Source organism: Embleya scabrispora, from assembly GCF_002024165.1.
In the GTDB taxonomy this organism is placed as follows: domain Bacteria; phylum Actinomycetota; class Actinomycetes; order Streptomycetales; family Streptomycetaceae; genus Embleya; species Embleya scabrispora_A.
Genome location: NZ_MWQN01000003.1, coordinates 690,596 through 917,852, shown reverse-complemented (window position 1 = coordinate 917,852; position 227,257 = coordinate 690,596). Strand labels below are relative to the sequence as shown.

Below are 227,257 nucleotides of genomic sequence, written 5' to 3'. Positions count from 1 at the left end.
AAGGTCGCCGACACCGTCGAACACGACTGCGGGTGCGTCGAGGAGTGCCTGGCACTGGCGACGGTGACCTACGACCCGCCCGACGCGCCGGATCTGGACACGGTCACCGCGCGGCCGGTCGTGTACTCCAACCGGGTGCTGTTCGACCTGTTGATGGGCCTGGCCGCGCGGGTGGACAGGTGTTGCGCCGACACCACCGCCCCGCCCCGGATCACCGGGTTGTGGCCCAAGGTGGGCACCGGGGCGAACGCGGACACCTGGCGGGCGTTCGTCGCCGAGAAGCGCCTGGAGATCGCCTTCGACCGGCCGCTCGTGGACGCCGCGTTCGACGCCCCCGACACCTGGCTGGGCCTGTGGCAGCTGGACCACCTCGGCGCCCGGCGGCTGACCCTGACCCGAGCCGGCGGCGCGTTCACCCGCGTCACGGTGCCCGCCGGCGGCGAGGGTGTGGCGTACACCGTCGGCCTCCAGAGCGAGGGGCTGCTCACCTCGACGGTGTTCGTGGTCGGCAGCAGGGTGGCGCTCGGCGGGCCGCCGCGCGCGCAGGGCCCGGACGGACTCGCCCTGGACCCCGACCTGGTCGGCACGGCACTGACCACGGCCGACCGCAACACGCTGTGGACGCTGACCCCGGGTGCGCCCCGGGACACCACCCTGAACACGCTGATCGACCGGGCACCGCTCACCGCCGTCCCGCCGTTCCCCTCCGGCAACGGCACCCAGGGCGGCGAGATGCACGTGTTCACGCCGTTCCCGCCGCCGACCCTCGGGGCCGAGGAGCGCGCGCCCCGGCTGCTGCGGGTGTGGCCCGAGGGCGGCGTACGCCCGGACCGGGCCGGAGCGTTGCGCTTCGCGCGCAGGCCGCTGATCCGACTCACCGTGGACCGGGCGCTCGCCGATGCCGCCCTGGCGGACCCCGAGGGGTGGGTGCGGCTGTTCCAGGCGGTGCGCGAGGGTGATCGGATCGCCCGCTTCCGGCGGCTCGAACTGGGCGGCGGCGTCGCCGGGCGGTCCGAGGACGAGTCGCCGGCGCCTGCCGAGTCGATTACGTACATCTTCGAAGTGACCGGGGCGGAGCCGGACGGGGAGTTCCTGCTCCAGGTGCGCTCCTCGGACACCGTCCCGGTGCCGCCGGTGGGCGCGGACGCGCCGACCCTGGCGCTGGACGCGGACTTCCTCGGCACCGCGTTGGACAACCACACGCTCTTCTCGATCTGGTCCGGCGACCGGCACCCGCTCCCGTCGCTGCGGGGTGGTGCCCTCGGCACCCGGTCGACGGTCGGCGAGCGGTTGTTCGACGGAACCCCCGGCGGGTTTCTGCACATCGCGTTCACGGCGGCGCCGGAATGAGCCCGGCGGCCGTGGACCGAGGCGCCTGTCCAGACGCACACCTGCCCGCACACGGACACGCACACCGATACGCACATCGACGCACATACCGACACGCCTACCGAGGAGCTGAGGGACGTTGACCGGGTACGAACACACGATCCGGCCCGTGGCGCCGGGCGGGCCGGGCGGGTGCGGCTGTGGGTGCGGCGGGGGCGATGCCGGAACCGGTGGGTCCGGTTCCGGCGGTTGCGGGTGCGGTGACTGCCTGGCGGGGCACGCGACGGGACGGCTGCGCCCCCGCTGGTTCGGCGGACAACTCGTCGGCCCGGAGGACCTGACGCAGACCGGGGTCTGGCTGCTGGAGCGTATGCGCCGACACAACCGGCTGCTGCACGGATGGGGCGTGGTGTGCGGGGCGACCGTGAACCCCGTGCGGTTCGGCGACGGCGGCCGGCTGCCGTGGCTGCTCGACGTGTCCGCCGGCTACGTGCTGGGCCCGTACGGCGACGAGATCGTGATCGAGCATCCGGTGCGGGTCGACGTTCGCGACGCGCTGCCCGGTGGGACCGAGGGTTGCCCGCCGCCGACCGACCCGTGGTGCGCGCCGGTGCGCCGGCGCCGCGAACCGGGGCGCACGTACTACCTGGCGGTGCGGTACGACGAATGCCTCACCGCGCCCGTGGCGGCGGCCGGGTGCGGGTGCGAGGACACGGCCTGCGAGTACAGCCGGGTGCGGGAGGGCTTCGAGCTCGGTGTGCTGGACACGCTGCCTCCGGCGTATCTCGAGGGGATCGACGACACCCGCCAGGAGACGACCGGCTGTTCGTCGCGAATCACGGACAACGGCACCCGGCCGTGCCCGTCGTGCCCCACCGATCCGTGGGTGGTGCTGGCCGACTTCACCGCGGCGGCGGACGGTCGGCTCACCGTCGACCCGCTGTACAACCGCCGCTTCGCCGCCTCGTTCGGCGGCTTCGGCTTCTACTGCGGCCAACCCGGGGAGAGCCTGGCGGGGTCGCGGTGGGGCGAGGTCACCCGGCAGGCCGCGGCGCACGCCTTCGACGACAGTCGCGCCGAGGACGTGCTGACCGCCGACGACCCGGCGGCGGTACGGGCGTTGCCGGCGCGTGCCCTGCTCGCGGTCGCGGACACCCCGCATCTGGGCGACGTACTGGGCGAGCGCACGGTGGCCGAACTGGCCCGGGCCGACGCCGCGACGCTGATCGAGCGGGCCCGGGCGGCGGCGGTCCCACCCGGTCCGGTGCTCACCGCGATCGACCGCGCCAACCTCGTGCTGCGGCTGACCGAGGGCTGACCCCGGACGGCCACCGAACCCCGAACCCGGTCGAGAGCCCCGCCCGGTCGTTGCGGAGGCCGCCGCAACCGGACCGCGCGCCCGGTCACCGAGCCCGCCCGGGGCTCTGGTGAGAGACGGCCGGTGTCGAGTCACGACGGGCCTGAGCCGCTCTGCGAGGCCCGCATCCGGAATCGGAATCCGTGACCCTTCGGAATCGGCCATGGGGTGGTGTCCGAGAGTGGGCGGGGGGTTCTGCGCGATGTGGATGTGCGGCCCCCCTGGAGCGTGCGGAGGAGGGGGTTCTTCACTTTCGGCTCGCTCGGGTGTTTTTCGGGATTTCACCGGCTGTAGTCGACTGGTCACATGATCGCCGAAAGCACTGTCCACTTTCGGTAACGAGGCCAAATCAGAGCGTGTCGCCACTGTCCGTAAATGGGGTTTCACGCACCGCTGTCGATAGGGAAATGTGGCCTGCGTCGAAGCCGGGCCAACCAACCGCACGGCCCACTGGGCGACGGGGCCGGCTCGACCGCACAGGTACGAACTCAGCCAGGTCTCAGCCAGGTAGAACGCACGACAAGGAATGAGGACACTTCGATGTTCCGCTCACTCGCCACCGTGGCGTCCGGCGTGGTCGCCGGCACCCTCATGGGCGCGCTCGTCTTCGCGCCCACCGCGCGGGCCGACGCCGCCGCTCCCGACACCTCCTGCCCGACGGGGAACCTCTGCGTCTACAGCGGGGAGAGCCTCACGGGAACGCGCACGGTCGTCTCGGCGCGGGCGATCGAGGAGCGCGGTGACGCCGGATACACGATCCGGGAGCCGGTTCTGTCGATCGCGAACCGCACCGGCTTCGACGTGCTCCACGGCGTGAGCCGCTCCGTGGTGTGCATTCGATTCCCCTGTTACCAGTACACGGTGGACGGGCGCGTCGAGGCCGGGCGCGACCTCGCGTCCGCCGACACGGCCGGCCGACCGTTGGTCGTCGGCAAGGACTTCGGCCGGTAGGACCGCTCGGGCACTTCGGTACGACCGCCCGGGGTCGCCGTCCCGTGAGGGATGGCGGCCCCGGGTCCTTGTGGCGCGACGGTGCGGCCGGTGGTCGGATGTCGGGGGCGGGCGGGATCATCGTCGACATGACCGATGAGCGCTATTCCCGGCTTGCCGCCGAGCACCTGCCCTCCGACCTCGCCGAACGATGGATTGCGCTGCTGCGTCCCTGTGTTCGGCTGCGCCGAGCCGATGCGGGCGAGCAGGTCGTCGCGGTCCTCGGCGGCGTGCCGGAGTTGCCGAGTGGGGTCGATTGGCCCGACTGGCCGGAGGTGGGACCGTTGTCGTTCATCGCCTCGGTACGGTGTGCGGCGCTGCCGGCGGCCGGGCGGGCCGCCGGCGTTCCGGGCGACGGGACGCTGCTGTTCTTCTACTTCGACGGCCGGGGCGAGGATGCCGGCGACGACGAGTCGGCGTTCGTCTCCGTCTACGATCCCCAGACGTGGGTCGGTGCCCGGGTGCTGTATGTCCCGGAGGGCACACCGGTCTCGCCGGTGGAGCCGCCCTGCGGGCCGGCACCGTACCCGCGGGTGGAGTTGGCGGCGGACGTCGAGCAGAGTGCGCCCGATCTCTGGCTGCCACAGGTGCGCGAGGCCCTGCTCGGCAGCGGTGATCCGTGGCCCGAACCTCGGGAAATCCCGGTCGGGCTGCGGCCGTTCCGACGTGCCTTCGCGAAGCTCGACGGCCGCATCGGCCACCGCGTCGGCGGTCATGCCGTGCCGATCCAGGGTCCGGTGGAGTACGAGGCGGCGAGCGCGGACCTGGGCGTCGAACGCCCTTGGGGGGAGCCGCAGTTGGACGCGGAGGCCACGCGTTGGCTCCTGCTCGCCCAGTTCGACAGTGACGAGGACGCGGGGATGGAATGGGGCGACGCGGGGACCCTGTACTGGTTGATCCGCTCCGAGGACCTCGCCGACCGGCGCTTCGACCGGGCCCGCCTGGTGGCGCAGTGTTGAGCGGCACGGGCGCCGCCGTGGGTCGGCTTGGCCGTGCCGGCGGACCCGAAGCGGTCGATGGGCTGCTGCCGCGCCGACTGCGGGCGGTCGACCCGCGCGCGGACAGACGGCCCGCGCTCGATCGGAGTCGCGCGATGCGGTCGACCGGGTCGAGCAGGCCGTGAATCCACCGCGCAGGCCGCCGACGGAACGAGACCGGCCCCGCCCTGCTCGGGCGGGCCGGCTTCGTCGTGTCCGGTTCACAGGTGTCGGCCGGGGTCGTCGCCACCGAACAGGCGCCGGTGGGACCTGCGTTCAGCGGCTACGACGGAGTCGGGACCGGAGGCGACCGTTGCCTTCAGGGTGCCGCGCATCGCATCCACCTCGGCGCGCGCTGCGCTCCGATGGCGTTGTCGATGGCGATGGGACGGGAGTTCCCGGGGGCGCGGGTCGGCGGGGCGTTCACGGCGCCCGTGTTGCTCCGCCTGGTCGCCGCTCCCGCGGAGGCGCCGGCGTCGATGCACGCGGCGGGCGTCGTGCACCGCGACCCGAAGCCGAGCAGCGTTGTGCCGGGCGAACAGGGGCCGGGTGTCATCGACTTCGACGTGCTCGGCCAACCGGTGCCCGGCCAGGGCTTTTTGCCCGCGGAGTCAGCGCTTTACCCGGCCTCGGATGGCGAGCGCGGCCAGGCCCAGGAGGACGGGTTCGAGGAAGCGGGACGTCATCTCGATGTACGTACCCGCGGTGGTGAGGTTCTGGCCGGAGGAACGGAAGACCACGGAGTTGAGCACGACCCTGGTCGCCTTCTCGGCGCGTTTGCCGGTCAGTCGTGTTCGAGGTGGGCCGGTGAGGACCGGCTCGGGGTTGTCGGTGGTGAGCGACACGGGTTGCCCGGGTGCCGCCTGGGTGCCGGTGGTCAGCGGTTTGGGGTCGCTGGTGGGCAGTCCCCAGAGCACCATCGCCAGGACGGTGGCGGCCATCGCGAGGAGCAGCCAAGCAAGTGCCCGGGAGGCGCGCAGGCCGTACCCGGACAGGGCCCAGTACGCGGTGAGGAGGCCGCGCTCGGCATGGCCCCGGCCGGGGCGTCGGTCGAGGCGGCGCATTTCCATCTCGGCCATGTAGAAGTCGGCGGCGCCGGGTTCGTCCTTGCCGTCCTCGAACGCCTTGCGGAGTTGGCGGTACAGCGCGGCGAGCGCGGGTGGCCCGGGGGGACATGCCGCCGGCCCCGGCTGCGGCGGTGCGGTGGCCCATCCCGCTCGCAGGCGGGCGCGCCCCGGGGCGGTGGCGCGCCAGTGGTGTTCCTCGGCCAGGGCCAAGCGGTCGGTCCAGCGCAGCGGGACCACTCGACGTACGTCCATTCCGGGTGGGGTACGCGCGAATGCGGTTTCGCCGCCCAGGCGGAGTTGATCGAGGTGGACGGCGCCGAAGAAGCGGCACTCGGTCAGATCGGTGTTGGTCAGGACCAGGTGGGCGGCGTCGACACCGGCCAACGAGCCGAGACGGATGTCCGGGGTCCCGGTCATCGCGCGCTCGTCGACCGCGATTCCGTAGGTGTCGACGAAGGGCGCGGTGTGAGTGGCGATGGTGACCGGGTTGTTGGTGAGCACGGCATCGGTCAGGTCCACATAGGCATAGCGCAGGCGCATGGTGGCGGCCGAGTCCCACCGAGTACGGACGCACTCGACGGCGGTGGCCACGGCCTGGATGGTGGCCGGTACCCCGAACACGGCGCCGGTCAGGATCAGCCGGCCCCGGCACTCCAGAGGGCCGAGGAGAGTGGTACCGCGAAAGGTGGCACCGGCGAAGTTGGCATGCTCTTCGAACACCGTCCCACCGAAGAACGCCTCGCTGTCGAATACCGCCCCGACCATCGTGGCGTCGGCGTGAAACCGTGTCCGGCCGAACATGACGCGGCCGACGAATCCGGTGTCGGCGAACGACGCGTTCCCCCGGAACCTCGTGCCACCGAATCGGGCCCGGGCGGTGAACGTCGCGTCGCCGAAGTCGGCGTCGGCACCGAAGGTCGCGGCATCGAACCGGGCATCGGCGGAGAAGATCACCGCGCCGAACCGGGCACGGGCGGTGAACGTCGCGTCGCCGAAGTCGGCGGCGGCGCCGAACTCCGCGGCGTCGAACCGGGCGTCGGCCGAGAAGGCCGCGCCGTCGAACCATGCTCCGGCGCTGAAGGTCGCCCGGTTGAACCAGGCATTGGCGGTGAAGGTCACATCGCCGAACTGCGCGTGGGAGTCGAATGTCGCACCGTAGAACTGGGCGCGGGCCGTGAACGTGGCGCGGTCGAATCGGGCGTCGGCGGAAAACGTCGCGCGCTCGAATTGAGCGGCGTCTGTGAACGTCGCTCGGTCGAACCGGGCGCGGGCGGTGAACGCCGCAGTATCGAACCGGGCGTCGGCGGTGAACGTCGCACCGCGGAAGTCGGCGTCGGCGGTGAATGTCGCGGCTTCGAAAAGGGCCGACCCGAGACGAGGGCGGGCAGTGATCGGATCCCGGAGCGCGTCGAGGAGCGCGGTCAACAGGGGGCCGTCGAAAGTGGTGCCGCGGTGGTCGACATTCGAACCCGGGACCAGGGCGGCCAGGTGGGCGGCTCGGTCCGGGGAAGGCAGGTGGGCCAGGCACCGGGTGTGTCCGGTGACGTGTACGCCCCGGCATCCGACGGGATCGGTCGTGGTCGTGCCTTCCGCGCAGTGCGGCCACGGCGGGGGTGTGGGCGAAGGCGCGGCAGGCGACGTCATGTCATCGGGGACGACCCGGGGCCGGCGGGTGGTTGCGCAGGCGATCACGCTCGGTCCGCTTCCCGATTCCCGCCGGCCGCCGGTACGTTCCGCGAGCACATGCCGCCGAACACCCCCGTGGAACACTGAAGAGCGGCATCCACACCATGATCGGCTCACCCCCACTCGCGCTCCGGTGCCGCTGCGTGGCGAGGCGTGGGCGTTGTCGGCCGGCTGGGGAGACGGTGGAGAGTGCCGCGGGCTCTACGGCTGCGGGTTTGCGTCCAGGGGGCGTAGGAAGCGGCGTTCGTAGCGCTTGATGCAGCCGGTGGTGCGGGCGAGTTCGATCGCGGCCCGGCATTCCGGGTCGGTCGCGCTGTCGATGCGGTACTGCTCGTAGGCGGCGAACCCGGGGAACGAGAAGAGGGCGTAGGCGATGTCGCTGTCGCCCTCGCTCGGCAGGAAGTAGCCGTGGTGGGTGCCGCCGAAGCGGTTGACCAGGTGGACCCAGCGGCGGCCGTACTCCTCGAAGTCGGCGAGCTTGTCGGCGTCGATCTCGTATCTGAGGTGAATGGTGATCATGCGCTCATGATGCCGGGTGGTCGCCGGGCGTGCCGGATCGGCCGGAGTTCAGTCGCATGGCCAGCAACTGGCCGGGCCACGGGGGTTGGTCGGGGCGCTCGACGGTGAAGGGGGTGACCGGCGTGAAGCCCAGGCTGCGGTATTGGCGGATCAGGGCGCCGTCGTCGCCTCCGTAGCAGTCGACGCGGATCAGGTCGATGCCGCGGCTCGCCGCCTCTCGGCGGGCGTCCGCGATCAGGGCGGCGCCGACGCCCGCGCCGACGAAGCGCCGGTCGGTGACGAGCAGATTGATGAACAACTCGGGTTCGTCGACCGGGTCGATGTACGCGGACGGCGTGCCGGAGAAGACACAGCCGCCGGCCGGGGCACCGTCGATCTCGGCCAGGCGGGCGTACCCTCCGCGGATCGCCGACTCGACGCGCGCCTCGCCGCCCGGGCGGGTGGACCACGGCTCGGTGCCCCACTGGCCGGGTCGGCCGGCGGCGGTCAGCCACGCCACCGCGCTGTCGAGCATGGTGAGGAAGAGCGGCACGGCGCCGGTGTCGACGTCGACCGCCCGCACCCGTACCGGCGGACGTGTGCCGTTCTCGTGTTCCCGCGCCATCGGTGGCCCCTTTCCGATCGCCCCGATCCTCGCACGCGTCGGGGCTCGTGGAACAGGAGCGAGGGTGTCGAGCGGCGGTCGGCTCCACCGGAGTCCCGGCCGTCGCACTGCGGACAGGGTTGGTTCCAGCGTGTTACCTTCCCGCCATGGCATCGAGTGCTGCAAAGCAAGTCATCGATGGTTTGCGGGAGTTGGCCACGCCGGGGCGGTCCGCCGCCGAAGTGTTCGCGCGCGCCGACGAGTTGCTGCGGAATGTACTCGGATATGACGCGGTCTGTTGGCACACCGCGGATCCCAGTACCGGGCTCGTCACCTCCGTGGTGAGCAACGACCTGAGCATGGCGGGGTTTCGCGAGGCGGTGCGGATGGAGGTGTGGCACGAGGACATCGCCTCCTTCGCCGCGATCCGGCGCGGTGGGATTCGGGCCGAGACGCTGAGTCGGGCGACTGGGGGGCGGCCCGAACGGGCGATGAGATTTCGGGAGCAGCTCGCCCCGGCCGGGTTCGGTGACGAATTGCGGATGGTCTTCGACACGCAGGGCGGGCGGTGGGGATGTGCCGCGTTCATGCGGGGGCGCGAACACGGCCCCTTCCTGGCCCGGCAGCGGGACCTGGCGGATGTCGCCGCGCGGCACATCGGCAACGCGCTGCGGGCCTGCCATGCCGCTCCGACGTGGGCGCTCCCGGTGGACCAGGCGCCCGCGATGATGATCCTCGGTCCGTCGAACGGCCTGGTCGCGGCGGATCAGCGGGCCCAGCGGCTGCTCGCCGACCTCGCCGACGACTCGTCGGCCGCACTGTCCGTGCCCACGGCCTTCGCGATGGTGTCCGAGCACGCGCGGCGAGCCGCGTCCGGGGTGCTTGCGGCGCAGGTGCCGATTCGGGTGCGTACCGGGGACGGGCGGTGGTTCGTGTTGCATGCCTCGCTGGTCGACGGTCTCGCCGACGGGCATGTCGGGGTGGTGGCCTCACCCGCGTCGCCGGCCGAGACGATGCCGCTGTATCTGGCCGCGTTCGGGTTGACCGGGCGCGAGCAGGAGGTGGCGCTGCAGGCGATCCGCGGTTGTGACACGCGGGAGATCGCCCGGCTCCTGGCGATGACCCCGTACACGGTCCAGGACCATCTCAAGGCCGTCTTTACCAAGGCCGGGGTGACCAGTCGCCGGGCGCTGATCGCCCGCATCGTGCAGGGTGAGCTGCCGCCGGAGTAGTGGTCGTGGGCGGTGCGCGGGCGCCGGGAAATGATCGCGGACGTGTGTCGGGGCGGTGTTAGGGTGCCAGACGCACTGTGTCACATGGGATGAGTTCGTTCGGAGAGGAACGTCATGCGCCGAGGGTTCAGCGGTCTCTACGGAATTCGTCCCATCAGTGCAGCCGCGGGAGCCTCTGGCCGTCATGAACCATTTGAACATCGGGATTCTTGCGCATGTTGACGCGGGGAAGACCAGCCTGACCGAGCGTCTGCTGTTCGACGCGGGAGTGATCTCCCGGGTCGGCAGTGTCGATGCCGGCAGCACCCAGACCGACTCGCTCGACCTGGAGCGTCGGCGTGGGATCACCATCCGTTCCGCCGTGGTGGCGTTTCGGGTGGACGACCTCCAGGTCAATGTCATCGACACCCCCGGCCACTCCGACTTCGTCGCGGAGGTGGAGCGGGCGCTGCGCGTCCTCGACGGCGCCGTGTTGGTGGTGTCCGCGGTGGAGGGTGTGCAGGCGCGAACCCGGGTGCTGATGCGCTCGCTTGCCCGATTGCGGATCCCGGTCCTGGTGTTCGTGAACAAGATCGACCGGATGGGTGCGCGCTACCGGGAGGTATTGGGCGCGCTGGCCGCCGAACTGGGGCCCGGGTGCGTCGCGATGGGGTCGGTGGCCGGGATCGGTACCGCGGACGCGCGATTCGCGCCGTTCGACGCGGGCGACCCGGAGTTCGCGGAGCGGCTCGCGGAGGCGTTCGCCGACCACGGCGAGTCGTTCGTGGACGCGTATCTGGACGACCGGGTCGTGCTCACGGCGGCGGACTACACGCGCGAACTGCGGCGCCAGGTACGCGAGGCCCGGGTGTATCCGGTGTTCTTCGGCTCCGCCCTGAACGGGGAGGGGGTCGGCCACCTGGTGCGGGGAATCGCCGCGTGGTTGCCGCGCGTCGAGGACGCGGCCGAGCAAGAGCCCTTGCGGGCGGTCGTGTTGAAGATCGAGCGGGGGCGCGCGGGGGAGAAGATCGCGTACGTGCGCACCTGGAGCGGGGTGCTTCGGGCGCGGGACTCGGTCGCGCTGTTCCGGCGCGAACACGGGGGCGGTGTGGCCGAGTCGACCGTGCGGGCCTCCGGGGTGCAGGTCTTCGATCGTGGTACGGGGGTCCGGGACGCGGATGCGACGGCGGGCACCATCGCGAAGGTGCGGGGTCTGGCACAGGCGCGAGTCGGCGATCAACTGGGGTCGGCGGACGGGCTGCCTCGGACCGGACTGTTCGCGCCGCCGACGTTGGAATCGGAGGTCACACCCGGGCGACCGGGCGAACGCCCCGCGCTGTTCGCCGCGTTGCAGCGGATGGCCGAGGAGGATCCGATGATCGACGTGCGGGGCGACGAGTCGTCGGGGGCGATCTCGGTGCGCCTGTACGGCGAGGTGCAGAAGGAGGTGATCGGGGCGACGCTGGCCGAGGAGTTCGGTCTGCGGGTGGCGTTCGCCGAGTCGCGGCCGCTGTACTTCGAGCGCCCGGTGGGGGTGGGCGAGGCCGTGGAGGAGATGGACGCCGACGGGCCCACCTACTTTTGGGCCACGGTCGGTGTGCGGGTCGAGCCGGCGCCGCCGGGGAGCGGGATCGAGTTGCGGTTGGGGGTCGAGCTGGGTGCGCTGCCGCTCGCGTTCCATCGCGCGATCGAGGAGAGTGCGCGCCGGACGTTGCGGCAGGGGCTGTATGGGTGGGAAGTGCTGGACTGCACGGTGACGTTGACCCGTACCGGGTATTTCAGTCCGGTGAGTGCGGCGGGGGACTTTCGGAGTGTGACGCCGCTGGTGGTGGCCGACGCGTTGCGGCGGGCCGGGACGCGGGTGTTCGAGCCGACGCATCGGTTCGAGGTGGAGACTCCGGCGGACTGCCTGGGCGTGGTGCTGTCGGCACTTTCCGCGGCGCGGGCGGTGCCGGAGGAGCAGGTGGCGCGGGGGGATCGGTTCCTGGTGCGGGGGAGCCTTCCGGCGGCGATGGTGCATGGGGTTACGGGGCGGCTGCCGGGGCTGACGCGGGGGGAAGGGGTGCTGGTCAGCGAGTTCGAGGACTACCGGCTGTTCGCGGGCCATGCGGTCCCGATCCGGGAGCGCACGGGGGCGGACCCGTACGATCGTGAGCGCTACATGTTGCAGTCGCTGGGACGAGTCCGGGGCAACTGAGCCCCCGCGCACACCGCCGCCCGCAGCCCGGCCTCCGGCCGGGTGTCCTCAAGCGCCGGACGGGCTGGGTTGGTTTGGGTTCCGTCAGTGCCGGGGGCTGCGGTGTGGCCTCCGGCGGGGTGTCCTCAAGCGCCGGACGGGCTGGGTTGGTTTGGGTTCCGTCAGTGTCGGGGGCTGCGGTGTGGCCTCCGGCGGGGTGTCCTCAAGCGCCGGACGGGCTGGGTTGGTTCGGGTTCCGTCAGTGTCGGGGGCTGCGGTTTGGCCTCCGGCCGAGTGTCCTCAAGTGCCGGGCGGGCTGGGTTGGTTTGGGTTCCGTCAGTGTCGGGGGTTGCGGTTTGGCCTCCGGCGGGGTGTCCTCAAGTGGCGGACGGGCTGGGTTGGTTCGGGCTTGCCACAGGGTCGAGTGTGTCCCGGAGTCCTGCGGCTACGTCCCCGAGGCGGGTGTCTCCTGAGCACGTGGGGATGGGGTGGCGGGGGCTGCTGTTGTGGAGGCTCTTGCCACCAGGCGGGGGGTGAAGCGGTGGTCTACGTGGGGGACGTGGTAGCCCTGGAGTTGTTGCCACATGGCTGTGGCGATTGCCGTGGACATCTGTTCTATGGGTTGTTGGATCGTGCTCAGTGGGGGGTCGCTGTGGGCGGCCAGGTATGAGTCGTCGTAGCCGACCACCGAGACGTCGGTCGGGACGTGGCGGCCGGATTCGCGGGCGGCGGAGATCGCGCCGAGGGCCATCAGGTCGCTGCCGGTGATGATCGCCGTGGCGCCGGCGTCGAGGAGGCGGCGGGCCGCGGCCTGGCCGCCGGTGATCGAGTACGTGGACTCCACGTAGAGCGCGTCGTCGCAGCCGCCGAACGTCGCCGTCATCGCCGCGCGGTAGCCGGCCAGGCGGTGGCGGGAGGGGCGGTAGAACTCCTCGCCGCCGGCCAGCGCGATCCGGGTGTGCCCGAGGCTGTGCAGGTGTGCCACCGCCATTGCCGCGCCGGCCGCCTCGTCGGTGGTGACCGTGGACACCGGCAGGCCCGGTACGCCGCCGTTGACCAGCACCATCGCCACGTGCTTTCCGTGCAGGTGCCAGTAGAAGCCGTGGTCGGCCTCGGGGTTCGCGTGCCGTCCGGAGACCAGGACCAGGCCCTCGATGCCACGCCGTAACAGCGTTTCGATGTAGTCCAGCTCGGTCGGCCCGTGCTTCGTGGAGCTGCCGATCAGCGCGGTCACCCCGTACTGGCTCAGCCGCGCCTCCACCGCGCCGGCCAGCAGGGCGAAGGCGGGGTTCTCCAGCTCCGGCACGATGATGCCGACGAAGGGTTGGCCGACCGGTGCCGGCGCGACCATGCCCTGCTCGCGAATCGCCGCCAGGACCCGGGTCCTGGTGTGCTCGGCGACCCCGGGTTTGTCGTTGAGGACCCGGCTGACGGTCGCCGCGCTCACCCCGATCCGGTCGGCGATCCTGCGGACCGACGGGCGCTCTGGTGTCACGCGATGGTCACCTCTCTTCGGCGGGTCCGGCGCACGGGGAACAGCGCATGGGGGACACACACACGCTAGCGAAACGTGTTTCGTCGTTGCAACAAAATCTTTGAAACATGTTGCAGAGTGTTGCAGTCGATTACGCCGAGCTTTTACGCTCCTCGGCATTCGACCTGATGAACGGCATGTTTCGGAGTCACAAACACCATGCACCCACCGGAAACACTCTGTAACACAGTGGCACACCACGACGGTTCGCCGGGCTACGTGAGCAACCCGTCGCCGCAACCGGGCGATCGCGTCGAGCTGTTCGTGCGTGCCCGCACCGACGCCGGCACCCGCCGGGTGCACGTGCGCACCAAGCTCGACGGAGAACCGGTGTTCACCGAGGCCCGGGTGGATCGGGTGGACGGCGACGAGACCTGGTGGCGGGTCGAGGTCGAGGTCGGCAGCACCGAGTTCGGCTACCGCTTCCTGCTCGACACCCCCACCGGCAACCGCTGGCTGACCGGCGCCGGCATCGCCTCGCGCGATGTGCCCGACACCGGCGACTTCACCCTCACCACCCACCCGGCGCCGCCCGCCTGGGCCGCCGACGCGGTCGTGTACCAGATCTTCCCGGACCGCTTCGCCCGCTCCGCCCGGCAAAGCGACATCCTCCCGGACTGGGCCACTCCGGCCGCCTGGGACGATCCCGTCCCGTGGGGCACCCCGGGCGCGCTCCAGCAGATCTACGGCGGCGACCTGTGGGGCGTGCTCGACCGGCTCGACCACATCCGGGCACTGGGCGCCAACGTCCTCTACCTCACCCCGTTCTTCCCGGCCCGCTCCAACCACCGCTACGACGCGACCACCTTCGACCGGGTCGACCCGCTGCTCGGCGGCGACGAGGCGCTGCGGGCGCTGACCGCCGAGGCGCACCGGCGCGGCATGCGGGTGATCGGCGACCTGACGCTGAATCACTCCGGGGACGGGCACGAGTGGTTCCGGCGCGGACAGGCCGAACCGGACTCCGCCGAGGCGGGTTTCTACTACTTCGACGGCGCGGACCGAGGCCGCTATGCCTCGTTCTGCGGTGTGGACACGCTGCCGAAGTTCGACCACGCCTCCGCCGAGTTGCGGGCCCGGTTGTACGAGGGCGCGGGTTCCGTGGTGGCTCGGTATCCGCGGGACTTCGGGCTGGACGGCTGGCGGATCGACGTCGCGCAGTCGGCCGGCCGCCACGGCACCCAGGACCGCAACGCCGAGGTGGCCCGCGCCACCCGCGCCACGCTGAACGCCGCCGCGCCGGACACACTGCTCCTGGCCGAGCACCAGCACGACGCGTCCGCGTCCCTGCGCGGCGACGGCTGGCAGGGCACGATGGCCTACTCCGGCTTCACCCGACCGGTCTGGGGGTGGCTCGCCGACGCGCCGCTCACCGAGTTCTGGGGTGTGCCCGGGCCGATCCCGGCCTACGGCGGCGCCGAACTCGCCGCTGTCATGCGCGACTTCGCCGCCCTGCTGCCCTGGCGCTCGTACACCCACAACCTGACCCTGCTCGATTCGCACGACACCCAACGCTTCCGCTCGATGGCCGGGCGCGAGCACCAGCACCTGGGCGCCGCACTGCTGTTCACCCTGCCGGGGCTGCCGATGGTGTTCGCCGGCGACGAGGTCGGCGTGGAAGGGGTGCACCTGGAGGACGGCCGCCGGCCGTTCCCGTGGGACCCCGCGCGCTGGGACCACGACACCCACCGCGTCTACCGCGACCTGATCGCGCTGCGGCGCGGACACCGGGCGCTGCGCGAGGGCGGCCTGCGCTGGCTGCGCTGCGATGCCGACACCGTGCTGTTCGAGCGGTGGTTGCCCGAGGAGACGCTGCTCGTCCAGGTCGACCGTGCCTCGCACGCCCCGATCGCCGCGCCGGCCGCCGCGCACAGCCTGACCGGCGGACCCGACCTGCGCCGCGGCGAGCCGATGCCCGCCGACGGACCGGCCTTCCACGTCTGGCGGGTGGAGCGCCCGTGACCCCGACCGAGCAGCCCGCCGCCCCCGCACCCACCCCGGGAGAGTTCCCCCGCATGTCCCTGCCCGCGAACACCGGTGGCGTGATCGAGACGTTGTCGAACGTGCGCTCGACGCATCTGGACAACGTCCGCGACGTCCACGTGTACCTGCCGCCCGGCTACGACCGGCAGGGCGGACCGTACCCCGTGGTGTGGCTGCACGACGGGCAACACGTGTTCGCCCGCACCGGCCCGGAACCCAGCTGGCGGGTCGAGGAGACCCTGGACCGGCTGATCGCCGCCGGCCTGCTGCCGCCGCTGATCGCGGTGGCCGTGGACAACGGACGCGACGACCGCGGCGCCGAGTACAGCCACTACGTGCCCTACCCGCGCGATCCACGCGCGTTGTCCCGGGGCGGGTTGTACGAGCGTTTCCTGACCGAGGAGTTGCGCCCGCTGCTCGCGGCCCGGTACCCGATCACCGACGACCCGGCGCACACCGCCGTGCTCGGCTCCTCGATGGGCGGCCTGGTCAGCTACCACCTGGCGTTTCGCCGCCCCGACGTGTTCGGTCTGGCCGGAGTGCTCTCGCCGTTCCTGGTCTTCGTCGATCCGATCACCCTCGCCGAGACGCCCGTGCACCACCGGCAGAGCGCGCGCGGTCCGGCACGGATCTGGATCGACATCGGCGGCATGGAGGGCCTGATCACCGTGCGGCACACCCGCGACCTGGTCGACCACCTCGTCACCGATCTCGGCTACGCGCCGGACCGCGAGGTGCGCTTCCACGAGGACCCGCAGGCGCCGCACCACGAGAGCGCCTGGGCCCGGCGGGTGGGCAGCGCGCTGCTGCACCTGTTCGGCGACCCCGACCTGCCGCTGGTCGAACTGACCATGCCCGAGCGGCCCGCGGTGGCCACCGGACAGGCCGACGTGAGCGTGGCGCCGGTGGGCGTGCGTGCCGACGGCTGCACCTACTCGGTGCTGGACGCCGCGCTCGCCTGGACCCCCGCCGACGCGCTGCGCCCGCTCGGCCTGGCCCGGGTCGCCCCCGGTCGGCCCGGGCCCGTCGCGCTGACCGCGACGGCCGGCGGCCATACCGCCGAGGGCACGTTGGAGGTCGTCGAGGGCGGCGCCGACGCGCTGTTGGAGGTCACCGTGACCACCGCCGCCGACCTGCCCGCCGACGAGACCGTGTACTACTCCGGCCTGCTCACCACCCGCGTCGCCGCCGGCGTCCATCAGGGCACGTGGCGACTGCCGCGCGGAGTGGGCCTGACCGGCGCGGTCGGCCGCGGCTGGCGCTGCGACGGCCTCACCGAGGACGGCACCCCGATCCGCGACCCCTTCCACCACGACGGCGACCGCCGGCTCACCGTGCACGTCCCCGCGTGGACCGACCCGAACGCCCGGACCCCCGCAGCACCCGAGACCGACGCGACCGCACCCATCGAGGAGACCCCGTGAGACCACGACTGCTGCTCCCGGCCGTGCTCGCCGCCGCCACGCTGCTCGCCACCGCGTGCGGCGGCGGGGGCGGCGACAAGGGCGACGACAAGACCGCCCCGCCCGCCTCTGCCCCGGCCGCCGGCAACGGCTCGCTGACCGTCTGGGCCGACGACGCCCGCGCCAAGCCGCTCCAGGACATCGCCGCCGCGTTCACCCGGGACAAGGGCGTCAAGATCAAGGTCGTGCAGAAGGGCCTGGGCGAGATCCGCGACGACTTCGTCTCCCAGGCCCCCACCGGCCAGGGCCCCGACGTGGTCGTCGGACCGCACGACTGGCTCGGCAAGCTCGTCCACAACGGGGTCCTCGCACCGCTCGAACTCGGCGACCGCGCCGCCGCGTTCTCCCCCGTCGCGCTGGAGGCGATGCGCTACGAGGGCCGCACGTACGGACTGCCGTACGCCGTCGACAGCATCGCCCTGTTGCGCAACACCGACCTGGCCCCGCAGGCTCCGGCCTCCTTCGACGAACTGCTCGCCACCGGCCGCCGGTTGGTCGAGCAGGGCCGGGCCGAGCTGCCGGTGGCGGTGCCCGTCGACGCCAAGAGCGGATCGCCGTACCACCTGTACCCGTTGCAGACCTCGTTCGGCTGCCGGGTCTTCGGCACCAAGCCCGACGGCGCCTACGACCAGGCCAAACTCGAACTGGACAGCCCCGGTTGTCAGCGCTTCGGCCCCTGGCTGCGCGGTCTGGGCAAGGACGGCGTGCTCTCCACCTCGCTCACCGCCGACATCGCCACCGACGCCTTCCTCAAGGGCAAGACCCCGTTCCTGCTCGCCGGCCCCTGGGACGCGGCGACCTTCCGCGCCGCGCACGTGCCGTTCGCGGTCGACCCGGTGCCCAGCGTCGACGGCTCCCCGGCCCGGCCGTTCGTCGGCGTCCAGGGCTTCTTCGTCGGCGCCAAGTCGGCAAACCCGATCCTGGCCCAGGACTTCGTCCTCAACTACCTCTCCACCCCGCAGGCGCAGCGTGCCCTGTACGACACCGGCGGCCGGGTCCCGGCGACCACCGCCGTGCTGGAGCAGGTCGGGAACGACCCCGTGGTGGCCGGTTTCGCCCGCGCCGCCCAGGCGGGCCTGCCGACGCCGAACCTGCCCGCGATGGACAGCGTGTGGGCCGACTGGGGCCTGACCCAACTGGCCATCATCCAGGGACACGGCGACCCGGGGGAGCTGACCAGCGCGATGGCCGGACGCATCCGCGCCAAGATCGTTGCCGGCTGAGCCGGAGCGACGAGGAGAGACCGAGACCGTGACCCAGATCCCGCCCACCCAGCCGCCGCACACCCCACCGGGCCGGCGACCCACGGCCGACCCCGGCCACCCCCCGGCCCGCCGCGGCCTCGTCGGCCTCGCCGTGCGGATCGTCCTGCTCGCCGTCGTCGACGCGCTCGCGGTCTACGGGCTCCTCGCACTGGCCGCGCAGCACAAGTGGGCGATGTTCGGCGCCCTGCTCGTGGGCACGGTCGCGGTCAACGTGATCTACGCCGGCAAACGCCACGTGCCGGCCAAATATCTCGCCCCCGGCGTCGTGTTGCTGCTCGTGTACCAGGTGTACGTGGTGTTCTACACCGGGTTCGCCGCCTTCACGAACTACGGCGACGGCCACAACAGCGACAAGCCCGACGCGGTCGCGGCGATCCTCGCCCACAGCGAGACCCGCGTACCCGACTCGCCGGTACGCCCGGCCACCGTCGTCGCCCGCGGCGACCGGGTCGGCCTGCTGGTGACCCTGCCCGACCGGGGCGTGCGCCTCGGCTGGGCGGGGCACCCGCTGGAGCCCGTCGCGGACCCGGTGTACGACTCCGCCGGCCGCGCGATCGCCGCACCCGGCTGGCACCGGTTGAGCTACGCGCAGATCGCGAGCCGGCAGAAGGAGATCAGCGAACTGCGGGTGCCCGCGAGCGAGGATCCGAACAGCGGCAGCCTGCGCACCGCCGACGGGATCAGCGCCGCCGCCTACCGATCCACGCTCGACTACGACCGCGGCGCCGACACCATCACCGACCGGGGCACCGGCAAGGTCTATCGACCCACCTCCGACGGGGTCTTCGCCGCCGACGACGGCACCAGGCTCAGCCCGGGCTGGAAGGTCTTCGTCGGACTGGACAACTTCGAGACGATCCTCACCGACCGCGACATCCGCGGACCCTTCCTCGGCGTGCTGGTGTGGACCTTCGTCTTCGCCGGCATCTCGGTCGCGGTACCGTTCGCCATCGGACTGGTCCTGGCCGCGGTCCTCGACGGCAAACGGCTGCGCGGACACCGGATCTACCGCTCGCTGATCATGCTGCCCTACGCCTTCCCGGCGTTCCTGGCCGCACTGGTGTGGCAGGGCCTGCTCAACACCGACTACGGCTACGTCAACGTCTCCCTCCTGGACGGCGCGCACATCGCGTGGCTCACCGATCCGTGGTTGGCCCGGCTCAGTGTGCTCGCCGTCAACGTCTGGATCAGCTTCCCGTACATGTTCCTGATCTGTACCGGCGCACTCCAGGCGATCCCCGCCGAGGTCACCGAGGCGGCGCGGATCGACGGCGCGGGACGCGGACAGATTCTGCGGCACGTCAAACTGCCGCTCCTGCTCACCGCCGTCACCCCGATGCTCATCGCGACCTTCGCCTTCAACTTCAACAACTTCAACGTCATCTACATGCTCACCGGCGGCGGTCCCAAGGACCCCGACGCGCCGATCGAGGTCGGCTCCACCGACCTGCTCATCTCGCTGGTGTACAAACTCGCCTTCGGCGGCAGCAATCGCCAATACGGCATGGCCTGCGCCGTGTCGATCCTGATCTTCGTGGTGGTCGCCGCGATCTCCGTCGTCGGCCTGCGCCGCAGCCGCGCGTTCGAGGAGTCCTGATGATCCGTTGGTTCGCGCGCACCGGATGGCGGCACCTGATCGGGGTGCTCGCGGTCGTGGTGGCGATCTTCCCCCTGGTGTTCGTGTTGTCCGCGTCGCTGAATCCCAGCGGCACCCTGACCGGATCCAACGAACTGTTCTCGGACACCACCGACGCGCACTACCGGGAACTGTTCGACGACCCGCTGCACCCGTTCGGCAGGTGGTTCCTGAACTCGATGGCGGTCGGGCTGGCCACCGCGATCGGGTCGGTGTTCCTGGGCGCGTGCGCCGGCTACGCCTTCTCGCGCTTTCGGTTCCGGGGACGCGGGGCCGGACTGACCACGCTGCTCCTGGTCCAGATGTTTCCGCAACTGCTCGCATACGTCGCACTGTTCCTGCTGCTGTCCAGCTTCGACGACGTGTTCCCGGCAATCGGTCTGGGCAGCCGGCTGGGTCTGGTGATGATCTACCTCGGCGGCGCGCTCGGGGTGAACACCTACCTGATGAAGGGCTTCTTCGACACCGTGCCACGCGACCTGGACGAGGCGGCGCGGATCGACGGGGCCTCGCACGCCCAGGTGTTCTTCCGGATCGTACTGCCGCTGGTGGCACCGGTCCTGGCCGTGGTCGCCCTGCTGTCCTTCGTGGCCACGCTCAACGACTTCGTGATCGCGAGTCTGGTGTTGAACGACCCGGACAAGCAGACCCTCGCGGTCGGGCTCTACCACTTCATCTCGTACGGAGTGGGCCGCAACTGGGGCGTGTTCGCGGCGGGTGTGCTGATCGCGGCGCTGCCGGTGCTGGTGCTGTTCCAGTTCCTGCAACGCTTCATCGTCGGCGGGCTGACGGCCGGTGCGGTGAAGAACTGACCCGGCGCGCGTTCCCCGTCGTTCCCATGATTTCTCCCTCGAAGGAAGCTCTCGGATGACCGTCACGACCACGAACACCCCGACGACCACCGGCTGGTGGCGCGACTCGGTGATCTACCAGGTGTACGTGCGCAGCTTCGCGGATGGCAACGGCGACGGGATCGGCGACCTGCCCGGCGTGCGCAGCCGGCTGCGCTACCTGAGCGAACTGGGCGTGGACGCCGTCTGGCTCACCCCGTTCTACGCCTCCCCGCAGGCCGACCACGGCTACGACGTGGCCGACTACCGGGCCGTCGACCCGCTGTTCGGCACGCTCCGGGACGCCGACGCGCTGCTGCGCGACGCGCACGCGCACGGCCTGCGGGTGATCGTCGACCTGGTGCCCAACCACACCTCCGAGGCGCACGCGTGGTTCGTCGACGCGCTGGCCGGCGGCCCCGGATCGGCTGCCCGCGCCCGGTACCACTTCCGTCCCGGTCGCGGCGCCGACGGGGAACTGCCGCCCAACGACTGGCAGTCGGTGTTCGGCGGCCGGGCCTGGACCCGGGTGCCGGACGGCGAGTGGTACCTGCACCTGTTCGCCCCCGAGCAGCCCGACCTGAACTGGGAACACCCGGAGGTGCACGCCGAGTTCGAGGACGTGCTGCGCTTTTGGCTGGACCTGGGCGTGGACGGCTTCCGGGTCGACGTCGCGCACGGCCTGGTCAAGGCCGAGGGCCTGCCCGACATCGGCGGCGGCGCCGGGATCGAACTGCTCGGCAGCGCCGAACTGCCGTTCTTCGACCAGGACGGGGTGCACGAGATATACCGCGGCTGGCGGCGCATCCTCGACGGATACCCGGGCGCCCGGATAGCCGTCGCCGAGGCGTGGACGCCCAGCCCGGAGCGCACCGCGCGCTACGTGCGCCCCGACGAGCTGCACCAGGCGTTCAACTTCCACTACCTGGGCACCGATTGGTCCGCGTCCGCGCTGCGTGAGGTGATCGACGCGTCGTTGGCCGGGGCCGCCGGTGTCGGTGCGCCGGCGACCTGGGTGTTGTCCAACCACGACGTGCACCGCCACGTCACGCGCTACGGCGACGGGGAGACGGGGCTGCGCCGGGCCCGGGCCGCCGCGCTGTTGACGCTGGCGCTGCCCGGCTCGGTCTATGTGTACCAGGGCGAGGAACTGGGCCTGCCGGAGGTGTTGGACCTGCCCGACGAGGTGTTGCAGGACCCGAGGTGGGAGCGCTCCGGGCACACCGAGCGGGGGCGGGACGGCTGCCGGGTGCCGCTGCCGTGGTCGGGCGGGCGGGCGCCGTACGGATTCGGCGCGCCGGGCAGTGCGCCGACGTGGCTGCCGCAGCCGAGCGCCTGGGCCGGGTTGAGCGTCGAGGCGCAGTGGGACGATCCCGCGTCCACGCTGTCCCTGTATCGGTCGGCGTTGGCGATCCGTCGGGCGCACCCGGACCTCGGTGACGGCGCGGAACTGCGGTGGTTGCCGTCGCCGGAGGGCACATTGGTGTTCCGGCGCGGGGAGGGGCCGGTGTGCGCGGTGAACCTGCGCGCGGGATCGGTGCGGCTGCCCGAGTACGGGCCGGTGTTGCTCGCGAGCGGCGAACTGCCCGGAAGCGGTGTGCTGCCGGGCGACACGGCGGTGTGGTACGCGGTGGACGGAGACTGAGCGGGCCGGTTCGGGTTGTTCGGCGGGGTCCGGGACTTCGGCGGCGGCTTCCGAAGGCCGGGAGTCGCCGCCGATCGGCCGCTGTCGTGGGGCCCGGGTGTCCGGATACAGTGGGCGGGTGGCGCAGTTCGAAGTAATCGTGGACCCGGAACGCGAAGCCTGGCTCGGGCGCATGCTCACCGAATCCAATACGGCGGTCTCCCCGAATCTGGCGACGCTGCGTGGGACTTCCGCCGAGAACGAGGAACCCCTCCAGCTCTACGTCCGCGACGACGACGGTGAACTCGTCGGCGGGCTGACCGGCTACACCTGGGCCTACTGGCTGCACGTGCACCTGCTGTGGGTCGACGCCCGGCTGCGCGGCGCCGGGTTGGGTTCGGAACTGCTGGAGCGGGCCGAGAAGATCGCGTCGACCGAGCGGGAGTGTCGGCACGCGCGACTGGAGACCTGGGACTTCCAGGCTCCGGACTTCTACCGCGGGCACGGTTACGAACTCGTGGGTACCGTGCCGGACTACCCGCCGGGCAGTATCGAGTACATCTTCGTCAAACGCCTCGGCTGAGCCGGGTTCGATCGGCGGGTTTCGCTCGGTCGACGGGTGCCGCCATGGCTGTGGCGGTGTCCAGGAGTTCGATCAGCGTGCCGGAGAAGTCGGGCAGGAGTCGTACGGCCACCGTCCAGGCGTCCGGGGTTGTGCCGAGGCGGGCCCGGAGGCGATGCGGTCGCAGTTCGTCGGGCAGCCGCCAGGGGTCGAGCGCGGGTCGACGGGCGGCCGGGGCCTCGATGATCGCCGAGCCGGCCAGGAGATCGAACGCGACGCGGGCCGGCCGGCATGTGCGGACGATGTCCTCGACGGTCAACGCGCCGCGCTCCAGGGCGGCCCGCACCCACGCGCCCACGTGGTGCGGATGCTCGGGTGGGCAGGCCAGCCGGGCGAGCAGGAGTTCGCGCGGGCACTCGGGGTGCGCGACCACCGCGTCCCGGACCTCGTCCGGCCAGGTGTCGCGGGTCAGGGTCTCGATCAGCGTGTCCCAGGGCGGTGGTCCGCACTCGGCGAGGACGACGCCGGCGGCGTGCGCCGGGCCGCGCAGGGCCGTGACGATCGCCGCCGGTGTGGTCACCTCGGCCAGCCGGGCGTGTAACAGGGCCGGGCCGTCGACGTCGTCGAGGGCGGCGCGGACGAGTTTCACGGTCTCGGCCGGGAAGGGGTTGCGCGAGTCCTCCAGGCCGTGGCGGGTGGCCTCGTCGATCAGGGTACGCACCCCGTCGGGGCCGGCGTTCCGCCACCGGTCGAGCAGCGCGCGCAGTCGGCCGGCGTCGGTGTAGAGGGCGCGCCGGCGCAGGACGATCCGCGCGACGCGGGGGTCGTCCGAGGCGGGGGCGACGTCGACGGCGAGCCGGCTGTTGGGCCCTTCGTCGCGTTCGAGGCAGCCGAGCAGGGAGGAGGCGAGCGGGACCGTGCCCGGGCGGCCCGCGCGGTCCACGCCGGACAGCAGCCGCGTGACCGCCGCGTCGTCCAGGTGGGCGCGGCGGAACAGCAGGGCGTTCACCGCGGGATCGTCGAGATCCAGCAACTCGGCCACGGTCTCCGAGGGTTGCTCGGCCACGCCGGCCAGGATCAGGTTCGCGGCGGGACCGTGCACGGCCCGGAGGCGTTCGCGCAGCGCGCGGTCGGGCGGGGCGGCGGCCAGCAGGGGGCGCAGTGCGGGCGGGTCGAGCAGGGACACCAGCGCGTGTTGTTGTGCGCTGCTCGCGCAGCGGAACAGCAGGATGCGGGCCGGGTCACCGCCGGAGGGACGGGGGCGCGCCCGGTTCGGGGCGAGGCCGGCGAGGGCCGTCGCGACGAGGGCGGCCGGAGTGCCGGGGAAGCGCGGGAGTTCGGCGAGGACGGTGGACCACGCGTCGGCGTCGGTGCCCAGGGGGGCGAGGAGTGCGCGTACGGCGGCGTGCACGGCGGGGTCCTCGTCGGGCAGGGCCAGGAGCACCGCAACGGCCGGTCCGGCCTCGGTGAGCAGCGCGGATGCGGAAAATCGGCCGCGACGGAGTCCTCGGCGCAGGAGGGGGGTCCATTCCCATTCGTCGTGGTCGAGGTCGTGGTCGGAGTTTCGGCCCGGACCGGTCGGGGCGGTCGTGGGGAGGCGGAAGGCGCGGGCGCGCAGGGTGGGGCGGGCGGATCGGCCGCCGTCGCGGACGATCTCGTCGGGGCAGTCGGCCCATCGGGCGAGGACCGCGGTCACCGACGAGGGGAAGGGCTTGCGCAGGTGTTCCTCGCGCGCGACGGACCAGTCGGGCGGGACGGGGACGGGACCCTTGGCGCGGCGGACGCGCAGGAGTAACAGGTGCGTGGCGGAGGAGGGTTGGTGTCCCTCGGCGGCGGCCGGGTCGTCGAGGCGGTCGAGCAGGTCGCCGTGGTCGAGGTCGCCGGCCGCCCGGCGGAAGCGGGCGAACGTGGATTCGTCGAGAAGGGAGCGCAGCGCCCGGTGGCGTTCGGCGACCACGGCCGGGGGCAGGTCGGGGCCGAGTTCGAGCAGGGCGTGTGCGACCAGTTCGCCGAAGGGGGCCCACAACGCCGGTTCGAGCAGCCGTTCGTGATGTTGGGTCAGCAGCCAGGGCACGAAGCCGTGCGGCGTGCGCCAGTCGGGATCCGCGGGATCGGCGGCGGCGAGTACGGCGCGCCGGAGCACGACCGCGTGCCGCTCGGGGTTCGTGGGCCGGTACAGGGTGCGGGCCAGGGCGGGGCGGCCGAGTCGGGCCACGCGCAGCAGGGTGTCGTGGTCGAGGCCCGGGTTCCCGGCCAACGCCCGGAGCAGGTCCGTGTCGTCCGTCTCGAACACGGCCTCGATCAGGGCACGCGGCAGCGACCGCGCACGGCGCAGGGCCAGGAGGCCGGAACCGCCCAGTCGCCGGAGCAGTGCGCCGGACCGGTTCCGACCGACGTTTCGGAGCGCCACCACGGCGGCGGTTCCGGATGTGCCGGTCTCGTGCATGCGGGGCCTCCCGGGGGGCTGGTGCGGTCCTGGGGACCTTACGCGATGGGCTGATGTTCCCGGTGGGGGCGGGGAGTTGGTGGTGGGGAGGTCTCGGATCGAGTCGAGGGCCGAGACGTCGGAACCGGTGCCGCCCCGGGTGGTGGTGTCGGTGGGAGAACCTTGGGGATGTGCGGAGATGTGCCGACGTCGCGAATTCTCTTGTCCGCCGGATTCCCGGCCGGCTAGCGTCCGCCCATGTCCATGCCCATGCTCGAGTCGGGAGAAGAAGCGGTGCTCGGGGTGGCGCGCCGGAGCGTGGCGCGGCTCGTGCTGCTCGTCGCGCTGTTGTCGGCGATCGTGGCGACGGTCGCCTCCCCCGTGGCGGCCCTGCCCGCGCGGGGCCGGCCGCCGCGCGTCGAGGTGCCGGAGCCGACGGGGTCGTCGGCGGTCGGGACGAAGTCGCTGTGGCTCGTGGACCGTTCGCGGTCCGATCCGTGGAACCCGGCGGTCTCGGCCCGGGAGTTGATGGTGTCGGTGTGGTACCCGACGGCCGGCGCGTCGCGGGCCCGGGCACCGTACATGTCGGCGGCGCTGTCCAGGGTGGTCTTCGGATCCGACGCGTTGGCCGGGGTGCGGACGCGGGCGTTCCTCGACGCGCCGCCGCGTCGCCGGTCCGCGCCGCTGGTGGTGGTGTCCCCGGGCTTCGGCGGCAGCCGTACCTCGCTGACCGCCTCCGCCGAGGAACTCGCCTCGCACGGCTACGTGGTGGCGGTGGTCGATCACACCTACGAGGCCCCGGTGGAATTTCCCGACGGCCGACTGGAGCCCTGTCGGATCTGCGTCGGCATCCCGGACGACGCACGCGTGGTGCGCACCCGGGCGGCCGACATCGGCTTCGTCATCGACCGGCTGACCGCGCCCGACGCGGGACTGTCCGTCGACGCGCGGCGGATCGGCGTGTTCGGCCACTCGATGGGCGGCGCCGCGGCGGTGGAGGCGCTGCGCACCGATCGCCGGATCGACGCCGCCGTCGATCTCGACGGCAACTTCTGGACCGAACCCCCGGCGGCGGGCATCGACCGCCCGGTACTGCTGCTCGGCGCCCAACGGGTACGGACGGGCACGCCCGACGCCAACTGGCAGGGCATGTGGGACCGGCTGACCGGCCCGAGGCGTTGGCTCGACGTGCCCGCCGGCGGGCACTACACGTTCTGCGACATGCCGTGGATCGTGGACCGCTTCGGGATCCGCGACGGAGTGCCGCCCGATGAGGCGGCCTGGCAGTACGGCACGCTCGGTGGGGATCGGGCCACCGCGATCACCCGCGCCTATGTGCGGGCCTTCCTCGACCGGCACCTGCGCGGCCGGCCGGGGAATCTGCTCGATCGACCGTCGAGGGCGTATCCGGAGATTCGCTTCGTCGGGTAGCGAGGCGACGCGGGCGATGAGTTTCGTCGCCGGCGAGGGTCTATCGGGAAAGGGGTCGGAACAGGCATCGGGGCCGGCAACGGTTTCGAGCGCGGTGTCGAGAAGGGTGCGTGACGATGTCCGGGAGCACGGTTCTGCGAGAGGGCATCGTCTTCGGCGAGTCCGCGCGATGGCACGACGGGCGGGCGTGGTTTGCCGATTGGGGCACGGGGGAGATCGTCGCGGTCGATCCGGAGGGGATCCGCGAGGTGGTCGTGCGGGTGCCGTTCCCGTCCCTGCCGATGTGTTTCGATCGGGCTCCGGACGGGCGACTGCTGATCGTCTCGTCGAGCGAGGCACGCGTGGTGACGCCGGAGGCGGACGGATCGTTCGCGACATACGCGGATCTGAGCGCGGTCGGCGGCGGCTTCAACGAGATCGTCGCGGACGGGCGGGGCAACGTGTTCGTCAACGGCGCCGACTTCGACCCCATGAGGGGGGAGGCGCCGCGCCCGGGCTTTGTCGCGGTGATCGCCGCGGACGGGTCGGTACGTCGGGTCGCGGACGGCATCGAATTCCCCAACGGCATGGCCGTGACCCCCGACGACACGACGCTGATCGTCGCCGAGTCCTACGCCAACCGCCTCACCGCCTTCGACATCGACGCCGACGGCGGCCTGTCGCGTCGCCGGGTGTGGGCCGACCTCGGCACGGGCGTCCCGGACGGGATCTGCCTCGATGCCGAGGGGGCCGTCTGGTACGCGGACGTCCCGAACAAACGTTGCGTCCGGGTCCGGGAGGGCGGGGACGTGACGGCGACGCTCGACCTGGATCGAGGCTGCTTCTCCTGCGTGCTCGACGCCGACGGGCGCACGCTGTACATCGTCGCCACCGAATGGCGCGGCATGAGCGACCCGACTGCCGGCCCCCGAACGGGCCAACTGCTCGCGGCGCCGGTGTCGACGACGACGGTGACGACTTAGAGTTACCGAATGATTTTTATCGTGGTGAAGTTCCCGGTGAAGCCCGAGCACGCCGAGGAGTGGCCGCAACACGCCGCGGCGTTCACCGAGGCCACGCGGGGTGAGCCGGGCAACCTGTGGTTCGAGTGGTCGCGCAGTCTCGACGATCCGACCACGTACGTGCTGGTCGAGGCGTTCCGGGACGACGCGGCGGCCGCGCACGTGAACTCCGACCACTTCAGGGACGCGCTGGAGCGGTTCCGGCCGCTCATTCGGCATACGCCCGAGATCGTCAGCACGGTGATCCCGGACGCGAGCGGGTGGAGTGCGATGGGCGAATTGCAGATCGACTGAGGCCGGCCGGCGCTCCGGGCCGCGCGGGGGCGCCGGACGTCCGTGGCGGACGTCCGGCGCCGGGTTCCGTCGATCGATCCGCCCGCTAGTGCAGGACCTTGAGGCCCACCACGCTGCCGACGATGCCCGCGAGCAGGAGCAGCTTGACGACGGAGAACGCCTCGCCGTCGAAGACCATCGCGTAGGTGACGGTCAGCACCGCGCCGATGCCCACCCACACCGCGTAGCCCGTGCCCACCGGCAGGTCGCGCAGTGCGTAGGCGAGGCCGCTCATGCTGGCGGTCAGGGCGACGCCGAAGACGACGGTCGGCCACAGGCGGGTGAAGCCGGCGGACTTGCCGAGGGCCGTCGCCCAGACGGCTTCCAGAACGCCGGAGACGATCAGCACGATCCAGGCCATGACGAGCACTCCCTGACACCGTCTTGTCCTGACCGGGTACGGCGTGCCTCGTCCGGGAGCCGGTTCGGGCTCCGTCGACCACTCTCGCACGCCCGCGACGGCGCACAAAACAGCCGCCGCGTCCAGTCCCGGACGCCGCCGGTGACCGGGATCACCCGATGGGCGTCGGAGCGCGCGAGACGGACCCGGGCCGGCGTCGGGCAGCGCCGGTACGGTCTGCGGCATGGACATCACTTCCGCGCAATGCCCCGAGCCGCTGCCCGGACGGGTCGGCCATGTGGCCGGAATCGAGTCGCTCGTGCTCGACGGGCACCGGCTCTGGTTCGGCTTCGACTACCAGAGCGACATGGTCGTCTCGCCGTTGATCGAGGACCCGCGGGTGATGGCGGTGTTCGCGAGCGCGCATCTGCGGCAGACCGACGGCGAGCACGACGCGGCCTACTGGGCCGAGCTGGTGGACGCGGCGGTGACGCTGTCGGGCCTGGTCCCGGACGACGCGCACCGGCAGTTCGAGACGGCCCGGCTGCGGACCGAACTCCCCGAACCCGGGAGCCACCTGCTCTACCTGTTCGACGCGGTCGCCGGGTGGGACGAGTCGCGGTCGCTGCCGGCGGAGGTGCGGGAGGCGTACGACCGGCTCGGATTCGACGAGGACGACGTCAACGACTGCGTCGACCACTGCCTGGAGGCGATCCGGGCAGGCGCGGCCGGGGCCGACGAATGGACGGTCGTGCGCTTCCATCTGTCCGCGGCGGTGCCGGGGTTCCCGGGCAACTGGGCAGCGCTCTTCGGGCCGATGGGGGAGCGCGTCGCGACGGGCGGCTGAGCGGCGCGCGTCAGCGGGGAATCAGGCGCATCGGGAGGGTGCGCGGGGTCAGCACGCTGCGCGGGACGGCGCGCACCGGTGCGGCGGAGGCCGGGCGCAGCCGCCAGCGGGCGGCGATGGAGGCCAGGGCAAGCACGCTCTCGGTGAGCGCGAACGTGTCGCCGATGCACTTGGTGGGGCCGGCGCCGAAGGGGACGAACGCGGACCGCGACCAGGCGCCGGGACCGGTGCCGTCGGCGTACTCGCGTTCGGGGCGGAAGAGTTCGGGCTCCGGGTGGAAGTCCGGGTGGCGGTGCAGGATGTACGGGCTGAACACGAGGGTGCTGCCGACGGCGAGTCGGCGGCCGGCGAGGTCGACCGCGCGGGTGGTGGTGCGGGGGAGCACCCAGGCGGGCGGGTACAGGCGCAGCGCCTCGCGCACGACCCGGCCGGTCCATTCCAGGCGGGGCAGATCGTCCGGGCCGGCGACGCGTCCGTCGAGGACGGCGTCGACCTCGGCGTGCAGGGCGCGTTCCGCGTCGGGATGGCCGGCGACCAGGTGCAGGGACCAGGCCAGCGCGGAGGAGGTGGTCTCGGCGCCGGCCAGGATCAACACCGCCACCTGGTCGTGCAGTTCGCTTTCGCCGAGGGCGCCGCCGTCGTCGTCCCGGGCGGCGAGCAGGCGGGCGAGCAGATCGCGGCCGGCAGCGCCGCCGGCCCGGCGGTCGGCGACGATGCGTGCCACGTGGGCGCGCCAGCCGGCCAGGCCGCGGCGGTAGCGGCGGCTGCTCGGGGTCGGTACCGCGTCGACGGCGGGCAGCAGGGCGCGCAGATAGACGCCCTTGAGGAACGTGTCGAGGCTGTCGCGCAGTTCGGCGATGTCGCGGTCGTCGATCCCCGAGCCGAACAGGGTGCGGACGGCCACCGTGGTGGTGAGCGCGAACATCTCGTCGACCATGTCCACGGTCGTGCCCGGCCGCCACCGGTCCAGCGCGATGCCGATCTCGTGACTCATCGCCGTCGCGTAGCCGGGCAGGTGCTCGGTGCGGAACGCCGGTTGCATCAGCAGGCGTTGGCGGCGGTGGTCGGCGTGCGGACAGGTGGCGAGGCCGTTGCCGAGGGCGGCGCGGGAGCCCTCGTAGAGCGGGCCGACGCGGTCGAAGGTGCGGCCGTCGCTCATCACCCGGCGGGCGAGTTCGGGGTGGCACAGGACGAACGCGGGGCGCGGGCCGAGGCGGATCTCGACCAGGTCCCCGTGCGCGGGCAGCGAGTCGAGGAAGCGCAGCGGCGCGCGGAGCAGGTGCGGCAGGTGCCCGGCCATGGGCCAGGCACCGGGAGCCCGACCGGCGCGGGCGACGGGCGCCGGGTCGCGGGGCGGGTGGGGGGCCGTCGGCATGGGGCACTTCCCTGGGGTTCGGCGCGGATTCGGCTTCGGCTCGTGCCGAGCGGTGTCCTACCCATTCCAGCAGCGCGGCATCGCGGATCCGGGGAGGCGTCGAGGGACGGCGGCGTGTCGGTGGGGTGCCCGCGCGGTTGCGGACCGGGTGCGGACCCGGGATCCGCGCCGCGTCCACCCGGCACGCCCCGGGGTCGGTCCCCGGGGTCGGCCGGGGTGTTCGGCGCCGGGGATGCCGCCGCGTCGCCCCCCGGCCGACCGGCTGCCCGGCCGGGTTCGGGAAATCTACCGTCGAGACATGACCAAGAAGCACACGGCATCGCACGACGGTGCCCAGCCCCTGTTCGCCCACCCCCTGCTCGGCCGGTCCACCGGTCGCCGGATCGTGGCGGGCCTCGCCCTCGCCGGCCTGTTCGTGGTCCCGCTCGCCGGCGGCGCCCGCGCCGATACCCCCGCCGCGCCGGACACCGTCGCCGCCGCCGACGCGCGCGGACGCGGCACGCTCGTGGACGCCGTGGACCTGCGCACCGTGCCCGCGGCCGAGGCCGCGCGGGCGCTCGCCGACGACGGATGGGACGCCGGCGCGGTACGCGACGACGTCGTGCTGCGCCGCCTCGTGTACCGCACCGTCGACGCACACGGGCGCCCCACCACCGCGACCGGCCTGCTCGCGCTGCCGGTTCACGGCGAGTGGCGGCTGCGCGTGGTGTCGTACGCGCACGGCACCGAGCTGTACCGCGGCGACGCGCCCTCGACCAGTGACGAGACCTGGGGCATCGCCCCGGCGCTGACCTACGCCTCGGCCGGTTTCGCGGTGACCATGCCGGACTACCTCGGCCAGGGCGAGGGGCCCGGGCCGCACCCCTGGATGGACATTCCCTCGGAAACCACCGCTTCGCTCGATCTGCTGCGTGCGGCGCGCGAGTTCGTCGGCCGGCACGGGCACACGACGGAGCGCGAGGTGTACGTCAGCGGCTTCTCGCAGGGCGCGTCAGCGGCCCTCGGGCTGGCCCGGGCGCTGCAATCCGGCGCCGATCCGTGGTTCCGGGTCGGCGCGATCGCCCCGATCGGCGGCGCGTACGACTTCGGCGGGGTTCAACTGCCCGCGCTGCTCCGCGGCAAGTTGGCCGACAAGCCGAGCGTGCTCTACAGCGCCCTGCTCCTGGTCGCCTTCAACCGCCTGCACCACATCTACGACACCCCGGCGGACGTCTTCGAGGGCCGATACGCCGACACCATCGAGGGCCTGCTCGACGGCTCGCATCGCGACGACGAGATCCTGGACGCGACCCCGGACTCCCTTGGCGAACTGCTGACCGAGCCGGGCCGGGCGCTGCTGGAGCGACCCACCGGGGCACTGGCCGCCGCGTTGCGGGAGACCGACGCGGTGTGCACCGACTGGCGGCCCCGGGTGCCGGTCCGGCTGTACGTGGCGGCCGGGGACGAGGAGGTGGCACCCGCGAACACCGCGCACTGCCGGGCGGCGATGCGGGCCAAGGGCGCGGACGTCCGGGTGACCCGGTTCGGGGCGGATGTCGACCACGGCGGCTCGAATCGGCTGGGCACGGCCGCCGCGCTTCGCTGGTTCCGGGAACTCGCCGGTCGAGCGGGGTGACCGGGCGGGCCGCCGTGGCGTGGGGGCGCGGGGTCGTTACGCCTGGCCCGTTTCGAAGCGGGTGATCAGGCCGTCCTCGACCGTGAAGCGCCAGGCGGTGCGCATCTCGCCCCAGGTGTCGTTGCGGTAGTCGACGACGAGCGCCCGTCCGCCGTCGGCCTCGGAGCGCACGCTCATGTGCCCGTTCGACGAGAAGATCTCCCGATCCACCCAGTCGTCGACGTCACGGTCGGTCCCGTCGTCGGACATGGTCGCCCCGGGCGCCATCAATGCCACGAAGGCGGCCTTGTCGTGTGCGTTCACGGCGGAGACGAAGGCTCCGACGATGGGATCCGACAGTTTCCCGGGGGCGATGGTCACGACAACCTCCTGAACGGCAAAGGCCGGTGGCGGAAGCGCCACCGACGCCCGGTACGAGTCCCCCGGCAACCGGGCCCGATAAACCCGCCGCGCCCGGCAGGGGCTCGCAGGGGCCGGCGGGGTCCGCCCGGGGAGCGGCACCGTGGGAGTGACGGGAAAGCAGTCGATCGGATGGCTCCGGGCGGTACACCGTTTCGGGCGAACCGGGCACTCGTTAACCGTCCATGACCGCACCGGCACCGCTGGACGAGGCGCTCAGCAGCCTCATCGACGCCATCGAGGACACGCTGGCCCGCCTGGATCCGCAGGCCGTGCCGGCCCCGGAACCCGTCGCCGCCCCCGGGCCCGCCCCCGATCCGTTCGCCGCCGACCACCTCGCGCCGCTCGGGCAACTGGACCCGTCCGTCGACGCGGGCGCGCTGGTCCACGCACTGCGCTACGCCCTGCATCGATCGGAGCCCGGATGATCACCGTACATCCCGGTTGATCCGAGGTGTTGCCTCTCCTCGGCGTTCCCGCGAGGGGTGGATCCCAGCCCCCTGGAGCCGCGGCGGACACCTGTCGAAAAAATCTTCGGTGAGGGTGTCATGTAACCCGCGGGTCGTGGCGTTACTCGTGCGACGCCAAAGTACGGAGGCTCCATGTCGAGAAGCATGGCTGCGGATTTCGAGGAGTTCGCGCACGCACGCAGTGGACAACTGCTGCGTACCGCGTGCCTGCTCACCGGAGACTGGCATCTCGCCGAGGACCTGGTCCAGGAGACCTTCGGAAAGTTGTTCCCGGTGTGGCGTCGGGTGCGGGTCATGGAGGCGCCCATGGCCTACGCGCACACCACGCTGGTCCGGACGTACCTGTCCGCCCGCCGCCTCCGGCGCTGGTCGGAGCGGCCCGCCGGCGACGTGCCGGACCGACAGTCACCCGACGGGGCCGACATCGAATTGCGGCTGACCCTCCTGGAGGGCCTGGACCGGCTGTCCCCAAACGATCGGGCGGTGCTGGTGCTGCGCTACTGGGAGGATTACTCGATCAAGGACACCGCCGACATCCTGCGCATCGCGCCCGGCAATGTTCCGGTCCGCGCCAAACGGGCGCTGACTCGCCTGCGGGCGCTGCTCGGGAACGAACTGCGGGATCTGGCGACGACATGCTGACCGAGCCGAACGCTTCCCCCATTCCCGGCGATCGCGATCGAAAGGACATGGTGGCCGTGATCACCGACGAGGACTTCGAGCGGTACGAGCGCGACCTGCCCGCAGCGCTGAGCTCCGCCGTCGAGGGTTTCCCCGTGCCCAGTTCCGATCTGGTGGCCCGGTCGCTCGCCCGGGGCCGGCAGCGCCGGCGGGCTCGCACCCTGCGTCGGTCGGCACTGGCGGTCGTGCTGGTGGCGGCGAGCATCGGGGGATGGGCCGCGACGTACGGCGGGTTCGGGCGTTCGTCGTCGGATTCGGCCGACCGGACCCGGTTCACCTCGGCAGCCGACGTGCGCCGGGAACTGGTGCCGTACCTGATGGAGGCGCTGCCCCGGGAGGGGTGCTGACCGACGCGGAAAGCCGTTTCGAGGCCGACGTGCCCAAGGTGCTCCGGACCGAGGCTGAGGTCTCCGGGACGTATGCCACGGCCGCGGGCAAGTCGTCGCTGATCGTGTCGATCTCCCGACCGGTGCCCGGCAGCCGTAACGAGTTGGGAAGTTATGCCTACTGCACGGGAGTTCGCCCGGACAACGAGTGCGTTCGGGTGCTCCAGCCCGGGGGCGGCGCATTGACCGCACGCAAGGCCACGAAGGAGCCCGGGAGTTCGGACGCGGAGTGGAGCGTCGTGCACACTCGGGCCGACGGGGCGATGGTCGGGGTCCGGGTCTCCGGCGCGTACGACGACGCCGGAGAGGCGGTGGGCGCGCCGACCATGAGCATCCAGCAGATCACCGACATCGCCCGCAGCCCGGTCTGGGCACCCGTGATCGCCGCCGAGCCGACGGCCGCGGAGCAGGTGCTGGGCCTGGTGCCGGCGCTCTTGCCCGGGAAGATTCAGGTGATCTCCCGCGACGGGGACTCGCGCAGCGGCGAGTTCGTCGTGCAGGCCGGGGGTGGCCGGCACCTGTTGACCGTCGGAGTCGACCCGGCTCCCCCCGGCGAGGGGCAGCGTTGCCCGACCGGCCCACTGGAGTGGACCTGCGCAGAGGTGACCCTTCCCGACGGGAATCCGGCCGTGGTCGAACTCAAGCGGAACGTGGACGGACGGGTCGTGCCCCTGAGCCTGACCGCCTACCGGCCGCACGGCCTGCGCATCCGGTTCGAGGTGGACGCGCCGGCCGCCAAGTCCACCACGACCTACGGCGAATTCGCCACGGGAGCACCGGGGTTGGAGCTGGAAGAGCTGAAGGTGATCGCCGCCTCGCCGCGCTGGGACGCCCGCTGACGCCGCACGCCGGTCGTCCCCGACCCGCGTCCTGACCACCGAACTCCCCATACGGCCCACCGCGTTGCCTCCGGCGCCGACCCGATGCCGGGGGTGGGTCCCGCGCTGCCCGAAACGGCGTGCCGCCCTCGCGATCGGCGTCGGCGGCCGTCCGTACCGCCGAACCGGCCGGCGACATCCGAAGACGCCTCGGTCCGCGACCGACGCGCCCGCATCCGACTTCCCGAGGTTGACGAGACCGCTCATGATCCTCCCCGCACCACCGAAGCACCTGCGCGGATTCCTCCCCGAGATATCGCGGTTCGCGGTGGTGGGCGGGGCCGGCTACGGCGTCGACGTCGTCCTGTTCAATGTCCTGCGCGCCTTCCTGGACGTCTCCGCCCTGCCGGCGAAGGTGATCTCGCTGAGTGTCGCCACGATGGTCGCCTACCTGGGCAACCGGCGGTGGACCTACCGCGAGCGCACCACGTCGGGCGCCGCGCACGACCCGGGTCGGCAACTGCTGCTGTTCATCGGCTGGAGCCTGGGCGGTCTGGTCATCCAGGTCGGCTGCCTGTGGGTGTCGCGGCACGTCCTGGGCTTCGACAGCCTGCTCGCGGACAACCTCTCCGGCAACGTGATCGGGATGGGCCTGGCCACGGGGTTCCGCTTCTGGGGCTACCGCACCTGGGTCTTCCGCGCGGCGACCGATACCGCTTCCGCCCCGGCGGACGTCCGTCGCGACGCGGCCCCGGGCCTGCGGTGAACGCCGCGGCCCTGGTGATCGCCCTTGTGGCCACCCTCGCCGGCTGCGGGCACCTGGCGTGCGCGAGCGGGATGCGCCGCGCGGTGGACGTCGTGCTGCTGTGGCTGCTGCTGACCACGGCCCAACTGTCCGCACTGACCCTGCTGGTCGGCGCCCTGCTGCGCCGGTTGCACGCGCTTCCCCTGTTCGTCGCCGCCCTCGTGGTCGCGGCGGCGGAGATCGCGGCGACCCGGCGGGCCCGTGTCGACGGGGAGCGCCGGCGGGGCCGGGACCTGGTCCGCGCGCTCGCCCCCCGGGCGCGGCGGTCGTGGCGGCATCCGGCGGTCGTGGTGGTGGCGGTCCTGGTGGGAGCGCAGTACTGCTGGCGGGGCGCGCTGGCCGTGTTCCTGGGTCCGCTCGACTACGACGGGCTGTGGTACCACCTGCCCGGGCCGGCGATCTGGCTCCAGCAGGGGTATGTCGGCCACACCCCACAGGTGTTGTGGGCCGACGTGTATCCGCAGGGCCAGGAACTGCTCACCGGCTTCACCGGCGCGTTCCTCGGCGACACCCGCCTGGGCTGGGCGTCCGGACTGCCCTTCCTGGCCCTGGGCGCGGTCGCCACCGCCGGGATCGCCCGCACCGCCGGTGCCCGACGCGCACACGCGACGCTCGCCGGGCTCGGGATCCTCGCCGTCCCGGCCGTGTTCGTGCAGGCGTCGACCACCTACGTCGACTTCGGTACGACGGCCACCGCCCTCGCCGCGCTGCACCTGACGCTCGGCCTGCGCTCGACGGTGGCGGCGGCGACCACGCGCGGCGTGGACCCGCTGCGGGCGCTGCGCCGCCAGGTGTCGTGGATCGGGATCGCGCTCGGGGTGGCGGTCGGGGTCAAGTCGTCGAACCTGTTGACCGCCGCGATGGTCGGCGTCCTGGTGGTGGTGCGGACCGGGTACGTGCTCGCCGACGTGCGCCGGGCCGCGCCGCCGCGCGGTCGCGGCGCCGGGCCGCGCGCGGATGCCGCCGCACTGGTGCGGGTGGCCCTGTCCAATGTGGCACTGCTCGGCCTGTTCATGTCGGCGCTGGGCGGCTACTGGTATCTGCGCACCTGGGTTCGCTACGGCAACCCGTTCTATCCGTTCAGCATGTTCGGTTTCCCGGGCAGGGGCACCGTCGACGAGTTGATCATCCGGACCACCGTCTCGCCGCTGGTGATCGGGGAGGGGAAGGTGCGGGCCACGTGGCACTCGTGGCTGTTGGATCGGGAGCGGTTCGCCTATACCTACGACCAGCAGCCGGGCGGGTTCGGGTTGCAGTGGATCTACCTGCTGCTGCCGGTCCTGGTGGGAGGCCTGGTGTTGTTTGGGGTTCGGCGGCGCTTCGACCTGCTGTGGGGGCTGGTGCTTCCGGTGATCGTGTGGGGGATCGCGTCGCCGGCGCCGTGGTGGGCGCGCTACCAGATGATCGTGCCGGCCCTGGGTTGTGTGGGGCTGGCGGTGGTGCTGACCGCGCTCGCGGAACGCTCCGACCGGGTGCGCGGGGGCGGGTGGCGGTGCCGATGGCACTGCGGCGGGTGGTGGCGGGGCTGCTCGCGGCGGTGTTCGTGGGGACCACGGCGGTGTCCATGTGGTGGGCGACGCAGCCGACCAACACCTGGACGGGGGACCGCTTCGGGGCGCATCGGGCGAATGTGCGGGAGGCGGTGGAGCTGATGCGGGATCCGGACCGGGACCGGCGGATCCTGCCCACGGCCGCCTACGCCGGGCTCGACCGGGTGCCCGACGGCCGCACGATCGCCTTCACGGACTTCACCCGGGCGGACTTCCTGCACCTGATCATGGGCGAGCACGGACAGCGGCGGATCACCAATCTGGGCGAGCCCCACGACGTCGCGGACTTCACCCGCCGGTTGCGGGCCTCCGGCGCGCAGTACCTGCTGCTCGGTGTCGGCAACGCGGACCGGGACCTGCTGCTCGCCGTGCTCGGCGACCGCGGCCACTATCGGCCGGTGGTGCGCGGGAACGGCGGGATCGGTTGGTTCGGCGGCGGGTTCGGCGGGGCGGAACTGTTCGAGGTCGGCGACTTCACCCGGGAGCTGTGCGCGAACCGGGAGCCCGTCCTGGCGGTGACCGCACGGGACGCGGGCACGGCGGCGGTGGTGCTGCGGGACGCGTGCGGGGCGCCGCTGTTCGAGGTGGACGTGGTCCTGCTCGGCGCCGACGGGGAGGTCGCGCGGGCACTGACGGGAGCGCGGGGCGAGGCGGTGCTGCGGGTTCCGGACCGGGTGGTCGGGCAGCCGGTGCGGGTGCGGTTCGCGGGCGACGGGTACTACGGCCCGGCGGAGGTGACGGCCGGCGGTTGAGCCCGAACGGGCCGGGTGCGCCCGCCGGTTCGGGCGCCCCGGTCGGTCGCGGCGACGCGGGGCACCCGGTGCGGGTTCGGGTGGGTCCTGGGTGCCGGGTGCCGGGTGCGGGCGTCGGGTTCAGGCGAGGGCGTTCGCGGCGAGCCATTCGTGCGCGAGTACGGCCCAGACCTCGGTGTTCTGCCTTTCGCCGCGGTAGAGGTAGTTCTGCCGGAGCACGCCCTCGCGGGTCATGCCGAGTCGTTTGGCCACGTTGATGCTCGGCGTGTTGAGGTCGGACACCTGCCACTCCACCCGATGGATCCCGCGCTCGCGGATCGCCCAGTCGATGATCACCCGGGATCCGCGCGTGGCCAGCCCGTGCCCGGCGGCGGCCGGCTCCAGCCAGCAACCGGCCTCGCAGGTGCCGGCGGTCGCGTCGAAGGTCCGGAAGAGCACGCCGCCGACGAGGAGCCCGTCCAGCCAGATGCCGTACAGCCGGCCGGTGTCCGTGACGGCCTTGTCGGCGTACGACTGGAGCCACGCTCGCGCGCCGGCTAGGTCGGTGGTGGCATCGGCCAGGCCGATGTGCCGACCGACGAACTCCCGGCCGCGATCCATGTGAGCCAGGAACTCCTCGGCCCGCCAAGGCTCCAGCGGGCGCAGTTCGGCACCCTCGCCCAGCGATATCGCGAACATCGTCGTCCTCCACGGTGGCCGTTCTCGATCACCGTGATCTTCGCACGAGGCCGCGGCCCGCCGCTCACCCCCGACTCGCCGCCTCGTACACCACCCGCCCGTCCACCACCGTCAGTTCGACCGGGACCTGCGGCAGCGCCTCGACCTCGACCCGCAGCGGATCGGCGGCGAGGACGCACAGGTCGGCGACCTTGCCCGGTTCCAACGAGCCCTTCCACGACTCGGCGCCGTCCTGGCGGGCGGGGGTGACCGTGTACGCCCGCAACGCCTCGCGCACGGCGAGGCGTTGGTCGGCGCCGCACACCGAGCCGTCGACGCCGGCGCGGGTCACCGCCGCGACCACCCCGCGGCGCCAGTCCGGGGTCAGCACGGGGGAGTCCGAGCTGAGGCAGACGTCGACGCCCGCGTCGAGCGCGTCGCGGGTCGGACACATCCGGGCCAGGGTGTGCGCGCCGAGCGTGTCGTGCAGCAGGTGTCGGGTGGCCACCGCGATGCCGGGCTGCGTGTTCAGGCCGATGCCGGCCGCGGCCATCTCGGCGAGCGTGGCCGGCGGCAGCAGGTCGCCGTGGATGAGGTAGTGCCGGGCCGCCCGGGGGTCGTCGGCCTGCGCCGCGCCGAGGGCGGCGACCACGGCGGCAGAGGTGCGGTCGCCGGTGGAGTGCACGCCGATCTGGTGCCCGGCGGCATGCGCCGCGCGGATCATCCCGGTCAGCCGGTGCAGCCGCTGCTCGGCCGAGTCGCCGTCGATCAGCAGGCCGCCGTGCGTACCGTCGGGGTAGGGCTCGCACACCCAGGCGCTGCGCATCGGCGGGATGCCGTCCGCGAAGATCTTCACGCCGGCCACCCGGAACCAGCCCGGCACCTCGGCGGGGGCGGCGAACTCGCGCAGTCCGACGGTGAACGCGTCGGCCGAGCCGGGGCCGTCCAGCTCGCCGAACAGGAGCAACGCGGTGACCCGGGCGGCGAGTTCGCCCTCGGCCGCCAGTTGCGCGTAGTCGGCGAGCGCGGCGGAGCCGAAACAGCCCGTTTCGCCGCCGTCCTCGCCCGGGCCCAGGCCGGGTTCGGTGTAGCTGGTGACGCCGAGCGAGGCCAGCAGGTCGCGGGTGCGCAGGATGGCGGCCCGGCGGTCGGCCGAGGTGCGCAGCGCGGGCGCGGCCGGCGGCGGGGCGTCGGATGCGCCGGCGGTGAGCGCGTCCATCAGCAGGTGCGGCCACATCGCGCCGAGCCAGACCCCGTGCAGGTGCGAGTCGTTGATGCCGGGCAACACCGCGCGCCCGCGCAGCGGGATCTCCCGGGTGGCCGGTCCGATCAGCGGGGCGACCTCGTCGTCGTGGCCGACCCGGACGATACGACCGGCCCGCACCGCGATCGCCTGCGCGAGGTGGTCGCCCTCGTCGAAGACGTGCACCCGTCCGCCGGTCAGGACCAGGTCGGCGGGCGCGTCGCCGGCGGGGGCGGCCGAGCGGCGGGCGTTCCACGATTCGCGGTTGCGCACCTTAATTCCTCCTGGGATCTGGACAGGCCCTGCGAGAGCCCATACCGTACACGCAATCAGATACGATTTGCGAGTCGATTGGGAGGCATACGGTGCCCTTGCATCCGGAAGCCCAGCAGATCATCGAGCGCACTCGGATCGGCGAATCCGGCCCCGCCCCCCTCGCCCTGGACGCACAGGCCATGCGTGAGGGCTTCGCGCAGACCTGGACCATGCCGGCCGACCTGCCGGCGGTCGGCGCCGTCGAGGACACCACGATCCCCGGGCCCGGCGGCGACATCCCGGTCCGGATCTACATCCCCGAGGGGGCCGGCCCCTTCCCCGCGCTCGTCTGGTTCCACGGCGGCGGCTGGACCATCGGCTGTCTGGACGAGAACGAGTACGCCTGCCGCACCGTGTGCGCCGGCGCCGAGACGGTGGTGGTCTCGGTCGACTACCGGCTCGCCCCGGAGAACCCCTACCCGGCCGCCGCCGAGGACTGCTACGCCGTGGTCCGCGCGCTGCACGAGGACGGCGCGCGCCGATCCGTGGACGGCGACCGGATCGCGGTCGGCGGGGAGAGCGCCGGCGGCAACCTGGCCGCGGTGGTCGCGCTGATGAGCCGGGACCTGGCCGGCCCGCCGATCGCGCTCCAGGTGCTGGTCTCGCCCGTGGTCGGCCATCCCGACGACGGGCGGCCCTCCTACCGGGACTTCGCCGACGGCTACTTCCTGTCCAAGGCGAGCATGGACTGGTTCTTCACCCAGTACCCGCGCGACGCCGCCGACCTGACCGACCCGTACCTGCTGCCGCTGCGCGCCGACGACCTTTCCGGCCTGCCGCCGGCGCTGGTGCTCGGCGCCGAATACGACGTGCTCCGCGACGAGGGCGAGGAGTACGCGCGGGCCCTGGGCGCGGCCGGCACCCCGGTCGAGGTGGTGCGCTTCGACGGGCTCATCCACGGCTTCTTCGGCCTGCTCGCCACCGACCTCACCGACGCACGGCGCGCACACGACCTGGTGATCCGCGCGCTGCGCGACACATTCGACGGGAGAGCGCGGTGAGTACCGAGAGCCCGGCCGGCGCGGCACCGGTGTTGCGGCTGCGCGAGGTGGACATCGACCGGGACGAGATCCCCGTGGTGCGCGGGGTCTCGCTGGACGTGGCCCCCGGCGCGGTCACCGTGCTCCTGGGCGCCAACGGCGCGGGCAAGACCACCCTCATGGACGGCATCGCCGGTCTGGTGCGCACCACCGCCGGCACCATCGAACTCGCCGGCCGCCCGATGCAGAAGTTGCCCGTGTACAAACGCGCCCGGGCCGGCGTCGGCTACGTCGAACAGGCCCGCACCACCTTCCGCACCCTCACCGTCGAACAAAACCTCCTGGTCGCCCGGGCCGGCGCCGGCGATCCGGAACAGGTCTACCGGCTCTTCCCCGAACTGGCCCGCCGGCGCACCCTCCAGGCCGGCCACCTCTCCGGCGGCGAACAGCAGATGCTCGTGCTCGGCCGCGCCCTGGTCACCGACCCCAAGGTGGTCCTGGTCGACGAGATGTCGCTCGGCCTGGCCCCGCTGATCGTGCGCCGGCTGATGCGCGTGGTCGGCGAACTCGCCGCAGCCGGCCTGGCCGTACTGCTCATCGAACAGTTCGCCAACCTCGCCCTCGACGTCGGCACCCACGCCTACGTGCTGCGCAAGGGCCGCATCGTGCACGACGGACCCTGCGCCGACCTGCGCGGCCGGCACGAGCTGCTGCACGAGTACTACTTCGGCTCGACCACTCCCGACCCGGCCGAGCCGGCGTCCGCCACCCCCGACCCACACCCGCTCGACACCCCGATCGGTGGTGGCACCCGATGAAGTCCCGGGCCGCGAAGACCCTTTCGGACCTGATCGACCCGCGCCGCGCGGCGATCGGCGTCGCACTGGCCGCGGTCGCCTGCGTCGCCGTTCCCGCGATCCTGTCGCCCTACTGGCTCTACCTCGCCATCACCAGCGTGATCGGCGCCGTCGTCATGCAGAGCTACGGCGTGATCGTCGGCCGCGCCGGCGTGATGTCCCTGTGCCAACTCTCCTTCGCCGCGATCGGCGCCTGGGTGGTGATGCGGCTCAACCTCGCCGACGCCCCCGGCGGCCTGATCGTGTGGGTGGTCCTCGGCGGCCTCGCCGCCGCCCCGGTCGGCATGCTGATCGGCCTGCCCGCACTGCGGGTACGCGGGGTCAACCTCGCGGTGATCACCTTCGGCGCCGCGGTGTCCACCGACATCGTGCTGGGCGCCAAGCAGTTCCCCGGCACCGAGGAACTGAAGACGGTGGCCCGACCCGCCGCCTTCAGCACCAACGCGAACTACTTCGTGCTCGTGGTGATCGTCTTCACCGTGATCGCGCTCGCCCTCGCCGCCCTCGACAAGACCCGACTGGGCCGGTCCTGGCTGGAGTTGCGCCACTCGGAACGCATGGCCGCCTCGCACGGCATCTCGGTGGCCCGCAGCAAACTCGCCGCGTTCGCGATCAGCGCCTTCGTCGCCGGGGTCGGCGGCGGCCTGATGGCCGGTCAACTCGGCCTGGTGGTGGCCGGCAACTTCGCCATGGGCCAATCCGTCACCCTGTTCGCCATCGCCATCCTCATCGGCCCACACCACCCCGAAGGCGCCCTGATGAGCGGGGTGTTCGGCGCCGCGATGGCCACCATCCTGGAGAAGGTCCGACTGCCCCAGGACCTCGGCGGCATCGTCTTCGGCATCGTGCCGATCTTCGCGCTGCGCAGCGGGATGAGCCAGACCGACTTCACCCGCAACCGCAAACGCCTGGCCAAGGCCCGCAAACAACGCGACGCCGCCCCGGCCGCCGACCGGGAACGGGCCGACGCGGGCCCGCCCGCGGAGCGCACCGTCGGCGCCCCGGCCCGGCCCATCGGCACCGGGCCCGCCCTCGAGGTCACCGGCCTGACCGTGCGATACGGCCCGGTCACCGCCCTCGACGCGGTCGACCTCACCGTCCCCGCCGGCGCCGTGGTCGGCCTGATCGGCCCCAACGGCGCGGGCAAGTCCACCTTCATCTCCGCCGTCGGCGGCTTCCTCGGCACCCTCCCCGGCACGGTTCGCCTCGACGGCGTACCGATCGACCGGCTCGCCCCGCAGGTGCGCGCCGCACGCGGCCTGCGCCGCACGTTCCAGACCACGCTGATCGCACCCGAACTCACCCAGTACGAATACCTCGACATCGGCGCCGGCCGCCGCCTGGAACGGGCCGAGGCGGACGAACTGCTCGAATTCTTCGGCTGTCCCGTCGGCGACCTGCCCGTCTCGATCGTCGACGCCGGTACCCGGCGCCTGCTCGACGTCGCCGCCGCCATCGCCGCCCGACCGGCGGTGGCCCTGCTCGACGAGCCCGCCGCCGGCCAGTCCGCCGCCGAATCGCGGCGCCTGGCCGAACGATTGGCCCGAGTACCCGAACGCTACGGCGTGTCCGTCCTGTTGGTCGAACACGACATGGAACTGGTACGGGTCGCGTGCCGCGAAGTCACCGTCCTGGACTTCGGCCACGTGATCGCCACCGGACCCACCGAACAGGTCCTGCGCGATCCGGCGGTCACCGCCGCCTACCTCGGCAGCTCCGACACCGCCGACGGCGCGGCCTCCGCGACCGCGCTCGTCACCCCGACCGGCTGAACCCCGACCGTCCTCCGGGGGCGGCGCCCGCTCGCGCCGCCGACCCGGATCCCCCGGCATGCCTTCGACCGGATCAGCCCCGTGCCGATCCATCCCCCCACGAAGACAAGGACGTTCCCATGAAGCGTTCCCTCGTGCGCCGACCGGCCGCGGCCGTGCTCGCGCTCGCGTTCACCCTCGCCGCGACGGCCTGCGCCGCCGACGACGGCAGCGACGGCGGCTCCACCAAGGGCGCCATCAAGGTCGGCTCGATCAACGGAATCACCGGACTGTTCCAGACCCCCGAGGTCCCGCAGGCGGTCAAGGCCGTCTTCGACGAAGTCAACGCGGCCGGCGGAATCAACGGCCGCAAACTCGAACTGATCAGCAAAGACGACGCGATGAACCCGCAACGCTCCACGGAGAACGAGGTCGAACTCGTGCAGTCCAAGGGCGTGGTCGCCCTGGTCGGCTCCTCCAGCGCGGTCGACTGCGGGGTCAACCGCGCCGCGTACAAGACCGCGAAGATCGTCTCCATCCCGGCCGTCGGCGTCGACCCCGCGTGCTTCAACAGCCCCGATATCGCACCGGTCAACCCCGGCCCGTTCAAACTGCTCACCGCGATGCTCTACTACGCCTCCGAGACGCTGCACCACGACAAGGTCTGTCTCTACTACACGACCCTGCCCGGCAGTGGCGGCGGCATCAGCGACGCGATCAAGGAGTGGGAGACCCTCACCGGCAAACAACTCGCCGCCAAGGACACCGCGGTCGGCGAAGGCGACCCCACCCCGCACCTGATCGCCGCCAAGCAGGCCGGCTGCCAGGCCGTGCTCTACAACGCACAGGTCGGCCCCTGGTTCGCCCAGGCGCAGACCCAGGGCATGCAAAACGTCGACTTCATCATGGGCGCGAACAGCTACACCGACGCCAACGCCAAGCTGGTGCCCTCGGGCATGCGCGCCTACGTCGGCACCGAATGGCAGCCGTACACCGACACCACCCTGCCGGGCAACGGGCGCTGGGCCGAACTGATGGACAAGCGCGGCATCCAGCGCACCGCGTTCAGCCAGGGCGCGGTGATGGCCGCCGACGTCTTCGTCCAGGTGCTCAAGGGCATGAAGGGCGACATCACCCGCAAGACGGTCACCGAGGCGTTCAAGAAGATGAGCCCGATCGAGTACCCGATGGTCGGCTCCCCCTGGGTGTTCGGCCCCGGCGACAAGCACAACCCCGTCCAGGGCAGCCGGTTCGTCAAGGCCGTCGACGGCAAGTGGCAGGTACTGCCCGAAGGCTTCATCGTGCCGGGCAAGAAGTAGCCCCGCGCGGACCGCCCGAGAACGAGGTGTCGACATGCTGAACTCTGTGATCGCGGGCCTGAGCAGCGGCGGCGGCTACGCCCTGCTGGGACTGTGTGTGGTGTTGACCTACCGACTCGTGGCCGTGGTGAACTTCGCGATGGCCGCGGTCGGCGCGATGGGCGCCTTCACCATGGTGTCGCTGACCGACGACGGCCTGAACGTATGGCCGGCGCTGTTCCTGGGCGTCGCGGTCAGCGCGGCCCTGTCCGGTGTGCTGGGCGCGCTGCTGATCCGCTGGTTCGGCGAGCACAACGAACGCACCAAGGCCGCGGTGACGGTGGCCGTGTACGTCGCGGTGATGGCGGTGGGCCTGCGGCTGTTCGGCGCCACCTCCACCGGCGCGCGCCGCTTCCCCGCGCCCTTCGACGGGGCGGTGTTCCGGATCGGTGACGTGGTCGTGTCCTGGGCGGTGGTGGTCTCGCTCGCCTTCGCGGTGGCGATCACCGTGGGCGTCGAGGTGATGCTGCGCCGGACGCTGGTCGGGCTGCGCCTGCAGGCGTTGTCGGAGCGGCCCGGCACCGCCCAGGTGGTCGGCATCTCCGCGCCGCGCCTGGCCACCGCGGTGTGGGTGGCGATCGGCGCGCTCACCGCGCTGGTGATCATCCTGGTCGCGCCGCGCCTGGGCGGCGACTTCTCCACCCTGGGCAAGCTGATCGTCACCGCGCTCGCCGTCGCCATGGTCGGCGGGTTCCGCAATCTGCCGCTGACCCTGGGCGGCGGGCTGCTGCTCGGCTGCCTGGAAGGCGTCTCCGCCTCGCTGAGCGAGGTGCGCGAATACCGCGGCGTCATCCCCTTCCTGGTGATCCTCGTGCTGCTGTGGTGGCGCAGCCGGCACGAGGTGTGGGACACCGCGCACAGTCGATGACACAAGGAACCGGAGAGCGTTGATGATCATGGGAACCCGGGCCGTCCCGGACGGCTCCACCCGCGCCGCGGTGTTGCGCGCGCACGAGGAACCGCTGACCCTGGAGGAGATCGGGCTGCCGGAACGCTGCGAGCCCGGCGCGGTGTTGGTCCGGATCGGCTGCGCCACGCTGTGTGCCACCGACGTGCACCTGTGGCGCGGCGCGATGAGCTTCCCGGGCATGTTGCCGATGGTGCTCGGCCACGAGATGACCGGCACCGTCGAGGCGGTGGGGGTGGGCGCCACCGACGCGCTCGGCCGGGTGTTGCGCGTGGGCGATCGCATCGGCTGGTCCGAGTCCACGTGCGGGACCTGCTACGCCTGTACGGTGCTGCGCCGGCCGGTGGGGTGCGTGGATCGGGGCTATGGGTTCCGTCAGCGCGCGGATCAATGGCCGTACGCCACGGCCGGATTGGCCGAGTTCGCCTATGTCGGGCCGCGCGCGGAGAAGGTGGTGATCCCGGACGACGTGCCGGACACCTGGGCCGCGTGCGCGGGATGCGCGGTCAAGACCGTGCTGCACGCGTTCGACCGGGCCGGCGGGGTGCGGCCCGGGGCATCGGTGGTGGTACAGGGCGCCGGGGCGCTCGGCATCGTGGCCGGTGCGATGGCACGGGCGAGCGGGGCCCGGACGGTGATCACGATCGGTGCGCCCGATGCCCGGCTCGACCTGGCCCGGGAGTTCGGCGCGGACCTGACCCTGGGCCTGGCCCTCGACCCGGCCGAGCGGCGCGAGGCGGTACAGGAGGCCACCCGGGGGCGCGGCGCGGACCTGGTGCTGGACCTGGCCGGGGCGCCGGGGGTGGGCGCGGAGGCGGTTGATCTCGCCGCGTTCGGCGGCACCTTCGTGATCGTCGGCAGTACCGGTCCCACCCCGGAGCGGTTGCCGCTCGGGACCGTGATGGGCAAGGAACTGACCGTCGTCGGCTCGCTCAACGGCGATGTCGGCGACTACCACCGGGCCGTCGAGTTCCTGCGCGACTTCCGTGACCGGTTCGCGTGGGATCGGCTGTTCGCCGCTCCGGTCGGACTGTCGGGCGCGACCGACGCGCTCACGGCGATGCATCGGCAGGAGCAGGTCAAGGCGGTCGTGCACCCCTGGCTGCCGTGACGTCCCGTATCGTCCCCGAGATCGATGGCCCGCGACGATGCTCGCGGTGCCGAAAGGACCATTGCAATGGGTGAGACTTCGAACGCGATCGTGCCGCGGCGTCGATTGGGTGCGGACGGGCCGCAGGTGCCGCTGTTGTCGTTGGGGTCGTGGCACACCTACGACCGGATGGACTTCCACGACGCGGTGGACCTGGTCACGCAGGCGGTGGAGTGGGGGGTCAACCTCTTCGACGTCGCGGTGTACGGGATCCCCGGGCAGCGGCCGGTGTTCACCGACGTGCTGTTCTCGGCGATCGTGCGGGCGGCGGGACTGGCCCGTACGGACTACCAGTTGTCGACCAAGATCTGGTTGGAGGGGTATCCCGCGCAGTCGTTGCGCGAGCAGGTGGAGCGGGCGATGTTCCGGGCCGGGACGGATCACGCCGACCTGGCGATCCTGGGGGACATCCGGGATCCGGACCTGGATCTGGCCCGACTGGCCGGGGACCTGGCCGAGTTGGAGAAGAGCGGGCTGATCGGGCACTGGGGGGTGAACAACTGGTCGGCGACCGCGATTCGGACCATCGGGGGGCATGCGCTCGCCGCGGGGTCGCCGGGGCCGCAGGTGGCGCAGCTCAAGTACAGCCCGTGCCGGCGCTCGATCGCGGACGGGGCGCCGTTCGCGGAACTGTTCGCGGCGGGGCTGTCGTTGCAGGCGTCCGATGTCCTGGAGGGCGGGATTCTGGCGGGCAAGGTGGCGCCGGCGCGGGAGATCGGGCGGGATCCGGGCGGGGTGCGGGAGCGGATCATCGCCTCCGCGCCGGGGATCGCCGAGGTGGCGGCGGATCTGGGGGCTACGGCGGCGCAGGTGTGCGTGGCGTTCGCGCTGTCGCATCCGGCGACGGTGAATGTGTTGTTCGGGGCGACGCAGGTGTCTCAGTTGGCCGACAACATCGGGGGGTTGCGGCTGTTGGAGCGGGTCGGGGCGGCGGCGTTGCGGGCGCGGTTGGTGCCGTTTTACGCGGACCGGGAGGTGGTGTCCCCGGAGGGGCCGTGAGGGTTCGGCCGACCCGGGTTGTCCTCAAGCGCCGGCCGGGCTGTGTGGGTTCGGCCGGCCTTGGGGTTCGGTCGGCTTGGGTTGGCCTCAAACGCCGGCCGGGCTGAGGGGGGAGCCCGACCGGCGTTTGGTGTTGGTTGGCTTGGCGTGGCCTCAAGCGCCGGCCGGGCTGTGTGGGTTCGGCCGGCCTTGGGGTTCGGTCGGCTTGGGTTGGCCTCAAACGCCGGCCGGGCTGAGGGGGGAGCCCGACCGGCGTTTGGTGTTGGTTGGCTTGGCGTGGCCTCAAGCGCCGGCCGGGCTGTGTGGGTTCGGCCGGCCTTGGGGTTCGGTCGGCTTGGGTTGGCCTCAAACGCCGGCCGGGCTGAGGGGGGAGCCCGACCGGCGTTTGGTGTTGGTTGGCTTGGGTTGGCCTCAAGTGTCGGCCGGGCTGTATGGGTTTGGCCGACCTGGGGGTTTGGTTGGCTTGGGTTGGGTTCGAGTGCCGGTCGGGTTGTATGGGTTCGGGCGGTTGGTCTCGTCTGTTGGGGTCAGGTGGCGGAGGCTGCCGGGTCCGTGACGTTGGCGTCCACCCAGACGTCTGTGAGGGACTCGCGGAGGGTGGTGCCGTGTTTGGTGACTAGGTCCAGTGCCTTGAGGTTGTCGTGCCATTGGGACATGCGGCTCGCGCCGAAGAGGACTGTGGCGACCGCCGGGTGGGTGAGACAGAAGGCGATGGCCAGTTGGGCGGGGGTGGCGTCGAACCCGGCTGCCGCGTCGGCGAGTTTCGGGTAGACCTCGCGGATGCGCTCGCGGAGGTTGCCGGGGTCGGCGCCGATCTTGCGCTGTGGGTGCAGGTTGCCGGCCAGGATGCCGCCCTCCAGGACGTCGGACGCCTGCAAGGCCATCCCGTCGGCGAAGAGTTCGGCGAACGGCGCGCCCTCGGCCACCGCCCGGCGGGCCGGGCTGTACTTGAGTTGGGCGAACGTCGGCGGGGTCAGCCCCTCGGCGGCGGCGAACCGGCGGGCGGTCCACACGTCGCGCGCCGACCAGTTGTTGACGCCCCACGCGCCGAACCGGCCCGCCGCGATCTGTTCGGCGACGTCGGTGACCACGGCCGGGATGGGCAACTCGCCGAAGAAGTCGCCGACCACGACCAGATCGGCGCGATGGGTGCCGATCCGGTCCAGGGCGACGTCCAGTTGTTCGGCGAAGCCCTTCCTCGGGTACTCCCAGAGCCAGAGCTTGCCGCACAGCAGCCAGTCCTCGCGGGCCACGCCCGCCTCGCGGATCGCCTCCCCGAACATCAGGTCCGTGCGCGCGTTCTCCGCGTGCGGGCCCATGTCGTAGTGCGCGACGTCGAACAACTCCACGCCGTGCTCCAACGCGTCCAGGATCAGCGCGACGGCGTCGGCGGGGCGCATCCGGTCCCACGTGTTCCATGAGCCGAGGCCCAGGACCGGTACGTCGGGGCCGTGCGCGCCGAGGCGGCGACGGGGCACGGGGCTGCTGCCGGGGGAGAGCGTCACGGGTCCTCCAGGGTGGTTCGGGCGCGGCGTGGATGCGGCGTGGAAACGAAGATCGGCATTGTTGATGGCATCGGTAATCATATAGCATTCCAGATACCAACTTCCTGCCCCTCGAGGAGATCCGCATGCCAGTTCCCTCGGACGCCCGGGCCGCGGTCGATCCGGCTCCCATCGTCGACGTCGCGATCGGATACATGGCCGCCAAGCAGCTGTTCGCGGCCGGGGAGGCCGGACTGTTCGCGGCCCTGGCCGACGGCCCCGCGCCGCTCGACGAGATCGTCGCCCGTACCGGACTGCCCGCGCGGACCGCGCTGATCCTGGCCGACAGCATGGTGGGCCTGGGCCTGTTGGAGCGCCGCGACGCCGGCTACGCCAACTCGCCCGCCACCGCGCACCACCTCGCCGGTACGGGGGAGGGCGTGGACCTGCGCCCGTTCCTGACCTTCCTCGACGGCGTCAGCTACCCGCACTGGCTCGGCTTCGGCGAGACCTCGCGCACCGCCCGCCCCGCTCCGCTGGACCTCGGCGGCGACCGGCTGGGCACCTTCCTCGGCGGCGTGATGACCTACAACGCGCTGCACGCGACGATGCTGGCCCGGGCCTACGACTTCGGCGCCCACCGGCGGGTGCTCGACCTGGCCGGGCTGTCCGGCTCGTTCCTCGCCGAGGCGTTGCGCGCGCACCCCGAACTGTCCGCGACGTTCCTGTCCGACGGCGATCTCGTCGGGCACGCGGAGAACACCCTGGCCGCCGCCGGCGTCGAGGACCGGGTCGAGGTGATCGGCGGCGATCCGCTGTCCGGCGAGGTGCCCACCGGCTTCGACCTGGTGCTGCTCGAACACGTGGTGCACCGCTTCGACGCCGAGCACAACCGGCGGATCGTGGCGGCGGCGCGCAAGGCGGCCGAGCCCGGGGCCCGACTGCTGCTGCTCGACTTCTTCCTGGAGCCGACCGGGACACCGCGCCTGATCGATACGCTGCACGCCGGGGAATACCTGGTCATCGACGGCACCACGGTGTATCCCCGGGCCGAGGTCGAGGAATGGCTCGTCGAGGCCGGCTGGCACCCGGTGGACCTGCTCGAACTGCCCGGCAGCCCCCGGGTGATCGTGGCGGAGGCCCGATGACCGCCCCGGACGCGCGGCCGGGCCGGGTGGTCGTGGTCACCGGCGGCGCGAGCGGGATCGGCGCGGCCGTCGCCCGCGCCTTCGCCGAGGGCGGCGACCGGGTCGTGATCGCCGACATCGACGCCGCCGCGGCCGACAAGGTCGCCGAGGAGATCGGCGGCACCGCGGTCGCGATGGACATCACCGACCCCGCGTCGGTGGCCGCCGGCCTGGACCGGGTGCTCGCCGAGGTGGGCCCGCTCGCGGTCCTGGTCAACAACGCCGGCCTGGTCGCCGGCGGCGGGCTCCTGGTCGACCTGCCGATCGAGGTGTTCGACACCGTGGTGGCGGTCAACCTGCGCGGCACGTTCACCGTCACCGCGGCGGCGGCCCGCCGGATGATCGCCGAGGACGCGGGCGGCGCGATCGTCAACATCAGCTCGATCGGCGCCCGGCAACCCACCGCCGGTCTCGGCCACTACGAGGCCACCAAGGCCGCGATGGACGCGCTCACCCGCACCGGCGCGATCGAGTTGGCTCCGCACCGCATCCGGGTCAACGGCGTGGCGCCGGGCCCGGTGCACACGCCGATGACGGCCGGCCTGATGGACGACCCGCAGGCCCGGCAGGCGTGGGAGGCCCGGATCCCGCTCGGCCGCATCGCGGTCCCCGAGGACGTCGCCCCGCTCGCGGTGTTCCTCGCCTCGCCGGCCGCCGCGCACATCACCGGCACGATCGTCCAGGTCGACGGCGGCCAGTTGCTGGTCTGAGCCGGCCACGACGACCGGGAGCGCCCGGCCACGGCGACCGGGAGCCGCCCCGGTCGCCGTGCGGCCGTCCGCGCGGGCGGACACGCCGCCCGGGTGCGGACGGCCGACGCCCGTGCGCCGATAGACTCGCGCCTCATGCACACAGACCTGTCGTCCGCCGGCGCCTGGGCGCCGCCGCGCGATGTTCCCGGAGATCGCGCGGGAACCGGATCGTGGTAGAGACCTTCGCGAGGATCGTCGTCGTCGTTCCCACCTACAACGAGCGGGAGAACCTGCCCGTCCTGGTCGGCCTGCTCGCGGATCTGCGCCTGCCGAACCTGCACGTACTCGTGGTGGACGACAACTCGCCCGACGGGACCGGCGGGGTGGCGGACAAGCTCGCCACGGAGTCCCCGGGGTTCGTCGGGGTGTTGCACCGCGAGGAGAAGGACGGGCTCGGCCGGGCCTACGTCGCCGGGATCACCCGCGCGCTGGACGAGGGCGCCGACGTGGTGATCCAGATGGACGCCGACCTCTCGCACCCCGTCGCGGTGATCCCGACCATGCTCGACACGCTGCGCACCGGCGACGCCGCCGTGGTGATCGGCTCGCGGTACGTGCGCGGCGGCTCGACCGCCGCGGAGTGGGCCTGGTACCGCAAGGCCCTGTCGACGTGGGCGAACCTCTACGTCAACGCCATCCTGCGGCTCGGCGTCAAGGACGCCACCGCCGGGTTCAAGGCGTGGCGGGCGACGGCGCTGCGGGCGATCGACCTGCCGTCGATCCACAGCAACGGATACTCGTTCCAGGTCGAGATGAACCACCGGACGGTCCGGCGCGGATCGCGGATCGTCGAGGTGCCGATCCGCTTCGAGGAACGGGCCGAGGGCGCGTCGAAGATGAGCCTGGCCGTGCAGATCGAATCCGCCCTGACCCCCTGGAAGTTGCGGTTCGGGCGCAAGGTGGGCTGACGACGCCGCGACCTCGCTCCGGTCGCGGCCGGCGTACGAGGGCCCCGGCCGAGCCGGCCGGGGCCCTCGGCGCCCCGCGATCGGATCGGCCGGGGCGCTCGGCGTCCCGCTACGGCGTCCCGGTCTTGGCCTGGTGCAGGGCCGCGGCGGTGGCGATCTTGTGGGCGCAGGCGGCGCGTTCGATCTCCCCGGGGTCGGCGCCGGCGCCGATCAGGTCGAGCAGGTGCTCGTGTTCGCGCACCGAGGTGCGGGCCCGGCCGGGGACGTACGTGAAGGTCGAGCGGCGCATGTGGTCCAGGCGGGCCCACTCGGATTCGAGCAGCGCGTTCAGGTGCCGATCGGGACAATGCGCGTAGAGCGAGAAATGGAACCTCCGGTTGAGCGCGGTGAACGCGGTCGGGTCGAAGTCGGCCAGCGCCTCGATCATCCGGTCGTTGATCGCCCTCGCCTCGGCGATGTTCTCGGGGCTCATCAGCGGCGCCGAGATCGCCGTCGCGTAGCCCTCGAGGCGGGCCAGCACGTTGAGCGAGTGCTCGACCTGCGAGCGGTCGAACACGGCCACCCGGGCGCCGACGTTGCGGACGATCTCCACCAGGCCGTCGGACTGTAGTCGGCGCACCGCCTCGCGCAGCGGGATGGTGCTGACCCCCGCCTCGCGGGCGAGCTGGTCGAACACCAGCCGGTACCCGGGGCCGTAGGTGCCGTCCAGGATCCGGCCGCGCAGCAGCTCGTAACACATCTCGGACTTGGACGACTTCGACGCCTTGCTCGCGGCGGTTGCCTTTGCGGGGCTCAACTACGGTCTCCTCAGTCTCGACCGGACACGGTCGCGGGCCGGGACACGATGTCCCGGCCCGGTGTGGTCCGGTGCGGCGCGGTATGCGGCGGGTGGGTCAGCGGCCGACGACCAGCACGGCCAGACCCTGGAAGTTGGGGTTGACCAGGACGCCGTGGTGGTCGCCGGTCACCACGACCATGTGTGATCCGGGGGCCGCCGCGACCAGTGCGTCGATGTCCCGGGTCATCGGGTCGTCGGTGCCGACCACGAACCACGGCGGGGTGTGGCCGGCCCATGGCGTGGGCTCGAAGGGTGTGCTCCGCAGGCCCTCGACACACGTGACCAGACCGTCGGCGCGGTCGCCCTCGGCGCGGATCAGGCCCGCGATCATCCCGGTGAGCGGATCCGCGGTGGTCGGCTCGCCGTGTACGGCCCGGCGCAGTTCCGCGACGTCCACGGCGGTGAACGGCTCGACCGGACTCATCCCGCCGAACGCCACGCGGCCCACCCGCTCCGGCGCGCGTTCGGCCAACGCCCAGGTCAGTCGGGCGCCGAGGGAGTAGGCGATGATGTCGACCCGGTCCGCCCCGTACGCGTCGAGCACGGCGAGCAGGTCGTCGACGGTGGCATGCGCGTCCGCCTCGTCGCCGCTCGTCGGGGCCGGACTTGCGCCGTGTCCGCGCAGGTCCGGCGCGATGACGGTACGGCCGGCGTCGATCAGGGCCGTCACCATGCCCGTCTCCAGCCAGGAGCGGCGGGCATCGGAACAAAACCCGTGCACGAGCAGCACCGGGGGTTGCTCGGACTCCCCGACGTCTTCGGAGGGCCCGACGCTCGGATAGGTGGTGACGGCGAGGGGCTGCCGTGTGCGCATCCTACTTCTCCACTCGGCTATTTCGGATACGATTTCGGATCTTACACCAGTGGCGGACGCTCACGTCGAGGGCCCGACCTGCGGTGATGCGTCGCGCGCGAACGAGAAGCCGTCGGCGCCGACCGTCACCTCCGCCTCGGAGTTCTCCTCCCGGGCGAACACCGGCTGCGGTTTCCCGGCCAGGTCCAGCACGGTGGACGCCTCCGCGTACCAGGACGGCACCACCGGATTGCCCCACCAGTCGCGCCGCTGGTTGTCCCGCACGTCCCAGGACAGCACCGGGTGGTCGGGATCCCCGGTGTAGTAGTCGGTGGTGTAGATCTCCACGCGGTGCAGGTCCGGATCACGCACGTACACGTAGAACGCGTTGGACACCCCGTGGCGCCCCGGACCGCGCTCGATGTGTGCCGATCGGCGCCGGGCACCCAGCAGATCGCATACGTGCAGCACCTGGCCGCGCTCGTGGGTGCTGAACGCGATGTGGTGCAGCCGGGGACCGTCGCCGCCGGTCAGCGCTATGTCGTGCACCGTGTCCTTGCGGTGCAGCCAGGACGCGTACAGCGTGTCGTCGGCGCCCCGGATGTCCTCGGTCACCCGAAAGCCCAGATCGCGGTAGTAGCGCTCGGCCCGTGCGACGTCCGGCACCACGATGTTGAAGTGGTCGAGCCGGGCGATCGCGCCCGCGCCGTGCAGGTCGTAGCTCTGATGCAGGCGCGGCACGTGCTCGGCCGCGTAGAAGAACTCCAGCGGGAACCCCAAGGGGTCCACCACCCGCACCGCCGGGCCGATCCCCCGGGTGGCGCCCGCCGCACGGCGCTCCACCGGTACGCCCAGGGCCCGGTAGTAGCGCTCGGCGGCGTCGACCTCCCCGGGCGAGCGCACCCGATACGCGAGCGCGGCGAGCGCCGGGCTCTCGCCGCGGCGCAGCACCAGCGAGTGGTGCAGGTACTCCTCGAAGGCGCGCAGGTACACCGCGTCCTCGTCCTCGTGGGTGACCACGAGGCCGAGCAGGTCGACGTAGAACTCGCGGGACGCGGCGGGGTCGGTGACGACCAGCTCGGCGTAGGCGGCCCGAACGATGTCGGGCGGGGGTATCGCCCCCGGCCGCGGAGCGGGGGCGGGGGTGCCGGGGCGGACGGCCGGCACGGGCGGCGGGGGCGGAACGGCGGGAGTGGGCATGGGGCTCTCCTCCTGTTCGACGCGCTGTTCGGTTCGAGAGGTCGTAGGGAATCCGGCTTCGAGAGCTGTGCGGAACCTAGCAAGCGAGCGACCTGCGCGGATACGGCCGAGGACGAACCGACGGCCGGATCGCGCGGGGTTCACCCGGTCGTCAGGCGGCGCCGAACCGGGCGGTGTGCAGCGGTGCCATGGCCACGTGTACCGCCTGCTGCGTGGTGTAGAAGTCGATCGAGCGGTGACCGCCCTCGTGCCCCAGGCCGGAGGCCTTGATCCCGCCGAACGGGGTGCGCAGGTCCCGCACGTTGTGCGAGTTGATCCACACCATCCCGGACTCGACCCGGTGTGCCACCCGGTGCGCGCGGCGGATGTCGTTGGTCCACACGTAGCCGGCCAGCCCGTAGTCGACCGCGTTGGCCAGCTCCACCGCGTGCTCCTCGTCGTCGAACGGGGTCAGCGCCACGACGGGGCCGAAGATCTCCTCCCGGAAGATCCGGGCATCGGCCGGCACGTCGCAAAACACCGTGGGCGCGAGGTAGTTGCCGGTCGGCAGATGTGCCGGGCGACCGCCGCCGGCGACCAGGCGCGCCTCGGTGCGACCCACCTCGACGTACGCCAACACCCGTTCGTAGTGCTCGGGATGCACCAGCGCGCCGACCTCGGTGGCCGGATCGGCAGGGGAGCCGACCACGATCCGCTCGGCCCGCGCGGCGAAGCGCTCGACGAACTCCTCGTACACCCCGCGCTCGACCAGGATCCGCGAACCGGCGGTGCAGCGCTCGCCGTTGAGCGAGAACACGCCGAACAGCGCGGCGTCGATCGCGTCGTCCAAGTCCGCGTCGGCGAAGACGATCACCGGTGACTTGCCGCCCAGTTCCATCGACAGCCCCTTCAGGTGTCGGGCGGCGGCGGCGAAGATGGTGCGTCCGGTGGTGGTCTCCCCGGTGAACGAGATCAGCGGCACCTCGGGGTGCTCGACCAGGGCCGCGCCCGCCTCCTCGCCGATTCCGCCGACCAGGTTGAACACGCCCTGGGGCAGGCCCGCCTCGGTGAGGATGTCGGCCCACAACGACGCGGACAGCGGGGTGAATTCGGCGGGCTTGAGCACGACGGTGCAACCGGCCGCCAGGGCCGGCGCCAACTTCCACGACTCCAGCATGAACGGCGTGTTCCACGGCGTGATCAACCCGGCGACGCCGACCGGTCGACGGTGCACGTAGTTGAGTTGGCGGCCCGGCACCTGATACGCCTCGTCGGTCTGACCGACGATCAGGTCCGCGAAGAAGCGAAAGTTCTCGGCGGCGCGCTGCGCCTGGCCCAGCGCCTGGGTGATCGGCAGGCCGGTGTCGAAGGTCTCCAGTTCGGCCAACCGCGCATCGCGCCGCTCGACCTCGTCGGCGATGCGGTTGAGCACCACGGCCCGTTCCCTGGCGGGCAGGTGCGGCCACGGCCCGGTGGTGAACGCGCGGCGGGCGGCGGCCACCGCGGCGGCCACGTCGGCGGCCTTGCCCGCGGCGGCGGTGGCGTAGGGCAGGTTCGACGCGGGGGCGCAGACCTCGAAGGTGGCGCCGTCCAGGGAGTCGACGTGCCGGCCGTCGATGAAGTGACGCAGCCGGGTGGGCAGCCCGGCGGGCACCTCGGCGGGCTCGACGGGCGTCGTCGTGGTGGTGCTCATGCGGATTCTCCAAGGGCGGGGTCGGTCAGCAGGTCGAACCGGCTCTGCGCGAGGGCGGACACGGTGGCCCGGCCGGATTCGGACAGCGGCAGCAGCGGGGGGCGGACCAGGTCGGAGCCGAGCAGGCCGCGCCGGTGCATCAGCCACTTCGCCGGCGCCGGGTTGGTCTCCACGAACAGCAGGTCCACCAACGGCTGTACGGCGTAGTGCAGTTCGCGGGCCCGACCGAAATCGCCCTGCTGATACGCCTCGTACATCCCGGCCACCGCGGCGGGCGCGATGTTGGCGAGCGCGGAGACGAAGCCCGCGCCGCCGAGGGTCAGCACGGGCAGACACAGGAGTTCGATGCCGGACCAGACCAGGAGTTCGGGGCCGGCCGCCTCCATCACCCGGGAGAAGTGTTCGAAGTCCCTGGTGGTCTCCTTGATGCCGACGATGTTCTCGTGCGCGCGGAAGAGCCGGGCCACGGTCGGCGGATCGATGTCCACCGCCGTGCGGCTCGGCACGTTGTAGATCACCACCGGCAGGTCGGGGTATTCGCGGGCGACGGTGGAGTACCAGGAGAACAGCGCGTCCTGGGTGGGGCGTGCGTAGTACGGAGTGATCACCAACACCGCGTCGGCGCCCGCGTCCCGGGCGACGCCGGTCAACTCCAGCGTCTCCTCCAGCTTGGCCGACCCGGTGCCCGGCAGGAACGGCGCCCGGTCGTCGAGTTCGTCGGCGACCACCCGGATCGCCTCGGCCCGCTCGGCCAGGGTCTGCGCGGACGGCTCGCCGGTCGAGCCACCGAGCGAGATCCCGTGCGAGCCGGCCGCGAGCTGCCAGCGGACCAGGCGGCGCAGCGTGGCGGTGTCGAGGGCGCCGTCGGCGGTGAAGGGGGTGACCAGCGGCGCGATCGAGCCGCGGATCAGGGACGGGTCGGCGCGGTACTTCATCGGTACTCCTCGCGGGTGATGGGCGAAGCCGGGTCGTGGGTGGGCGGCAGCGCGGCCCGCCAGGAGCGGTAGGCGGCTTCCCAGTCGGGGCCGATGGGGTACAGGCCGGCCAACGCGGCGCCTCGGGCGACCTGTTCGGTGATGAAGCGCTCGCGCGCCTCCTGCTCCTCGGCGGCGGCCAGGACCTCGGTCACCAGGGCGGGCGGGATCACCACCGCGCCGTCGTCGTCGGCGACCACGACGTCGCCGACCTGTATGGTGGCGCCGCCGCAGGAGACGGTGACGTCGACGTCCCAGGGCACGTGCCGGCGGCCGAGCACGGCGGGGTGGGCGGCGGCGGCCAGTACGGGCAGGCCCAGGGCGGCGACGGCGGCGCTGTCGCGGACCGCGCCGTCGGTGACGATTCCGGCGGCGCCGAGTGTGCGGGCGCGCAGGGCCAGGATGTCGCCGAGTGTGCCGGCGGTGTCCACGCCCCGGGCCTCCATGACCAGGACCTGGCCGGGTTCGAGGCTGTCGACGGCACGTTTTTGCGCGGTGTGGCCGTTGCCGTGGGCGGCGAACAGGTCCTTGCGGAACGGGACGTAGCGCAGGGTGCGGGCGGTGCCGACCAGGCGGGTACCCGGGGTGAGCGGACGTACGCCGTCGATGGAGACGGTGTCGAAGCCGCGGGCGCGCAACTGCACGCTGAGCGTGGCCACCGCGACCCGACCGAGCCGGGTGCGCACATCATCGGTGAGCGCGACGTCGGGCACGGTGCCGTGGGCGTCGGCGCGGGTGGCCGGGTCGACACGCGGCGGGGTGCCCCAGTCGGCGAGCGCGGGGCCGGCGACCACGTCGGTGCGCAGCGGACCGGTGCTCCGAGTCGGGTCGTCGAGGCTGTCCACCTCGACCTCGATGCGCTGCCCGACCTCGGCCACACCGGCACCGGCGGGCGTGCCGGTCAGGATCACGTCGCCCACCTCCAGGGTGAGCAGCCGGGACAGGTCCGCGATCAGGTGGGCGAAGCCGAAGAGCAGGGTCGCGGTGGTGTCCTCCTGGACCAACTCGCCGTCCAGCCAGGTGCGTACGCGCAGCGCGTCGGGACGCAGCTCGGCCGCGGGCAGCAGGGTGGGCCCCAGCGGGGTGAAGCCGTCGCCGCCCTTGGCCCGCACGTTGGCGCCCTTGTCCGCGTGCCGCAGGTCGTACAGACCGAGGTCGTTGGCGGCGGTGACCCAGCCGATGTGCGCCCAGGCCTCGGCCGGGGCCACCCGATGCGCGGCGCGGCCGACGACCAGGGCGATCTCGCCCTCGAAGCCCAGCAGTTCGATGCCCGCCGGGCGCTCGACGCGGCCGGATCCGGTGAGCGAGCTGCCGGGTTTGAGGAAGTAGGAGGCGTGCTCGGGGACACGGCCGCGCTGGCGGGCCCGGGAGGGGTAGTTCAGGTGTACGGCCAGCACCTTGCCGGGCCGCCGTCCCGTCGATGCGGTCACCGCGTCCTGCGTCACTCGCCACCGTCCTTCGTGCCTGGTACCGCCCGCCGGATCGGCGATGCCATCGTGGAACGTATATGATTCCGGATAGAATAATAGAGGTGATCTCGGTTCCACTGTCAACCACCCGGAGGGGCACGCTTGTTCGGTCGGGGAGGTGGGGGCGAGGAGCGGCGCGGGCAGGACCAGGTCCCGGCCCCGGGGTGGCGGCCGGGTCGGTCCCGTCGTCCGGCGTCTCGGTCGGCGGTGGCGGGCGCCGCCGCATCGAAAGACCCGGGAGCGATGTCCGGACGGGCCTCGGCCATGGCCCGGTCGTCACGATCGCCTGCCGGCGGCGTGGGGCCGCGATTCGACGCCGAGTCGGGGCCGCGGCCGGCCCGAGCCGGGTCGGGGTTCAGGCGGGTTCGGCCGGAGGCACTGGTTCCGCCGGAGGCACTGGATCGGCCCGTCCCCGGGCCGGGCGCGCGCCGGGGTGCGCCGCAGGCCGATGAGCGCGCTCCCACGGTGTGCGGCGGCCGACTATCCCTCGGTGTCGGCGTGTTCGGGCTTGTGCGGCACCGGTGCCGGGGCGGAAAGTGGTGCGGGTGGGCGCCGGCTCCCCCCGTGGCCGGCCCCGCCGCGGCCCGGCGTCCGGCCCCCCGTCCGCCCGCCGGGCCGCCCCCACGCGTCCTGCGGCGCCGACCGCGTGGGGAATTCCCGACACCGACGAAATCCCGTCGACAGTACGGCAGTTGCCACGCCGCCGGCGGCTCGACAGCCCCGACGTGGCGGCCCGGTCAGGGCACGAACGACCGGGCGACGCGGAATCCCACGTCGTCGACGCGGTAGCTCGGGTGGCTGCGTCTGCGGGCGCCGGCGCGCAGGCTCCAGTGTTCGTCGAACCAGCCGCCACCCCGCAACACCCGGTATTCGCCGTACACTTCGGCGTCGTACACGTCCCAACACCAGTCCCAGACATTGCCGAGCATGTCGTGAAGGCCCCACGGATTGGGCTGCTTGCCACCCACGTCGTGGATCCGCTCCGCCGAGTTGGCGCGATACCAGGCGATGTCGTCGAGCGGGCCGTGATGCGGACCGGTGGTTCCGGCGCGGCAGGCGTACTCCCATTCGGCCTCGGTCGGCAATCGGTAGCCGTCGGTCGAGGTGTCCCAGTCGACCCGCTCGGCGTCCGGCGCGAGGTGGTACGCCGGAGCCAGGCCATCGTGCGCGGACAGGGCGTTGCAAAAGCGCACCGCGTCGTGCCAGGACACCCCCTCGGCCGGTAGCCGGGCCCCGACGCCGGCACTCGGGCGCTCGCCGGTGATCCGCGCGTACCGCGCCTGGGTGACCGGGAACACCGCCAACCGGAACGGCGCGACGTCGACCGACCAGCTGCGCCGAGTGCGCCGATCGCACAGGGTGACCCGTCCGGCGGGGAGGGAGACCATCGCGTCGTCCGCAGTCGCGTCCATGATCGAGAACCTAGCGGTGGTCGGCTCGCGGGCCGGCACCGGGCGAATCGATCGGGCCACGGTTCGTTCGGCCGTGCGAGCGCGGGGGGAATCCGGGCGAACAAACGTCCGGGTTCGAAGTGGGTGGGAGTGGGCAACAAGGGGCGCCATGAGCTGTGTGGATGCGATGAGGTCCCCGTCGTGGCGCGCGCTCACCCGATGGGGTGTCGCGCTCGGCCTGTGTGCCTGCCTGGCCGGTTCGGGGTGCGCGGACCAGGACGCGGACATGCCGCGGACCAAGCCGGGACAGCCGGTCGCGGCGGCGAACGCGCCCGGCGGGCCCGGCGTACCGGCCGCGCCCGCCGCGCCGATTCCGGATGCGGTGCGGGAGCAGGCCGCCGCGCAGATCCGCGCCGCCGGGCTGAGTGCGGAGCGGGAGGTGGCCGCCCGGATCGCGGCGAGTCGGGCCGCCGCCGCGCGCAAGTGGGGCCTGGCGCAGACGCCGATCGCGGCTCCCGCGCCGCCGGCCACGCGGCCCGTGCTGAAGTCGGGTCCCGGCGTGATCCGCCACGGCGATCTGCCGCCGGTGGTGCACCGCGTGCCCACCCAGGACCGGGTGGTCTTCCTCACCGTCGACGACGGCGCGGAGAAGGACCCGCGGTTCGCCCGGATGGCCCGCGAACTGGGCGTGCCGTTCAGCGCGTTCGTCAGCGGCTATCTGGCTCGGGGCGGCTGGGCCTACTTCCGGGGCCTGCACGAGCAGGGCGTCGTGGTGAACAACCACACGGTGAACCATCCGGACCTGCGGAAGCTGGGCTACGCCCGCCAGCAGCAGGAGATCTGCGGGGAACAGGAGGTCGCCGAACGCGAGATCGGGGTCGCGTCGCGGCTGTTCCGGCCGCCGTACGGGGAGTTCAACCAGGACACCCTGCGTGCGGCGCAGTCGTGCGGGATCGTGGCGCTCCCCATCTGGAACCAGGAGGCGTTCCCGGACCGGATCGAGTACCGCTACGACCACCGCCTCGAGCCGGGCGACATCATCCTCACCCACTTCCGGGGCCCCGGGGAGTGGAAGGGCGACATAGCCCAGATGTTGCGCCGCGTCGTCGACACGGCCACCGCGCAGGGCTTCGCCCTGGCCCGGTTGGACGACTACCTGTAGGGCGCGGACGATACGGAGCCGTCCGTCGGGAAGCGGCGCGCCCAGTGGCGTTGCCACGGTGTCTCGACGGCCCGGCGGTGGTGGTGTTCGCGAGCCCACGCGACGGCGTCCGCGGGGGCGATGCCGGCGTGTACGGCCAGGCACGCGACGACGGTGCCGGTACGGCCGATGCCGCCGCCGCAGGCCACCTCGACAGCCTCGCCCGCACGGGCCCGTTCGTGCAGCGCGCGAATCTCGCGGATCGCCCCCTCCCGGTCGCGCGGCAACCGGAAGTCGGGCCAGTCGAGCCAGACGTGCGGCCACGTCAGCGCCTCGTCGTGGCGGCGGCGCAACCGCTCGTCGCCCAGATAGAGGCCGAAGCCGGGGGTCGGACCCGCCGGCCGCGGACGGCGCAGCCCGCGCGCCCGGATCCAGGCCCCGTCGGGCAGGCGCAGCGCGCCGGTCAGAGGCGGATGTCCGCTCGCGTCGCTCATCGGGCCACCCCCGCCCGCAGCCGCCGCGCCCGGTGGTTGGCCACGTTGACCCGGTTGCCGCACAGGTCCGGCAGGCAGTAGCGGCGCCGGCCGGCCCGACTGGTGTCGACGAACACGCCGCGGCAGTCGGGGCCGGCGCAGGCGCGGAAACGTTCGTGGCCGAGGGTGCGGACGGCGCCGAACAACCCGACCGCGACGAACGCGGCCAGTTCGTCGGCGAGCGACGCGCCCGGCTCGGTCGGGACGTACCACTGCCAGCCGCCGCCGGCCGCCCGGTCCAGGACGGGGGCGAGCCCCGCCCGGGCGACGAGCACGCCGGAGCCCGCGACCGCCTGCTCCACCGTCTCGGTCTCGACGACGCCGCGCACCTCCCGGCGCAGCAGCCGGACCGCGTGGAGGTCGTCGTCGGTGGGCGCGCCGCCGTCCGCCAGGGCGTCGAGTCGCAGGTCGTGCCCGGCCAGGAGGCCCGTCAGCGCGGCCGGATCGGGAAGCGCGTCGCCGGTGTCGGCACGCACGGTGGGCGAGGTATTGACCAGGTCGGACGCGAACGTCGCGCCGGCGACGTAGTCGGCCATCGGGATGCGCACACGTTGCCTTCCGCCGAGGTAACCGGTGAAAAAAGACTATAACCATTACTCGACTCGGGTGGATCGGCCGGTGCGACACCCGTATGGCCCCGCCGGAACGGGGCCGTACGGGTTGTTCCGCACCCGGACTCAGCCCGACGTCACCGGCGCCTCGACCGGGGCGGAGCGGAGTTCGTCCCGGGACCCCGACCCGACCCGCAACGACCAGGCCAGGACGACCAGCGCCGGCACGCCCGTGGCCAGCGCCGCCCAGCCGATACCCGCGCGACCGCCGAGGGCGAAGCCCGCCGCGCCGGCCGCGCCGCCCGTGCTGATCCCGAGGTAGATCGTGCTCTGGTGCAGGCCGAGGACCAGCGGGACCGCGTCGGGGGCGGCGGCGGTGACCCGCAACTGCTGCGGCACGTTGATCATCCAGTGCAGCAGCCCCCACAGCGGCACCACGACACACGCCGCCGCCATCGAGCGGGACGACACCGGCACCAGGGCGGCGACCGCGGTGAGCAGCGGGGCGGCGACCACGATCGTGCGGGCGGGGCCGAAGCGGTCGGCCAGGCGGCCGACGAGGAGGTTCCCGCAGACCGCGCCGATGCCGAAGGTCAGCAGGATCAGCGAGGTACGCCCGGCGTCGCCGTCGGTGGCCGGTCGGGTCACCGTGTCGAAGTAGGTGTAGACGGTCCAACTGGTGGTCAGGCACAGCAGGGTGGCGGCGAGGATCACCACGACCCGCAAGTCCGTGAGCGGCGCGACGCGCTCGCGCAGCGTCCGGCGCGGCAGCCCCGACAGGTCGGGGACCACCGCGGCGATGCCCGCGCCGGCCACCGCCGCCAGGCCGACGATCAGCCACAGCGCCACGCGCCAACCGGTGGTCGAGCCGAGCCAGGCGCCGAGCGGCAGACCGAGCACGATCGCGGTGGTCAGGCCGCCGACGACCACCGAGGCGGCCTGCCCCTCCCGCCCCGGCCGCGCGGTGGCCCGGGCCACCGCCAGGGCGTTGACGGTGTAGAGCGAGGCGCCGGCCCCGGCGAGGGCACGACCGATCATCGCCGAGCCGTAGGTGCCGGCGACGGCGTTCAGGGCGTTGCCGACGGCGAAGACCACGAGGCCGCCGAGCAGCAGGCCGCGCGGCGCCCGGTGTCCGACGGCGGCGGCGAGTACCGGGCCGCCCAGGGCGTAGGCGAGCGCGAACGCGGTGATCAGCCACCCCGCCGCGGTTCGGGACACGTCGAGGTCGTCGGCCATCGGGCCCAGGATCGGCGCGATGACGAACGTGTCGACCCCCATGGCGAAGGTGCCGACGGCCAGGACGATCAAACGCAGCCGCATGACCGCTCCTTTTCCGTTTCGGACCCGCGGATGAGCGATTACGGATCCGCGGGTGACTGTGCCGACGACGATCGTGTGTGCGAGGGCCTCGGCCCATCCCTCAAGTGGGGGATGAGCCGGATCCGGGCCGCGCGGGCCCGGAGAAAACGCGATGCGCGGCGAACCCGACCCGGCTAGCGTCGCGAGGGTGACCCTCGACATCCGAGAAATCCCCAAGTCGCAGGTGGATCGCATCGTGGATCTCGCCGACCTGGCCTTCCACGAGGCGGACTCGGCCGACGAACGCAAACAACACCGGGACAGGCTGCGCGTCTGCGGGCGGATCGGCGCCTACGAGGACGACGCCCTCGTCGGCGCCGTCGTCGCGCACCGCTTCCGGCTGACCGTGCCCGGCGGCGAACTGCCCTGTGCCGGGCTCGACTATGTCGCCGTGGCGCCCACCCACCGCAGGCGCGGACTGCTGTCCCGGATGATCGCGGAACAGTGGCGCAGGTGCGCCGAACTCGGCCAGCCGCTGTCCTGCCTGTGGGCCTCCGAGGACGCGATCTACGGCCGGTTCGGCTATGGCAACGGCACCCTCGGGTGCAGCGTCGAGATCGACGCCCGCCGGCCGCTCGCCCTGCGCATTGCGCCCGACCCCCGGCCGTTGCGGCTGGTCGATCCGGCCAAGGCGCCGGGTCTGCTCGGTCCGGTCTACGCGGCGGAGCGGGGCAGGCGCGGCGGGCGGCTGGACCGGGACGAGGAGTGGTGGCGCACCGTGGTGCTCCTCGACGACGAGGACGAGGAGCCGATCCGGGTCGTCGCGCTCGGCGAGCGGGGTGAGACGCCGGCCGGATACGTCGTCTACCGGGTGGAGGAGGTCAAGGGCCCCGCCGGCTCGGCCAACGTGCTCCAGGTGTTCGAACTGGAGGCGCGGGACGCCCCGGCGGCCGCCGCGTTGTGGGCCTATCTCGTCTCGATCGATCTGATCGACAAGGTGGTGGCCTGGGCCCGGCCGCTCGACGACCCGCTGCTGCAGTTCGCCGGGGATCGCCATCAGGTGCGGGTGACCAGGCAGTATCCGGCGCTGCGGCTGCGCCTGGTCGACGTGCGCACCGCGCTGACCGCGCGGTCGTGGGCGGCGCCGGTGGACCTGGTCCTGGACGTGCGCGACGCCGCGCTGCCCGCGAACCAGGGCCGCTTCCGGCTCACCGCCGACCCGACCGGGGCGGCCGGGGCGACCTACACCGCCACCGACGCCGCGCCCGATCTGGCTCTGGACGTACGGGAGTTGGCCACCTGCTACCTGGGCGGCACGCCGATCCGCCGACTGGTGGCCGCCGGACTGGTCACCGAGGCCACGCCCGGCGCGGCGCACCGCCTGGACGCGGCGCTCCGCACGGACCTGCTGCCCTACGCGCACGAGGACTATTGAGCCACGAGGACCACCGGGTCACGGGGGTCCCCGGGTCGCGGGGGTCACCGGGCCGGGAGGCGCCGGCCGATGTCCGGCCCGCCGGCCGGCCCGGTTCTCCTCGTCAGTGACCGAGCGTGGCCCGCAGGCCCGGCTGGAGCAGGTCGCCGTGGGCGCGGACCAGGTCGTCGCACAGGTCCCAGATGCGTTCGACGGGCAAAACGGCGGCGGTGGCCGGGTCGATCATCGCGGCGTGGCGGATATGCCGGGGGTCGTCCTCCAACGCGGCGCGCACCACGAGGTCGTTGACGCTCAGGTAGGTGCGGTTGAGGGCCGCCAACTGCGCGGGCAGCGCGCCGACCCGGGTCGGTTGTACACCCAACCTGTCCACCAGGCACGGGACTTCGACCACGCCGTCGGCGGGCAGGTTGTCGATCAGGCCCTGATTGGGCACGTTGCCGTAGACGGTGCGCGGGGTTCCGGTGGTGATGCTGTGGATGATCTGCGGGGCGTACTCCATGGTCGACTCGACCGGCACCGGCTGCCCGGCGGCGAGTGCGGAGCGGGTGCTCTCGTAGGCCGCGACGTTCTCGTCGACGATGTCGAGATAGGCCCCGACGGGCAGCCGCAGTCGGCTGATCTCGCTGTCGTGGCCCAGGTACCAGGGCACGTATTCGCTGGAGTGCTCGCTGGTCTCGGTCGGGTAGTAGCCGAGCCGGCGGTACATGTCCACCCGTACCCGGCGCCGTAGTTGCTCGTCCCGGGCGATCAGCGCGTCGAGTTCGGGGTACAGGTCGGCGCCGGCGTGTTCGAAGCGCAGCACCCACGCCTGGTGGTTGACGCCGGCCGCGAGGTAGTCCACCTCCTCGTAGGGCACGCCCACCAGTTCGGCCAGGCCCTGCATGGTCCAGTAGACCGAGTGGCACAGGCCCACCACGCGGGTCAGGCCGGTGGCGCGCCGGAGGTAGCCGACGTTCATCGCCATCGGGTTGGTGTAGTTGAGCAGCCAGGCGTCCGGGCACAGTTCGGCGATGTCCTCGCCCAGCGCGCGCAGCACCGGGAACGTGCGCAGCGCGCGGAAGATGCCGCCTATGCCGAGGGTGTCGCCGATGGTCTGGCGCAGGCCGTAGCCCGCGGGCACGTCGAAGTCGGTCCGGGTGGCCTCGCGCATGCCGACCTGGATGATGTTGATCACGAAGTGGGCGTCGACCAGCGCCTCGCGGCGGTCGGCGTGCGCGGTGATCCGGGGGCTCGCGCCCCGGTCGTCGGCGATCAGCCGGGCCGCACCGTGCGCGGTGGCCAGGCGTTCGGGATCGATGTCGTGCAGCGCGATGTGCGCGTCCTTCAGCTCCGGAAAGGCGAACAGGTCCGCCAACAGGCCCTGGGTGAACACGACGCTGCCGGCGCCGACGAAGACGATCTTGGTGCGGGTCATCACTGGTTCTTTCCGTTGCGGGCGAGCGCGTCCAGCGCCTCGTCCCGGGTGGGTTGGGCGGCGGTGCCGCCGGTTGCTCGGGTGGACAGGGCGCCGCACGCGGCGGCGAAATCGAGGGCTCGGGCGAGGGGTTCGCCGGCGAGCAGCGCGGCGATCAAGCCGGCGTCGAAGCTGTCGCCGGCACCGACGGTGTCCACCGGCTCGGCGGGGACACCCCGAGTGCGCAGCACGTCGGCGCCGTCGTACGCGAAGGCGCCGGCGCCGCCGTCCTTGACCACCACGACGGGCCCGTGCCCGGCCAGCCGCGCGGCGGCCTGCTCGGTGGACGCGGCGGGGGAGCCGGCCAGCGCCCGGGCCTCCTGGGCGTTGGGCAACAGGTAGTCCACGGCGGGCAGTACGGCGGCGAGCCCGCCGGCGTCCCAGTGCCCGGCGGGGTCGTCGTTGGTGTCCAGGGAGGTCCCGGCGCCGGCCGCGCGGGCGATGCGCAACAACTCGGGCAGCGCCCGCGCCAGTCGCGGCATCAGGAAGTAGGAGGAGGCGTGCACGTGCCGGCTTCGCCGCAGCAACTCCGCCGGCACGTCGTCGGGTCCGGTCACCGCCAGCGTGCCCGGCGCGGTGACGATGGCCCGGTCCCCGTCGGTGCGGGTGAGCACCGTGGTCAGCGGCGTGGGCAGGCTCGGATCGACACGCAGCGCCGAGGTGTCCACGCCCCGATCCGCGAGCGCGGCGCGCACGAAGCGGCCCGCGTCGTCGTCGCCGATCCGGCCGGCGATGGCGACGGACAGACCAAGCCGGGCCGCGCCGCAGGCGGTGATCGCGCCGGATCCGCCGAGGGTGAGCAGACCTGTGGGGACGAGGTGTTCGTGCTGACCGAAGGCCAACGGCCGGTCGAGGGGGCCGACCACGACGTCGGGATTGGCGTCGCCGAGGACGAGCAGGTCGAAGGTGTGCGGCATGGGGCTTCCCGGGTGTGTGCGGTGGACAGGGGGCGGAGCACGAGAGGGTCGAACTCCCGTAGCATCGCTACCCCTTCAGACCGCTGGAGGTGATCGACTGGATGAACGCCTTCTGCGCGAGGAGGAAGGCGAGGAGCACGGGCAGCACGGTGATCACGTTGCCCGCCATCACCGCGGCCCACTGGGTGTGGTGTTGCCCCTGGAAGGTGGTCAGGCCCAGTTGCAGCGTGTACTGGGTGTCGTGGTTGATCGCGATCAACGGCCAGGTCAGGTCGTTCCAGGTGGTGAGGAAGGTGAGCACCGCGACGGTGCTCAGCGCCGGCCGGGACAGCGGCAGCACGATCAGGTACAACACACGCAGTCGCGAACACCCGTCGATCCAGGCGGCCTCCTCCAACTCCCGCGGCAGCGACAGGAAGAACTGCCGCAGCAGGAACACCGCGAACGGCGTGACAAGGGACGGGATGATCAGCGCGCCGAGCGTGTCGATCAGCCCGAGCCGCTTCATGATCAAGAACGTCGGGATCATGGTGAGCTGGAACGGGATCGCCATGGTCGCCAACATCGCCACCATCAACACGCGCGATCCGGCGAACCGCATCCGGGCGAACGCGTAGCCCCCCAACGCCCCGAACACCAGGTTCGAGGCCACCGCCACCGCCGAGACGATCAGCGAATTGGCGAACCAGCGCGGGAACATCGCATTGCCCAGCACATAGCGGTAGCCGCCCAGGTCGATCCCCGAAGGCCACAGCGCGGGCGGGAACCGGTTGATCTCCGCGTTGCTCATCACCGAGCTGAGCACCAGCCACACCAGCGGCAGGGCGAACAGCAGGGACAGCGGCATCAGCAGCAGATGCCACGGGCTGAACGGAAGCCGGCGGCGGGGCGCCGCGACCGGGGCCGGACGGGCCTGGGCGGGGGCGGCTTCGACGGTGGTCGCGCTCACTTGGCACCACCTTCGACGAGCACGGCGCCGGCCGGCCTGCGACCGCGGACGAGCCGCGAGGCGACCCCGATGGCCAGGAGCGCGAGGGCCAGCACGTAGGCCGCCGCCGCGCCGTATCCGGCGGTGAAGTTCTTGAACGCCTGCTCCCAGACGAAGTAGACGATCACCGTGGTGGAGCCGAGCGGACCGCCCTTGGTGGTCACATAGACCAGGTCGAAGACCTGCAACGCGTTGATCGTCTGCCACAACACCAGGAACAGGCTGACCGGGGTGAGCGTCGGCATCACCACGTGCCGCAACAACTGCCACCGGCCGGCGCCGTCGAGCCGAGCCGCCTCCAAGAGCGAGGGCGGCACGTCCTGGAGTGCGGCGAGGTAGATCACCACGCAGAACCCGGTGCCGCTCCACACCGAGATCGCCACCAGGACCAGCAACGCCTGTCCGGGATCGGTGAGGAAGCCCTGCCGGCTGATTCCGAGCGCGTGCAGCACCGAGTTGGCCGCGCCGAACTCCGGGTCGAGGATGAACGAGAACAACACACCCTGCGCCGTCGCGGAGATCACGAACGGCACGAAGATCAGCGTGCGGTACAGGCCCACCAGCTTGATCCGCCGATTGAGCACCAGCGCCAGGAACAGCCCCAGGGCCATGCTCAGCGGCACGTAGAGCGCGGTGTACAGCAGGGTGTTGCGCACCGCCTGGCTGAAGTGCGGGTCCTGGGTGAGCGCGTCGTAGTTGTCCACGCCGACCCAGCGGCTGGGGGTGACCAGGTCGTCGGCCCGGAAGGACAGCAGCAGCGACCAGACGAACGGCACGATGCTCAGGCCCAGCACGACCAGGACGGCGGGCAGGATGTACGCCCACGCGGTCGCCGTCTCGCGCCGGCGTCTGCGGCGCAACGTGCGGTGCCGGCGATCGTGGTCGGACAGCGTGAGCGGAGCGGGCAGGGATGACATGGTGGGGCTCCTCAACGCGGTATTCGTCAACGCGGTATGACGAGGGCGGCCTTCGCCGCGGCGGCGCAGCGGTTCAGGGCCCGGGTCGGACTGCTCTTGCCGAGCAGCACGGACACGATGGCCTCGCCGAGGGCCGTGGAGATCTGCGGATAGGCGGGGTGCGCGGGGCGGACCCGGGCCGTTTCCAGCGCGCGGGTGAACACGTCCAGGCCCGGTGTCTCGGCGGCGTGCGCGCGCCACTCGGGTTTGGCCTCGCAGATCCGGCTCAGCGGCAGGCTGCCGACCCGCACGCCCCATTCGACGTCCTGCTCGGGCTGGTTGAGCCAGGACACGAAGGTGCGCGCGGCGCGCACCCGGGCGCCGCCGTTGTCGAAGACGGTCCAGGTGTCGGGGCCGCAGATGGTCATCGGCCGGCCGCTGTAGCTCGGCAGCGGCACCACGTGGTAGTCGATCCCCGCCTCGGTGACGTCGGGGATCTGCCAGGGGCCGGTGACCACCATGCCCATACGGCCGGAGGTGAAGACCTGGTACATCTGCTCGCCGCCGGGCTTGGGGTCGATGTAGACGCTCTTGGCGCGGGCCAGCGCCTCGACCGTCTCCAGGGCGCGGGCGCCGACCTCGCGGAAGCCGATGTCGCGGCCGTTCTCGGCGACCACGTCGCCGCCGAGGTCCCAGATCATCGGCCACAACCGCCAGACGGTGTCCTCGTCGCCCACGCCCGGCCAGCCGGTGCCGAAGACGCCGTGCTGCGCGTCGGTGAGGCGCTGTGCGGTGGCCAGGAAGTCGTTCCAGGTCCAACCGGGTTGCGGGAGCGGGATGCCGGCGTCCTCGAAGAGCTTCTTGTTGCACATCACGGCGAGCGCGTCCAGGACGGCGGGCGCCGCCCGTACCCGGCTGTTGATGGTGACCGCCTGGCGGGCCGGATCCCAGTAGTCCTCCCACGGGGTGGGGGCCGAGCGCACGGTGTCGCCGAGGTCGACCACCTTGGGGCTGCGGGCGACGCCGGCGAGGTCGGAGCCGAAGACGTAGGCGATGTCGGGATAGGAGCCGGCGGCGAGCGCGGCGGTGATCTTCTGGAGCATCGCGTCGGCGAGCACGCCGCCGCCGAGGTCGACGCGGATGCCCGACTGGGTCTGGTGGAACCGCTCGACCAGGGCCTCCAGGCCCTCGCGCCCCGTGTCGGTCTGGCCGTGCCACATCTCGATCGTGACCCGGCCGTCGGCGCCCACGCCGTCGTCGGTGCCGGCGCATCCGGCCAACGTCGTGGACAGCGCCGTCGCGGCGGCGGCACCGGCGCCGATGCGGAGCAGGCCGCGCCGGGAGAGGCCGGTGGGATGGAACCGGTCGAGAACCACTGGACCTCCGGGAGTTGTCGGAACGCGTGCGGGGCGGGGCGGGGGCGAGAGCGGGTGGGCGCGCGCGTCGGCGGTCGCCCCGGGCGGGACCGGACGGGGCGAGGGCGAGAGGGGGTGGGCGTGCGCGGCGGAGGGGATGGCCCGGCGGCGGGATCCGTGCGGGATCCGTGCGGGATCCGTGCGGGATCCGTGCGGGATCCGCGCGGGATCGGGGCGCCGGGCCGACGATCGTGGCCGGGGATCAGCAGGTCTTGCGCAGGTATCCGCTGCTGCCGGCCGGGACGACGTTCAGGTCGCGGCGCACGACGCTGAGCTTGCCACCCCACTTGGAGCAGGCGGTGTTCAAGCCCTTGGCGGTGTACTCGATCACGATCACGTTGTTGCCGAACGACGCGGTGTAGTCCCCGCATTCGTTCCACTGGCCGCATTCCTCGGCGACGGCGAAGTCGAGTCCGGTGCTTGCGCGGTCGGGGGCCAGTTCGGAGGTGTTCTTCTGGGCGATGGCCAGACCGCGCCGATGCGCGTGCGCGGAGAGCAGCGTGACGAACGCCTTGGCGTTCTCGGCGGTGATCAGGTCCTCGGAACGGGTGTAGCTGTCGTAGTTGTCCGGCTCGACGGCCTGGAAACCCTTGCCCGCGCACTCGTCGATCAGGGCGTTGACCTTGGCGGCGACGGATGTGCGCTTCTCGGGGGTGCGGATGTCGAGCAGCGCCTCCTTCCACTTGCCGTCGTAGACCACGGTGTCGTCGTCGCGGCGCAGCAACTCGCCCGGTTTCCAGTCGCCCTCGGCGCCCTTTTGGGCCTGGAAGGCGTTGACGTAACAGATGTTGTACAGGCCGGGCGCCGGGGTGGCGGAGTGGTCGCGGGTGACCACCTCGACCCCGCTGGGCGGCGTGTAGGCGCCGCCGATCTGGTAGTCGAAGTTCGCGTGGGTGGGCGGCGGGGTGACGGCGGCGCTCTCGGGTGCGTTCGCGGGTTCGGCGGTGCCGGCGCTCGCGGACGAGGTGAGGAACAGGGATCCCGCGATCGCCGCGGTGGTCGCCGCGAGGGCGGCGAGACGGCGGGCCGATCTACCCGGGAGGAAGGTGTTCATCATCGAACTCCAGGTGCGGAGGATACGTCCCCGCCTCGGATGTCGACTGGCATCCTGGCGACTTTGTCCGGGCTTGCGGCTTCACGCCGGCTACCGGCTGGGCGTACCTTTGACGCCGATTGCGCTGTTCGGCGTCGGAGCAGTAAATCGAGCAACATTCGTCATGTCAAGGGATCGTCAGTGCGCACAGTGCGCACGGGAGTTGCCGTGTGGGGCCGGAAATGCCCTCCCTGACTCCTTGTTGTTCGCGCCGACGGATCCCGTGACTGCGCGAATGCGCACGGATATGCTGCGCGGATGTTGAGAACCGAGCGCCATGCGCGCATCCTCGAACACGTTGCCGCACACGGGAGCGTGAGCGTCGAGGAGTTGTCCGCGATCTTGGCGGTCTCGGGGGCCACGGTGCGCCGCGACCTCCAGCACCTGGACGCGGTGAACCTGCTGCGCCGTACGCACGGCGGGGCGTCCGTGGGCAACATCGGCCTGGAGACGCCGATGCAGTACCGCAGCGAGCGCCGCCGACCGGAGAAGCTGGCTATCGCCCGCGCCGCGGCGGCCCTGGTCCCGGCGGAGGCCGTGGTCGGCCTGACCGGCGGCTCCACCGCCACCGAGATCGCCCGCATCCTGGCCGAGCGCGGGCCGGTCACCATCGTCACCAACGCGGTGAACATCGCCGCCGAACTGGTCCTGCACAAGGACGTCACGCTCGTGGTGATCGGTGGCACCGCCCGCAAGGAGAGCTACGAACTGGTCGGCCCGATCGCCGAGAAGACCCTCGCCGACTACTACACCGACGTGACCTTCCTGGGAGTGGACGGAATCAGCGCCGCCCACGGCTGCACCACCCACGACCAACTCGAAGCCGCCACCGACCGGGCCTTCACCGACCGCAGCAACCACACCATCGTGGTGGCGGACCACTCCAAGATCGGAAAGGCAACCCTGGCACGCATCTGCCCGCTGTCCGGAATCGGCCACCTGGTCACCGACGCGGACGCGCCGAAGGACGAACTGGCCCGGATCGCGGCGGCGGGGGTCGCGGTGACGGTGGTCTGAGGGCCGACCGTCCTCGGCGGCGCGGGGCGCTTCGGCGCGGCGGTGCGGGTGGTTGGGCGGCGCCGTGCGGCAACGGGCCGGGCACGCGGCCGAGCGATCCCGTGCCGGAGTCGGTTGGACTCGGGGCCGGTCGCGCGGGCCGCCCCCACACCGATCCGGCGGCCGACGCGCGCGCGGGTCCGTTTCCGGATCGGTCGCAGCCCTCCCCTGCGGGGCTGCGGCCGGCCGGGGCGCGGTGCCCGGATTCGGCGCGGTCGTGCGGTGCCGGGGCCGAGTACGCGGCCGGCGACCTCGTGCCGGAGTGGGCCGACTCGGGGCCGACCGCGGAGGCCCCCTTCATACGCCGATCCGGCGGCCGACGTGCGCGGGTCCGTTTCCGGATCGGTCGCAGCCCTCCCCTGCGGGGCTGCGGCCGGCTCGGGCGTGGGGGTGCGGTGCCCGGATCCGGTGCGGCCGGGCCGGGTGTGGTCGGGTGACCGCGTGTCGGAGTCGGTTGATTCGGGGGCGGTTCGTGGGTTTGCCCTCGCATACCGGTCCGGTGGCCGACGCGTGTGGCGGGTCTGTGCCGGCCGGTCGCAGCCCTCCCCTGTGGGGCTGCGGCCGGCTCAGGCGCAGGGGCGCAGGGCCCGGGTCGGGATGCGGCCCGTGCTCGAACACTCCCGGCGTCCCGGAGGCGGCTTGTGGGCCACCCCCGCGTACATCCACTCCCGCTCCACCAGCGGACGCGGAAGTCGGTCGGCGCGCCACGACGAGATCGGCACCACACCCGGCCGGACCGGGTCCAGGCCCGGGAACAGCGCCCGCACCTGCGCCGCCGTGCGCGGGAACAGCGGGGCGGCGGAGCGGCGATACGCCTCGGCCGTGGCCCGCGCCGCCTCCGGCCGCAGATCGGCGGCGACATGCGAGAGCACCAGCATGCTGCCCGGCACCATCGCACCCGCCAACGCGCCCACCACGGCCCGGGGATCGTCCGCGTCCGACAGGTAGTGCAGCACCGCGGTCAGCACCACCGCCACCGGCCGATCCAGATCCAGCCCCGAACGCCCGCACACCCGCGCCAACAACGCGTACGGATCGCGGAGATCGCCCTCCACCACCCGCACCCGACCGGGCCGACCGGACAACGCCCGAGCGTGCGCGAGCACCAGCGGATCGTTGTCCACATACACCGCCCGCGCCTCCTCGGTGGCCGCCACCGCGTACTCGTAGGTGTCGTGGGCGGTGGGCATGCCGACCCCGATGTCGAGGAACTGGCGGATCCCGCACCCCGCCGCGAACGACACCGCGCGGCGCAGGAACGCCCGATTCGCCCGAGCCATCGCGCGTACCTCGGGAGCCGCCCCGAGCACCGCGTCGGCGGCCTCGCGATCGACCCCGAAGTTGTTCTTGCCTCCCAGGTAGTAGTCGTACATGCGAGCGGGATGCGGCAGATCGGTGCGCAATCCGGACCGGCGCGTCGCGGACCCCTGGACCGGCAGTCGAGCCGGCACCGGCCGGCCCGCGCACGATCGGGTCTCCGGCGCCTGCTGGGGCATCACAATCATCGGCCTTCCCGATTCTCGGGTCACGGGCCGCCCGGATCGGGCGAGGCGGGGATACCCGCCGGGCGGGCCCGCGTATTCCTCCGGTGCGCCTGGGGAGATCAGCGGCGGAGGAAATCCGTGACGACTGCGTCGAAGTGCTCGTGTTCCTCGACGAAGGGTACGTGCCCACTGACCGAGAACCTCTCGATCCGCGCATCGGGCAGCACACCCGCCAGCCACCCGGCCAGATCGCCCGGGAAGATCCGGCTGCGCTCGCCGTAGACCAGCAGGGTCGGCACCGTCACCTGCGGCAGCACCGACCGCCAGTCCGCGTGCGCCATGTCCATCCAGACGTCGAGCGCGGACGACGTGTGCGTCTGGGTGGTCTCCGCGTACACCGCGTCCACCGCCTCGGCGGCCGGCGGCTCGGCGAAACAGGCCTCGACGAACGGCTTCACGGCGCTCGGCCGAGCGTGCCGCACGGTCTGCGCGAACACCGCCAGATCGGTGGGGGAATACCCGCCGAGCAGCGGGAACTCCCAGTCGGGGCCGTCCAGGAAGCGCGGCGACTGATCGACGAACACCGCGCCGCGCAGCCCCTCGCACCCGAACTGCCGCACGTACGACAGCAGTACCGAGGTGCCCATCGACCAGCCCACCACGGTCACGTCGGCGAGATCGAGGGCCCGAACCAACTCGCGGATATCGCGGGCGTATTGGTCCAGGGAATGACCCTCGGGCGTCTTCCCCGACCGGCCGTGGCCGCGGAAGTCCGGCACGATCACCCGGTTCTCCGCCGCCAGCGCGGCCACGTTCCCGGACCAGAAGGTGCCGTTCATCGTCCAACCGTGCAACAGGACGACCGGCCGGCCCTCGCCGTGCTCCTCGTAGTAGAGCGGGACGGTGTCGGACAGTTCCAGGTAGGGCACGCCATCTCCTCCGGTCTCGGTCACGGCACCCCGTTCGCCGCGCCGCACTGCCGGCAGTCTGCGCGAGCCGGCAGCCGTTGCGCCAGACGTCGCAGGGGGGTTGCACCAACGTTGCAGAACCGGCGGGGACACCCGCCCCGCCGACGACCGACCGTGCCGGCATGATGACTCCATGGCACACCGATCGGACGCGCGGGAACGGGCGCTGAGCGGCGGCACGGCCTCGGGGGTTCGAGGCCCGATCCGAGCCTCGTGGTCGCGCGCCCGACGACACGGGCTGGCTCCCGACGCCTACCTGCCCCCGGTCCGCCTCGACGACGACGAGCTGGCCCGCCACCGCGAGGAACACGCGCTTACCGGGATCTGGCCGCTGCTGCGCCGCTCGCTGGGCGGGCTGACCGAGGATCCGGGCCGGTTGTTGTTCCTCAGCGACGCCCGGGGCCACCTGTTGTGGGTCCAGGGCGACCACACGTCGCTGCGCTCGGCGGAGCGGGTACACCTGCTGCCCGGTGCGCTGTGGAGCGAGGACGCGGCGGGCACGAGCGGGGTGGGCTCCGCGTTGGCCACAGGGCGGCCGTTCCAGGTGTTCGGCGCCGAGCACTTCCTGTCCGCGGCCACTGCCTACACCTGCACCGCCACGCCCATCCACGATCCGATCAGCGGCGACCTGCTCGGGATCCTGGACTTCACCTGCCCGGAACGGCACTGGCAACCACTGGCGATCCCCCTGCTCGATACCGCCCGGCGGTTGGCCCAGTCGGAGTTGGAGACGGTCCGCCTGCGCGAGGAGATGCGGGTACGCACCCGCTACGTGGAGCGCATCGCCCGCCGACTGGGCACCCGGAGCGCGATCGTCGACGCCGGCGGGCGCGTGGTGCGCGCGGATCCGCCCGGCTGGCTGCCGAATCGGATCCCGATGCCGGTCGGCGAAGGCCCGATGCTGCTGCCCGGCGGACAACTCGTGCTCGTCGAACGGCTGGCCTCGGGCGGCCTGTTCCTGCTCATCGCCGAGGACGGCGCCTCCGGGCCGGTGACCGCAGCGCCGATGCGCCTCGAGGCGCTCGGGCTGCGCCGGGCGCGGCTGCACGTGGCCGGCGCCACCCACGAACTCACGCGCCGGCACGCGGAGATCGTCACCACGCTGCTGAGCGAACCGGGCGGGATGACGGCGAAGGCGATCACCGAGGCGGTGTACGGCCCGACCGGCCGCCCGGCCACGGCGCGGGCCGAACTCGCCCGGCTGCGCGCGATCCTGGGCCATCGGCTGGCGTCGGACCCGTATCGGCTGACCGGGGACTGCGAGGCCGACTTCCTCGACCTGGACCACGCGTTGTCGAACCGCGACACCACGGCCGACACCCTCCTGGACCGCTACCGGGGGCCGCTGCTGCCCGGCTCGACGGCCCCGCGCGTCCTCGAACTGCGGGCCGCGCTGCACCAACGGCTGCGGAACCGGGTGGTGGAGACGGCCGACCCGGACACGGCGATGCGGTGGGCGGGTACGGCGGCGGGCCGAGGGGGCTGAGGGCCGGGGGGCGTTGCGGTCGGCGCGGTCGTGTGGTGGTGCCTACGGACGTCCCGGCAGGGCGGGTGTGCGGGGGCGGGTGGGGAGCAGGGCGTGCACACGCCAGCCGCCCGACGGGTAGGGGCCGGTTTCCAGGCGACCGCCGAACAGGGCGACCCGTTCGTTCATGCCGACCAGGCCGTGGCCCATGCCGTCGCCGGGAGCCGACTCGCCGCGGCCGTCGTCGCGCACGTCGAGTTCGATGTCCTCGCCCGTGTAGCGCAGGACGACCCGGGCGCCGACGCCGGGTCCGCCGTGTTTGCGGGTGTTGGTCAGGGCCTCCTGGACGATGCGGTACACGGTCAGGCCGATGCCCTGGGACAGTTCGACGGGACGGCCCTCGACGTGCAGGTCGACCATCAGGCCCGCGCCGCGGACCCGGGTGAGCAACTCGTCGAGCTGGTCGACGCCGGGCTGAGGGACGAAGGCCTCGACGTCGCTCTCGGAACGCAGTACACCCAGCAGGCGGCGCATCTCGGCGAGCGCTTCGCGGCCGGTGGCGGCGATCGTGCCCAGGGCCTCCCGGGCCGAATCGGGCGCGGCGTCGATCGCGTACGCGGCGCCGTCGGCCTGGACCACCATCACCGACACGTTGTGCGCGACCACGTCGTGCAACTCCCGTGCGATCCGGGCGCGTTCGGCCGCCGCGGCGAGCCGCGCCTGCTGGTCGCGCTCGACCTCCAGGCGGGCGGCGCGGTCGATCAACTCGGCGTAGAACGCGCGCCGGGTGCGCATCGAATCGCCCAACACCCAGGAGATGGCGAGCAGTACGACGACGAAGACGGACGCGAACAAGCTCGCCCTGAAGCTCTCGCCGTCGGCGTGCGGGAAACGCGCCAGCAGGGCCGCCGGCGCCAGCACCGTGGCGGCGAGCGCGGCCCGGGAGAGCCAACGCGGTCCGGACTTGGCGGCCGTGTACGCGATCACCAGCATCGCGTAGTTCGCGAACGTGATCGTCCCGTCGCAGAGCAACTGGGCCACCCCGGACCCGACCACGAGCATCGTCGCCACCCGGGACCGGACCCGGTGCAGCGCCATGCCCAGGCTCAGGGCCACCACGATCGTGTAGGCCCAGAGCGACATGACGATGCCGTACTCGTAGGACAGGATCTGGAGAACACCGAGGCCGAACGGCGGAATCGCGCATACCGAGTCGACCCACAGGGGATGCGCCCGCAGCCAGGCATAGATTCGTTGCACGGGCCGACCGTACGACCCGGAGGGCGGGTTCGGCATCACCCTGGGCGCTCATCGCCGCGTCCACCGCAGGTCGAACGCGGCGCGTGCGCGAACACGACCCGAGCGCGATCCACGGGGGCGGCGGGTGGGCTGCCGAGGCCGCCCCGACGTTGCGGCCTCGCGTGTTCGTCCGGGTCGGCGACCGGCGAAGCGGCCGGTCGCCGACGGGTATCGGATGCCGGACGACTACCGGTTGGTGGTGAGGAAGTAGTCGGTGTTCGGCAGGTACGGCGCCACGTACTCGGTCTTTTGGCTCTGGTACTGGAACTGGCAGTCGGAGAACGCGTAGTGGGTGAAGGTGATGTTGCCCTTCCACCACCAGCCGTCGACGTACTTGTGCTCACTCGGCGTGTTGACACAGAGCGCGGCCCACTGGCCGTTCTGGTTGGGACCCTCGATGCGGATCGACTGGGTCTTGCCGTACAGGTCCACGAAGTGGATCTGCTGCCCGTTCGTTCCGGCGGACGCGGTGCCGGCACCGGTCACGACAGCCCCGCGGCCATCGTCACCGTCAGGGCACCCGCCGCGAGCGTCGCGGCGATCTTCTTGCGCATCTCTTCTCTTTCCTGGTGGATGTGCGTGCGTCGCACGCGGCGGCGGGACGGAATGCGCGCCGCGAAGTTGATCATGGCAATCTCCGTGCCCCGCGAAGGTCACAGGGGGATAACGGTTGGTGTGGGTGCGGGGATTGGCCGGTGATCGTCGCCGTGCGGCCGAAAAGCGGTGAGGGGCGGGCGGCAACGTCCGGTCGGGGATGGGGTGTTCGGGCCGCCGGGGGGCCGCGGGGCGGCATGCGACGGGCCGCCCTCCCGAGGTGGATCCGGGGAGGGCGGCCCGTTGTCGTGCCGTGGTGCCGTGCCGACGGGGTCAGCCGCGCAGGCGCGCCATCCACGACTCGATCTCGTCGGCGCCGCGCGGCAGGGCGGCGGACATGTTCCGGTTGCCGTCCTCGGTCACCAGGATGTCGTCCTCGATCCGGATCCCGATGCCGCGGTATTCCTCGGGCACGGTCAGGTCGTCGGCCTGGAAGTACAGGCCGGGCTCGACGGTCAGGCACATGCCCGGCTCCAACGCGCCGTCGACGTACGACTCGGTCCGCGCCACCGCGCAGTCGTGCACGTCCAGACCGAGCATGTGGCCGGTGCCGTGCAGCGTCCACCGGCGCTGCAGACCCAGCTCCAACACCCGCTCCACCGGACCCTCGACCAGCCCCCACTCGACCAGGTGCTCGGCGAGCACGCGCTGCGCCGCGTCGTGGAACTCCCGGTACTTGGCGCCGGGCCGCACGGCGGCGATGCCCGCCTCCTGCGCGGCGAACACGGCGTCGTAGATCCGGCGCTGAAGCGCGGTGAAGCGGCCCGAGACGGGCAGCGTACGGGTCACGTCGGCGGTGTAGAGGGTGTGCGTCTCGACGCCCGCGTCCAGGAGCAGCAGGTCGCCCGCGCGCGCCGCGCCGTCGTTGCGGACCCAGTGCAGCGTGGTCGCGTGCGGACCGGCGGCGCAGATCGAGCCGTAGCCGACGTCGTTGCCCTCCAGCCGTGCGCGCAGGAAGAAGGTGCCCTCGATGTACCGCTCCGAGGTGGCCTCGGCCCGATCCAGGACCCGGACCACGTCCTCGAAGCCGCGCACCGTCGAGTCGACCGCGGCCTGAAGCTGCCCGATCTCGAACGTGTCCTTCACCAGCCGCTCGTCGGCCAGGAAGACTCGCAGCTCCTCGTCCCGCCCGGCGTCGAGGCGCTCGCCCAGGGCGCTTTCCAGCCCCGCGTCATGGCCGCGCACCACACGCACGGGACCCTCGGCCGAGGTCAGCTCCTCGGCGACCTTGCGCACGTCCCGACACGGCAGTCCGTACAGCAGCTCGCCCTCGGCCAACCCGGCACGCCGACCGACCCACAACTCGCCCTGCCCGTCCAGCCAGAACTCGCCGTTGCCCCGGTCCGACCGGGGCAGCAGGTACAACGCCGCCTCGTGACCGTCGGCGACCGGTTCGAGGACCAGGACGCCGTCCTGGGTCAGGTCGCCGGTCAGGTACGCGTATTCGGTCGACGCCCGGAAGGGGTACTCGGTGTCGTTGGACCGGGTCTTGAGGTTGCCGGCCGGGACCACCAGACGCTCACCCGGGAACCGGGCCGACAGAGCCGCGCGGCGGCGGGCCGTGTCGGACGCCTGCTCGATCGGCGCCAGGTCGGCGCGCTCGGTGTCGGCCCAGCCGCTGCGCATGTTCGCGGCCAGCTCCTCCGAGACCTCGCCGCGGTAGAGGCCGTTCTTGCGCTGCTTGACGGGCTGCGCCTGCTCTTCGTCGGACGACCGGTTCTCGGCACCCACGCCTGCCTCCTGGACTTTCTGGACCACTCGATTTCCGGCCTGCCGGACTCGACTGCCGATCGGTTGTCGATCGCACGTTCCCACCCATTCTTCCCGACGCCCGGGTGCGACCCCCGGCAGGTCGCCGCGTCGTCGGGCATGGCCGCCGGGGCGGTGGGTACGACCCTCGGGTACGGTGCCGCCGACGGCGGTCCGGAGACACGAGGGGGTCGAAGTGATTCGAAGGCTGCAGGCGGTCGCGCTGGACTGCGCCGATCCGACACGGCTCGCGGAGTTCTATGCGGAACTGCTCGGCGGCCGGGTGGTCGCGGACGCGGACGACCCGGACTGGATCGAGGTACACGGCTTCGAGGGCCCGACCCTGGCCTGCCAACGCGTGGAGGGCTACCGCCCACCGGAGTGGCCGGGCCAACAGGTCCCGCAACAACTCCACCTCGACTTCGACGTGGACGACCTCGACGGCGAGGAAAAACGCGCCGTGGCCCTCGGCGCAACGGTCCTGGAACGCACGGACGAGATCCACGCAGGAGCCAACTGGCGAGTACTCGCAGACCCGGCAGGCCACCCGTTCTGCCTGTGTGTCCACTGAGCCCCGACGCAGACGAGCACGAACCGGGCCGGGGTCGGGGCCGGTCTCCGGCTCGGGCGGGCCGGAGAAGCGGGAGGGTGCCGGGCGCGCTCACTGTGGCCCGGATTCGTCCACCCTCTCCGGCAACCGCACGACGGCCACGCCGGCCTGGGACTCGCCGAATCCCCAGCCTGCGACGAAGGAGCAGCCGACCGCTTCCAGGACATCGGTCCACGGCCAGTGGCCGCTGTCGCAGTGGAAGCCGCCCTCGCTGCGTGCGTCGTTCTCGCTGAGGCAGAGCATGCGGAGATGGTCGCGGAGGGCGGGGTGGGCGACCGCGCTCAGGTTTTCCTCCCAGGGCTCGGCGGCGGTGTGGACGGCATTCATGTCGTGGATCGACACCAGGTGCTCGGGGCCGCGCTCGGTGAAGGTGGCGGCCCGCATCGCGCCGTTCGGAGTGCCGTCGGTGGCGACGCGCAGCAGCACGGACAGCCAGCCGTTCAGTTTCTCGGAAGCCTCGTCGGTCAAGTCGACCCCATGGCGGTCCAGGAGCGCCCCCAACTCCGCGCCACGGGCCAAGACTTCATCGGCCTCGTCGACCGTCGAAACGGCCCGCAGGTCGCCGACGAAGGCATCGCCGAACGGCCGGCGACCCTTGTGCCCGCCGTCCCCCCACGGTCCCGTCCCGGCCAGAAGATCGGCGTCGAACCGGAACAGCGACTCGCGCAGGTCGAAGCGCCACGCCCACGGAGAGAAGGGGTACTCCCCATCCGGATCCGGCAATTCCCTCGACTGTCGACCCACCAGCGCAGCAGGGGTGACCCAGGAATTCGGGAACAGGAACTCGTCGAGAGAATCCGAGGCGTAGTACACCCCGTACCGGGCGGCGGGATCGACTGCCGGCCGGCCGCCGAGCAGTATCTCGAAGGCACCGGTGAGCGCGGCATCCCACCCGCCGGGGTCGGTCACCCGGGCCGTCTCGGGTATCACGATGAGCGCTCCTGTCGACGTCGTGTCACTGGGTCGCCGCAAGATACCGCCCGCCGGCGACACGCCGGGAAGCCGGCAACGAACCCCGCCGCTGCCGGCGGGTTCGCGCCGAGCGACACACCGATTTCATCGGCAGGCCGGAGTCTCGGAGCCCCGAGAGCCGCCCCGCCGCGATCGGAAGGTCGCCGCCGTAGCCGCTCGTGTCTACGTGGTCCATAGGTTTGTCAGATGGGTGTGGAGGACGGTTTCGGCTTCGGGTGGGGTCAGGCGGCCGAGGAGGACGTGGGTGGTGAGGCCGTCGGCCAGGGCCAGGAGGGTGCGGGCCTCGTGGTGGGGGTCCAGGGGGGTGGGGGACTCGAGGTGGCGGCGGCCGTGGTGATCAGCTCGGTGAAGGACTCCTCCAGCGCGGCGTAGTCGGCCTTGAGGATCTCGGCCAGCGGGGCGCTGATCGCGGCCTGGGCCAGGAACGCCAGCCAGACGCGGGCCTCGGCGCGGTGTTCGTCGCGGAGCAGGGCGAATTCGGAGGCCGCGTGGCCGAGGGCGGTGGCGGCCGACTGGGCGGGGCTGCGGACCAGGCGGGCCCGTACCCGGGCGGCGACCTGTTCGCCGACGTGGCCGAGGGCGAAGACGAGCATCTCCTCCTTGGTCCGGAAGCACCGCTGGACCGCGCCCATGGACACCTCGGCGCGCGCGGCGACGTCGCGCAGGGTCACGCCTTCGAGGCCGCGTTCGTCGGCGAGCCGGCATACGGCCTCGGCGATGAGGCGGCGTCGGCTCGCGTGGTCCACCTGTCTGGGCATGGCTGCTGCGCCCTTCCGGTCGTGGTGCGGGTTATTGCGATGCGGGTGCATCGGTTCCCAGGTTATCGTTTCGATGCAGTTGCATCGAAACGATGAACCGATGGACCGGAACGCACGTGGAGGGACGCACCATGACGGACCAGCTGTGGGGCATGTCGGCCGTGGCGCAGGCGCAGGCCGTGCGGGACGGGGTCGTCTCGGCCGTCGACCTCGTCGACGCGCACTTGGAGCGGATCGCCGAGGTCGATCCGCAGTTGAACGCGATCACCCGGGTGCTCGCCGACCACGCCCGCGAGCAGGCCCTGCGCACGGATCGGCGGCGCGCCGCCGGGGAGGCGCTGGGGCCGCTGGCGGGCGTGCCCTTCACGGTGAAGGAGAGCACCGCCGTGGCCGGTGTGCCGACCACGTTCGGCGTGCCGCGCTTTCGGGACCTGGTGGCGGCGGCCGACGCGCCGCCCGTGGCGCGGTTGCGGGCGGCCGGGGCGATCCCGATCGGGCGGGGCAACATACCGACACTGATCCTGGCCGGGATGCACACCCGCAGCGAACTCTTCGGCGACACGGTCAACCCCTGGCACCCCGGCCGCACCCCGGGTGGCACCAGCGGCGGCGACGCGGTGGCGGTGGCCGCCGGGATGGCCGCGATCGGGCTCGGCAACGACTCCGGCGGGTCGTTGCGGATCCCGGCCCAGTTCTGCGGGGTGGCCGCGCTGAAGCCGTCGACCGGACGGTTCCCGGCGGACCATCGGGTGCTGGGAGCGGACGATCCCGGCCCGGCGACACAAAACCTGGTCACCGACGGGCCGTTGGCGCGCGAAGTGGGCGATCTGCGCGCGGTGTACGAGGCGTTGGCCGGCGCGGACCCCCGCGATCCGCGGGCCGTGCCGGTGCCGCCGTACGGCCCGCCCATCGGCGGGCCGATGCGGGTCGCGGTGGTGGCGGATCCCGGCGGACGCGGCGTACACCCGGCCGTGCGCGGCGCGATCGAGGCGGCGGCCGACGCGCTGCGCGACGCGGGCTACGACGTCCGCGAAGTGCCGGACGTACCGCGCCTGGACGAGGCCCTGGAGGCGTACGACCGGATCACCCTGACCGAGTTCGCGCCGACCTGGCCGGTGGTGCGCACGCTGCTCGGCCCGGGCGGGGACCGCTATATCGGGATGGCGATGGAGCGCACCCCGCCGGCGACCGCGGACGAGTTGGTGAAGCTGATGGGTACCTGGCTGAACATCCGCCGCTCATGGGCCGGATTCCTCGACGAATACCCGCTGTTGATCGGCCCGTCCTTCACCGAGCCCCCGGTCGAACCCGGCCTGGAGTCGCGGGACCGGGCCGGTCGGGACCGGGTGGCGTCGGCGATGCGGCTGTGTACGGTGACCAGCTTCGTCGGCCTGCCGGCGGTGGCGGTGCCCACCGGGGTCGTGGGCGCCCTTCCCACCGGGGCGCAGATCGTCGGGCGCGCGTTCCGGGAGGACCTCTGCCTGGACGCGGCCCAGGCCGTCGAGGACCGGCTGGGCACCCTGACGCCGGTGTACCCGCGCGCGGGTGGGTGATCGCCGCGTGTCCGCCGCGGGGTTCTCGCGTTGAGGTAGCGGGAGTTCCGATCGGGGAAGGTGTTTGCGGTCGGTGGTGTCCCAGGGAAGGAACACGAGTGCGGATCCGTTCCGGCGAAGGGAATCGACGAACATGACACGCCACCGCCGTGTATTCGATCCGGCCCACGAATCGGTGCACGAGCCGACCCGTCGTTCGGCGCGCGCGAGATGGCGGGCGCTGTACCGGCGGACCGCCGCCGTCGTGGCCGTTGCACTCGCGGCGGTCGGCGGCGGTGTGGTCGACGCCTCGGCGGAACCGGCGGAGGCGGCGGCGACCCCGACCCTGGCCTGGAGTCCCTGCGTCGAGGACGCCGGCTTCGAATGTGCGAACGCCTCCGTCCCCCTGGACTACCGGGACCCGGGTGGGCGCCATCTCACGTTGGCGGTGATCCGCCACCGGGCCGCGGACCCGGCGCGGCGGCTGGGGACGCTGGTCCTGCAACCCGGCGGGCCGGGCAACTCCGGGGTGGACTTCGTGCGCGGGAACCACGCGTCCCTGCCGGCCGAGTTGCGGGAACGTTTCGACGTGTTCGGCTTCGACGCCCGCGGCATCGGGCGCAGCGCGCCGTACGAGTGCTGGGACGACGCCACCTACTCGCGCGAGGTCACGCGGTCGCCGGGTCGGCCGGGGCCCGACGGGTTCGATCGGGCTGTCTCGACCGCGCGGGACTTCGACGCGGCCTGCGCGGCCAAGGCCGGTGACGTACTGCCGTTCATGGGCACCGACTACGTGGCCCGCGATCTGGACCTGCTGCGCCGGGCCCTGGGGGAGCGGCGATTGTCCTTTTACGGGCGTTCGTTCGGGTCCTACATCGGCACGGTCTACGCGGACCGGTATCCCGGCCGGGTGCGGGCCATGGCGCTGGACGGCGCCTACGATCCGGTGCACTACGCGGAGCGCCCGTACGAGTACGACCGACCGCAATACCTGGCGCTGGACGCGGCGATGGGGCGCTTCCTCGACTGGTGCGGTGCCGAACCGGTGCGCTGCGGGTTCGGCCAAGGGGACGCGCGCGGCGCGTTCGAGCGCCTGATGCGGGAGTTGGACGCACACCCGGTGCCCACCCCGTCGGGCGTCGCGGCGAACGGGTACACGCTCGCCTACCGGCTGATGTTCAACATCAACGGGGGCAAGGCGGTGTGGCCCGCGTTCGGCGCGGCCCTGCGGCAGGCGGAGTTGCGGGACGGTACCGCCTTCCTGCTGCGACCGCCGTCGGCGGCGAGCTTCGACTTCCTCACCGCGAACGTCGTGGTCGAGTGCGTCGACCGGGCCTACCCGCGCGACGCGGGCCGACTGGAGCGGAACGTGCGGGCCAATGTGCGCGACGCACCCCTGCTCGGCCCGCCGATCGGGTACGGGCCGCCCACCTACGACCACAACCACGCGCCGGCGTGTGCGCAGTGGGACGGCGAACGGGTCAGCCGGCACCGGGGCCCGTATCGAGCGTGGGGCTCCGCGCCCATCCTCGTGCTCGGGACGACGGGTGACCCGGACACCCCATATCAGGACGCGGTCGCGCTGTCGGAGCGCTTGGACAATGCGCGGCTGCTCACGTTCCGTGCCGAGGGGCACACCGCCTTCGGGCGCAGCGCGTGCGCGCAGGCGGCGACCGTCCGCTACCTGACGGATCTGACCCTCCCGGCACGCGGCACGATCTGCGCCGACGAGCCGGACCCGGTCTCGGCGACCACGCAGGCGCCCTCGCTGGCGGGCGGTCCGGGCGTGCCCGGTGTGCCGGGAGCACCGGACTGGCAGGGCCTTCCGGGGCGCGCCGGCCTCCCGGGTGTCGACGAAGCCTTCGATCGCATCGGCGGCTGATCCCGTGTGGCCCGGCCCACGTTTGCCGTATCCGTCGCACCCGCCGCCATGGGGGTCGGGATCGATACGATTGAAGGAGTGATCAACGGCGTCGGTCAGGAGTTGCGAGATGAATGCTGGAGTGGAGAAGGCGGTTCTGGCCGGAGGCTGCTTCTGGGGGATGCAGGACCTCGTCCGCAAGCAGCCCGGGGTGACGGCCACCCGCGTGGGCTACTCGGGCGGGGACGTCCCGAACGCCACCTACCGCAACCACGGTGACCATGCCGAGGCGATCGAGATCCTGTTCGACCCCTCGGTGACGAGCTATCGCGACATCCTGGAGTTCTTCTTCCAGATCCACGACCCGACGACGCGTGATCGTCAGGGCAACGACATCGGCCGCAGCTACCGCTCGGCGATCTACTACGCCGACGAGCAGCAGAAGGCGACGGCGCTGGAGACGATCGCGGACGTCGAGGCCAGCGGTCTGTGGCCGGGCAAGGTGGTCACGGAGCTGGAGCCGCTGGGCGACTTCTGGCAGGCCGAGCCCGAGCACCAGGACTACCTGGAGCGCTACCCGAACGGGTACACCTGCCACTTCCCGCGCCCGGGCTGGAAGCTCCCGCACCGCGACCGCGCCTGACCACCGCCCGGGCACCCGCGGAGCTCGGGCACCCGCGGAGCCCGGGCACCCGCCGCGCCCGGGCCCGGCCCAACCGGACCCGGTCCGCCCGGACTCGGTCCGCCCGAGCCGGTCGGACCCCGGCACAGAGGCAGGCCGGCCGACCTCACGCCTGGGCCCACCGCACGCCCGGCCCGACCCGTGTCCCCGTCCGGTTCAGACCCCGGCCCATCGGCGCAGCACGGCGGTCGCCCGCGCGGCGTCGTCCGGGGTGAGGGTGCCCAGGCGCGCGCCGTGGCCCGTGTGCGGCGCGATCAGCACCCGGGTGTCCCGACTGCCCGGTCCCGGCCGGAACGGCTCGGCGCGTACCGGGTCGTTCTCGCCGTAGACGAACAGGATGCGATCGCTGCGGTGGCGGACCCAGCGGTCGATGTCGGGCATCGCGCCGGAGTCGAAGCGCAGCGGGGTGCCGGCCGGCAGGTTGTTGCGCACCTCCTGGATGCCGGGGTAGCGCAGCAGGCCGTCCAAATGGGGCGTGGCGAGCTGCATGTAGCCCAGCTGGGTGCCGAGTTGGTGGAAGTAGGGCCGGAAGAACTCGACGCTCTCGTCGGCGTAGACCGCGAGCCGGGTGACGCCGTCGACCCATGCGTAAAGCTCGTCGGCGGATGCACCCGGCGCCGGGATCCCGGCGCACTTCGGCTCGCCCGCATACATCCAGAACATCATCGGCAGGCGGAGCACCGCGAGTTCGAAGGACCGGTCGACGCTGCCGAGCGTCTCGAAGGTCTGCGCGTTCGTCGCGGCCCACTGCGCGTAGCGGGTCGTCATCTCGTCGCGCCGCAACAGCGCCTCGCGCTGCACCGATCGCAGCGCGGCCCGACACTCGGGCGTGCCCACCCGGGCCAGGAACGTGTCGTACGCGCGGTCGTCGCGGTCGTCGACGTTGTTCGGCGCGGAGTAGACTACGCTGCCGTCGACGTCGTCGGGGTGGAACCGCCGGTGGTAGACGGTGGCCATGCCGCCCTTGCTGCCGCCGGTGGATATCCATGAGCCCCGATAGATCGACTTCAGTGCCTGGATCAGCCGATGGTGATCGTCGGCCGCCTGGCGGATGTTCAGATCGGACATGTCGGTGGGATCGGTGGGATCGACGGGCCGGGAGGTGCCGAAGTAGCGCTGTTCGGTGTAGATCTGGTTGCCGTCGAGCAGGGTCGCCGGCTCGGAGCGGAAGCTCGCTCCGGCTCCCAGGTCGTAGCCGCTCGTGTAGAGGACCATCGGCCGCTCGGTCGAACGGTGTTGCAGACTCAGGCGTTGCTCGAAGGAGCCCCGCTCGGGGTGCCGGTGGTCGTTGGGCTGACGATACGTCAGCTCGAAGTAGCGGATGCCCGGCGCGGCGGGCTTCTCGGCCACCACCCGCATGCCCGGTATCGCGGTGATCCGATCCCGGATGTCGGCCCCACTGCTCTCCGCCGCCGCGACGCCGGCCGCAGCCGATGTCGGGGCCGCCACCGCCGTCCCGGACCCCGCCGGCACCAGCACCGCGGCGCCCACCGCCAACGCCGCGAGCCTGCGCCGGCCCCGCGGCGTCGTGCCGCCGCCCGGGGCCCGCCGCGTGCCGCCCGGGTCGCGTGGCGCCCGGTCTCGATCAGGCCTTGCGTTTGTCATGTCCCCAGGAGATCGCGGACGCCCGGGTCACCGGATCCCCGGAACGGGGGAAGCGCCTCCCCTGGCCGGGGGAGACGATCCATCGCGTACGGTGAGCCCTCGAACGGATCGGCGGCTCGACTAGCGGGGGTACGGCGTGGAAACGATCGGCGTCGGGGACCCGTCCCGGATCGGGTCCTTCGCGGTGCTCGGCAGGCTGGGCGCCGGGGGCATGGGGCAGGTGTACCTGGGCCGTTCACCCGGCGGCCGGCTGGTCGCGATCAAGGTGGTCCTGGCCGACCTGGCCGAGGATCCGCACTATCGCCGCCGGTTCGCCTCGGAGATCGCCGCGATGCGCCGCATCGGCGGCTTCTGGACCGCCGCGTTCGTCGACGCGGACGCCGACGCCGAGGCGCCGTGGTTGGCGACCGAGTACATCGCCGGCCCCTCGCTGGCCGAGACGATCGCCGCGCACGGCCCGCTGCCCGCGTCGAGCGCGCGACTGCTCGCCGCCGGACTGGCCGAATCGCTGGCCGCGATCCACGCCGTGGGGCTGGTGCACCGCGATCTCAAGCCCTCCAACGTGCTGTTGGCCTCCGACGGTCCCCGGGTGATCGACTTCGGCATCGCCCGGATGGTGCGGGAGGCCGACGGGCCGACCCGGACGGGACACCTGGTCGGCACCCCCGGGTTCCTGTCGCCCGAGCAGGCCGGGGGCGACGAGGTCGGGCCGCCGAGCGACGTGTTCGCGGTCGGCCTCGTGGTCGCCCACGCGACGACCGGACGCTCCCCGTTCGGGTCCGGCAACGCGGCGCAGATGATGTTCCGGGTCGTGTACCGGGACCCCGACCTCGACCCCGTCCCCGAGGAACTGCGGCCGGTGGTGGCCGCGTGTCTGCGTCGGGATCCGGCCGAGCGGCCCACCCCGGCGCAGATCCTCGAGATGCTGGGCACCACGGCCCGCCCGATGGGTGCGGACTGGCTGCCTGCGGCACACTCCGCGCTGGTCCGGAGCCGTTCCGCGCCGGCGGCGGCGAGCGGCGGGGCGACGCCGGGAGAGCCGGGCCGAACGGACGCCTCGCCCACGGGCACCCCGCCGGCGGACACCCCGCCCACGGACGCCCCACCGACCGGCGTGCCGCCCACCGACGTTCGGCCGGCACACCACCTCGACCACCCGGCCGAGGCGCCGACCGCGACCGCCGCTGGCGGCCCGGTCGCCACCCCGTCGTCCCGGCCCGACCGCCCCCCGGCCCGCCCGACCGGGCCGCCGGTGATCCCCCCGCCGCCGCCCGTCAAGCCCGCGTACGCCCCCGCCCCCGTCCCACCCGCCCCGCCGGCGCCGTCGAGCTCCGGAATCGCGCGCCGCCGCCTGCTGATCGGCGGTTCCGTCGTGGCCGCCGCGCTCGCCGGCGGCGGTGCGTACCTGTTCACCCGCGACGAGGGCAAGGGCGCGGTCGGCGCGGGCAAGGCCGCGAACCCGCAACCGTCCGGCGCCGATTCGCCCCCGGGCCCGAACACCGCCACCTCGGCGCCGAACGGCGCCGGCGGACAACCTCCCGCCGCCCCGCTGTCCCACCTCCTCCCCGAGCCCTACCGGTCCGGGCGACCCCTCTCGGTCGGTGTGGACGCCGCTTACCCACCCAATGAATATCTGGACACGGACGGCCGAAGCGTCGTCGGCATGTCCGCCGATCTGGTCCGAGCGATCGGGCAACTGCTGGGTGCCAAAACGCAGTTGGAGAACACCGAGTTCGACGCCCTGATCTCGTCGCTGCTCGCGGGTCGGGTCGACCTGGTCGTGTCGTCGATGTTCGACACCAGGGAACGGTCGAACACGGTCGACTTCGTCGACTACTTCACCGCCGGCAGCGCGCTCCTGGTCGCGAAGGGCAACCCCCGGGGCATTCGCACCCCGGCCGACCTGTGCGGCGCGAAGGTGGCGGTGCAACGTGGCACGGTCCAGGAGGACATGGTCGCTCGCGCGAACACGCGATGCGGACCCGGTACATCGAGCCCGACCCAGTACGACGGCATCGAGGCCGCCGCGAAGCAGATCGCCGAAGGCGGCGCGGACGTGGGCCTGTTCGACCTCCCCGTGGCGGTGAACGCCGCCCGGAACTCGCGCGGTGCGCTCGAAGTCGTGGGTGAGCAGATCGACCCCCTGCCGTACGGCATCGCCCTGCGCAAGTCCGACACGTCGCTGCGGGATGCCGTGCGGCAGGCACTCGAGCGGCTGCTGCAAACCGGGGAGTACCGGGCGATCCTCGACCACTGGCAACTCGGCGCGGGCGCCCTCGCGCGCGTCACGGTCAACAGCGGCTGACCCGCCGCCCGAATCGACGTCGGCGCGATCGCCTGCGCCGTGCCCGCCGTCGTCCTGGTCGGGCGGTTGATCATGCTCGCGCGTCGGGAAGGGGCGCTGAACCCGCTCGTGTCCATCCTCGCCGCCGCGGTCGTCGCCGTCGCCCTCTCTCAGGGGATCAAGGACAGCGGTGCGATCGTGGACCGCACCGACTGCCGCTCCGACAGCATGTGGGCGTCCGGGCTGTGCAAGCCCACGGACGGCCGACTTCGGCGTCGAGGCGGGCGAGATGCTTCCCAAGCACTCGTTTGGATGGGGATACTGGCCGGCGTGGACCCCAGTACCGCGTTACGCGAATTCCTCGTGTCCCGGCGTGCCCGGTTGTCGCCGCGCGATGTGGGGCTGTCCGACGACGGTCCCCGGCGGGTGGTCGGTCTGCGCCGCGAGGAGGTGGCCTCGCTCGCCGCGGTCAGCGTCGACCACTACATACGCCTCGAGCGCGGCCAGGCCTCGCGCGTCTCGGACGCGGTCCTGGACGCCGTCGCCGAAGCGCTGCGCCTGACCCGGGGCGAACGGCAGTACCTGCGCAACCTGGCCCGGCCGGGTGCCACGACCGCGCGCGAACGGGCCGCGGTACGCCCGGGGTTGCGTGTGCTGCTCGACGCGTGGGGCCCGCCCGCGTACGTCGTCGGCCGCAACGGCGTCATCGTGGCCTGGAACCGCGCGGCCACCCGGGTGTTCCTCGACTTCGGCGAAGTCCCGCCCGAGCGGCGCTCGATCGGCGGCCTGATGTTCGGCGACCCGCGCGCCAAAACCCTGTACGCGGACTGGGAGCGCAAGGCGGGGGAGACCGTCGCCTATCTGCGGACCGAGGTCGGCAAGCGGCCCCGGGACCCGGACCTGGCCGCGCACCTGCGCGAACTCGCGTCGACCAGTCCCGACTTCGTGCGACTGTGGTCGGCCCAGGCGAAGTTCGACCTGGCCCACGGGACCTGCCGCATCCGGCACCCCCTCGTGGGCGCGCTCGATCTGACCTACGAATCCCTGCACCCGTCCGACGACCCGGACAAGGTGGTGATCGCGTACGCGCCGGCGGACGCGGTCTCCGCGGCGGCGCTGGCCCTGCTCGACGGCGAGCCGTGACCCATCCGCGGTGACGCGGCCCGAGGCGCCCCGACCGAGGCGGCGCGACCCCATCCGGGGAGCACGGATGGGGGCACGCGCCTTCGCCGTACGATCGTGGATCCCCTCCATACCGCCCACGATCGCCTCGGACCCACCGATCATCGACCACCACGCCCCGCCCCAGACAGTGCAAACCCCGCACTGGCAGGACCCGATGGTCCGTGACCGGCGCGGGCGCCCCGACCGCCTGCGACCGTGACGCAACATTCCCGGGCCGTCGACCCGTCCATCTCCCGACACCGGCGAGCACACGGTCGCCGCGGACATCGGTCACACGGGAAGCAGGGGGCCGGGATGAGGCTGGACCGGCGATGAGGCAGGAACGAGAGCGGATGTTCGACGAGTTCGTCGCGGCGCGTTACCAGGCGCTGCGCCGGACGGCGTATCTCCTGTGCGGCGACTGGCACCAGGCGGAGGACCTGGTCCAGAACGCGTTGGAGAAGGTCTTCGCGTCGTGGCACAGGATGCGTGATCCGGGTGCGGTGGACGCCTATACCCGACGGGTGATGGTGCGGGGATTCGTGGACGGCAAACGTTTGCGCGCCAGTCGCGAGTTCCCGGCCGCCAGCGTTCCCGACGGCTCGGCGGTCCCGGAGGACAACGCCCGCAGGTTGGCGCTGTTGGCGGCACTGGGGAAGGTGTCGCCCGGATATCGGGCAGTGCTGGTCCTGCGGTACTGGGAGGACCGGAGCATCGAGGAGACCGCGGCGATCCTCGGCCGGAGTTCGTCGGCCGTACGGTCGGCCGCGAGTCGGGGACTGGACCAACTGCGGGCGATCCTCGGCGAGTCGGTGACGGACATCGCCCTCGCGTGATCGACCGGGACAAAACCGCGCGGGACAGCCACGCACCCGGCGACAAGCCGGCGCGTTGACGACGCCGCGCGGCGACAACCCTGTGCGGCGACAACCCCGCGGGGTGAGGAAAGCCCGCACGACGACAAGCCGCACGACGACGACAAGCCGCACGACTACCGAAACCAAGGAGCGCACGATGCCTCTCGAAGACGAGATGCCCGGACTGCTGCGGGAGATGCTGCCGGCAGCGGATGTCGAGCCGCCGATCCCCGACGTCCTGCCCGGAGTTCGGGCCGGAGGTGCCCGCCGCCGGCGCCGCCGTCGCCTCGGCGTCGGCGTGGCGAGCCTCGTCGCGGGTGCCCTGCTCGCCGGCACCGCCGTCGGCGCACTGGCCCTGACGTCGGACGACGACGCACCCGCCACGGGCGGCCCGGCTGCCGCCCCCAGCCGGACGGTACCGCAACCGCCGCCGTCCCAGACCGCACCGCACACCGGCGCCGCGCAGCCGCCCACCGTGTCCGGCGACGAGTTCCTGCGAAACCCCGGCCCCATCCACGACGCGGTGCTCGCCGCGCTGCGCGCACACCTGCCCGCCGGCGTGGTCGAGGCCGAGGACCAGGACGAGGGCGACCGCACGCTCTTCTTCCGACTGACCCGTGACGACGGCACCGTCACCACGATCGTGCTCGGCGGTGGCGAGCCCGCCATCCCGGGCGCCGAGCCGGTCAACCATTGCCAACTCGGTCCACAACTCGACACCAAGACGGGCAATATGCTCCAAGCCGACTGGTCCGAGTGCGTGCGCAGCGTCCTGCCCGACGGCTCGAAGGCGATCACCGGGAAACTGCGCCAGGGGCGGGAGACCTCCGTCTCGGTCTCCTTGATCACACCCGCCGGGCTGACCTACGACGTCTCGTCGAGCAACCGCGACAAGTTCGGCACGATCCTGAGCGGTTCGGCCCTGAACAGCGCCGAGTTGCTGGCGCTCGTGGCCAACCAGGACGTGATCGCGGCCATCCCCTCGGCTCCCACGGGATCAGTCGGCCCGCACTGACCCGGCGGCATGTGCGATCGCCCGCCCCGAAGGCACTCGCCCGGGGCGGGCGATCCGCGCCTCCGCCACCGGATGCTCACCCTGTCCGGCCGATTCGAGCCTTGTCCCGGGGCGCGGCAACGACCTACGGTGACGGGCGGGCCGCCGCCGTTTCGGCTCGTGTGACCGCCCGAAGCATCGCGGGTATCGGCCCGTTCGCGTTCGTGACCGAGGAAACGGGAGTCCCATGCGCTTGTCCCGTCGGATCGCCGCAACAACCGGAATCCTGGCCGTTGCTCTCGGTGGTCTCGCCGCCGCCGCACCCGCCGCACAGGCCGCCCCGGCCGACTGCGTCGCCTACCTCGCCGTGGAGGGATACACCTCGATGATCACCGGCACCGCCTGCGGGTACGGTGCCAACGGCCCCGCCGGAGCGGCTACCTGCGCATCCCTGCTCACCGGCGTCGAGGGCGTCCCCGCGACGATCGCCGCCCGAGCCTGCGCGTACGCCGGCCGATAGAGCCCGCACGAACGGCCGGGCCCGGGTCGAGCGCGACCGCGATCCGCCCCCGGGCAAACGGCCACCGCCCCGCGACTTCGGCCCGCGGGGCGGTGGGATTCGGGTCCGTGGCGGTCGGGTGGCCGCACGGAGCGCGGATCGAGCGGCGGGATCAGGCCGTTGCCGACCGGCGGCGACGGATCACCAGGGTGCCGGCGCCCAGGACCAGCACGCCGGCCGCACTCGCCGGCAGCACGATGTCGGCCGCCGAGGATCCGCCGTGATGTGTGCTCGGCGTGGCCGCGAAGCCGCCCAACTTGCCGTCGCGTTGGTACGTCGACCCGGGCAACTTGTCGGCGTACCGGTCGTGTACGAGCCTGCGATAGTCGTCGAGAGTCGCGCCGTTCGGGCCGACCGATTGCTGCGCGGCCGGGTTCAGCGGCAGGACGCGACCTTCGTGCACCCGGTACCAGGCCGCGATCTGCGGTTCGGTGAACACCGCGTCTCCGCCCGCCTGGCGGGCATAGCCGACCTCGTCGGCACCCGACAGCACGTTGGTGACCCGCCACGCGCCCGAGGTGCGGTCGCGCACCGTCCACACGGTCGCCTCGACCCCGGCGGCCGAACGGGCCTCGGTGGCGAGGTAGGCGAAATTGGCCACCGGCGCCGACGGGTTGCCGCCGCGCACGAAGTCCGCGTTGAGCGAGTACACCGGAACCGCGGCGCCCACGAGCTGCGGGGCCTGCGCCGCCGCGGCCTCGGGAGCGACCTTCGACTGGACCACCGCGCCGTTTTGCGCGGTCGCACGCTGGTCGAGGTGGACGAAGAAGGTCGCCAGCCGGTTCGTGGTCTCGGGGGAGACCAGAGCCTGCTGCGCCGCGTTCCGGTCGGCGGCCGTCGGCGCGCCACCGGTCAGGGCGGCGTCACCGGCGGCCGACGCGGTCGGTGCGAGGAACAGCAACGCACCGATACCGACGGTGGCCAACACCCCGACGCGCCGAACGGGCGCGCGGAAGTGGTCGGGCCGGGAACGGAAGATGTCGGTCATCACACTCACGCCTCTCCGTACAGCGACTCGGCCCACTGGAACTCGTAGTTGCTGACGTACGAGTTGTAATCCATCTCGCCGTAGCGCTGACTGGACGGCCACGGGTCGGAGTACATCAGCGTTCCGTTGTCCGCGTCGTAGCCGTACAGGACGTTCGCGTGCCCGCCACCCGCGGTCCAGTAGATGCCCACCACGATCGGCGAGTTGGCGTCGATCGATGACGCCACCGTGCCGAGGCTCAGCGTTCCGGCGACCCGCCCCGGTCGCATGCCGAGGCGGGACCAGGCCCGCTGTACGTCGCTCAGCTCGCCGGGCTGGTTCGGGCACTGGTAGTTGGTGGGCAGGCCGCGGGCGTAGTCGCAGAAGGTGTTCTGACTGGTGTTCAGACCGCGACCGAGATACCTGGCCACGGACAGTCCGGTGGCCGCCCAGCACCACTGGTTCTGCACCTGGGTCAGTTCGGTGAGGGCCAACTGCCGTGCACCGTAAGCGGCGTGCGGACCACCCGGGGCGACCTTCAGGGGCGCGGCGACGGACGGCCCGGCCGGTGCCGCCGACGCGGTGCCGGCCAACGGAACGGCCAGACACAGCGCGGCGGTCACCGCGGCACAGACCGACTTCCAGCGCCGCGACGGCGTGACCGGCAGGTTCGCGGCGCTTCGAACCGTACCGGGATTCCGCAGAGTCATCGGGTCTCCTTCTCGTCCGGTGCGGGGGCACCGGACGGAGATCGAGGGGGACGCGACCGGCGAGGGGGCACCGCGAACGGAACGGGACACGCGGTGCCGGACATCCCGGACGACGCGCGCGATGAGTCGTCCGGGACGCGGAGGAAGTCCCTCGCCGGTCGTGCGGGGGAACACCGGCAACGCTGATCCCTCGCGCTCCGCTCCGGAACCCCCCGGACGCAAAGCAGGGGGTTCCCCCGAGCCCCCCTCGATGCCGCGACCAACCGCGGAGCGCGGCTATTCCCCCTGGTGGGACTCGCCGTTCGCACCCAGGGAGAGGCGGATCAGCTCGGCGCGCGAGCGGATCCCGAGCTTGCGGTACACCCGGGTCAGCGTGGACTCGACCGTCTTGGCGGACAGGAACAGGCGGGTGGCGATCTCGCGGTTGGTCGCGCCGTCGCCGACCATCTCCGCGACCCGATGCTCCGCCGGCGTCAACGCCCGCGTGCGCGCCTCGGCGGCCGTACGACCCGCGGCCGGGTCGTCCGCGAAGGTCACCCGCTCCAACTCGGTACGGACCTGATCCAGCCACGGACGCGCCGCGACGCGTACGAACGCCAACTCCGCGCCGCGCCACGCGGCCAGCGCCGCCGCCGGATGCCGGCGGCGCAACTCCACGACACCGAGCGCCAACAGGTCGCGGCCGTGCTCCATCGGCAGGCCCAGTTCGCGATGCCGCTCGGCCGCCGCCCGCAGGCACTCGGCTGCCCCGGCGAGGTCGCCGGACTCGCCCCTGACCAGGGCGTCGGCCCGGGACAACGACGCGAACACCCCGTCACGGCCCAACCGTTGCGCGGCCTCGCCGACCTCGGCCACCACCGCGCGCGCCTGATCGTGATCGCCCACCGCCACCAGCGCCTCGGCCAGATCCACGCCCCACGGGATCGCCGCCGGATCCACGATGCCGCGCCGCCCGGCGATCGTACGGGCCCGACTCAGGCAACCCACCGCCGCGACCGGATCGCGCAGCCGATACTGGATCTGCCCCAGGATGCACAGCGCCAACGGCAGATACACCTGATCCTGCTCGGACCGACCCACGCGTACGCCCTCGCGGGCCAGTTCCGCGCCCCGGGCCGGGTCGCCCCCGGCCGCCTCGGCCACCGCCGCCGCATAGTACGCCGGACCGAGCTGCGCGCCGATCTCCCGAGCCACCCGCAACGCCTCGTGCCCGGCCGACAACGCCTGAGCGCACCGCCCCGCCCGAACATCCACGTCGACCTTGGCGCAGAGCAGGAACACCTTCTCCTCCGCGTCGTCGGATTCCTTGGCCCGGCGCAACATGCGGTCGAGTTCGGCCGCGGCGTCGACGAGCCGGTCGGCGAAGAAGTCCAACCGTGCCTTGACCCCGCGAGGACCGTTGTGGCTGCCGGTCGGTCCGGCGTCCTGCGGCCGGGCCAGCGCCCGGGTCAGCGGTTCGCGCGCGTTCGGCCGGCCCTGGAGGGTGCCCACGAACGCCTGGAGGGCGAGCGCCACCTGCTCGGTGGAGTGGTCGCCGCCACGCCGGGCGAGCGTCGCGGCGCGCGCCGCCTCGGCCCAGGCGATCGCCGAGTCGCCGTCGCTGATGTGCGCCTTGCACGCGCGCAGATAGTGCAGCCGAGCCCGCCCGCACGTGTCGTCGCCGACCTGGGCGAACGCCTCCGCGAACACCTCGTCCAGATCGTGCAGCGCCTGGTTGGCCGCGTTGATGATCAGGATGCAGGCCCGGACGCGTTGCGCGGGGGCGGGGCCGAGGGCGAAGACGTGACCGGCCAGTTCGCGACACAGCTCGTAGTCGGTGGCCGCGTAGGCGTGTGCGGCGCCGTCGAGGCTGCGTTCGCATCTGCGGTCGGCGTGCTCGTCCGGGGTACGCGCCACGGCGAGGCGGGCCAGCGCGGCGGCCTCGTCGGGCATGCCCCGGCGGCGGGCCTGTTCGGCGGCGGCCATCAGCGTGCCGGCCACCCGTTCGTCCGGACCGGGCAGGGCCAGGGCCAGATGGCGGGCCCGTTCGATCGGTTCGCCGCACACCTCGGCGAGCGCGGCATGCGCGGCGCGGCGCTCCTCCGCGGTGCCGCCGTCGTACAGCGCGGCGGCGAACAGCGGGTGGACGAACCGCAGTCGATCGCCATCCTCGCCCACGTCGAGGACGCCTGCCGCGGTCGCTTCCGCGACGGTGCGCCGGACCGGATCGTCCCCGCTCGGGTCCGCCGTGTGGATCGGCGCGTCGTGCGCCGCGGGCACGAAACCGGCCGCCGCCCGCAGCGTCGCGATGGTGGGACGGGCGGCGGCCCCGGCGAGCAGCAACAACCAGCGGGCGTCGGTCGACCAACCCTCCAGGCGGGTGGTGAGCAGTCGGCGCAGCCGATCGGGCACGGGCAACGGTTGATCGCGAGCCGGGAACCGGTCCAATCGGCGTAGTGCGCGAGCGAGTTCGAGCGTGTACATCGGGTTGCCCGCGCCGGCCCGATGCACCTGCCGGCCGAGCCAGTGGGGCAGGGGGCGTTCGTCCGTCGGATCGTCGGGACCGACGGCTCCGATGGAGCCGGCGGGCCCGACGGTTCGGTCGGTTCGGTCGAGGAGATCGCGGGTCTCCGCCAGGCTCAGCGGCGGGAGTTCGAGTTCGAGCAGGTCGCCGGGACAGAATCGGCCGCCGTGGATCGGCCCGGCCGGCGGATCCGTGGTCTCGGCGACGACCACGCGTACGCGCGCGGGATCCAGGCGCCGGGCGACGAACGTCAGCACCTCGGCACTGGCCGGATCCACCCACTGCGCACCGTCGATCGCCACCAGCGCCGGAGTGGACGCGGACAACGCGCGCAATACCGCGAGCGTACCCAGACGCAACGCCAGCGGATCCGGTCCGCCCGGTTCGGCCGGTTCTCGGCACAACACGACCCGTAGGGCCGAGCGTTGCGGTACGGGCAGTGCGCGCAACACTTCGTCGGTGACCGGATCGAGCAGGTCGGCGAGCGTGGAGAAGGCCAACTTCCGCTCCGCGGCCGCTGGTTCGGTCCGCAACAGCGGTGCGCCCCGGTCGCCGGCGAGCAGTGTGCGAAGCACATGGGACTTGCCGATTCCGACCGGGCCGTGCAGGACGACCCCGCCGGAGGCGAGCCGATCCCGGGCCAGCGCGGTCAGTTCGTCTCGCGTACGGTCGGTGTGCGCCACGCGTCGTCCTCACCATGCCGGATCCACATCCGCCGAGGCCGCCACCCGCCCGCTGCCCGACCCATCGTCACTCGGGTCCCGCCGGGCGTCAACGGGCGCGCGGCCGGAGACGCCCGGCGCCGGCCCCGTACTCCTCGACCAACCCCCTCGCCCGCGCCGCCTCCGGCGACGCGGCCGGCGCACACTCGGCCGCCGACCCGCCCCGCGCCCTGCTCGTCGGCATCCGCCGACGTCCTCGCTCGCCGGGTGCGGGCCCGCTTGCGCGAACGGGTCCGGAAGCACCGGTACCGGCGGCCCGCCGGAGCACGCACGGCCGCGACATGGTGCCGAGCGCCGGGTTCACCTGCGGAGATCCTTGGTCTCGCGAGGTGGTGTCCCGGCGGCGGCCCGGGTCAGCGGTGGCAGAACTTGCGTTCCGCCGCCTTCGGGTCGGCCGGGATGGTCAGCCGGGCGCGGTCGAAGGAGCCGCCCAGGTTGCGCAGGAACCGGCCCGGCGTCATCGGCTCCGTCGTGGAGCGCACCAACTCCTTCAGGTCGCCGCAGTCCAGGGCGGCCCGGGCGGCGCGGATGTCCTCCGGGGATGCCGCGTTCGGCGGGATCCGCGACCAGGCGGCCGGGTCGACGTACAGGGCGACGTTCCAGGCCAGGGGGAGCAGCTTCTCGTGGCCGGCGGCGACGTGTTGGGTGCGCTCGATGTGCGCGCCGACCGTGTTGCTCAGCCCCCACACGTCCACCACGATCCCGCTCAGCGGGGTGACCACGCCGCCGACGCCCAGTCGCCCCATCACCAAGCCCTCGGCGGCCCGCACTTCGGGTCGCAGCGGCAACGGCGGCATACCGCCGGCGGGGGAGAGGTAGTTGCCGTCCAGCACCAGCAGGTGCCGGCCCTCGGCGTCCATGCGGAACAGCTCCGCGCGCAGCCCCGGCAGGGTCTCGCTGTGCGCGTACGAGGTGGTGGGATTGGGGGTCTTGGTCCAATTCACGTACACCATGCGCTCGTTCCAGGTCTGGTACACCCCCGGACGCGGCCCGTTGGTGGTGGTCAGACCGGACCGCAGCGACACGCCGCACCAGACGGCCCAGACCGGGACCAGCACGAGAACGGCCGCCACACGACGGTCCACGGGCACGAGCAGGGCCGGCAGCAGGATCAGCACCAGCACCGGCAACCACATACGACCGTGCATGAAGTCGCCGCCGACGCCCACGACATACAACGCCTGGACGAGCGCGGCCACGACCGGCGCGGCACCGAGGATCGGCGTGCGCCGCTCGTGCGGGCGGCGACGGAGCAGGAGGAGCACCACCACGGCCAGGATCAGGAGGGTGGGCAGCCACAGGCGGTAGGGCCGGTCGAAGTCGAGGAGATAGTCCCAGCCTCGCCCCCAGTACAGGCGCGTCGCACTCTTCGTGACGGCGGGCATCGGATAGGGCAGGCCGTAGAAGCCCATGCGAAAGATCTGGTATGCCAGGGGAAGCGCGCCGGCGGCCAGGAACATCACCACGACGGCGCGCCGACCCGACTCGGCCACCATGGCCAGAGCGATCAGGAACACCACCGCGGTCGCGACCAGTTCGGGGCGGATCAGGAATCCGAGCCCGAACACGACCGCGACGCCGAGCCGGTGCCGGGTCGACCACGCCCGGGGATCGCCCCCGACCAGCAGCCACCACGACAGGCCGATCCAGGCGACGAGCAGACCGGTTTCGAGCCCCGACGTGGCGAAGTCCCAGACCGGGGGCAGCGCGACCAGGACGAGCGCGCCGGCGGGGACGAGGACCCGACCGGTTTCCGCGCGCAGCAGCCGACGGGTGCCCGCCAGGGCGAGCCCCAACCCGGCGACCGACAGGACGAGGCCCGCGTACACGGCGACGCGGGCCGGATCACCCGGGACGAACGCGTCGAGCAGCACCAGCAGCCACTGCCACAACGTGCCGGTCGACGTCTCGACGCGCTCGCCGGGGCTGTACACCGGCCCGTTGCCGGCGAGGATCTGTCGGGCCGCGCGTACGTAGATCAACCCGTCGTCGGTGATCCACCGTCGATGCCACCCCATGACGGCCAGGATCAGTACCGGGAGGGCGATGGCGAGGTGGTCGAGGAGTCGGATCCGGCGGGTGAGGTCGCGGTGGGGGCCGGCGGCGGGCTCCGGCGGCGCGGTGGCGTCCGGGGCCGCGTCGGGTGCGAGGGTGGGTGTGGTGGTGCCGGTCATGTCGTCCTTGGATTCCGGGTCGGTGGTCCGGTTCGATGGCGTGGTTCGAAGTTCCGGTTCGGCGGGTGGACGGCCGTCGGGGCGCTGTCGCGCCGGACCGCGCGCGTGTGCGAAGCCGGTCACGATCGAGGCGTCGGGGCGATCGACAACCCGTGCGAGCCGTGCGTCCCGGCCGTCGGTTCGCCGGGCATGGTGTCGATGATGTCGCGTTCGAGCACTGTCGTTGTCGCCATGACGGCCCCGATCGGGTGATTCTCGCGGGGCCGGGTCAGCACCAGGCGCGAGCCGAGGAGGACCCGGCCGTTCGGGTCGAAGACCAGTTCCGTCCGCATCCCGCCGCGCTGGTCGGTTCGCGCCAGCCCGATGCCGTGCCGACCGCGCGCGTCGACGGCGTCCTCGGCGCGGTCCACGCCCGTCAATCGGGACGCGGCCTCGAACAGCGCGTTCGACATCCCCGGGGGGACGACGCCGCGGGTCAGGATGCCCGCGATCTCCTCGAACACGGCCTGCTCGATCTCTCCCGGCGTCTCCTCGTTCCGCTGTCGGATCGTCGCCGTCAGGACGTCCGGGTCCGGGGCCAACGCGGCCAGTTCCAGGTAGTTCCAGCGCATCGGCGGATCGTTCACGAGTGACACCCCGTTCAGCCCGGCGCCGGGTTCGTCGATGACCATCCGGCGCCCGTCCTGGGACACCCACTGCTTGCGCGAGTGCGGCGGTACCCGCTGCGGCACATCGTCCGAGTCGGTCCAGGAGGACAACTCCAGTTCCGTGTACAGGAATTGTCCCGGCCGGGGAATCGTGGGCCGGGCAGCCGAGTCGACCCGGCCAGGGGTGGCGGAGGTGTGCCCGGCCGAGCCGGGGTCGGGCGTGTCGAGCAGCACGATGCCGGCCACGATCGCGAGCACGGCGCCGGTCGCGCCGAGCGGCGCCACGAGCCGGAACGGTCGGCGCCGCACCCGTGCCGGTCGGGGGGCGCGGGCAGCCTGGGCCGGGTCCCCGGTGATCTCGCGCATCAGGTGTTCCTCGAGCAGTCGCCGCCGCCCGGGGGTGGGGTGCACGTCGTGGGCCAGCGCGCGTTCGAACGCGTCGTCGCCGGGATGGGCGCGGTCGGCCTCGGCGGGCGTGGCGGCCTCGGCGGGGGAGGGCCTGCCTGGTGTGCGGGACGGGTGCGTCATGGGGCCGACTCCCGGAGGATCGTACGGACGGGGGTGGGTGACGAGGTCGCCGCGCCGGGCGGGACGAAGGTGCCTCGCATCACGCGCAGTTCCTCCTCGGCCAGCCCGCGCAACCGGGCCCGCGCACGGGAGAGCCGGGAACGCACCGTGCCCACCGGCAGGTTCAGCGCCTGGGCGACCTCGGCATAGGTCAGTCCCGAGCACACGCACAGGGTGAAGATCTCGCGATCGGTACGGCGCAGCCGGCCCAGCGCGGCGCGGGCCGCGGCCAGCCGCTCGCCGTCGTCGATCCGGTCGACGACGGCGTCGGCGATGTCGGGTACCACGGTCCGCCCGGGGGATCTCGCCATCGCGTGCCGATGCCTGCGCGCCGCCCGATGGCGGTTGCGCAACACGTTGACCGCGATGCCCATCAGCCAGGGCAGCGGCGTATCACCTTCGTCGCGCAGCCGTTCCCGCAGCCGCCAGGCCTCCAAGAACGTCAGCGAGACGACGTCCTCCGCCGCCGCCCAGTCGCCGGTGACCCGGTAGGCGTGCGCGTACACGACCCCGTGGTGCGCCTGGAACATCTCCCGAAAGCGAACGGGATCCCCAGCGCGAATCGCGGCATGCATCGAGTAGTTCACGTATCAAGTTGTCCGCAGCCCCCGGGGGGTTCCCGTGACCCAGGTCACCCGCGCTCCGCCTGTCCGACGATCGTTTGCCGGCTACTGCCGTGCCGGGACCGCGTCGATTGCGCCGGCTACCGCTTCGGGGGCGGAGATCATGGGGAGGTGGCGGGACCTGGGGATGAGCGTGGGAGGTGGGGCGCCTATGCGGTCCGCGGTTTCGGTGGGGGTCTTGGGGTCGAACACGTCGTCGTTCGCGCCGAAGACCACCGACTTGGGCATGGGCACGTCGCGCAGCCGCCGCAGGCGGTCGGCGGGTATCCCGAGCACTCCCTCGCCGAGCATGCTCCACAGCGCGCCCTCGGCGCCCGCGACCTGGAAGGGTCGCCGCCACTGGTCGACCCCCGCGCCGTCCAGTCGAGGGCACTGCGGTCCGCACTGCGAGCCGTACACCTTCCGGATCAGCCAGTCCGTACCGAGCCCGATCCGCAGCAGGCTGGTGCGGAACGGGTCGATCAGCACGTACCGGAGCGCGGACGGCGGACCGGCGCCGGTGTCGAGCGCGTCGCCGTCGAGGAGCATCATTCCCCCGATCCGCTCGGGCGCGCGCAGGGCCGCCTCCGCGACCATCGCGGCTCCGCTGGAGTGGCCCACCAGCAGCGGCCGTTCACCCGGACCACCCAGGTGCATCGCGTCGAGGAAGCCCAGGAGTTGCCGGGTGAGGTGGTCGACCGTGTACGGGCCGCGCCGCTGGCTGTAGCCGTAGCCGGTCAGATCGAGCGCGTAGACCCGGTGGTTGCGGGCCAGCAGTGGAGCCAGCCGCGACCAGGTGTCGACGGACTCGAAGGCGCCGTGCACGAGGACGACGGGCGACCCGGACGTGCCCCACGTCTGGTAGCGCGTACGGATGTCGGCCGCCTGTACGTAGGTCAGCCCCTCGGGTGGGTCGGCCCGGTCGTCGGTGAACGCGTTGTACGTGAACGACGCGAGCGTCACGGCGACCAGCGTCACGACACAGGTCAACGCGATCCGCCGCCCCCACCGGCGAAGCCGCGACCGCGTCCGGGGCGGCGGGGTCCCGTCGGACGGCGGGTCCGTGGCCGGATGGTCGGCGTCCGAGGGCGGCTCGGCCGCGGAGGCACCGACACTCGCACCGACGCCGGCACCCGCCTCGGTCACCGTCGCGTCCGCGTCGGCGCCCGGTCGGGCCTCGGCGGCCGAGCCGTCCTCGTCGCCCCGGCCGCCACCGGCCGCCCCGCCGACGCCGGTATCGGTGCCGACTTCGGGATCGGCCTCGTTGTCGGTGCCGTTCTCGGTTGGTCGGTGCTCCACAGCAGTTCCCCGTCGGTGGTCGAAAGCGCCGGTACACAACCCGGCCCGGACGCGGCGCACCGGGTAGGGCGGACGCCTCCACCCCACGCGGCCGCTCTGACGAGAACAACTCTCGCCCGCGCCTCCCGGCGCCCGCATCCGACGGGAGAAGGCTCCTCGCGTGCTCCGTGGGCGGCATGGCACGGTGAAGCCCATGCTCCCCCGGAAGTAGTCGCCACGCCGCACCGGGACCGAGTCGCGGCGGCGGAATCAGGGACGGGCACGCTTCTTGCCATCGACGGACCCCGACAGCGCACGCGGCGCACCCCGCGAGCCCCGCCTCGAATCGTCAGCCGAGGAAGAGCGGCAGCCGCGCCGCGAGATCACCCAGTTCGGCCCGCTCCCCATCCGTCGCCGCACGCCGCCCGGTACCGACCAGCAGCGCGTCCCGGTCCGACCACGACTTCGGGAAGGAGGCCCCGGCGATCCGCTCCAGCAACTCGCGAGTCCGGGCCAGCCCCTCGGCGGGCGGGTCCGCCGCGTCCGGGAGGTGTGCGATCAGGTCGAGGTGGTGCAGGGTCCACTCCAGGACGTACACGGACAGGTAGTCGCCCACCGTGAGCACCTGGTCCCGTGTACCGACCCGCAGCTTCGGATCGGCCAGTTCGGCCGCACGCCCGGCGGCCGAGCCGACGTCGTCGAGGTGGAACTTGAGCAGCCCGGGATCCTGATACGCGGCGGCCAGCCGAACCGTCAACGCGTCGAGCGGATCGTCACCGGTCGGCGGCGTCTCGGCGACCTCCCAATACGTCACCGCATCGCGCGTCGGCTCCGAGTCGGCGGGCGTCACGAGTGTGATCAGAACGTCCTGCGCGTCGATGACCAAATGGCACACCAGGTCCTGCACCAGCCAGCCGGTACACCCCGACGGCCGTGCGAAGTCCTCGTCCGAAAGCCCGGCAACCGCCGCGCGCAATGCCGTCCACGAGTGTGAGAAGAGATGCACACGGGCACGGTAGTCCCCACCGCGACACCGGACAAACGCTTTTGCCCGCCGCCCGAGGCCGAGCGCACCCGATGCCCGGCCGGGCCGTTCACCCGCACGGGTGCGTGGGTCGGAGTGGAGATTTCCCCGGGTCGTGTGCCCTGCGGGGCCGGGGTGGTCCGGTCGTGCGTATGCGTGATGCGGCGGGTACGGCTTTTCTGGTGTGGGCGATCGGCCTCACCGAATGGGAGCGAACATGCGTACGACGACCGGGGCGGCGAAGAGCACGCCGGGCGACGAGGGCGAGGGCGGCGGTGGCGACGGGCGACGTCGACGCGCCATGTCGTGCCCGCGATGCCTGGGCGCGAGCGAGCGCTGTACCCACACGATCGGGGAGTCGGCCGGCGTGATCGTCGTCGGCCCGGCACCCACCCGGTCACCGCTTCGGGGCGCGTGGTCCCGCACGGGTATGGAGCGGGGGCGTGGCCGGCGGACCCGGTGAGGACCGCCCACGGATCGGCGCCGGCTAGACTGTCGGCGCCGATCCGGCAATACGGCACGGGGGCGGGCGCGAGGGACGACGGAAGCGGGCGGATGCACAGCGGCGACCACATCCCGGTCCACGAGTTGATGTCGATATCCGTGTACCAGCGCTACCGATTGCTCGCGGATCGGCTGCACGCCACCCGGTTGTGGGCACACGAGGACGTCTTCGCCACGGTGTTCGCCGACGCCGCACGGCTCGTCTTCGGGTGCGGTGAACGGCACCGCGACGCCGGGCGGTTCGTCGACCAGACCTTCGTCAATCTGATCGCCAGGCCGGGCGACCTGGTCGCGCTGTGCCGGGCCGTTGTCGACATCGAGTTGCGCCTGGCCGTCGTGGAGGCCTACGTCCGGCACCCGCTGGTGTCCGAGGACATCCTGTCCGCGATGGGTGCGTCGGGTGAGGTGCACCGCGAACTGCCGCACGGCGGTTGGAGCGAGGTCCCGATGTACCACCACGCGGTCGCCCGCTTGCGCGCCGAGCCGGACCGGCGGTTCGATCTGCACGAGCTGGCCCCGTTCGGCACCCGCCATGACCTCTCGGCCGCCGCCTCGGCCCTGCGGGCCGCGCTCGAAGCCGACCAACTCACCGACCAGGCACGGGCATTGGTGCTGGAGTCCGCAATCGTGGACATCCCCGAGCCCGCCTATCACGAGGGCGACCGCGTCCGCGTCGTCGTCGACGAGCGCAACCGCACACCACACAGCGGTGCGATCCGGTACAAACTCTGGCACTACCGCGACCGCACCTGGTACTTCCTCCTCCGCACCGACACGGGCGCCAAGATCTCCAAGCGCTACGCCGCCGGCGACCTGCGACCCGACTGATTCACCCGGTCCGATCGGCGGTCCGCATGGGAAGGTCGGTCATCGGCCGTCGTGGGCCCGGCGATGGGCGCGGACGATCGGGGCGGGCGCGATGCTGATCGTCCTCGTCCTCGTCCTCGTCCTCGTCCTGGCACTGGCCCTGGTTCCGGTGCTGCCCGGGCGCGTTCGTACCGAGGATGTACTCGAACCGGAGTAACGGCGCCCGTCCGCCCGGGAGTTCGGCTCAGTCGAACAGGGACTCCTGTACGTCGCTCGGGGGGAGGAACTCGGGTTCGATCGGGGGCGGGTACCTGCCCGCGGTGCGGGCGAGGTCTTCCAGGCTGGACCAGCGGCGGCCGGCGATGCCTTCGCCGACGAGGGTGTGGAAGAGGTGGGTCACGGCATACGCGTCCCAGGTGGCCGCGCGGTCCTGCGGGGGCTGGAGGCCGATCGCGCGCAGGCGGCCGTCCAGGGACTGCGGCGTGGCGGTGGGCCGGACGGCGGCGGCCAGGGTCATCAGGTCCAGCACGACGCAGGACGCCAGCGCCGGGCAGTACGCGCGTTGTTCGCGGATGATCGTCGTCTCGGCGAACGGCGGGACCGCGATCAGCGCGTGCGGGTGGTCGCCCGAGATCCGCCGGTCGATCGCGGCCAGCGCCTCGGCCAAGGACCCTGGCTCGGCCGGCGGTACGGGAGCCGTGATCGGTGCGGGGGGAGGGCTCCCGGGCTCGGGCGGTTCGATCACCGCGTGCGCCCGCCAGGAGACGAGGTCCCCGATCCCGTGGTGCGCGAGGGCGGCCACCTCCACCGGCGCCGGGCGCTGCACACCCCGGGTCACCAGCCGGAAGCGAAGCCCCACGAAGCGCACATCGGACAGTGCCGTCGTAGTCGCGTGTCCTGCCATGCGGGGAGTGTAGGCGCGCCGCCCCAAGGAATCCCGAACCCCCGCCGGCGCAGGCGTTTTGCGCTCACGGCACTCGAGGCGGTCGCCGCGCTCGGACGACGCGAACGGTTGCCGCTCAGGTCACGGCCGCCCGGATCGTGAGGGTTCCGGCGGCGGTGTCGAGGGCCGCCTCGGTACCGAGCGGGATCGTCGGCGGGTGGGGGCCGTGGCCGGCGGGCACACCGCCGAGGACGGGGACGCCCAGCCGGCCCAGCCGGTCGCGCAGGACGTCCAGGATGCCCCATCCGCCCAGGGTCGGGTCGCCGGTGTCCCGCTCGAAGCCGAGGAATTGCCCGAGCACCACCCCGCGCAGACCGTTCAGGGCGCCGCTGCGGGCGAGTTGGGTGAGTGCACGATCGACCTCCCCCAGTCCCGTGCCTCGTTGGTGTTCGAGGAAGAGGATGGTTCCGTCGAGGGCGGGCAGCCCGGCTCCGGTCTCGGTGCGGATCGCGTCGAGGTTGCCGCCGACCAGGACGCCGACCGCTGTGCCGCCGAAGGTGATCGAGGCGGTGGGCTCGGTGGGGTCCCGGTGCAGGGTTACCGGGGCGGTGGTGGTCAGTGCGTGGCGAAGGGCGGTGGCCGAGGCGGGGCCGCACCGTTCTCGGCTTCCGTCCGGGAACGGACCGTGCAGGGAGGCGAGTCCGCAGTGGGCCCACAGGGCCAGGTGGAGGTGGGTGATGTCGCTGAAGCCGACGAGGGGCTTCGGGTTACGACGCAGCGCGTCGAAGTCGAGGTCGTCGACGATGCGGTAGGCGCCCTTTCCGCCCCGGCTCGCGAGCACGGCGCGGACTCCGGGATCGCGGAAGGCCGCATTCAGGTCGGCGGCACGGTCCTGGTCCCTGCCGGCCATGTACCCCCATCGGTCGAAGGCGTGTTCGCCCACTTCGACTCGCAGCCCCCATGACGTCAGCAACTCGACGCCGTGCGCGACGCCGTCGCGGGTGGGTGGACTGGCGGGGGAGACGACGCGCACTCGGTCGCCGGGGTGTAGGCGCGGGGATCGGACGGTTTGTCGAGGGCTGTCGATGGTGGTCACGGTGGCAGCCTTCTATGGGCGGCTTCGGGGTGGGCGAGAGGGGTGGGGGGCGGTGGGGGTGGAGGGTGTGGCCGGTGACGAGTTCGGAGGTGATTCGGAACCATGCCTGGTGGGGGTCGTGGGGGTGGGGAGCAGGTGGTTCAGGCGGGTGAGGGTGGTGGGGTCGTCGATTCGGGAGGCGTGGCCGGTGATGGTGCCGGTCCAGCCCGTGTGCGCGGTCGGGTCGATGCGGTCGGTTTGGAATGCGACCACCGTGTCGAGGGCGGCCTTGGCGAGGGGCGAGTCGGGCGGGGTGCGGAACACCACGCATTCCCGGTCGAGGGCGAACGGCACCACGTGGACGGCCGGGAGGGCGCCCTCGCTGACGATGACGCGTCCCATCGGTTCGCTTGCCATCAGGCGGAGGGTTTCTCGACGGTCGAGGGGGTGGTTCGTGGATGGGGGCTTGCTCATGGCTCCACTGTCGAACCGGGGGCGGGTGTGGCACAGGGCCGAACGGCCCTGAGTTCGCCGCACCACGCGCCGCGCCGCGGCCCTGACGGCTCCGTGGGGCCGTCAGGGCAGGGGGACGCGCCGCTCCAGGGCCGCGCCGCCGCCCGGTGCCGGGCCGAAGGTGTGGGTGCCGTCGAGGGGTTCGGCGCGTTCGCGACTGTTGCCGGGCCGCTGTCGCGGGCCGGGGTGGGCGGCGGGTCGGCGCCGTTGCCGCGTACCCGCGCCCACACCCGCGCCGCGTCGGCCTCCACCTGTACCTCGACGCGGCGTGTCCGGGCGTGATGGGAGCCGGTCAGGCGATCGGGACCAGCAGTACCGGTGCCTTGGAGTGGTGCAGCAGCGCGTGGGTGACGCGGCCGAGGTTGGGTCCGAAGCGGCCGTGGCGGCGGTGGGCGGCCAGGACGACCAACTCGGCCTCGTCGCCGGCGGCGAGCAGCGCGTGGGTGGGGATGTCGCAGACGATCTGCTCGGTCAGCGGTACCTGGCGATAGCGGTTCATGAAGGGTTCGAGGGCCGCCGCGAGGGTGGCCTCGGCGTTCTTGCGGCCGTCGTCGCCGATCCACAGCGGGGCCGCGTAGGGCGCGGCGGGCGACACCGGGGGTGCCCACGCGTGCACCGCGCGCAGTGCCACGCCGCGCGCCTGGGCCGCGACGAACGCGGCCTCCACGGCGGGGGCGCAGTCGAGGCCGGACACCCCCACGACGACCGTGCCGGGCGCGTCCAGTGGGACGTTCGCGTGCGGCGCGCGGACCACCAGGATCGGGCAGCGCGCGGCGGCGGCGACGGACAGCGACACCGAACCCAGCAACAGACCCGCGAAGCCGCCCAGTCCGCGACTGCCGAGAACGACGAGCGCGGCTCGGTCGGTGGTCTGCTCCAGGGTCGGCACGATGCGGGCGAGTGCGACCGTGGTGACGATCGCCAGGTCCGGACGGCGCAGCCGGGCCCGCTCGGCGGCGGTTCGGACCAGGGATTCCGCTTCCTCCCGCAGTTCCGCGGCCTGTTGGTCCTCCTCGCGGTCCGGCGCCCGGTCCACGACGTGCAGCACCTCCAGCGGCACGCCTCGGAAGGCCGCTTCGTCGGCGGCCTGTTCGACGGCGAGATCCGCGAGCCCGGAGCCGTCGACGCCGACGACCACGTGGCCGCGCAGGGGCGCGCCGTTGCGCTCGGGGGTGGGGGCGGACGAGGGGTTGTGGTTCATGGACTGCTCCCGGGGTTCGGGTGGGATAGGGCTGTCGGACCACGTGCGAGGTGGTGCGCGGCGGGACGGGGAACTTCGCTGCTCGTTGCGTCGGCCGACGAGTACGCCCGGACCGGGCCGTCGGCGGCCGGATGGCCGAAAACCCGGCGTGTGTGCGGGAGTTTTCCTGGCAGGCGTCCGCCGGGGCACGATGTCGTCGCTCTTCCCGTGCACCCATGCGTACCCCCTTGACCGCCGGTGAAAAGTGGCCGACGGCAGCGGGATCGGCGTCCTCGGCCGGACCCGTCGAGCATGGCGTCGAAGCGGACGGGCGGGCAGGGCCGGATTGCCCGGTCCCCAGGGCCGTTCGGCCCGGATGACCGCTGTCGCCGGATGCGCGCCGACGCTCGCGGCCACCGATGAAGGTCTCTCGGCCCTGGTGGGTTCGGGACCTCCGGCCCTGTCGGGCGCGGTTCGCCCCGCGCAGAATGAGCCCGACGCCGACCCGACCGGGTGGCGCCCGTTCGTCACCGCCGGGGAGCACACCATGGAAGCCGGGTCCACCACCGAAGTCGTCGCCGGGGCCCGTCGGTCCCGCGACAGCGGTGCCACGCGAACTTCCGCGCCGAAGCCGATCACCGGGCAACCGCTCGGCACGATCCGGGTGTTCCTGCTGGACGACCACGAGATCGTCCGACGCGGCCTGGCCGATCTGCTCGGCGCCGAGGGCGACATCGAGGTGGTGGGCGAGTCGGCGTCGGCGGCGGAGGCGACCCGCCGGATACCGGCGCTGCGCCCGCATGTCGCCATCCTGGACGGGCGGTTGCCGGACGGCAGCGGGATCGACGTGTGCCGCGCGGTGCGTTCGTCGTTCCCGGAGATCAACGCGTTGATCCTGACCTCGTACGACGACGAGGAAGCGCTGTTCTCCGCGATCATGGCCGGCGCCGCGGGCTACGTCCTCAAGCAGATCCGGGGCAACGATCTGGTGCGCGCCGTCCGGGAGATCGCCGCCGGCCGTTCGCTGCTGGATCCGGCCAGTACCGCGAAGGTCCTGGAACGTGTGCGGACCGGGAACCGCGAGGATTCGCTCGTCGCCACCCTCTCCGACCAGGAACGGCGCACCTTCGACCTCGTCGCCGAGGGCCTGACGAACCGACAGATCGCCGAGCGTATGCATCTCGCGGAGAAGACCGTCAAGAACTACGTTTCCACGATGCTCCACAAACTCGGCTTCGAACGCCGCGTCCAGGCAGCGGTCTTCGCGGGAACCCTGGCCCACCCCGCCGCGCCGTCACCGGAGGGGTCCCGAACCCCCGGGCGAGGCTGAGGGCACCGTCGAGGTCGCGGTCCGGTCGGGGTCCCGCCGCTTCAGGGCCTGCGGCCGCGGAAGGTGCGGCGCAGGTCGTCCACCCAGGCGTCGGGGTTCTCCCAGGGGATGAAGTGGCCGCCGTGGTCGTGGGCGTTGACGTTGACGTGGTTGAACCACGCGGCCTGCGGGCCGGTTTCGAACGCGCGGACCCGCTCGTCGGCGGTGTGGATGCCGGGCGGGTTCTCGTAGGTGACCAGGGTGACGCCGACCGCGGCCTGTACGACCGGGGTGTGGTCGTGGGCGGGGGTCCACGGGTGGCGGTTGGCGTTGGCGTAGTAACGCATCGACGTGGCGATGGAGTTGTTCACCCAGTAGATCGTGGCGTGGGTGAGCAGGTCGTCCCTGGTGAAGACCGACTCGACGTCGCCGCCGTTGTCGCTCCAGGCCCTCCAGCGCTCCAGCAGCCAGGCGAGCAGTCCGGCGGGCGAGTCGCTCAGCCCGTGGGCCAGCGTGGCGCCGTCGAGCATGTGCACGGCGAGGTGGGTGGCCCAGCGGTGGTCCATCTCCACGATGCGGGCGCGGACTTCGGTGGGCTGGTCGTCGGTGAGGGGCCGGTTCCGGGCGAAGTCCCAGGCCCGGGGGCCGGTGAAGAAGTCGAGCGGCAGCCCCGAGCCGATGTGGATGCCGTACAGCCGGTCGGCGTACTTGTGGCCGAGTTGACTGGAGACGAGCCCGCCGATGTCGCAGCCCCCGGCGGCGTACTTCTCGTATCCCAGGGTCTCGGTCATCAGGGTGTGCCAGAGGTCGGAGACCTTCCAGAAGTTGACGTCGGGAAAGCCGGTGAGCGGGCCGGGGAAACCGAAGCCGGGCAGCGACGGCACGATGACATCGAACGCGTCGGCGGGGTCGCCGCCGAACGCGGCGGGGTCGGCGAGCGGGTCGATCACCTTCGACCAGTGCCAGAACGTCCACGGCCAGCCGTGGGTGAGGATCAACGGGATCGGGTGGGGGCCGCGGCCGGCTTTGCGCATGAAGTGCACCGGGACACCGGCGACGTTCACCCGGTAGTGCTCGTGGGCGTTGATGGCGGCCTCGGCCTTGCGCCAGTCGTAGCCGTTCCGCCAGTGGGCCACCAACTCGCGCAGGTAGCCGTCCGGAACGCCGTATGACCAGTCCTCGTTCCCCTCGTCCAGCGGCGCGCGGGTCAGCGCGAGTCGGGCGCGCAGATCGTCGAGGACCTCGTCGGCCACGTGGATCGGGGTGGGTTCCAGAGGGAAGGCGCGCGAGGTCGTCATGGCGTGGTTCCTTACCGGGCGGGAGTTGGGCTCCGACGATGGGATGTTTCCACATCCGCCCCGGTGCCGCGTCGAGGGCGTGGCGAACACACGGCGGGCTTCCGACCGGACATCGCCGACGGACCGACCGGGCGGGCTACGTGACGTGCGGGCCGGGGCCCGGTCTCGGGCGGAAGTCGCGGAAGTCCTCGCGTGGTCGGGGCAGTCGGCCCTCATCGACGTTCCACGTGTGGGGAAGCGCCTCGTCGCAGACCGCGCAGGCGTAGTGCCGATCGCGCACGATGTTGAGCTGCCGACAGGAGGGGCAGCGGCGGAAGACCATCTCGTGGGTGAAGCCGCCCGGGTGCGCGATCCCGGCCCGGGTCAGCGCGTCGGCGACGGCCGGCCACGAGCCGGGGTCGGGGCAGTAGCCGGTGGACTGGTTGCTGATCTCGTCGGCGGCCCACCGTCCCGCGTCCGCACGGAAGGTGATCTCCCCGGCGCTCAGCACCTCGCCCCCACCCGCGCACACCACGTGCTCGCTCCGGCGTGGAGCCAGGCGAAGCACACCCGCGACATCGACGACGAACGTGAACGGCTCGGACGCCTCCCGCGGCCCGCGTGCCGAGATCCACGCGTCGACGTCCGCGGCCGAGCCGATCGATCGCCCCGCGTTGTCCGAACGGACGAGGGCCGTCAGCTCGGCGGGCCCGACATAGCGATACCTCCGCGCAGGCGCGTCCATGTCCGCCGAGCCGCCGGACCCGAACGCCCCGGTCACCCTCGGCAGATGCAGAAGGGGTGCCCGGCCGGGTCGGTGAGCACCCGGGTCTTGGCCGGATCGTCGGGCTGGTGGTCCGGCTTGCCGGCGCCCAGCTCCAACAGTCGGGCCTCGGCCTCGTCCAGGTCGGCGACGTCGAAGCACATGTGCAACTGCTGGGGAACCGTCTGCCCGGGCCAGTGCGGAGCCCGGTAGTCGTCGACCCGTTGAAAACCGATGAAGAGCCCGTCCTCACGGTTGAGACCCGCGAAGTCGGCGTCCGATTTCGGGTGCGGCGCGAAGCCCGTCGCCTCCTGGTAGAAGGCCGCCAACGCCAGTGGATCGGGGCAATCGAGCGTTATCGCGACCAACTTCATCTGCGGGGACATGGCACCTCCGGGCCCATCGCGTCACCCAGCTCTCGTGCGGTCCACCCTAATGGGCCGGTGCCCGGCCACCCGGACGCACTCCTCCGCGATACGGCCGGTTGGGTTCGCCTGCTCCGTCGCCTGCCGCTCCGGTCTGTTTGCGGTACGCCCCCGGCGGTGATCCGAAGTGTCGCTTGAAGGCCTTGGCGAAGGCGAACTCCGAGGTGTACCCCGTATGTTGGGCGATGGTGCTCAGCGGGGTCGACGACTGCTGCAACAACCGCGCCGCGGTGGCCATCCGCCAGTTGGTCAGGTAGGTCAACGGCGGCTCGCCGACCACCGAGGTGAAGCGCCGCGCGAACGCCGCGCGGGACAGCCCGGCGCGGGTGCCCAGGGACTCCACCGTCCAGGGACGGCCGGGATCGTCGTGGATCGCCTTCAGGGCCGGGGCGACCGCGGGGTCGGTCAGCGCGGCCGCCCAACCCCGGGTCCGCTCCTTCGGTAGATCGGCGTACCACGACCGGAGGATGTACAGCAGCAGCAGATCGATGAGCGCCGTGACGACCGCGTCCGAGCCCGGCTGCGGCGTGTGGAACTCGGCGCACAGCTGATCCACCGCCGAGCGCAGCACCGGGTGGCGGCCGGGCACCGCGGGGAGGTGGATGACCTCGGGTAGATCGCCGAACAGCGGATGCGGGCGATCGACGTCGATCGCGTACGCGCCGCACACCAGCACCGTGTGCGGCCCGGGTCCGTCCACGGTGACCTGGCCGATCGGCGAGGAACGGTCCACGCGGTCCGGAACGAAGTCCACCGGATCGCGGTCCGGCACGTCGCACAGGGTGTGTCCGCTGCCGCGCTGGAGGAACACGATGTCGCCGGGTCCGAGCGCGAGCGGTCGGCCGCGCGGTGGCAGCAGGTGGCAGTGCCCTTCCACGACCACGTGGAACCCGGCTCCCGAGATGGGCTGGAACTTCAGGGCCCACGGGGCGTGCGCGTCGGTGCGAGTCACCATCGGGCGTCCCGAGCGCAGGACTTCGAGGGTGTCGCTCAGGATGTCCATGGCGCCACTTTAGTGCCTGCATAACGAGACGACGAGACAAAGAATCGAGATCTTTGGTCATTCACCGTCTCGCTGTGCAGGCGTAGGTTTTGGTCATGGCGGTTGCCGAACCCCGGCGCCGCATCGACGAAGGGTGGATCCCATGTCTTTGGCCGGCAAGAAGATCGTGATCATCGGTGGAACCTCCGGCATCGGGTTCGCGGTGGCCCGACAGGCCGCGGCGGCCGGCGCGGACGTCGTGGTCGCCTCGAGCAACCAGGACCGCGTGGATGCCGCGACGAAGCGGTTGGGCGCGCCGGCCGAAGGCCGCCGCCTGGACGTCGCCGACGGCAACGCCATCGCCGCGTTCTTCGAGCAGGTCGGGGAGTTCGACCACCTCGTCTACACCGCGGGCGAATCCCTGCTGATCAAGCCTTTGGTCGACACCACCCCGCAGGAGGCCCGGGCCGTCTTCGAGCGCCGGTTCTGGGGCGCGTTCCTCTCCGCCAAGTACGCCGCACCGCGACTGCGCGACGGCGGCTCGATCACCTTCAGCTCCGGCGTCCTCGCGATCCGCCCCCAGGCCGGAACCGTGCTCGCGGCGGGTATCACCGGCGGCGTCGAGGCCCTGTCCCGGGCCCTCGCCGTCGAACTCGCCCCTCTGCGCGTCAACGTGATCCAGCCCGGTGTGATCCGTACCGAACTGTGGGACGCCAGTGTTCCCGACCCCGAGGCTTTCCTCCGGCATGCCGGGACCGAGCTGCTCACGCGGCGCGTCGGCACCGCCGAGGAAGCCGCGGCGGCCTACCTGTTCGTCATGACCAACGCCTACGTCACCGGCGTCACGCTCGGGATAGACGGCGGCGCGGCACTGGTGTGACGACTCGACCGCCCCGAAGTGCGCGTGCGCGCGTGGCTATTGGAAGTGGTGGGCGTTCTCCGTGAGGAAGGACTCCAGTGTGCGTGGCCGGCGGTTCAGGAGGGTTTCGACCGTTCGGGTCGGCGACTCCGGGTGGGTGATGGCCAGTTGTTGGATCTCGACGATGTGGTCGGCGAGCCAGACGGGGAGGCCGGCGGCGGTGGTCAGGGTGGTGTGCATGGCCTCGGTCGGCAGGTCGATGTAGCGGATGGGGCGGCCCAGGGTGCGACTGAGCAGGTCCGCCAGTTCGGGGTTGGTGTAGGTGCGGTCGCCGGTGAGGGTGTAGGTGTGGCCGCCGAGATCCGGACGGGTCAGGATCTCGGCGGCCACGTCGCCGATGTCGCGGCAGTCGACGTAGTTGCAGGGGGCGTTGCCCATGCTGCCCGGGAACACGCCTTCGGCGGCGATCGACGGGGCGAGGGTCAGCAGTTTCTGCATGAACGCGTACGGCCGGAGCACGGTGTGCGGCAGGCCCGTGTCGCGCAGCGCCCGCTCGATGATGTGGTGGCCGCGCGAGACGGCGACCGGCGAGTCCGACGCGGCCTCCGGAGCCGAGAGTTTGACGACGTGTCGGAAGCCGGCGGCGGCCGCGACGGAGATCGCGCACGTTTCGTGGGCCACCTGCGCCGGACTGTTGGCCATGGCGAGGAACAGTTGGCTTGCGCCGTCGAACGCCTTGCGCAGCGAATCCGGGTCCGTCGCGTCCGCCCCCCGTACCTCCACCAGCGCGCGGGCCGGCCCGTGGAGGCGGTTGCGCAGCGCGTCCGGGTCCCGGCTCAGCGCGCGGCTCGGGACGCCGAGGGCGACCAGGCGGTGGAGAACCGCGCTTCCGGTGGTTCCGGTCGCGCCCATGACGACGATCATGTCCGTGCTCCCTGTGTCGTGGGTGAATGGTGCCGTTGGGCGCCGAGCCAGCGCCAGGTGACGATGGTGGTGGCCAGGGCCGCCGACAGGGGCAGGTCCAGGCGCAGCCGGTCCGGCCAGTTCCCGTGGTGCGGGATGATCCGCTCCGGCACCTGGCCCCCGACGAACCAGCCGACGCACGCCGCGAGGGCGGTGACCGCGAGCGCCAGGACGGCGGTCGGGACCACCCGGGGGATCGAGGTCAGCCGGCTCCGGCGCGGCCCGCGCCGTTGCAGCCAGGAGCCGACGAGTGCGGCCACGATCGCCGAGGTTCCGGCGATCGACGTGCAGGCGGCGATGGTCAACTCCTGCTGTCCGGTGGCCACGCCGCCCGCTCCGGCCATCAGGGCGGGGGCGAGGTAGGCGACCAATACCTCCCGCCACAGCGTGAAGGGGGGTGGGCCGGCGCCACGTCCGATGGAACGTTCCTGCCTCATGGGATATCGAGCTCCGTTTCGGGGTCGCCATATAATTAGCTCCCTAACTATATGGCCGAAGAAAAGGCCGCCTCCGGTCATCGCACACACGTGACGACAACCTGGGACGGCATACCTACACGACGGGGCGGGGCGGGGCGCGAGAAGTGCTGGGGGAAATCCGGGTGCTACTCGGCCGTCAGCGCGGGGATCCCCCGGACCACACGACCGAGCAGGTCCAGGAAGACGGTGCGCTCCCCGGGGTCGAGCGCGCTCACCATCTCCTGGAGTCGGCCGAAGTGCGTCGGAGCCAACTCGCGCATCTTCCGCGCCCCCCGTGCGGTCAGCACGACCACGGCGGAGCGGCCGTCCTCGGCGGACGGTCGGCGCAGCACCAGTGCCTCCCGCTCCAGGCCGGCGAGCAGTCCGGTCACCGTTGCCCGGGTGACCCCGAGTACATCGGCGAGGCCCGAGGGGGTCATCTCCCCGTCGGCGTCCTCCAGGGCCGCCAGCAACCGATAGCGGCCGGCCGACAGGCCGAATCCGGCGAAGTGCGCCTCGACCGCCTGCCCCAGTCGCGCCCCGGCCGCCAGCAATCGTACGGCGACCAGCACGGCCTGCGGGTCGGCGTCGAGCCCGTAGCGCCGGATCTGGCGGGCCGCCTGATCGAGCGTGGGGGTTTCCTCGGGCAGTGGGTCGTGGTGCATGACAAGTAGTATGGCTCCTAACTACTGACTCCGTCAACACGCCCTCCCGCAGCGCGGGTACGGACCCGGATGGTGAAGGTTTCGACGGCGTCGACGACGGCCTCTGACCCGACACGGCCGCCGGCCGGCCCGAACGGACCGATACGTTGCTCCCGTTGGCCCCCGGAGTGCCGGCCCGGACGGGTGAATCCCGGTGGGGACGATGTCGCGGTCGAGGCGGCGGGGCATGCGGATCACGACCTTCGTTCACAGTCGTTTCGATCGGGAGTATGCCGTGGTGGTTGCGCCGTTGGATCATTCCGCGTCCGGTTACAGCCTCGAGCAGGCCTATTGGATGGCTCAGGCCGCCGCGCTCGCGTACAAGGAACCGGATGTCGTCGAACAACAGGCCCGGGAGTGGGGGTTCGACGAGGTGCGGCACCTGAAGTCGACGCACGCGATGCCGTTTCCGATCGAGGACACGCAGGCGTATGTCGCCGTGTCCGACCGGATGATCGTGGTGGCGTTCCGGGGTACCGAGCCGGCGCAGATCCGGGACTGGCTCACCGACGGCACCACCCCGCCCTCCCCGGGACCGGGCGGCAAGGGCTTCGTGCACTACGGATTCGACCGGGCGTTGTCCTCGGTGTATCCGCAACTTCGTGACGCGCTGGCGGAGTTGGACGGCGACGGCCGCACGGTGTGGTTCACCGGGCACAGCCTCGGCGGCGCGCTGGCGATGCTGGCCGGGGCGCGGCTGTACTTCGAGGACCCGCGGCGCCTCCCGGACGGCGTGTACACGTTCGGCCAGCCGCGCACCTGTGAGCGGCTGCTGGCCGCGGCGCACCGGACCGCGTTCAAGGATCGGTACCACCGGTTCGTCAATCACCACGACATCGTTCCGGAACTGCCGCCGGAGCCGGCGTTCACGCACGTCGACCGGCTCCGCTGGTTCGACGGCGACGGGCGCCTGACCGAGAAGTCGGCGGGCGTCGCGGGTCTCGGCGGCCTGACCGGTCGCGCCACGTCGATGGTCGGGGACCCGTTCGGATCGGCGACCGACGGCGTCAAGGACCACTCCGTGACCCGCTACATCGCGGCCATCGAGAAAAACCTGACCCCGTCGAACAGCAGGGCATAGCCGGCCCGTACCGCGCTCCGAGCGGGTCCACGCGCGGGGCGGTGGTCATCCGGGTGGGCAACGTGCGAGTGTCCTGGGCGGGGACGCGGAAGACGCCGTTGCCGGTGCTCGCCGGGGCTTGCGGCAGGATCTCGTCGCCGTCGCCCGAGACGGGCCGGTGGGACGGGTTGGATGCCCGGGAGTTGCGGTCTGCGGCAACTCCCGGGCGGGCGGCAGGGGTCAGGAGGTATTGCGGGAGGCCATCTGTTGGATGGAGACGGCGATCAGGACGAGGAGGCCGCCGAGGATCCGGCGGCCGTCGAGGTGTTCGCCGTGGAGCAGCACGGCGAGGACGGTGGCGGTGAGCGGTTCCAGAAGTACGGCGATCGTGCCGGCGCCGGGGCCGGCACGGTGGAGTCCGGCGAAGTAGCCGGTGTAGGCGGCGGCGGTCGGGAACAGGCCGAGGAAGAGCAGGGCGCCGAGGGTGTCGGGGCGGACCTGGAAGGTCATCCCGGATACGAGTCCGGCGGGCAGGAGCAGGGCCGCTCCGGCGAGGAAGCTCAGGCCGGTGGAGGCGATGCGGTCCAGCCCGGCCGGTTGTTCGCGGCGGTCCAGGGACAATACGGCGAAGCCGGCCGCGGCGAGCAGGGCCAGCGCGGCGCCCGCCACCCGGTGGCCTCCGGCGGTGGGTGAGCCGAGCAGGAGGACCAGGCCGCTCGCGGCGGCGACGAGGGTGCCGAGGGCGCGGCGCGAGGGCCGCCTCCGGTCGAGCAGCGCGGATCCGACGGTCACCATGACGGTGACGCCGACCATCGTGGTCAGCGTGGCCATACCGACGGAAGTGGCCGCCACCGCGCCGAAGTACGCGGCCTGGAAGATCGCGAGCAACAGGCCGGAGGTCGTGATCCGGGTCAGTGCGGCCCGTCCGCGCGGAAGGATCCCGAGGCGGCCGCCGGCCGCGGCGTAGGCGGTGATCAGGATGCCGCCGAGCAGCAGGCGGTATGCGGCGACGGCCAGTGGGCTCAGCCCCGCGCGGGAGGCGAGGAGGGAGCCGGCGAGGCCGCCGGTGCCCCAGAGCAGGCCGGCGAGGATCAGCAGGCCGGTGCCGCCGCGCGGGTTGCGGGCGGCGGCCGAGGAGGATGCCGGAAGGAACGACGATGGACGTGCGGACATGGGGAAGCTCCGACTTCGACGTGGACGAGGACAACGTCGGAGCGGGGAGTCGGCGATTCGACACGGATCACTGCACATCGGGCAGCACCGAATGGGGCCTCGGCGACAACGGCCTGCCGGACCCGAGAGACGCCCCGCTCAGTGGCGGGGCGGCGGGGTGATGACGCGATGGCGATGCACGAGGATCACCGTACCGCGCGGCGGGTGGCAGCCGAGGGGTTGCGCGGCCCGCCGGCAGTCGAAGTGCCGTACGGGCCCGGGAGGTACGCGTAGAGCCGTGCGGCGCTCGACGAAGCGCGAATCGCGAAGTGCTGTGCGGATGCGGCGGTTCGCGAAGCGCCCTACGAGGCGCGGTGATACGCGAAGTGGCTTGCGGGGCGGGGTAGGTACGCCCGGAGCCGCGCGGACCTCGGCGAAACGCGGCAGTGCCGTGCGGGCGCTGTGGTTCGTGTAGGGGCGCGCGAGCCCCGGTGATACGCAAGATGGTGTGCGGGGGTGGGTTGTGCGCGCGGGGGCGTGCGGGCCTTGGTGGGTTGCGAAGTGCCCTGCGGATACGGCGGTTCGCGAAGCGCCGTACGAGGTGCGGTGATACGCGAAGTGGCTCGCGGGGCTTGGTGGGTACGGCCAGGGCCGCGGGGACCTCGGCGAAACGCGGCAGTGCCGTGTGGGTGCTGTGGTTCGTGTAGGGGCGTGCGAAAGCCCGGTGATACGCAAGGTGGTGTCCGGGGCCCGGTGGTTTGCGCAGGGGCGTACGGGCCTCGGTGAAAGCGGAGTGCCGGGCGGGTGTTGTGGTTTCTGAAGGCGTGCGCGGGGCCCGGTGATACGCAAGGTGGTGTGCGGGTGCGGGTTGTGAGTGCAGGGGTGTGCGGGCCTTGGTGGGTCGCGGAGTGCCGTGCGGGCGTTGTGGTTCGCCGAGGGCCGGGATCTGTTCGGGTGTACGGGGGTCTGGGTCAGGCCCGGTGGAGGATCGTGGCGGCCTCTTCGGGGGTTTCGATGACGATCGAGTGGTAGCTCTCGATGCGTGATACGACGCCCTCGCGGGGGCCTTGGCGCCAGGTGTCGCTTGCGTAGAAGGCATCCTCCTGTTCGCGGTGTTCGTCGAGTGAGGCGAACGCGCGGATCAGGTAGGCCTCTTCGTGGCCCTCCTCGGCGACGAGCGAGGATCCGCAGGCGACGACGCGGATGCCGGCCTTCTCCAGCATCGGCACCGCCTCCTCCCGCATCACGCGGACGAAGTCGTCGGTGGTGCCCGGCTTCAGGCGGTACGTACGAATCTCGAGAATCACGAGCGATCTCCCGGGGTGGTCGTGGCTGCCGATACGCTACCGGCCGCCCCGGACGCTGCGCCCGGGATCGGCGGGGTGCGCCCGGGTTTTCCGGCCGTCGGCTCACGCGTCGTCGGCTCGCCGGGGATACCGAGCACGCCGAGGAACGCGCTTGCCGCCGGGGTGCGGGCGAAGCGACTCCAGACGACGTACTCGACCCGCGCCGGCGCGTCGACGATCTCCAGTGTGACGACACCGGCGAAGCGCGGCGCGTAGGCGGCCGGCAACATCGCCACGCACAGGCCGCGGCCGACCAGGCGGGGGATGAAGTCGGTGGTGGTGATCTCGAAGGCGACGTCGCGGGTGAGCCCGGCCGCCGCGAAGGCCTGGTCGGACTGGATGCGTCCGGCGGTCCCGGCCGGGAGGTCCACGAAGACCTCGGCGGAGAGCCGGTGCAGGTCGACGGTCGACGCGCCGGCGAGCGGGTGGTCGGGGGAGACCATGGCCACGAGGTGGTCCCGGCCGAGTTCGTGGGCGGCCACGCCCTGGGGGTGGGCGGTGGTGGGCAGGCCGAGGAAGGCGACGTCGAGTGTCCCGTCCCGGACCTGATCGAGCAGGTCGTCGCTGGCACCGACCCGCAGGCTGATCCGTACCTGCGGGTAGCGCCGGCGGAAGTCGCCGAGCGCGTCCGGGATGTCGGCGGCGGAGACGGTGGGGATCAGGCCGACGGCGAGGCGTCCGCGTACTTCGCCGACGGCGGCGGCGACCTCGGCCGCGGCCCGTTCGGCCGCGTCCAGGCACTGCCGAGCGGCGGGCAGGAACGCCTCGCCCGCGGCGGTGAGTTGCACACGCCGACTGGTTCGGGCGAACAGTCGCGCGCCGAGTTCGCGTTCGAGCCGGGCGATCTGGTGGCTGAGGGCCGACTGCACGACCAGGCAGCGTTCCGCCGCGCGGGTGAAGCTGTTGGTCTCGGCCACGGCGACGACGTAGCGCATCTGTTGGAGCTCCATGCATCCATCTTGAATCGAGATCGATGCGGTGACAAACATGTCTTGGACTCATCGATCGATCCCGGGTCAGACTTCGAGCCATGACAAGCCGAGCCGGCCGAGGGCCGTCCGGCGGCGCGGGCGGCGCCCGCCACGGGAGCCTGCCGCGCACCGCCCTGACCGCCCTGGCACCCCTGGTGTGGGGCACGACCTACATCGTCACCACCGAACTGCTTCCGTCCGGACACCCGCTCTTCGCGGGCCTGATGCGCGCGCTGCCCGCCGGCCTGATCGCGCTGGCGCTTACCCGGACGCTGCCGCGCGGCGCCTGGTGGGCCAAGGCCGCGGCGCTCGGCGTCCTGAACATCGGACTGTTCCTGCCACTGCTGTTCATCGCGGCCGAACGCCTGCCCGGTGGCGTCGCCGCCACGCTGTCCGCGGCGCAACCGCTGATCGTCGCCGTCCTGGCCGTCGGCGTGCTGCACGAACGCCTGTCCTTGCGGCGGTTGTTCTGGGGCGTGACGGGTGCCGTCGGCGTCGGTCTGGTGGTGATCGGGCCGAACGCGGCGCTCGACACCGTCGGCATCGCGGCGGGCCTCGGGAGCGCGGCCATGATGGCGTCCGGCCTGACGCTCACCAAACGCTGGGGACGCCCGGACGGGGTCGGCCCGCTGGCCTTCGCCGGGTGGCAGATGACCGCCGGGGGCCTGTTCCTGGTACCGGTCACCTTCCTGGCCGAGGGAGCGCCGCCGGCGATCGACGCGAACGCCGCCGCCGGCTACCTCTGGCTGGGCGTGGTCGGCGGCCTGATCACCTACGTCCTGTGGTTCCAGGGCATCGGACTGCTGCCCGTCACCTCCGTCGCGGTCCTCGGCCTGCTCTCCCCGCTGGTCGCCGCCACGCTGGGAGCCGTCGTCCTCGACCAGACGCTGGGTCCGATCCAGCTCGCCGGCTTCGCCCTCGCCCTGGCCGCCATCGTCGCAGGCCAACTCCCCGCCCCCACCCCGACGCCCGCGACCCCCGCCACCCCGGAGGCGGATCCCACTCCCGTCTATGTGACGCCGCCACCGGAGCCCACTGCCGAGGGCGTGGCCGCACCCCTGGCGGCCGCCGACCCGCGCCGACCCGGGTGACGCGCGGCGACCCGCGTCACTCCTCGTCGCTGTGGGCGTACAGCTTCAGCACCGGGACACCCACCTTGTGCCGGGCACGGCTCGCCCAGTCCCGGTGGAAGAACTCCTCGACCAGGTGCGGGGCCGTCAGGACGATCACCTCGTCGGCCTGCGTCCGCTCGACCACGGACCGGAGCAGATCCAGCGGATGGCCCTCGACCACTTGTCCGACGGCCTCGCTTCCCGCGTTCCGCAGGCCGCGGAGCGAGTGCTCCAGGGCGAGGGCGGCGGGCCGGCGGGCCTCCTCGCCCTCGGGCTCGTCGGATTCGTGGGCCGCCTGCCGGAGTTCGCCCAGGGCGACATCATCGATGGCGCGCAGCAGGCGTTCATCGCCGCCGCGCGGCTGTAGCAACACGACGAAGGACATCGTGTCGTCGTGGAGGGAGGTGACGAAGTCGACGTCCGCCGCGGACAGCGGCTGCTCGACCATCAGGACGCTCGTGAACACCGTGGGCCCTTCCGTGGCGCACCCCGAACGGGTGCGAACGGTGAGTAACGATAGCGACACGCATTCGCCACGACGCCGGTTTTCCGCCGGGCGGCGCCGAGGTCGTCGCCGACCCGGTGGTCGGTGCGACGACCGGGGGCGCGGAGGCCGCCGGCATACCCTGTTATCTGTACGCGTCGTGCGGCCCCGAGCCGTGCGGCCGTGTGCGTTTGTGCGCGTCGGGGCCGGGGGTTCGGTCGGGGATCCGCACGGTTGGATCGGTACGGACGTCCGCCTCCCGATGGGGGAACCATTTGCTCGCGCTCACCCTGGAGTCGGCGCGGCGTACCGTCGGCGCGGTACGCGCCTGGGTCGTGTCGGCACCGGCCACGTACCTCTGGCTGTTGATCATTCACGTCACGACGCTCGACATGTATGTCCGGCTGACCGCCGACGAGCGGGTGGCCTTTCTGCGTCGGCAGAGTACGAATCTGCACAATCTCGACACCAGGCCGCTGCGGGTGATGGTGGCCAGCGCGGTGTGGGCCGAGGGCTGGCACGTGATCAGATTCGTGGTGATACTGACCGCGCTGTGCGCCGTTGCCGAACGGTGGGTGGGTACTCGGCGCATGCTCACCGTCGCCGCGCTCGGTCACGTGGGCGCCACGTGCATCAGCCAGGCGCTGGTCCTGGTCCGGATCCACGAGGGCACGCTGGCGGAGAGCGCGCGCCTCCAGGTGGATGTCGGACCCAGTTACGGCTACATGGCGGTCGCCGGGCTGCTGTTCCACGGCATTTCCGGCCGTTGGCGGTGGGCCTACGCGGTGGGCCTGGCCCTGTATGTGGGTCTGCCGTTGCTCTCGCACCGGGACGTCACCGCGACCGGGCATCTGTGCGCGGCGTTGATCGGACTGTGCTGCCTGCGCTTCGCGCGCGGGCGGCCGAGGTGGGATCCGGACGCGTGGTGGCGCGGCAGGCGTACGTCACGCTCTGCCGGCGAGGCGGTCGGGGCGACGTCCGGCGGTTCGTAGGGCGCGGCGGGGCAGACGTGCGGCCCGACGGGCGTGTGGCCCGGACCGGGTCAACGTCGGTCGGGCTCGGCCCCGTCTCGTGCCGGTGTGCCGCCGCCGGTGGGGACGGGGCGTTCGAAGAGGGTGTCCAGGGCGATCGTGGCCTGGGTGCTGCTCACTCCGGCGATGGCGTGGATGCGGCGCAGCACATCCTGGAGGGCGCCGGTCGACGTGGTGCGGACCTTGAGGAGAACGGAGGCCGTGCCGGCGACGATGTGCGCCTCCTGGATCTCGGTGATCGCGGCGAAGGCCGGTCCGGAGTCGCCGATCCAGGCCACCGAGTCGACGGTGACGAAGGCGAGCACGTCGAGGTCCACGGCGGCGGGGTCGACGTCGACGGTGGTGCGGCGGATGACGCCGGCGGCCCGCAGCTTGCGGACCCGCTCGTGGGCGGCGCCGGCGGACAGGCCGATCTCCCGGCCGAGGTCGGCGTAGGTGCGCGTCGCGTCGGTTTGGAGCAGTGCGAGCAGGTCCCGGTCGACGTCGTCCATGGGTCCTCCGTGGGGATGGTGCCGATCGCGGGGGCTCGATGTTAGCGGGCGAGGCCGGCGGCGTCGGGAGGGAGGTGCGGTGCGTTCGGCCCGGTGTTGACGTAACGGAATCATATTCTGTAATCATTGCGGAGCACGAGATGGTGTTCCGTGATGATGAGGAGTTGCGAGACGATGTCCGACGCACGAACTCCGATCTACGACGTGATCGACGAACGTTTCCGCACCGAACGGTGCATCTACGGCGACGACCGACTGGAGACGCTGTACGACGGTGGTCGTTGGTCGGAGGGGCCGCTGTACTTCCCGGCCGGGCGCTTCCTGATCTGGAGCGACATCCCCAACGACCGCATGATGCGCTGGGACGAGACCACCGGGGTGGTCGGCGTCTTCCGTTCGCCGGCCGGGCATCCCAACGGCAACACCCTCGACGCGCAGGGTCGACTGATCACGTGCGAACAGGGCAATCGCCGGGTCACCCGCACCGAACACGACGGCTCCGTCACCGTGTTGGCCGATCGTTTCGGGGGCAAGCGGCTGAACAGCCCCAACGACGCCGTCGTGCACTCGGACGGATCGATCTACTTCTCCGACCCCGACTTCGGCATCACCACCGACTACGAGGGTCACCGCGCCGAGAGCGAGATCGGCGCGCCGAACGTGTACCGGATCGACCCGGTCACGGCGGATGTGCGGCTGGTCGCCGACGGGTTCGCCGGGCCCAATGGCCTGGTGTTCTCCGCCGACGAGCGTCGGCTGTACGTCTCCGACACCCGTGCCAACCATGTGCGCGTGTTCGACGTCCGCGCCGACGGGACCCTCTCGGAGGGCGAGGTGTTCGTCGAATGCCGGGCCGGCGACGGGCGGTTCGACAACATCCGCTTCGACGACGCGGGTCGGCTGTGGGTGGCGGCGATGGCCGACGGGGTGCACTGCTACGCCCCCGACGGAACCCTCATCGGCCGCATCCGCACCCCCGAACCCGTCGCCAACATCACCTTCGGCGGCGCCAAGCGCAACCGCATGTTCATCGCCGCCAACAACGCCCTGTACTCCCTGGTCTCCGCCGTCACGGGCCTGTCGCGACTGCCCGGGCGATGACGGAGGCGGCGAATCGGCGGCCGAACTCGCCAGTGGTGCCGCCGAGTTGTCGCAAGCGTGCTACGTGGTCCGGCGGTGGCGGCCGGTGCCCTCGTTCAGATACGGGCCCGGCTGCGTGCGGTGGGCGGCCGCCGCACCGTCCTTGCCGACTTCCTCCCGCGACGACGGGTACAACAGTCGTGCCGCTTCGAGGTAGTTCGCGGCGACGGCCAGGGTGACCCACTGGTAGCCGTCCCACTCCAGGACGACGCGCGGTGCCTCACGGTCGACGTGGGATGCGCGGGGCGGGCCGGTGAGGTGTACGGCCTTGCGTTCGCCGACGGGACGCAGTCGCTGCTCGCGTCGGGCCGCCCAGTCTTCCAGGGGTTCGTCGTTGCTCACGTGCTCTCCGGTCTGGATGGGTGCGCTTTGACCGGAACCGTAGCGGCTTGCTCGGGCACGGGTGCAAGGATCGGCGAGGGTTGATCCGGGTGGGGGAAGCCGCCGACGCTCAGCAGGTTTCGTAGCGATACTCCCGGTTGCCCGCCGGCGTCACGTTCCGGTCGCGCAGGACCACCGACAACGTCTCGCCCCAGACCCGGCAGGTCGCGGTGAAGCGGGGTTTGGCGTATTCGACGACGAAGACGCGGTTCGCGTAGGCCGAGGCGTACGCGCCGCATTCGTCGTACCGGCCGCACTCCTCGGCCACCGCGAAGTCGAAGCCGATATCGGTGCTGCGGTCGAGCAGTTCGGCGCCGTTCTTCTGGGCGATGGCCAGGTGGGCGGCGTGCGCCCGGACGGCGAGCAGGCGGGCGAAGGCGATGTCGTCGGCCGGGGTGAGGAGTCGGTGGGAGCGGGTGTAGGACTCGAAGTTGTCGGGCTCGACGGCCTGGAACCCCGACCGGGCGCACTCGTCGATCCAGTCGCCGACGATCGCGGCGAGGGCGGTGCGTTTGGCGTCGGTGGAGATGTCGAGCAGGGCCTCGTTCCACTCCGTGTCCATCACGATGGTGCCGCCGTCGCGCAGCAGCAGGTCCGGGTGTTCGCGCTGCCACCGGTCGAGGGCGTCGGGTTGGACCTGGAAGGCGTTGACGTAGCAGATGTTGTATCGGCCCGGTTCGGGACGGGCGGTACGGTCGCGGGACACCACGCGTACGCCGGGCGGCGGGACGTACGCGCCGCCGAGTTGGTAGTCGAACCGGGCGTGCGGCTCGGGGCGCACCACGCCGGGAGCGGGCGGGGCGATCGACGCGGGCTGTGGCGGATTCGGCGCCGGCACCGGAGCGATCTCGATGCCCTCCGCCGCGCACGCCGTCAGCAGGGTGGCCGTCACCACTCCGGCGAGCGAGAGGAGGGTGCGGCGACGGCGGGCCGGTGGGCGCATGGTCGGGACTCCGGAAGGATCGGCGGGCGGGGTACGGGTGCGCGGAACGGGCCCATCGTGCGCCCCCGACCGTGAGGAAATCGTGAGCGGGCGACGGCTTTCGTCCACGAACGACACGGGGAAGTCCAGCGCCTTCCGGACGGCCGGGGGCCGCGTGCCGGGCGGGATGAACGTCAACGTCCGGGACGTCACCGGCGCCATCGGGCAACTGGTGCGTTCCGGCCGCGTCACGGACCCGGAGCGGCCGGCCTGCGGGCGCATCCCGCTCGACCGGGTGTGGCCGCGGGCAGGCCGTCGGCTGCGGCGTAACGAAGCCGGAACGTTCCGGCAAGCAGTGCGAAACCCGCTACACTCCCTCGATGTGACCGGCCGCCCCGCAACCCTGCTCGACGTCGCCCGCGTGTCCGGGCTGTCCAAGAGCACCGTGTCCGACGCCCTCCAAGGCACCGGCCGGGTGGCTGAGGCGACCCGGGAGCGGGTCCGCCGAGTGGCCCGCGAACTCGGCTACCGGCCCAACAGCGCGGCCCGCAGCCTGCGCCGGTCGAGCACCGGGAGCATCGGGCTGCGCCTGCCCCGGACCGCCACCCGGCTGGACTACTACATGTCGCTGGCCTTCGGCGCGGTCGAACGTGCCCAGGAGGCCGGGCTCGACGTGATGTTGCTGGCCCCGGGGGGATCGGCCGACGGCCTGGCCGCCCGGGTCGACGGCCTGGTGATCGTCGACCCCGACGCCGAGGACGCCGCGCTGCCCGCGCTCCTGGACGCGGGAGTTCCGGTCGTGACCGGTGAGCGCTACCCCGGACCGGCCGCCGCTCCGCACGGGGTCGTGGTCTGCGACACGGCCGGATCGCTGAACGCGCTTTTGGACCACGTCCGCGAGCGGGGCGCCCGCCGCCCGGCCCTGCTGGCTCCGGACGGGACGTCCGCGTGGGCGGTCGCGCTGCGCGACACCGCGGCGGAGTGGGCCCGCGCGCGCGACATGGACGTACCGGTCCGGCTGGTGCCGTTCGTCTGCTCGCCCGCCGAGGCCGAGGAGGCCGCGGCGGCGCTGCTCGCGGGCGACCCGGAGGTCGACGCGATCGTGTGCGCGCCCGACGGCGCGGCCCCCGGCGTGTTGCGGTCGGCCAAGCGCGCGGGGCGCCGCGTCGGCACGGACCTGCCGGTCGCCTCCTGCGTGGACGGCGCCGCCATGCGCAACGCGACACCGCCGGTGACCGCCGTGGACCTGGACCCGGCCGGCTACGGCCGCGCCTGTGCCGACCTGCTGTCCGACCTGCTCGCCGGCGCCGAACAACCGGGCACCGTCCGTGAACACCCGTGGGAGCTCCGGCTGCGCGACTCGACGCGACGCTGACCACGCTCGTGGACCCGTGCCCGTCGCCGCCACCGACGCTCGCCCGCGGCCCACGGCTCGTGCCGGGCCCCGCCCGGCGTTCCGCGCGGTTCGACCCCCCGGTGATCTTCCCCTGGACGGTGATCGTCGGGTACGACATCGGGGGACCGTATCGTTTTGCCGCACCGAGGTGACACCCACGTGACGAACCACCACCGCCGAAGCCTTGCCCGCGTGGTCGAGGATTTCGGCCGTACCTTCCTCGATCTCGTCCACGGCGACGCGGACACCGTGGAGGAGATCGGCGGGGTGGTCATTCACGACCCGTACGACGAACCGGCCTACCCCCGGCACGCCGTGGTGCTGGGACCGGCCGTGCACGGACCCGTCGAGATCGCCCGGCTCCTGGGCACACCCCGGGTGCACGGCGTCGCCGCCCTGATCGTGCGCGGACCCGTCGAGCCCGACGACGAGGTCGCGCGCGTCGCAGCCGAGACGGGCATCGCCGTGCTGGCACTGACCCGGGGCGCTTCTTGGGCCCAGCTCGCGGCCATGCTCCGCACGTTGCTCACCGAAGGCGACTTCGGCGACGCCGGCGGGCAGACCCTGGGCGGGGTGCCCTCGGGGGACCTGTTCGCCCTCGCCAACGCCGTGGCCACGCTGCTCGACGCGCCGATCACCATCGAGGACCGCCGCTCGCACATCCTCGCCTTCTCCGGCCGACAGGACGAGGCCGACCCGTCGCGCGTGGAGACCATCCTCGCCCGCCGCGTCCCGGAGAAGTACCTGCGCGTCTTCGAGAGCCGGGGCGTGTTCAAGGAGCTGTACCGCACCGGGGAGCCGCTGCTCATCGCCCCGGCCGTCGACGACCCGGACGAACCCGCGCTCTGGCGCACGGCGGTCGTGGTCCGGGCGGGCGACGAGATCCTCGGCTCGGTGTGGGCCGCGGTCCGCGAACCGCTCAGCCCGGAGCGCACCGCCGCGTTCCGGGACGCCGCCCAACTCGTGGCCCTGCACCTGCTGCGCCATCGGGCCGGCACCGACGCCGAGCACCGGCTGCGCGCCGACCTGGTCACCACCGTTCTGGAGGGCGGCGCCGGCGCGACCGACGCGCTGGCCCGCCTGGGGCTGGTGCACGAGCCGACGGTGGTGCTCGCGCTGGGCGTGGTCCCGGACGGGGCCGAGGACGACACCCGACTCACCGCCGAGCGACAACGGTTGACGTCGGCCTTCGCGGTGCACCTCCACGCCGTGCAACCCCGTTCGGCCGTCGCGCTCCTGGGCGATGTGGCCTACGCCGTGCTGCCCGCGCCGGGCGATCCGGTCGCCGCGCGCGAGCGTGCCGTACAGATCGCCGACAACTTCCTGGAACGCACCGGCGATCGGGTCAAGGCGCTGGTCGGCGTCGGATCGATCGCGGAGGAGCCCACCGCGCTGCGCCGCTCGCGTCGAAACGCCGACCGTGCGCTGCGGGTGTTGTCGAGCGGTGAGGTGAAGCTGCGGGTCGCCTCGATCGCCGACGTGCACATCGACGCGCTGCTGCTGGAGATGCGCGACCTCGCCGCCGTCAACGGCGACGAACTGGTGGGCCCGCTGGCCCGATTGGTCGCCTACGACGCCAAGCACCAGTCGAACCTGGTCGAGACGCTGCGGGCCTGGCTGGACGCCTTCGGCGACGTGACCTCCGCGTCGGCGAGCATGTTCGTGCACCCGAACACGTTCCGCTACCGCATGCGTCGCATGGCCAAGGTGGGTCGGGTCGACCTTCAGGACCCGGCGGCGCGGTTCGCGATGACGCTGCAACTGCGGCTGATGGGGCCGCAGTCGGGCGGATCGGTCGGGGACGACGCGGCGCGGTCCACGGGGGCGCGGTAACGATTCGGTGGGTTCATCCGCCCCCGATGAGGACGCGCCGCAGCACCTCGCGCAGTTCGGGGTTCGCCGGTGGCGCGGCGGCGCGCCAGGCGATGTGCCCGTCGGGGCGGACCAGGGCGGCGCCGCTCGCGGGCAGGCCGTACAACCGCCGGAAGGCGCCCGGGTGTTCCTCGCGCAGGCGGACGCCGTCGAGCGGGTGGACGGTGACGGGGATCCCGACCGCCGCGGCGGCGTCGGCCTGTCGGTGCCAGGCGGGGGTGTCGGCGGCGGTGATCAGGGTGAAGTCCGGGCCGACGAGGTCGAGGGTGGAGGCGACTTCGGGCGGGCCGACGAGGCGGACGTGCGGGGCGCGGTGTCCGGGGGCGCCGCTCGGGTGGTAGCCGGTGACGTCCAGGGGCGGTGGGGCCGGGAGATCGGGGTCGGGGGCGACGGCGGTGGAGCGGTAGGCGGCGGTGAGCAGGAGTTCGTCGTCGATGCGGTAGCCGGTCCGGGAGCGGGCGTTGCCGTCGGATACGTCGATCACGCGGCGGGCGACCGGGCGGCGTTCGGCGTCGTAGCTGTCCAGGAGGGCCGGGTCGGCGCGCCCGGCCACGACGGCGGCGAGCTTCCAGGCGAGGTTGTCCGCGTCGCCGATCCCGGTATTCATCCCGTGTCCGCCGGTGGGCGGGACGACATGGGCCGCGTCGCCGGCCAGGAGCACGCGCCCACTGCGGTAGCCGGCCGCGAGTCGGGCGTCCATCCGCCAGGACAGGGTGTCGCGGACGGTCACGTCGAGGTCGGGGATGCCGGCGGCGGTGCGGACGAGGGCCGCGAGCCGGTGCGGGTCGTCGAGGTCTTCGCTCGCGCGCGGGTGCTCGGGGTCGAAGGGGTACTGGTAGATCCAGTTGCGGTCGTTGTCCACGGCCATGAAGCCGCCGAGTGCGGGCGGGGCCAGGAAGTAGGCGGCACTGGCCCGGTCGGCCACGACGGCGCCGAGCGGCGCCTCGAAGCGGATGCTGAGGTAGTGGGCGAGGCCGGTGGGACCGTCCATGGCGATGCCCGCGCGGGGGCGGACCGTACCGGCGGCCCCGTCGCAACCGACGAGCCACGCGGCGCGCACGGTGTGCCGGCGGCCGGTGTCCCGGTCTTCGAGGAGGACGTCGAGGCCGGCCCCGGCCCCGGTTTCGGACGTGCGTTCGTCTCCTGCCTCGGCCTCGGCCCCGGTGAACGACAGCAGGCGCATGCCGAATCGGATGCGGTCGGGTGCCCATTCGCGGGCCCGGCGCAGCAACACCGGTTCCAGCGCGTCCTGGGAGCAGATCACCCCGGGTGCGGGGGTGTGCTCATCTCCGCAGGACGCGTCGTGGGCGACGCCGGTGCGGACGAAATCCGGATCGACCAGGTTCCGACCCCGGTAGAAGAAGACCTGTGCGGCCGGGAGACCCGCGTCGCGCACCGCGTCCTCGAGCCCGCAGCGTCGCAGGATCTCCATCGAACGGGCCGCGATGCCACGGGCCTTGGGGTGGCGGGAGGTGCCCGGACGCGCTTCGACCAGCAGGTGGTCCACGCCGTATCGGGACAGCAGGATCGACAGCGTCAGGCCGATCGGTCCGCCGCCCACGATGAGGACGGGAGTCGTCGATGGTGGTGCGTGCATGGCTCTCCCCGGGGGCGAGTGGCGAGCGGTGGAGTGGGCGATCATCACCATCGTAACGCTCGGAAGAATATTTAGACGTTACCATGGCATGGTCGCCCGGGAGGGAAACCCCGCGACGGAGCGTCGGAAAGGACGAAGCGCATGCCCGAGGACTTCGGTGCGGACAATCCCCGCGGCCTCTACTTCATCGCCGACCTGGCGAACACCGTCCAGGGCGACCCCGAGGTCGGCGCGCCGGCCCTCCAGGCCCTCCTGGCGCACCACGGCGGCCCACCGTTCACGCTTTCCGGGGACGACGCCCGGCAACTGCGCGTGGCCGCCGCGCGGTTGATCCGCATCCTGGAGACGGACGACGAGGATCGGGCGGCCGAGGCGATCAACGGCCTCCTCGACGAATACCCCGCGCAGCCCTGTCTGGTCCGCCTCCCCGGGCGCCCCTGGTCGATGCACGCGAAGGCGCCCCGGGGTGCCGACCCCGCCCACTGGCTCCTGGCCACCTGTGCCCTGGCTCTCGGACTGTGGCTCGGCGAGCGCGGTCGCTGTGCCTGGGGGCGGTGCGCCGCGCCCGACTGCGACCACTTCTTCATCGACACCGGCCGCCGTACCCCGCAGCGGTACTGCACCCCCCGCTGCGCCACCCGGGTCAGGGTGGCCGCGTACCGGGGTCGGCGGGGAATTGACGAAACGGAACCAGGTTCCGTATATTAAACGGAACGATGCTCCGCTTCTTTCCGAGGGAATGCGCCCCATGACCACGCCACCCCGAATCGCCGACCTTCTCGGCCCACCCGCCCCCGTGCTGTCCGTCCGTCCAGTGGTGATCCCCACGCCCGGCCGTGTCGTGGACCTCCAGGTGCGCGTCACCGCGCCCGTGACCGGCGGCGAACTGCCGATCCTCCTGCTCTCACACGGGCAGGGGCACTCGAACCACCTCTCCTCGCTGGACGGTTACGCGCCCCTCGTGGACTTCTGGGCGAGCCACGGCTTCGCGGTCGTCCAGCCCACCCATCTGAGTTCGACGACGCTGAAACTCGCCCCCGACACCCCCGGGGCACCCATGTACTGGCGATCGCGCGTCGAGGACATGACCCGCATCCTCGACGCGCTCGACGTGATCGAGGCCGCCGTGCCGCAACTCGGCGGGCGCCTGGACCCGAGCCGGGTCGCCGTCGCCGGACACTCGATGGGCGGCCACACCGCGAGCCTGTTGCTGGGTGCCCGGCTCATCGATCCGGACGACGGGAACGAGGTGCGCCCAGCCGACCCGCGGATCAAGGCGGGCGTACTGCTCGCCGCGCCCGGCCGAGGCGGCGCCGCCCTCACGGCGCCCATGGCCGAGCACTTCCCCTTCCTCGCGACACCGGACTTCTCCCGGATGACCACGCCCACCCTCGTGGTCGCCGGTGACAAGGACGCCTCCGCCCATCTGACGGTCGCCGGCCCCGAGTGGCACACCGACCCGTACGTTCTCGCGCCGGGCCCCAAGTCCCTGCTCACCCTGTTCGACGCCGAACACGGACTCGGCGGAATCTCCGGCTACGACGTCGCCGAAACCACGGACGAGAACCCCGAGCGCGTGAGCACGGTCCAACTCCTTACCTGCGCCTACCTGCGCACCGCGCTCCACCCCGACGACCCCGCGTGGCAATCCGCGTGCGACGCCCTGGCGTCCGGCCCGAACCCCATCGGCCGCGTCGAATCCAAGTAGGCGGTTCGACGGTCCCCGGGAACTCGCCTTCCGGGGACCGCCGTTGCGCGATGCGAGGTCAGCAGGGGGCGGGCAGGTCGAGGGTCACCGGGCGGGCGGGCCACTGGTAGGACTCCACCTCGAAGCTGCCGTGGATGGTCGAGCCGCACGTGATCGCGCCGCCGACGCCGTAGACCTTGATCGTGGTGAAGTCGAAGACCTCGTTGCGGCCGACCGCGCCGAGGGACACGCCGGACACGTTGCCGGTCAGGCGCAACGTCACCGGGAGCGGCCGAGGGTACGGGCCGCCCGGGGACGGGGGACCGGCGAGCCCGACCTGGCCGAAGAGCTGGACATTGCCACCGGTGACCTCGGCGCACACCTTGGTCGACAGGCCCGATTGCAGGCCGTAGGTGCCACAGGTGACCGACGTCGGCGTGGTCGGCTGCGCATCGTCGGCGGACGCGACCGGCGCCGTGGCGAGGACGCTCAGGCCCGTCACGCATATGGCCGCCGCGGTGGTGATGACCTTCTTCATGGGAGTACCTCCGTTTTGTGAAGCCCGGAACGAACGTTCATCGCTTATGAGGTGTGACATTGCACATCTCACATGACACATACTTGCACGACTGTGAGCCACCGAACGACATCGAGCGGTGACTGCGGACGTGATGTGCGTTACATCTGGTGAGCGGCGATGACTTTCCGTCCCGGATCGGCGGCCCCGACGGTCTCGTAGCGGGGTCCGGCGGCGGGATCAGCGACCGGTGGTGCCGTCGACGAGTTCGCGGAGGATGTCCGCGTGGCCGGCGTGGCGACCGGTCTCCTCGATCATGTGGGTGAGCGCCCAGCGCACGCTCGGCGCCGCGCCGGGGCGGCCCGGCCGGGGGAGCGGGGCACCGGGATCGGCGCACGTGTCGAGGACCGTGTTCGCCCGGTCGACGGTCTCCCGGTAGCGGGCGACGACATCGGTCACCCCGTCCTCGGCGGCGGGTCGGAACGTCGCCTGCCAGTCGGTGACCTTCTCGCCCAGGAACATCGCGCCCTCGACGGCGGTCAGGTGGGTGAGCAGGCCGAGCAGGTTCGTACCCGAGGGCACCGCCGCGGTACGGACCGCGGGTTCCGGGGCCCCGTCGACCTTCGCGGCGATCGAGGTGCGCAGGTAGTCGAGGAATCCGCGCAGGACGTCGACTTCGGTGTTCGCGGTGCGGGGCGGCGGGGTGTCACGGCGGCGGGTGGGCACGGGGTTCTCCTGGTGCGGGGTGGGGGCTCGTGGTGCGAGGGGGTCGATTCGGCGGGGGCGGTGTCACGTGATGCGGCGGACGAGCAGGACGTGGTCGATCACCTCGGCGGTGCGGCCGTCGGGGCCGGCCGCGATCCGGTGCGGCGTGTCCGCGCGTTCGACCCGCCACCGCGTGGGGGACAGGCGCAGCGGTTCCACGACCTCCCGGGGCGTCGGATACCGCACGTCCGGGTCCTGGTTCCACGACCACGGCGCCGTCGAACCGTGGTCGACCACCAGCAGTCGTCCGCCCGGGCGCAGCAGGTCGGCGGCGGAGCGCAGGACGGCCGTGCGGTCCTGCGCGTACGGGGTGTGGAAGTAGTGCGCGTTGACCAGGTCGAAGCGCAGGTCGGGCAGCGCGGCGCGGATGTCCTGCGCCGTGGCGGTGATGCGATCGGCCAGGCCGCGGGCGCGGGCCTGCCGGGCGAGCCGGGAAGTGGCCACGGCCGAGACGTCGAGGGCGGTGACCTGCCAGCCGCGGTCCGCGAGCCACAGGGCGTCGCCCCCGCCGCCGCATCCGAGGTCCAGTGCGTCGCCCGGGGGCAGTGGGGTGACCGTCTCGACGAGGCGGGGGTTCGGTCGCGGGTCGGTGGGCGCGGGGCGCCGGGCGTGGATCGAGTCCCAGTAGCGTGCGGCATCCTTCCCGGACGGGTGCGCTTCGGTGGGGTGTGCCGCCGTGTCGTCCCGGTGTGGCGCGGCGTCGGAGTGGTCCATGGGGTTCCTTCCCCTCGGTGTCGGTGCGGCCAGTTTCGGCCGACACCCCACCGGGTGGCGCGCTTCCTTGCCGTTTCGGCAAGCTGGTCCCATGGACTCTGCACTGGAAGACGTGCTCGACGCGGTCGGACCGCGGCTGCGGGCGCTGCGGCAGGCGCGTGGCATCACCCTCGCCGATCTCTCCGCCACCACCGGGGTGTCCGAGAGCACCCTGTCCCGACTGGAGAGCGGTCGGCGCCGGGCGACCCTCGAACTGCTGCTGCTCCTGTCGGATGCCTACGACGTCCCGCTGGACGATCTGGTGGGCGCCCCGCGCGCCGGCGATCCGCGCATCCACCTGAAGCCGATCCGGCGGTTCGGAATGACGTTCGTACCGCTGTCGCGACGGCCGGGCGGCACACAGGCCTTCAAGATGATCATCCCCGCGCGGCCGGAACCGCTCGAACCGACGTTGCAGACCCACGAGGGGTTCGAGTGGCTGTACGTGCTCGGCGGCACGTTGCGCCTGGTGGTCGGCGAGCGGGACGTCACGGTGCCGGCGGACAACGCCGTCGAGTTCGACACCTCGCTGCCGCACTGGCTGGGCAGCGCGGACGGCGGGGCGGTGGAGCTCTTGGTCCTGTTCGACCTCCAGGGCACGCGGGCCCACGTACACGGCGGCCGGGGCGTGCCTCGGGTGCGAACGTAGGTCGCGGGTCAGTGCCTGCGATGGCCGCTGTGGCGTCTGGCCAGCCATCGGGTGGTCAACACCACCAGCAGGATGACGACGGCGATCAGCACGATCGCCGCGATGCGTAGGCGCAGCACCGATTCCGTCGACATTCCGGCCTCCTTCGGTGTGCGTGCGTACGACGGGCGCCCGCCGCGGGCTCGGGGCTACCGGCCGTGCCGGCGGGACCTGGTGCGCTTCCAGAGCAGGAGGGCGACTCCGGCCGCCGCGCCGAGTGCGGGTACGCCCCGTTTGGCGCGACGCCCGGGGGCGGCGCCGTGGCCGGCCGCGCGGTCCTTGACGGCGTCGGGGGTCGGGGTCACGATGCGGGCTTTGGTTCCGGCGCGGGATTCGTGGCGGCTGCCCATGGTTGTCGTCTCGCTTCCTGCGGTGGGGCGTAACGTGCTCCGTGTCTTCCTGTGGGGCGGCTACCCGGGTCGTGGTCGATGACACGTCCGTGTGGGTGCGCGGGTTCACTCGGATGGTGGACTCGAGGTGGTGATGCGGTCGGCCAGGTGCCTGTCCAGGTCGACGCGGACCAGTGCGGCGGCGAGTCGGGCCAGGTCGTCGGCGGCGACCAGGGCGGCGAGGGCCTCGGCGGTGGTGGGCAGGTCGAGCCGGGCGGCGCCGTGCAGGGCCCGATCGTCCAGGGTCGGGCGCAGGAACGGCCAGACGGCCTGGGCCTCCCGGCAGAACATCCCCGCGCCGGTCGGCCCGATGCCGGGGAACGCGCAGAGCAGTTCCCGGACCCGTTCGGGCCGTTCGTCGGCGTCGCGCGCGAGCCGGCGCAGGTCTCCGGCGTAGCGGCGGTGGATCAGGTCGGCGCAGTCGCCCAGCCGGGTGGCGGTGCCCTCGTCGTAGCGGACGTAGTGGGCGCGGCCGAGCGCGTCGACGCGTTGTTGCCAGGTGAGTTCGGCCAGGCCGGTGGGTGTGCCGCCGCCGGCCGCGAAGAGTTCGCGGGCGGCGGCGACGGCGATCGAGGCCTTGATCCGGGTGGCGCCGAGATTGCTCAGGACCAGCAATCGCCACAGCGGCGCGGGCTTGTCCGCGAGCCGCACGTCGGCTTCCTCGGCGTAGGTCGTGCCGGCTTCGGCGAGCAGGGCCCGGACGGTGGCACGGTGTCGCGCGGGGGACTGTGGCTTGTCGGTCACGGGTGCCTTCCGGGCGAGGATGCGGTCGGTCCTACCTGACGGGAGCGGGTACCCGGATGGTCCGACCACAACCTTGCCCGATCGTGTCGGGACGGGAATTCGGGGTAGCCACCGGTTCGCCGGCGACGACGGATTCCGACGACATCCGACGACATACGAACTCCCGGGCGCATGGCCCTGTCGGAGCCGTTCGACGCTGCCCGAACCCACCCCGAGCAGGAGGGGACGCACCGTGTCCGAAGCATCGAGACCGAGTACCCGACCGAGGAAGTCCACGACGTTCACCACGGACGTGCCGGCCCGTCTGGATCGATTGCCGTGGTCGACGTGGCACTGGCGCATCCTGATCGGCCTCGGCACGGTGTGGATCCTCGACGGCCTCGAGGTCACCGTGGTCGGCAACGTCGCGGGCAGGTTGTCCGAACCCGACAGCGGCCTCGACATCACCGCGGCGCAGGTGACCGGCCCGGGCGCCGCGTTGTACGTCGCGGGAGCCTGTGTCGGTGCCCTGTTCTTCGCGTGGCTCACCGACCGCTTCGGGCGCCGGAAGTTGTTCATGGTCACCCTCGCCGTCTATCTGGCCGGCACCGCGCTGACCGCGCTGTCCGTCGAGGCGTGGATGTTCTTCCTGTTCCGGTTCGTCACCGGACTGGGCATCGGCGGGGAGTACGCGGCGATCAACTCCGCGATCGACGAGTTGATGCCGGCTCGCTACCGGGGCCGGGTCGATCTCGCGGTGAACGGCACCTACTGGGCCGGCGCGGCCGGTGGGGCGTTGTTGTCCGTGCCGATGTTGAACACCGGGCTGTTCCCGGCCGACATCGGCTGGCGGTTGACCTTCGCGCTGGGCGTGGTGCTGGGGCTGGTGATTCTGCTGGTGCGCCGGCACGTCCCCGAATCCCCGCGGTGGTTGTATCTGCACGGCCGCGGTGAGGAGGCCGAGCGGCTGGTCTCGGGGGTCGAGGAGAAGTTGGTCGCGGAGGGTGCGCACGGCACCGGCGAGCGCCGGGAGTTGCCCGCCCCCGAAGGCGAAGTGACCATCGACGAGAGCAAGTCCGCCGGGCTCGGCACGATCGCCCGGGCGGTGGTGCGGGATTATCCTCGGCGTTCGGTGCTGGGGTTGTCGCTGTTCATCGGGCAGGCGTTCCTCTACAACGCCATCACCTTCGGCTTCGCGTCCATTCTGGAGACGTTCTACGACGTGCCGAGTGGTCGGACCGGGTACTACTTCGCGGTCATCGCGGTCGGCAACCTGCTCGGGCCGCTGCTGCTCGGGCCCCTGTTCGACTCGCTCGGGCGGCGGGTGATGATCACGTCGACGTACGTCGGCAGTGGCCTCGCGCTCTTCGGCACGGCCTGGCTGTTCGGTGCCGGGCATCTGAACGCTTCCACGCTCACGGCCTGTTGGTGCGTGGTGTTGTTCCTGGCCTCGACCGGTGCGAGCAGTGCGTATCTGACCGTCTCGGAGATCTTCCCGATGGAGGCGCGCGCCTCCGCCATCGCGCTGTTCTACGCGGTCGGCACGGCGGCGGGCGGGATCGCCGGACCGCTGGTGTTCTCCGACCTCACCAAGTCGGGCGATGTGGGCGACACCGTACTGGCGTTCTGCATCGGCGCGGGCCTGATGGTCGCGGCGGGCGTGGTGGCCGGGTTCCTCGCGGTGAACGCGGAACGCCGCTCGCTGGAGGACATCGCCCCGCCACTGACGTCGGCCGACGAGCGCGGGGCCTAGGCGGGCGGGTCGTTCTCGGTCGGCGGGTCGGCGGGGCCGGGGGTGGTCCGGTGAAGGGACTGGTGGTAGCGGTGGGCGGCTTGGCGGGCGTCGGTTCCGGCGCGGGTGATGTCGAGGAAGATCTGGTCGACGGTCGGCCAGGACTCGCGGATCGTGTGCTTGAGGCGTTCGGACATGTCCTCGACCTCGGTGCTGTCGAGGCCGTCGACGAGATCGATGCGGGCGGCGAGGAGGGTGGAGTGGCGGCCCATGCGCATGGTCAGGACCTGGGTGACCACGTCGATCTCGGGCTGTTCGGCGAGTCGGGCCAGGATCCGCCGTTGCAGCTCGACGTCGACCGCCTCGCCGATCAGTTGGTCCCGGGCCGCCCGGCCGAGGCGGTATGCGACGAATACCAGCAGCAGGCCGATCGCCCAGGACGCCGCCGCCTCCCAGACGGCGTCGCCGGTGGCCATGTGCAGCCCGAGGCCGCCCGCCGCGAGCAGGACGCCGAGTACCGCGCTGCCGTCCTCGGCCAGAACCGTGCGCAGGGTCGGGTCGGGCGTCTCGCGGGCGTGGCGCAGTACGGACACGCCGGCCGCGCGTGCCTGGCCGCGCAGTTGTACGACGGCGCGCAGCAGCGACCCGCCCTCGGCGATCAGGGCCAGGCCCAGTACGGCCAGGCCCGCGACGTAGGCGCCGGTCTTCGGCTCGCCGTGTTCGCGCAGCGCCTCGAAGCCCTGGAAGACGGAGAAGCAGCCGCCGGTCACGAAGATCCCGACGGCGGCGAGCAGGGACCAGAAGTAGCGGTCCTTGCCGTAGCCGAAGGGGTGTTCGGCGTCCGGCGCGCGGCGACTGCGGGACAGGGAGGCGAGCAGGAATCCCTCGTTGAGGGTGTCCGCGACCGAGTGCGCGGCCTCGGACAGCAGCGCGGGTGCCCCGGCGAGTACGCCGACGACGGCCTTGGCGATCGCGATGACGACGTTGGCGACGAGTGCGACCCATACGGTCAACCGGGTTCCGGCGTCCTCGTCGGTGTCACCCGCGGTGCCGGCGGGGCCGGTGCCGGCGGTGGTTTCGGCGGGCGGGGGCGGTGGGTTCGTGCGCTCGTCTGCCACGCCGGGGCTGCTACCCCCTCGCCGGGGCGGCATGCGAGCGGGGAGAGCGGTGGGCGGGAGAGAAACAGGTTCCGGATGTGTCCCGGGCGCGCATGGCATCGGCGGGGCAGGGAAGGGCAGTGGGTCGAGGATGAGTACCTCGATCCGGGAGGCGAGACGGTCATGGCGAACGACACGGACAGCAAAAGGACTCCGACCGATACCACCCCGTTGTACGCGTTCGTCGGAGCCGGTGACCTGGCGGTCGCGAAGATCCGCGAAGTGCCCGCGAGGATCGCCGAGTTGCGGGGCGCCAAGCCGGCGCACCGCAAGCCCGTCCGGGAACGCGTCGCCGACTCCGCCGCGGACGTCCGGGATCGGCTCGGCGAGAAGTTCGAGGCGGTGGCCAAGGACGCCCGTGAGACCTACCAGGGGCTGGCGGCGCGGGGGCACGAGGTGGTCGACCGCGTTCGCGGCCGGGCCGACGAGGCCGGGCAGGACGCGAAGGAGTTCGCGGGCGAGGTCGCCCGGGACGCGAAGGAGCTCACGGGCAAGGCCGTTCGGGATGCGAAGGGGCTCACGGGCGAGGCTGCCGAGAATGCGCGGGAGCTGAAGGGCCGGGCCGTTCAGGACGCCGCCAAGGCACTCAAGGTCGACGCCGCCCGGGACGCCGAGGAGCCGAAAGGTGGGACCGGGGGCGCCACTTCGAAGGGCAGGGCCGGTTCCGGCTCAGGGTCGGCTTCCCGTTCGGGTTCCGCTTCCGCGAACGGTTCCGCCGCTCGCGCGAAGAGCGCTCGTTCGCGCAATTCGTCGAAGCCGGACACGGCCGGCGACCAGTAGGCGCTTCGCTACCCGACCACGACGATGCACTCCGTGCGCACACCCTTCTCGTCGGTCCCCGCGTGGCACTTGTCGCGGTCCTTGTCCTGGGCGGACACCAGAAGCCAGGCGAGTCCCGCGAGGAGGACGAATACGACCAGGGCGATCAGAAACCCCAAGGCGATGTGCTTCACGGCCCTCGGTCACCTCCGTCGAGCCGCACCCACGGCGCGCTCATGGACGACCCGTCCATCCTAGGACGAACGTCACGAGGGGTGGGTCAGGAACGTACGCAGCGTGGTGACCAATGCGGCCGGGTTGTCCTCCTGGACGTTGTGCCCGGCGTTCGGGACGACCGCCAGTCGCCCGTCCGGGACGTGCTCGACCAGGTGTTCGGCGGTGCTCTGGGGGAGCACCCTGCTGCGGCCACCGCGCACGAGCAGGACCGGAACTTTGGTCAGCCGGGCGGCCATTCGATCCATGGCCGCGAGGATGGCGGGGAAGTCCGGCGGACGCGGATCGCCCTTCGGTACCCAATTGCCGTCGGGCGCCCGGTGGAACAGGGTGCTCATCCGGTAGGCGACACTCGGGCGGTAGGCGCGCGGATTGACCCGCATCGCGGCTTCGACCACCGTGCCCAGTTCCGGTACGGGGCCCAGTCCGGCCATGAACGCCCGTACCCGCCGGGTGCTTTCGAAGTTCACGCCCGGTGCGACGTCGACGAGTGCCAGGCGTTCCACCCGGTCGGGCCGCGCATCGGCGACGTGGGCCGCGACCACGCCGCCGAGGGACATGCCGACCAGCGCGAATCGATCGAGGCCGAGATGGTCGGCCGCGGCGACGACGTCGGCCGCCATGGTGTCGATGCGGTAGTCGTCGGACCAGCCGCTGTCGCCGTGGCCGCGCAGATCCGGTGTGATCGGCCGGACGGCGCCGCGCAGGCCGAGACAGACGAAATCCCAGGTGCGGGCGGTCAATCCGCCGCCGTGCAGCAGGACCACGGGAGTTCCGGTGCCGCCCCAGTCGAATCCGTGCAACCGGCAGCCCGCACGGGAGTGGTGGAACTCGCGGGGCGGGGTCGGATCGTGGATCGGCACACCCAGGGCCGTCGCCAACTCGGTCATCGTCGCGATCGTGGATCGTCCGGGCACGGCGCCTCCGTCCTTCCCGTCTTCCGCACTACCTTGAGGACTCAAGGTAAGCCGTCTACCTTGATGGGTCAAGGTAGGCTGCGGGTATGGCCACCCGAGTGCGACGCAATCCCGATGACGCCCGGCGGATGATCCTGGAGGCGGCGAGCAGGCTGCTCACCGCGGGTGGCCCGGCCGCCGTGCAGGTGCGCGCCGTCGCCGCCGAGATCGGGATGACGGACGCCGCGGTCAACCACCACTTCGGCACGCGGGACCGACTCCTGGAGTCGCTGCTGCGCTTCGGCGGGGCCAGGCTCAAGGCCGAGTCGCGCGCCGTGCTGGACGCGTGGAGCGACGGCCCGGCCGATCCCGCCGAGTTGGTGCGCGCGCTGGCCGCGCTGTACGCCGACGGTTACGCCGAACTGGCGCTCGCGCTGCACCGTTCCGGCCGGCGGGATACCGGCAGCGGGCTGCTCGACGAGGTGGTGGAACGCCTGTACGCACAGGCGCGGGAGCGGTGCGCGGCCGACGGTCGAACGCCGCCGACGCACGAGGCGATCCGGCTGACGATGGCCGGCCTGCATCAGGCCGTCGCGATGGAGCCCCTGTTCGGCGACGACTTCCGGCGCAGCGTCGGCCTCGACGCGAGCGCGCGCGAGCGCACGCTCGACTGGTGGATCGAGGTCCTGCGGATGACCCTGTCCGGCCGGGGGCCCGGTCGATCGGTCACGGGTTCACGGGGTGGCCACGGGGACGGCGTCGGGGCGGCCGGTGAGCAGGGCGGCGATGTGGTCCGCGCAGCGCAGGGCCGCCGTGGTCATGGCGGATCCCGTCATGCCGGCGATGTGGGGGGTGAGCAGGGCGTTGGGGAGGCCGAAGAGGGGTGAGGCGAAGCGGGCGTGTTCGTGTTCGAAGGTGTCGACGGCCGCTGCCGCCAGGGGGTGTGTCGGGGTGGTGAGCGCGTCGGCCAGGGCCTGTTCGTCGACGATGCCGCCTCTGGCGGTGTTGAGGAGGATCGATCCCGGTCGCATGGAGGCGAGTTCGGTTCGGCCGATCAGTCCTCGGGTTCCGTGGGTGAGCGGGAGGTGCACGGAGACCACGTCACTGGTGGCCAAGAGGGCGTGCAGGGAACTCGTGGTCGGTATGGGGGATTCGGTCGGGCGTCGGGTGTAGGACTGGACGCGCATGCCCAGGGCGGCCGCCCGGGTCGCCAGTGCCCGACCGATGCGGCCCAGGCCGAGAATTCCCAGGGTCAGGTCCGACAGCTCCGCTGCGGGGGCGGGTGGTGTGCTCCAACGACCCCGGTGTGCGGCCGCGTTGTGGGCCGGGAGGTCTCGGGTCAGGGCGAGCAGTTGGGCGAGGGCGAATTCGGCGACGGCGTTCGCGTTGGAGCCCGGGGTGTGGGTGACGGTGACGCCGTGCCGGGCGGCGGCGGTGAGGTCCACGTGGTCGGTGCCGGCTCCGGCGCGGCCGATCACCCGCAGCCGGTGGGTCAGGGCGGGGTCGGTCGCCGCCGCGAGGAACGCGGCGCGTAGCGGGACACCCGCGCGGGACTTGATCGCGTGATGGCCGATCCCGTCCCGGACGGTTTCGGCGATCAGCGCCGACTCGTCGAAGGCGTCGAAATCGGTGAACCGCATCCGCCCGGCCCAGGCGGCCCGCGTCCCCACCGGGTCGACCACCCGGCGCAGGTTCAGCGTGATGCTCAGCCCGTGGTCGAGCAGGCGTTCCAGTTCCCGGGCGAGCAGCTCGCCCGGAGCGGCTTCCAAGACCAGGACTCGCGGTGGTTCCACGTGATCACCCTTCCCCGGACGGGACCCTACCGCCGACCGTTGCTACGCCGCGTAGTGGCGTCGGTGGTGGAGGGCGAAGACTCGGGGAGGTTGGTGAATCTCGGAGTCATGTCGGCGGAACCGTGGGGTAATTCCCATCGAAGGTGTCGGTTTCGTCGGGTTTGCGACCGGGCCGCCCTGCATACTCACGATCGTTGTCGACGTGCCGTGGTCGGAAGGCGTCGGCTTCGCTCCTTTCGGCTTCCCGATCCCATGCACGCTCCCCATGGTCTTCCCGCGGGTGGCCGCCGGTGTCGGGGTGAGTGACGGGTCATCACCTCCACATGGGTACAACGCGTAGTCGTCCCCTGTTCATGATCGGCGCCCTTCGGCTGCGACGGGTCGCGGTCGGTCTGATCGTGCTGGGTCTCCTGGTTCTGCTCTTTCCGATGATGTCCTCGGCCGCGGAGTCACCGCCGGTGCGCGGTGCGCGGGCCGACTACCTGACCGGCGAACAACGCGCCATGACGCCGGGATTGGTCACCCGGTCCGGCAGCTACGCCGAACTGGCCTCCGGGCCCGACGAGAGTTTCGGCGACACCCGTTCGCGGGCGGCCGACTGGCTGACGGTGCCCGCGGCCGGCGCGGACGGTGGCGCCTCGGCGGATCGATCGGTGCCCGCCGGCACGCCGTTGGGCAAACGTACGGCCGCCATCACGTCGGCGGCGCTGAACGTCTCGCGCACCGCGCAGAGCCTGAAGGCCACGTCGGACGTGCGCGGATTCGACCACCCGCTCAACCAGTTCCGCGAACTGGACCAGGTGGTCGGTGTGACGTCGCTGGTGCGCATCGACAAGGTGCACGCGGAGGTGGGTGCTCCGAGCGCCGCGGCCGACGCCGGGCCCGCCGGCGCCGGCGCCGATGACGCTCCGCGTGCGGCGACCGAGGTCACCGGCCTCACGTTCTTCCCCGGGTCGACGCGTGAGGAGCGGGTGGACCTACCCGGTGGGCGCATTCCCGGCGGATTGCTCAGCCGTACGCTGCACTTCCGCACGGACGACGACGGCCTGGCCATGAAGAGCCTGTACAAGGGCGATCCGGCGATGTACCGGGCCATGCTCGGCGACGGCACCGGCTTCCTGGACGCCACCTGGACGGTGATGATCGCCGATCTCGCCTCCACCACGGCCGACTCCGCGCGGGCCGGACTGGGTGTCACCATCGACATGCGGTGGCGGGTCGGCATCGACGCGCGGGACACCCTGCAACTGCGCATCGACGGCAACGAGCGGTACGTGGATACCCGGATCGCCGAGGTGACCGCGGGCGACCCGGCCGCGGTGTTCCGGCGCCCGGCGGTGCCGACGACCACCGTGAGCGGGTTCGGCCCGCCGGGAGCCGGACCGGGGGACACGGTCACGGTGACCGGGAGCGGCCTGGACGCGGGCGGGATCGGCGTGTACGTGGACGGTTCGCCCGAGCGGATCACCGGTGACGCGCTGCGGGTGGCGGCCGACGGTACCTCGCTCGCCTTCGCCGTGCCGGTCGGGGCGACGCCCGTCAAGGGGGTGCTCGTGGTCGGCGACCACGGGGAGGGCAGCGCCGGGAGTTTCCCGCGCCCGGGCGCCGGCAGTTCCGGTCCTCCCACGACCGCGACGGGTGCGCCGCCGAGTCCCACCGACGAGGGGCCGGTCCGGCACGCCTCGTGGGCGGGGTCGGCGGTCAAGGCGGGCGACCTTCCCGAGTCCTGCGTGACGGCGGCGCAGTGGCGGGTCCCGGCGGACCGGGCCGTGTTCACGGCGGCGCTGGGCGACGGCGGGGTGCGGGCGCCGGCGATCGCGTCGGCGGTGTTCACCTTCGCCGACGAGAGCGGTGCGCGGCACGAGGTGGCCACCGGCGCCGGGCCGGTCTGGGGGCAGCCGTGGCCGGCGGGGCCCGCCGCGCACGTGGTGGGCACCCGGCCCGGGCAGGTCGCGGCGGTCGTGCCGAACGGGTGGAGCCTGGTGGCGCTGGGCGCCGACCACCGCGGTGGGGACGGCGCGAAGCAGGCCGCGCTCAGGCCGGTCGGCGGGTGCTGGGCACTCGGCCGGGAGCGACCTACGACGCCGCCTACGAGCGGACCACCGACCACGGCGCCGCCGACGAGCACGCCGCCGACGAGCACGCCGCCGACGAGCACGCCGCCCACGAGTGCGCCGCCGACGAGCACGCCGCCCACGAGCACGCCGCCCACGAGCGCGCCGTCGACCGGTGAGCCCTCGGGTGGGCCGACCGACACCTCGACGCCCACCGGGTCCGGCGGTGCCGGCCCGGGCTCGAACAGCGGCGGCTCCGGCGGCTCCCCCACCGTCCCCGAGAGCGCGACCGGCACCGGCGGCAGCCTCTCCCGCACCGGCGCCGACATCGTCCTCCCCGTCCTCCTCGGCACCGCCGCGCTCGGCGCCGGCCTCGTCCTGCTGTTCGCCGCACGTTCCAGGAGCGCCCGATGACCCCCGTCCCCGACCGCAACCCCCACCTGCCCCGTTCCGGCGTGCCCGACCGGCTCGCCGCGACGATGAGCATCGCCGAGCAACACGAATACCTGCGCGCCCGCCGCCGCACCGTCTCCCGTCGCGGCGTACTCACCGCGATCGGCCTCGGCGGCGCGGCCGTTCCGCTCTTCGGCGCCACCTCGTCGGCCGGCCCGCGCCGCGCGCCGTCGCTGCTCTCGGGCACGGACTACATCGACGGGAACGCGCTCAAGCCCGCCGCCCGGCATCTCGCGTTCGGCGCCGATCCGCGCGGCCAGGCGGCGATGAGCTGGCAGGTGCCGCAGCCGGTGCGCCGGCCGTACCTGCGCCTGGGCACGTCCCCGAAGCAGCTGGACCAGGTGGTGCCCGCCGAGATCCGGCACCTGCACTCACACCTGATCGAATACGCCGACAACCCCGCCTCGGCCTACTTCGACTACGACCAGTACCACCTGCACGCCGCCCTGGACGGCCTCGATCCGGGCACGCGCTACTACTACGCGCTCGGCCACGAGGGGCTGGACGCCGCGTCCGTCGCCGCCACCGTCGGCTCGTTTCGCACCGCGCCGGCGGTCGACGGCGTCCCGGAACCCTTCACGTTCACCGCGTTCGGCGACGAGGGCGTGGAGTTCGGCGGCGCCGCCAACCAGACCCTGATGCTTCGTCAGAACCCGGCGTTCCACCTGCTCGCGGGGGACATCGCCTACGCCGCCTCGGGCGCCGGACTGCCGTCCAGCCACCACAGCGCCGAAGGCGCGGACAAGCTCCAACCCGAGATGTGGGACGAATACCTGCGGATGATCGACCCCGTCGCCGCGTCGGTGCCGTGGATGGTGGCGATGGGCAACCACGACATGGAGGCGCTGTATTCGCCGGACGGCTACGGCGGCCACCTGGCCCGCTGGCACCTGCCGGGCAACGGGCCGCGCAACTCGCATGCCACGTACGGCTTCCGCTATGGCAACGTGGCGGTGGTCAGCCTCGACGCCAACGACGTCTCGCACGAGATCCCGCACAACCGCGGCTACACCGCCGGAGCGCAGACGGCGTGGCTGGCCGGCCATCTGGCCCAGGTGCGGCGTACGCCCGGGATCGACTTCGTGGTGGCCTTCTTCCATCACTGCGCCTACTGCACGGCGACCGACCACGTCTCGGACGGCGCGATCCGCGAGGAGTGGATCCCGCTGTTCGATCGTTACCAGGTCGACCTGGTGATCAACGGGCACAACCACGTCTACGAGCGGGCCGACCCGATGCGCGGCGGCGTACGCACCCGGCGGGCCGACATCGGCGACCGGATCCGGCCGGCCACCGACGGCACCACCTACCTGACCGTGGGCAGCGGTGGGAAGAGCGGCTACGAGTTCTCCGCTCCGGAGACGTACGCGGGCGGCCCGGCCGATGTCACCGACGCGGTCAAGGGCGGCTACTACACGAAGGCCGGCAAGCTCGACGAGACCGTCGAGTGGTCGCGGGTGCGGTTTCGCGGCAACGCCTTCATCGCCGTCGACGTGCGGCCGGCCGCCGCCGGGCGGGAGACCACGATGACGATCCGTACGCTCAGTGCGACGGGCGCGCAGATCGACACGGTCACGCTGGTCCGGGAGGCGGGTACGCCGATCCCGGTCGCGGGTACGGGCGGTCGCGGGACCGGGGGCTGAGCGCGGGGGCGGGCGTCCCTGTGGCGCGGCGGCCGGACTCCTTCGCCGGAGGCCCGTCGGGGCGCCCCGTGCCTCCGGTCGACCGGGTGTCGGCCGCCGATGTACGCGCGTGAGGCGGGCCCGGTGCGTCACCCGGGCCCGGGCTCAGCCGACCGCCCGCCTGACGAGTTCCGCGATGCGCGCCTCGACCTCGGGGGTTACCTCGGTCAGGGCGAAACCGGCCGCCCACATCGGGCCGTCGTCGAGCTTGGCCAGGTCGCTGAACCCGAGTGTCGCGTAGCGGGCCTTGAACTTCTCCGCGCTCTGGAAGAAGCAGACGACCTTGCCGTCGATCGCGTAGGACGGCATGCCGTACCAGAGCTTCGGCTCCAGGGTCGGCGCGTTGGCGGTGACGACGGCGTGCACACGCTCGGCCAGGACGCGGTCGGCGTCCTGCATCTCGGCGATCTTCGCGAGCAGTTCCCGCTCCGCCTCGGCCGCCTTCTCGGCCTTGGACGCACGCCGCGACGCCGCCTTCAGCTCCTTGGCGTGGTCCTTCATCGCGGCGCGTTCGTCGGCCGAGAAGCCCTCGTGCCTGCCGTCTTCGGCGTTGCCCATGGCGGATCCCCCCGTGTTGATCAAATTTCGTGATCTTGGACGGGACCTTATCCCGGCTCCCCGATACCGGGTCAACGGTGATGCGCGAATCGCTCCGCCGACGGTACGCACGGGGCCGGTGCTCGTCGTCGATCGGGGGCGTGTCGGGGAGAAGCGGTGTCCGCCTCAGCCGCCCACCCTCGGCAGGACCGGGACGAGGTCGTCCCACCGGGTGATCTCACAACCGTTGGTCCGGTCGAACGCGGCGTCCACCGGGTGGCCCGCCCATACGCCGGTGATGTGCGCGGCGGCGGGTCCGCCGTGGATCATCGTGCACAGCGCGCCCTGCGGCACGGGCGCGAACGGGTCCCTGCCCGACATCGTCACGGAGTCCAACCTGTCGCACGCCTGCCGGGGCGCGGGATGGCCGCCGCCGGCGGGGTGGCACTCCAGCGTGTACACCCCCGCCCCGCCGGGAACGTCCGTGACGGTGACGGTCAGCCGGTCCCCCATCCCGGAGGCGCCGGTCGCGCCGGGCGCCGAGTCGGCCAGGGCGGCGGGAGCCAGGCACGGCCCTACGGCAAGGACCAGGGCGGACACGGCGAGACCACGAAGCACCACTGAAGACTCCCGATGCGTGCGCACATACGTACAGGCCGAGGACACCCCACGCAGCCGTGGGCAAAGGCCGCACCTTCCCTAACGCCCGCACCCCCGGGCGGGTTACGCGCACCCGTCCCGGCGGCGACCTCGCCCCGATCGATTCATGTTTCCAGGCCGGGTGAGGGGTGGTGGGGTGGCCGGGGACAGAGTTCAGGGGGGTGATGTTGTGGGGTTGCTTCATTGTTGCGTGTGATCACACCCGGTGAGACTGCGAGCCATGACGACAATGCTCGATGGACTCGTGGACAAGGCGCTGCGGCGCGAAACGCCCTCTCGCGACGAGGCGTTGGCCGTATTGGCGGGGGCGGAGGAGACGCTGGACATCGTCGCGGCGGCCGGGCGCGTGCGGCGGCACTTCTTCGGTCGGCGAGTGAAGCTGAATACGATCATCAATATGAAAAGCGGGCTGTGCCCGGAGGACTGCTCCTATTGCTCGCAGCGGCTCGGGTCTTCGGCGGAGATCCTGAAGTATTCGTGGATCTCGCCCGAGGAGGCCGCGCGGACCGCCGATCAGGCCGTACGGGCCGGCGCCAAGCGGATCTGCCTGGTGGCCAGCGGACGCGGCCCGGGTGCACGCGACATCACCCGGATCGAGGACACGATCGCCGCGGTCAAGGAGGGCAGCCCCGAGGCGGAGATCTGTGTCTGCCTCGGGTTGCTCTCCGACGGTCAGGCCGAGCGACTGGCCGCCGCCGGGGCGCACGCGTACAGCCACAACCTCAACACGAGCGAGGCGCGCTACGCCGACATCTGCTCGACGCACACCTTCACCGACCGTACCGACACCCTCCGTCGCGCCGGCGCCGCGGGCCTGTCGCCGTGCTCCGGGGCGATCTTCGGGATGGGCGAGTCGGACGAGGACATCGTCGATCTGGCCGTCGCACTGCGGGAGTTGGACCCGGACTCGGTGCCGGTCAACTTCCTCATCCCGTTCGAGGGCACCCCGCTCGCGGGCAACTGGGAGCTGACGCCGGAGCGTTGCCTGCGCATCCTGGCGCTGTTCCGGTTCTTCTTCCCCGACGTCGAGGTCCGTCTCGCGGGCGGCCGGGAGATCCACCTGCGCGGCCTCCAGCCGCTCGCACTGCACCTGGCCAACTCGATGTTCCTGGGCGACTACCTGACCAGCGAGGGCCAACCGGGTACGGACGACCGGCAGATGCTCACCGACGCGGGTTTCGTCATCGAGGGCGTCGACGAACGGACCCTGCCCGACGCCCGGCACGACCTGGTCGCGATCCGGCGGCGCGGCGCGGGCAGCGACCTGCCGGCCAACACATGACGGCCGAAAGGCGCTCCCCGGCGCCGCTCGACGGGTGGCCGGGCCGCGTGCGTACCGGCCGCCGGGACCGCACCCCCGGCGAACTGCTCGACCTGGACCGGGAGCACGTCTGGCACCCGTACGCCGCCATGCCCGGCACGATGCGGCCGCTCCTGATCGAATCGGCCGAGGGGGTACGGCTGCGCCTGGCCGAACCGATCGGGGACGTCGAGGAGTTGATCGACGGCATGTCCTCGTGGTGGGCGGCCGTGCACGGTTACCGCCATCCCGTGCTGGACGCGGCGATCCTCGACCAGGTGGGGCGGATGAGTCACGTGATGTTCGGCGGCCTCACCCACGAGCCGGCGATCCGCCTCGCCCACACCCTGGTGGAGATCACCCCGGAACCGCTGCGGCACGTCTTCCTCGCCGACTCCGGCTCCATCTCGGTCGAGGTCGCGATGAAGATGTGCCTCCAGTACTGGCGGGCCCGGGGTCGCGGCGGCAAGCGGCGCCTGCTCACCTGGCGCGGCGGCTACCACGGCGACACGTGGCATCCGATGTCGGTGTGCGACCCCGAGGGCGGGATGCACCACATGTGGCAGGGAGCGCTGGCCGAACAGGTCTTCGCCGACGCCCCGCCGCGCGACTTCGACCCCGCGTACGTCGACCACCTGGACGCGCTGTTGACCCGCCACCGGGACGAGGTGGCGGCCGTGATCGTCGAGCCGATCGTGCAGAACGCCGGGGGGATGCGCTTCCACTCCCCGCGCTACCTGCGGGCCTTGCGCGAACTGTGCACCATCCACGACGTGTTGCTGGTGTTCGACGAGATCGCCACCGGCTTCGGCCGCACCGGCGAACTGTTCGCCGCCGACCACGCGGGGATCAGTCCCGATGTCATGTGCCTCGGCAAGGCCCTGACCGGCGGATACCTGAGCATGGCCGCGACGTTGTGCACGGAGGAGGTGGCGGCCGGGATCGGCACCGGCGAATCGCCCGTACTCGCCCACGGCCCCACCTTCATGGCCAACCCCCTGGCCGCGGCGGTCGCGAACGCCTCCCTGGACCTGCTCCTGGCCCAGGATCGGCGTAGCGACGTCGCCCGGATCGAGACCGCCCTCACCACCGGCCTGGCCCCGGCCCGAACCATCCCCGGCGTTCGCGACGTTCGTGTCCTCGGCGCGATCGGCGTGATCGAACTCGACCACGAGATCGACCTGCCGACCGCCACCGAGGCGGCGACGGAACACGGCGTCTGGCTACGCCCGTTCCGCAACCTGATCTACACGATGCCGCCGTACATCACCACCGACGAGGACCTGGCCACGATCACCACCGCGGCCCGAGCGGCCGCCGCCGCGACGTGACCTCGCCGGTGGCGAGGGGCGGCCGCTACGGGCAGTCGTGGAAGGTACGGGCCGCCGGGGTCAGGGGTGTGCAGAAATCGTCGACCTGGTCGTCGACCCGGTGTGCGATGTAGGAGAGGCCGACCACCAGGATCGTGTAGGTCACGATCGCGACGACCACCCGGCCGTAGGAGGCCGCCGCCGCGGCCTTCGCGCGGTGCGGGCTGCGCGGCGGGTAGACCAGGGCGACCGGTGAGCCCGCGCGGTGGCGGCCCTCGACCGTGCAGCGGTACGGAATGCCGTTGTGGGCGGTGTACTCGACGACGGTCATGTCCACGAAGTAGACGTCGTCGCGGATGCGGTCGGGGTCGCTGCCGCGCCGGGTGCGGCGCTCGCGGAAGGTGGATACGGCGGTGCCGTTCGTGCGGATGCCCCACCGGCGCAGGTAGTGGACCCGCAGGGCGATCAGGAGGATGACGAACGGTCCGAGGACCACGACGAGTTGCCGTGCCACGAGGAAGGAGTGCGCATGGTCGCGCATGATGGCCGCCCTTCGGGGTGTACCGGTGTCGACTTGTCCGGTACGTGGTCGGGCGCCGGGGAATCTCTCCACTTTTCGGTCGGGAATCTTTTGCGGGCGCCGATTTCATCGTTTCGGTCGTGATATGCGCTTTTCCCGGGCCGACGGCCGCACGCCGGCGGATAATCGGTCGCGCGAAGATGGAGAGATTCGCCTCCCCCGAGACACGTCGCTGGTGACGAAGTCGCGTCGCCGTTGCGGAGGGTGCCATGACACGGATCGGACCGGACCCGTCCGGGGACTCGTCGTCGGAGCGGGGGCTGCCGGAAAGCCTGTGGGCCGAGGATCCGGACGCGGATCCCGACGGCGCTTCCGACGACACGTGGCAGCTGTTGCGCGACGGCGACGAGGCCGCCCGCGTCGCGTTGTACGAGCGGCATCACGATGCGCTGGCCCGTTGGTTCCGGGCGAAGTTGCCGTCGGCGGCGGAGGCCGACGACTGCGTCAGCGAGGTGTTCGTCCGCGCGCTCGACGGAATCGCCCGCGACCTGAAGCCGACCCGGGGCGTCGACCGGTGGCTGTGGGGCATCGCCAAGCACGTATGGATGGCGGAACTGAGGGCACGGCAACGTGCCGCGGATCGCCCGGTCGACGAGGACATCCCGCCCGACGACGCGAAGAAGACGACCCTTTCCGAGGTGTCCGCGCCCGGCGGCGACCTCGGCCACGCCTACGGCAAGACCCAGGCGTTCGCCGCGCTCTACACCGCCACCGACGCGCTGTCGCAGACCCAACGCACGGTGGTGAGCGCGCACTTGGACCACACGCTCGCCGAGATGCGCCCCGTGAAGGGGGCCGAACTCGCGGCGCGTCTGGGCTGGCCCCGGGTTCGGGTCGACCGCGAACTGAGCCGGGGCCTGAAGAAGGTGCGCGAACGGGTCGGACTGCTCGCGGCGGCGCGCTCGATGCGCTTCTCCTGCTCGGCGGCGGCCGAAGTCAAAGGACTCGCACGACTGTTCGCGGCCGAGGAGATCGCCTCCGGCCTGGTGCCGACCCGGGCGGAGTATCGCGTCCTTCGCACCCACGCGGCGACCTGTCCCACCTGCTCCGCCGTGGCCAAGGACGCCATCGTCCAGCGCACGTGGGTGCTCGGACCGGGGCTCGCCCTGGCGGCGGCCCGGCAGGGCGAGGACGACGACGAGCGGCGCCGCGCGGCGGTGGCCTGGTGGACGGGGCGGCCGGCGACCACGGCCGAGGCCGCGACCGAAGTCCCGATGGCGGCACCCGTCCCGGCCCTGGACGTCGCTGCCGCGGCCGCCGATCCCGGCGCGTCGGGCAGTGTCGTCCGGATCGTGCGGCCCGCGCTCACCGCGACGCGTGCCGCACGCGATGCCGTCCTGCACCGGTTGCTCCGCGTCCCCGGCGTCGCGCCGGCGGTGAACACCGCGACCCGAATCGCCGCGGACAATCCGTTGGCGGTGCGCGTGGGCGGCACGGCCGTCGCGCTCGCCACCGCGGCGGCCCTGACCCTGTCGGCCGTCGCGCCCGACTCCGCGCACACCCCGTCCGCCCGGCCGTCCGCCGGCCCCTCGGCGGCCCCCGGCGCCACCGGTCCGGGCGGGGCGGCGAAGGCGGTGGCGGACGAAACCCCGCCCCCGAGTCCCACCCCGACGGACGTCCCGTCGGACCGGCTGCCCGGCGGCCCGACGCCCCCGGACGGGGCGGCGGCGACGCCCGGCGGCGAGAGCGACCCCGATCCGGACGGCCCCACCGGCACACCCGGCACGGGCGGCCGAAGCGACACCGGCGCCGCACCGATCGGCGGCGGCGGGGCCGGAGGCAACGGCGGCAACAGCGGCAACGGAGGCAACGGAGGCGGAGCCAACGCCCCCACCCCCGTGCCGGCCACCTGGGGCTTCTGGATGGTCCGCTACGCCGACGACCCGATCGGCACCACCCGCGAACTCACCCCCACCCCGCAACGCCCGGACAGCCACGAACCGAACTGGACCTACGGCATCCGGCGCCTCGGCAACCCACCCGTGGTCAAGACCGTACGCGTCACCCACACCGCCGTCGGCCGGCACGTGGTGATCCTCCCGGACAGCGCCGCCCCCGGCGGCATCGCGCACGTCTCGGTCTCCGACTACGCCGCGAACGGCGTGTCCTGCCAACCCGTGCGGTGGTGGCCGCAGGGCACCGACGAGCGCGTCGAGGTGGCCTGCTTCGACCGCACCGGCACCCCCGCCGACATCCCCTTCACCGGACTCTTCCTCGCCGGCGACCGCAACGGCCCCTACCAGCAGGCGAGTTCGCGCGGATACGTCCACGCCGACGAGCCGGCCGCCGCCCGCCAACTCCCCGCCGCCGCGTCCCGGCAGAACACCGGTGCGGTGACCCGTACCGGCACCGGACGCTACGCGGTGGCGGTCGCGGCGGACACGGAATCCGTCCAGGTCTCACCGGTCGGGACGACGCCTCGGCACTGCGCGCTCACCGCGCTCGCCGGCGGCACCGCGTCCGTGGCCTGCGCCACCCATGGCGGCGCGCCGGCCGACACCGCGTTCACCCTGAGCCACACCGGCCGGCAGAGCCCGCTCGACGACACCCGGGTCCCGCACGCGGTACACCTGACCGTCGCCGACGCACCCGGCGGCGCCGCGCCGACGATCACCGGATCGTGGATGTCCCGACCGGGTTCGGCCGACGTGACGCGCACCGCGACCGGCCGCTACACACTGCACCTGACGGTCGGTTACCTGACCAGCTACGCCCACCTGACGGCCGTCGGCGGCGGCTACTGCACCACCGTGCTGCGCAACGACTACGGCACCAAGGACGACGTCCTGATGTACCTGGCCTGCTACACCGCGACCGGCGCGCCGGCCGACAAGGGCTTCCGACTCTCCTACCTGACCGCGTCGCCGTACTACCCGTAGCCCCGGCGCAGCCCGTCTACGCGTCGGACACGATCCGGAGCGTCGCACCCAGGCGGGCGGGTGTGCCCGGCCTGCTCACCAGGGGCCGCGAGACATGGGCGCTCTCCACGCAGACGAACTCCCGGTAGCCGTCGTCGGGGACGTCCGCCATCGAGCGCGCGAGGTCGGCGCCCGGATTCCACACGACCACGTCGGTATGGCCCTCGTGGCGCACCTCGACGACCCGCTTGCCGGCCGGATCCGCCGCCCGGCTCACATCGTCGGGGCTGGTGTAGACCCGGTCGGTCCGCCCCCGGAAGGCGATCCCGTCCGTGGCCGGCGCGGTGTGCACGGGCGCGTCGAGGACCTTGTCGACGTACGGCCCGCCCAGACCGGTGACCCGCACCTCCTCCAGGTCACCGACCCGTAGATAGGTGTGCAGCGCGGCGGTGCTCTCGAAGTCGCCCCGGGCCTCCAGTTCGATCCGGCACTCGCGCCCCAGTACGAACCGGGCCGACACCTCGAACTCGTGCGGCCAGTACGCCCGCGACGCCTCGCTCGCCCGCAACACCAGCGTCAACCGCACCGCCTCGTCGCCGGAACCGGCCTCGTCCCCGGCTCCGTTTTCGTCGACGTCGAGCAGTTCCCACGGCAGCACGCGCGCGAAGCCGTGAGCGGGTCGACCCGCCGCGCCGAACCACGGCCAGCAGATCGGCACTCCGCCGCGAACCGCCCGCCCCTCCTCGAACGCCGTGGTCTCGCTCAGCCACAACACCGGCTCCTCGCCCGCCGGTTGCCAGTGCACCAACTGGGCGCCCTGGAGGGTGATCGCGGCGCGCACGCGCGGATGGGTCACCACGACCACCGGCAGCGCACCGACCCGACGCAGCGTGGTGTACGCACCCAGTCGCCGGTCGACGGGAAGGACGAATACGTCTTCGGGCACGTCGGGACCCCTCACACTCGGCGGACGGCCGTCGCCCACACAACCCGCCACAATGCCACAACCCGATCCACCGTCATCGAGTACACCTCCGGCGGCCCGCGACGCGCCCGGCGCCGACTCGGCCCGGCCCGACCGTGAATCGGAGCGGGTACCGGGTGGTTTCGGCCGGCACGTGGGCGCGGATTCGGCGGTTTCCGAGGTCGTGGGGATCGTCGTGGACGGGGTGCGCCGACGTCTCGGCGCGACCGCCCGCGCGGGTGTGGAGCGGCGACGGGGTAGGCCACGCAGCGTGTACGGCCGCTCACGGACGAGGTCGAGCGGGGTGCGGCGCCGGCGCCGGCCGGCTGTGGAGCGGGTGCCTCGGAGGGGTGTTCGAATGGCGTGGATTCGGCTCCTCAAGTCGTGATCATCAATGCGACGATCTGGTGATCGACGGGGCTTCCGCCGGAGCGGCGGCGTTTTTCCCACCACCGGAAAGGGTCACGTTCGTGGACTCGCTGGATCTGAAGACGGTGCGCGCCGACCTCGACGGGGCGGTGTTGCGGGTGCGGTTGGCCCGGCCGGAGGTGGGCAACGCGCTGGACGAGCAGATGCTGGACGATCTCCTCGCGGTGCTGGCCGAGTTGCGCGTGCGCTCGGATGTGCGGGTCGTGGTGTTGTCGGGCGAGGGCGATTCGTTCTGCGCGGGTGGTGATCGCGGCGAGATGTTGCGGCTGGCGGCCGACGATCCCGGGGGGCCGGCCGTGCGTCGGCTCGGCGAGAAGGCGCGGGCGGTGTGCGAGGGGTTGGCCGCCGCCGATCCGGTCACCATCGCCCGGGTGCATGGCCAGGTGGTCGGGGCCGGCTTGGCCCTGGCGATCTTCTGCGACCTGCGGGTGGGCGACTTCGAGACCCGCTTCCGCATGCCGGAGCTGGCCCTCGGGGTGCCGACCGCGTGGGGCGGTGCGATGGCCCGGCTGATCGGTGAGGTCGGCGCCGCGCGGATCCGCGAACTCGTGCTGACCGCCGACATGTTCGACGCCTCCACCGCCCACCGGCTGTCGATCCTGCATCGGGTGGTGCCGGCCGTCGACCTCGACGACGCGGTGAGCCGCTGGGTCAAGCCCGTGGTGCGCCGCCCGGTCGCGGCGCTGCACGCGACGAAGACGCTGATGAACGCGTACAGCCGAAGCGACCGGTACGGGGATCTCTCCCTGCTCGACGGGCCCTTCCTGTCCGCGTTCCTGGGCGCCGGGACGGCCCGCTGATCCCCTCCGCCCGGAGGCCGGTCGCATCGGCGCGGCGCGACCGGCCTCCGTCGGGACGGATCAGCGCACGCTCACCCGCATCGCGGTGATCCGCCGAAACGCCAGTCGGGGTTCCCATGTCGGCGGCGCGGTGACCCGAAGTGCGGGCAACCGGCGCAGTATCGCCTCGAGCAGGAGACCGGCCTCCAGACGGGCCAGGCCGGCGCCGATGCAGTAGTGGATGCCGCCGCCGAAGGAGATGTGCCGGGCCCGGCGCGTGACGTCGAAGGCGGCTGCGTCCGGGGTCAGGGACGGGTCGTGGTTCGCCGAGGCCAGCATCGTGTGCACCACCTCGCCCCGCGCGATCGGAATCCCGGCCAACACCAGGTCCCTACCCGCGTAGCGCGTGGTCACGGCGATCGGCGGGTCGTAGCGGAAGACCTCCTCCACGGCGTCGGCGAGGGCCATCGGGTGGGCGCGCAGCCAGGCCCGCTGTCGCGGATGCCGGTCGAGGGTCCAGACCATCGTGGACAGCAGGGTGGACGTGGTCTCCAGGGACGCGATGACGGTGAACATGGCCAGCGCGTAGACCTGTTCGTCGGCGAGATCGCGATCCGGCTCCAGTGCGTCCCAGGCGCGCAGCCAGGCCGAGATCACGTCGTCGCCGGGCTCGGCCCGGCGGCGTGCGACCAGGGCGGTGAAGTAGGCGCGCAGACCGCGGATGGCCTCGTCGGCGGCGCGGAGTTGGCGTTTGACGGGCAGCAACTCCTGGGCGTACGCCTGGGCGTGGGTGAGGGAGCGCAGGAGGTCGAAGTCCTCGGGGGGCACGCCGAGCCAGTGTCCGACGGTGGCCACCGGCAGTTGTTCGCCCACGAGTTCGGCGAAGTCCGCGTCGGCGTCCCCGGCCTGCTCGATCAGGGTGTCGAGGAGTGTGTTCGCCACCCGGCGCACCTTCGGGCGCAGCGCCTCGAGGGTGGCGCGGTCGAAGATGGTGTTCACCGATCTGCGAACCCTGGTGTGCTCGGGCGGATTCAGCGCCACCAGCGTTTGTTCGAGTTCGCGGGAGGACGGGGTCGACCAGCGGGAGTCGTCGGACTGTCGAGCGCGCCACGCATGGTCCAGGGCGAGCCAGTCGGGGCTGCGCAACACCTCGTCGCAGGCGCGGTAGCGGGTCACGAGGTAGCCGCCCCAGGGCGCGGGTACGACGTCACCCATCTCCCGTAAACCGGCGTAGAGCGGCAGGGGATCCGCCTGCCCGGCCACGGAGCGCAGGCGGGACAACAGGGCGACGACGCTTCTGCTGTCGACGACGGTGGGTGATGCGGAAGACTGCACGACGGCTCCTTCGAACTCGACACGACGTCGGCGGACGGCTCGGCACAGCGCTGATCGATCGGGCGGCCGGGATGGGGCGGCCGACGAGGAAGGGTGTCTGCGGTTGTCGGGCGGGGCATGCGGCACGCGTGCGCCGCCGCCTCGTTCGGGCGCGCCGAGGCCGGGCCCGGGAGCGGGTGAGCCTCCCGGGCCGCGACGCCGGCACCGGTGGTGGGTGGTGCCGCCCGCCTGGTGCGCGGGGTGGGAGTAGGGCTACTGGCCTCGCCACCAGTTCAGGAACGAGCTCCACACGCCGCCCTTGCGCGCCCCGGGTTCCGGGTGTTCCGCAGCGGTGGCGGGGCGGGCGGGCGCCGGACCGGCGGGGGCTGCCGGGCGCGGCGCGATCGGGGTGAAGCGGGCGGGCAGCGCGGTCAGCGCCCGGTTGAACGGGCCGGGCCGCCAGTCCAACTCGGCCACCGGAACCGCGAGTTCCAGGTCCGGAAGGCGGTTGAGCAGCTTTTCGATCGCGGCGGTGGCGATCAGCCAGGCGGAGTCCTTGGCCGGGCAGGCGTGCGGCCCCGCGCTCCAGGCCAGGTGCGAGCGGTTGCTCGGGCGGCGGCCGTGCGCGATCAGCGCGGGGTCGCTGTTGGTGGCGGCGAAGCTGATCACCACGGGGGTGCCGCGCGTCAGGACCACGCCCGACAGGTCCACGTCCCGCACCGGATAGTGCACGGCGTAGTTCGCCATCGGCGGGTCGGTCCACAACACCTCGTCGAGCGCGTCCTCGACGGAGGCGCCGCCGCCGAACAGACTGGCCGAGAACCGTTCGTCGGACAGGATCAGCCGCAACCCGTTGGCGATGAGGTTGCGCTGCGGTTCGGTGCCCGCGCTCATCAGCATGACGAGTTGATGGATCATCTCCTCGTCGGTGAGCCGGCTCGGGTGGGCCATCAGCCACGAGGTGACGTCGGAGCCGGGCTGTTCGCGCTTGAGCGCGACGAGTTCGACGAGGGCGCCGGTCAACATCGTGTTGGCCGCCTCCGCGTCGCCCACCGCGTCGAAGATGCCCGCGATGCCGGCGACCAGTCGGTCACCCAACTCCGGCGGACTGCCGAAGAGTTCGCTGAACACCAGGAGCGGCAGCGTCTTGGCGTAGTGGTTCAGCAGATCGACGCGACCGGTGGCCGCCCACTGGTCGACGAGGTAGTCGGAGCTGCGTTCGACGAAGCGGCGCAGCTGGTAGGGGTCGATCCGGTCGAGGCTGTCGGTGACCGCCTGCCGCAGCCGCAGGTGTTCGGCGCCGTCGGAGAACAGGGCGTTGGGCCGATACATCATCATCGGCACGACCGGACTGTCGGCGGGGACGGTGCCGTCGGCCAGCGCGAGCCAGCGGCGGGGATCCTTGGCGAACAGTTCGGGGGAGTGCAGTACGCGCAGCGCGGCGGCGTGGTCGGTGACCAGCATCGCCTCCACCCCGGGCGCCAGTTCCACCGGCGCGGCCACGCCCTGGCGGCGCAGGTGTTCGTACGCGGCGCGCGGGTCGGCGGAGAACGTCTTGTCGTACAGGGGAAGGGCCCCGCCGGCGTGCGCGGGGCAGCCGGGGGGAGGGCCGGCGTGGTCGCCGGGGGAGGGGGCCGATCGATCGAAGGGGCCGGTGTTCCCAGTGTTCACGCGAGTTCCTTGGATGCCCGGAGCTGGAGGTAGCGGACGAGGGCCATCAGGGCCTCGGTCGAGGAGGCGCGGTCGCGGGCGTCACAGGTGACCAGCGGCGTGTCCGGCAGCAGGTCGAGCGCCGCGCGCAGCTTCTCCAGGGGATGTTCGACGGAGCCGTCGAACCGGTTGACGGCGACGGCGTAGGGCACGTCGTACTCCTCCAACAGGCCGATGACGTCGAAGGATTGGTCGAAGCGCTGGGGGTCGATCAGGACGAGCGCGCCGAGTGCGCCGACGGTCATGTCCTTCCACACCCGGGCGAAGCGCTGTTGCCCGGGGGTGCCGAACAGGTAGAGCACGAGTCGGTCGCTGAGGGTGAGGCGGCCGAAGTCCAGGGCGACCGTGGTGGTGGTCTTGCGTCCCGCGCCCGTCAGATCGTCGACGTGCGCGCCGGCCTGCGTCATCGTCTCCTCGGTGCTGAGGGGACGGATCTCGGACATGGTGCCGACGAAGGTGGTCTTGCCGACGGCGAAGTGCCCCACGATCAGGATCTTCGCCGCGATCTTGACGGAGTCGGCCAGGTATACGTCCGCGGCGGCGCCGTCAGAGACGGGCAAGGCCATCCAGCACCTCCTGCAGGAGTCGGGTCTTGGGGAGTTCGGCGGCGGGAATGGGCCGACGGGTGGCGACCAGGCCGGTGTCCATGAGATCGGACAGCAGCACCTTGACCACGCCGATGGGCAGGGCCAGGTGTCCGGCGACCTCGGCGACCGACAGGATCCCGCCGCGGCACAGGGCGAGCAGGCGGGTGCTCTCGGGGTCGAGGATGTGCGGCGACTCGTCGCCGGGCAGCGCGATCACCAGGCTGACCAGGTCCAGGCCCTCGCGGGTCGGGTGGCCGCGGCCGCGGGTGATGACGTAGGGACGTACCAAGTCGGCGGCGTCGGATTTCGCCGCGGGGTCGTCGGTCATACCGAATGATCCGCATTCCGTCGGGGCGGGCTGGTCATTTCCTTTCCCAGTTGGCGCACGAGCTGTTGCATGCGGAACGTGATGATCTCCATGTCCACGTTCTGCGTGGCGGATACAGCCAAATAGGCGCCGGGACCCGCCGCCACCAGGAAAATGAATCCGTTGCCGAACTCGACGAGCGTCTGCCGCCAGGGTGACTCGGAATCGTCGATGAACTCCGCCGTGCTTCGGCTGATCGATTGCAGTCCGGACAGCGCCGCGGCCTGGCGGTCCGCCTCGTCCCGGGATATCCCGTCGGAATGCGCGCGCAGTATTCCGTCCGCGGACAACAGGATGGCGTGCCGAGCCTCCGGGACCTTGAGGGCGTCGTTGAGAATCCAGGCCAGGTCGTTGTTCATCGGCTTTCTTGCCCTTTGTCGTCTGTCTCGGGGACGCGACCGGAGCGGGTTCCGCGCAGGAACGCGCCCATCAGCCCCGCGGTCTCCGCGTCCGAACGGTCGGGGGTTTCGGTCGGCGCCGCCGCCTGCGTGCGCTCGACCGGTCGCGGGGCGCGGCGGCGGCGCTGGGGCAGTTCCCCGTCCGGGGCGGCGGCTCCTGCGGCGGGGGCGGACGCGGCGGCGGGTGCGGCGGCGGGTGCGGCGGCGACCGGTTCGGCTTCGGCGACCGCGGCACGCGATACGCGGGCCACGCGCCGGGGGGCGGCGGCCGGGGCGGGATCGGCGTCGACGGCGGTGGTGAGCAGTTCGGAGGGCAACATCACCACCGCGCGCATGCCGCCGTAGGGCGACCGGGTGTCCACGGAGACGGTGAAGCCGTACTGGGCGGCGAGCATGCCGATGACGGGGAAGCCGAACTGGGGCGGGTGTCCCAGCCGCGTGATGCCGACGGGTTCGGTGGCGCCGAGGAAGCGCGCCGCGCTCTGCCGGGCCTCCTCGTGCATACCCACACCCGCGTCGTCGACCATCACGCACACCCCGTTGGGCACGGTCTGGAAGTTGATCTCGACGGTGGTGTGCGGCGGGGAGTAACTGGCGGCGTTGTCCAGGAGTTCGGCCACCGCGAGGGCGACCGGCTCGACCGCGCGGCCGATCACCGCGACGTTGGACTGCATCCGGATCTCCACCCGCAGGTAGTCGCGGATGCGGCCCTTGGCGCCGCGCATGACGTCGTACAGCGGGGCGGCGGCGCGTTGGCGTCCGGTCCAGCCGCCGCAGAGCGCGGCGATGACCTGGGCGCGGCGGCCGAACTGGGAGTTCATGTGGTCGATCGCCAGGAGGTCCTGGAGCAGTTGCGCGTCGACGTAGTTGTTCTGCATGTCGGAGATCGCGACCTGCTGCTCGCCGGCCAGCGCCTGGAGGGTGCGCATGGCGGCCTTGAGCGCGTTCTTGGCCGAGTGGTCGGCGCGGTCGCGGGCGTCCTCGACGGCGGTGGTGAACATCCCCACGACCGTCTCGATTCCCTGCGCGTAGGGGGTTCCGCGCAACTGCTCGTGGCGCAGGAGCGATCCCCGGATCCGGTCCCCGGTCTCGATGAGGGCCGGCAGCAGCACGCGGACGACGTTGTCGATCTCCTCGTCACGCATGCGCACGTCCTCGGCCAGCAGGCGATTCCTTTCCCTCAGATCCCTGACGGTTATTCGGCTGCGGGCCACGTAAACGGCCGCGGCACAGGTGCCGGCCACCCCGTACCAGAGTGCGGGGTCCTGTACAAAATTCATTCCCACGGTCCTCGTCGCGCTATCAGGCGGGCAACGGCGCACGCAGCGAGTGGAATCCGGGGTCGACCGGGTGCCCGAGGCACGTCACCGGGTCTGCGTCCCGCGCATCGCGATAAGTGCGACCCGCCCGTTGCACATTTCACTGTCGCCGTTGCTCTCTCGTCGATGGGGCGTAGCGAGTGTAGTGGCGCAGACTTCCCCGTTCCGGGGGCGAACGACACTTCTTCTTTCATCGTGACTGCATGCGGGCGACCATTCCCGGGATGGAGTCATATGTCCGTCATGTCGACGAATGGCAGCCGAATACGACGTGCCGAGGCTTCGGGGCGCGAATTCCCGGAACCGGCCGGGCGGGCGCGGGAATCGGCTGGAATGCATGGGTCATTCGGGGCATGCCGGCCATTGCACCCCCCGAATCCCGGACGCGTCGCGGCCGCCGGTGCGTCACGATCCGACCCCGCGACGCCCGCCGGGGGCGACTCCCCGAAGCCAGGCCGACAATCTGTTGTGAGGATGTTCACGCACCGTCAGCCTCCCCTCCACCACACCTCGACCGAATCCCCCGCACACCGGCCGCCGGACGTTGGTTCGGGGCGTTCGGCCCTGCTGCGTGGGGGCCTGGCACGCGGTCATGCGCGCCATCCCACACCTCTGGCCGACGCCCCGGGCCGGTACAGTCGGACGTCGCGATCGACGCGAGACGACGTGGGACGGGGATGCGGGTGTCCGAGCACGAGATCGAGGACCTGGTCGCGGACTCGATCCGGGTTCTGGACTCGCACACCGCGCCCGACGATGCGCGCGTCCGGGACTGGTTCGTGGCGCTGTACGGATTCCAGGACGGATACGACTGCTCGTTCACGCACTTTCGCGTGCTGGACATCCTGCTGCGTCGCGGGCACACGTACCGCTTCCCGCTCGACCGGCACCCGGATCACGCCGCGCGCCCGGAACGCCTCGACACGCTGACCGAGTTCACCGGACTGCGTACCTTCGACGAGGATGCCCCCGACTTCGACGGATACCGGTCGTGGCTGGAAGACGGCTACGTCGACCCGCCGTTCCTCTACTGCGACGCCGGCACCGCGCTGTGGCGACGCATGGTCGACGCCGGCGAACTGCACGGCCTCGACGCCGTGCCGCCGCGCCGCGTCCGGCTGATCGACGTGGTCCGCGAGATCGCCGTGGCCGCCGAGCGGGAGCAGGACGCCGAACTCGTCGGCCTGTGGTACGCGTTCGGCTGCGCCACCCTCGTCGGCGGCCCCGCGGGCTGCCCGTTCGACGTCGACGAACTCGCCGAGATGCCCGCCGTCCGGGACCTGCGCGCCGTGGTCCGGCGCACCGACGCCCTGCCGATCGCCCGACGATCCCCGTACGCGGCGCCCGTCGAAGACACCGACGACGAGGATCTCGAAGCCTGGTGGTGGCGGCTGTAGTTCGGCATTCGGGCGGGCCGTGGGCGGGCCCGGCCGGGCCCGCCCACGCCCACGCTCAGTCGCCGGTGAGGATGACCAGGCGGCGGGTCGCCCTCGTCATGGCGACGTAGCGGTCGACCGCGCCCTCGATGCCGCTGCCGAAGGTGTCCGGTTCGATCAGGACGACCAGGTCGAATTCGAGGCCCTTCGACAACTCCGGGGTCAGCGAGTGCACGCGGGGCGACGAGCGGAACGTGGGATCGCCGATCACGCAGGCGATTCCCTCGTCGTGCGCGGCGAGCCAGTCGTCGAGGATCGAGGTCAGCTCCGACGTGGAGCCGTACCCGACCGGGATGCCACTGGTGCGGATGGAGGTGGGCACGTTGGCGTCCGGAAGCACGGTCCGGATGACCGGCTCGGCCTTCGTCATGATCTCTTCCGGCGTGCGGTAGTTGATGCTCAGCGACGCCATGGTGATCCGGTCCAGACCGACCCGCTCCAGCCGCTCCCGCCACGACTCGGTGAAGCCGTGCCTGGCCTGGGCGCGGTCGCCGACGATGGTGAAGCTCCGGGAGGGGCAGCGCAGCAGCAACATCTGCCATTCCGCGTCGGTCAATTCCTGCGCCTCGTCCACGACGATGTGCGCGAACGGGCCGGCGAGCAGGTCGGGTTCGACGCGGGGCCCGCCGGACTCGTCGACCAGGGAGGTGCGCAGGTCCTCGCCGCGCAACATCGTCACCACGCCCTCGCCGTCGTCGTCGGCCGCCACCAGGGCGTCGACGACCTGCGACATGTTCTCGCGTTGGGCCGCGAGGGCGGCCCGCTGCCGTCGCATGCGCCGGGACGCCTCGGGGTCGCCGAGCCGCAGCCGCGCCGCGTCCAGCAGGGGCAGGTCCGACACCGTCCAGGCGTCGGCCTTCTCGCGCTGCAACCTCCGTACGTCGTCCGCGTCGAGCCACGGGGCGCACATGCGCAGGTAGGCGGGTACCGTCCACAGGTCGCCGACCACGTCGGTCGCTTCGAGCAGCGGCCAGGCGCGATTGAAGGCGGCGAGCAGTTCCCGGTTGCGTTGCAGGGACCGGCGCAACAATTCCGGCGAGGCCTCGTCGTCGTCGTGCTTGTCGACCAGGATCGTGAGCAGTTCCTCCCAGATCCGGTCCCGGGCGTCGTTGTGCGCTATCCCGGGTTCGGCGGCCTCGAACGCCTCGGCCCAGTCGGCGACGGTCAGCCGGATGTCGGACCAGTGCGTGGTGACCGTCATGCCCTTGGTGGGCGGCTCCTCGTAGAGCGCGACGGCCTTCTCGATCGCCCGCACGAGCCGCGCCGACGCCTTGAGGGCGGCCACCTCGGGATCGGTCTCCGCGGCCGCGCCGGCCCCTTCGGGGAGCAGGTCGCGCAGGGTGCAGGTCTGTACGCCCTCCTCGCCGAGACTGGGCAGGACGTCGGCGACGTAGTTCAGGTAGGGCTGGTGCGGGCCGACGAACAGCACGTTGCCCCGGCGGTGGCCCAGGCGCGGGTCGGCGTAGAGCAGGTAGGCGGAGCGGTGCAGGGCGACGACGGTCTTGCCGGTCCCCGGTCCACCGTCGACGACGAGGGCGCCGGCGGAGCCCGCGCGGATGATCGCGTCCTGATCGGCCTGGATGGTGCCCAGGACGTCGCGCATCCGGGGCGAACGGTTGCCGCCCAGGCTTGCGATGAAGGCCGACTGGTCGTCGAGCGCGGCGTGGCCGACGATGCCGTCGGTGGTGAACACCTCGTCCCAGTAGTCGTTGATCCGGCCCCTGGTCCAGCGGTAGCGACGGCGGCTGGCGAGCCCCATCGGGTTGGCGTGGGTGGCGCCGAAGAAGGGTTCGGCGGCGGGGGTGCGCCAGTCGATCAGCAGTCGGCGGCCCGCGCTGTCGGTCAGGCCCAGGCGTCCGACGTACACGGTCTCGCCGGCCGCGTCGACCATGTGTCCCAGGCACAGGTCCAGACCGAAGCGACGCAGGGCGCGCAGGCGTGAGGTCAGTCGGTGGATCTCGATGTCGCGGTCCATCGCCGCCCGCCCCTGGCCGCCCGGCGACCTGCGCTCGGTGTCGAGGCGGTCGGACAACTCGGCGATCTGCTCGTCCAGGCAGGTCGCGATGGCCGCGAAGTGCCGCTCGTCGTCGGCGATCAGCGCCGGGTCGGCCTTGGCGGCGAGGCGGTCGGGGAGGTCGAACGCGCTGGTGGTGACGGGGTTCACGGCTTCGGCTCCGATCCGAGGTCGCGGGGCGACCGTGGTGCGTGGCGGGTTGCGGCTCGACGGTTGTGCGCGCCGCCGCGGCGGCCGACCGCGGCCGCCGGGTCGAACAGGGCCCGCCGGCCGATCTCGCCGATCCGGTCCTGCGACGGCGGCTCGTCACCCGTGACCCTCGTCCGTACCGGCCGGGCCGGCGGCACGCCGACCGGGGCCGGCCGGTCGGCGAAGTCCGGTGGCGCGCACAGCACTATCTCCGCGCCGGGTTCTCGCCATCGCACCGCGAGTCCCGACACCGGCTCGACGTCCCCGCGCGACTCGAACGTCGACAACAACACACGCACTTCTCGGCTCACCCATTTCCGCAGATCCCGGCCGGGGCTTCGGCTCAGGTCGATGATTGTGCGGTACGACGGGGGCCTTGCCGCAAGGCCCCCGGTGCGCTATATGTTGGTTATGGCGAGGAGAGGGTTTCTCCTCGTCGTTTTTGTGTCCGCGACGTTTCCGTCGATTCTCCGTGCCGCGTCATCCGCCGGCGTCCGCGCCCCGTCGGCCGCGCGCCGTCATCGCCCACGCGGCCGGCACGGTGGCGACGAGCAGGATGCCGGCGGCGGTCAGGGCGTGTCGGGCGCCGACCGACGCGGGCTGTCCGGACGCGTCGCCGGTCAGGTAGACGCCGCCGACGATCGCGACGCCGAGGGTGCCGCCGAGTTGTTGCACGGCGTTGAGGAGGCCGGCCGCCGAGCCGGTCTCCTGCGGGGAGAGCCGGCGCAGGGCGGCGGTGAAGAACGGCGGGGTGAACAGGCCCACGCCGAGCCCGGCCACGGCCAGCGCGAAGGGCAGGCCGCGCGGATAGTCGTCGGCGGGCGCCACCCGGTAGGCGAGGACCGCGGCGACCAGGCCGACGGCGAGGAAGGCGATGCCGGCGTGCAGGACGCGGACGCCGTAGCGGGGCACCAGGATGCCGCCGGCCGCCCAGGAGGCGACGGCCAGGCCGGCGGACCACGGCAGGAGGGTGAGGCCGGCGGTGAGCGGACCCCGGTCCAGGCCCAGTTCCAGGTGCAGCACCACGGTGATCATCACCCCGTTCACGACCGCGAAGAACAGTGTGGAGGTGGCCAGAGCGGCGGGGAACGCTCGACCGCGCAACAGGGACGGTTCGACGAGCGGGGCGCGACCGGCGGCGGTCGTGCGGCGCTGGTGGACGACGAACCCGGCCAGGACGAGCACCCCGAGCGCGGCGGCGGCCCACGCGCCCGCACTCGGCGCACCGCTGCCGCCGGCGAGCGGGCAGACCAGCAGCGCGGTGCCGATCGTGGCCAGTGCGGTGCCGGACGGGTCGAGGCGGGGGCGCACGGGCGCGCGGTCCTCGCGCAGACGCGGGGCGATCAGCAGCACGGCCGCCGCGAGCGGCACATTGACCACGAACACCGCACGCCACGAGGTGCCGAACAGGTCGGCGTGGGTGAGCACGCCGCCCGCCACCGGGCCGAGCACCGCGGACAGACCCATCACCGGGCCGATCGTGCCCAGCGCCCGGGGGAGTTCGGCGCCCTCGAACATGGCGCGGATCAGCCCGAACGTCTGCGGGACGATCAGCGCGGCGGCCACACCCTGCGCCGCGCGCATGCCGATGAGCACGCCCACGTTCGGGGCGAGCGCGCAGGCCAGCGAGGTGGCGGCGAACGCGGTGACGCCGACGCGGAAGACGCGGCGCCGGCCGGCGATGTCGCCGAGGCGGGCGGCGGTGAGCAGGCCCAGGGCGAAGGTGAGAGTGTAGGCGGCGCTGTACCAGGGGATCGCGGCGGCCGGGCCGCCGAGGTCGGCGTGGATGACGGGGCCGGCGACCTGGACGATCGTGGCGTCGAGGAGGTTCATCGCCTCGGCGACGAGCAGCGCGATCAGGGCGGTCCAGCGCCACGGATAGGCGCCGAGGGCCGGCCGGTCGGGCGCGGTGGTGATGGGGTCGCCGCAGGGGGCGGTCGGATGTTCGGACATGGGTTCCCCGCGGGTGGTGTGGTGTCGGGATGCGCGGGCCGCCGGATCGTCCTCGTCCGGTGCGCCGTGCGATCACCACCCTGGCTCCGCTCCGGCTCCCGGTTCCATTTCCGGGCATCGGATCGTCGATTCCATCCATCCGACTCGGCTATTTTATGAATCATGCTCGAACCGGACGACCTCGATCGCGGCCTGATCCACGCCCTCCATACGGACGCACGCGCGCCGTTCACCCTCATCGCCGACGTCCTGGGCACGTCGACGCAGACCGTGGCCCGCCGCTACCGTCGCCTGCACGCCGAGGCCGGCCTGCGCGTGATCGCCCTGCCGAGCCCGCGCAGCACCCGCGCGCACCAGTGGTTCGTGCGGTTGACCGCCGCCACCCGCACCGCCCACGACATCGCGGTCGCGCTGGCCCGCCGCGCCGACACCTCGTGGGTGCGGCTGACCTCCGGCGGTACCGAGATCGTCGCGATCATCCACACCCCGCCCAGTGGCCCCGACGCCCACTCCCTCCTCCTGCGCGACATCCCGCGCACCGCCGGCATCACCGCCGTCTCCGCGCACTACCTGCTGCACACCTACCTGGGCGGGCCCACCCCGTGGCGTGGTCGGCTCGGCACGCTCACCCCCGAACAAGAGGCCCGGCTGCGCGGCCACGACCTCCCGGCCGGCCCGACGCACGACGAGCCGTACCCGTTCACCGACGCCGACCTGCGCCTGCTGGCCGCCTTGCGCGAGGACGGCCGGGCCGGCTATGCGGAACTGGCCGCCGCGACCGGCTCCACGCCCGCCACCGTCACCCGTCGGCTGACCGAACTACGGGCCCGCGGGGCGGTGTTCTTCGACATCGACATCGAACCGGCCGTACTCGGCGCCACCGTGTCCGCGCTGTTGTGGATGCAGGTCGCCCCCAGCCGCCTCGACGAGGTCGCCCACGTGTTGGCGGGCCACCCCGAACTCGCCGTCGTGGCCGCCACCACCGGTCCCACCAACCTGGTCGCACACGCCCTGTGCCGCGACGCGGAGGACCTGCACCGATACCTGATCCACCGGCTCGCCCTGGACGCCATCACCCGGATCGAGACCGCACCGGTCCTGCGCACCTACAAGGCCGCCGCCACACTGCGCGCCTGACCCGGCGATCCGCCTCCCCCCTCTCATCCCCTCTCATCCCTTCTCATCCTGTTCGCCGATGGGGATCCACACCGTCCCCGCGCGTGTCGGTCACCGTCAGTAGGTTCGTATCCGTACCCGCCGATCGTTTCCGACTCGGCGTGGAATCCCCCTCGGCGCAAAGGAGATGGTGTGTTGTCGGCATGGGAGGAGTCGAGCGTGGCGCGGGTGTTGCCACCCGCTCGGCCGCGCAAACTCGCCAAGGTGCCGTTCGTCGAACTGGCCGACGGGCGCCTTCAGGGTGTGGTGTCCAGCGGTTCGGACATCGGGCGGGTCTACGTGTCCTCGGTCGCCGCCGGGGACTTCGCGTTCACGTGCAGTACCAACAACAACCGCCCCTGCGGCGGCGCGCACGGCAGGTTCTGCAAGCACATCGAAACCCTGATCGGCGAGGCGGTGCTGCAATACGGCGCCGAACGTGTCGCCCGCTACCTGCGGGTCGAGATCGTGGACGGGCAATCCGAGGCGTGGCACATCACCAGGACCATGAGCACAACCCGCCCGCCGCAGGGGGACAAGACGGCCGCCGCCCCCGTGTTCAGCAGGTTCCTGCGCCACTTGGCCTACCTCGAACTCGTCCCCACCACCGCGCCGCTGCCGGAGATGCAGTGGTTCCCGCCGACGCGGGCGGTGGCCTGATGCGCGCCGACCTGCTCGTCGAACCCGTCGACGGGCTCGACGAAGTCCTGGCCGTGGTGGACGCCTTCGACCGCACCCTCGTCGGCGGCCTGCTGCGCCCCCACCCCACCCAGGCCGGCGCCCTGGCCGAACTGGCCGCCGCCGTCGCCGGTACACCCCTGGCCGGCCGCGTCGCGGAGGCGGCCGAGAAGGCGGCGGCCGGCACCGCGAGCGAGGACCACCTCGTCGCCCTCGCCGCCGCCCGTACCGCACTCCTGGGCGCCGCCCACGACGCGCTCGTCGCCCGCGCCGACGAGGCGATCGGGCGCGGGCGCGGCGAGGAAGCGCAAGCGGTCCCGGCGGGGGAGGGGGAGTCCGTCCCGAATCTGCTCGTCGCCGCCCGCACCTGGCTCGCCGACCTGGCCCGCGCCGGGTGGCAGGGCATCGACCACGACCTGATCGCCGACTCCGCGCCGGTCGTCTTCGCGATGTTGCCCGACCCGACACTGCGCCGCCTCGCCACGCTGCTCGACGGGTTCTCCGCCGAACTGGCCGCGTCCTGCCCGGGGGCGACTCTGGAGCGCATACCGCTGCGCCGCTGGGCCGACCTGTGGTCGCGCGCCCTGCTGTCGACCCGGCCGCGGGTCGACGCCGGACCGGCGATCGGCACGGCCACCGGGCGACTGCTGCCGCTGGGCGTCGACGTCCACGAGCACCCGACCGCCGCACAGGCCCAGATACACGCGGTCTTCGAACCCGCCGACGGGAGCCCCTCGCGCCTGGTCCGGGCGAGCGTGTCGGTACCCAAGCCGGACACGGTCGTCGGGGTCGGCGTCTGGCAACTCCTGCGCCCCCACCTGTCGTTGCTCACCGCCGCGGGCGAGGGCCGGGCGATGGATCTGACCGACATGCCGATCACCGCCGAGGGCGACCTGATCTGGGACGACGCTCGCGCGCGCACCGGCGAGCCGGCCGACGCCTTCGCCACCGCCCGGGTCGCGCTGCCCACCGCCGTCGCGGCACCGACCGCGCCGCTGGACCGGCACCCGACGCGGATCGCGATCCCGGTGTTCCTGGAGGGGTACGCCCTCGCCGAGGACGGAGCACCGGCGCTGATCCTCGCCGGACACCGCTTCCCCCTCGACGTGGACCGTATACCGGCCGCCGGCCCGCTCACGCCCGAGGCGGTCGCCGGCTCGACCGCGTGCATCGGGCTGCTGCGCTGGGACGCCGGGGCGTTCCGGGTCCAGCCGCTGGCCGTCGAGACCACCGTCAAGAAGAAGACCGTCGCGCTGCACGCCGGCGCCTGGGCCGGGGGCACCACCGACAAGCTCGGCGTCAAGGCCGAGAAGGCCGCCACCGAAGCCGTCGCCGCACTGCGCGAGCGGGCCGGAAAGCTGCTGCGGAAATGACCGATTCCACAGCCGAGGGCATCGAACCCACCACCGAGGGCACCGAACCGGCCGCCCGCCCTGCGGCGTCGGCCGACGACCCGAACGAGAACCGCCGCCAAGTGCTGTATTGGCGACTGCTCGCCCGACTCTTCGATTCCGAGGAGCAGGCCGCCCTGGAATCGGCCTCCGTGGCCGTCGTCGAGGACATCGGCCTGCCCGCCGAACTGCTCGACCCGCGCGCCTCGGTCGACTCGATCGTGCAGCGACACCCGGACCTGGCCGCCGAGTTCGACGGCCTGATGGTGCCCGACGCGGACGAGGGCGGCCGCGATCGAGCCGCCGAGGTGCGCCGCGCCGCGATGGTGTCCAAGGTGCTGCTCAACGTCCTTGCCACCGGCTCCGGCACGGTCAGCGCCGGGCAGTTGGCCGGCTGGCAGTCCGACGCCGGTTGGCTGGAGCGCGCCTTGGGCTGCAAGCCGGGGCAGTTGCGGGGCGGACGCGGCGGCGGTGCGGGCGCGGGCGTCTCCCCGACCGGCACCGGCGGCGCCGGCGGCACGCCCGACCTCGGCACCCTGATCCCCGAGATCGGCCCCGAACTCGCCGCCATCGAAGCCGATCTGGTCAAGCGTATGCGGTTGCGCGAAGTCCTCGCCGACCCGGCGCTCGCCGCCCGGCTGACCCCCAGCATGTCGCTGATCGAGCAACTGCTGCGAGATAAGGACAACCTCTCCGGCGTCGCCCTGGCCAACGCCAAGGCGTTGATCCGCCGCTTCGTCGACGAGGTCGCCGAAGTCCTGCGCACCCAGGTGGCCAAGGCCTCCGTCGGCACCCTGGACCGGTCGCTCCCGCCCAAGCGGGTGTACCGCAACCTGGACCTGGACCGCACCATCTGGAAGAACCTCACCAACTGGAGCCCGGAGGAGGAACGGCTCTACGTCGACCGCCTCTTCTACCGCCACACCGTCCGCAAGACCACACCCTCGCGGCTGATCGTGGTCGTCGACCAGTCCGGTTCGATGGTCGACTCGATGGTGAACTGCACCATCCTGGCCTCCATCTTCGCCGGGCTGCCGAAGGTGGACGTGCACCTGATCGCCTACGACACCCAGGCGCTCGACCTCACGCCATGGGTGCACGACCCCTTCGAGACGCTGCTGCGCACCAACCTCGGCGGCGGAACCGACGGGACGGTCGCGATGGCGCTGGCCCAACCCAAGATTGCCGAACCGCGCAACACCGTCGTGGTGTGGATCTCCGACTTCTACGAATGGCACACCGACCCCCTCTTCGAGAGCATGGCCGCCATTCATCGCTCGGGGGCCAAGTTCATTCCCGTGGGCTCGGTGACCAGCTCCGGCCGGGCCAGTGTCAACCCCTGGTTCCGGGAGCGGTTCAAGGACCTCGGCACGCCGGTGCTCTCCGGCCACATCCGCAAGCTCGTGCACGAACTCAAGACGTTCCTCGGCTAGAAAGGCCTCTCATGTCCGACCTGTTGCGCGCCCCCGCCGAACTCAAGTACGCCGAGGAACTGGACTGGCTGGAGTCGATCGACACCGGCCCCAAGCCCTTCACCTGGCGCTTGTCCCCGAAGATGATCCGCCTGTTCGTGCTCGGCTCCGAGCGCTCCGACGGCCTCGACCGCGAGATCGCGCAGAAGTGGTTCGGCGACCGCGGCATCGTCGAGCGCGCCATCGTCACCCTCGCCTCCGACCGCGGCCTGCTGCTGATCGGCGACCCCGGCACCGGCAAGAGCTGGCTGGCCGAACTCCTCGCCGCCGCGATCTGCCGCGACTCCACCCTGGTCGTGCAGGGCACCGCCGGCACCACCGAGGACCACATCAAGTATTCGTGGAACGTGTCCATGGTCATCGCCAAGGGCCAGTCGCGCGAATCGATGATCCCCTCGCCGATCATGACCGCGATGGAGGCCGGCGCCATCGGCCGCTTCGAGGAACTGACCCGCTCCACCAGCGACGTCCAGGACGCGCTCATCTCCATCCTGTCCGAGAAGTACGTCTCCGTGCCCGAACTCGACGACGACGCCATCGTCTTCGCCAAGCCGGGCTTCTCGATCATCGCCACCGCCAATAGCCGCGACCGGGGCGTCAACGACCTGTCCTCCGCGCTCAAACGCCGCTTCAACTTCGTCCGCATCCCGGTGGTGACGAACAAGAAGAGCGAGGCGGAGATCGTGCGCTTCCGCACGGAGGAACTGCTGCGCCGCCACGAGATCGAACTCGAGGTGCCGCCGAACCTGCTCGACGTGCTCCTGCAGAGCTTCGCCGACCTGCGCGCCGCCGCGGCCGCCGCCCGCAGCGACGACGAGAAGCTGGAGTCGTCGCTGTCCACCGCCGAGCAGATCGGTGTGCTCGAAGACGCCATCCTGCACGGCAACTTCTTCGGCGAGCGGGCGCTGACCGCACACACCCTCGCCGCCTCGCTGGTCGGCTCACTGGCCCGCCGCGAGCCGGAGGACCTGGCCATCATCAACAAGTACCTGCACGGCGTGGTCGAGCCGCGCGGCAAGGAGGAGGGCGGCGCGTGGCCGGAGTTCCTGGAGGGCGGCCGCTCGGCGATCGCGAGCCTGTCGTGAGCGGCCCGCCCGAGGGCGCCTTCGACGCCCTGCGCAGTCAACTCCGCGAAGCCGCCGCCACGTTCGCCGACGGACCCGACGCCTTGGGCGAGATCCTGCTCGGCATCGTCGACGACGTCGACCGCGCCGTGCGCGAACCCCTGGAGATCTTCCCCGTCTGCCATCACTCGCCCGCCTCCGCCACCGCCATGGCCCGCAGGCTGCGGGAGAAGCAGCCGAAGGTGGTCTACCTCGAACTGTGCGAGGACATGGCGCCGTTGCTTCCCGAACTGCGCAATTGCACGCTGCCGGTGGCCGTCCAGTCCTTCGCCGCCGAGATCGACGGGTTCCCGCTCGACTGGGCGCCGTTGTCCGTGATCGCGCCGATCACCGAGGCGTCGGCCGAATACCAGGCGATCGCCTACACGTTGGACACCCCCGGTACCGAACTGGTCCTGGTCGACCGCTCCTCGGACCACGTGTTCCAGTGGGAGCCGCGCGCGGGCGAGGGGGCCGCGCCCGCCACGCCCGCCGACCCGGACGCGCCGCCGGCCGAGGAGGAGAGCGCGCTGCACGGCGACTCCGTCGGCCTGGAGATCGGCGACCTGCGCCCGCGCTTCGCCGAACTGGAGGAACACCTGCTGCGCCAGGGCCGGGTCCGGCACTGGTCGGAGTGGTGGCACCAGTACGTCGAACTGCCGCTCGGCGACTGCGACCACGACACCTACCGGCAGGTCATGCTGCTGATCGGCAGCCTGTTCCGCCGGCTGGCCCCGGGCGACGCGCGCCGGGTGCGGGTGGACGAGGACCGCGAGCGCTACATGTGGACCCGGATGCGCGAGCACCTGGCCGCGAGCGGCACCGACCCCGCCGACTGCCTCTACGTCTGCGGCGCGTTCCACGCGGCCTCCCGGGTCGAGGAGTTCGGCGTGCACGGTGCCGACACCTTCGAGATAAGCCCGCGTACCGCGACCACTTGGCTGCACGGGCTGATCCCCTCCAGCCACGCCGCGATCGAGGCGCAGTTCGGCCTCGCGGCCGGCTCGGTGACGATCGCCGCCTCGGTATGGGCGAAGAACCTCACCCGCGGCGGGGTGAAACCCTTCCGGCTCACCGGGCAGGCAGGGGCGAGGAAGAAGAGCACGAAGCCCGCGAAACGCGCCGCGTCGGCGATCGTCCCGGCCGGCGGCGCGCAGGGCCCGTCCGCGTCGCCCGTCCCGTCCGCCGACAAGCTGTCCGGGTTCCTGCGTCGTGCACCGGTCCTCGACCGGTTGGACGAGGAGGAACTGCTCGGCTGGTCCGTGGACATCGTGCGCGCCGCACGCCGCAACGGCTACCTGGCCTCGACCGCCGACGCGATCGCCGTGTTCGAGACGTCGATTCTGCTGGCCGGGCTGCGCGACCGGGCCAAGCCCACGCCGTACGACTTCCAGGACGCGGCGATCACCTGCATCGAGAAGGACCGGGTGCCCGGCCGGCGCGACGTACGCCGGCTCGTCGAGATCATGATGGGCGGCGACCGGATCGGCCGGGTCGGCTACGACGCGCTGCCGCCGCTGGCCCGCGACGTGCACGACCGGCTCGCGCCCCTGGGCCTGAGACTGGAACAGCGCGGGGTGCGGCGGGCGTTGCTCGACATCGCCGGGCAGCCCGAACTGGAGCGATGCTCCGACGTGTTGTGGATGCTGCGCTACCTGATGCCGCCGGGCGCGGCCCGTCCGATCATGGGCGAGCGGCGGCTCGGCGAACGCTCCATCCAGGAGTCGTGGGACCTGGCCCTGGGCACCCACCAGCGGGCGCTGATCGAACTCGGCTACGAGGGCGTCAGCATCGAACAGGTACTGGAACAGCGGCTGCGGCGCGCGGCATACGGGCCGAACGCGACCACCGCGAACGTGTTGGCGGCGGTCGAGGACGCCACGCTGTACCTGCGCAGCCGCCGACTCGCCGACGAACTGGGCACGCGGGCACTGGAGGTGCTGGCCACCGAGCGCAGCGTCGACGGCGCGCCGGAGGTGCTGCGCCGGGTGCGCCGGTTGCTGGCGTACTACCGGACCGGCGAATCGGTGTTGCCGTCGTGGATCGAGTCGTTCGTCAAGACCGGATACGCGCACTACTGCACGCTGTTGCCGACGGCGTTCGCCGACGAGGACGCGACGCTGCGGCAGGTCGCCGCGACGCTGGGGTTCCTGTTCGGCATGGAGAGCCTGGCGCTGTCCCTGGGCTGCGACCGAACCCAGCTGGAGCTGGCGGTCGCCCAGTCCCACCCGGAGGAGCCGTCGAAGGTGGCGCTGCTGTGGGCGGGACAGGTCCACCTCGGCCGGCTGCCCCGGATGGAACTGCGGGCGCGCTGCGACGAGTTGCTGGGTAATCCGCTGGTACTGCCGGCCTACCCGCGCTACCTGAGCGGGTTGGTGTACGCGTTGGAGCCGGTGCCGGCGCTGACCGACTTCGTGGTGGAGGCGGTGTCCAACGCCTTCGCCCGCTTGCCGGACTCGGTCCTGTTGCCGTGGTTGCCGACCCTGATCGGTACGCTGCGCGCCGGCGGCGCCGAGTTCGCGCCGCTGCTGATCCGCGAGGCCGGGCGGATCTTTCCGGGCCGGCTGGCCGCGCTGGACGAGTGGGTGCCGCCGTGGCGGGCCCAACCGGCCGCGGCATCGGTGTCCCGGGTCCCGGGCGGGGCACGTGGCCTGTCCCTGCTCGTCGCGCATCCGCACACGTGTGACGTGGTGGCGCGGTTGCTGGGCTGCGAGGACACGTGGGAACAGGGCGCGGGAGAGGAGCCGCGGGGTGCGGCCCTGCTCGGCCGGTATCCGGCGACGGCGGAGGCGGTCGAGGCGCTGTTGGCCGGCTGAGCCGACGGCCGGTCGGCCGGGGACCGGTACGAACGACCACGGCCGGGTGGGGGACGGTTCGTCACCGTCCGCACCCGGCCGTGTCGGGTTCAGGAGCCGCTTCCGGGCCGGTTCTCGGCACTGTCGGCGTAGCCGGCCAGGCCGTCGGCCATCCGTTGCATGAAGCGGGTCAGATACCACCGCCAGAACGGACCGGAGAGCGGCAACTTCGGCTCGAAGATCGCCGACCAGGTGATGTCGGTGCCGCCCGCGGGCGCCGGAATGAGGTCGACGGTTCCGCGGAAGGACCGGAACAGGCCGCCTTCGTTCGTGTAGCGGAAGTGCCGGTCGGCGACCAGGTGGACGATGCGTTCCCGGGCGGCCCCCCGGCCGGTCCGGAAGACCCGGACGTCGCCGACCTGCTGTGGGGCCGCGGGATCGCCGTCGCCCTCGACGGCGGCGGAATCGATCGGCGACCACTGCGGCCAGGTGGCGGCCCGGAGGAGGACCGCGAAGACCGCGTCGGGGCTCGCGGGGGAATGGGAGGTCACGAGGTAGGTGTAAGGCACGTCGTCACGCTAGGACGGCGCCGGCGGCCCGGGCCATGCGCCGGATTGCCCTCCCTTCGCGGAAATCTTGCGGTACTGCGACGGGCGCACCCCGACCTGCGCCAGGAAGGCCGAGGACAGGCTGCCGGGCCCGGCGAAGCCGCAGCGCTCGGCGACGCACGCGATGGTGAGGTCGGTGCCGTCGAGCAGCCGCCGTGCGTGTTCGATCCGCAACCGGGTGAGGAACGCGTGCGGGGTCTCGCCGGTGGTGCGGCGGAAGACCCGGATGAAGTGGTAGACGCTCAGATGTACTTCGGCGGCGAGATCGGCCACCGTGAGGGGATGGGCCAGGCGCTCGCGCATGATGGCGACGGCCCGCCGGACCGCCGAGGGTTCGCGGCCGGGGACCCGCTGCTCCCGGCCCCGGGCCAGCAGGTGGGTCACCAGGACCGTCGCGGCCGATTCCGCGTAGACGTCGGTCGCGCCCGCGACGGTCGGCAGAGCGCGTACGACCTGTTCGACGAGGGTGTCACCCGCGGCCAGCCCGCCGGCCATGGCCTCGAAGTCCGGTTCGGGCCCGCCCAGTTCGGCGGCCACCCGGATCACGGTCGCGCGTGGCACGTGTACCTGTACGGTCCGCATCGGCGGTGTCGCACGGTAGCTGCGCACGGTGGCCTGGCCCGGGAGCATCAACTCCAGGCGGCCCGGCATCCAGCGTCGGCGGGTGGGCTTTCCGCCGGCGCGGATCCGCATGTCCGCCGCACCGCTCGTGTAGAGCACGAGATGCAGATCGGCGACTCCCGGCAACGGGAAATCCTCCGCCTCCCGCGCGTGCGTGAAGCTCTGTACCAGCAGCGAGCGCCAGCCGGCGTCCTGCCAACTACAGAACGTGCGGCGCACGACGCCGTCCATGTCGACGTCGGTATACGGCGCAAGGTCGAAATCGGACGAGTCGAACACCGCACGATTCTCGCATCCCCCGACGCGTCGCCGAAGGTGTCCGACCCGTCGGGTCGGGCAGAGGAGAGGTTCAGGCCGCCTCCGGGCCTGCCGGGTTCACGTCGCATCGCCGGACGAGAGGGCATCATGCAGATCGCTGTCACCACCCCGACCGGGAACGTCGGCCGGCACGTCGTCGCCATGCTGGTCCGCGCCGGGCTCCGGCCGCGTGTCCTGCTGCGCGATCCCGGCCGACTGGCGCCCGAGCTGCGCGACCACGTGGACGCGGTACGGGTCGACCAGTTCGAGGCCGACACGGTGGTGGCCGCCACCGAGGGCGTCGACGCGCTGTTCTGGGTGGATCCGACCACCGGCGGCGAGGACCCCCTGGCCGACTATGCCCACGCCACGGACAGTGTGGTCCACGCCGTCACCGACAACCGGATCGGCCGGGTCGTCTTCCAGAGCAGCGTGGGCGCCGAGAAACGGCACGGCGCCGGTGAGATCGACGGCCTCGCGCACACCGAGGCCGCGCTGGACCGGATCGACGTCGACGTTACCCATCTGCGCTGCGGCTACTTCTTCACCAACCTCGAACTGCAACTCGACGCCCTGCGTGCGGGCACCCTCGAGGTGATCCTGCCGCTCGACCAACCCATGGCCTGGGTGGCGCCCCGCGACATCGCCGAGGTCGCGGTCACCCGGCTGCTGTCTCCCGACTGGTCCGGGCACCGCGTACGCGCCGTGCACGGTCCGGCCGACCTCACCTGGCGGCAGGTCGGCGACATCCTCACCGCCGCCACGGGTCGGCGGATCGGCGTCGAACGGATCCCCGACGACGCCATGCGCGACCGGCTCCTCGGGGCCGGGATGACCGACGGGCTGGTGGAGGCGGTGCTCGGGATGTCGATCGGCCTTCGGGAGGACTTCGTGCCGGAACAGCCCCGCACCGTCGAGACCACCACCACGACCACGCTCGCCGCCTGGGCCTACGACCACCTCCGGCACCGGATCACCGACGCGTCGTAGCCGACATGGTCGATCGACACCCGGCCGGACCGGACGCGGCGCGTGTCCACGGGCCGGGCGGGATGATCTACTGGGCCCGGCAGAGGAGTTGTTCGGACGAAGGGTTCGCGTCGTGTTGATCGATCTCACCGGGAGGACCGCTCTGGTCACCGGTTCCACGCAGGGCATCGGGGCCGCGATCGCGAAGGGCCTTGCCGGAGCGGGAGCGGAGGTCGCCGTCAACGGACGGACGCCGGAATCGGTCGCGGCAGCCTTGGAACGGCTGCGCAAGGACGTACCGGAGGGTGAATTCCGGGCCGCGCCCGGGGACATCGCCGAGGACGAGGGAGCGGCGAGGGTGTTGTCCGCCGTCCCGTCGGTCGACATCCTGATCAACAACCTCGGCATCTTCGGGACCCGGCCGGCGTTGGAGATCGACGACGCCGAATGGCGGCGCTACTTCGAGGTCAACGTGCTCACCGCCGTCCGGATGACCCGCGCCTACCTGCCCGGGATGCGGACGCGCGGCTGGGGACGGATCCAGAACATCGCGAGCGACTCGGCGATCGCCACCCCGGGGGAGATGATCCAGTACGGCATGTCCAAGACGGCGCTGTTGGCGGTCTCGCGCGGCTTCGCCAAGGAGGCGGCCGGGAGCGGTGTCACGGTCAACTCGGTGATCGCCGGCCCCACGCACACCGGCGGAGTCGAGGACTTCGTCTACGAGCTGGTGGATCCCGCCCTGCCGTGGGACCGGGCGCAACGCGAGTTCATGCGGCTGCACCGCCCTCAGTCGCTGATTCAGCGGCTGATCGAACCCGAGGAAATCGCCAACATGGTGGTCTACTTGAGCTCCCCGTTCGCCTCGGCAACCACGGGCGGCGCCCTCCGCGTGGACGGCGGCTACGTCGACGCGATCACCCCCTGAGCCCGATCGACCGGTGCGCGGAGCGGGCGCGGGACGCGGGATGTCGTCCCGCATGGAGGCGGGCCGAAGATCCGGGGAGCGGGCCCCAACTGCCCGCTCCCCGGGGGCCAAAGGTCGGGCCCTACCCGACATCGACCTTCGGCGACCGCGAGAACCGGAATTCGATCCGGATCCGGCTCTCGGAGGGTATGACGTTGCGCGATCCGCGAGTGTGACGGGTCCGGGGAAAACTTCCGTTCGTGTTCCGTCGGAGGCGATCGACGCCTACCCGGTTCCCTCCCGGAGTTCGCGGCGGCGGCGCAACAGGGTGCGGCGGTGGGCGCGGGCGCGGTACAGGGGGCCGGCGGACGCGGCGACCGCCGTGGTCGCGGCGAGCGCGATCCAGCCGCCCACCACCCGGTCGTGGCCGTACAGCGGTCGGCGGGCGGTCAGCGCCCACGTGCCGAACGCGGCCGAGGCCGGGCCCACCACGATCGGCGCGGCGATCACGATGCGGGTGCGGGTCGGCAGGGCGCCCGTTTCGGTCGCCCGGAGCAGCGCGACGAACGCCGCGCCGCAACCGCCGGCCGGCCCCACCCCGAGGCCGCGCAGGCGCGAGCGCGGCCTCACCTCACCACACCGAGCGGCTCCCACCGCTCTCGCCGGGTAAGTCGGGTCCCGGCCCGGAAAGGTTTACGGGGCCGGCGGGGGGATTCGGCGGGATCAGGTCCGGATGAGGTGGCGGGGGAGGGCGTGGGCCTTGCGGCCCGTGGGGGTGGTGATGGTGCGGGCGGCGAGCAGGGCGTCGATCACGGCTTCCTCGACGCAGTCCATGGCGGCGGTGAACAGGGTTTCCAGGTGGGCCTGTTCGAGGTCCGTCCGGTGGTTTCGGGAGGCGGTGGAGAAGGCCAGGCCGTAGTCTCCGTTGCCGCGGCCGAGCGTGGCGCCGACGCGGCGGAGGGCGAATACGCCGCGGGCCGCGATGCGGGACAACTGCCGGGCGGTGCACGGGACGTCGACGGCCAGTACGACCACGCAGGAGCTGTGCGGGGCGGCCGGACCGGCGCTCGCCAAGCCCAGGCCGACCGGCGTCACCGATCGCCCGAGCAGGCGCAACTCCCCGTCCATGTCGGCCTGGACGAGCGCGCCCACGGTCGCCGCCCGGGCACCGAGCGACACCCGGCGCGACGCCGACCCGATGCCGGCCTTGAAGCCGAGGGCACACGCTCCCGCACCGCCGCCGACGCTGCCCAGTTCGACCGGCCCGTCGTGCGCGCTCGTCAGCGCGGCCGAGACGTGCTCCCGGGTGAGCGGCCGCCGAACCACCGGAGCCGGCCACGCGTCGTCGATCCCGCCGACCACCGGCGCGTCCGGGTGATCCGCGACCCGGCTCGGCGTGGAGGTGAGCAGAATCGGCGTCGCCAACTCGGCCCGCTCCACCATCTGGGTGACCCCGACCGACTTCCCGTGACCGCTGCCCAGGTACAGCCCCGCCGGCAACGACCGGGCCTCCCGCATCGCCGTCGGCACGATCGCGGTCACCCCGGAGCACACCCCCTCGGCCTCGTCCACGAGCGTCGTGTGCCCCACGAGCACGCCCGACACGTCGGTGATGGTGTTGTGCGGACCCGTCGCGAACCGCCCGACCCGATGCCCCGCGTCCCGGAACCGCAGCGCGCGCACCGGGTCTCGCTCTGCCTCGTTCACGGTCGACCCGGCCTTTCTCGGGGGAGCAACAACCCCGATTCTCACCGGCTCCCGGTCGTCGATCTCCGTCGTGGGGTCCCAATTTCGCCACGCCGTTTGGGGTCTTCCGCCAAAAAAGGACGCTCGGCGCCCGGGTGCGGACGGTGCGTGACGACGGCGGGATCGGTCAGCAGGCGCAGCGCGAGCGCGGCCTCGGAGCCGGCGGGGGGCTGTAGATCATCATGGTCGGGTCGGGGTCGTCCGGAGCGCGCATGGCCACGTAGTCGAGCGCGAGTTCGCCCAGTCGCGGATGCACGAACCGTTTGCGTCCACGAGTCTTGGCCCGGACGTGGTGGTCCGCCCACAGCCGGCGGAAGTCCCGGCTGGAGGCGGTGAGTTCGTCGATCAGGTTCCGCTCGGCCACCGGGATCGCGGGAATTCGGCGACCAGGGCACGGGCCGGTTCGTTCCAGGCCGGGATGTCCAGCCGGCGTCCGATGGGGTACGCGAGGGCGAGCGTGAGCGCCTCCAGGGCCTGGCGCAGCTCGGGCCCCACCTGTTGGCGATCGACGCGCGGCCCCGCTCGGTCAGGGCGACCAGGACCGCGCGTTTGGTACGAGGCGCACGCGCAGGTGTGGCACGCGTCGGCGCGGTGGGTGGCCCCGTCGAAGCCGCCCGCCGCGCCGACGGGGTGCTCAGCCCGTGATCACGGCGAGCGCGAACCCGTCCCACCCCTTGTCGCCGACCGTCTGCACGGCGGTGGCGTCCAGGCGGGGATCCTTGGCGAGCAGTTCGAGGGTCGTACGCACACCCTGGGCGCGCACACCGCCCGCCGCCGGGTCGAGAACGTCGCCGCCCAGCACGACGTTGTCCAGGACGATCACCGCGCCGACCCGGGCCAGCCGCAGGGACCACTCCAGGTAGTGCGGGTAGTTGTCCTTGTCGGCGTCGATGAACACCAGGTCGAACGGCCCGCCGTCCTCCGCCTCCAGGACCGGCAGCGTTTCCAGGGCCGGCCCGACCCGGACCTCGACCCGATCGACCAGACCCGCCCGCGCGATGTTGGCCCGGGCCACCTCGGCGTGGTGCGGCGCGTATTCGAGCGTGACCAGGCGGCCGTCCTCGGGCAGCGCCCGTGCGAGATGGATGGTGCTGTACCCGCCGAGCGTGCCGATCTCCAGGATGCGCCGAGCCCCCCGGATCCGGGCCAGGAGGTGCAGAAGCCGGCCCTGGTGCGCGGTGACCGCGATCGGCGGCAGACCCGCCGCGTCGCTCTCCCGCTGCGCGGCCCGCAACGCCTCGTCGTCGGCGCCGAGCAGATCGGTGAAGTATCCGTCCACGGCGCTCCATTGCTGCTGTGACACGAAGCAATTCCTCTCCTCGACCAAGCACGGAACCCCCGTCGCCCTCCGACGATGCCGGCCCGGTCCCACCCGGCACAGCCCCGGGCCCGCCGTCCGATATGCGATCGCAGAAGTTGGAAGGTGTCACGAACCTTCTTGACTCTATGATCTCATGAGCGTTATAACTTCTAACGAACGGCAAACCTGCTAAGCCAACGAGGGGAACGTCATGTCAGCCACCTCCGTCTCGCCCGCCACCACCGACCGGCGCGTGCCGCGGGCGGTCACCGTCTCCGCCTGGCTGGTCCCCGTCATGGTCCTGGCCCAATTCGCCCTGATCGCCGTCGTCCCGGTCGCCATCGCCCTGATCGGCGCCCTCACCCGCGTCGGCGACCGGTCGGTGCGCGCTGCGGCGGCGCTCGTGGCGGTGGCCTTCGCCGTCCCGCTCACGGTCTGGCTGGTGCGCCCCGACGGCGCCCAGAGCCTGTCCAAGGACATCCACCCCGTATTCGTGGCGCTGCTCGTCGCCGCGTCCGCAGCCCTCGTCACCGCCATCCACCGCCCCCGTCGACGCTGACCCCGCGCGGCGGGTGGCGCCGGCCCGCCGGGTCGCCCGTTCAGGGCCGGCCGTCGTCGGATTCCTCGGCGGACAGCAGGTCCGCCGTGGCGCCGTCGAGGGCCTCGGCCAGCTCGGTGGAGCGCGGGAGCATGGTCTTCTCGTACATCCCGACCGCGTCCGCGACGGTGGCGGCACTCGCGAGGGCGAGGGCGAGTTCGGTGGCGTCGAGCATCGCGAGGTTGACGCCGACGCCCAGCGGGGGCATCAGGTGCGCGGCGTCGCCGAGCAGGGTCACCGTCGGGTGGTGCGCCCAGGCGTGCGGGACAGGGAGCGCGAACAGCGGCCGGTCCACGTAGCGCCCGTCGTTGTCGGTGAGCATCCGGCGCAGGCTCGGCGACCAGCCGGCGTACTCGTCGAGGAGCAGCGCGCGGATGCCCTCGGTGTCCTCGATGGTGTGCCCGCTCGCGGCGATCCAGTCGACCGGGACCCGTCGGATGAGGTAGACGCGGATGTGGTCGCCGCTGTTGCGCTGGGCGAACATGCCGCGCTCGCCGTCGGCCGCCGCGGCGCTGCCCCGGCCGACCAGAGCGGCGATCTCCGGATGCCGCCGCTCGACGTCGGAGAAGTGGGCCTCCAGGAAGCCCGTCCCGGTGTAGGCGGGCACGGCGGGGGACACCGCCGGGCGCACTCGCGAGAAGGCGCCGTCGGCCCCGATGACCAGATCGGCCTCGACGGTCGTCCCGTCCGCGAAGCGCAACAGCCGGGGCCCGTCGGCGGGTCCGTCGATCGTGTCGAGCGCGTGGCCCCAGCGCACGGTGCCCGGGTGCAGGGACTCCAGGAGCAGTGCGCGCAGGTGGCCGCGGTCGATCTCCGGCTTGAAGAGTTCGTCGGCGGCCGGGACGTGATGGAAGGTGATCCGGCCGCTCGGGTCCAGCCTGCGCATCTCCTGGCCCTCGGGACGGGCCCGGGCGAAGAACTCGTCGAGCAGACCGGCCTCGCGCAGCGCGATCTGGCCGTTGTCGGCGTGCAGATCCAGGCTGCCGCCCTGGTCGCGCGCGTCGGGGCCCGGGTCGCGGTCGTGGACGGTCACCGCGATGCCGTGCCGCTGGAGGATGCGCGCGCAGGTCAGCCCGCCGGGTCCGGCGCCGATGACGCTGATCCGGGCGTGAGCGGGTGCGGGGGAGGTCATGGTGGTTCCCTTCGATGGCGGAGAGGGCTCGTCGGCCGAGCCGAGGCGGGGGAACTTCACCCGCTGCCCTCACGAAAGCAAACTAAGTTCAAAAGTGCAATGAGTCAACTTAGTCATCGATACAACCATCGGATACACTCAACCCATGACCGTCCCCCCTGCCGGCCGCCGTGAACGCAAAAAGGCGGCCACCCGGCGAACGATCGCCGACGCCGCACTGGAACTGTTCCTGGAGCACGGCTACGACCGGGTGAGCATCCGGGACATCGCCGACGCGGCCGACGTGTCCACGACCACGGTGTTCAAGCACTTCAGCGGCAAGGAGGCGCTGGTGTTCGACCAGGAGGAGGATCGGGAGGCGAACCTGGTCGCCGCGGTGCGGGGGCGGCCCGCCGGCCGCGACATCCTCGACGCGCTCCGGCGGCACGTGCGGGAGAACTTCCTCGCGGTCGCGACACATCCGCAGGCCGCCGGGTTCAGTCACCTCGTGGACTCCACGCCGGCGCTGCGCGCCTACGCGGAACGTATGTGGACCCGGCACACCGACGCCCTCGGCGCGGCCATCGCCGACGAACTCGGCGTGGACCACGACGACATCGCGTGTCGGGCACTGGCCCGGTTCGTGTTGGAGATCCCGACCCTGGCGCGCGGCCGGCAAGATCCCGCGGCCACCGTCGATACGGTCTTCGACATCCTCGCCCACGGCTGGCCGCCGCCGGGCAACCTGCGTGCTCCCCAGCGGAGTTAGCCCTCCGGAGCGCGCACGGGCGGCGGTGCGCGCGGGGCTCCCACACCTCGGCGGCCCCTGTCCCGAACGGAGGAGACAGGGGCCGCGCCCGGGCGTGCCGGCCCGGGAACGGGTCGGCTACTCCGTCACGTTCCGGCTGCCGCCCGCCTGGTCGTTGTCCTTGAGCGTGCCCCAGCCGTGCCAGCGGTCGATCCGGATCCAGGCGCTGACCCGGGCCCGTTCCCGCTGCGGGTAGGGCTGCCCGCCGTAGTGCCGGGACAACCGGTCGATGTCGGCCAGGTCCTTGTCGTCGCGGATGTCCTCGACGGTGCCGACGATGCTCAGGTGCGTGTACCAGTTGCCCTCGTCGAGCACGGTGAGCGAGACGCGGGGGTCGTTGCGGAGATGGTCGAGCCGCTTCCGGCCCTCGTCCAGGTTGATCAGGATGCGGCCGTCGTCCCATAGGTACCAGGTCGCGGTGGAGACGGGTTGGCCGTCGGGCCGGAGCGTGGTCATCACGGCGGGGTTGGGCTTTTGCAGCATCGTGATGGCCTGTTCGGGCAGCGGCGGCTTCGACATGAGTCCTCCTCGTCGCGGGTCCGGCCGCGGTGGGATGCGCGGCGACGTCGCCGCACCGGACCGCACCGAAACACTACCTCCGACCCGGTTCCCGGCCGGGCGCGCCGGGGCGCGTCGCCTACGCGTCCTCGCGGAGCCAGTCGCGGTAGCGCGTGGCCGCGAGACGGGCGTCGGGTCCGGGCACGAGCACGTCGCCGGGGACGGCCGCGAACATGCCGGCCGAGGCGTCGGTGACCACCGTACGGGCGTCCTGCCGGGCGGCCAGGGTGACCCGGCCCAGCTCGTCCAGGGTGAAGCGGTCCGGGCCGGCGATCTCGCGGATGCCCCGCAGCGGGGCGCCGACGGCGACGTCGACGATCGCGGCCACGACGTCCGCGGCGGCGATCGGCTGTACGGGGGTGGCCGGCAGTCGTACCGTCTCGTCGTCGGAGGACCAGGACATGACCGCGTCGACGAACTCGAAGAACTGGGTGGCGCGCACGATCGAGTACGGCGTGGGGCCCTCGCGGAGCAGTTCCTCCTGGAGGGTCTTGGCCCGGTAGTACACCAGCTCCGGCACGCGGTCGACGCCGACGATCGACAGGATCACCTGGTGCCGCACACCGGCCTTCGCGCCCGCGTCGAGCAGGTTGGTCATGGTCGTGCGGAAGAAGTCGGGCGACTTGTCGTCGAACGTCGGCGAGTTCGTCAGGTTGACCACGACCTCGGCGCCCTCCAGGGCCTCGGCCAGGCCGGCGCCGGTGATCAGGTCGACACCGGTGGACGGCGCCGCCGGCACGGCGTCGTGCCCGAGTTCGGTCAGTTGCCGGACCACCTGCGAGCCGATCAGTCCGGTACCGCCGACGATTGTGAGCCTCACGGTTGCCACCTTTCACCGAGCACGCACGGGCGCGCGTCGGGGCACGGGGGAGCACGGGGAGCGCACCCCAAACTCGGATACGTCTTGTCCGCGATAATACTCGGATACTCTTCATCCGAGTCAACCGGAGAGGATGCGGGGCATGAAGTTGTCGGGCGGGGTGGAGTCGGCGCTGCACTGCTGCGTGGTGCTCACCACGACCACCGAGCCGGTACCCGCCGCGCGGCTCGCCGAACTGCACGGCGTCTCCGGCAGCTATCTCGCCAAACAGCTCCAGGCGCTCTCCCGCGCCGGGCTCGTCGGCTCCGTGCAGGGCAAATGCGGCGGGTACGTGCTGACCAGGAGCGCCGAACGGATCACCGTCCTGGACGTGGTCACCGCCGTGGACGGTGCCGAGCCCGCCTTCGTCTGCACCGAGATCCGCACCCGGGGCCCGCTGGCGATGCCGCCCGAGGCCTGCACCCGGCCCTGCGCGATCGCGCGGGCGATGGCCGAGGCCGACGCGGCCTGGCGCGCGGTCCTCGGCTCGATCACCATCGCGGATCTGGCCGAAGGTGTCGACGAGGACTTCGGCCCCGCCGCCCTGGCCGGCATCCGCACCTGGCTGCACGCCCCCCAGACCGCCGCCGGGCCACCGTCCGCCGACTGAGAATCCGCCGCGCCCGCGCGAGCGGTCAGCGCGCGTCGGCGCGGCGCAGCGTCGTGGGCAGGAAACCCCCGCCGTCGACCTCGAACGCGTAGCCCCGGGTGAAGTAGGGGACGTTGCTGTCCATGAAGGTGATCACATCGATCCGCTTCATCAACTCCTCCTCCGCCGCGGTCCATTCGGCGCAGCCCGAGGTGTCCGGCTTGGCCATCGCGAGCGCCGTCAGGCGCTGGTACTCCGGGTTCTGCACGGAACCGAAGTTGAGCCCCTCGGGCGGCTTGGTCCCGGAGAAGAACGGGAGCATCTGGTCGGGCGTGCTCAGCGACAGCGGCGCCCACGCCACATCCCACTGGCCGGCCATCAGCGTGGACACCTTCGTCGCGGGGGTGGTCGGTCGTGGGTCGACCTTCACGCCGAACGACTTCCACTGCTTGACCGCCAACTCGGCCGCCGCGACGACCTGGGTGCCCGACAGGCCCGGGTAGGGCACCGCGATGGACAGTTGCCGGCCGTCCTTGGTCCAGTACCCACCGGACTTGCGCCACCCCGCCGTGCGCAACAGCTCGGCGGCGCCGTCCACATCGTGGGTCGGGAGGTTGGCGGTGACCGAGTCGGTCGGACAGGGCGGGGACATCGCGGTACCCAGCCGGGTCGGCCGCACCCCCTTGCCGCCGGTGGCGACCGCGCCGAGCTGCCGGAGGTCGATGGCCGTGACCAGGGCCCGGCGCACTCGCGGATCGGCGGTGACCCGGTTCGGGTCCTCGTTGAACAACAACTGGCCGAGCGGGTCCTGCATGGCCGTGGACTTGATCCCCGCCGCGGTCAGCCGGGACCGGTCGGGGCCGACCACCGTGGTGACGTCCAACTGGCCGCCCAGGAGCAGATTGGTCCGGGTGGACTCGTTGCCGATCACCTTGAACACCACCCGGTCCGGGGTGCGGGCGTTGTCCACGCCGTCCGGCCCCCAGGTGTAACCCGGCCGCTTGGTGAAGGTGAAGTGGTCGCCCGGTACCGCCTCGGTCAGCCGGTAGGGCCCGGTGCCGTCCGAGGCGTGGTCCAGTTTGCCCTGCGCGCGCAGGCCGGAGGGGCACACCAGTTGCAGCGTCGCGGCGTTGCGCAGCAGGAACGGCGTGGGCTCGGGGGTCTTCAGGGTCAGGGTGCCGGCCGCGTCGTCGGCGGAGGCGGTGAGGCCGGTGGGCACGATCATGCCGAGCATGGGCGACGCGTTGCTCGGTTCGGCGATGTACGCGTACTGCGCCGCGATCGCCGACGGGGTCAACGGCGTACCGTCGTCGCACGTCACGCCGCGCTTGAGGGTGAAGCTCGCGGTGGTGGCGTCGGTCGTCCACGTCTCGGCGACACCGGAGACGACGCGCCCGTCGGGCTGGATGTTGACCAGCCCGTCGTAGGAGAAGCGGTTCAGCATGAACGCGCTCGCGTTCAACGCGGTGAGCGGATTCAGGCCACCGGGGTCGGCGACGACCCCGACGGTCATCGTGTCGCCGTCGCCGGCGTCGCCACCGCCGGCACTGCCGCCGCACCCGGCGGCGAACAGGCCCAGGACGAGGGTCCCCACGACGCCTCGCGAGACGCGTCTCATCGCGCGCCTTCCGGAAAACACTCGGCCATCGGGAAGGACGCGGCGCCGGTGCGCCCGGTGTCGCGCACCGCACCCGACTCGGCGACCGGCGCCCATCGGCGGCCTGTGGGCGGTGTACCCGGCAGTTCGGATCGTTCCGTCACGGGAAACCTCCTCGGAGTGCGGCCTGCGCCGCTGCGGACGATCACGGTAGGCAGTGGCCGGAAACCGAGGGATCGTCGCCGCGCACGAAGAACGATCCCCGATCCTGTGCGAACCACCGACGCCGCGGCCGGCCGCCTCCGGGATTCTCGACACGACGCCGGAACGTTCCGCTCCGCCGTCGGTCGCGCCCGACCCGAGCGCCACGCCGCGCTCCCGGTCCGCTCCGGCCACCCCCGAGCCGGTGCGCGGTCGATCCCGGCGACTGATTCGCCGCCACGACACGGGAGTTGCCGACCGGCTCGGGTCCGACGCGTCGCGCGCGGCGCGATCGGCCGGCCGGACCCGTGTGCCTTCGCGATGGTCGGGGAAGTCGTCCCCCCACACAAACGCGAACCGACGAAGGGGACACCATGCGCGAGCAGGACGGTCGGAGCGAGAGCGCGGACGAGCGGGCCGACCGGCGGTGGAACGAACTGCTCCAGGAGGTCCGGGTCGTCCAGACCGGGGCGCAGGTGTTGTTCGGCTTCCTGTTGAGCGTCGTGTTCACGCCCAAGTTCGGCACCCTGGGCGACTTCGACAACGGCCTGTACGTGGCCGCCGTGGTGCTGGGCGCGGCGTCGATGGGGGTCCTGGTGTCCGTGGTCTCGGTGCATCGCGCCGTCGCGGGACTGGGCCGCAAGCCCGGCCTCGTCCGCGTGGCCAACCGTCTTGTCCCGCTCGGGGTGGGGCTGTTGGCCTGCACCATCGGCTGTTCGTTGCTGCTGCTGTTGCGGGTGGCCACCGGCCCGGTCACCGCGGCGGTGCTCACGTCGGGGGCCGCGATCTGGTTCCTCGGATGGTGGCTCGTCCTGCCCTTGGTGCTGCGCCTGCGCGACGCCGGATCGCAAGAAGCGGGCGAGCCGGCAAAGGGTCGCGGGGCCTGACCGGCCGGCCCGCGGCCGGCCCCACGGCGCCCGGCTTCGGCTCCGGCTTCGGCTCCGGCTCGAAAAGGGGGATCACACCCCGACGGGGGCGGCGGCGCGCAGTGCCGCCTCGACCCGGCGGTTGTCGGTCATGGACGCCGTGACGGCCGTCATCGCCAGGAGGAGGCCGGCGGCGGCGTACAGCGGGGCGCGGACGTCGTAGGTGGTGGCGAGCCACCCACCGAGGAAGGCGCCGAAGGGGGCGGCACACATGCCCAGCATGCGGGAGGTCGAGGCCACCCGGCCCATGAGATGGGCGGGCACGATGGCCTGTCGGAGCGAGGGGCCGAGCACCATCGTGGCGCCCACGCCCGCTCCGCAGCCGGCGAGCGCCAGGCCGGCGAGGTACGGGTTCGGCGCGGCGGCCAGGCCCAGGACGGCAAGCCCCTCGACGGCGGCCGTGCAGGTCAGCGCGGTACCGGTGCCGAGTCGTCGGCCGAGATACGAGGCGAGGCCCGCGCCGAGCAGGCCGCCGGCGGCCTCCGCCGTCAAAAGCAGGCCGAAGCCGTAGGCGTCCATGCCGAGGCGGTCGTGTGCGAACAGGGCGAGCACGGTCTCCACCGCGACGAAGGCGATGTTCCCGATCGCCGGGCGGAGCGCGAGCCCGAGCAGCAATCGGTCCCGGAAGACGTACGAGGCCCCGGCGCGCGCCTGCCGCAGCAGCGACTCGCGGGCCTCCGGCTCGGGCCGGGGCATGGCGGGCAGCGTCCGTACGAGCAGCGCGGACAGCAGGAACGACACCGCGTCGGCGAGCAGCGGAACCGCCCGCCCGAGCGCGAGCAGCGCACTGCCCGCGGGCGGCCCCACGAAGCCGGACGCGGCGATCTGGGTGCCGCGCAGACGGGAGTTGGCGCGCTCCAGGAGCGCGCAGTCGCGGCGGAGCAGATCCGGCAAGTAGGCCGTGGCGGCCGTGTCGAAGAAGAGTCCGCCCAGGCCGAGCAGGAAGGCGACGGTCGCGAGCAGCGGAATGCTCAGCACGTCGAGCACGGCCGCCGCCGCGGGTATCACGAGCAGCGCCGCACGCGCCGTGTCCGCGACCCACATCGTGCGGCGGCGGTCCCAGCGGTCCACCAGCGCGCCGCCGAGCACCCCGAAGAGCAGCCATGGCAGCGTGCCCGCGCCCGTGACGACGGCCAGCGCCATCGGATCCCGCGTCAACGTCAACGCGAGGAGCGGCAGCGCGGCATGTGACACCCCGTCACCGAGCGAGGACACCGTCTGCGCGGTCCACAACCGGCCGAATCCGGTCGGCAACTTCCCTCCGTTCGAGGTCACTTGGTGTACTCCTCGGCCCGCTCGCGCGCTGCGGGGCGGGACGGCTGGAAGATCATCCGTAGGCATGCGAGTAATGGTCAACGTTTCTTGACCATTGGGCAAGGGGTTTTCGCCCGCACTTTCGGGATCGGTCCATCCCGCCGCGCGGCGCGGTGCGACGTCCGTCACGTGTGCCGGCGTTCCGAGGGAGTTCGTGACAGAACTGATCTGACGGGTCGTCAGGTCAGCTGGCGGCCCCCGGATCCCGGAGTCGCCGCGTGCCGACCGCAGTACCCTCATCCGGCCTTCGTTCCCGTCTGATGGTGCCGACCCTGGCCTTCGGCGGCGTCCTGATGGCGCTCATGCAGACGGTGATCGTGCCGCTGCTGCCCGCACTGCCCGGCGACACCGGGTCCTCGCCGGGCACGGTGAGTTGGATGCTGACCGCGACGCTGCTCTCCGGCGCGGTGCTCAACCCGGTCCTCGGGCGGGCCGGCGACATGTACGGCAGACGCCGCATCCTGGTCGCCGCGCTCGTGGGAATGACCGTGGGTTCGGCACTGTGCGCGCTGACCACCGACATCGGCGTCCTGATCACCGCGCGGGCGCTCCAGGGGACCGCCGCCGCGGTGGTGCCGCTGGCCACCGGCATCCTGCGCGAGGAACTGCCGCCGCACCGGGTCGGTTCGGCGGTCGCGCTGATGAGTTCGACGGTGGGCATCGGGGCGGCGGCCGGGCTGCCGCTGGCGTCGATCGTGGTGCGGCACGCGGACTGGCACGTGTTGTTCTGGGTGACCACCGGCCTGGGCGCGCTGGGTGCGGGGCTCTCGTGGTGGGTACTGCCGCGCTCGTCGGCCCGCACACCGGGTCGGTTCGACGTGGTCGGCGCGCTGCTGCTGACCACGGGACTGGTGGGCGTACTGCTCGCGGTGTCCAAGGGCGGCGACTGGGGGTGGACGAGCCCGGCGGTGCTCGGCGTCGGGGCGGGCGGCGTACTCGTCCTGCCGCTGTGGGGCCGGCATCAGCTGCGGTCGCGCGAGCCGCTGGTGGACCTGCGCCTGGCGGCCCGCCGTACCGTGCTGCTGCCGCATCTGGCGGCGCTGGTGACCGGATTCGCCTTCTACGCCAACTGGCTGGCCACCGTGCAACTGGTCCAGGCGCCCGAGGGCACCGGATACGGCTTGGGCGCGTCCGCGCTGGTGGCGAGCCTGTGCCTGCTGCCCGGCGGGGTGGCGATGGTGGTGATGTCGCCGGTGTCGGCCCGGTTGTCCGCCGCACGCGGGGCGCGCCTGACGCTGGTGGCCGGGGCGCTGGGAATTGCCGGCGCCTACGTGGTGCGGGTGTTCACCAGTGAGCAGATGTGGACGATCACGGCCGGGGCGACGATGTGTTCGATCGGGACCGGGCTGGTGTACTCGGCGCTGCCGACCCTGGTGATCCAGGCGGTGCCGGCGGCGCAGACGGCGGCGGCGACCGGCCTGAACGTGCTGATGCGCACCATCGGCCAGGCCCTGTGCAGCACGGTGGTCGCCGTCGTGCTGACCACGGTGACCACGACGGTGCCGGCGGACCCGGGAGACGCGACGGGCGGCACCTACGCCTCGCTCGACGCGTACCGCATCGTCTTCGCCCTCGCCGCCGCCGCGGCCCTCGCGGCGGCACTGACCGCGGCGGCCATCCCGCGCACCGCGACACCGCCCTCCGCCGGGCCCGGGACGCGCGAGGCCGCCCGCCGCGCGTCCCGAACCCTGTCTTGACCGCCGCGGCGTGCCGGCCCGTCAGCGTGTCGTGTGCGGGTGGCCGCAGCGGAACAGCGGGTCGCGGGTGTCGAAGGGCACGTCCTCGCGCGAGTCGCGCACGGCCTCCATCGACGACGGCAGGTCGAACGGCAGCGTGCCGGGCGTCGGGGCCCGGCCGAAGGCCGCGTCCAGGACCAGGTCGTCGTCGGCGCCGAAGTCGGCGAGCAGGGCGGCGGCGCACTCGGCGAGCGGGGTGAGGATCGCGGCGCGGTCCAGGAAGACGCCGACGGTGGTCGGCACGGTCGCGCACAGTGCGCGCAGGCGTTCGGCCTCGGCGGCGGGGAAGTCGAGCGATCCGGCGTGGAAGTGGCGTTCCAGCAGGCCCTCGCGGGCCTCGTACGGGGCGTCGATCCGGACCACCGCCAGATCCGCGTCCTCGACCCGCTCGACCACCGTGCCGTAGCGGGCGGCGACTTCGGGGTCGATGTTCTCCACGTACAGCCGGCGCCCAGGCGTGTCCGCGAACGGCTCCCCGGTGAGCCGGACCAGGGAGCGCCGCTGCACCCGGCGGCCGAGTTCGACGCGCGCGGGATGGCCGACCACCCGCTCGGCGGCCTCGGGGTCGACGTACGGGTCGTCGAACAGGCCGAGGCGGAACTTGTCGCGCAGGATGCGCCGGGCCGACGCGTCGATCCGCGCCTCGTCGACGGCGCCGGAGCGTACCGCGTCGACGATCAGGTCGGATCGGGTCTCCCCGCCGAACTGGTCCACGCCCGCGTGCAGCATCAGCACCGCCTGCTCGGCGACGGTGAGGTGTTCGACGCCCCAGTTGCGCGGCGGCAGCGCGACGAGGCCGGGGATCTCCATGCCGGTGAGTACGTTGAAGTCGCTGCACACCACGCCGTCGAAGCCGTACCGCTCGCGCAGCAGCCCGGTCAGCACGTCGCGGTTGAACGAGGAGCCGACCTCGGCGAGCGCGGTGCCCGTCGGGATCGAGTAGCACGTCATGACCTGCGCGGTGCCGACCTCGAAGGCGGCCTCGAAGGGCTTCAGGTGGTAGTCGAGGTTGCCGCCCGGATAGACGGCGCGGGTGCCGTAGGCGAAGTGCGGGTCCTCGCCGCCCTCCTGCGGCCCGCCGCCGGGGAAGTGTTTGGTCATGCAGGCCACACTGTCCCGGCCCCATCGCTCGCCCTGCATGCCCCGGATGTAGGCGGCCAGGATGCGTCCGGCCCGGTCGGCGTCCTCGCCGAAGGTGCCGCTCGTGCGCGGCTTGCGGGGCTCGGTGGCGAGGTCGGCCATCGGGTGGATCGCGACCCGCACACCCACCGCGCGCAGTTCGGCCGCGATCGCGGCGGCGTACTCCTCGACGAGCGCGGGATCGTCGGTGGCCGCGAGGCCGATCGGTTCGGGCCCTCGGCTGAACGCGCCGCCGGTGAACGCGGTGGCCGGGTTCTCGGTGAAGCCGTGGCGCGGGTCGGAGGCGAGCGTGACGGGGATGCCCAGGCGGGTCGCGGCGGCCAGGTCCTGCACGTGGTTGTTCCACCGGGCCGTCTCGACCGGCGAGGGCATGGCGGTCAACCCGAAGGTGTTGACACCGCGTTCGCCGATCAGCTCGGCCCCGGTGGGGACCCGGGCGCCGTTGCCGGGGATCATCCGGCCGCAACACATCAGCCCGGCCTTCTCCTCCAGCGTCATCCGCCCCAGCAGGTCGGCGACCCGCTCGTCGATCGGGAGCCGGGGGTCCTCGTAGGGCTCCATGGTCCCGTTGTGGTTGAGGTCGCGGAAGGGGGTGCCGTCGTGGTGGCGCAGAGTCCGGAGCATGGCGGATCAGTCCTCGTGCTGGATGGAGTGGTCGGGGCGGTGCCCGGTGGGGTCGTCGGTGGCCGGGGCGGCAAAGGGCGGCAGCGGGTGGTGGCAGGCGACGGCGCGCCGCTCGGCGACGACGCGCATCGCCGGTTCCCTCTCCGCGCACACCGCGCTCGCGTACGGGCAGCGGGTGCGGAACCGGCAGCCGGACGGCGGGTTCAGCGGGGACGGCGGATCGACCGCGAGCAGGTGCCCGTCGCCGAGCGCCCGCCCGGGTTCGGGCACGGCGGCGAGCAGCGCGGCGGTGTACGGATGCGCCGGTGCGGCCAACAGGTCCTCCGTCGGTCCCTGTTCGCATACCCGCCCGAGGTAGAGCACCGCGACATCGTCGCTCACGGCGCGCACCACGCCCAGATCGTGTGAGATGAACAACCCGGCCAGGCCGAGGGTTTCGGTGAGGCGCCGCAGCAGGTTGAGCACGGTGGCCTGGGCGGACACGTCGAGCGCGGAGACGGCCTCGTCGGCGATCAGCACGTGCGGCTCGGCCGCCAGCGCCCGGGCGATGGCCACCCGCTGCGCCTGGCCGCCGGACAGCTGCGCGGGGAGACGGTCGGCGAAGGTGTCGGGGGACAGGCCGACGGCGTCCAGGAGTTCGCGGACCCGGGCCTCGCGGTCGACGGTGCGGGCGGTGCCGGGGTGGGCGTCGAGGGCCTCGGCGACGATGTCGCGCACCCGGCGACGCGGGTTGAGCGAGGACAGCGGGTCCTGGAAGACCATCTGCACGCGGGGGCGAAACGCCCGCAGCGCGCGCGGGGTCAGCCCGGCCAGGTCGACGCCGTCGACGGTGACGGTGCCCCGGGTGGGCGCGGGCAGGTGCAGGATCGCCTTGGCGATGCTGCTCTTCCCGGAACCGGACTCGCCGACCAGGGCGAGGGTGCGGCTCCGATGCAGGGTCAGGCTGACGTCGCTGACGGCGTACAGCGGCCCCGAACGGGTGCGGTGCACCACGCTCAGGTCGCTCGCCTGGAGGACGGCGGTCACGAAGTGGCCTTTCGCGGGGCGGGGTTCGGGGCCGCGGACGCCCCCTGCGGGTCGGCGTCGGGGTGCGACAGCGGGTGGAAGCACGACGCGGTGTGGCCGGCCCCGGCGTGGTGTACGGGCGGCGTCGCCCGCGTGCACTGCTCGCTCGCGCGGTCGCAGCGCGGCGCGAACGGGCAGCCGGTGCGCGGGCGGGTCAGGTCGGGCGGGGCACCGGGGATGGTCGGCAGGGTGCGCCGCAGCGGGCCGGTGACGCGCGGGACGCTGCGCAGGAGGGCGGCGGTGTACGGGTGCGCCGGCCGGTCGGTGACGTCCTCGGTGCGGCCGGTCTCGACGATGTGCCCGGCGTACATCACGGCGATCCGGCGGGCGCGGCCGAACAGCAACCCGATGTCATGGGTGATCAGCAGGGTGGCCAGGCCGCGTTCGGCCCGGTGGCGGTCAAGGAGGTCCAGCACGGTGCGCTGGACGGTGACGTCGAGGGCGGTGGTGGGTTCGTCGGCGAGCAGCAGCGCGGGTTCGCCGGCGAGCGCGGCGGCGATGCCCACCCGCTGGCGCAGGCCGCCGGAGAGTTCGTGCGGGTAGGCGCGGGCCCGGCCTTCGGGGTCGGGCACGTCGACGGCGGCGAGCAGTTCGGCCGCGGTGCGGTACCGCTCGCGCCGGCGCAGTCGGCGGCGCGCGGTCAGCGCCTCGGTCACCTGGTCGGCGATCCGCACGACGGGGTTGAGCGAGGTCATCGGATCCTGGTGGACCATGGCGATCTCGGCGCCCGGGAGCCCGGCGCGGCGGCGCGCGTCCATGTCGAGGATGTCCTCGTCGTGCAGGCGCACACGGCCGGTGCGGGCGACGCGGGTGCCGCGTCCGGGCACGCCGAGGATGGTGCGGCTCAGCACGGACTTGCCCGATCCGCTCTCGCCGACCACGCCCAGGCATTCCCCCGCGTCGATGTGCAGGTGTACGTCGTGCAGCACGTGCAGCGGACGGCCGTGGGCGGGGTGGATGACGACGTCGAGCGCTTCGACGCGCAACACGGGGGTCGGGTGGTGCGACGCGGCGGCGCCCGGCCCGGCGGTGGGAGTCGTGACGGTCATCGGGGGGACTCCTTCGGAGAGCCGGAACGCAGGCTCTCGCCCAGGTGGTTCAGCGCCAATACGGTCAGGCACAACACGCCGGCGGGGATCAGCGAGATCCACGGCGCGCTGCCCAGGGTGATGCGTCCCTGCGCGATGATGCCGCCCCACGAGGGCGCCGGCGGACGCAGGCCGAAGCCGAGGAAGCTGAGCGCGCCCTCGGCGACGATGGCCGCGGTCGTCGCGGTGAACGCGAACGACAGCGCGGCGGGGGCGATGTTCGGCAGGATCTCGCGCCGCAGGATGCGTCCGGGGGCGGTGCCGATCATCCGGGCGGCCTGGACGAATCCGCGTTCCTTCAGGGACAGTGCGCCGGCGCGGGTGACGCGGGTGAACGACGGCACGGTGAACAGTCCGATCAGGCCGCCGATCACCGGCAGGCTCGGGCCGCGCAGGGTGACCACGATCATCACGAGGATCAGCGCGGGTACCGACATCAACAGGTCGGTGGCGAAGCCGATGACGCGGTCGGCCCACCCGCCGAACCAGCCGGACGCGATACCCAGCGCCCCGCCGACGACCAGACCGACGGAGACGGTCAGCGCGGCGACGCCGAAGGACGCGCGGGCCCCGGCGGCGGTACGGACCAGGACGTCGCGGCCGGTGTCGTCGGTGCCGAACCAGTGGCCCGGCCCGGGCGGCGCGGAGGGGTGGGTGAAGTCGGCGCGCAGCGGGTCGCAGCCCGGCAACATCGGCACCACGATCGCCGCGAGCACCACGACGGCGAGCCAACTCGCGGCGAGCACCGCCCCCGGGGAGGCGAGGCGGATGCCGCGCGGCCCGATGCGGTACCGCGTGCGGGAGGCCGGGGCGACGCGGGTGGTCGGGTCAGCGGTGGTCATGGGCGATCCTGGGGTCGATCCGGCGGTAGAGCAGGTCGACCGCGAGGGTGGCGGCCACGACGCCGACGGCGGTGACCACGACGATCGCCTGAATGACGGGGAAGTCGCGGCCGTTGATGGCGGTCGCCGCCAGGCCGCCCATGCCGGGGACCGCGAACAGGGTCTCCACCAGCACCGATCCGCCCAGCGCCATGCCGAAGCCGATGCCGATCAGGGTGACCAGGGGCAGTGCGGACGGGCGCAGCGCGCGGCGCAGCAGCAGGCGTGTTGCGCCCAGGCCCCGACCGCGGGCGGCGTCGATGTAGGTCTGGTCGAGGGTGTCCATGAGTTGGGCGCGCAGGGTGCGGGTGAACACGGCGGCCTCGGTCAGACCCATGGTCAGCGCGGGCAGCACCAGGTGGCGCAGGTTGTCGGCGGGATCGTCGGTGAACGGGGTCCAGCCGGTGGCGGGCAGGATCCGCCACTGCACGGCGGCGACGTAGATCAGCAGCAGGCCGAGCACGAAGGCGGGGATGGCGAGCCAGACGAATGCCAGCGCCGTGGCGAGCCGGTCGAACCACCCGCCGGGGCGCCAGGCGGACCACAGCGCGACCGGCAGGGCGATGGCGAGCGCGACGAGTTGGGAGGCGGCGAACAGTTCGAGGGTGACCGGCACCCGGTCGCCCAGTTCGGTGGTCACCGGCACCCCGTTGGCGAGCGAGTTGCCCAGATCGCCGTGCAGGGCGTCGGCGATCCAGTGCCAGGCGGCGGCCAGGGCGTTGTCGTCCAGGCCGATCTCGGCGTCGAAGGCGGCGATCTGCTCGGGGGTCGCGTTGGGGCCCAGGGTGGCGAGCGCGGGTGAGCCGCGCATCAGGTGCGGCAGCGCCGCGGCGGCGGTGGTGACCAGGACGACCACCGCCGCCGCGCGCAGCAGTCGGAGCACGATGTGCCGGGTCATCGGGCGACCCACAGCGCGGCCGGGGAGACGTTGACGACGCTGCGGCCGGACAGGTCGGGCAGTCCGCCCACCGCGGCGGCGGCGATGAAGCCGACCCGGTTCTCGGTGAGGAACAACGCGGGTGCCTGCTGGACGAGGACTCGCCCGGCATCGGCGTAGGCGGCGCCGCGGCGGGCGGGGTCGAGTGCGCCGCGCCCGGTGGCCAGCGCGGTATCCAGGGCCGGGTCGGCGAAACCGGGGAAGTTGGTGGGCGAGCCGGTGCCGAAGAACGTGCTCAGCCCCGTGCTCGGGTCGCCGAGCGCGCTGGTGGTGAAGTCCGCGACCTGGAATTGGCGTTGGTACAGGTTGCTCAGATAGGTGGGGATGTCGAGCGGCTTGATGGTCATGTGGATGCCGACGTCGCCGAGCATCTGCTGCAGGACGGTGGCTCGCTGCTGCGCCTCGGGTTGGGTGGGGATCAGGTAGTCGAATCTCACCGGGGTGCCGACCTCGGCCAGCAGTTGGCGCGCCTTGGCCGGATCGGGGGCCGGATAGGGCGTGGCGGACCGGTAGGGCGCGGTGGAGACCAGCGGCCCCTCGGCGGGTTTCCCTTGGTCGAGGGTGACGACCTTGGCGAGGGTGGCGCGATCGATCGTGTACTGCATCGCCCGGCGTACCCGGGGGTCGTCGAACGGGGCGACCTTGGTGTTGAAGAGCGTCGTGGTGGTGGCGCCCAGGGCGGTGGCGGTACGCAGTCCGTCGGTATTGCTCTGCCGTAGATGGGTGGGCGTCTCGGCCCAGATCAGGTCGACGTCGCCGGAACGCACGCTCTGGTAGCGGCTGTCGGCGTCCGGCAGGACCCGGTAGACGACCTTGTCGACGTGCGGTTTGTCGCCCCAGTAGCCGGGGTTGCGGGCGACGGTGACCGAGACGCCGGGCTGGGACTGCTCGACGGTGAACGGGCCGGAGCCGACCGGGGCCGAGGAGTCGGTGGGCGCCGAGGCGATGTAGCCGAGGGCGCGGGTGAAGAGGTTGGGCAGTGCCGCGTCCGGCTTCTTCAGGTCGATCCGCACCGACGTGGGGCTCGACGCGGTCATGCCGGCGATCGTGGCGGCGTCGGCCGCGCACGGGCACTTGCTCTCCGGCTTGGCCAGGCGCTGTACGTGGTCGATCACGGCCTGGGCGTCCAGGGGGCGTCCGTTGCCGAACTTCACCCCGTCGCGCAGCTCGAGCGTCCAACTGCTCGCGTCCGCGTTCGGGGTGAAGGACTTGGCCAGGTAGGGCCGTACCTGTCCGTCCTTGTCGTTGACCATCAACGGGTCGAACAGGGAGTTGGCCAGCAGGAGCATGGGCTGCGAGGTGAGCGCGGAGTCGGCGGGGTCGAGCCTGCCGAACGCGCGGTCCAGGCCCACGCGCAGCGTGCCGCCGTCGACGGCGGCACCCGCGGGGGCGGGCTGCTTGTTCGCCACCGCGTCGTCGGAGGCCGAACAGCCGGCCGCCCCGAGCGCCGCGGCCGTCGCCAGTGCGACGGCCACCAGCCGTTTGCGATTGTTCATCTGCCTCGCTCCATCCGGAATTACAAGCCCACAGGGGTGGACCTGCACTAACCTAGGAAAGTGGCACAACTGCCAGGTGACAGTAGTGCAAACTTTCAAGGTGGGGAAGATTGCAATCCGGGATCCCGAACTCCCCGGAACCCTCCGGATGCCACCCCGACTACACGCCGTCGCAAGACCCGAACACCGGGCGTACGCGACGACCCGGCTGGGAGGACGAGCGGCATGACCGAGCAGGCGGACGAGGCGGCACCCCGACCGGGGCTGCGCGAACGCAAGAAGGCGCAGACGCGCGACGCCATCCGGACCGCGGCGCTCGACCTGTTCGAGGAGCAGGGCTTCGAGGCGACCACGGTCGACCGCATCTGCGCCCGGGCGAACGTCGCGCACCGCACGTTCTTCCGCTACTACGAGTGCAAGGAGGCCCTGCTCTTCGGCTGGGGCTTCGGCCGCCTCCTCGTCGAGGAGTTCGCGGCGGCGCCCGCCGAACTGGACCCGTGGGCGGCCCTGACGCACGCCTTCGACCGCTACGGCGGCGGGGTGCCCGAGGAGGCGGCCGGGACGACCGCGCGACGCCGCGAACTGCGCCGACGCTGCGCCCACATCCGCTCGGTGCACGAGTTCGCGATCCTGCGGATCGACGCGCTCGCCCGGGACGCGGTCGGTATCGCGGCCGCGCGCATGGGCGTCGACCCCGACCGGGACCTGCGCCCCGCCGCGATCGGCGCGCTCCTCGCCGGCCTGGCCCGGCGTGTGGTGGTCGACGGCGTGACCGACGGACCGCAGGCGTGGGTGACGGCGCTGCGCGAGGTGGTGGGCACGCGCGGCGACGGACCGTGAGCGTGGGGGCGCGTGCGGCCCCGCCCGCGAGGCAGCATCGCCCGGGTGGGCCGGGGTCGGCGCGAAGTGCCTTGCCTTCCCGGGGAGTTCCGCGACTCCGGGCCGGGAGGCAGCCGCGACCCGGCTCGCCCACCGCGCGCCGCCGGCCCAGGATTCGGTCGGTACCTCGGCGCGTGCGGCGATGCCCGGGCGGTGGCGGCCCGGCTGTTCGGCACTGGACCCTGGGTCAGACGTGGCCGACCCCCGGCCGTTGGTCGGCGTGCGAAATCGCCGCCGCGAGCGGCTCGATCTCGTTGTCGGCGGCGGTGAGGGGCCGGTTCGGCGGGTGTGCGCGGAGTGGGGCGTCAGCGGTTGTCGAGTCCGGCCAGGACGACGCCGCCGATGATCAGCAGGCCGCCGACCGTCTGGGAGGCGTTCGGTGCCTCGTCGATCAGCAGCCAGGCGAATCCGACACTGGCGACCACCTCCAGGAGGGCGACGAACGAGGCCGTGCGGGAGCCGAGTCGGCGGCTCGCCGCGGTGCCCGTGGTGTAGGCCAGGGCGGCGGTGACCAGGCCGAGCAGGAGCACCGGCACCCACCAGGGCGTGCTGCCGGCGCGGTAGTCGGCCGGGTCGAGGCCGGCGTGCATCGGCAGCAGGCCGAGCGCCGCGAGCACGGCGAGGGTGATCGTGCCGACCACCAGACCGGCCCCGGTCAGCGCCACCGGCGGCAGGCCGGTGTCGGTGTCCGCCGCGATCAGGAAGTAGGCGGTCAGGCCCACCATCGCCGCGAGTGCCCAGGCCACGCCCGACCAGGCCAGATCGGCGCCGGAGAACAGGTCGACGGCGAGGACCAGTCCCGCGGCCGCCAGCCCGATGCCGGCCAGGGTGAACGGTCGCGGGCGCCGACCTCGGCGCGCCCAGAGCCATACCACGACCGCCGCCGGAGCGGTGTACTCGATGAGCAGCGCGGGTGCGACGTCCATCGTGGTGACGGCGGAGAAGAAGCAGAACTGTGCGCCGGCCAGGCCGAGTACGCCGTACACCAGCACGGTGCGGGCCTGCGTGCGCAGTCGATGCCACCGCCCGCGCAGGGCGACGACCGCGAACGGCGCCACGACGAGTGCGGCCAGGCCGATCCGGGCCAGCACGATCGCCCCCGGACTCCAGCCGGACGACAGCAGCCCCCGCGCCAACGATCCCGACATGCCGAAGGAGGTCGCCGAGACCAGGGCGAGGAGGAGACCGCCGCCCCATCCGGCACGGGTGGAGGGGCCGGAGAATGTGCGCACACGCGGTATGTCATGGGCTACATCGGTCATGGATCATGACGGTAGAGGCGCGGCCGGTAAGCTGTCAAAATGATTTTTGGTCATGACACGGAATCCTCGCTGCAGGCCGTCGTGGCGCTGATCAACAGCGCGGAGGGGCCGGACACCCTCACCACGGTGCAGGACGTGGACGCGTGGTACGCCGAGCATCGCTACACCGGCCGCCGGGACGGCGACGCCGCCGAGCTCGCGAGCCTGCGTGCGCTGCGCCCGGTGCTGCGCGATCTGCTGACCGCCGACCGCGACCGCGCCGCGGGCCTGGCGAACACGATGCTCGCCGACGCAGGCGCGCTTCCGCAGCTCGTGCGGCACGACGACCAGGACTGGCACCTGCACGCGGTGACCGGTGACGCGCCGCTGGCGAGCCGCGTGGTCGTGGAGACCGCGATGGCGATGACCGACGTGGTCCGCATGGACGAGATGTCCCGGCTGTTCCCGTGTGCGGACGAGGGGTGCGGCGGCATCGTCCTGGACCTCACCCGCAACCGCTCGCGCCGCTATTGCAGCACCGCATGCGGCAACCGCAACGCGGTGGCCGCCTACCGCGCCCGCCGCAGTGCGCGCGGAGGGCACGATCGCGACCGATAGCGCGATCCGGTACTACCCGGCCACCACCCGAGCCGCACGCGGAGATTACCTATGCGCGACCGATTCCCCCTCGTCGTCGACTGCCTAGGTTGGTGTTCGCCAGGGAAATCCGACGACACGGGAGCGAACGAACATGACCGCCTACGCCATCGCCAAGCTGCGGGACGCCGCCCCGCACCCCGAGATCGCCGAATACATCGAGCGCCTGCCCGGCACCTTCGCGCCGTACGGCGGCCGCTTCCTCGTGCACGTCACGCCGCACGAGGTGAAGGAGGGCACCTGGCCCGGGAGCGTGGTGATGATCGGCTTCCCCGGCATCACCGAGGCTCGGACCTGGTGGGACTCGCCCGAGTACCAGGAGATCGCCCCCCTGCGCTCGCGGCACATCGAGGGCGACATCATCCTGGTCGAGGGTGTCCCCGAGGACTACGACCCGGCCGTCACCGCCGAAAAGATGCGGGCGGCGATGGCCGCGGGCGAGTAGCTACACGAGGAGCGTCGCGGCGTCGTCGCCGCGATCCGCGGCCGGGTGGATGGTCTCGGCGGGCGGGTTGTTGGTCTTGCGGGCCCACGCGTAGTAGATCACCGCGGTGAACGCGAGGCCGACGATCCAGGAGATGTCCGCGCCGCCGAGGCGTTCGGTCAGCGGCCCGGTGTACAACTTCTGGGCCAGGAACGGGATCTGCGCGACGACGCCGACCACGTAGCAGGTCAACGCCGGGACGTTCCAGCGCCCGTAGCGGCCGTTCGGGTCGTACAGGGCGGGGATGTCGACACGTTCGCGCGAGATCAGGTAGTAGTCCGTCAGGTTGATGGCGCTCCACGGGGTGAAGACCATCAGCAGCAGCAGGACGAAGTTCTTGAAGTTGCCGAGGAAGTCCGCACTGGCCACGATCGCGATCACCACCGATGTCGCGGTGAAGGCGACGATGTACGCCGCGCGCACGACGGGCGAGATCCGGGACCGGCCGTCGAACGCGGTCACCGTGGTCAGGATCGACATGAAGCCGCCATAGGCGTTGAGACAGTTGACCGTCAGTTTGCCCACCAGGATGACCAGGTAGATCAGGAACGCGACGAACGCCGGTCCGGCCAGATCGCCGACGAAGCCCACCTGGTCCGGCAGGAAGGCGTCACCCGCCACGGCGGCGATCAGCGCGCCCAGCGTCATCGACCACTGCGAACCGATGACGCTGCCGGCGAACGTCGACCAGAACGTGGCACGTTCGCTGGTGTCGCGCGGCAGGTACCGGGAGTAGTCGGCCACGTAGGGGCCGAAGGTCAACTGCCAGCCGGCGCCCAGGGAGACCGCGAGCAGGAAGGTCGCGAGGTCGAACGACTTGTCGCCGACGTGCGCACCGACGTCGTACTTGGCGAACAGGGCGATCACCAGGTAGCCCAGCCCCACGATGCCGGCGACCGTCGCGATCCGACCCGCGAGGTGGATGAGTCGGTATCCGGTCACCGCGACCACGGCGGTCAACGCGCCGAAGATCAGGATGCCGACCTTGGTGTTGTCGATGTGCAGGATTTCGCAGACCGCCTGCCCGGCCAGCACGCTGCCGGTCGCGGCGAAGCCGAGGTACATCAGGATCACCATCACCAGCGGCAACACCGCGCCGAAGACGCCGAACTGTGCGCGGCTGGAGATCATCTGCGGCACACCCAGCCGGGGCCCCTGGGCCGAGTGCAACGCCATGACGATGCCGCCGAGGATGTTGCCGATCAGCAGGGCCGGGATCGCCCACAACGCGTCGGCGCCGAAGACCACCGCGAGGGCGCCGTCGACGATCGCGGTGATCTGCATGTTCGCCCCGAACCACAGGGTGAACTGACTCCGCGGCGTGCCGTGCCGCTCCGCGTCGGGGATCACCTCGATGGTGCGGTGCTCCACCGCGAGACGGGACTCGGACGGTTGCTCGAGGGTCATGGGTGTCTCCCCGTGGATCTGCGTACCTGCGTGCGGTGTGGTGCGCAGAATCTTGCATGCATTTAAACCAACGTCAACGGCCTGAATGAATTGATTCATCCAGGCAGTGCGCGCACCCGAAATGCAAGGCGGCCGGGGTCGCCGACCTGCGATTCGATCATGACCGGACCGAGCGCGCGGCCCCGAAGACGCGGTCGGGTGTCAGGGGAGCAGGGTGAACGGGGCGGTGGCTTGGGGTTTGCCGTTGACGATGATGTGCAGGGTGCGGGGGCCCGGAGGCTCGGCGCGGGTGGTTACCGGGCGGAACGAGTGGGACCTGGCGAGAGTGAAGGTGTCGCCGGCGGCCTCGGCCACGCGCTCGGCCAGGTGGAAGACGCGGTGGGAACCGTCGCGGGCGATGGCGTACTTGAGGACGAGCGGCCCGGGGGCGTCGGCGCGGACGGTGAGGGTGAACGGGATACGGTCGCCGGTCGTGACGGTGTCCGCGACGACGAGCGATGCCACCGTGCCGCTGCCGTGTGTCGCGCCGATCAGGCCGAGCGCTTCGGGATGGCCGGCCCGCAGCAGGCCCCGGGCGGCGTGCCGGACGACGCGGTCGGTGTGTACGCCGCCCTCGGCGTGCCAGCGGCCGAGGATGGCCAGTGCCGTGTCGGGGTGGTCCTTGGCGATGTCGTTGACGTGGTTGGCGACCGAGCGCCGGACGTATTCGCTCGGGTCGTCGCGCAGCCGCTCCAGGATGGGCAGCGTCGGACCGGGGGACATCAGCCAGTGCACGCGCGTGCCCCACGGCAGCCGGGGCCGGGTGCCCTCGGACGCGAGCCGGCGCAGGTGCTCGTCGGCGGACTCGGCCCAGCCGCGCATGACCTTCAGCGCGGTGTCCTCGTGGCGGTCGAGGTAGGGCCGCACCGCGAACTCGGCCGTGGCGAAGGGGGTGATCACGGCGAGTGTGGCCATGGCCTCGTCGAGGTGGTCGACGCCGTGCACCGCGACGTAGTCGGTGGCGGGCCAGCCGCTCCACATGTCCAGGACGGTGTGCCCGGTCGCCGCGCGCAGGACCTCGGCGGCCGCCGGGAAGGGCAGGTCGAGGGCCGTGTGCAGCGCCCGGGCGACGTGGCCGACGCGGGCCTTGAGCTCCAGCTCGCCCAGCCCGGTCAGCGCCGCGGCGACGAAGCGCTCGCGCGGGAAGCCCTCGCGGGCGGTGGCGACGGCGTCGGCCAGGGTGGCGACGGAGGTCGCATTGATCATGTCCTTGAGCGGTTGGGCCATGCGCGCCAGACTCCCAGAGGGGGCCGACACCGGGGCGCGCCGGGGAGGACTCAGCGCGCCGGCAGTGCCTCGATCAGGCGTTCGAGGGCCGCCATGTCGCCCGTGACGGTCAGGTCGGCGTCGGCGAGGGCGGATGCCAGCGGAACCTTTCCGGTCAGGACCGACTGAAGCGCCGCGGCCTCGGCGACGACGTGTACGTCCGGCGCGGGCGCGGTCGGGTCCTCGCCGCGGGCGACCGTGACGAGTTCGCCGTCGACGACCGCGACGCGGTAGGTCTCGCGACCCAGGTCGATCCGGTACGCCGCCGTCCACGGGGCCCGGGGTCGGGCCACGAAGTACGCCCGCAGGCCGAGCAGCACCGTGTCGCTGCCGATGTCCCCCGGAGCGGCACCACCGGCGAGCGCATGCCCCACACCCGCAGCGCCGCGAAGACCGGCTCCAACTCGGAGCCCCACTCGGTCAGTTCGTACACCTTGGCGGAGGCCGGCGGCGGCAGCACACGCCGCCGCAGCACGCCCACGGCCTCCAGATCGCGCAGCCGCTGGGCCAGCACGCTCGGGCCGAGCCCCGGCAGGGCCGCCTGGATGTCGGCGTACCGCCGCGGCCCGAGCCGCAGTTCGCGCACCACGAGCAGGGCCCAGCGCTCGCCGATCAGGTCGAGCGCGTGCGCGATCGGGCACGCCTGGCCGTAGGTGCGTCGACCGTCGTGCGTGTCGCCGGGAGTCGCTGTCGGCATCCCCGCCTCCTTCGGAAGTGTTCCCGCGAGAGCATCTCGCTACGAATATCGTAGCGCAAGCTTCGAAATTCGTAGTACGGTTCTCGCATCGCCCCACCCACTCCATCTCCATCGGAGGCATTCCATGTGCGCCGCCCACCCCACCTCGTCCGAGCGCGTCGTCCACGCCGACGGCGCCGACCTCGCCGCGCAGGCATTCGGCGACCCCGCGGCGCCCGCGATCCTGCTCATCGGTGGCGCCGAGGCGTCCCGGGACTGGTGGGACGACGACTTCGTCGCCCGACTCGCCGAATCCGGCCGGTACGTCATCCGCTACGACACTCGCGACACCGGGCAGTCGACCACCTTCCCGCTCGGCGCGCCGACGTACACGCAGGAAGACCTGTCGTCCGACGCCCTGGCCGTGCTGGACGCGTACGAACTGTCCGCCGCGCACATCGTCGGCATCTCCATGGGCGGCGGACTCGCCCAGCGCCTGGTCCTCCGGGCCCCCGAACGGGTCCTGACGCTCACCCTGCTCTCCACCAGCCCGGGCGGCCCCGGCGACAACGACGGCCCGGAGCTGCCGCCGATGAGCGAGTCCCTGCACAAGGTGTTCGCCGAACCCGCGCCCGACCCCGACTGGGCCGACCGCGACGCCGTCATCGCGTACTTCCTGGCCGCCGAACACGCCTTCGCCGGGACCATCCCCGTCGACGAGGAGCGCCTGCGGCTGACCGCGGGCCGCGCGTTCGACCGCAGCCCGGTTCCCGCCGCCGCGGCCAACCACTGGGCCATCGAGGGTGGCGGGCCGATCCGCGCCCGCCTCGGCGAGATCACCGCGCCCACCCTCGTCCTGCACGGCACCGCCGATCCGCTCTTCCCGTACGGCCACGCCGAGGCCCTCGCCCGCGAGATCCCCGGCAGCACGCTGATCCCGGTGCCGGGCATGGGCCACCAGATGCCGCCCGAGTCGACGTGGGACATCATCGTCGCGGCGATCGTCCGACAGACCGCGACCTCCTGAACGGCGGCGCCCCGGCGGGCCCCGGTCCCGGTTCCCGTCGGCGTCGGCGCCCCGGCGTCCCACCTCTGCCGAGGCGCCGGTCGGCCGCGGCTAGGCGGTCAACTGCACCGGGAGTTGGCCGGCTCCGTCGAAGGTGGGGAAGACGGACACGTGTCCGTGGTGCACGTCCGGGGTGCCGAGGCTGGTCAACTGCCAGGCCGCGTCGACGACGCCCGGGCCGCACGGCAGGAATCCGGCGCCGGACGGCATCGAGGTCGGCATGATCTGGAGCGAGGAGAAGCCGACCTGCACGGTGCTGCCGACGGTGCAGGTGTAGGTGCCGCCGATGGTCAGCGTGCCGTTGATCGGCGGGAACGAACTCGGCCGGGCCTCGGCCCAGAGCACCACGAGCGACTTGGTGTTCTGTACGGCGGCGTGGTGCGTGGCGTGCGGCGCGGCGACGGCCGTGGGCGCGGCCAGGCCCACGGCCGCGACGGCACACGCGGCGGCGGCGCAGAGCCGACGGTCGAGCCTTGCGTCCCGAGGCTTCGACGTACGAGGCCTCGATAACGAGGATGCGGACATGGCGGACTCCTTCACAGGTGCCGGACGTTCGTTCCGACACCGCGTGGTCGGGACGACATCGGGGCAACCGGTGCCCCGCGCCCAGGAGACCACGCCTTCGGGCGCCGGAGCCAGACCGTCCCGAAGGGGATCGCCCCGTTCCGGTCGGCTCGTTCGGACCGGGTCGTTCAGTTCGGGTCGGTGGACGGGGCGGCGGACGGGTCGGTGGCGAAGTGGGGCACGATCATCTCGATCAGTGCGGTGACGTCGGCCTCGACCATGGGTTCGCCGGTCATGCCCATGCGGTGGAGCAGGGTTCCGACGACGACGTCGATGAAGAACAGGACCCGGTTCTCCGGCTCGCCGAGTGCGTGCTGAAAGGCGATGCGGTACGGGTCCTGGAGCCGCGTGGACAGGATCTCGCGCAGCGCCGGGTCGCTGACCGCGTCGCTGAACACGCCGGCGAACGCGTCGCCCACCCCGGGCTCGCCGATCTTCGCCGCGATCCAGCGGATGGCGGAGGTCATCGACTCGGCGCGATCGGCGCCCTCCAGCGGCGCCGGACCGAACGCGTCCAGCAGGCAGTCCACGATCAGCGCGCCCTTCGACGGCCAGCGCCGATAGACGGTCGACTTCGCGACGCCCGCCGCGACGGCGATGCGCTCGACGGTGGCGCGCGCGTAACCGAGTTCTCGGACGGTGCTCAGCGTGGCGGCGAAGACCACGTCGTTGACGCCCGCGCGCGGACGCCCCGGCGGCCTGGCGGCAGCAGTCGATGTCATGGCCACACGATACCCCTTTGCGCTACCGTAGGTATCGATACTTGAGGTAGCGATACCTCGGGTATCGAAACCTGGGCATGTCGAGACCACCCGTAGCGCAAGGAGAATCAATGAGCGAGATCACCGCCATCGAGCGGCCGGCGGAGCCGAACTGGTCGGAGTTGACGGCCGAGGAACTGGTCGCCTATCGCGAGGCGGAGAACCGCTTCCGGGCGTCCGACGCCGCGCGGGCGATCACCGGAGAGCCGGAGCCCGGCGTCACGATCGAGTGGCGGACCCTGGCGCTGCCCGGCCGCGATCTGCCGGTGCGGGTATACCGGCCGGCTCCGCCCGGACCCGGGGGGCGGCTCGGGCAGGACGCCGGCGCCGGGCTGCCGCTCGTGCTCCACGTGCACGGCGGCGGCTTCGTGGGCACGGCGGTACAGAGCGACTGGGTCAACAGCGGGCTCGCCGGCCGGCTGCCCGCGATCGTCGTCTCGGTCGAGCACCGCCTCGTGGACGCGGACAACCCGCTGGCGGCGGCCGTCGACGACGGCTGGGACGTGTACCGCCACGTCCTGCACAACGCCGCGCAGTGGGGCATCGACCCGGCGCGCACCGCCGTGCTGGGCGAGAGTTGCGGCGGGTTGATCTGCGCCCTGGTCGCGATCCGGGCCGCCGAGGCCGGGCTGCCGCTCCGGGCGCAGGTGCTGGTCAACCCCGCCGTCGACGTCACGGACACGATGTTCGAGCACGACTCGATGCGGGAGTACGCGCAGACCCCGACCCTCTCCCTGCCGGTGCTGCGCCTGTTCCGGCGGCTCGGGGTGCCGGCGGGCACGGACCCGCGCCCGCTGTCGCCGCTGCACGCGGACACCGAGGGCGGCGTGGCCCCGGCGCTCGTGGTGGTGCCGACCCGGGACCCGCTGGCCGATCACGGACGTCGCTACGCGGAACGACTGATCACGACCGGGACGCTCGCGCGGCTGAGCGAATACCCGGAAGCGGGGCACGCGTTCCTCAGCCTGCCGGGCCTGGTGCCACAGGCCGAGACCGCGCGGGCGGAGATCCTCGGCTTCCTGGGCGCCTCGCTCAGCGCGTGAGGTTCCCCGCCCGGCCGTCGCCGTCGGCGTCGAACGCGGCGGCCACGGCCAGGCTGTCCTCGTAGACGTGATGACGGGTGACCAGGCCGTCCTCGACGGTCAGGTGCAGGGCGAAGCGGGCCGTGTACGCGCGCCCGGTGCCGCGCGCCGTCTGCCGGATCTCGCCGAGTACCACGGCGTGCGCACCGTCGACCAGGACCCGCTCGACCGTGGTGTCCACACGGTCGGGCACGTGGTGCTCGGCGATCAGCCGGAAGTGCTCGGCGGCCTCGGCGCCCGTCGTGCGGTGCCGGATCCACGGCGTGGCCGCCCGCCCGTGCTCGGCGAGCGGCCAGTCCAGCTTCCAGTCGACGGATTCGGCGTACAGGTCGGCGATGGCCGCCGCGTCGCCGGCCCCGATCCGGCGCAGGAGTTCGCCCACCACATCGCGGGTGGGATCCGAGCTCGTGTCCGCGTTCATCCGCGTCGCCCTTTCGTTCGCGTGCGACCGGCCGCTCCGGTCGCCCCCGCGCGACGAACGTACGCACCTCCCGGGCCGGGCGAATCCGTCACGCATAGGTAACCGCCGCCGGACGCGCTACGGGAGCGACGCGGCGAGCACCCCGTGCAGGCGCTCGTAGGTCGGGGCCAACCGGCGGAACCCGGCCGCCAGTGCCCGGTCGTCGCCGAGCACCAGGGGGTATTGCAGGCCGCCGAGGATCCGGGCCTGGTCGGTCGCGATCGAGGCGGCCTCGGTCCGGCCGATCCCGGCGAGGCAGGTCGCGGCGTCGACGAGTCGGCGAACTCCGACGCGGATCGCGAACACTTCGAGCAGGACCCGCACCTCCGCCGCGAGCCCGCCGTCCACCTGGGCGGCGAGGCGCTCCAGCGCGGCGCCGCCGGCGAGGGATCCCGCCGGCATCGGCAGATCCTCGCGCCCACCCGCCCAGTCGGCGGCCGCCGCCAGCGAGCGGCCCAACGCCTCGGCGGGGGCGACCTGTTCGCGTCGCACGAAGTCGGTCCGCATGACGAACGGTTCGTCGGTGTAGGTGATCTTCTCCGCTTCCCACGAGGCCGCGAACCGGTCGGTGGGGAGGGTGGCGTAGGGATGGCCGTGCGGATCGTGCAACAGCACGGTGTCGTCGGGAACTTCGAGGACCACCACGTAGTGGTCGGCGACCCCGAGGTCACCGCCGACGTCGTCCCCGACACCCGGGGCGGCGACCCCCGTACCCTGGATGGACGCCCCCCGGGTCTCGGGTTGATAGTGCAGCAGGCCCATGTCCACCGGGCCGACCAGGACGGGTCCGCGAGCGCAGGCCGCCCGCAGTCGGACGAGGGCCTCCGCCGGCGGGCCGCCTGCGGTGCGCGTGCAGGACCAGCCGAGGAGGGTAATCGCGGCGTCGAGGCCCCGGTCCGGATCCCATGCGTACGGATCGAACAACGGCACGACGCCGCCGATGAGTTGGCAGCCGAAGGGCGAGCCGGTCAGGGTCTCGATGACGGCGAGCGACGGGGCCTCGGCGCCGAGCACCATCGCGAGACAGGACGAGTAGCAGTAGGGGCCGGAGCCCACGTAGGCGAACATGCGGACAGTCGACCGCCTGACACGGTGAGAGGGTCAACCCGGCGTCGGACGCACCGTCCGGGTGACCCGCGCGGCGCCGCCCGGGTGGATCGACCGGCCCGAGGTGCCGGCCCATTTCCCGGGCCGGCTCGGCTCGAACTCGCGCCCGTGCTCCGCGGGTCAGACCGAACGGGTCGTGGCGGGCGGGCGTACGGGATGCTTGCTCAACACGGACACGCGGTTGAACGCGTTCATCGTGATCGCCACCCAGATCACCGCCGAGATCTCGGCATCGGACAACACCGCCCGCGCCGCCTCGTACGCCGTCTGCTGCGCGTTCGCGTCGGCGGGATGCGTGGTGGCCTCGGCCAGTGCGAGCGCCGCCCGCTCCCGGGCGTCGAACAGCATGGTGTCGCGCCAGGCGGGCAGCACGGCGACCCGCTGCGGCGTCTCGCCCGCACGCAGCGCGGTGCGGGTGTGCAGGTCGAGGCAGAACGCGCAGGTATTGAGCTGGGACACCCGGATGTTCAGCAATTCGACGAGCGGTCGTTCCAGACCGGCCTCGGCGGCGACCTCGTGCACGGCCTCGGCGGTCGCGAGCAACGCCTTGTACGCGGCGGGGCTCTGCTTGTCGATGTAGACACGTCGGTCCTGGGCCGGCACTACCGCTTCGGTCATCTGCACTCCTTGATCGCGCGATCCCTCGTCGCACGTCCTATCATCAACATCGTGATTGTTGAAAGTGGAACTTTCGCAATCCGGCTCAACCCGCCCCACCACGAAGGATTCGCGATGACGGAGCAGGCCGTCGTACCCACCGTTCACAACGTCGCCGACCGGCACCGCTACGAGATTCGCGTCGACGACGCGTTCGCCGGTCTCACCGCGTACCACGATCGGGGCGAGCAGCGTGTTTTCTACCACACCGAGATCGACGACGCGTTCGCCGGCCGAGGTCTGGCCTCCGTGCTGGTACGGGAGGCGCTGAACGACGTGCGCGCCGCCGGCATGCGGGTGGTCCCGGTCTGCCCCTACGTCAAGCAATTCCTGGGCAGGTACGAGGAGTTCGCCGACCTCGTCGACCCGGTGACGCCCGAGATCCTGCGGTGGCTCCAGGAGACCCGGGGCTGACCCGGCCGATCCCCGCGTCGGCCGCCACCGGGCCGGCGCGGGTCGGATCCGGGCGCCGACCGCGCGACCGTGTGCATACGCCACGTCGGCACGGCAGGCCCGGGTGGGCGTCCGTCCGGTGCGCCGGACCCGGTCAGGCGCGGTCCGGCGTGGGGTCCTCGTCCGGCGGGGTGAAGCCGGACGCCGCCTTGATGATGCGTCGGGTCATCGGGTCGGACCACGCCTTGGGGGAGAGGACTTCGATCCAGATCGCCCGGGCGGTCTTGCGGCCCACGTTCTCCCAGGAGATCAGGGTGCGGGACGGGAGGGCGACCGAGTCGCCCTCGGCGATGTCTATCGGTTCGGCGACTCGCTCGTGGTCGCCGAGTCCGCCGCCGACCCGGACGCGCAGCGATCCGGACATCAGGAACGCGAAGGATTCGCCCGGCCGCGAGTAGGGTCCGCCGCTGGATCCGTGCGGCGGAATGGTCAGCAGAGCCGGTTCGAGGTCATGGCCGGGCAGCAGCAGTTCCTCCCACCGCACGCCCCCCTCCAGGACGACGCTCGCCCGCTCGTCGGCGCGGACCACGCTGGCGTCGGTGCGGGTGAAGGACGCGAGGCCGCTCATCGGGACGCCGAGCGCGTCGGTGATCCGGGCGATCAACTGGGTCGAGGCGCGTTCCACACTGCGCTCGATCGAGGACAGGTGGGACACGGACGCGCCGGTCAGCGCGGCGAGTTCCTTCAGGGACAGGCCGCTCGCCAGCCGGGCGCGGCGCAGTCGACCGCCGTCGGCCGGTGCGTCGGCGGCAGGTGCGTCGGCGGCCGGGGGAGCGGCGTCGGCGGAGTCCGGTTCGCCGAGTGAGGTGCGAATCGCGGCGGGATTCCAGCCGTGTCTGCGGCGCAGGTCGGCGATCCGGCGGGCCCGGCCGACGTGCTCGGGGCCGTAGCGGCGTTGCCCGCCCGGCGTCCGGTCCGGTACGAGCAGGTCCTGCTTCTCCCACGCGCGCAGGGTCTGGGGACTGACCCCGACCTCGGCCGCGACATCGCCGATCGTTCGCCAACTCATGCCCCGGAGTCTAGGGCGGGTCGCGATCCCTGCTCTCGACAAACTTACATCGTTACTGTAACTATGGCGCCCCGAGCGAAGAGGGGAGCCCCGATGTCATCCCTGGAACGAATCGTCTTCGGCACGACGGCGGGCACGACGACGAACACCGACGCAGCCGCGCACTCGACGTCCGCACTGCTCAGGCAGGGCGGGCGGCCCGGTTCCCCGACGGTGCTGCTCGTCCACCCGGCCAACCTTCGGGCGCGGTGCTGGCGCGCCGTGCTCGCGGCGCTGCCGGCCGACTGGCGGTGTGTGGCCATCGACCTGTCCGGGCACGGCGCGTCGCCCCGCCGCGCGGCGTACGGCGTGGACCGGTGGGTGTCCGAGTGTGTGGCCCTGCTGGACGCGCTGGACGTGGCGCGGGTGCATGTGGTCGGCGCGTCCGTCGGCGCCGCCGTGGCGGTCGAGCTGGCGGCGGCGCGCCCGGACCGGGTCGCGAGCGTGACCACGGTGGGCGGTGCCTTCCGTGCCGCCGAACCGGGCGATACGCGGGAGTTCCTGGCGGCCATCGCCGCGAGGGGCGTACGGCAGGCCGTGTTGGACGTGCTCGTGGACGAACCGGGCCTGGAAGACGCCCTGTTCGCCGCCGTCGCGGCCGACGTCAGCGTCAACCCCGACGACACGGCGGCGGCGATCTGGACGGCCGCCGCCGAGGCAGCCGGGTTGGCCGCGGCACCTCGTCTGCGCTGTCCGACCCTCGCCGTCGTCGGGGACGGCGACCGGGGGTGCCCCGTCGCGGACTCCCGCGCCTTCGCGGACCTGACCGCCGGCCGGCTCGCGGTCCTGGTCGGACACGGACACCTGCCCATGTACACCGCGCCCGCCCGGGTCGCGGCGTACATCGCCTCCCTCGTCGACGGCACCCGGTCGCACCGACCCCGCCGCGACCGAGACCCGATCACCCGAAAGGAAAGCCGAGCATGACCGACACCCCGTTCGCGGAACGCACCGCGCCCGAGGCGGACATCGCCGAGATCCTGCGTCTGCACCGGCAGTGGTGGAAGTCCAACATCGGCTGGGACATCGACCGCATGGTCGAGGTGTTCCCGTCGCCCGGCGACGAGTACCTGATGTTCAACTTCAACGGGCACCCGTACTTCGACATGACCGAGAAGGTCGCGTTGTGGAAGTGGTACCGCGAACTCATCGCGCAGACCGGCGGCTTGCAGACCCGGATCATGCGCCTCGAAGTTCGCGGCGACACCGCCTGGCTCGCCTGCGAGTTCACCATCGACGCGGAGATGCTGGACGGCGGCGAGTGGACGGTCGACTCGGTCGACGCGACGCTCGGCCGGGCCACCGAGATCTACCACCGCGACAGCGGCACCGGCGCGCCCGAATGGCGCATGTGGCACACCCACATCACCGCCCTGCCCGACCCGGACGAGAAGCGGCCCGGGTTCGACGACTCCACCAACAGTCGCGGCCTGGGGTGGACACCCTGGAACCCGCTCCCGAAGGGCGTCTGAGCGGATGACCATCACCGGACGCGCCCCGCGGATCGCCCTCGTGCTGGGCAGTTCGCAACGACCGGCCGACATCGTCACGGCGGCCCGTGCCGCCGAGCGCGGCGGCTTCGACGAACTGTGGGTCGGGGAGGACTACTTCTACACCGGCGCGATCGCCGCCGCCGGTGCCGTTCTGGCCGCGACCGAACTCCCCGTCGGGATCGGTATCGTGCCCACGACCACACGCCATCCCGCGTTGCTGGCCATGGAGTTGGCCACGCTCGCCGGCCTGTACCCGGGCCGGCTCAGCGCCGGGGTCGGCGCCGGTGTGCCGGACTGGCTCGATCGGATGGCGATCCGGTGCACGACGCCGCCGGCCTCGGTCCGCGACGTCATCGCCGGCCTGCGCACCCTCCTCGCCGGGGAGACGCTGACCGTCGAGGCGTCGTCGTATCGGGCCCGCGAGGTACGACTGGCGCATCCGCCGGCGGTGGCGCCGCCCCTCCTGGCCGGCGTCGGCGGCCCCAAGGCGCTTGCCATGTCCGGCGGTTCGGCCGACGGGACCGTGCTCTCCGTGCTCGCCGGCACGCGCTACGTGCGGTGGGCGGCCGAGCGGGTGGCCGCCGGCGGCGCCGGGGTCGGGCACGACCTGGTGGCGTACGCGCTGTGCTCGGTCGACCCGGACGCCGCCGTCGCCCGCGAACGGGTGCGCGAGTTGTTCGGGCTGTACCTCCTCGCCGGGCCGCGCAACCCGATGACCGAGGCGCACGGGATCGCCGACGAGGCCGAGGCACTGGCCGCACTGGACTTCGCCGACGCGGTCCGGGCCATCCCCGACGCCTGGATCGAGGAACTGGCGGTCGTCGGCACCCCTGCCGACTGCGCGAAGCGGATCACGCTCCTCGCCGAGGCCGGAGCGGACTGCGTCGCGCTGTGCCTCGACCCCGACCGGGACGCCGAGGCACAGGTCGGCCTGCTCGCGCGCGAACTGCTTCCGCTGCTTCCGGGACGCGCCGACGGCTGAGACGCCGGGCGGCCGCACCCGGCGCCCCGGGTCGGCCGCCCCACCACGGCACACGACAGCGATCGGAGATTCCGATGACCTATTCGATGGTGAGCTTCAATCCCGACGACGGCTCCCTGGGGTTCGCCGCGCAGTCGCACTTCTTCGCCGTGGGCTCCGTCGTGGGCGACGCCGAGGCCGGCGTCGGCGTGGTGGTCAGCCAGGCGTTCGCCAACACCGACTGGCCGCACGAGGGCCTGGCGCTGCTGCGGGCCGGCGCGACGCCCGACGACGTACTCGACACGCTCACCTCGGCGGATCCGCAGGCCGAGTATCGCCAGGCGATCGTGATGGACGCCGGCGGCCGCTACGCCTGCTTCGGCGGCACCGGCTGCGCGCCGCACACCGGCATCGCGCGCGGCGAGGGCATGGCGGCGGTGGGCAACATGCTCGCCTCGGACACGGTGTGCGCGGCCATGCTCGCCACCCACCGCGCCTCGACCTCGACCCACGCCGACCGGCTCGTCGCGGCGCTGCTCGCGGGCGAACGGGCCGGGGGAGACGCGCGGGGATCACAGTCGGCGGTGCTCAAGGTGGTCGGCCCGGTCCGGGACGAGCGGCCCTGGCGGCACGTGCTCGCGGACATCCGGGTCGACGACCACGCCGACCCGGTGGCGGAGTTGCGCCGGATGCTGCCCATCCACGAGGGCTTCCGGGCGATCGGGGCGGCCCTGTTCGCCCCGCCCCTGGTCATCGGCGACGCCTCGGGGATCGTCGCGGACCGGGCCCGGGAGACGATCGCCGCGCTCGCGTCCGCCGCAATCGGTCTCGGCGCCAACCGCGAGGCGGACCTGTGGCGGGCGGTGGTGCTGCTGCGCAGCGGCCGGGTCGACGCCGGCCGCGCGCTGATCGGTGAACTGACCGCCGAACGCCCGCAGTTGGCCGAGTTTGCCGATGGCCTGGCGCAGGTCGGGATCCTGCCGCGGAGCGAGGCGGCCCGATGACGACGACTTCCTCGCCACACATCCCCGAGTCCGCCGTCGAAGCGTTCGTCCGGGTGGATCGGGTCACCCGCACCGCGGCCGCATTGGTGCGCATCGACACCCGCAACCCGCCCGGCCGAGAGGCCGCGGCCGTACCGGCGCTGCTCGACCTCATGAGGGCGATCGGCTGCGACACCGAGGTGTTCACGTCGAGCGGCGGCCGGCCGTCCGTGCTGGCCCGATACGGCACCGGCGCACCCGGGCGGGCGACGCTGCTGATCAACGGCCACGTGGACGTGGTGCCCGTGGTCGAGGCGGACTGGACCACGCCGCCGTTCGACGCGGTCGTCAGTGGCGGCCGGCTGATCGGACGCGGTGCGGCGGACATGAAGGGTGGGATCGCCGCCGCCGTCGAGGGCCTGCGGGCCTGCCTCGACGCCGGGCTCGCACCGGACGCCGACATCGTCTTCCACCTCGTCGCCGACGAGGAGACCGGCGGCGCCCACGGTACGGCGGAACTCGTCGACGCCGGCCTGGTCCGGGCCGACGCGTGCATCGTCCCCGAGCCGACCGGGCTGCGTGTCGCGGTGGCCGAACGCGGCTCGTGGCAGGCCGGGATCGAGGTCTTCGGTACGGCGGGACACGGCGGCGAACCGGCGCTCGGCCGCTCCGCGGTGGCCGACGCGGCACGGATCACCACCGCCCTGCACCTGGCCCGCTTCCACGACCGGCCACACCCGCTGCTCGGCAGCCCGACGTGCAACGTGGCGATGGTGCGCGGCGGCGTCGCGGCCAACGTGATCGCCCCCGCCTGCACGCTGACCATCGACCGGCGCACGCTGCCCGGGGAGAGCGCCGACGACGTGTACGCCTCGATCGTGCGCACCATCGACGCGAGCTGCCCCGACGTCGACTACCGCGTACTGCCGAAGTTCTTCTGCGAGGCCTCCGAGCTGCCCCTGCCGCACCCCTTCGCGGACTTCGTCGACGCGTGCCGACCGCGCCCGCGACCACACACCCGACCCCGCTCCCGCGTCGCGCCGGGCGAGGGCTTCATCGGCCTCTCGCTCGGCTCCGACGCCCGCTTCCTGCGCAATCGCCTCGGCATCCCCACCGTCGTCTACGGCCCCGGCTCGATCGAGCAGGCCCACGGCGCCGACGAATGGGTCGGGATCGGCGATCTCACCCTCGCCGCGCGCACCTTCGCCCGCGCCATCGCGGGATTCGCCGACTTCGTGGCACAGGCCGACACCGGCCGCGTCTCCCCGAGCAGACAAACCGGCAGACAACTGTAGATTCTGCCCCACGTGAAGGAGGGCACATGGTCGACCCCACAGGCGCGACGAGGAGCCGGCAGCCGGCACCCGGCGAGAACCCGCGCAGCGGCCCGGTCCTGGAAACCCGTTCGATCGACTACATCCCGCAGTCCGAGCGACACGGCCGCGCCTGGCACCAGGCGCCGTTCTGGTTCACCGGACAGTTCGTGCCCACCACCATGGTCGTCGGCTTCGCCGGACCGGTCATGGGACTGTCCCTCGGCTGGTCGATCACGACCACCGTCCTGGGCATCCTGTTCGGCACCTGCTTCATGGCGTTCCACGCCAACCAGGGACCCACCATGGGCCTGCCGCAAATGATCCAATCGCGCGCCCAGTTCGGCACCCGCGGCGCGCTCGTGCCGATGCTCGCCGTCATCTGCGTCTACATCGGCTTCAGCGCCTTCGGTGTCCTGCTGGCCTCCCAGGTGCTGGAAACGGTGCTGCCCGGCTCGACCACGCTGTGGGCGGTGGTGATCGTGCTGCTCGCGGCCGTCCTCGCGATCGTCGGCTACGACCTGCTGCACACCGTGCTGCGCCTGCTGCCGTATCTGGTCGTACCCGTGTTCGGAATCCTGACCGTGCTCGCCCTGACACACCTGAGCCCGCATCACGACCCGCGGACCGCCTCCTTCACCTGGGCCGCCGCGCTCGCCCAGTTCGTCGCCGCCGCCGGCTACCAACTCGGCTACGCCGTCTACGTTTCCGACTACTCCAGATACCTGCCCGCGGACACCTCCGGGCGCGGGGTGATCGGCTGGACCTACGCCGGGGCCGCGCTGTCGGCGATCTGGCTGATGGTGCTCGGGAACTTCGTCGCGAGTTCCGTTCCCGTCCCCGACGCGCTGGTCAACCTCCAGGACATCGGCGACACGCTCTTCTCCGGCTTCGGCAAGACCGCCGTGGTCGCGGTCCTGGTGCCCAGCGCGATCGCCATCATGGGCGTCAACCTCTACGGCGCGATGCTCTCGGGTCTGAGCATCGTGCACGCCTTCCGGCCGATCGCGCTGACCGCCCGTACCCGTGTCGTCGGCGTCGCGACCGGCGCCGCGGTCGTGTTCGCCGTGGCCGAGGGGCTGCCGGGCAAGTACCTGGACAGCTTCAACGACTTCATCACGCTGATCCTCTACGCCCTGGCGCCCTGGACCGCGGTCAATCTCATCGACTACTACTTCGTGCGCCGGGGCCACTACGCCATCACCGAGATTTTCAGCCCCGACAGCATCTACGGCCGCTGGGGCCGCGCGGGTCTGCTCTCCTACGCCCTCGGCGTGGCCGCGCTGATCCCGTTCATGACCACCGGCTTCTACACCGGGCCCATGGTCGACGCGCTCGACGGCGCCGACATCGCGTTCGTGGTCGGCCTGGTCGCCTCCGGCGCCGCCTACTTCCTGGCCACCCGGGGCTTCGATCCGGCCCGGGAGCAGGAGGCGATCCGGGACAGCCGGAACCTGCTCGACGGTCCGGGTGCCGTCGTGCGTTCGGTGCCGCGCGCCGCGGGATAGCGGTGCTCCGCCCGGTGGCTCGGGCGTCCGCGTCGGCGGCGTACGGTCGAGGTCGACGCCGGTGCTCAGAGCACGCCGGCGCCGGGCCGGGCGGTGCCGAGGTTGGGAAGTTCGACGATCCGGTCGGGTGCGGGGGCCTGGATGTCGACGGGGTGGTCGTACTCGGACCAGGTCAACGTCGCGCTGTCGGAGCCGGCCACCTTGACGGGCAGGGCCGGGCCCTCCACCGGGATGTACAGGAGGTCGGGGTTCTTCTCGCCGGATTCGGCGAGGACGACCACGCGCCGGCCGTCGACGGTGGAGTCGGGGCGGCGTTCGGCGTCCCCCAGATTGGGCAGGATGGTGTGCGGGTCCGCCTTTTTGCTGAGGTTCTTCATGGTGGACCGGGCCGGGTCGTCGGCGGCCACGTGCCCGTACTTGCCGTCGAGCGAGTTGAGGAGGGCGGCTTTGTCCCGCCCGAGCCGCGACTGCCAGTAGGCGCGCGGAGCCTTGACGTAGACGTCCTCACCGATGCGCACCGTCTCGATGGTGTAACTCGACGTCTTGGCGGTCGCCGAGTAGTCGCCGGTCCGTATGTCCAACCGGAGGTCGGTGCGTTGGGTCGTGCCGTTCCGCCGCAACTCCACGGTGGCGCGGACCGAATGCACGCGGTCCACGGCCCTGGCGACCCGCTCGGACACCGCCTCGGTGCTCAGCTTCGACAGATCGGCCGAGGCCGTGTCGGCCAGGTCCGCGGCCGCCGAACATCCCGTCACCAGGACCATCCCCGCCGCCGCGGCCGCCGCGAGGCGTCCCGACGCAGCCGAACCCACACGCGCCATCGATGTTTCCGATCCGCTCCCGCCCCGATCCCGCCGATCGTGGCTGCGGTACATGATCGCGGGCGCTCGTCGGCGGCTCGACGCGGGGGCCGTCCGGAGGCGGCCGGCGCGCGGACGCGGACGCCGGCCGGGCCCGCGCGGCCACGAACTCGCCCCACGGGGAAGGGCGGGAGCCGCGCGGGCGGATCACGGGCCGTCGGTCGGGCGCCGCCGGCGACGTGCGTCGACGCGGATCAGATCTGGCCGACGCACGCCAGGTATTGGGTACGGGCGAACTGGTACCCACCGACCTGGAGATTGATCTGGTAGGCGGCGCCGCAGGAGGCACTGCGGCTCGCGCCGGTCGGGAGGGCGCTCGCCGACGTCTGACCGGCGAGGACGAGCACCGGCGCGAGAACGGCGGCCGAGGCCGCGCAGACGGCCAGGCGGCGGAACCGCGGACGGAGCTTCGGCATCCGGGTCGAACGATTCATCGGGACCCTTTCTGTCCGGAACGCCCGGCCGTACCGCGCGAGTTCGCGGGGGCCGGGCCCGACGATCGGCCCGGTGCGGGGTGCGCCGGGACACCCGATCGATGTGGACCAGGTCAGTGTGCGGTGCGGGCCGCGCTGGTGACAGGGCATGAACTGCACTGGCGGGTACGGCTGTTTCGTGCCGCGCGCAATCTTCCGCACCCGATCCCCAGGGGCCCGCCTCGCCGGCGGCGACATCGGCCCTCGGAGCGGGTACCGGTGTAGGACGCGCGGGGCGGTCGAGTGTGCCGGGGCAGTACTCGGGTCCTCGTACCCTCGGGGGACGTGCCCGCCCGGGGCGGCTTCATAGCCTCGACCCACGCGATCGGGGAGTGCGCGGGCACGGTGTCATGGGGCGAAGTCCCGTTGAGCGCGGCGTATTCGGCCACGCCTCCGGTGTGCGCCGGCGATGGGCGCCCGCGTCGTCGTACGTGCCCGCCCGCGTGCCCGCTCGCTCGCGTGGCGGCCACCTGCGTGCGCCGCGCCCCACCGAGATCGATCGAGAGGCGACATCGTGATCGACCATCGTGACACCCCCTCCGCCGACGAGGCCGCCGGCCACGCGTCCGTGTCGCCCACCCGGCGCGCCGTGCTTCGCGGGTCGCTGGGCGTCGCGGCCGGCGCCACCGCGACCGGCTCCGCCCTCGCGCCGTCCGCGTACGCCGCCGAGCAACCTCCCGCGCCCGCCGACCCGTCCGCCGCCGGCCCCGCCGCGCGGCACTGGCAGACCAGGCTCGACGCACTGGCCGCCCGCCATCAGGTCCCGGGCGCCGCGCTGGGCATCCTGTCGGGCAATCGTGTCACGAAGATCGCCACCGGCATGGCCAACGTCGACGACCGGATCGAGGCCACACCGGACACCGTCTGGCAGATCGGCTCCGTCACCAAGGTCTGGACCGCGACCGTGGCCATGCGCCTGGTCGACGAGGGCCTGCTCGACCTCGACACACCCGTGACCCGGGTGATGCCCGAACTGCGCCTGTCGGACCCGGAGCGCACAGCCCGCCTGACCCTGCGTCACCTGCTCACGCACACCAGCGGAATCGACGGCGACGTGCTCACCGACACCGGTCGCGGCGACGACTGCCTGGAGCGATACGCCGCGCTGCTCGGAGGCGTTCGAGGCGTGCACCCGCTCGGCCGCGTCCACTCGTACTGCAACGCCGGCCTGATGCTCACGGGCCGGCTCATCGAGCGCGTCACCGGTACGACCTGGGACGCCGCACTCCACGATCGGCTCCTGAAGCCGTTGGGCCTGACCCGCACGCACACCCTGCCCGAGGACGTGCTCGCCCACCGCGCCGCCGCCGGACACACCTGGGAGCGGGATCGGCCTCCGCACGTGAACCCCGCCCCGATACCGCGCTCCTCGGGCCCCGCCGGCATCGTCTGCTCCTCCGTCGAGGACGTGCTCACGTTCGCCCGCCTCCACCTGGACGACGGGCGCGGGCCCGACGGCACGCGCATCCTGTCGAGCCGTTCCGCCGAAGCGATGCGCTCGCGGTGGACCGACACGCCCGACACCGCCGACAGCGGCGAAACCCGCGGACTGGGTTGGGCCCGCTGGGACTGGAACGGCCGCACCGCCTACGGCCACGACGGCACCACCCACGCCCAGGCGTCCTTCCTGCGCATCCTGCCCGATGCCCGGATCGCCGTCGTCCTGCTCACCAACGGCGGCGACAACGCCGCGCTGCACGTGGACCTGTTCCGGGAGATCTTCACCGCCCTCGCCCACGTCGCACCACGCCCGCAGCACACCCCCGACGGCACTACCCCGCCACGCGACGCCGGCGGATACCTGGGCCGCTACCCGGCCACCGGCATCGTCGAGGAGGTCCTCGAACGCGACGGAGCGCTGTACGTGCGCCGGACGTTCGAGGGGCGGGCGCCGTCGGAGTTCCGCCTCCTGCCGGCCGGCCGTGACCTGTACGTGCATCGTGTGTCCGACACGCGCGAGTGGCAGACGATCAAGTTCTTCACGCTGGACGGGACTCGGTACCTCTACCGAGGCGGCAGGGTCGTGGCGCACGACGGCTGACGACCAGGTGGGATCCCGAGCCGGATCCCGGGCGGGATCCGGCGCGTTGAAGGCGCGCCGCGCCGAACTCAGCTGCCGGACAGTCGGTTTCGGGACACCTGTACCCGTGTGACCCCGAGCAGGCCGGCGAGCGGCACCTTGGCGGTGGTCTGTCCGGGGCTCACCGCGAGGTGGTCGGCGCGCAAGCGTTCGAGGAGGTGTTCGGCGAGCGGGACGATCAGGTGCCGACCCCGGCAACGATCGCTCGCGTGG

The 227,257-nt window shown here is 72.4% G+C and carries 213 protein-coding genes, 3 pseudogenes and 1 riboswitch (2 of these 217 cut by a window edge); of the genes and pseudogenes, 97 read left to right on the top strand and 119 right to left on the bottom strand.

Annotated elements, in window-relative coordinates; genetic code table 11:
- From B4N89_RS39610 to B4N89_RS39595, 4 genes are all read left to right on the top strand, one after another.
- Positions 1–1,350: the 3' portion of a hypothetical protein gene (locus B4N89_RS39610; protein WP_078981369.1), read on the top strand. Its footprint begins 588 nt before the window's first position; only the last 1,350 of its 1,938 coding nucleotides appear in the window; its start codon lies off the left edge, out of view; it ends in the stop codon at positions 1,348–1,350.
- A 118-nt stretch (positions 1,351–1,468) separates the two neighbouring features.
- Complete coding sequence (locus tag B4N89_RS50950) at positions 1,469–2,647, top strand: hypothetical protein (RefSeq protein ID WP_078981368.1); 1,179 nt, start codon at positions 1,469–1,471, stop codon at positions 2,645–2,647.
- 579 nt (positions 2,648–3,226) lie between these two features.
- Complete coding sequence (locus tag B4N89_RS39600) at positions 3,227–3,637, top strand: peptidase inhibitor family I36 protein (RefSeq protein ID WP_161500970.1); 411 nt, start codon at positions 3,227–3,229, stop codon at positions 3,635–3,637.
- A 128-nt stretch (positions 3,638–3,765) separates the two neighbouring features.
- Complete coding sequence (locus tag B4N89_RS39595; RefSeq protein WP_078981624.1) at positions 3,766–4,635, top strand: YwqG family protein; 870 nt, start codon at positions 3,766–3,768, stop codon at positions 4,633–4,635.
- Positions 4,636–5,264: 629 nt separating this feature from the next.
- On the opposite strand, the gene B4N89_RS39590 is transcribed toward B4N89_RS39595, so the two are convergent.
- From B4N89_RS39590 to B4N89_RS39580, 3 genes are all read right to left on the bottom strand, one after another.
- A complete protein-coding gene (locus B4N89_RS39590; protein WP_078981623.1) occupies positions 5,265–7,364 on the bottom strand; it encodes a pentapeptide repeat-containing protein in 2,100 nt (699 codons plus the stop codon).
- A 243-nt stretch (positions 7,365–7,607) separates the two neighbouring features.
- A complete protein-coding gene (locus tag B4N89_RS39585) occupies positions 7,608–7,925 on the bottom strand; it encodes an NIPSNAP family protein (protein WP_078981366.1) in 318 nt (105 codons plus the stop codon).
- A 4-nt stretch (positions 7,926–7,929) separates the two neighbouring features.
- Positions 7,930–8,529: a GNAT family N-acetyltransferase gene (locus B4N89_RS39580; protein WP_235619229.1), complete on the bottom strand. Its 600-nt coding sequence runs from the start codon at positions 8,527–8,529 to the stop codon at positions 7,930–7,932.
- 146 nt (positions 8,530–8,675) lie between these two features.
- Here B4N89_RS39580 and B4N89_RS39575 point away from each other — a divergent pair, with 146 nt between their 5' ends.
- A complete protein-coding gene (locus B4N89_RS39575; protein ID WP_101897491.1) occupies positions 8,676–9,740 on the top strand; it encodes a helix-turn-helix transcriptional regulator in 1,065 nt (354 codons plus the stop codon).
- Between the two features lie 184 nt (positions 9,741–9,924).
- On the top strand, positions 9,925–11,916 hold the full coding sequence (locus B4N89_RS39570; RefSeq protein ID WP_078981364.1) for an elongation factor G: 1,992 nt from the start codon (positions 9,925–9,927) through the stop codon (positions 11,914–11,916).
- A 424-nt stretch (positions 11,917–12,340) separates the two neighbouring features.
- On the opposite strand, the gene B4N89_RS39565 is transcribed toward B4N89_RS39570, so the two are convergent.
- On the bottom strand, positions 12,341–13,390 hold the full coding sequence (locus tag B4N89_RS39565) for a LacI family DNA-binding transcriptional regulator (RefSeq protein ID WP_078981363.1): 1,050 nt from the start codon (positions 13,388–13,390) through the stop codon (positions 12,341–12,343).
- A 228-nt stretch (positions 13,391–13,618) separates the two neighbouring features.
- Between B4N89_RS39565 and B4N89_RS39560 the strand changes: the two genes are divergently transcribed.
- From B4N89_RS39560 to B4N89_RS39530, 7 genes are all read left to right on the top strand, one after another.
- Positions 13,619–15,391 carry a glycoside hydrolase family 13 protein gene (locus tag B4N89_RS39560; protein WP_101897490.1) on the top strand — a complete coding sequence of 591 codons (1,773 nt, stop codon included), beginning with the start codon at positions 13,619–13,621 and terminating at the stop codon, positions 15,389–15,391.
- Positions 15,388–16,836, top strand: a complete 1,449-nt coding sequence (locus B4N89_RS39555; RefSeq protein WP_235619228.1) for an alpha/beta hydrolase-fold protein — start codon at positions 15,388–15,390, stop codon at positions 16,834–16,836. The genes B4N89_RS39560 and B4N89_RS39555 overlap by 4 nt, the downstream gene beginning before the upstream one ends.
- Positions 16,833–18,098, top strand: coding sequence for a sugar ABC transporter substrate-binding protein (locus tag B4N89_RS39550; RefSeq protein WP_078981361.1), 1,266 nt, complete (start codon positions 16,833–16,835; stop codon positions 18,096–18,098). The genes B4N89_RS39555 and B4N89_RS39550 overlap by 4 nt, the downstream gene beginning before the upstream one ends.
- A 28-nt stretch (positions 18,099–18,126) precedes the next feature.
- Complete coding sequence (locus B4N89_RS39545; RefSeq protein ID WP_078981360.1) at positions 18,127–19,737, top strand: ABC transporter permease subunit; 1,611 nt, start codon at positions 18,127–18,129, stop codon at positions 19,735–19,737.
- Positions 19,737–20,588, top strand: coding sequence for a sugar ABC transporter permease (locus B4N89_RS39540; RefSeq protein ID WP_078981359.1), 852 nt, complete (start codon positions 19,737–19,739; stop codon positions 20,586–20,588). The genes B4N89_RS39545 and B4N89_RS39540 overlap by 1 nt, the downstream gene beginning before the upstream one ends.
- A 55-nt stretch (positions 20,589–20,643) precedes the next feature.
- A complete protein-coding gene (locus tag B4N89_RS39535) occupies positions 20,644–22,251 on the top strand; it encodes a glycoside hydrolase family 13 protein (protein ID WP_078981358.1) in 1,608 nt (535 codons plus the stop codon).
- 172 nt (positions 22,252–22,423) lie between these two features.
- Positions 22,424–22,813 carry a GNAT family N-acetyltransferase gene (locus B4N89_RS39530; protein ID WP_078981620.1) on the top strand — a complete coding sequence of 130 codons (390 nt, stop codon included), beginning with the start codon at positions 22,424–22,426 and terminating at the stop codon, positions 22,811–22,813.
- Here the strand turns inward: B4N89_RS39530 and B4N89_RS39525 are convergent.
- Positions 22,797–25,238: a hypothetical protein gene (locus B4N89_RS39525; RefSeq protein ID WP_078981357.1), complete on the bottom strand. Its 2,442-nt coding sequence runs from the start codon at positions 25,236–25,238 to the stop codon at positions 22,797–22,799. The two genes, B4N89_RS39530 and B4N89_RS39525, sit on opposite strands and share 17 nt — an antisense overlap.
- A gap of 237 nt (positions 25,239–25,475) precedes the next feature.
- Between B4N89_RS39525 and B4N89_RS39520 the strand changes: the two genes are divergently transcribed.
- The 3 genes from B4N89_RS39520 to B4N89_RS39510 all read left to right on the top strand — a co-directional run bounded on the left by B4N89_RS39520 (position 25,476) and on the right by B4N89_RS39510 (position 27,943).
- Entirely contained in the window at positions 25,476–26,648 is a 1,173-nt protein-coding gene (locus B4N89_RS39520) for an alpha/beta hydrolase family protein (protein WP_235619227.1), read from the top strand.
- A gap of 116 nt (positions 26,649–26,764) precedes the next feature.
- Positions 26,765–27,610, top strand: a complete 846-nt coding sequence (locus B4N89_RS39515; protein ID WP_078981356.1) for an SMP-30/gluconolactonase/LRE family protein — start codon at positions 26,765–26,767, stop codon at positions 27,608–27,610.
- Positions 27,611–27,619: 9 nt separating this feature from the next.
- The gene (locus tag B4N89_RS39510) at positions 27,620–27,943 is read left to right on the top strand and encodes a putative quinol monooxygenase (RefSeq protein ID WP_078981355.1); all 324 of its coding nucleotides are present in this window, start codon (positions 27,620–27,622) and stop codon (positions 27,941–27,943) included.
- 85 nt (positions 27,944–28,028) lie between these two features.
- Here the strand turns inward: B4N89_RS39510 and B4N89_RS39505 are convergent, their stop codons facing one another.
- A complete protein-coding gene (locus B4N89_RS39505; RefSeq protein WP_078981618.1) occupies positions 28,029–28,343 on the bottom strand; it encodes a DMT family transporter in 315 nt (104 codons plus the stop codon).
- 12 nt (positions 28,344–28,355) lie between these two features.
- Positions 28,356–28,418: riboswitch (guanidine-III (ykkC-III) riboswitch) on the bottom strand.
- Between the two features lie 148 nt (positions 28,419–28,566).
- Here B4N89_RS39505 and B4N89_RS39500 point away from each other — a divergent pair.
- The gene (locus B4N89_RS39500; RefSeq protein WP_078981354.1) at positions 28,567–29,169 is read left to right on the top strand and encodes a hypothetical protein; all 603 of its coding nucleotides are present in this window, start codon (positions 28,567–28,569) and stop codon (positions 29,167–29,169) included.
- A 10-nt stretch (positions 29,170–29,179) separates the two neighbouring features.
- Here B4N89_RS39500 and B4N89_RS39495 read toward each other — a convergent pair whose 3' ends face one another.
- Complete coding sequence (locus tag B4N89_RS39495) at positions 29,180–30,544, bottom strand: cytochrome P450 (RefSeq protein ID WP_078981353.1); 1,365 nt, start codon at positions 30,542–30,544, stop codon at positions 29,180–29,182.
- Positions 30,545–30,842: 298 nt separating this feature from the next.
- On the opposite strand from B4N89_RS39495, the gene B4N89_RS39490 reads away from it, so the two are divergent.
- Positions 30,843–32,159 (top strand): alpha/beta hydrolase family protein, encoded by a 1,317-nt coding sequence (locus B4N89_RS39490; RefSeq protein ID WP_078981352.1) that lies wholly within the window; start codon positions 30,843–30,845, stop codon positions 32,157–32,159.
- Between the two features lie 36 nt (positions 32,160–32,195).
- Here the strand turns inward: B4N89_RS39490 and B4N89_RS39485 are convergent, their stop codons facing one another.
- Positions 32,196–32,519 (bottom strand): hypothetical protein, encoded by a 324-nt coding sequence (locus B4N89_RS39485; RefSeq protein WP_078981351.1) that lies wholly within the window; start codon positions 32,517–32,519, stop codon positions 32,196–32,198.
- A 224-nt stretch (positions 32,520–32,743) separates the two neighbouring features.
- On the opposite strand from B4N89_RS39485, the gene B4N89_RS39480 reads away from it, so the two are divergent.
- The 7 genes from B4N89_RS39480 to B4N89_RS50290 all read left to right on the top strand — a co-directional run bounded on the left by B4N89_RS39480 (position 32,744) and on the right by B4N89_RS50290 (position 38,020).
- Positions 32,744–32,986, top strand: a complete 243-nt coding sequence (locus B4N89_RS39480; protein ID WP_078981350.1) for a hypothetical protein — start codon at positions 32,744–32,746, stop codon at positions 32,984–32,986.
- 174 nt (positions 32,987–33,160) lie between these two features.
- Entirely contained in the window at positions 33,161–33,670 is a 510-nt protein-coding gene (locus tag B4N89_RS39475) for a SigE family RNA polymerase sigma factor (RefSeq protein ID WP_078981349.1), read from the top strand.
- A gap of 56 nt (positions 33,671–33,726) precedes the next feature.
- Positions 33,727–34,056 carry a hypothetical protein gene (locus B4N89_RS39470; protein ID WP_143658242.1) on the top strand — a complete coding sequence of 110 codons (330 nt, stop codon included), beginning with the start codon at positions 33,727–33,729 and terminating at the stop codon, positions 34,054–34,056.
- On the top strand, positions 34,050–34,934 hold the full coding sequence (locus B4N89_RS39465; protein WP_078981347.1) for a hypothetical protein: 885 nt from the start codon (positions 34,050–34,052) through the stop codon (positions 34,932–34,934). The genes B4N89_RS39470 and B4N89_RS39465 overlap by 7 nt, the downstream gene beginning before the upstream one ends.
- Before the next feature lie 244 nt (positions 34,935–35,178).
- A complete protein-coding gene (locus B4N89_RS39460) occupies positions 35,179–35,679 on the top strand; it encodes a GtrA family protein (RefSeq protein ID WP_078981346.1) in 501 nt (166 codons plus the stop codon).
- Positions 35,676–37,370: a hypothetical protein gene (locus B4N89_RS39455; protein WP_078981345.1), complete on the top strand. Its 1,695-nt coding sequence runs from the start codon at positions 35,676–35,678 to the stop codon at positions 37,368–37,370. The genes B4N89_RS39460 and B4N89_RS39455 overlap by 4 nt, the downstream gene beginning before the upstream one ends.
- On the top strand, positions 37,370–38,020 hold the full coding sequence (locus B4N89_RS50290; protein ID WP_161500969.1) for a hypothetical protein: 651 nt from the start codon (positions 37,370–37,372) through the stop codon (positions 38,018–38,020). The genes B4N89_RS39455 and B4N89_RS50290 overlap by 1 nt, the downstream gene beginning before the upstream one ends.
- A gap of 120 nt (positions 38,021–38,140) precedes the next feature.
- Here B4N89_RS50290 and B4N89_RS39445 read toward each other — a convergent pair whose 3' ends face one another.
- Positions 38,141–38,698, bottom strand: a complete 558-nt coding sequence (locus tag B4N89_RS39445) for a GNAT family N-acetyltransferase (RefSeq protein WP_078981343.1) — start codon at positions 38,696–38,698, stop codon at positions 38,141–38,143.
- A 64-nt stretch (positions 38,699–38,762) separates the two neighbouring features.
- Positions 38,763–40,193 carry an amidohydrolase gene (locus tag B4N89_RS39440; protein ID WP_078981342.1) on the bottom strand — a complete coding sequence of 477 codons (1,431 nt, stop codon included), beginning with the start codon at positions 40,191–40,193 and terminating at the stop codon, positions 38,763–38,765.
- A 92-nt stretch (positions 40,194–40,285) separates the two neighbouring features.
- Between B4N89_RS39440 and B4N89_RS39435 the strand changes: the two genes are divergently transcribed.
- The 7 genes from B4N89_RS39435 (at position 40,286) to B4N89_RS39405 (ending at position 48,237) form a co-directional block, all read left to right on the top strand.
- Positions 40,286–41,236, top strand: a complete 951-nt coding sequence (locus B4N89_RS39435; protein WP_078981341.1) for an alpha/beta hydrolase — start codon at positions 40,286–40,288, stop codon at positions 41,234–41,236.
- The gene (locus B4N89_RS39430) at positions 41,233–42,033 is read left to right on the top strand and encodes an ABC transporter ATP-binding protein (RefSeq protein ID WP_201261119.1); all 801 of its coding nucleotides are present in this window, start codon (positions 41,233–41,235) and stop codon (positions 42,031–42,033) included. The genes B4N89_RS39435 and B4N89_RS39430 overlap by 4 nt, the downstream gene beginning before the upstream one ends.
- Positions 42,030–43,844, top strand: coding sequence for an ABC transporter permease subunit (locus tag B4N89_RS39425; RefSeq protein ID WP_078981340.1), 1,815 nt, complete (start codon positions 42,030–42,032; stop codon positions 43,842–43,844). The genes B4N89_RS39430 and B4N89_RS39425 overlap by 4 nt, the downstream gene beginning before the upstream one ends.
- A 119-nt stretch (positions 43,845–43,963) precedes the next feature.
- Positions 43,964–45,142, top strand: coding sequence for an ABC transporter substrate-binding protein (locus tag B4N89_RS39420; protein ID WP_078981339.1), 1,179 nt, complete (start codon positions 43,964–43,966; stop codon positions 45,140–45,142).
- A 34-nt stretch (positions 45,143–45,176) separates the two neighbouring features.
- Complete coding sequence (locus tag B4N89_RS39415; protein ID WP_078981338.1) at positions 45,177–46,049, top strand: branched-chain amino acid ABC transporter permease; 873 nt, start codon at positions 45,177–45,179, stop codon at positions 46,047–46,049.
- 22 nt (positions 46,050–46,071) lie between these two features.
- Complete coding sequence (locus tag B4N89_RS39410; protein ID WP_235619226.1) at positions 46,072–47,199, top strand: zinc-binding dehydrogenase; 1,128 nt, start codon at positions 46,072–46,074, stop codon at positions 47,197–47,199.
- A gap of 66 nt (positions 47,200–47,265) precedes the next feature.
- Positions 47,266–48,237, top strand: a complete 972-nt coding sequence (locus tag B4N89_RS39405; protein WP_078981337.1) for an aldo/keto reductase — start codon at positions 47,266–47,268, stop codon at positions 48,235–48,237.
- Between the two features lie 527 nt (positions 48,238–48,764).
- On the opposite strand, the gene B4N89_RS39400 is transcribed toward B4N89_RS39405, so the two are convergent.
- Positions 48,765–49,742 (bottom strand): aldo/keto reductase, encoded by a 978-nt coding sequence (locus B4N89_RS39400; protein WP_235619225.1) that lies wholly within the window; start codon positions 49,740–49,742, stop codon positions 48,765–48,767.
- 125 nt (positions 49,743–49,867) lie between these two features.
- Here B4N89_RS39400 and B4N89_RS39395 point away from each other — a divergent pair, with 125 nt between their 5' ends.
- From B4N89_RS39395 to B4N89_RS39385, 3 genes are all read left to right on the top strand, one after another.
- Positions 49,868–50,869, top strand: a complete 1,002-nt coding sequence (locus B4N89_RS39395) for a methyltransferase (RefSeq protein ID WP_078981335.1) — start codon at positions 49,868–49,870, stop codon at positions 50,867–50,869.
- On the top strand, positions 50,866–51,618 hold the full coding sequence (locus B4N89_RS39390; protein ID WP_078981334.1) for an SDR family NAD(P)-dependent oxidoreductase: 753 nt from the start codon (positions 50,866–50,868) through the stop codon (positions 51,616–51,618). The genes B4N89_RS39395 and B4N89_RS39390 overlap by 4 nt, the downstream gene beginning before the upstream one ends.
- A gap of 212 nt (positions 51,619–51,830) precedes the next feature.
- Positions 51,831–52,568, top strand: coding sequence for a polyprenol monophosphomannose synthase (locus B4N89_RS39385; protein ID WP_078981333.1), 738 nt, complete (start codon positions 51,831–51,833; stop codon positions 52,566–52,568).
- Positions 52,569–52,677: 109 nt separating this feature from the next.
- On the opposite strand, the gene B4N89_RS39380 is transcribed toward B4N89_RS39385, so the two are convergent.
- The 7 genes from B4N89_RS39380 to B4N89_RS39350 all read right to left on the bottom strand — a co-directional run bounded on the left by B4N89_RS39380 (position 52,678) and on the right by B4N89_RS39350 (position 60,926).
- The gene (locus B4N89_RS39380; RefSeq protein WP_235619224.1) at positions 52,678–53,364 is read right to left on the bottom strand and encodes a GntR family transcriptional regulator; all 687 of its coding nucleotides are present in this window, start codon (positions 53,362–53,364) and stop codon (positions 52,678–52,680) included.
- A 97-nt stretch (positions 53,365–53,461) separates the two neighbouring features.
- Positions 53,462–54,220 carry an alpha/beta fold hydrolase gene (locus B4N89_RS39375; protein WP_078981331.1) on the bottom strand — a complete coding sequence of 253 codons (759 nt, stop codon included), beginning with the start codon at positions 54,218–54,220 and terminating at the stop codon, positions 53,462–53,464.
- 60 nt (positions 54,221–54,280) lie between these two features.
- Positions 54,281–55,399 carry a 3,4-dihydroxyphenylacetate 2,3-dioxygenase gene (gene hpaD, locus B4N89_RS39370; protein ID WP_078981330.1) on the bottom strand — a complete coding sequence of 373 codons (1,119 nt, stop codon included), beginning with the start codon at positions 55,397–55,399 and terminating at the stop codon, positions 54,281–54,283.
- A gap of 151 nt (positions 55,400–55,550) precedes the next feature.
- Complete coding sequence (gene hpaE, locus B4N89_RS39365; RefSeq protein WP_078981329.1) at positions 55,551–57,071, bottom strand: 5-carboxymethyl-2-hydroxymuconate semialdehyde dehydrogenase; 1,521 nt, start codon at positions 57,069–57,071, stop codon at positions 55,551–55,553.
- On the bottom strand, positions 57,068–58,006 hold the full coding sequence (gene dapA, locus B4N89_RS39360; protein ID WP_078981328.1) for a 4-hydroxy-tetrahydrodipicolinate synthase: 939 nt from the start codon (positions 58,004–58,006) through the stop codon (positions 57,068–57,070). Before dapA ends, hpaE begins: the two co-directional genes overlap by 4 nt.
- Complete coding sequence (locus B4N89_RS39355; RefSeq protein ID WP_235619223.1) at positions 58,003–59,490, bottom strand: fumarylacetoacetate hydrolase family protein; 1,488 nt, start codon at positions 59,488–59,490, stop codon at positions 58,003–58,005. The genes dapA and B4N89_RS39355 overlap by 4 nt, the downstream gene beginning before the upstream one ends.
- Before the next feature lie 761 nt (positions 59,491–60,251).
- Positions 60,252–60,926, bottom strand: a complete 675-nt coding sequence (locus tag B4N89_RS39350) for a formylglycine-generating enzyme family protein (protein WP_078981614.1) — start codon at positions 60,924–60,926, stop codon at positions 60,252–60,254.
- A 148-nt stretch (positions 60,927–61,074) separates the two neighbouring features.
- On the opposite strand from B4N89_RS39350, the gene B4N89_RS39345 reads away from it, so the two are divergent.
- Positions 61,075–62,067 (top strand): polysaccharide deacetylase family protein, encoded by a 993-nt coding sequence (locus tag B4N89_RS39345; RefSeq protein WP_235619222.1) that lies wholly within the window; start codon positions 61,075–61,077, stop codon positions 62,065–62,067.
- Here B4N89_RS39345 and B4N89_RS39340 read toward each other — a convergent pair.
- From B4N89_RS39340 to B4N89_RS39330, 3 genes are all read right to left on the bottom strand, one after another.
- Positions 62,058–62,540, bottom strand: coding sequence for a protein-tyrosine phosphatase family protein (locus B4N89_RS39340; protein WP_078981327.1), 483 nt, complete (start codon positions 62,538–62,540; stop codon positions 62,058–62,060). The two genes, B4N89_RS39345 and B4N89_RS39340, sit on opposite strands and share 10 nt — an antisense overlap.
- Positions 62,537–63,127 carry a CGNR zinc finger domain-containing protein gene (locus tag B4N89_RS39335; RefSeq protein ID WP_078981326.1) on the bottom strand — a complete coding sequence of 197 codons (591 nt, stop codon included), beginning with the start codon at positions 63,125–63,127 and terminating at the stop codon, positions 62,537–62,539. Before B4N89_RS39335 ends, B4N89_RS39340 begins: the two co-directional genes overlap by 4 nt.
- Positions 63,128–63,256: 129 nt before the next feature.
- A complete protein-coding gene (locus B4N89_RS39330; protein ID WP_161500968.1) occupies positions 63,257–64,450 on the bottom strand; it encodes an MFS transporter in 1,194 nt (397 codons plus the stop codon).
- Between the two features lie 151 nt (positions 64,451–64,601).
- Here B4N89_RS39330 and B4N89_RS39325 point away from each other — a divergent pair, with 151 nt between their 5' ends.
- Positions 64,602–65,864, top strand: coding sequence for a GNAT family N-acetyltransferase (locus B4N89_RS39325; protein WP_078981324.1), 1,263 nt, complete (start codon positions 64,602–64,604; stop codon positions 65,862–65,864).
- Between the two features lie 103 nt (positions 65,865–65,967).
- Here B4N89_RS39325 and B4N89_RS39320 read toward each other — a convergent pair whose 3' ends face one another.
- From B4N89_RS39320 to B4N89_RS39295, 6 genes are all read right to left on the bottom strand, one after another.
- Positions 65,968–67,278 (bottom strand): alpha-glucosidase/alpha-galactosidase, encoded by a 1,311-nt coding sequence (locus B4N89_RS39320; RefSeq protein ID WP_078981323.1) that lies wholly within the window; start codon positions 67,276–67,278, stop codon positions 65,968–65,970.
- A complete protein-coding gene (locus B4N89_RS39315; RefSeq protein ID WP_078981322.1) occupies positions 67,278–68,234 on the bottom strand; it encodes a carbohydrate kinase family protein in 957 nt (318 codons plus the stop codon). Before B4N89_RS39315 ends, B4N89_RS39320 begins: the two co-directional genes overlap by 1 nt.
- 67 nt (positions 68,235–68,301) lie before the next feature.
- On the bottom strand, positions 68,302–69,183 hold the full coding sequence (locus B4N89_RS39310) for a carbohydrate ABC transporter permease (RefSeq protein WP_078981321.1): 882 nt from the start codon (positions 69,181–69,183) through the stop codon (positions 68,302–68,304).
- Positions 69,180–70,139 (bottom strand): carbohydrate ABC transporter permease, encoded by a 960-nt coding sequence (locus B4N89_RS39305; RefSeq protein ID WP_078981320.1) that lies wholly within the window; start codon positions 70,137–70,139, stop codon positions 69,180–69,182. Before B4N89_RS39305 ends, B4N89_RS39310 begins: the two co-directional genes overlap by 4 nt.
- A 26-nt stretch (positions 70,140–70,165) precedes the next feature.
- The gene (locus B4N89_RS39300) at positions 70,166–71,494 is read right to left on the bottom strand and encodes an extracellular solute-binding protein (protein WP_078981319.1); all 1,329 of its coding nucleotides are present in this window, start codon (positions 71,492–71,494) and stop codon (positions 70,166–70,168) included.
- A gap of 241 nt (positions 71,495–71,735) precedes the next feature.
- On the bottom strand, positions 71,736–72,587 hold the full coding sequence (locus B4N89_RS39295) for an endo alpha-1,4 polygalactosaminidase (RefSeq protein WP_078981318.1): 852 nt from the start codon (positions 72,585–72,587) through the stop codon (positions 71,736–71,738).
- Positions 72,588–72,884: 297 nt separating this feature from the next.
- On the opposite strand from B4N89_RS39295, the gene B4N89_RS39290 reads away from it, so the two are divergent.
- Positions 72,885–73,643 (top strand): DeoR/GlpR family DNA-binding transcription regulator, encoded by a 759-nt coding sequence (locus tag B4N89_RS39290; protein ID WP_078981317.1) that lies wholly within the window; start codon positions 72,885–72,887, stop codon positions 73,641–73,643.
- A gap of 605 nt (positions 73,644–74,248) precedes the next feature.
- Here B4N89_RS39290 and B4N89_RS39285 read toward each other — a convergent pair.
- The gene (locus B4N89_RS39285; protein WP_235619221.1) at positions 74,249–75,187 is read right to left on the bottom strand and encodes an SAM-dependent methyltransferase; all 939 of its coding nucleotides are present in this window, start codon (positions 75,185–75,187) and stop codon (positions 74,249–74,251) included.
- Between the two features lie 98 nt (positions 75,188–75,285).
- Complete coding sequence (locus B4N89_RS39280) at positions 75,286–76,095, bottom strand: alpha/beta fold hydrolase (RefSeq protein WP_078981612.1); 810 nt, start codon at positions 76,093–76,095, stop codon at positions 75,286–75,288.
- 172 nt (positions 76,096–76,267) lie between these two features.
- Here B4N89_RS39280 and B4N89_RS39275 point away from each other — a divergent pair, with 172 nt between their 5' ends.
- Complete coding sequence (locus B4N89_RS39275) at positions 76,268–77,620, top strand: GAF domain-containing protein (protein ID WP_078981315.1); 1,353 nt, start codon at positions 76,268–76,270, stop codon at positions 77,618–77,620.
- 42 nt (positions 77,621–77,662) lie between these two features.
- Here B4N89_RS39275 and B4N89_RS39270 read toward each other — a convergent pair whose 3' ends face one another.
- The 4 genes from B4N89_RS39270 to B4N89_RS39260 form a co-directional block, all read right to left on the bottom strand.
- Complete coding sequence (locus B4N89_RS39270; RefSeq protein WP_078981611.1) at positions 77,663–78,859, bottom strand: sensor histidine kinase; 1,197 nt, start codon at positions 78,857–78,859, stop codon at positions 77,663–77,665.
- A gap of 225 nt (positions 78,860–79,084) precedes the next feature.
- Positions 79,085–79,384 carry a hypothetical protein gene (locus B4N89_RS39265; RefSeq protein WP_078981314.1) on the bottom strand — a complete coding sequence of 100 codons (300 nt, stop codon included), beginning with the start codon at positions 79,382–79,384 and terminating at the stop codon, positions 79,085–79,087.
- A complete protein-coding gene (locus tag B4N89_RS50285) occupies positions 79,381–79,527 on the bottom strand; it encodes a hypothetical protein (protein WP_161500967.1) in 147 nt (48 codons plus the stop codon). Before B4N89_RS50285 ends, B4N89_RS39265 begins: the two co-directional genes overlap by 4 nt.
- Positions 79,528–79,765: 238 nt before the next feature.
- Positions 79,766–81,223, bottom strand: coding sequence for an aminopeptidase P family protein (locus B4N89_RS39260; protein WP_078981313.1), 1,458 nt, complete (start codon positions 81,221–81,223; stop codon positions 79,766–79,768).
- A 214-nt stretch (positions 81,224–81,437) separates the two neighbouring features.
- Here B4N89_RS39260 and B4N89_RS39255 point away from each other — a divergent pair, with 214 nt between their 5' ends.
- Entirely contained in the window at positions 81,438–81,812 is a 375-nt protein-coding gene (locus B4N89_RS39255) for a VOC family protein (RefSeq protein WP_078981312.1), read from the top strand.
- Between the two features lie 90 nt (positions 81,813–81,902).
- On the opposite strand, the gene B4N89_RS39250 is transcribed toward B4N89_RS39255, so the two are convergent.
- Positions 81,903–82,781, bottom strand: a complete 879-nt coding sequence (locus B4N89_RS39250) for a hypothetical protein (protein ID WP_078981311.1) — start codon at positions 82,779–82,781, stop codon at positions 81,903–81,905.
- 204 nt (positions 82,782–82,985) lie between these two features.
- Positions 82,986–83,581: pseudogene (locus B4N89_RS39245) on the bottom strand (TetR/AcrR family transcriptional regulator).
- A gap of 131 nt (positions 83,582–83,712) precedes the next feature.
- On the opposite strand from B4N89_RS39245, the gene B4N89_RS39240 reads away from it, so the two are divergent.
- From B4N89_RS39240 to msrA, 3 genes are all read left to right on the top strand, one after another.
- On the top strand, positions 83,713–85,134 hold the full coding sequence (locus B4N89_RS39240; protein WP_078981610.1) for an amidase: 1,422 nt from the start codon (positions 83,713–83,715) through the stop codon (positions 85,132–85,134).
- 133 nt (positions 85,135–85,267) lie between these two features.
- Positions 85,268–86,995 (top strand): alpha/beta hydrolase, encoded by a 1,728-nt coding sequence (locus tag B4N89_RS39235; protein ID WP_078981310.1) that lies wholly within the window; start codon positions 85,268–85,270, stop codon positions 86,993–86,995.
- 109 nt (positions 86,996–87,104) lie between these two features.
- Entirely contained in the window at positions 87,105–87,617 is a 513-nt protein-coding gene (gene msrA, locus B4N89_RS39230) for a peptide-methionine (S)-S-oxide reductase MsrA (protein WP_078981309.1), read from the top strand.
- Positions 87,618–87,812: 195 nt separating this feature from the next.
- On the opposite strand, the gene B4N89_RS39225 is transcribed toward msrA, so the two are convergent.
- Positions 87,813–89,261, bottom strand: coding sequence for a S28 family serine protease (locus B4N89_RS39225; RefSeq protein WP_078981308.1), 1,449 nt, complete (start codon positions 89,259–89,261; stop codon positions 87,813–87,815).
- Between the two features lie 136 nt (positions 89,262–89,397).
- On the opposite strand from B4N89_RS39225, the gene B4N89_RS39220 reads away from it, so the two are divergent.
- The 5 genes from B4N89_RS39220 to B4N89_RS39200 all read left to right on the top strand — a co-directional run bounded on the left by B4N89_RS39220 (position 89,398) and on the right by B4N89_RS39200 (position 95,080).
- Positions 89,398–91,566 carry a bifunctional serine/threonine-protein kinase/transporter substrate-binding domain-containing protein gene (locus B4N89_RS39220; RefSeq protein WP_078981307.1) on the top strand — a complete coding sequence of 723 codons (2,169 nt, stop codon included), beginning with the start codon at positions 89,398–89,400 and terminating at the stop codon, positions 91,564–91,566.
- A gap of 39 nt (positions 91,567–91,605) precedes the next feature.
- Positions 91,606–92,688 carry a helix-turn-helix transcriptional regulator gene (locus B4N89_RS39215; RefSeq protein ID WP_235619220.1) on the top strand — a complete coding sequence of 361 codons (1,083 nt, stop codon included), beginning with the start codon at positions 91,606–91,608 and terminating at the stop codon, positions 92,686–92,688.
- Between the two features lie 353 nt (positions 92,689–93,041).
- Entirely contained in the window at positions 93,042–93,545 is a 504-nt protein-coding gene (locus B4N89_RS39210; RefSeq protein ID WP_078981306.1) for a SigE family RNA polymerase sigma factor, read from the top strand.
- Positions 93,546–93,723: 178 nt separating this feature from the next.
- A complete protein-coding gene (locus tag B4N89_RS39205) occupies positions 93,724–94,581 on the top strand; it encodes a hypothetical protein (RefSeq protein ID WP_078981305.1) in 858 nt (285 codons plus the stop codon).
- Between the two features lie 226 nt (positions 94,582–94,807).
- Positions 94,808–95,080, top strand: a complete 273-nt coding sequence (locus B4N89_RS39200) for a hypothetical protein (protein ID WP_078981304.1) — start codon at positions 94,808–94,810, stop codon at positions 95,078–95,080.
- Positions 95,081–95,231: 151 nt separating this feature from the next.
- Here B4N89_RS39200 and B4N89_RS39195 read toward each other — a convergent pair whose 3' ends face one another.
- The 8 genes from B4N89_RS39195 to B4N89_RS39160 all read right to left on the bottom strand — a co-directional run bounded on the left by B4N89_RS39195 (position 95,232) and on the right by B4N89_RS39160 (position 106,295).
- Complete coding sequence (locus B4N89_RS39195; protein WP_078981608.1) at positions 95,232–96,107, bottom strand: hypothetical protein; 876 nt, start codon at positions 96,105–96,107, stop codon at positions 95,232–95,234.
- A 5-nt stretch (positions 96,108–96,112) separates the two neighbouring features.
- Entirely contained in the window at positions 96,113–96,796 is a 684-nt protein-coding gene (locus B4N89_RS39190) for a papain-like cysteine protease family protein (protein WP_078981303.1), read from the bottom strand.
- 276 nt (positions 96,797–97,072) lie between these two features.
- Positions 97,073–99,982, bottom strand: a complete 2,910-nt coding sequence (locus B4N89_RS39185) for a helix-turn-helix transcriptional regulator (RefSeq protein ID WP_078981302.1) — start codon at positions 99,980–99,982, stop codon at positions 97,073–97,075.
- Positions 99,983–100,374: 392 nt separating this feature from the next.
- A complete protein-coding gene (locus B4N89_RS39180; protein ID WP_143658240.1) occupies positions 100,375–102,195 on the bottom strand; it encodes a hypothetical protein in 1,821 nt (606 codons plus the stop codon).
- A 119-nt stretch (positions 102,196–102,314) separates the two neighbouring features.
- Complete coding sequence (locus B4N89_RS39175) at positions 102,315–103,370, bottom strand: CU044_5270 family protein (protein ID WP_078981300.1); 1,056 nt, start codon at positions 103,368–103,370, stop codon at positions 102,315–102,317.
- The gene (locus tag B4N89_RS39170) at positions 103,367–103,939 is read right to left on the bottom strand and encodes an RNA polymerase sigma factor (protein ID WP_235619219.1); all 573 of its coding nucleotides are present in this window, start codon (positions 103,937–103,939) and stop codon (positions 103,367–103,369) included. Before B4N89_RS39170 ends, B4N89_RS39175 begins: the two co-directional genes overlap by 4 nt.
- Before the next feature lie 138 nt (positions 103,940–104,077).
- Positions 104,078–105,310, bottom strand: a complete 1,233-nt coding sequence (locus tag B4N89_RS39165) for an alpha/beta fold hydrolase (RefSeq protein ID WP_201261118.1) — start codon at positions 105,308–105,310, stop codon at positions 104,078–104,080.
- Between the two features lie 328 nt (positions 105,311–105,638).
- Positions 105,639–106,295, bottom strand: a complete 657-nt coding sequence (locus B4N89_RS39160) for a maleylpyruvate isomerase N-terminal domain-containing protein (protein WP_078981299.1) — start codon at positions 106,293–106,295, stop codon at positions 105,639–105,641.
- Positions 106,296–106,868: 573 nt separating this feature from the next.
- Here B4N89_RS39160 and B4N89_RS39155 point away from each other — a divergent pair.
- Entirely contained in the window at positions 106,869–107,645 is a 777-nt protein-coding gene (locus B4N89_RS39155) for a hypothetical protein (RefSeq protein ID WP_078981298.1), read from the top strand.
- A gap of 223 nt (positions 107,646–107,868) precedes the next feature.
- Here the strand turns inward: B4N89_RS39155 and B4N89_RS39150 are convergent, their stop codons facing one another.
- From B4N89_RS39150 to B4N89_RS39135, 4 genes are all read right to left on the bottom strand, one after another.
- Positions 107,869–108,528: a hypothetical protein gene (locus tag B4N89_RS39150; protein ID WP_143658239.1), complete on the bottom strand. Its 660-nt coding sequence runs from the start codon at positions 108,526–108,528 to the stop codon at positions 107,869–107,871.
- A gap of 115 nt (positions 108,529–108,643) precedes the next feature.
- A complete protein-coding gene (locus B4N89_RS39145; protein ID WP_235619218.1) occupies positions 108,644–109,603 on the bottom strand; it encodes a S66 peptidase family protein in 960 nt (319 codons plus the stop codon).
- Between the two features lie 12 nt (positions 109,604–109,615).
- Positions 109,616–109,999, bottom strand: coding sequence for a pyridoxamine 5'-phosphate oxidase family protein (locus B4N89_RS52830; protein WP_268812578.1), 384 nt, complete (start codon positions 109,997–109,999; stop codon positions 109,616–109,618).
- A gap of 388 nt (positions 110,000–110,387) precedes the next feature.
- Complete coding sequence (locus B4N89_RS39135) at positions 110,388–111,296, bottom strand: universal stress protein (protein WP_078981296.1); 909 nt, start codon at positions 111,294–111,296, stop codon at positions 110,388–110,390.
- A gap of 526 nt (positions 111,297–111,822) precedes the next feature.
- On the opposite strand from B4N89_RS39135, the gene B4N89_RS39130 reads away from it, so the two are divergent.
- The gene (locus B4N89_RS39130; protein ID WP_078981604.1) at positions 111,823–112,605 is read left to right on the top strand and encodes a response regulator; all 783 of its coding nucleotides are present in this window, start codon (positions 111,823–111,825) and stop codon (positions 112,603–112,605) included.
- 41 nt (positions 112,606–112,646) lie between these two features.
- On the opposite strand, the gene B4N89_RS39125 is transcribed toward B4N89_RS39130, so the two are convergent.
- The 4 genes from B4N89_RS39125 to B4N89_RS39110 form a co-directional block, all read right to left on the bottom strand.
- Positions 112,647–113,882 carry an epoxide hydrolase family protein gene (locus B4N89_RS39125; protein ID WP_078981295.1) on the bottom strand — a complete coding sequence of 412 codons (1,236 nt, stop codon included), beginning with the start codon at positions 113,880–113,882 and terminating at the stop codon, positions 112,647–112,649.
- Positions 113,883–114,018: 136 nt separating this feature from the next.
- A complete protein-coding gene (locus B4N89_RS39120) occupies positions 114,019–114,642 on the bottom strand; it encodes a hypothetical protein (protein WP_414646458.1) in 624 nt (207 codons plus the stop codon).
- The gene (locus B4N89_RS39115) at positions 114,639–115,010 is read right to left on the bottom strand and encodes a VOC family protein (protein WP_078981294.1); all 372 of its coding nucleotides are present in this window, start codon (positions 115,008–115,010) and stop codon (positions 114,639–114,641) included. The genes B4N89_RS39120 and B4N89_RS39115 overlap by 4 nt, the downstream gene beginning before the upstream one ends.
- Before the next feature lie 46 nt (positions 115,011–115,056).
- Positions 115,057–116,052 (bottom strand): AraC family transcriptional regulator, encoded by a 996-nt coding sequence (locus B4N89_RS39110; RefSeq protein ID WP_101897489.1) that lies wholly within the window; start codon positions 116,050–116,052, stop codon positions 115,057–115,059.
- A 142-nt stretch (positions 116,053–116,194) separates the two neighbouring features.
- On the opposite strand from B4N89_RS39110, the gene B4N89_RS39105 reads away from it, so the two are divergent.
- The gene (locus tag B4N89_RS39105) at positions 116,195–116,911 is read left to right on the top strand and encodes an SDR family oxidoreductase (protein ID WP_078981293.1); all 717 of its coding nucleotides are present in this window, start codon (positions 116,195–116,197) and stop codon (positions 116,909–116,911) included.
- Positions 116,912–116,947: 36 nt separating this feature from the next.
- Here B4N89_RS39105 and B4N89_RS39100 read toward each other — a convergent pair whose 3' ends face one another.
- The 3 genes from B4N89_RS39100 to B4N89_RS39090 all read right to left on the bottom strand — a co-directional run bounded on the left by B4N89_RS39100 (position 116,948) and on the right by B4N89_RS39090 (position 118,976).
- A complete protein-coding gene (locus tag B4N89_RS39100; RefSeq protein ID WP_078981292.1) occupies positions 116,948–117,814 on the bottom strand; it encodes an NmrA family NAD(P)-binding protein in 867 nt (288 codons plus the stop codon).
- Positions 117,811–118,290, bottom strand: a complete 480-nt coding sequence (locus tag B4N89_RS39095) for a hypothetical protein (protein ID WP_078981291.1) — start codon at positions 118,288–118,290, stop codon at positions 117,811–117,813. Before B4N89_RS39095 ends, B4N89_RS39100 begins: the two co-directional genes overlap by 4 nt.
- Positions 118,291–118,457: 167 nt before the next feature.
- The gene (locus B4N89_RS39090; RefSeq protein ID WP_078981290.1) at positions 118,458–118,976 is read right to left on the bottom strand and encodes a MarR family winged helix-turn-helix transcriptional regulator; all 519 of its coding nucleotides are present in this window, start codon (positions 118,974–118,976) and stop codon (positions 118,458–118,460) included.
- A gap of 226 nt (positions 118,977–119,202) precedes the next feature.
- On the opposite strand from B4N89_RS39090, the gene B4N89_RS39085 reads away from it, so the two are divergent.
- A complete protein-coding gene (locus B4N89_RS39085; protein WP_078981289.1) occupies positions 119,203–120,096 on the top strand; it encodes a lipase family protein in 894 nt (297 codons plus the stop codon).
- Positions 120,097–120,315: 219 nt separating this feature from the next.
- Here the strand turns inward: B4N89_RS39085 and B4N89_RS39080 are convergent, their stop codons facing one another.
- Positions 120,316–121,248, bottom strand: a complete 933-nt coding sequence (locus tag B4N89_RS39080) for a DMT family transporter (protein WP_078981288.1) — start codon at positions 121,246–121,248, stop codon at positions 120,316–120,318.
- Between B4N89_RS39080 and B4N89_RS50280 the strand changes: the two genes are divergently transcribed.
- Positions 121,233–121,409 carry a hypothetical protein gene (locus B4N89_RS50280; protein ID WP_161500966.1) on the top strand — a complete coding sequence of 59 codons (177 nt, stop codon included), beginning with the start codon at positions 121,233–121,235 and terminating at the stop codon, positions 121,407–121,409. The genes B4N89_RS39080 and B4N89_RS50280 overlap by 16 nt on opposite strands.
- A gap of 789 nt (positions 121,410–122,198) precedes the next feature.
- Here the strand turns inward: B4N89_RS50280 and B4N89_RS39075 are convergent.
- Positions 122,199–122,534, bottom strand: a complete 336-nt coding sequence (locus B4N89_RS39075) for an NIPSNAP family protein (RefSeq protein ID WP_078981287.1) — start codon at positions 122,532–122,534, stop codon at positions 122,199–122,201.
- The gene (locus B4N89_RS39070; protein WP_078981286.1) at positions 122,531–123,523 is read right to left on the bottom strand and encodes a LysR family transcriptional regulator; all 993 of its coding nucleotides are present in this window, start codon (positions 123,521–123,523) and stop codon (positions 122,531–122,533) included. Before B4N89_RS39070 ends, B4N89_RS39075 begins: the two co-directional genes overlap by 4 nt.
- A gap of 80 nt (positions 123,524–123,603) precedes the next feature.
- Between B4N89_RS39070 and B4N89_RS39065 the strand changes: the two genes are divergently transcribed.
- Positions 123,604–124,635, top strand: a complete 1,032-nt coding sequence (locus B4N89_RS39065; protein WP_078981285.1) for an EamA family transporter — start codon at positions 123,604–123,606, stop codon at positions 124,633–124,635.
- A 16-nt stretch (positions 124,636–124,651) separates the two neighbouring features.
- On the opposite strand, the gene B4N89_RS39060 is transcribed toward B4N89_RS39065, so the two are convergent.
- Positions 124,652–125,122, bottom strand: a complete 471-nt coding sequence (locus B4N89_RS39060; RefSeq protein WP_078981284.1) for an indole-3-glycerol phosphate synthase — start codon at positions 125,120–125,122, stop codon at positions 124,652–124,654.
- 293 nt (positions 125,123–125,415) lie between these two features.
- Here B4N89_RS39060 and B4N89_RS39055 point away from each other — a divergent pair, with 293 nt between their 5' ends.
- Complete coding sequence (locus B4N89_RS39055) at positions 125,416–126,132, top strand: rhomboid-like protein (protein WP_078981283.1); 717 nt, start codon at positions 125,416–125,418, stop codon at positions 126,130–126,132.
- A gap of 50 nt (positions 126,133–126,182) precedes the next feature.
- On the opposite strand, the gene B4N89_RS39050 is transcribed toward B4N89_RS39055, so the two are convergent.
- Positions 126,183–126,662 carry an Lrp/AsnC family transcriptional regulator gene (locus B4N89_RS39050; RefSeq protein ID WP_078981282.1) on the bottom strand — a complete coding sequence of 160 codons (480 nt, stop codon included), beginning with the start codon at positions 126,660–126,662 and terminating at the stop codon, positions 126,183–126,185.
- 174 nt (positions 126,663–126,836) lie between these two features.
- Between B4N89_RS39050 and B4N89_RS39045 the strand changes: the two genes are divergently transcribed.
- On the top strand, positions 126,837–127,763 hold the full coding sequence (locus B4N89_RS39045) for an SMP-30/gluconolactonase/LRE family protein (protein WP_078981281.1): 927 nt from the start codon (positions 126,837–126,839) through the stop codon (positions 127,761–127,763).
- A gap of 60 nt (positions 127,764–127,823) precedes the next feature.
- Here B4N89_RS39045 and B4N89_RS39040 read toward each other — a convergent pair whose 3' ends face one another.
- Together B4N89_RS39040 and B4N89_RS39035 are read right to left on the bottom strand one after the other, a co-directional pair.
- Positions 127,824–128,144, bottom strand: coding sequence for a DUF6087 family protein (locus B4N89_RS39040; RefSeq protein WP_078981280.1), 321 nt, complete (start codon positions 128,142–128,144; stop codon positions 127,824–127,826).
- Positions 128,145–128,253: 109 nt separating this feature from the next.
- Positions 128,254–129,126 carry an endo alpha-1,4 polygalactosaminidase gene (locus tag B4N89_RS39035; protein WP_078981279.1) on the bottom strand — a complete coding sequence of 291 codons (873 nt, stop codon included), beginning with the start codon at positions 129,124–129,126 and terminating at the stop codon, positions 128,254–128,256.
- Positions 129,127–129,487: 361 nt separating this feature from the next.
- Between B4N89_RS39035 and B4N89_RS39030 the strand changes: the two genes are divergently transcribed.
- Both B4N89_RS39030 and B4N89_RS39025 read left to right on the top strand, forming a co-directional pair.
- On the top strand, positions 129,488–130,480 hold the full coding sequence (locus B4N89_RS39030; RefSeq protein WP_078981603.1) for a LacI family DNA-binding transcriptional regulator: 993 nt from the start codon (positions 129,488–129,490) through the stop codon (positions 130,478–130,480).
- A 180-nt stretch (positions 130,481–130,660) separates the two neighbouring features.
- The gene (locus B4N89_RS39025) at positions 130,661–132,334 is read left to right on the top strand and encodes a PucR family transcriptional regulator (protein WP_078981278.1); all 1,674 of its coding nucleotides are present in this window, start codon (positions 130,661–130,663) and stop codon (positions 132,332–132,334) included.
- A gap of 13 nt (positions 132,335–132,347) precedes the next feature.
- Here the strand turns inward: B4N89_RS39025 and B4N89_RS39020 are convergent, their stop codons facing one another.
- Positions 132,348–133,970 carry an FAD-dependent monooxygenase gene (locus B4N89_RS39020; RefSeq protein WP_161500965.1) on the bottom strand — a complete coding sequence of 541 codons (1,623 nt, stop codon included), beginning with the start codon at positions 133,968–133,970 and terminating at the stop codon, positions 132,348–132,350.
- Between the two features lie 141 nt (positions 133,971–134,111).
- Between B4N89_RS39020 and B4N89_RS39015 the strand changes: the two genes are divergently transcribed.
- Both B4N89_RS39015 and B4N89_RS39010 read left to right on the top strand, forming a co-directional pair.
- Positions 134,112–134,678, top strand: coding sequence for a CGNR zinc finger domain-containing protein (locus B4N89_RS39015; protein ID WP_078981276.1), 567 nt, complete (start codon positions 134,112–134,114; stop codon positions 134,676–134,678).
- Positions 134,679–134,718: 40 nt separating this feature from the next.
- Positions 134,719–135,678, top strand: a complete 960-nt coding sequence (locus B4N89_RS39010) for an alpha/beta hydrolase family protein (RefSeq protein ID WP_078981275.1) — start codon at positions 134,719–134,721, stop codon at positions 135,676–135,678.
- A 58-nt stretch (positions 135,679–135,736) separates the two neighbouring features.
- Here B4N89_RS39010 and B4N89_RS39005 read toward each other — a convergent pair whose 3' ends face one another.
- From B4N89_RS39005 to B4N89_RS38995, 3 genes are all read right to left on the bottom strand, one after another.
- Positions 135,737–136,195, bottom strand: a complete 459-nt coding sequence (locus B4N89_RS39005; RefSeq protein ID WP_078981274.1) for a hypothetical protein — start codon at positions 136,193–136,195, stop codon at positions 135,737–135,739.
- Positions 136,196–136,414: 219 nt separating this feature from the next.
- Positions 136,415–136,900 carry a DinB family protein gene (locus B4N89_RS39000; RefSeq protein WP_078981273.1) on the bottom strand — a complete coding sequence of 162 codons (486 nt, stop codon included), beginning with the start codon at positions 136,898–136,900 and terminating at the stop codon, positions 136,415–136,417.
- A 63-nt stretch (positions 136,901–136,963) separates the two neighbouring features.
- On the bottom strand, positions 136,964–137,653 hold the full coding sequence (locus B4N89_RS38995) for a class I SAM-dependent methyltransferase (RefSeq protein ID WP_078981272.1): 690 nt from the start codon (positions 137,651–137,653) through the stop codon (positions 136,964–136,966).
- Between the two features lie 91 nt (positions 137,654–137,744).
- Here B4N89_RS38995 and B4N89_RS38990 point away from each other — a divergent pair, with 91 nt between their 5' ends.
- Positions 137,745–138,341, top strand: a complete 597-nt coding sequence (locus tag B4N89_RS38990; protein WP_078981271.1) for a helix-turn-helix domain-containing protein — start codon at positions 137,745–137,747, stop codon at positions 138,339–138,341.
- 8 nt (positions 138,342–138,349) lie between these two features.
- On the opposite strand, the gene B4N89_RS52825 is transcribed toward B4N89_RS38990, so the two are convergent.
- The 3 genes from B4N89_RS52825 to B4N89_RS38980 all read right to left on the bottom strand — a co-directional run bounded on the left by B4N89_RS52825 (position 138,350) and on the right by B4N89_RS38980 (position 139,513).
- Positions 138,350–138,475, bottom strand: a complete 126-nt coding sequence (locus B4N89_RS52825) for a hypothetical protein (protein WP_268812577.1) — start codon at positions 138,473–138,475, stop codon at positions 138,350–138,352.
- A gap of 54 nt (positions 138,476–138,529) precedes the next feature.
- Positions 138,530–138,685, bottom strand: coding sequence for a hypothetical protein (locus B4N89_RS50275; RefSeq protein ID WP_161500964.1), 156 nt, complete (start codon positions 138,683–138,685; stop codon positions 138,530–138,532).
- Between the two features lie 150 nt (positions 138,686–138,835).
- Entirely contained in the window at positions 138,836–139,513 is a 678-nt protein-coding gene (locus B4N89_RS38980; protein ID WP_078981269.1) for an endonuclease, read from the bottom strand.
- A gap of 232 nt (positions 139,514–139,745) precedes the next feature.
- On the opposite strand from B4N89_RS38980, the gene B4N89_RS38975 reads away from it, so the two are divergent.
- Positions 139,746–141,245 carry an MFS transporter gene (locus tag B4N89_RS38975; protein ID WP_235619217.1) on the top strand — a complete coding sequence of 500 codons (1,500 nt, stop codon included), beginning with the start codon at positions 139,746–139,748 and terminating at the stop codon, positions 141,243–141,245.
- Here B4N89_RS38975 and B4N89_RS38970 read toward each other — a convergent pair.
- Positions 141,242–142,375, bottom strand: a complete 1,134-nt coding sequence (locus B4N89_RS38970; protein WP_078981267.1) for a cation diffusion facilitator family transporter — start codon at positions 142,373–142,375, stop codon at positions 141,242–141,244. The genes B4N89_RS38975 and B4N89_RS38970 overlap by 4 nt on opposite strands.
- 129 nt (positions 142,376–142,504) lie before the next feature.
- On the opposite strand from B4N89_RS38970, the gene B4N89_RS38965 reads away from it, so the two are divergent.
- The gene (locus B4N89_RS38965) at positions 142,505–143,161 is read left to right on the top strand and encodes a hypothetical protein (protein WP_078981266.1); all 657 of its coding nucleotides are present in this window, start codon (positions 142,505–142,507) and stop codon (positions 143,159–143,161) included.
- 8 nt (positions 143,162–143,169) lie between these two features.
- Here B4N89_RS38965 and B4N89_RS50270 read toward each other — a convergent pair whose 3' ends face one another.
- Together B4N89_RS50270 and B4N89_RS38960 are read right to left on the bottom strand one after the other, a co-directional pair.
- A complete protein-coding gene (locus B4N89_RS50270; protein ID WP_161500963.1) occupies positions 143,170–143,334 on the bottom strand; it encodes a hypothetical protein in 165 nt (54 codons plus the stop codon).
- Between the two features lie 72 nt (positions 143,335–143,406).
- The gene (locus B4N89_RS38960) at positions 143,407–144,291 is read right to left on the bottom strand and encodes an alpha/beta fold hydrolase (RefSeq protein WP_143658238.1); all 885 of its coding nucleotides are present in this window, start codon (positions 144,289–144,291) and stop codon (positions 143,407–143,409) included.
- Between the two features lie 86 nt (positions 144,292–144,377).
- On the opposite strand from B4N89_RS38960, the pseudogene B4N89_RS52820 reads away from it, so the two are divergent.
- A pseudogene (locus tag B4N89_RS52820) lies at positions 144,378–144,548 on the top strand (TetR family transcriptional regulator); the annotation flags it as partial.
- A 456-nt stretch (positions 144,549–145,004) separates the two neighbouring features.
- Here the strand turns inward: B4N89_RS52820 and B4N89_RS38950 are convergent.
- Complete coding sequence (locus B4N89_RS38950) at positions 145,005–146,063, bottom strand: NAD(P)-dependent oxidoreductase (RefSeq protein ID WP_078981264.1); 1,059 nt, start codon at positions 146,061–146,063, stop codon at positions 145,005–145,007.
- A gap of 323 nt (positions 146,064–146,386) precedes the next feature.
- Between B4N89_RS38950 and B4N89_RS50945 the strand changes: the two genes are divergently transcribed.
- The gene (locus B4N89_RS50945; RefSeq protein ID WP_201261116.1) at positions 146,387–148,531 is read left to right on the top strand and encodes a hypothetical protein; all 2,145 of its coding nucleotides are present in this window, start codon (positions 146,387–146,389) and stop codon (positions 148,529–148,531) included.
- Positions 148,528–150,213, top strand: a complete 1,686-nt coding sequence (locus B4N89_RS38940) for a purple acid phosphatase family protein (RefSeq protein WP_078981262.1) — start codon at positions 148,528–148,530, stop codon at positions 150,211–150,213. The genes B4N89_RS50945 and B4N89_RS38940 overlap by 4 nt, the downstream gene beginning before the upstream one ends.
- Positions 150,214–150,357: 144 nt before the next feature.
- On the opposite strand, the gene B4N89_RS38935 is transcribed toward B4N89_RS38940, so the two are convergent.
- Both B4N89_RS38935 and B4N89_RS38930 read right to left on the bottom strand, forming a co-directional pair.
- Positions 150,358–150,810 carry an iron chaperone gene (locus B4N89_RS38935; RefSeq protein WP_078981261.1) on the bottom strand — a complete coding sequence of 151 codons (453 nt, stop codon included), beginning with the start codon at positions 150,808–150,810 and terminating at the stop codon, positions 150,358–150,360.
- Between the two features lie 165 nt (positions 150,811–150,975).
- Positions 150,976–151,410, bottom strand: coding sequence for an SSI family serine proteinase inhibitor (locus B4N89_RS38930; protein WP_235619216.1), 435 nt, complete (start codon positions 151,408–151,410; stop codon positions 150,976–150,978).
- 259 nt (positions 151,411–151,669) lie between these two features.
- Here B4N89_RS38930 and bioB point away from each other — a divergent pair, with 259 nt between their 5' ends.
- Both bioB and B4N89_RS38920 read left to right on the top strand, forming a co-directional pair.
- Entirely contained in the window at positions 151,670–152,731 is a 1,062-nt protein-coding gene (bioB, locus tag B4N89_RS38925; RefSeq protein WP_078981260.1) for a biotin synthase BioB, read from the top strand.
- Between the two features lie 83 nt (positions 152,732–152,814).
- A complete protein-coding gene (locus B4N89_RS38920; protein WP_414646466.1) occupies positions 152,815–154,080 on the top strand; it encodes an adenosylmethionine--8-amino-7-oxononanoate transaminase in 1,266 nt (421 codons plus the stop codon).
- A gap of 25 nt (positions 154,081–154,105) precedes the next feature.
- Here B4N89_RS38920 and B4N89_RS38915 read toward each other — a convergent pair whose 3' ends face one another.
- Positions 154,106–154,600, bottom strand: coding sequence for a hypothetical protein (locus B4N89_RS38915; protein WP_078981258.1), 495 nt, complete (start codon positions 154,598–154,600; stop codon positions 154,106–154,108).
- 248 nt (positions 154,601–154,848) lie between these two features.
- Here B4N89_RS38915 and B4N89_RS38910 point away from each other — a divergent pair, with 248 nt between their 5' ends.
- Positions 154,849–157,518 (top strand): sigma factor, encoded by a 2,670-nt coding sequence (locus tag B4N89_RS38910; RefSeq protein WP_078981257.1) that lies wholly within the window; start codon positions 154,849–154,851, stop codon positions 157,516–157,518.
- A 16-nt stretch (positions 157,519–157,534) separates the two neighbouring features.
- Here B4N89_RS38910 and B4N89_RS38905 read toward each other — a convergent pair whose 3' ends face one another.
- Complete coding sequence (locus tag B4N89_RS38905) at positions 157,535–158,443, bottom strand: D-hexose-6-phosphate mutarotase (protein ID WP_078981256.1); 909 nt, start codon at positions 158,441–158,443, stop codon at positions 157,535–157,537.
- Positions 158,444–158,931: 488 nt separating this feature from the next.
- On the opposite strand from B4N89_RS38905, the gene B4N89_RS38900 reads away from it, so the two are divergent.
- Positions 158,932–159,690, top strand: coding sequence for an enoyl-CoA hydratase/isomerase family protein (locus B4N89_RS38900; RefSeq protein WP_235619215.1), 759 nt, complete (start codon positions 158,932–158,934; stop codon positions 159,688–159,690).
- 60 nt (positions 159,691–159,750) lie between these two features.
- Here the strand turns inward: B4N89_RS38900 and B4N89_RS38895 are convergent, their stop codons facing one another.
- The 6 genes from B4N89_RS38895 to B4N89_RS38870 all read right to left on the bottom strand — a co-directional run bounded on the left by B4N89_RS38895 (position 159,751) and on the right by B4N89_RS38870 (position 165,325).
- Complete coding sequence (locus B4N89_RS38895; RefSeq protein ID WP_078981254.1) at positions 159,751–161,004, bottom strand: cytochrome P450; 1,254 nt, start codon at positions 161,002–161,004, stop codon at positions 159,751–159,753.
- A gap of 252 nt (positions 161,005–161,256) precedes the next feature.
- A complete protein-coding gene (locus tag B4N89_RS38890) occupies positions 161,257–162,486 on the bottom strand; it encodes a cytochrome P450 (protein ID WP_101897512.1) in 1,230 nt (409 codons plus the stop codon).
- 164 nt (positions 162,487–162,650) lie between these two features.
- The gene (locus B4N89_RS38885; RefSeq protein ID WP_078981253.1) at positions 162,651–163,259 is read right to left on the bottom strand and encodes a GTP-binding protein; all 609 of its coding nucleotides are present in this window, start codon (positions 163,257–163,259) and stop codon (positions 162,651–162,653) included.
- Positions 163,240–163,608: a DUF742 domain-containing protein gene (locus B4N89_RS38880; protein WP_078981252.1), complete on the bottom strand. Its 369-nt coding sequence runs from the start codon at positions 163,606–163,608 to the stop codon at positions 163,240–163,242. The genes B4N89_RS38885 and B4N89_RS38880 overlap by 20 nt, the downstream gene beginning before the upstream one ends.
- On the bottom strand, positions 163,605–164,006 hold the full coding sequence (locus B4N89_RS38875) for a roadblock/LC7 domain-containing protein (protein WP_078981251.1): 402 nt from the start codon (positions 164,004–164,006) through the stop codon (positions 163,605–163,607). Before B4N89_RS38875 ends, B4N89_RS38880 begins: the two co-directional genes overlap by 4 nt.
- A complete protein-coding gene (locus tag B4N89_RS38870; protein ID WP_235619213.1) occupies positions 164,003–165,325 on the bottom strand; it encodes an ATP-binding protein in 1,323 nt (440 codons plus the stop codon). Before B4N89_RS38870 ends, B4N89_RS38875 begins: the two co-directional genes overlap by 4 nt.
- Before the next feature lie 722 nt (positions 165,326–166,047).
- Here B4N89_RS38870 and B4N89_RS38865 point away from each other — a divergent pair.
- Entirely contained in the window at positions 166,048–166,761 is a 714-nt protein-coding gene (locus B4N89_RS38865; RefSeq protein WP_078981600.1) for a hypothetical protein, read from the top strand.
- 55 nt (positions 166,762–166,816) lie between these two features.
- Here B4N89_RS38865 and helR read toward each other — a convergent pair whose 3' ends face one another.
- The 3 genes from helR to B4N89_RS38850 all read right to left on the bottom strand — a co-directional run bounded on the left by helR (position 166,817) and on the right by B4N89_RS38850 (position 170,956).
- On the bottom strand, positions 166,817–168,964 hold the full coding sequence (helR, locus tag B4N89_RS38860) for an RNA polymerase recycling motor ATPase HelR (protein ID WP_078981249.1): 2,148 nt from the start codon (positions 168,962–168,964) through the stop codon (positions 166,817–166,819).
- Positions 168,961–169,314, bottom strand: coding sequence for a hypothetical protein (locus B4N89_RS53170; RefSeq protein WP_201261115.1), 354 nt, complete (start codon positions 169,312–169,314; stop codon positions 168,961–168,963). Before B4N89_RS53170 ends, helR begins: the two co-directional genes overlap by 4 nt.
- A 169-nt stretch (positions 169,315–169,483) precedes the next feature.
- On the bottom strand, positions 169,484–170,956 hold the full coding sequence (locus B4N89_RS38850; RefSeq protein WP_078981247.1) for an MFS transporter: 1,473 nt from the start codon (positions 170,954–170,956) through the stop codon (positions 169,484–169,486).
- A gap of 162 nt (positions 170,957–171,118) precedes the next feature.
- On the opposite strand from B4N89_RS38850, the gene B4N89_RS38845 reads away from it, so the two are divergent.
- The 6 genes from B4N89_RS38845 to B4N89_RS38820 all read left to right on the top strand — a co-directional run bounded on the left by B4N89_RS38845 (position 171,119) and on the right by B4N89_RS38820 (position 179,571).
- Positions 171,119–172,093: an Lrp/AsnC family transcriptional regulator gene (locus B4N89_RS38845; protein WP_078981246.1), complete on the top strand. Its 975-nt coding sequence runs from the start codon at positions 171,119–171,121 to the stop codon at positions 172,091–172,093.
- Between the two features lie 174 nt (positions 172,094–172,267).
- On the top strand, positions 172,268–172,771 hold the full coding sequence (locus B4N89_RS38840) for a hypothetical protein (RefSeq protein ID WP_078981599.1): 504 nt from the start codon (positions 172,268–172,270) through the stop codon (positions 172,769–172,771).
- Positions 172,771–174,162: a hypothetical protein gene (locus tag B4N89_RS38835; protein ID WP_078981598.1), complete on the top strand. Its 1,392-nt coding sequence runs from the start codon at positions 172,771–172,773 to the stop codon at positions 174,160–174,162. The genes B4N89_RS38840 and B4N89_RS38835 overlap by 1 nt, the downstream gene beginning before the upstream one ends.
- Positions 174,159–175,613: a vWA domain-containing protein gene (locus tag B4N89_RS38830; protein ID WP_078981245.1), complete on the top strand. Its 1,455-nt coding sequence runs from the start codon at positions 174,159–174,161 to the stop codon at positions 175,611–175,613. The genes B4N89_RS38835 and B4N89_RS38830 overlap by 4 nt, the downstream gene beginning before the upstream one ends.
- 11 nt (positions 175,614–175,624) lie before the next feature.
- On the top strand, positions 175,625–176,737 hold the full coding sequence (locus B4N89_RS38825; RefSeq protein ID WP_078981244.1) for an ATP-binding protein: 1,113 nt from the start codon (positions 175,625–175,627) through the stop codon (positions 176,735–176,737).
- Entirely contained in the window at positions 176,734–179,571 is a 2,838-nt protein-coding gene (locus B4N89_RS38820) for a DUF5682 family protein (RefSeq protein WP_078981243.1), read from the top strand. Before B4N89_RS38825 ends, B4N89_RS38820 begins: the two co-directional genes overlap by 4 nt.
- An 89-nt stretch (positions 179,572–179,660) precedes the next feature.
- Here the strand turns inward: B4N89_RS38820 and B4N89_RS38815 are convergent, their stop codons facing one another.
- Positions 179,661–180,119, bottom strand: coding sequence for an SRPBCC family protein (locus B4N89_RS38815; protein WP_078981242.1), 459 nt, complete (start codon positions 180,117–180,119; stop codon positions 179,661–179,663).
- Between the two features lie 9 nt (positions 180,120–180,128).
- A complete protein-coding gene (locus B4N89_RS38810) occupies positions 180,129–181,058 on the bottom strand; it encodes a helix-turn-helix domain-containing protein (protein WP_101897487.1) in 930 nt (309 codons plus the stop codon).
- 126 nt (positions 181,059–181,184) lie between these two features.
- On the opposite strand from B4N89_RS38810, the gene B4N89_RS38805 reads away from it, so the two are divergent.
- Together B4N89_RS38805 and B4N89_RS38800 are read left to right on the top strand one after the other, a co-directional pair.
- On the top strand, positions 181,185–182,066 hold the full coding sequence (locus tag B4N89_RS38805; RefSeq protein WP_078981241.1) for an NAD(P)H-binding protein: 882 nt from the start codon (positions 181,185–181,187) through the stop codon (positions 182,064–182,066).
- A 112-nt stretch (positions 182,067–182,178) separates the two neighbouring features.
- A complete protein-coding gene (locus B4N89_RS38800; protein WP_078981240.1) occupies positions 182,179–182,973 on the top strand; it encodes an SDR family NAD(P)-dependent oxidoreductase in 795 nt (264 codons plus the stop codon).
- A 264-nt stretch (positions 182,974–183,237) separates the two neighbouring features.
- Here the strand turns inward: B4N89_RS38800 and B4N89_RS38795 are convergent, their stop codons facing one another.
- The 5 genes from B4N89_RS38795 to B4N89_RS38780 all read right to left on the bottom strand — a co-directional run bounded on the left by B4N89_RS38795 (position 183,238) and on the right by B4N89_RS38780 (position 186,001).
- Positions 183,238–183,582 carry a hypothetical protein gene (locus B4N89_RS38795; RefSeq protein ID WP_235619212.1) on the bottom strand — a complete coding sequence of 115 codons (345 nt, stop codon included), beginning with the start codon at positions 183,580–183,582 and terminating at the stop codon, positions 183,238–183,240.
- A 93-nt stretch (positions 183,583–183,675) separates the two neighbouring features.
- Positions 183,676–184,659 carry a P1 family peptidase gene (locus B4N89_RS38790; RefSeq protein ID WP_078981238.1) on the bottom strand — a complete coding sequence of 328 codons (984 nt, stop codon included), beginning with the start codon at positions 184,657–184,659 and terminating at the stop codon, positions 183,676–183,678.
- 166 nt (positions 184,660–184,825) lie between these two features.
- A complete protein-coding gene (locus tag B4N89_RS38785; RefSeq protein WP_078981237.1) occupies positions 184,826–185,062 on the bottom strand; it encodes a hypothetical protein in 237 nt (78 codons plus the stop codon).
- Complete coding sequence (locus B4N89_RS50265; protein ID WP_161500962.1) at positions 185,044–185,193, bottom strand: hypothetical protein; 150 nt, start codon at positions 185,191–185,193, stop codon at positions 185,044–185,046. Before B4N89_RS50265 ends, B4N89_RS38785 begins: the two co-directional genes overlap by 19 nt.
- A 139-nt stretch (positions 185,194–185,332) precedes the next feature.
- Complete coding sequence (locus B4N89_RS38780) at positions 185,333–186,001, bottom strand: O-methyltransferase (protein ID WP_078981236.1); 669 nt, start codon at positions 185,999–186,001, stop codon at positions 185,333–185,335.
- 208 nt (positions 186,002–186,209) lie between these two features.
- On the opposite strand from B4N89_RS38780, the gene B4N89_RS38775 reads away from it, so the two are divergent.
- Complete coding sequence (locus B4N89_RS38775; protein ID WP_078981235.1) at positions 186,210–186,557, top strand: hypothetical protein; 348 nt, start codon at positions 186,210–186,212, stop codon at positions 186,555–186,557.
- Positions 186,558–186,597: 40 nt separating this feature from the next.
- Here B4N89_RS38775 and B4N89_RS38770 read toward each other — a convergent pair whose 3' ends face one another.
- A complete protein-coding gene (locus tag B4N89_RS38770; RefSeq protein ID WP_078981234.1) occupies positions 186,598–187,728 on the bottom strand; it encodes an FAD-dependent oxidoreductase in 1,131 nt (376 codons plus the stop codon).
- Between the two features lie 145 nt (positions 187,729–187,873).
- Between B4N89_RS38770 and B4N89_RS38765 the strand changes: the two genes are divergently transcribed.
- On the top strand, positions 187,874–188,476 hold the full coding sequence (locus B4N89_RS38765; RefSeq protein WP_078981233.1) for a TetR/AcrR family transcriptional regulator: 603 nt from the start codon (positions 187,874–187,876) through the stop codon (positions 188,474–188,476).
- 117 nt (positions 188,477–188,593) lie between these two features.
- Here B4N89_RS38765 and B4N89_RS38760 read toward each other — a convergent pair whose 3' ends face one another.
- Both B4N89_RS38760 and B4N89_RS38755 read right to left on the bottom strand, forming a co-directional pair.
- Positions 188,594–189,034: a PPOX class F420-dependent oxidoreductase gene (locus tag B4N89_RS38760; RefSeq protein ID WP_078981232.1), complete on the bottom strand. Its 441-nt coding sequence runs from the start codon at positions 189,032–189,034 to the stop codon at positions 188,594–188,596.
- A 118-nt stretch (positions 189,035–189,152) separates the two neighbouring features.
- Positions 189,153–189,893, bottom strand: a complete 741-nt coding sequence (locus B4N89_RS38755; RefSeq protein ID WP_078981231.1) for an SDR family oxidoreductase — start codon at positions 189,891–189,893, stop codon at positions 189,153–189,155.
- Positions 189,894–190,035: 142 nt separating this feature from the next.
- Between B4N89_RS38755 and B4N89_RS38750 the strand changes: the two genes are divergently transcribed.
- Positions 190,036–190,542 carry an RrF2 family transcriptional regulator gene (locus B4N89_RS38750; RefSeq protein ID WP_078981596.1) on the top strand — a complete coding sequence of 169 codons (507 nt, stop codon included), beginning with the start codon at positions 190,036–190,038 and terminating at the stop codon, positions 190,540–190,542.
- Positions 190,543–190,567: 25 nt separating this feature from the next.
- Here B4N89_RS38750 and B4N89_RS38745 read toward each other — a convergent pair whose 3' ends face one another.
- Together B4N89_RS38745 and B4N89_RS50260 are read right to left on the bottom strand one after the other, a co-directional pair.
- Positions 190,568–192,139 (bottom strand): ABC transporter substrate-binding protein, encoded by a 1,572-nt coding sequence (locus tag B4N89_RS38745; RefSeq protein WP_201261114.1) that lies wholly within the window; start codon positions 192,137–192,139, stop codon positions 190,568–190,570.
- Complete coding sequence (locus tag B4N89_RS50260; RefSeq protein WP_161500961.1) at positions 192,136–192,282, bottom strand: hypothetical protein; 147 nt, start codon at positions 192,280–192,282, stop codon at positions 192,136–192,138. The genes B4N89_RS38745 and B4N89_RS50260 overlap by 4 nt, the downstream gene beginning before the upstream one ends.
- A 411-nt stretch (positions 192,283–192,693) precedes the next feature.
- Here B4N89_RS50260 and B4N89_RS38740 point away from each other — a divergent pair, with 411 nt between their 5' ends.
- A complete protein-coding gene (locus B4N89_RS38740; RefSeq protein WP_078981229.1) occupies positions 192,694–193,206 on the top strand; it encodes a DUF6328 family protein in 513 nt (170 codons plus the stop codon).
- Positions 193,207–193,278: 72 nt separating this feature from the next.
- Here B4N89_RS38740 and B4N89_RS38735 read toward each other — a convergent pair whose 3' ends face one another.
- On the bottom strand, positions 193,279–194,520 hold the full coding sequence (locus B4N89_RS38735) for an MFS transporter (RefSeq protein ID WP_078981228.1): 1,242 nt from the start codon (positions 194,518–194,520) through the stop codon (positions 193,279–193,281).
- A gap of 299 nt (positions 194,521–194,819) precedes the next feature.
- Between B4N89_RS38735 and B4N89_RS38730 the strand changes: the two genes are divergently transcribed.
- A complete protein-coding gene (locus B4N89_RS38730; RefSeq protein WP_078981227.1) occupies positions 194,820–196,256 on the top strand; it encodes an MFS transporter in 1,437 nt (478 codons plus the stop codon).
- Positions 196,257–196,277: 21 nt separating this feature from the next.
- On the opposite strand, the gene B4N89_RS38725 is transcribed toward B4N89_RS38730, so the two are convergent.
- Genes B4N89_RS38725 through B4N89_RS38700 form a run of 6 tightly spaced genes read right to left on the bottom strand, consistent with a single transcriptional unit; the run spans position 196,278 to position 203,526 of the window.
- Positions 196,278–198,059, bottom strand: a complete 1,782-nt coding sequence (locus B4N89_RS38725) for a glycoside hydrolase family 3 protein (RefSeq protein WP_078981226.1) — start codon at positions 198,057–198,059, stop codon at positions 196,278–196,280.
- 6 nt (positions 198,060–198,065) lie between these two features.
- Entirely contained in the window at positions 198,066–199,085 is a 1,020-nt protein-coding gene (locus tag B4N89_RS38720; RefSeq protein ID WP_078981225.1) for an ABC transporter ATP-binding protein, read from the bottom strand.
- Positions 199,082–200,173: an ABC transporter ATP-binding protein gene (locus B4N89_RS38715; RefSeq protein ID WP_078981224.1), complete on the bottom strand. Its 1,092-nt coding sequence runs from the start codon at positions 200,171–200,173 to the stop codon at positions 199,082–199,084. The genes B4N89_RS38720 and B4N89_RS38715 overlap by 4 nt, the downstream gene beginning before the upstream one ends.
- Positions 200,170–201,054 (bottom strand): ABC transporter permease, encoded by an 885-nt coding sequence (locus B4N89_RS38710; RefSeq protein WP_078981223.1) that lies wholly within the window; start codon positions 201,052–201,054, stop codon positions 200,170–200,172. Before B4N89_RS38710 ends, B4N89_RS38715 begins: the two co-directional genes overlap by 4 nt.
- On the bottom strand, positions 201,041–201,991 hold the full coding sequence (locus tag B4N89_RS38705) for an ABC transporter permease (RefSeq protein WP_143658237.1): 951 nt from the start codon (positions 201,989–201,991) through the stop codon (positions 201,041–201,043). Before B4N89_RS38705 ends, B4N89_RS38710 begins: the two co-directional genes overlap by 14 nt.
- Positions 201,988–203,526, bottom strand: coding sequence for an ABC transporter substrate-binding protein (locus tag B4N89_RS38700; protein WP_078981221.1), 1,539 nt, complete (start codon positions 203,524–203,526; stop codon positions 201,988–201,990). Before B4N89_RS38700 ends, B4N89_RS38705 begins: the two co-directional genes overlap by 4 nt.
- A 225-nt stretch (positions 203,527–203,751) precedes the next feature.
- Here B4N89_RS38700 and B4N89_RS38695 point away from each other — a divergent pair, with 225 nt between their 5' ends.
- Entirely contained in the window at positions 203,752–204,366 is a 615-nt protein-coding gene (locus B4N89_RS38695) for a TetR family transcriptional regulator (RefSeq protein ID WP_078981220.1), read from the top strand.
- 344 nt (positions 204,367–204,710) lie between these two features.
- On the opposite strand, the gene B4N89_RS38690 is transcribed toward B4N89_RS38695, so the two are convergent.
- Positions 204,711–205,667 carry an EamA family transporter gene (locus B4N89_RS38690; protein WP_078981219.1) on the bottom strand — a complete coding sequence of 319 codons (957 nt, stop codon included), beginning with the start codon at positions 205,665–205,667 and terminating at the stop codon, positions 204,711–204,713.
- Positions 205,668–205,706: 39 nt separating this feature from the next.
- Between B4N89_RS38690 and B4N89_RS38685 the strand changes: the two genes are divergently transcribed.
- Both B4N89_RS38685 and B4N89_RS38680 read left to right on the top strand, forming a co-directional pair.
- Positions 205,707–206,264 carry a CGNR zinc finger domain-containing protein gene (locus tag B4N89_RS38685; protein ID WP_078981218.1) on the top strand — a complete coding sequence of 186 codons (558 nt, stop codon included), beginning with the start codon at positions 205,707–205,709 and terminating at the stop codon, positions 206,262–206,264.
- Between the two features lie 133 nt (positions 206,265–206,397).
- Positions 206,398–206,748, top strand: coding sequence for a DUF1330 domain-containing protein (locus B4N89_RS38680; protein WP_078981217.1), 351 nt, complete (start codon positions 206,398–206,400; stop codon positions 206,746–206,748).
- On the opposite strand, the gene B4N89_RS38675 is transcribed toward B4N89_RS38680, so the two are convergent.
- From B4N89_RS38675 to B4N89_RS53515, 4 genes and pseudogenes are all read right to left on the bottom strand, one after another.
- Positions 206,749–208,194: a purine-cytosine permease family protein gene (locus B4N89_RS38675; RefSeq protein ID WP_078981216.1), complete on the bottom strand. Its 1,446-nt coding sequence runs from the start codon at positions 208,192–208,194 to the stop codon at positions 206,749–206,751. It abuts the gene before it with no gap.
- A 201-nt stretch (positions 208,195–208,395) separates the two neighbouring features.
- The gene (locus B4N89_RS38670) at positions 208,396–209,460 is read right to left on the bottom strand and encodes a DNA alkylation repair protein (RefSeq protein WP_078981215.1); all 1,065 of its coding nucleotides are present in this window, start codon (positions 209,458–209,460) and stop codon (positions 208,396–208,398) included.
- A 50-nt stretch (positions 209,461–209,510) separates the two neighbouring features.
- Positions 209,511–209,873: an alkyl sulfatase C-terminal domain-containing protein gene (locus tag B4N89_RS53520; RefSeq protein ID WP_414646469.1), complete on the bottom strand. Its 363-nt coding sequence runs from the start codon at positions 209,871–209,873 to the stop codon at positions 209,511–209,513.
- Between the two features lie 47 nt (positions 209,874–209,920).
- A pseudogene (locus B4N89_RS53515) lies at positions 209,921–210,196 on the bottom strand (winged helix-turn-helix transcriptional regulator); the annotation flags it as partial.
- Between the two features lie 124 nt (positions 210,197–210,320).
- Between B4N89_RS53515 and B4N89_RS38660 the strand changes: the two are divergent.
- Positions 210,321–211,202 carry an alpha/beta fold hydrolase gene (locus B4N89_RS38660; RefSeq protein ID WP_078981214.1) on the top strand — a complete coding sequence of 294 codons (882 nt, stop codon included), beginning with the start codon at positions 210,321–210,323 and terminating at the stop codon, positions 211,200–211,202.
- Positions 211,203–211,292: 90 nt separating this feature from the next.
- On the opposite strand, the gene B4N89_RS38655 is transcribed toward B4N89_RS38660, so the two are convergent.
- Together B4N89_RS38655 and B4N89_RS38650 are read right to left on the bottom strand one after the other, a co-directional pair.
- Positions 211,293–211,766, bottom strand: a complete 474-nt coding sequence (locus tag B4N89_RS38655; protein ID WP_235619210.1) for a hypothetical protein — start codon at positions 211,764–211,766, stop codon at positions 211,293–211,295.
- A gap of 167 nt (positions 211,767–211,933) precedes the next feature.
- A complete protein-coding gene (locus B4N89_RS38650) occupies positions 211,934–212,527 on the bottom strand; it encodes a TetR/AcrR family transcriptional regulator (protein WP_078981212.1) in 594 nt (197 codons plus the stop codon).
- Between the two features lie 110 nt (positions 212,528–212,637).
- On the opposite strand from B4N89_RS38650, the gene B4N89_RS38645 reads away from it, so the two are divergent.
- Positions 212,638–213,609, top strand: coding sequence for an alpha/beta hydrolase (locus tag B4N89_RS38645; protein WP_078981211.1), 972 nt, complete (start codon positions 212,638–212,640; stop codon positions 213,607–213,609).
- Here B4N89_RS38645 and B4N89_RS38640 read toward each other — a convergent pair.
- The 3 genes from B4N89_RS38640 to B4N89_RS38630 form a co-directional block, all read right to left on the bottom strand.
- Positions 213,599–214,069 carry a nuclear transport factor 2 family protein gene (locus B4N89_RS38640; RefSeq protein WP_078981210.1) on the bottom strand — a complete coding sequence of 157 codons (471 nt, stop codon included), beginning with the start codon at positions 214,067–214,069 and terminating at the stop codon, positions 213,599–213,601. The genes B4N89_RS38645 and B4N89_RS38640 overlap by 11 nt on opposite strands.
- A 117-nt stretch (positions 214,070–214,186) precedes the next feature.
- Entirely contained in the window at positions 214,187–215,176 is a 990-nt protein-coding gene (locus B4N89_RS38635) for a hypothetical protein (RefSeq protein WP_078981209.1), read from the bottom strand.
- A 159-nt stretch (positions 215,177–215,335) separates the two neighbouring features.
- Positions 215,336–215,833 carry a carboxymuconolactone decarboxylase family protein gene (locus B4N89_RS38630; RefSeq protein ID WP_078981208.1) on the bottom strand — a complete coding sequence of 166 codons (498 nt, stop codon included), beginning with the start codon at positions 215,831–215,833 and terminating at the stop codon, positions 215,336–215,338.
- Between the two features lie 114 nt (positions 215,834–215,947).
- Between B4N89_RS38630 and B4N89_RS38625 the strand changes: the two genes are divergently transcribed.
- Positions 215,948–216,286, top strand: coding sequence for a GNAT family N-acetyltransferase (locus B4N89_RS38625; RefSeq protein WP_078981207.1), 339 nt, complete (start codon positions 215,948–215,950; stop codon positions 216,284–216,286).
- A 133-nt stretch (positions 216,287–216,419) separates the two neighbouring features.
- Here B4N89_RS38625 and B4N89_RS38620 read toward each other — a convergent pair whose 3' ends face one another.
- Positions 216,420–217,334: a MerR family transcriptional regulator gene (locus tag B4N89_RS38620; RefSeq protein ID WP_078981206.1), complete on the bottom strand. Its 915-nt coding sequence runs from the start codon at positions 217,332–217,334 to the stop codon at positions 216,420–216,422.
- Between the two features lie 93 nt (positions 217,335–217,427).
- On the opposite strand from B4N89_RS38620, the gene B4N89_RS38615 reads away from it, so the two are divergent.
- From B4N89_RS38615 to B4N89_RS38590, 6 genes are all read left to right on the top strand, one after another.
- Positions 217,428–218,300: an alpha/beta fold hydrolase gene (locus B4N89_RS38615; RefSeq protein WP_161500960.1), complete on the top strand. Its 873-nt coding sequence runs from the start codon at positions 217,428–217,430 to the stop codon at positions 218,298–218,300.
- Positions 218,297–218,845, top strand: a complete 549-nt coding sequence (locus B4N89_RS38610; RefSeq protein WP_078981204.1) for a YybH family protein — start codon at positions 218,297–218,299, stop codon at positions 218,843–218,845. Before B4N89_RS38615 ends, B4N89_RS38610 begins: the two co-directional genes overlap by 4 nt.
- Positions 218,846–218,849: 4 nt before the next feature.
- Positions 218,850–219,848, top strand: a complete 999-nt coding sequence (locus B4N89_RS38605; protein WP_078981203.1) for an LLM class flavin-dependent oxidoreductase — start codon at positions 218,850–218,852, stop codon at positions 219,846–219,848.
- Between the two features lie 74 nt (positions 219,849–219,922).
- On the top strand, positions 219,923–220,831 hold the full coding sequence (locus B4N89_RS38600) for a DUF1028 domain-containing protein (protein WP_078981202.1): 909 nt from the start codon (positions 219,923–219,925) through the stop codon (positions 220,829–220,831).
- Entirely contained in the window at positions 220,828–222,105 is a 1,278-nt protein-coding gene (locus B4N89_RS38595) for a M20 family metallopeptidase (RefSeq protein WP_078981201.1), read from the top strand. The genes B4N89_RS38600 and B4N89_RS38595 overlap by 4 nt, the downstream gene beginning before the upstream one ends.
- A gap of 26 nt (positions 222,106–222,131) precedes the next feature.
- A complete protein-coding gene (locus tag B4N89_RS38590; RefSeq protein WP_078981200.1) occupies positions 222,132–223,631 on the top strand; it encodes a purine-cytosine permease family protein in 1,500 nt (499 codons plus the stop codon).
- 65 nt (positions 223,632–223,696) lie between these two features.
- On the opposite strand, the gene B4N89_RS38585 is transcribed toward B4N89_RS38590, so the two are convergent.
- Both B4N89_RS38585 and B4N89_RS49250 read right to left on the bottom strand, forming a co-directional pair.
- Complete coding sequence (locus tag B4N89_RS38585) at positions 223,697–224,452, bottom strand: hypothetical protein (protein WP_143658236.1); 756 nt, start codon at positions 224,450–224,452, stop codon at positions 223,697–223,699.
- A gap of 233 nt (positions 224,453–224,685) precedes the next feature.
- Entirely contained in the window at positions 224,686–224,925 is a 240-nt protein-coding gene (locus B4N89_RS49250; protein ID WP_143658235.1) for a hypothetical protein, read from the bottom strand.
- Between the two features lie 553 nt (positions 224,926–225,478).
- Here B4N89_RS49250 and B4N89_RS38575 point away from each other — a divergent pair.
- Complete coding sequence (locus tag B4N89_RS38575; protein WP_101897485.1) at positions 225,479–227,005, top strand: serine hydrolase domain-containing protein; 1,527 nt, start codon at positions 225,479–225,481, stop codon at positions 227,003–227,005.
- A gap of 68 nt (positions 227,006–227,073) precedes the next feature.
- On the opposite strand, the gene B4N89_RS38570 is transcribed toward B4N89_RS38575, so the two are convergent.
- Positions 227,074–227,257, bottom strand: partial view of a cytochrome P450 gene (locus tag B4N89_RS38570; protein WP_078981196.1) — the 3' end only. The gene runs 878 nt beyond the window's last position; only the last 184 of its 1,062 coding nucleotides appear in the window; the start codon falls outside the window, past its right edge; it ends in the stop codon at positions 227,074–227,076.

Coding starts and splice junctions, on each gene's coding strand:
- B4N89_RS38690 (WP_078981219.1), bottom strand. CDS start 205,667: ATGACCGATGTAGCCCATGACATACCGCGTGTGCGCACATTCTCCGGC.
- B4N89_RS39345 (WP_235619222.1), top strand. CDS start 61,075: ATGAGCTGTGTGGATGCGATGAGGTCCCCGTCGTGGCGCGCGCTCACC.
- B4N89_RS38995 (WP_078981272.1), bottom strand. CDS start 137,653: ATGGACCACTCCGACGCCGCGCCACACCGGGACGACACGGCGGCACAC.
- B4N89_RS38595 (WP_078981201.1), top strand. CDS start 220,828: ATGACGACGACTTCCTCGCCACACATCCCCGAGTCCGCCGTCGAAGCG.
- B4N89_RS39425 (WP_078981340.1), top strand. CDS start 42,030: ATGAAGTCCCGGGCCGCGAAGACCCTTTCGGACCTGATCGACCCGCGC.
- B4N89_RS38640 (WP_078981210.1), bottom strand. CDS start 214,069: ATGAACGCGGACACGAGCTCGGATCCCACCCGCGATGTGGTGGGCGAA.
- B4N89_RS39125 (WP_078981295.1), bottom strand. CDS start 113,882: ATGACGACCTCGCGCGCCTTCCCTCTGGAACCCACCCCGATCCACGTG.
- B4N89_RS38835 (WP_078981598.1), top strand. CDS start 172,771: ATGCGCGCCGACCTGCTCGTCGAACCCGTCGACGGGCTCGACGAAGTC.
- B4N89_RS38745 (WP_201261114.1), bottom strand. CDS start 192,139: ATGAGACGCGTCTCGCGAGGCGTCGTGGGGACCCTCGTCCTGGGCCTG.
- B4N89_RS38715 (WP_078981224.1), bottom strand. CDS start 200,173: ATGACCGTCACGACTCCCACCGCCGGGCCGGGCGCCGCCGCGTCGCAC.
- B4N89_RS38585 (WP_143658236.1), bottom strand. CDS start 224,452: ATGGCGCGTGTGGGTTCGGCTGCGTCGGGACGCCTCGCGGCGGCCGCG.
- B4N89_RS39045 (WP_078981281.1), top strand. CDS start 126,837: ATGTCCGACGCACGAACTCCGATCTACGACGTGATCGACGAACGTTTC.
- B4N89_RS39410 (WP_235619226.1), top strand. CDS start 46,072: ATGATCATGGGAACCCGGGCCGTCCCGGACGGCTCCACCCGCGCCGCG.
- B4N89_RS50945 (WP_201261116.1), top strand. CDS start 146,387: ATGGGTACAACGCGTAGTCGTCCCCTGTTCATGATCGGCGCCCTTCGG.
- B4N89_RS39520 (WP_235619227.1), top strand. CDS start 25,476: ATGTCCATGCCCATGCTCGAGTCGGGAGAAGAAGCGGTGCTCGGGGTG.
- B4N89_RS39170 (WP_235619219.1), bottom strand. CDS start 103,939: ATGTTCCAGGCGCACCACGGGGTCGTGTACGCGCACGCCTACCGGGTC.
- B4N89_RS39070 (WP_078981286.1), bottom strand. CDS start 123,523: ATGGAGCTCCAACAGATGCGCTACGTCGTCGCCGTGGCCGAGACCAAC.
- B4N89_RS39585 (WP_078981366.1), bottom strand. CDS start 7,925: ATGATCACCATTCACCTCAGATACGAGATCGACGCCGACAAGCTCGCC.
- B4N89_RS49250 (WP_143658235.1), bottom strand. CDS start 224,925: ATGAATCGTTCGACCCGGATGCCGAAGCTCCGTCCGCGGTTCCGCCGC.
- B4N89_RS39200 (WP_078981304.1), top strand. CDS start 94,808: ATGCGCTTGTCCCGTCGGATCGCCGCAACAACCGGAATCCTGGCCGTT.
- msrA (WP_078981309.1), top strand. CDS start 87,105: ATGAATGCTGGAGTGGAGAAGGCGGTTCTGGCCGGAGGCTGCTTCTGG.
- B4N89_RS39290 (WP_078981317.1), top strand. CDS start 72,885: ATGTTGAGAACCGAGCGCCATGCGCGCATCCTCGAACACGTTGCCGCA.
- B4N89_RS38685 (WP_078981218.1), top strand. CDS start 205,707: ATGATTTTTGGTCATGACACGGAATCCTCGCTGCAGGCCGTCGTGGCG.
- B4N89_RS39350 (WP_078981614.1), bottom strand. CDS start 60,926: ATGGACGCGACTGCGGACGACGCGATGGTCTCCCTCCCCGCCGGACGG.
- B4N89_RS38825 (WP_078981244.1), top strand. CDS start 175,625: ATGTCCGACCTGTTGCGCGCCCCCGCCGAACTCAAGTACGCCGAGGAA.
- B4N89_RS39150 (WP_143658239.1), bottom strand. CDS start 108,528: ATGGCAGGACACGCGACTACGACGGCACTGTCCGATGTGCGCTTCGTG.
- B4N89_RS39505 (WP_078981618.1), bottom strand. CDS start 28,343: ATGGCCTGGATCGTGCTGATCGTCTCCGGCGTTCTGGAAGCCGTCTGG.
- B4N89_RS50280 (WP_161500966.1), top strand. CDS start 121,233: ATGGACGTGCGGACATGGGGAAGCTCCGACTTCGACGTGGACGAGGAC.
- B4N89_RS39005 (WP_078981274.1), bottom strand. CDS start 136,195: ATGAAGAAGGTCATCACCACCGCGGCGGCCATATGCGTGACGGGCCTG.
- B4N89_RS38670 (WP_078981215.1), bottom strand. CDS start 209,460: ATGGCCCAACCGCTCAAGGACATGATCAATGCGACCTCCGTCGCCACC.
- B4N89_RS38675 (WP_078981216.1), bottom strand. CDS start 208,194: ATGACCCTCGAGCAACCGTCCGAGTCCCGTCTCGCGGTGGAGCACCGC.
- B4N89_RS39510 (WP_078981355.1), top strand. CDS start 27,620: ATGATTTTTATCGTGGTGAAGTTCCCGGTGAAGCCCGAGCACGCCGAG.
- B4N89_RS38630 (WP_078981208.1), bottom strand. CDS start 215,833: ATGACCGAAGCGGTAGTGCCGGCCCAGGACCGACGTGTCTACATCGAC.
- B4N89_RS39205 (WP_078981305.1), top strand. CDS start 93,724: ATGCCTCTCGAAGACGAGATGCCCGGACTGCTGCGGGAGATGCTGCCG.
- B4N89_RS38650 (WP_078981212.1), bottom strand. CDS start 212,527: ATGACATCGACTGCTGCCGCCAGGCCGCCGGGGCGTCCGCGCGCGGGC.
- B4N89_RS38875 (WP_078981251.1), bottom strand. CDS start 164,006: ATGAACAACGACCTGGCCTGGATTCTCAACGACGCCCTCAAGGTCCCG.
- B4N89_RS39110 (WP_101897489.1), bottom strand. CDS start 116,052: ATGGACATCCTGAGCGACACCCTCGAAGTCCTGCGCTCGGGACGCCCG.
- B4N89_RS39305 (WP_078981320.1), bottom strand. CDS start 70,139: ATGTCATCCCTGCCCGCTCCGCTCACGCTGTCCGACCACGATCGCCGG.
- B4N89_RS38845 (WP_078981246.1), top strand. CDS start 171,119: ATGCTCGAACCGGACGACCTCGATCGCGGCCTGATCCACGCCCTCCAT.
- B4N89_RS39240 (WP_078981610.1), top strand. CDS start 83,713: ATGACGGACCAGCTGTGGGGCATGTCGGCCGTGGCGCAGGCGCAGGCC.
- B4N89_RS39580 (WP_235619229.1), bottom strand. CDS start 8,529: ATGGCGCGGGAACACGAGAACGGCACACGTCCGCCGGTACGGGTGCGG.
- B4N89_RS39320 (WP_078981323.1), bottom strand. CDS start 67,278: ATGACCCGCACCAAGATCGTCTTCGTCGGCGCCGGCAGCGTCGTGTTC.
- B4N89_RS38750 (WP_078981596.1), top strand. CDS start 190,036: ATGAAGTTGTCGGGCGGGGTGGAGTCGGCGCTGCACTGCTGCGTGGTG.
- B4N89_RS39490 (WP_078981352.1), top strand. CDS start 30,843: ATGACCAAGAAGCACACGGCATCGCACGACGGTGCCCAGCCCCTGTTC.
- B4N89_RS39590 (WP_078981623.1), bottom strand. CDS start 7,364: ATGACGTCGCCTGCCGCGCCTTCGCCCACACCCCCGCCGTGGCCGCAC.
- B4N89_RS38695 (WP_078981220.1), top strand. CDS start 203,752: ATGACCGAGCAGGCGGACGAGGCGGCACCCCGACCGGGGCTGCGCGAA.
- B4N89_RS39105 (WP_078981293.1), top strand. CDS start 116,195: ATGTCTTTGGCCGGCAAGAAGATCGTGATCATCGGTGGAACCTCCGGC.
- B4N89_RS39535 (WP_078981358.1), top strand. CDS start 20,644: ATGACCGTCACGACCACGAACACCCCGACGACCACCGGCTGGTGGCGC.
- B4N89_RS39420 (WP_078981339.1), top strand. CDS start 43,964: ATGAAGCGTTCCCTCGTGCGCCGACCGGCCGCGGCCGTGCTCGCGCTC.
- B4N89_RS38645 (WP_078981211.1), top strand. CDS start 212,638: ATGAGCGAGATCACCGCCATCGAGCGGCCGGCGGAGCCGAACTGGTCG.
- B4N89_RS39175 (WP_078981300.1), bottom strand. CDS start 103,370: ATGACGCACCCGTCCCGCACACCAGGCAGGCCCTCCCCCGCCGAGGCC.
- B4N89_RS38655 (WP_235619210.1), bottom strand. CDS start 211,766: ATGTCCGCATCCTCGTTATCGAGGCCTCGTACGTCGAAGCCTCGGGAC.
- B4N89_RS39570 (WP_078981364.1), top strand. CDS start 9,925: ATGAACCATTTGAACATCGGGATTCTTGCGCATGTTGACGCGGGGAAG.
- B4N89_RS38990 (WP_078981271.1), top strand. CDS start 137,745: ATGGACTCTGCACTGGAAGACGTGCTCGACGCGGTCGGACCGCGGCTG.
- B4N89_RS39100 (WP_078981292.1), bottom strand. CDS start 117,814: ATGATCGTCGTCATGGGCGCGACCGGAACCACCGGAAGCGCGGTTCTC.
- B4N89_RS39050 (WP_078981282.1), bottom strand. CDS start 126,662: ATGGACGACGTCGACCGGGACCTGCTCGCACTGCTCCAAACCGACGCG.
- B4N89_RS39085 (WP_078981289.1), top strand. CDS start 119,203: ATGCGGATCACGACCTTCGTTCACAGTCGTTTCGATCGGGAGTATGCC.
- B4N89_RS39275 (WP_078981315.1), top strand. CDS start 76,268: ATGGCACACCGATCGGACGCGCGGGAACGGGCGCTGAGCGGCGGCACG.
- B4N89_RS38770 (WP_078981234.1), bottom strand. CDS start 187,728: ATGACCTCCCCCGCACCCGCTCACGCCCGGATCAGCGTCATCGGCGCC.
- B4N89_RS38830 (WP_078981245.1), top strand. CDS start 174,159: ATGACCGATTCCACAGCCGAGGGCATCGAACCCACCACCGAGGGCACC.
- B4N89_RS38710 (WP_078981223.1), bottom strand. CDS start 201,054: ATGACCACCGCTGACCCGACCACCCGCGTCGCCCCGGCCTCCCGCACG.
- hpaE (WP_078981329.1), bottom strand. CDS start 57,071: ATGAGCACCACCACGACGACGCCCGTCGAGCCCGCCGAGGTGCCCGCC.
- B4N89_RS39065 (WP_078981285.1), top strand. CDS start 123,604: ATGACAAGCCGAGCCGGCCGAGGGCCGTCCGGCGGCGCGGGCGGCGCC.
- B4N89_RS38760 (WP_078981232.1), bottom strand. CDS start 189,034: ATGTCGAAGCCGCCGCTGCCCGAACAGGCCATCACGATGCTGCAAAAG.
- B4N89_RS38590 (WP_078981200.1), top strand. CDS start 222,132: ATGGTCGACCCCACAGGCGCGACGAGGAGCCGGCAGCCGGCACCCGGC.
- B4N89_RS39445 (WP_078981343.1), bottom strand. CDS start 38,698: ATGTTCGCGATATCGCTGGGCGAGGGTGCCGAACTGCGCCCGCTGGAG.
- B4N89_RS38850 (WP_078981247.1), bottom strand. CDS start 170,956: ATGTCCGAACATCCGACCGCCCCCTGCGGCGACCCCATCACCACCGCG.
- B4N89_RS52825 (WP_268812577.1), bottom strand. CDS start 138,475: ATGTCGACGGAATCGGTGCTGCGCCTACGCATCGCGGCGATCGTGCTG.
- B4N89_RS39210 (WP_078981306.1), top strand. CDS start 93,042: ATGAGGCAGGAACGAGAGCGGATGTTCGACGAGTTCGTCGCGGCGCGT.
- B4N89_RS39500 (WP_078981354.1), top strand. CDS start 28,567: ATGGACATCACTTCCGCGCAATGCCCCGAGCCGCTGCCCGGACGGGTC.
- B4N89_RS39180 (WP_143658240.1), bottom strand. CDS start 102,195: ATGACCGGCACCACCACACCCACCCTCGCACCCGACGCGGCCCCGGAC.
- B4N89_RS39390 (WP_078981334.1), top strand. CDS start 50,866: ATGACCGCCCCGGACGCGCGGCCGGGCCGGGTGGTCGTGGTCACCGGC.
- B4N89_RS39475 (WP_078981349.1), top strand. CDS start 33,161: ATGTCGAGAAGCATGGCTGCGGATTTCGAGGAGTTCGCGCACGCACGC.
- B4N89_RS39460 (WP_078981346.1), top strand. CDS start 35,179: ATGATCCTCCCCGCACCACCGAAGCACCTGCGCGGATTCCTCCCCGAG.
- B4N89_RS39415 (WP_078981338.1), top strand. CDS start 45,177: ATGCTGAACTCTGTGATCGCGGGCCTGAGCAGCGGCGGCGGCTACGCC.
- B4N89_RS38870 (WP_235619213.1), bottom strand. CDS start 165,325: ATGAATTTTGTACAGGACCCCGCACTCTGGTACGGGGTGGCCGGCACC.
- B4N89_RS38940 (WP_078981262.1), top strand. CDS start 148,528: ATGACCCCCGTCCCCGACCGCAACCCCCACCTGCCCCGTTCCGGCGTG.
- B4N89_RS39480 (WP_078981350.1), top strand. CDS start 32,744: ATGACCGCACCGGCACCGCTGGACGAGGCGCTCAGCAGCCTCATCGAC.
- B4N89_RS38730 (WP_078981227.1), top strand. CDS start 194,820: ATGGTGCCGACCCTGGCCTTCGGCGGCGTCCTGATGGCGCTCATGCAG.
- B4N89_RS39130 (WP_078981604.1), top strand. CDS start 111,823: ATGGAAGCCGGGTCCACCACCGAAGTCGTCGCCGGGGCCCGTCGGTCC.
- B4N89_RS38725 (WP_078981226.1), bottom strand. CDS start 198,059: ATGCTCCGGACTCTGCGCCACCACGACGGCACCCCCTTCCGCGACCTC.
- B4N89_RS39285 (WP_235619221.1), bottom strand. CDS start 75,187: ATGATTGTGATGCCCCAGCAGGCGCCGGAGACCCGATCGTGCGCGGGC.
- B4N89_RS39575 (WP_101897491.1), top strand. CDS start 8,676: ATGGCATCGAGTGCTGCAAAGCAAGTCATCGATGGTTTGCGGGAGTTG.
- B4N89_RS39135 (WP_078981296.1), bottom strand. CDS start 111,296: ATGAACCACAACCCCTCGTCCGCCCCCACCCCCGAGCGCAACGGCGCG.
- B4N89_RS39195 (WP_078981608.1), bottom strand. CDS start 96,107: ATGACCGACATCTTCCGTTCCCGGCCCGACCACTTCCGCGCGCCCGTT.
- B4N89_RS39375 (WP_078981331.1), bottom strand. CDS start 54,220: ATGCGCACACGGCAGCCCCTCGCCGTCACCACCTATCCGAGCGTCGGG.
- B4N89_RS39295 (WP_078981318.1), bottom strand. CDS start 72,587: ATGAACACCTTCCTCCCGGGTAGATCGGCCCGCCGTCTCGCCGCCCTC.
- B4N89_RS38740 (WP_078981229.1), top strand. CDS start 192,694: ATGCGCGAGCAGGACGGTCGGAGCGAGAGCGCGGACGAGCGGGCCGAC.
- B4N89_RS38885 (WP_078981253.1), bottom strand. CDS start 163,259: ATGGCCTTGCCCGTCTCTGACGGCGCCGCCGCGGACGTATACCTGGCC.
- B4N89_RS38970 (WP_078981267.1), bottom strand. CDS start 142,375: ATGCCGCCCCGGCGAGGGGGTAGCAGCCCCGGCGTGGCAGACGAGCGC.
- B4N89_RS39325 (WP_078981324.1), top strand. CDS start 64,602: ATGCGCGGCGAACCCGACCCGGCTAGCGTCGCGAGGGTGACCCTCGAC.
- B4N89_RS39330 (WP_161500968.1), bottom strand. CDS start 64,450: ATGCGGCTGCGTTTGATCGTCCTGGCCGTCGGCACCTTCGCCATGGGG.
- B4N89_RS38625 (WP_078981207.1), top strand. CDS start 215,948: ATGACGGAGCAGGCCGTCGTACCCACCGTTCACAACGTCGCCGACCGG.
- B4N89_RS50290 (WP_161500969.1), top strand. CDS start 37,370: ATGCGGGATCCGGACCGGGACCGGCGGATCCTGCCCACGGCCGCCTAC.
- B4N89_RS39235 (WP_078981310.1), top strand. CDS start 85,268: ATGACACGCCACCGCCGTGTATTCGATCCGGCCCACGAATCGGTGCAC.
- B4N89_RS39035 (WP_078981279.1), bottom strand. CDS start 129,126: ATGCGCCCACCGGCCCGCCGTCGCCGCACCCTCCTCTCGCTCGCCGGA.
- B4N89_RS39315 (WP_078981322.1), bottom strand. CDS start 68,234: ATGCCGCACACCTTCGACCTGCTCGTCCTCGGCGACGCCAATCCCGAC.
- B4N89_RS39155 (WP_078981298.1), top strand. CDS start 106,869: ATGCACAGCGGCGACCACATCCCGGTCCACGAGTTGATGTCGATATCC.
- B4N89_RS38600 (WP_078981202.1), top strand. CDS start 219,923: ATGACCTATTCGATGGTGAGCTTCAATCCCGACGACGGCTCCCTGGGG.
- B4N89_RS39080 (WP_078981288.1), bottom strand. CDS start 121,248: ATGTCCGCACGTCCATCGTCGTTCCTTCCGGCATCCTCCTCGGCCGCC.
- B4N89_RS39090 (WP_078981290.1), bottom strand. CDS start 118,976: ATGCACCACGACCCACTGCCCGAGGAAACCCCCACGCTCGATCAGGCG.
- B4N89_RS38915 (WP_078981258.1), bottom strand. CDS start 154,600: ATGCGCGACCATGCGCACTCCTTCCTCGTGGCACGGCAACTCGTCGTG.
- B4N89_RS39525 (WP_078981357.1), bottom strand. CDS start 25,238: ATGCACGAGACCGGCACATCCGGAACCGCCGCCGTGGTGGCGCTCCGA.
- B4N89_RS39010 (WP_078981275.1), top strand. CDS start 134,719: ATGACCACGCCACCCCGAATCGCCGACCTTCTCGGCCCACCCGCCCCC.
- dapA (WP_078981328.1), bottom strand. CDS start 58,006: ATGAAGTACCGCGCCGACCCGTCCCTGATCCGCGGCTCGATCGCGCCG.
- B4N89_RS39340 (WP_078981327.1), bottom strand. CDS start 62,540: ATGAGCGACGCGAGCGGACATCCGCCTCTGACCGGCGCGCTGCGCCTG.
- B4N89_RS38615 (WP_161500960.1), top strand. CDS start 217,428: ATGTCATCCCTGGAACGAATCGTCTTCGGCACGACGGCGGGCACGACG.
- B4N89_RS38705 (WP_143658237.1), bottom strand. CDS start 201,991: ATGACCCGGCACATCGTGCTCCGACTGCTGCGCGCGGCGGCGGTGGTC.
- B4N89_RS39540 (WP_078981359.1), top strand. CDS start 19,737: ATGATCCGTTGGTTCGCGCGCACCGGATGGCGGCACCTGATCGGGGTG.
- B4N89_RS39020 (WP_161500965.1), bottom strand. CDS start 133,970: ATGCACGCACCACCATCGACGACTCCCGTCCTCATCGTGGGCGGCGGA.
- B4N89_RS38935 (WP_078981261.1), bottom strand. CDS start 150,810: ATGGGCAACGCCGAAGACGGCAGGCACGAGGGCTTCTCGGCCGACGAA.
- B4N89_RS39595 (WP_078981624.1), top strand. CDS start 3,766: ATGACCGATGAGCGCTATTCCCGGCTTGCCGCCGAGCACCTGCCCTCC.
- B4N89_RS39495 (WP_078981353.1), bottom strand. CDS start 30,544: ATGCCGACGGCCCCCCACCCGCCCCGCGACCCGGCGCCCGTCGCCCGC.
- B4N89_RS39515 (WP_078981356.1), top strand. CDS start 26,765: ATGTCCGGGAGCACGGTTCTGCGAGAGGGCATCGTCTTCGGCGAGTCC.
- B4N89_RS38660 (WP_078981214.1), top strand. CDS start 210,321: ATGTGCGCCGCCCACCCCACCTCGTCCGAGCGCGTCGTCCACGCCGAC.
- B4N89_RS38805 (WP_078981241.1), top strand. CDS start 181,185: ATGCAGATCGCTGTCACCACCCCGACCGGGAACGTCGGCCGGCACGTC.
- B4N89_RS39405 (WP_078981337.1), top strand. CDS start 47,266: ATGGGTGAGACTTCGAACGCGATCGTGCCGCGGCGTCGATTGGGTGCG.
- hpaD (WP_078981330.1), bottom strand. CDS start 55,399: ATGCCCACTCCCGCCGTTCCGCCCCCGCCGCCCGTGCCGGCCGTCCGC.
- B4N89_RS38880 (WP_078981252.1), bottom strand. CDS start 163,608: ATGACCGACGACCCCGCGGCGAAATCCGACGCCGCCGACTTGGTACGT.
- B4N89_RS39530 (WP_078981620.1), top strand. CDS start 22,424: ATGCTCACCGAATCCAATACGGCGGTCTCCCCGAATCTGGCGACGCTG.
- B4N89_RS39190 (WP_078981303.1), bottom strand. CDS start 96,796: ATGACTCTGCGGAATCCCGGTACGGTTCGAAGCGCCGCGAACCTGCCG.
- B4N89_RS38680 (WP_078981217.1), top strand. CDS start 206,398: ATGACCGCCTACGCCATCGCCAAGCTGCGGGACGCCGCCCCGCACCCC.
- B4N89_RS38610 (WP_078981204.1), top strand. CDS start 218,297: ATGACCGACACCCCGTTCGCGGAACGCACCGCGCCCGAGGCGGACATC.
- B4N89_RS38965 (WP_078981266.1), top strand. CDS start 142,505: ATGGCGAACGACACGGACAGCAAAAGGACTCCGACCGATACCACCCCG.
- B4N89_RS38635 (WP_078981209.1), bottom strand. CDS start 215,176: ATGTTCGCCTACGTGGGCTCCGGCCCCTACTGCTACTCGTCCTGTCTC.
- B4N89_RS39115 (WP_078981294.1), bottom strand. CDS start 115,010: ATGTCCCCGCAGATGAAGTTGGTCGCGATAACGCTCGATTGCCCCGAT.
- bioB (WP_078981260.1), top strand. CDS start 151,670: ATGACGACAATGCTCGATGGACTCGTGGACAAGGCGCTGCGGCGCGAA.
- B4N89_RS38910 (WP_078981257.1), top strand. CDS start 154,849: ATGACACGGATCGGACCGGACCCGTCCGGGGACTCGTCGTCGGAGCGG.
- B4N89_RS39225 (WP_078981308.1), bottom strand. CDS start 89,261: ATGACAAACGCAAGGCCTGATCGAGACCGGGCGCCACGCGACCCGGGC.
- B4N89_RS39015 (WP_078981276.1), top strand. CDS start 134,112: ATGCCCGAGGACTTCGGTGCGGACAATCCCCGCGGCCTCTACTTCATC.
- B4N89_RS38605 (WP_078981203.1), top strand. CDS start 218,850: ATGACCATCACCGGACGCGCCCCGCGGATCGCCCTCGTGCTGGGCAGT.
- B4N89_RS39095 (WP_078981291.1), bottom strand. CDS start 118,290: ATGAGGCAGGAACGTTCCATCGGACGTGGCGCCGGCCCACCCCCCTTC.
- B4N89_RS38620 (WP_078981206.1), bottom strand. CDS start 217,334: ATGAGTTGGCGAACGATCGGCGATGTCGCGGCCGAGGTCGGGGTCAGT.
- B4N89_RS52830 (WP_268812578.1), bottom strand. CDS start 109,999: ATGGCAAGCGAACCGATGGGACGCGTCATCGTCAGCGAGGGCGCCCTC.
- B4N89_RS38765 (WP_078981233.1), top strand. CDS start 187,874: ATGACCGTCCCCCCTGCCGGCCGCCGTGAACGCAAAAAGGCGGCCACC.
- B4N89_RS38775 (WP_078981235.1), top strand. CDS start 186,210: ATGTCAGCCACCTCCGTCTCGCCCGCCACCACCGACCGGCGCGTGCCG.
- B4N89_RS39600 (WP_161500970.1), top strand. CDS start 3,227: ATGTTCCGCTCACTCGCCACCGTGGCGTCCGGCGTGGTCGCCGGCACC.
- B4N89_RS39395 (WP_078981335.1), top strand. CDS start 49,868: ATGCCAGTTCCCTCGGACGCCCGGGCCGCGGTCGATCCGGCTCCCATC.
- B4N89_RS38700 (WP_078981221.1), bottom strand. CDS start 203,526: ATGAACAATCGCAAACGGCTGGTGGCCGTCGCACTGGCGACGGCCGCG.
- B4N89_RS50285 (WP_161500967.1), bottom strand. CDS start 79,527: ATGATCAACTTCGCGGCGCGCATTCCGTCCCGCCGCCGCGTGCGACGC.